Consider the following 230686-nt stretch of genomic DNA (forward strand, 5'->3'; position numbering starts at 1 on the left):
GTACCAGGCCCAGAGGCGGGCGATCAGGTAGCCGTCGCCACCCGGCGGCACCCTGACCACCGGGATGTCCTGGTCGGTCTCGGTGCGGATGGTGTTCTCGGCGATGAACTTCTCGGCCTTGGCGGCGAACAGTTCGGGGGTGGTCTTGTAGGCCTCGTTGGACAGGTTCTGCTTACCGTATATGTGCCAGTAGATCATCATGCCGAACATGATCATCCCCCACACGAAGGCAATCGCTATCCACGCCCATTCGACCTTGTCGATGGGTTGCTTCCACCAGAGCCGATCTGACGGCGGCAGAATTGCACTCATATTTGTTTCTCCCTGAGGTGACTGGCTGGCTTACTTGGCGACCGGCGTGTTCATGATGTCGATGATGCCCCACAGGATGTAGAGCAGCCCCGGTGACGCCACACCGAGAAACAGGAGCAGGAAGTGGTTGTCGAGCAGCTTCTGCATGAACGGGATGTCGTCGTCTTTGTCGTCGACCATGGGTGAATCCTCCATCGCTGATTGGCGCTTGTGGCGCTTGGTAAGTTGCCGATAACGTAAAAATTTCTTGAGCTTTCCGGGCACAATTGGGCGAAGAATACCTGCACTTGCCCCGCCTTTGATTTGATTCACGTCAAGAACCCGGAAAGACGCCGACTGGCGGCAAAGCCAGCAATCATCTGCCTTCCAGGCATGGCGCTGCGACCGCCGGTCGCAGCGCCGGGAGCACTCAAGAGGGCCGGCAAAGAGCCTATAATTCGCGCTTCGCTTTCCTCTCTTTCCCCGGGTTTTCGGTATGGATAAAGTCGCTCGCCGGCATGTCGCGCTCTGGTTGTTCGTCTGCAGCGCCATGGTGTTTGCAATTCTGGTCGTCGGCGGCGTCACCCGCCTGACCCATTCCGGTCTGTCGATCGTCGAGTGGAAGCCGATCGTCGGTATCGTTCCGCCGCTCAATCAGGCCGAATGGGACGAGACTTTCGAGAAGTACAAGCAGACGCCCGAGTACCAGAAGGTCAACCACCGGATGGGGCTCGACGAGTTCAAGGGCATCTTTTTCTGGGAGTACTGGCACCGTGTTCTCGGGCGACTGATCGGCGTCGCCTTCCTCTTGCCTTTCGTCTATTTTTGCTGGCGACGAAGAATTGATCCGCCGCTGATGCCCAAGCTGCTGGGGATCTTCGTTCTCGGTGGCCTGCAGGGGGCGATGGGCTGGTACATGGTCAAGAGCGGCCTGATCGACGATCCGCGCGTCAGTCAGTATCGCCTGACGGCGCACCTGTCGCTGGCCTTCCTGATCTTCGTGGCCATGATGTGGCTGGCGCTCGGCCTGCTCGAGGAGCGCGTGCGCGTGACCGCGGATGCGACGCTGAAGGGTTTGCAGCGCTTCGCCTTCTGGCTGGCGATCCTGGTTGGCTACATGGTCGTCAGCGGTGGCCTGGTCGCCGGAATTCGGGCGGGCAAGGCCTACAACAGCTTTCCGCTGATGAACGGGCATTTCCTGCCGCCGGAAAGCTTCATCATCGATCCCTGGTATCTCAATTTCTTCAACAACATGGCGCTGGTGCAGTTCGATCACCGCCTGGGCGCATGGTTGCTGGCCTTTCTGGTCCCCTGGTTATGGTGGAAGATCAGGGCGGCGGCGGTTTCGCGCAGCGCTCGCCTGGCGGCAACCTTCGTGCTGGCAGCCGTCTTCGTGCAGATCGTACTGGGTATCTCGACCTTGCTGCTCGCCGTTCCGGTCGGTCTCGGCGCGGCACACCAGGGCGGGGCGATGGTCGTTCTCGGCCTGCTGCTGTGGTTGAATCACGAACTGCGCGTGCCGTCGGCGGTGGGCCGCAGCGTTTGATTGCCGGCCAGGGCTTGCGACTGCGGAAAATCCGTAACGCGGCCTGCCTACTGACCGCGCTGTCGCTGCTGGTGGTGCTGCTCAGCGCCTGGCTGCGGCTTGCAGCAGCAGGCCTTGGTTGTGCCGATTGGCCGGCCTGCTACGCGGCGATACTGGGCGGCGAGCCGCCGGCGCAGACTTTCGGCCCGCTGCGCCTGCTGCATCGCGCTGCGGCCTCGCTGGCGCTGCTCGTGGCTTGCCATCTGGCCTGGCTGTGCTGGCGCCGTCCGTCGCTGCCGGCGCCGGCACGTCCGGCAGGGGTGCTGCTCTTGCTGGTGCTGGCGCTGGCCATGCTCGGTTGGTGGAGTTCGGATCCGCGCCTGGTGGCAGTGACTTTCCTGAACATCCTCGGCGGTCTTGCCCTGGTCACCTGTTCGTGGCGAGTGGTGCTCGCGAGCAGTGCGGAAACGGCGTTTGCAGGGGAGCGATCTGCCCATTCTCCGCGGCCGCCGCGACTGGCGCTGCGTCTGGGCGCTGCCGCGCTGTCCCTGACGGTTGTCGTCGGCGCACTGATCGGCGCCCGTTACACCGTCCTGGCCTGCCCTTCGTTCCCCGACTGTGCAGGTGCCTGGTGGCCGACGGCGGCCGGCTGGGCGGCTGTGCAGCCATTGGCGACCCTGGCTGGCGTGCCGCCGGCGGGTGAGGCCGGGGGGCTGAGCCTGCATCTGCTGCATCGCTGGAGCGCGCTGTTTTCGCTGGTCGTGCTCGGCGGCGCTGCCTGGCAGGCGCTCGCCGACGCTGCGACGCGGAAGGCGGCCCTGGCGCTGCTGGTGCTCCTGGCCGCACAGCTGGCGCTCGGGGCGCTGACCGTGATCAGCGGCTTCAGTCTGTGGCTGGCGATCGCGCATGGCGTTTGTGCCGCTGCGCTGCTCGCCGCTCTGGCCAGCCTGCTGCGCCGCTGACCTGCCCGACGCGGGCAAACGCTCAGTGTTTGCCGTGCTCGCTGGCCGATGACCCGCTGGCGGTCAGGTCGCGCACTGCGGCCTGTACTTCGACGGCCTGCATGGTCTTGTCGGGGCCCTCGATGTGCAGCGTCAGCGGCACCGAATCACCCTTCTTCAGTGGCTGCTTCAGCTTCATCAGCATCACGTGGTAGCCGCCAGGGGCAAGCTGCACCGGCTGGCCGGCCGGCAGTTCAAGGCGTGCGACGGCGCGCATTTTCATGACCCCGCCGTCCATCTTCATTTCGTGGATTTCACTGATCGCGGCGGCCGGGCTGGTGGCGCCGACGAGCGCTGCGCCCGACTTGCTGGTGATTTCCAGGAAAGCGCCGGTCGCCTGCTGGCCGGTCACCGTTCCGCGCACCCAGGCGTCCCTGACCTCGACATCGGCGGCCAGCGCTGCCGTCGCGGCCAGGCTGAACAGGAGGGCCATCGCCAGTGGGGTTCGTGTCGCTTTCAAGCCGTACTCCTTCATGATCATCAAAAGCCGCTGATTATAAACGGCGGGCCCGCGTCGTCCGGTGCGACAAGATGCCGCAGACGCCGCACTCGCGGCACACGGCGCAGCACGGGCCGCGCGCCCGCCGGCGCAGGGGTCAGGGCTTCTGGCTCCAGTTGCCCTGGGCATCTTCGACCCACCAGCCGGAGTGAAACTGCGCTTTCCAGCGCTTGATCTGCGCCGCGCGAACGGCCGGCTCGAACTGCTGGCCGCCGTGGCCTTCGGCAATCGCGTAGATCAGCGAATTGCGGTCCGGGTTTTCCTGGTCGATGAGTTTTCCGGCGATCTGGCGTTGCGGCAGGTTGAGCCTGCTGTCGTCACGCATCTTGATCATGCCGTCGTTACCCAGGCCGATGATCCCGGGGTCGTAAAAATAGACCAGGCGCGAGCTGCGCTGCGCCAGGCTATGCTTGACGATGATCACCGGCGGGGTGCCGATATCGAGATTGATGTCCTCACTCGGCGGCGCTGCCGAAAGCGGCAGGGAAAGGAAGGCGAGGAGCAGTAGCGGGAGGAAGCGTTTCATATCGGGGTTCCTGAAGGATCATTGGCCAGCGAGCAGCAGCTTGATGTCGGCGGCGACGCTATCGGCGGGCTCCCCGTGGCGGACCAGAAGGCGTAACCGACCCTGCGGGTCAAAAACGTAGCTGCCGGTACTGTGGTCCATGGCGTAGGTGTCTGGCGCGCTGCCGGCCTGCTTGGCGTAGAAGACCTTGAACTCCTTGGCGGCGGCGGCAGTGGCGGCGTCGTCGCCACGCAGGCCGATGAAGCTCGGATCGAAGGCGGTGACGTAGCCGGACAGCAGTTGCGCGCTGTCCCGTTCCGGATCCAGGGTGACGAAAAGGACCTGCACGCGACTGGCGTCGTCGCCGAGGCGCTTGAGCACGTCACGCATGGCCAGCAGCGTCGTCGGGCAGACGTCGGGACACTGCGTGTAACCGAAGAAGAGGACGATCGCCTTGCCCTTGAAATCAGCCAGCTGGCGCGGCTTGCCGTTGTGGTCGGTCAGGCTCAGGGTCTTTCCCCAATCGACGCCGGTGATGTCGCTTGACTTGAAGGCAACCGGTTGAGAACACGCCGCGAGCAGCAGCGTGATGGACAGGATCAGCGTCGAAAGGATTTTCATGGTCGTCTTTGCTGGTTGCGAAAGTCTGCTGCACACAACGAGGAGGGCGGTATTCTCCGGGCTGCGCAGCCCGGGCGCCTTGATACAGGTTAACCATTGTCGGTCATTCTGCAGCGATCACCCAGGGATACCGGATATCTTCCGCCGGGCCGCGGAGCCGCCGGCACGGGCGGCCAGTGGCCTGGCTGATTGCGGCTTTGCCGACGACGATGGCCATGGGCCGGGCACGCGCAGTGGATAGCAAGGTCGGATAGCGAGGCAGGAGGGCTTGGCGTGAAAACGATTGGTCTGATCGGTGGCATGAGCTGGCAGTCGACGATTTCCTATTACCGTATCATCAACGAAACGGTGCAGGCGCGACTCGGCGGCCTGCATTCGGCGCGGCTGCTGCTCCACAGCGTCGATTTCCAGCCGCTGGAGGACCTCCAGCGCCGCGGTGACTGGAGCACGGCGGGCGAGCAGATGGCGCAAGCCGCGCGTTCGCTCGCCGCGGGCGGTGCCGAATTCCTGGTCTTGTGCACCAACACCATGCACCGCGTCGCGCCGGCGATCGAGGCTGCCGTCGCGCTGCCCTTGCTGCATATCGCCGATCCGACGGGCGACGAAATCGACGGCGCCGGTTTTTCCCGGGTCGGCCTGCTCGGCACGCGCTTCACGATGGAGCAGACCTTCTATCGCGAACGGCTGCAGCGCCGACGGGGGATCGAGGTCATTCTTCCTGACGCCGCCGACCGTGAAATCGTCCATCGGGTGATCTACGAGGAGCTTTGCGTCGGTCAGCTGCGTGCCTCGTCGCGTGCCGAGTACCGGCGCATCATCGGGGGGCTGGTGGCCAGCGGCGCGCAGGCAGTGGTCCTCGGGTGCACCGAAATCTCGCTGCTCATCACTGCCGGCGACGCCTCCGTTCCGCTTTTCGACACGACGCGAATCCATGCCCGGGCGGCAGCCGAACGCGCGCTGGCCGACAGATGACTCGGGGCGGCGCGGCCGGGCGCCGAGTCCATCCGTCGGCCAGCCGGGAGGCGCTCTTTTTTTTGTTTGCGAAAAGCGCTCGCGCCGGGATATAAAGTCGAAAAATCATTACTCTTGCCGAGGAGCGTTCCGTGCCCTATGACCTGCAGTCCAGCCTGAAGCTCCTGCCCGCCACCTTGGATGCCGTGCAGCGGCCGTCACTGCGCCCGCTGGCCATCGCGACCCTCGATCTGCCCGACGATGAGCGCGCCAGTGTGGACAAACTGGGCCTGGGCAGCGTTGATGGCTTGCTGGGTGCGGGGCGGGTGTTGGCAGTGCCGCGCTGGGGTGGCGTGGCGGCCATGGCCCAACTGGGAGACATGGCCGTCTGGTCGCGCCCCCTGGAGGACGTGCTGCCCGAGCCGGCCCTGGCCGCGCCGGCGCTTTTCGGCCAGAAGGAAGGCGAGTACGCGGACGCCGCCGAGGCCTACGCGGTCAACGCCGCACTGACCTTGGCCAGTTGCCTGCTGGGTGCGGCGAGCGGGGACTGGGACGAGCAGCGCAGCGACGCCAGCTTCCAGCTCGCCCTGGGTGTCGACCCGCTGCGCCAGGAGCTGCGCAAGGGCCTGCTGGGCCGGCTTGCCTATCCGATGCCCAGGCTGCCCAAGCTGGGTACGCCGGAGATGCCCTTGATTCCTTACCAGAAGCTGCTCGGCAACACTTGCCTGGTCGGGGTGTACAAAGCCATGCACCAGCTCGGCGCGGCACTGAGCAGTGCGCCGCGCGAAGCGGGCGGGGCGGTGATCGAGCGCCTGTCGCCAGCGCGTGGCTGCCCGGGTACGCGTGTCGAAATCCACGGTCACGGTTTTGGCCAGCCGCAGCCGGCGGGTCGTTCGCTGGTGTTCCCCAGCAGCTCCGGCAACGTCGTGGTGAGCGTGCCGGCCAGCGACTGGAGCGATACGCTGATTCGCGCCACCGCCCCGGCGCAGGTCGGTGTCGGGGCGGTGGGTTTTGTCGACGGCAATGCCGAGGCCGGTGAACTGGTGGGGCCGGCAGCGCAGGCTTTTGCGGGAGAGGTCACCCACTGCCTGGGGCCCAAGGCGGCGGCAGGCATGCAAGACCTGATGCAGGCCCTGGATTCGTTCCACAGCGCGGCCATCACGCCGACGCAGGGCAACTGGTTTCGCGGTGGCAAGCCGTACGTGGTGGCGTTTACGGGCAACCAGAGCAATCCCGTGCTGCTGCGTCCAAGCAGCGAGCTGGTGCTGGACTGGCATGTGGTCAACGCCGACACGGTGAGCATCCGCAAGGCGGGTCCGCGGCAACTGCCGACGGTGCCGGGAACGCTTGCCGAACAGGGGGCGCACCGTTTTGCCCCCTTGCGCGGCACCGGGGCGTGGAACGGACGCTACATCCTTACCGCCAGCAACCCCTGTGGCAGCGTCAGCGCCGAGCTGGCCGTCGAGATGCGCAGCCGCAGCGCCTGGGCACTGGGCGGCGGCGGCGCCAAAGGCGCTTTCGAGGTCGGCGCCATGCGCTGCCTGGTGGACGCCTACGGGCTGCGCCCGGACATCGTCAGCGGTGCCTCGGTGGGCGCGCTCAACGCCGCCAAGATCGCCGAGGGTGCCAACGGACTGGCCGAGCTCGAAGCCTTGTGGGCCAGCCTGCGCACGCCGGCCGACTTCTTCTCTCTGAGCGGGCCCTTGCGCAGCCTGCTGCGCAACCTCGGCAGCGAAGGCCTGCGGCTGCTCGACAACGTCAACCTGGAGCGCATGCTGGCCTGGCATCCGACGCCGTCACCCACGGCGCAAACCCTGGACATGGTCGCCTCGGCCTTCAATGGGGTGGCGTCGCAGCTGGGCAACATGGGCGGTGCGGGGGTGGTGTTTACCGTCAGCAACATCATCAACGAAGCCTTGCGTATCGGCTTGACCGTGGGCAAGATCATCCAGGCCACCCAGGCCTTGGTGAACAGTCGCTCGCTGCTCCTCCTCGACCCGGTGCTGGGCAAGCTGCAGGCCTCGGTCAAGCCGGCTCGGATTGCCAGCTCGGGAATCAAGCTGCGCGTCGCCGTCACCAGCCTGGACACCGGGGCGACCGAATACGTCACCGAAACCGGTGCCTTTGCCAGCGGCCGCGCGTACAACGACCTGATCAGCGCCCTGCAGGCATCGGCGTCGATCCCGGTGGCCTTTGCGCCGGTGCGCCTTGGCGACGGCGCGCACTACAGCGATGGGGGTGTGACCGAGAACATCCCCATCGAGGCCGCGCTCCAGGCCGGTGCCGACGAAGTGATCGCCATCCTTGCCAGTCCAAGGCCGGCGGTGGAGAACTTCGACCGGGCGGTGCTGAAGGATATCGGCGCGCGCAGCTTCGAGTTGTTGTTCGACTCCGGCGAACGGCGCCAGCTCGCACCCTATGCAGGCTGGGGTGTGCCGGTGCGCGTGATCGAGCCGCTGATCGAGGTGTGCAGCACCTTCCAGATCGAGGCGGGCCTGGTGCAGATAAACCGCGACTATGGTTACCTGCGCGCCTACGAAGAGCTGCAGGAAGACGCTTCCCTGCGCCGCTATCTGCGCGACAACAGCAGCCAGTGGGTGCGCTCGCGGCTGATCAGCTGGCGCCAGTCGTTCCTCGCCAACGGCGCCTGCCCACCCGACGTGGGCCTGGTTGAAATCCAGTTTGCCGCCAGCCCGGAGGCTCTCGAGTTGGTGCGTATCGAGTTGCAGCGGCAACGCGAGCTGATGGCCCAGCGCCTGCAGCTGTGCCAGAATCGGCGCCAGTGCCTGCCGCCGGGAATCGAAAGGGGCTGGCAGGCCTGGGGCCCCTGCGACTACCTGCCGCGCAACCTCAACCCCTGGGCCGAGATGGTCAGTTCGGTGGTCCGCCAGGTGGCCGCGGCGACACCGCCGGCGGCGCTTTGAGGCGCCGGCGGCCGTTGACTCAGGGCGTGCTGGCCGCGCCCTGCTTGCGGTAGATCGCCGGCGCGACAAAGGGCGCGCTGGCGCCGAAGATGGGCACGTTGCCGCCCTGCAGGCGAACAGCCAGGGCCGCGAAAGTCTGCAGGTAGGCGTCCAGGGTGTGCGGGCCGTACAGGGTGGACGCGCCTTCGTAGTGCTGGGCGCCGTACTCCTCCCTGGTCGCCACGTAGCCGGAGTAGCCGTTGCTGTAGTTGGACACCGCGACGTGGCTAAGCTTGCCGGCGAAGGCCTGGTGCAGTCGCTGCTTGAGCCGTCGCCCGGACGTGGCGGTGAACTCCGCCGGCACCGCGGCCACGGCCAGACTGCCGATGCGCAGTAATTGCAGGGGCACCACGTTGGGGACCATCGGGCAGTCCACGCTGGTCCACGCGCCGCCCGCCTCGGGACGCGAGCGCAGCTTGCTCAGCCCGACCGGAAACATCACCGGCTTGTCGCCGTGACCGGTCACGAAGGCGGCGTCCAGGCTGTCCGGCATGGGCATCTCCCATTCGGTCACCTTGCCCGGCACGACCGGGCGTTGCGCGTTGGCCTCTCCGGGCAGCAGCAGCGGGGCCAGACTGGCAAAGAAATAGGAGCGTGCCAGAGGCATCCCCGGCATCAGGGCGATGGCCTGCAGCAGAACGCTGAGTGCCGGTCCCGCCGGCACGATTGCCGACGAGAGCGCCAGCGCCAGCGCCGGGGCCTGCGTGCCGAGCAGGAACAGCCCCGTGCTCCAGGCCTGGATGCCGCCGGTCGTGAACTCGGCGCGGGTCATGCCTTCGATGATCGCCGCGTCGATGTCCAGCGGGCCGACCGTGGCGTAGGCAATGCTGTCGGCGGTGCTGCCCGCGCCGAAGGAAACGCCCAGTGCTGCCGCCCAGGTGCGCTCGCCGGGCAGCCCGATGATCGGTATGCCGCGGGCCATGTCGAGGAACACGCTGGTGCAGGCAAGCGGGCCGGTGAGTTCGGTCGTCGCCTTGTCGAACAGTTCGATGGCGTGCTGGGACTGGCGATCGCCGAGCAGGCGCATGCGCTCCTGGTCGCGTATCCAGGCGTCGGGCGCGCGCAACAGAGGCGGGAACACGGCACCGTCCGGTGGGTCATTGCCGAGCATTGGCGGCAGCACGTCGAGCAGCACCAACTCGCCGCCCAGCGGTTTGAACGAGGTTTCGTTGCCCTGCGCGTCGAGTTCCAGGTTGCCCGACACGTCGCCAGCGCAGCCGTTGCCGAAGGCGGCGACGAAGCTGCCGCCACGCCAGTCGGTCCGGTTCTGGATGTCGGCTTCGAAGGCCAGCTCGGCGTGCCCCTTGCTGTCCCCCGAGATTCGCCGGTTGAACTGGCCCAGGCTGGTGGGATGGACGGCATGCCAGTTGAGTGCCCCTATGGGCCGCTGCCGGCCACGGTTGTTCTCGTCAACGACGAACTTCAGGAGCAGCATCTCGCGGTCGGTCCACTGCTCGGGTCCGGCGCCCGCGGCGTACTCGGGGTTGCGCTGGTAGGCGGCAAACGAGCGGTTGGCGCCGACGTCGGGCAGTTCGGCGGCGTTGATGTAGATGCGCCCGGGTGCGGTGACCGTCAGCGCATGCGTCACCGCATCGCTGATGCCGTCGACGATGGTCTCGAAGACCCCCTGCTCGAAGCCGCCGACCGTGAGGTTATAGAGCAGGTATTCCGAATAGCCACCCGGTCCGGCGTGGGTGTGCGTGCCGGCGATCAGGAGGTTGTCCATGCTCACTACCGGGTCGTTGGCCGGCCGGTTGAAACGTTCGTTGATGCGCCGGATCACTTCGCGCTTGACGATCTGGGTGCACGTCCAGATGTCGGCCACCACCATGATCAGGCGCTGCCGATTCGGAGCGGCACTGTTTTCCTCGACCACGAAGGCGCGTGCGAACTGCTCGCTGAGCACGTCACCGGATGTCGTCTGGCGCTTGTAGGCGAAGCCGGCCATGCCCAGGCCCTTGCGGCGATCGGTGACGCTCGCCCGGGCGCAGCCGACGCGGTAGTCGCTGAAGCCGCTCTGCAGTCTGACCGTGGCCTGCGCCGGCTGTGCCGTGCAGCCGTTGTCGTTGCTGGCCAGCAGCACGTACTCGGCCTCCCAGCGCCGGGTGCATGGCACCGGCAGCACGATACGCCCGTGCGGGGCCAGCAGCGCGCCGACAGGCGGTAACTGGTGCTCGTTTTCCGAGCCGGCCACGTCGCGCGCAAAAATCTCCACGCGCTGGGCATTGAAAGTGGACCACTCGAGAGTGACGCTTCCGCGCGGGTGGACGTTGCCAAGCTCGACAACGACGAAGCCGTTGATGATCGCTGCTCCGGCGCTCAGCAGGTTCAGCCTGTCGCGCTGCAGCACGGCACAGGGCAGCGGCCGGTGGCGACCGGCCTCGGCGCGGTTGGCCAGGTCCACCACCTGCTGAGCGAATTGCAGCGCATAGGCGTCGCCCGCCTGCTTGGCCATGACACTCTGGAACATGCCCGCCGCCGTGGCCAGGCTGCCGCCGGTGCACGGACCACCACTGGCGAAGGGGGGTGGCAGTGAAAAGAATCCCACTGCACCACCGACCACGTCCGCCGGCAGAGGCAAGACGAGGGTGCCTGCGTCGCGCCAGCGTCGGGGGTCGAAGAAGTCCGCATCGATTTGCCGCAGGCTGACATGGGTGCAGCCGTTGCGCGTGGGCAACGAGACGACGATGTCGGCCACCTGGTCGATGGCGGGCGGCTGCAGCCCGAAGCGCTCGTAGGTGATATGCAGCTTGCCACCGGCACAGGGCGGATCGGCCTTCAGCCGGGTCACTCGAGCGAAGGGAAGCACATGGTCAACCCAGTCACGCTCCATTTGCGCGGCGTAGCCGCACTCGGCGAAGGTGCGTACCAGCTCGCGCAGCGTCCCCTCACGGACCAGCCGGTCGATGTCGGGAAGTCCCGCCAGGCCGGGGCGGTCGAGCCCCGGTGCGGGCGGCAAACCCGGTGCCTTGCGGTCGAGCAGAGGCTTGCGCAGGGCGATCGATGCCGCATCCGCACCGAAGGCCAGATGCAGGAGTGCTTGCGGCGCCTTGCCGGCGGGTGGTGTGCCGGCGCCAAGCAGGGCCTTCACGCCCAGGGTCAGCACCTGCAGCCCATCCTGCACGGCCAGGTGGGCGGCTTTCAGGTTCAGCGACGCGGGCTCGACCAGGGGCGCGGCGTCATTGTCGAGCAGCGCTTCGGGGACTTTCATCATCCACTCCAGCGCCGTCTTGGCCCCCTGCTGTTGCTCGGCCAGCGGGGCCAGGGCATTACCGGACAGCCGCAGGCTGCGGCCGAAAGCGCCGAGTTCGCTCAGCTGCGCCTTGCTATCGGCGAGGGCGAGCTGCGCGCGGTGGTCGGCCATGAAGGCGTTGACGGCCAGTTTCAGATCGGTGGGCATGACGGGGGTGGGCATGGGTCGTCTCCGCGCGAGTGGGGAACGAAAAGCGTCTGGCCGAAGGGGTAACGCAAGGTTTGCGAATCGACGGCGCGTGCCCAATGGCAGGCGGGCAGCTCGATCTTGACAGATCGTGCACGGACTGCAATGGGTCGTCGCCTGTGACGCGATTCCTGACCCTGCGCGAGCCGCTTTCTGGCCGTCGGCGTGCTGCCGTTTTGACAAGCGTTGGCCCGGCCTTACAATGCCCTCGGCACCGCTTATCGTGTCGCTTCAATCGCGCGACCTTTGCCGCCACCACTTCGCCTCGCACTTCTCGATCACCAGCGCAGCGCTCGAGCAAGTCGATTCGTCGCCTCTGGCGCGTAAGGCAGGCGGCAGGGTCCGCGCAGTTCACCCATCAAGCATCCAAGGAGACAAGGACGTGGCAAAACTGACTGAAATCGAAGGAATTGGCGAGGCCTACGCGGCCAAGCTTGCCGAGGCGGGAGTCGCTTCGCTGGAGAGCCTGTTGACGACATGCTGCCAAAAAAGCGGGCGCAAGGAAACTGCGGAGAAAACGGGGATCAGCGAAAAACTCCTGCTCGGCTGGGCCAATCGCGCCGACCTGTCGAGAATCAAGGGCGTCAGCACCCAGTATGCCGACCTTCTCGAATGCGCCGGCGTCGATACGGTTCCCGAGCTCGCGCAGCGCAACGCGGCAAACCTGCACGCGAAAATGGCTGAGCTGAACGAGGAAAAGAAGCTCGTTCGCCAGGTGCCAGGCCTGGCGCAGGTTGAGGACTGGGTGGGGCAGGCCAAGGACTTGCCGCGCGTCATCACGCATTAGGCTGGCCATGAGCCCCGCGGCAGGCGAGCAGGGTTCGCTGTCGCCTGCCGCCTGATCGCCGGCCAGGGTCGTTCACCGGGCGTCCCCGGCCGCCGAGCAAGGCGCTGGGACCAAATGCCGCAGCCGGATAGGGGCGCGTCGGCATAGAATGTCGCCCTTCACATCACCTTTCAGTTCACGCTGAAAGCCGACCGGCTTGAGCGACATCCCGCGCCCGACGCATCCCCCTTCCGCGTACTTTGAACTGCCGCCAGAACGGCGGCCGTCCGCCTGGCGTCTGGCTGTGTTCGTCGTCGTCGTGCTGGGCGTACACCTGGCCGGGCTGTTTGTCGCTTTTGGCGTGGTCAGCCGGCAGACGCCTGCAGCGGCCTTGCCGGCACTGAGCGTTCGCGTGCTGGAACTTCGCCCGCCGCCGCGGGTTGCCGAGCCGATCAGGATCGCGGCCCCGGCAGAAAACGTGCAACCGCCAGTGGCGGCCACTGCGCCGAAGGCTGCCAAACCGGCAAGAAAACCCGCTCGGCCGAAGCCGGCACCGGTTCTGGCGGCGCCGGCAAAAAGAATCTCGCCGCCGCTGCTCACGGCGGCCGCGACGGCGCCGGCGACGACTTCTGTCGCCGCCGCGCCGCAAGCGCCGTCGCCAGGAGTGGAATCTGCACCGGCGCCGGCACCGGCGTCGGTTGCAGCGGTGGTCGGCGCTCGTTTCGACGCCGACTATCTGCGCAATCCGCATCCGCTCTATCCGGCGGCGTCGCGCCGCCTGGGCGAGGAGGGGCACGTCGTTCTGCGCGTCACCGTCAGCGCCGAGGGCCTGCCGGTGAGCGTCGAGATCAAACAGGCGAGCGGATTTCGGCGCCTGGACGAGGCGGCCAGGGCCGCCGTCGAACGCTGGCGATTCGTTCCCGCCCGCCATGGGAGTGCGGCAATCGAGTCGTCGGTGCTGGTACCGTTACAATTCAATCTGCACGATTAGGACAGGAAAGTATTATGCGAATGGAGTTGGGGTTGGCGCAGTTCTGGGCGCAGGGCGATCTGGTGACGCATTCAGTGGCCATACTGCTGGTCCTCCTGTCGGTGGTCAGCTGGTACGTGATCGCCGTCAAGGCGCACGCCGTCTGGCAGGCCAAGCGTTGTCATGCACGCGCGCTGGCGTCGTTCTGGGGGGCGCCGAGCCTGCCGGCGGCGATCGAGGCGATCCGTGGTCAAGACAGGACCGGTATTTTCACCAGCATGGCGGTCGCCGGCGCCAACGCCGCGGGTCTGCATCGCGAGCACTCGGATCGCGGCATCGGCGCCGGAGTCAGCGTCAGCGAGTTCGTCACCCGCTCGCTGCGCAGCCAGATCGTCGACGCGCAGGCGAGTATCGAATCCGGGCTCACCTTTCTCGCCTCGGTCGGCTCGACGGCACCGTTCATCGGCCTGTTCGGGACCGTGTGGGGAATCTATCACGCGTTGGTGGGCCTTTCAGGGGCCACGCAGGTGGTCCTCGACAAGGTCGCCGGCCCCGTCGGCGAGGCGCTGATCATGACCGCCGGTGGCCTCTTCGTGGCCATTCCGGCGGTGCTCGCCTACAACGCCTTCACCCGCGGCAATCGCCTGACGCTGGCTCGGCTGGACGGCTTTGCGCACGACCTGCACGCCTACCTGACCACCGGTCTGCGTGGTCGGCCGGGCGACAAGCTGGTCGACCTGGGCGTCGTTCGTGGCGGGCGCAGCGGCTGAGCAAGAGGAGAGCGCAATGGCCTTTGGTTCATTCGAAAACAGTGGCAGCAGCCAACCGATGGCGGAAATCAATACCACGCCGCTGGTCGACGTGATGCTCGTGCTGCTGGTGATCTTCATCATCACCGCGCCACTCTTTCACGACGCGGTGCCGATCGAGTTGCCGCGTGTCGATGCCAGCAGGCTCGATGATCCACCGCGGGTGTTGTCGGTGGCCATCGATGCCGCCGGCGACGTCTTCATCGACGGCCAGCCCGTCGAGCGCAGCGAGATGGGCGCGCGTTTGCTTGCCGTCAGCGCCGGCGACGGGCAGATCGAGCTGCACCTGCGCGCCGACCGCGGAACGCGCTACGAGCGCGTCGCCGAGGTTCTCGCCGACGCCCAGCGCGCCGGCCTGGTGAAAATAGCCTTCGTCACCGAACCGCTGCCGTAGCCGGCCGCCGCACCGCCCGCCGTGTACCGCAGTGCCGTGCCATACGGGTTGACAGCGCCAGCAGGCATGCGGATAATGCGCGGCGCTGGTTGTCGCGAATCCTGCACTTCGCGCCGGGTCTCCCGGACGCACTGCGCGGCGCCAGAAATGCTTCCAAGCGGGAGTAGCTCAGTTGGTAGAGCGATACCTTGCCAAGGTATAGGTCGAGAGTTCGAGACTCTTCTCCCGCTCCAGACATCGAAGGGAAAGTGCGCCACGCACTTTCCCTTTCTTTCATTTCGGGGCAGGTATAATTGGCCGCCGCGCCCGGATGGTGGAATAGGTAGACACAAGAGACTTAAAATCTCTCGGCCTTGCGGCTGTGCCGGTTCGATCCCGGCTCCGGGCACGACCCTTTCACCGCCGGCTCTCTGCCCAGGTTTCCGATGATCATTTTCGACCTTTCCTGTCAGCACGAGCATCGCTTCGAAGGCTGGTTCAAGTCGCGCGACGATTTCGACCGCCAGTCGTCGCGTTCCCTGATCAGCTGCCCGGATTGCGGTTCGCTGCAGGTTCGTCGCGTACCGTCGGCGCTCCATGTCGGTGGTCAGGCGAAGATTGCGGAAGAGGCAGCGCCAGCACCCGTCGCGGCCGCATCAGTCGCGCCCGTGCTGCCTGCGCAAACGCCGGCCATCGATCCGCGTGCCGGCGCGCGGTCGACCTTGCAACAACTGACGACGATGCTGCTGGCCAATTGCGAGGATGTCGGCGACCGCTTCGCCGAAGAGGCGAGAAGGATCCACTACCTGGAGGCGCCGGAACGCTCGATTCGCGGCCAGGCGAGCAACGAGGAATACGAAGCGCTGCGTGAAGAGGGGGTCGATGTCCTCCGTTTGCCACGCCTGAAAGTGAAAGACCTGCACTGATGCACGGCCGACGGCCGCCTGCTGCGCCGGGTATGGCCAGCCACGGACGCGTGCCGGCGCCGGTCACCCCAACCATCAAGGAGAGTTGTCGATGATCAAAGCACGCGCTGCCGTGGCCTGGGCTGCAGGACAGCCTCTGGAAATCACCGAAGTCGACGTCGAGGCGCCGCGCAGCGGCGAGGTGCTGGTGCGCATCGTCGCCACCGGTGTTTGCCATACCGATGCGTTCACGCTTTCCGGCGCCGACCCCGAAGGACTGTTTCCCTGCATTCTCGGTCATGAGGGCGGCGGTATCGTCGAGGCCGTCGGCGCGGGGGTGACTTCGGTGGTCGTTGGCGACCACGTGATTCCGTTGTACACGCCCGAATGCGGCAAGTGCAGCTTCTGCACCTCGGGCAAGACCAACCTCTGCCAGGCCATTCGCGCCACCCAGGGCAAGGGCCTGATGCCCGACGGCAGCAGCCGCTTCTCGCACCAGGGCAAGTCGATCTTCCATTACATGGGCACCTCGACCTTCAGCGAATACACCGTGCTGCCGGAGATCTCGCTGGCCAGGATCGCCAAGGATGCGCCGCTGGAGAAGGTCTGCCTGCTCGGCTGCGGCGTGACCACCGGCATCGGTGCGGTGCTCAATACCGCCAAGGTCGAGCCCGGGGCAACGGTGGCCATCTTCGGACTCGGCGGTATCGGCCTGTCGGCGGTGATCGGGGCGGTGATGGCCAGGGCGGCGCGGATCATCGCCATCGATACCAACCCGGCCAAATTTGCCATTGCCCGGCAACTCGGGGCGACCGACTGCGTCAATCCGGCCGATCACGATCGCCCGATCCAGGAAGTGATCGTCGACCTGACCGACGGTGGCGTCGACTACTCTTTCGAATGCATCGGCAGCGTCAAGGTGATGCGCGCGGCACTCGAATGCTGCCACAAGGGCTGGGGTGAATCGGTGATCATCGGCGTCGCCGGCGCTGGCGAGGAAATTTCGACGCGACCGTTCCAGCTGGTCACCGGCCGCGTCTGGCGGGGTTCGGCGTTTGGTGGCGTGCGTGGCCGCAGCGAGCTGCCGGGCTATGTGGCACGCGCGCAGAGTGGCGAGATTCCGCTCGACACCTTCATTACCCATACCATGGGGCTGGAGGACATCAACCACGCTTTCGAGCTGATGCACGAAGGCAAGAGCATCCGCTCGGTGATCCGCTTCTGAGCCTGCCGATGACCACTGCTGCGCTCGAAGAACTTGCCGCCCACCGCTGCTTCGGGGGCTGGCAGCGACGTTACCGGCACTCGTCGGCGACCCTGCGCTGCGCGATGGTGTTTTCCGTCTACCTGCCGCCGCAGGCCGAGAGCGGCAAGGTGCCGGCGCTGTACTGGCTGTCCGGGCTGACCTGCAGCGACGAGAATTTCATGCACAAGGCCGGTGCACAGCGCCTGGCTGCCGAGCTGGGCGTGGCCATCGTCGCCCCCGATACCAGTCCACGCGGCGCGCATGTGCCGGGTGATCCGGAAGGCGCCTGGGACTTCGGGCATGGCGCCGGTTTCTACCTCGACGCCATGCAGCAGCCGTGGGCCGAGAATTACCGGATGCACGACTACGTCGTCCGGGAACTGCCGGCGCTGATCGAAGCGCAGTTGCCGATCGACTCGCGGCGCGCCATCAGCGGTCATTCGATGGGCGGCCACGGTGCGCTGGTCTGCGCCTTGCGCAACCCCGGCCGTTACCGGGCAGTATCGGCTTTTGCCCCGATCAGCCACGCCATCGACAGCCCCTGGGGGCAGAAGGCTTTCGCCCGCTATCTCGGCGACGAGCGTTGCGCATGGAAGGAGTGGGATGCCTGCGAGTTGATCGCCAGCGCTGGCGAACGCCTGCCCCTGCTCGTCGACCAGGGCGAGGCGGACGGTTTTCTGCTCGCCCAACTGCAGCCCGAGAAGCTGCGCCAGGCCTGTGCCGCTGTCGGTCATCCGCTGCGCCTGCGTGTGCACCCCGCGTACGACCACAGCTACTATTTCATCGCCAGCTTCATCGACGACCACCTGCGCCACCACGCCGCGGCCCTGCTCGCTCGCTGAGCCGGTCGGTCGCTGCCAGCGGTCTGCCCGCCGCCACACGCGCCCGCTCCTCGCAATGACGGGGTGTGGGTGATGGGGAATGCTGGCCCGGATTCGGCGCTGCGGGGAGCGCGGTGTGGAGCGGGCGAAATCCAGCCGTCGCTTGGCTTTCTCAGCTGGCGACGATAACCCGGTTGCGACCTTCGTTCTTCGCCTGGTAGAGCGCTGCGTCGGCGGCCTGGATGAGCGCCTGGCTGTCTTTTTCGGAACCACTGGCCGGCGCTACGCCGATACTCACGCTGACCGGCAGCGCCTGATGTTCCCACACGAAATCGTATTTTTCGACCATCGCCCGGATGCGTTCGGCGATCTGCGCCGCGGCGCGCGCGTTGGCGTTCGGCAGCACCGCGGCGAACTCCTCGCCACCGTAGCGAAAAACCAGATCCTCGCCGCGCGAGGTACGCTTGAGCAGGTCGGCGAGCTGGCGCAGGACGGCATCGCCGGCAGGGTGCCCGTGGCTGTCGTTGATGCGCTTGAAGTGGTCGATATCGAGCAGCAGAAAGGCCATGGGCAGCGCGTTGGACTGCGAGAATGCCCATTCCGAGGCCAGAAAGTCGAGGCCGTGGCGCCGGTTGGGGAGCTGCGTCAGCGTATCGGTCAGCGCATCCTGCAGCAGGCGCTTGTGGGCGACGGCGAACTCGCCTGTCGAACGCATGATGCCCCGGCGCTCGCGTTGAATCTCCGCGCGCAGCAGAATCATTCGCGTGGCGGTATTCAGCCGCACGCGCAAGGTCTGTACGGTCAGCGGCTTGACCAGCACGTCGTCGGCGCCGGCGTCGATGGCCTCGACGATGTGGCCCTCACTTTCCGGCGAAGCCAGGAGCAGGGCGTAGGTCTCCTTGCCGGCACTCGTCTGGCGCAGGATGCGGCAGAAAACGGCCGCCTTGAGTCCGGGCATCGACATGTCGGCAATAACGATTTGCGCCGGCTGGCGCAGCGCCTGCTTCAGTCCTTCCGGGGTGCTGTCGAGCAGCACCGGCAGATGTCCGAGCTGTTCGATCTGTTCCATCAGCGTGGGCAGCTCGGCGGCCGGAACGCCGAGCACCTGTACCTGCAGGCGCTGCCCGGCCGCCTTGCCCGTTTGCTCGGCGTTGGCGGCGCTGACCCTCAGGCTGGGCGGGCTGGCGGCGAGTATTTCGGCGAACGGGGGCAGTTCCTGCGTACGCACCTGCAGCGTCGCCCCCCATTCGCGCCAGCGCCGAGACATCCGGTCGACCATGTCGTTGAGCGCGTCACCGCCGACTCCCAGGCGCGCAGCCCGGGTCAGCAGACCCGGCAGCAGGCTCCAGCGAGCTTCCTCGTCGGCCATGCAGATTTCGGCCAGCGAGCAGGCAAAGTTGAGCGAGTGGGTCAGCGTCTGCAAGCGCGAGCCGTCGGGAAAGCCGGCGACATCGGGCTGCTCCTGATGGTAGGCAGCCTGGATCAGCATGTCCGGCAATCCCCACTCGGCGAGCATGCTGGCACCGAGCTGGCGATGGTCCATGTCGAAGCGTTCGCGCTCCAGAGTCGCCAGATCCTGTTGCAGTTCCCTTGCCGCGATCAGTACCGCGGCGTACTCGTCGGGGTAGAGCGAGGCCATTGCCAGTTCGCCGACCCGGGTCAGCAGGCCGATGGTGAAGATGTCTTCACTGGAAATCTGCGCGAAACGGGCGAGCTCCTGGCAAGCGATACCCGTGGCCAGCGAATGGCTCCAGAAAGACGTGTAGTCGAACTCGGCGCACTGGCCTGTCTTGTGGCTGTGCATCACCGACAGGCCGATGACCAGGTCGCGTACCTTGAACGATCCGAGGGCAACGATTGCCCGCTGCAGGGAGACAATCGGCCGCGTGCGGCCAAAAGCGGCGGCGTTGGCGAACTTGAGCAAGCGCCCCGCAATCGCCGGGTCCGACTGGACCAGGCGCACCAGTTCCAGCACCCGGAAATCGTCGCGCTGCAGAAGCGTGATGATCGCGAAGGCAACGCCTTTGGGCGACGGCAATTTGCCGGTCGCCTTCATCAAGCGGTAGCGTTCGGGGTCGACGAAGCTGATCAAGGAAGTCTGGGTTCCGGCATTTGCGGGCGATTATGCTACAAAACACGGATCATCGGCGGCCGGATGACGCGACTCTGGCGCCACCGCCCCTGCGCTGCCAGGCGGCGAAAGCCGATCAGTGATCGGCACGCCGCCGCCGCGCGCCAGGCCGCGGCCTGCCGTTTCTTCACAGCAGCTCGGTGTCGTCGTGCCGGTAGGGCGGGCTGCAGCAGCAGAGCAGGTGCAGCGCTTCGCCGCCGCTGGCAGTGACGCTGTGCGCCGTTCCCGGCCTGATGAGCACGGTGTCGCCGACGCCAATGGGCAGCGTTTCGCCGGCCAGGGTCATGATTCCCGTGCCGTGCGTCACGTGATAGAGCTCCTCGCTGAGCCGGTGGCGATGCAGACGCGTCTGCTGACCCGGCTGGATGATCGCCTCGGCGAGACTCTGCTGGCGGTTGCCATGCACGTCGGGATGCATCAACTCGCGGATTTCGGAGCCGTCACGGGTGACGTAGGCGGTGATTTCGCGGCGACGGGTCTTCATGCTTCCTCCTCCCGCAGGGCGGTGATCAGGGCCGGATCGTCCTCGCTGACGGTGCCGACGCGGGGGCTGACCGGCCAGCTCTGCAGGTCGCCGTCCGGGCACGGGCGGATCAAGTCTCCAGCCTCATCGGCCGGAGCGCTCAGCCAGGCCTGCCAGTGTTGGCGAGCGACAATCAGCGGCATGCGCGGGTGAATCGCGCGCAAGCCTTCGTTGGCGGCGGTGGTGACGATGCAGCAGCTGCGTACGACCTCGCCGCCCGGCGCGGTCCACGCTTCCCACAGTCCGCCGAAGGCCATCACTTCACCGGATTGCAGGGAGCTGTAGAAAGGCTGCTTGCGCGCTGGCCCGGCAGGCGCGGCGATTGCCTGCCACTCGTAAAAGCCACTCGCCGGAATCAGGCAGCGGCGTTTGCGGAACGCGTCGCGAAAGGCAGGTTTTTCGCTCAGCGACTCGCCGCGGGCGTTGATCAGGCGTGCGGCAAGCGCCGGGTTTTTCGCCCAGTGCGGCAGGAGACCCCAGCGCAGCAGGTGGGCCACGCGTTGCCCGCCCGGCGACTGGCGAATGACCGCAATATCGGTCGCCGGGGCGATGTTGTGGCGCGCCGCAAGCTCGACGCATTCGTCGAGGGCGAAGTGTCGCGAGAGCCGCGAGCGAGGGGCATCGAGGGCATAGCGTCCACACATGGGCGCAGTGTAGCAGCGTCGACCGATGCGGCGAAGATGCAGCGGGGCCCGGGCGGGCGAACGCTGCTCGCGGTGTTTTTCTTGATCGGCGGCAAGGGCGCGAGCGCGGGTCGCTGCGTATAATCTTCGCCCTAAGCCTGGCCGGCGACGCTTGTCGTCGCTGGCGACCGGTTCACCTCCTTCCCGCTCAGCGTGTCCATCCGCCATGTCCCGCCGTTCGTTGTGACCGACGCCTCGTCGTTCCGTCTGCCAGCCGAAGGCTCTGCGCCTTCTCCCGGGACGCGCAGTCCGTTCGTTCGCTGGCTGCAGGCGAATGCGCGCCAGTACCCTTCGGCCGTCGCCTTGTGCAGCGCGCGTGGCGAGTGGCGCAACGAAGAACTGGCGGCCTGGGCCGAGCGCGCCGGCAGCTTTCTGCGCGCACAGGGACTGGTGGCTGGCGACGCCGTGGGCAGCGCAGCCGGCGCCAGTGACCTGGCGCTGGCTGCGCTGGCGTGCTCGGCGGCGAAAGTGGTTTTTCTGCCGCTCGATCCGCTGCTCGCCGAGGCCGCCTGGCCAGGCCTGCAGGCGCTCGCCGGTGGTCGCCTGCAGCGCCTTTCGCCGTTGCCCGAAGGCTTGGATCGCTTGCCCGCAGTGCCTTGCCCGCTCGTCGCCGGGCAGGTGACAAGCAACGCGGCCCCGGATCTCGCGCTCCTCATCGCGACCAGCGGCAGCGAGGGTGCGGCGAAGGTGGTAATGCTCAGTGAAGCCAATATCGAGGCCGCCGCAGGGGCCTCGAACGAGCGCCTTCCGCTCCACGTCGGCGACGTCTGGCTGGCCTGCCTGCCGCTGCATCACATCGGCGGCATGGCCATCCTTGGCCGTTGCCTGCGCGCGGCGGCGACGCTGCTCCTGCACGACGGATTTTCGGCCACCGCCGTCTGGGACGATCTGCACACCCGGCGGGTCAGTCACCTGTCGCTGGTCCCGGCGATGCTGGCGCGATTGCTCGATGTGGCGCAGGGTGCGCCGCCGCCAGGCAGTCTGCGCCACGCCCTGATCGGTGGTGCGGCGCTGTCGCGACCGCTGTTCGAGCGCGCCCTGGCCAGCGGCTGGCCGATCCGCCCGAGTTGGGGAATGAGCGAGTCGACGGCGCAGGCAGCGACGTTGCTGCGTCCGGACGGCGACTGGCAGGTCGGCGACGTGGGTCACCTGTTGGCCGGCCTGCGCGCCCGGGGTGCTGCCGACGGGCGTCTGTATTTGCGCGGTGCACAGGTGATGGCCGGTTACCTGAACCCTGCCTGGCGCCATGGCGACGGTCTTGACGACGACGGCTGGCTGGCGACCGGCGACCTGGGGACGATCGACGCCGGCGGTCGCTTGCGCATCCTCGGCCGCGCTGACGACATGTTGATCAGCGCCGGGGTCAACGTGCACCCGCTCGAAATCGAGGCCTGTCTGGCCGCCTGCCCCGGCGTCAGCGACGTCGCGGTGACTGCCGTTGCCGACCCGGTGTGGGGCGACTTGCTGGTCGCCCTGGTCGTTGGCCCGGCCGAACCCGCTGTGCTGCATGACTGGAGCCGGCAGCATCTGGTGGTCGCCAAACGCCCGCGTCGGGTGCTGCGCCTGGACGCGCTGCCACGCAATGTGCTCGGCAAGATCGAGCGGTGCGCCCTGCGCGCGCTCGCCCAGGGCGGCGGGGAGCCGGGTGGGTGAGCAGATGAACCTCGCCGGGCTGCTCGACGGCCCGCGCAGCGCGCTCCTGCGCCGGCGCCTGCGCGCGCGCCTGCCGCGCGCGGCGGCGCGGGGCCTGCTCAGCGTCACCCTCGATCTCGGCGCGGGCGGTGAGCAGCGCTGGCTGGACGTCGACCTGGCGCGAGCGCAGATCAACTGGTGGGGGCGGCCGGCAGGCGCCGGGCCGGATGTCGCCGCCAGCGATGGCCGGGAAGCTGCCCAGCGCGGTGGCGCGCGCGGCGACTATCGCCTCGCCGTCGGCAGCGCGATGAGCTTCACGACCACGGGTGCGGCGCGTTTTGCGGCCTTGCAGGCTGCTTTTTCGGGTCTTGCACCGGTCTGGGAGCACGACGACTGGCAGCAGACCGGATTCGTTCCGCTGGCGCACATCGGTTTTGCCTTTGACGACGACGCGGGGAATGGCGCGTCTGCTGCGGACGACCTGCCGAACGCACGCCTGCTCGTGCCGGCCATTTTGCTGGCCAATCGCGCTGGCCGCTGCAGCGCAACTTTCAGCTGTGCGGTGGGCGAAGGCGAGGGCGCCATCGAACGCTGGCGCGACGCCCTGCGTGCCGTCCAGCCGCCCGATTGGACCGCAGCTGCTGCGCCGCCGGCGAGCGTCGTGCGACGGCGCAGCGAAGTGCTCGCCGAGCGGGCGTTCCTGGCGCGGGCGCGCGCCGCGCTGGCCGAGATCGCTGGCGGCCGCCTCGCCAAGCTGGTTCTGGCGCGCAGCGTTCGCTTTGACGGCGATCGCCCGATTGCCCTGGCGCCATTGCTGGCCGCGCTTGCCGATCGCCATCCGGAATGCGCCATTTTCGGGGTCGGCGAGCGCGGCCAGTTTTTCCTGGGTGCAACGCCCGAGCGCCTGGTCGCGCTTCGGCGTGGCGCGGTCGAGGCCGATGCGCTGGCCGGGACGGCCTGGCTGGCCGCCGTGTCGGCAGCCGGAGAAGGGCGCTCGCTGGCCTTGCAGGACGACAAGAACACGCGCGAGCAGCAACTGGTGGTCGATGCCGTTCGCACCGCGCTGGCGCCGCTCTGCGTTGCGCTGGCGGCGCCGACGCCGGCCGAGGTGCTGCAGTTGCGCGAGCTGCAGCACCTGCGCACCCGGGTGCGTGGTCGCCTGCGCCCCGGGGTCGGTCTTTTCGATCTTGTCGCCCGCCTGCATCCGACGCCCGCCGTCGGCGGTACGCCTGCCGGCGCCGCACGCCAGTGGCTGCGCAGCCACGGCGATCGCCGTGGCGCGTGGTACTCCGGCGGCGTCGGCTGGATCGACCGTGATGGCGATGGCGAAGTGGTCGTCGCCCTGCGCTGCGCGCGCATCAAGGGCTGCGGGGCCGAGCTGTTCGCGGGTGCGGGTATCGTGGCCGGCTCGGACCCGGCACAGGAACTTGCCGAGACCGAAGCCAAGCTGGCGGTGATCGCCGAAGCCCTGCGCCAGGCGCTGCCTGCCGTGCCCTGCCCGGAGAGCCGGAGCGCATGAGCGACGCGGCCGATAACGGCCTCCTCAACCTGCGCTGGTCGCAGACGCTGGTCGATGCCCTGGCCGCTGCCGGGCTGCGCGCAGCGGTGCTTTCGCCGGGCTCGCGTTCGACTCCGCTGGCGCTGGCCTTCCTGCGCCAGACGGCGGTTCGCTGCCAGGTCATCGTCGACGAGCGCAGCGCGGCCTTCGTTGCGCTGGGCATGGCCAAGGCCACGCGGCAACCGGTGGCGCTGCTGTGCACTTCGGGTTCGGCGCCGGCGAACTGGTTTCCGGCGCTCATCGAAGCCGATCTCGGCGCCGTGCCGCTGCTCCTGCTCTCGGCCGACCGCCCGCCCGAGTTGCTCGGCTGGGGTGCCAACCAGACCATCGACCAGCAGCACCTCTTCGGCAGGCACGTGCGTTCCTTCTACGCCCCGCCGCTGCCCGACGCCGACTTCTCGCCGGCCTATCTGCAGCGCCTGGCGGCGCGGGCGATCGCCGACAGCCGGTGGCCGCTGCCGGGACCGGTGCATCTCAATCTGGCTTTCCGCGAACCGCTGCTGCCTGCCGGCGAGCTTCTCGCGACCCAGGCTGCCGCGGCGTGCTCGCCGCCGGTCAGCGTTGCCGCGCCGCTGCTCCTGCCCAGGCCGCAGGCGATCGCCGACACGCTCGGCGAGATCAGTGGCCGCGCAGGGGCGATCATCTGCGGCGGCGCCGATTATCCGCCGCAATTTGCCGAGGCAGTCAGCGCGCTTGCTGCGCAGCTCGACTGCCCGATCCTCGCCGAACCGCTGTCGAATCTACGCTTCGGTGCGCACGACCGCAGCCGGCTGTGCGTGCGTTACGAGAGTTTCCTGCGCCCGCCGTCGCCGCTCGCCACGGCCCGCCCCGAATGGCTGCTGCGCTTCGGTGCCTTTCCGGTCACCCGCACGCTGCAGGAGTGGCTGCGCGCGGCGGCGTCGGCGCTGCAGGTGGTGGTCACCCCGGACAGCCGCTGGCCGGACCCGCAGCACGCCGCCGGAAGGCTGCTGCAGGCCGATCCGGTCGCGGCTTGCCGGGCCCTGCTGGCCGGCGGCGGCCGGCCCGCGCCGGCCAGCTGGCGAGGCCTTTTTGCGCGCGCCGAGGCGGCTGCAGAAGCCGTGGCACGAGCCCACTGCGCGGGTGCCGCCGGGCGGCTGGCGCCCTGCGAAGGCACGCTGATTCCGGCGCTGCTCGAACGCCTGCCGGCGGGTCATCACGTCTTCTGCGGCAACTCGCTGGCGATCCGCGACCTCGACGCCTTTTCGGGCAGTGGCGACAAGCCGCTGCGCTTCTTCGGCAATCGCGGGGCCAGCGGCATCGACGGAAATCTGTCGACGGCCCTCGGGATCGCCAGCTCGGGGGCGTGCCTGGCGCTGGTCGGTGACTTGACCGCGCAACACGACTTGACCGCCCTGGCCGCTGCCAAGGGCCGCGACATCATCGTGGTGGTGCTCAACAACGGTGGCGGCGGCATCTTCGATTACCTGCCGGTGGCCGCCTTGCCCGAGTTCGAGCGCGGCTGGCTGACCCCGCAGACGGTCGACCTGGTCGCCGCCGCGCACAGTTTCGGCGTCGTCGGCGAGCGAGTGTGGTCGCTGGCCGAGCTCACCGCCAGCGTCGAGCGCGCGCTGCGGCGCGGTGGTGCGACGCTGATCGAAGTGCCGATCGATCGCCGGGCGAGCGTCGCCGCGCGCCGCGAGTTCTCGCGGCAGGTGGCCGAGGCGCTGCTGTAGTATTCCCCTGCTCCCGTCATTGCGGGCGGGTGTGGCGCCGCGTTCCTGCGCGGAATCGGCTTGCGGTCGGGTCAGCCGCCGACGCTGTTCGTTGCTGTCGACAGCCCGACGTCGAAGCGGCCGCCGGCAGCCAGAACGGCTTCGAACCGGTCGAGCGGCAGCGGTCGCGAGAAAAGGAAGCCTTGCTGAATGCTGCAGCCGTGGGCGAGGAGAAAATCAGACTGTTCGCGGGTCTCGATACCTTCGGCGACGACGCGCATGCCGAACTGCTTGCCGAGTTCGATGATCGACAGGGCGATGGCGGCGTCCTTGCCGCCGCGGGCGACGTCGGTGACGAAGGCGCGGTCGATCTTCAGTTCATCGATCGGGAAGCGCTTGAGATAGCTCAACGACGAATAGCCGGTTCCGAAATCGTCGAGCGACAGGCTGAAGCCCCGCTCGCGCAAGCTTTGCAGCCGCATGATCGTGCGTTCGGCGTCGACCATCAGCAGCGACTCGGTCAGTTCAAGGACCAGTTGCTGGGGTGAAATGCCGACGCGGCGTACCGCGTCGGCGAATTTCTCGGCGATGTCGTCCTGCTGGAAACTGGGGCTGGCCAGATTGACCGAGACGCGTACCGGGTCGAGTCCGGCATTGGCCCACTGTTTGAGATGGCGTGCGGCGGCGGCCACCACCCAGTCGCCAAGGGCGACGATCAGCCCGCACTCCTCGGCCAGTCCGATGAACTGGCCTGGCGCGAGCAGGCCGAGGCGCGGATGCTGCCAACGCACCAGTGCCTCGGCGCCGCTCATGCGCCCACTGCTGGCGTCGACCTTCGGCTGGAAATGCAGGCGCAGCTCGCCGTCGCCGATGGCTCGGCGCAGTTCGTTTTCCAGCTGCAGCTTGGCGCTGGCGGCGCTGTTCATCTCGTCGTCGAAGAAGCGGCAGTTCGCCGGGCCGGCGCCCTTGGCGGCATACAGCGCTTGCTCGGCGTGGCGCCACAGGTTTTCGACCGAATCCGCGTCGCGCGGGAAGACGGCGATGCCAATGCACGCGGTGACCACCACTTCGCGGCCGTCGAACAGCAGCGGTCGGGAAACACTGTGCAGCAGGCGTTCGGCGACCAGCGCGGCATCGCTGGCGACACGCACGTCGATGAGCAGCAGGGTGAATGCGTCGCCATCGATACGGGCGACCATTTCGGCTGGGCGCATCGGCGGATTGAGCGCCAGTAGGTCGCTTTCCCGGACCGAGAGTTTCAGGCGGTCGGCAAGCTGGCAGAGGAAGCGATCGCCAGCGGCGTCGCCAAAGGCGTCGTTGACGCTCTTGAAGTGATCGAGGTCGAGATGCAGGAGTGCGCAACTGCCGCGTGCGCGGCGCGTGCGCGCCAGTTCGACGGTGACCAGTTCGGTGAAGAAGCGTCGGTTGGCCAGTCCGGTGAGGCTGTCGTGCATCGCCAGATGCTCGATGCGGCGTTTGGCCTGCACCCGCTCGCTGATGTCCTGGGTGATGCCCTCGATCCTGAGCATCCGGCCGGCGGCATCCCTCACCGCCTGTGCCTGTTCGAGGACCTCGATCAGTCGGCCATCGAGACTTTCCATCGCGTAGCTCAGCCGGTAGGCCGTGCCATCGTGCAAGAGCGCCTTCCGTGCGGCATCAACCGTTGTCTTGTCGCTGGCCCGCACACGGCTCAGGAAACGTTCCGGGGTGCCGGTCCCGGCGAGTTCGAGGTCGCCAAAAATGCGGCGCAGTTCGTCGGAGCAGGTAAAACGCGCGTCATTCAACGACCATTGCCAATTACCCATCCGCGCCTGGCGCTGGGCCTGCGCCAGGCTGGCCTGGCTGCGAGTGACTTCGGCAAGGGCACGGCTGGCGCGCAGGGCGTAGCGTACGCGGTGGGTCAATAGCGCCCAGTTGATCGGCTTGGTGACGAAGTCGGTGGCGCCGGCGGCATAGGCGCGTTCGATGGAATCGGTGTCGTCGAGCCCGGTGAGCATGACGATCGGCAGCCACCTGGCACGCGCCTCGCGGCGCAGCGCTGCGCAGACCGTGTAGCCGTCGATGCCGGGCATCATCACGTCGAGCAGGATGAGGTCGAATTCGTCGTCTTCGCAGGCGTGCAAAGCGGCCTCGCCGCAGTCCGCTTCGCTGACCTCGAAGCCGGCGTGACGCAGCGATTCGGCCGCCAGCATGCGCAGCATCCCGTCGTCGTCGACGAGCAGCAGGCGGCCGGTTCGTGCAGTGTTGTCCATCAGGCGTTCTCTTTCGCGGTCGCCTTCGGTGCCGCCGTGGTGATGCGATATTGTGCCAGGCTTGCGGTGAATTCGCCGTAGGCGTCGCCGAGCCTGGATGGCCAGTCGCTGGCTGGCGAGCTGCCGGCGCGCAGCAACATCTCGAGCTGCCTGGCCTGCTCCGACAGGGCCAGCGCGCCGACCGTTGCGCTCGACGACTTGAGCGTATGCGCGCAACGCTGCAGGGTGGTGTGATCGCCGCTCTCGCTGGCCCGTTCGATGGCCGCCAGGAGCTCGCTGGCATTGCTGGTGAACAGGTCGAGGACGCGCTCGGCGAAGGCCGGGTTGCTGCCGTCGGCGACCATCGGCAGCGCCTGCACGATAGCCGGGTCGAAAGCGGGTGGCGTGTGCGGCCGAGCCTCTCTGCTGGTCTCGCTGACGGTGACCGTTGCGCTCGCTGCCGCCTGACCGCTCTCGCCAGGCGTTGCCGCCATTTTCGCCGTCGCCGGCAGCGCGGGCAGGTTGCGCTCCAGTGCGGCGGCTAGTTGCGCCCGATTGATCGGTTTTGCCAGGTAGTCGTTCATTCCCGCGGCCAGGCACTGTTCGCGGTCACCGGCCAGAGCGTTGGCGGTCAGGGCCACGATCGGGCACGGCACACGGCCTGCCTGACGCTCGTCGGCGCGGATCTGGCGAGTCGCCTGGAAGCCGTCCATGACCGGCATCTGGCAATCCATCAGGATCAGGTCGTAGCTCCCGGCGTGCGCCGCAAGCACCGCTTGCGCGCCGTCGTGAGCACGGTCGACCTGGCATCCCAGGGTGGCCAGGATGGCGCCGGCGATCTCGCGATTGACCTCGTTGTCCTCGACGAGCAGCACGTGGCCGCCGAGCCGGCGCGCTTGCCGTGCAAGCAGCGCGGGCTGCGGCAGCGCCTGCGCGTGCCGCTGTACGCGCTGCCGGAACCAGAACGTCGAGCCGCGTCCCGGCTCGCTTTCGAAACCGACCTCGCCGTCCATGCGTTGCGCCAGCTCGCGGATGATCACCAGCCCGAGGCCCGTGCCGCCGAACTTGCGCGTCGTCGAATTGTCGGCCTGCGAGAAGGGGGCGAAGAGCTTCTCGCCGCTTTCCGGCCCGATGCCGACGCCGGTGTCGATGACCGCGTAGCACAGCAGGCAGTGCCCGGCATCGCCGCTCGGCGAATCGTCGCCGCCGGAGGCGGCGAATTCGGCCTGGCATTCACAGGTCAGAGAGGCGACGATCGAGCCGCGTTCAGTGAACTTCACGGCGTTGCTGAGCAGGTTGCTGACGATCTGCTTGATGCGGTAGGGGTCGCCGAGGACGGCCGCGGGAACGTCCGGGCCGATCAGTACACTGAGCAGCACGCCCTTGGCCGAGGCCATCTCGCGAAACGGTTGCACGACCTCCTCGACGAGTTGCCGCGGACTGAAGGCGATAAGCTCGATTTCCAGCCGCCCGGACTCGATTTTCGACAGGTCGAGAACGTTGTTCAGCAGGTGCAGCAGCGACTCCGCCGAAACGCGCAGGGTCTCGGCGTGGCGTCTTTGCTGCGGCGACAGCGGCGTCTCGATGAGCAGGTCGGCCATGCCGATGACGCCGTTCATCGGCGTCCTGATTTCGTGACTCATGTTGGCCAGGAAGCGTGACTTGGCGACGTTGGCGCTTTCCGCCTGTTCCTTGGCCAGCCGTAGCTGTGCGGTGCGTTGCTCGACCTGATCCTCGAGTGTCGCCCGGTGCGCGGCAAGTTCATGGTCGCGCAACTGGACTTCACTGAGCATGACGTTGAAGCCGGCGATCAGGTCGCCGACTTCATCGTGCTGGTCGATCATCACCCGCTGCGAATAGTCCTTGTCGGTGGCCACCAGTCGCATCGCCTGCCTGAGCGCCAGGATCGGCATCGAAACCGAACGCTGCAGGCGTGCGGCGAGGAGCAGGGCGACGGCGAAGGCGATCAGCGCGCCGGCCAGGACGACCAGCATGCGCCGGGTGATGTCCTGCCACATCGGCTCGAGGTCCGATTCGATGCTCAGCGTGGCGATGACTTCCCGGCCCTGGCGGATCGGGTACTCGATCTTCAGCGAGTTGCCCCAATAGTCGCCGGCGACGAGCGCGACGCCGACGCCGGGACGCGTGGCCGCTATCGCTGGCCGCGCGGCGGGGTAGTGCGCGAAAACCGTGCCGTCGCGCAGGGTGATCGAACCGCCGATGACCTCGGGACGGGCGCGCAGGCCGGCCAGCGTTTCGCTGGCCGCCGGCGCGTCGGCGAAGGCGATCGCGGCGGTGCTGCTCGCGGCCAGAATCTCGGCCATGCCCGTGAGCTTGGCGAGTTCGGCCTCGCGGTTGTCGTCGATTTCCGAGCCGGCAAAGAGCAGAGTGCTGACCAGCAGCCCGGCACCGGCGGTCAGGCCGATGATCAGCATCATTTTGTTCTTCAGCGGCAGATCGCGGAAACGCATCTCAGTTTTTCCCCCTGAAATCGGACAGGTTGCGGGCGAGCTTGAGGAGGTTGGAGCTGGCCCTCAGCTGTGCCTGCTCCAACGCCTGGCGATTGACTTCGAACTGCAGGCGTTGATCGGCGCGCACCAGGCCGACGGCGCCGCCGCCATCGATGAACGCCTCGGCGTCGCTGACCGTCAGTATCGGCTGTCCGCTGAGCGCGCGCAGCAACTGGCTCATCCGACGTTCTTCCGAATCGGCGATGAACAGGACCTGGCAGGGGCGCGCCTCGTCGATGCCCAGCAACTGGCGCACGGCGACCGGGCGTCCCTGTACCTGGCGGCCTTCGTGGGCTTCCAGCGCGTTGCCGACCGCGCTGCGCCCGAGGGCGCAGATCAGCAGCGGTGCCGTGCGGTTCGCGAAGACGCGCTCCGGCCATTCGACGTAGCGCGCGAAATTGATCACGAACGCCGCCTTGGCCTGCGCTTCGGTGAGCGTGGTCTGGGCGCGAGCGCCGCCGGCAGCGACGATCATGGCGATCGCCAGCAGCCGGGCGAGCCAGCGGAGCAGCAAGGAGTTCACGCGTGCGGCCATCGAGTTGTCACTCTGGGAGCTCTCAGAACTGCCAATTTGCCTTGACGTAGACGCCGCGCTCTATTTCCAGCGCCTGCCCGGGCAGCAGGCTGGGGACGAACTCCGGGTGCTGGTTGTCGAGCAGGTTCTGGCCGACCAGCGACAGTTCCAGGTCGCGCGTTGGTCGCCACGCGTAGCGCAGGTCGAGGGTGGTGTAGGCGGGAATCGAGAACGGCACACTCCTGCCGCCGAGCTTGCTCACATAGCGCAGCCAGAGATCGAACTGCTGCCGGTCGGTCAAGGACATCGACGAACGCAGCGACCATTGATGCTGCGGGTCGCTGCTGTTGAAGATCTGCGCATTGGCGACGGAGACCGCGTCGCCACTGGTCGACGAGGTGCTCAGCGAGAGATAGCTGTAGATCGGCTGCAGCCGCCACCAGGGCAGCGGCGACCAGTCGACGGCGACCTCGACGCCATGGGTATGCGCCTTGATGCTGTTGTCGGGAGTGATCGTCTGAACGATATGCGGTGGCGGCGGCGAGAATTCGAAACTGCGCGCGCCGAGCACCGCCGAGCGCAGGTCGCCGTACTGGTTGTAGAAGGTGGCGACGTCGAGCGCCAGATTGGTCGCCAGGCGCTGCCGGTAGCCGAGTTCATAGGCGACGACGGTCTCCGTTTTCAGCTGGTGATCGTCCTGGACGTTGCGCGTCAGGATCGGCAAGGGCGACGGATTGCCCGGCGTGCCGGGCGGCTGCACCGAGAGATCGATGTTGGCGTCGAGCTCGCCGCGCGACGGGGTGCGCACGGCGCGGGCGATCGAGCCCCACACCGACTGGGTGTCGCTTGGCGTCCACATCAGGCGGGCGTTCGGCAGCGGCTGGTAGCCGGTGAAGTTGTTGGTTTCGAAACGCACGCCGAGGATCATGCGCAGCGTATTCGGGAGCAGGGTGATGTCATCGTGGACGAAGGCACTGGCCAGATTGAAGCTGCGACGGTCGGGCTGGAAGGAAATGATTCCCGCCGAGCCGATGCGGTCGCCCGAATAGCGGTAGCCGAAGCCCCAGAGCACGTCGTGGCGCTCGCCGACGAGCAGACGATGCTGGAAATCCATGTCGATCGTGGTTCGGTCCTCCTTGAAAGCGCCGGGTACGTCGATCTGGCTGTAGTCGACATAGGCCTGCAGCGCGGCTTCGGAACCATCGTTCAGGGTCCATTCGCTGCGCCCGAGCAGGTGCGCTCCCTTGCCGGTCTGCTGCATGTCGGTGAGTCGCACGCCCTGCCGGGCAGTGACGTCGGGCACCTGCCAGCGATCGCCGGTATCGTTCGAATAGGCCTGGCCGCTGAGCATCACGCGCTGGCCGCTGGCGACGGACCAGTCGCCACGAAAGCCGACGCGCCCGGAGCGCCAGTAGTCGTTGCCCGAGCGACCGTCGTTGCTGACCGCCGTGTCGCGATCGAAGGCCTTGCCCCAGACGCGGTAGTGGCCATCGCCGGCCTCGCCGCCGTGGCGGAACGAGGCGAAGCCGCGTTCCTCGTTGCCGGCGCCGGCAACCAGCAGGTTGCCCTGCGTGTCACGCGGTCGGCGGGTGATGATGTTGATCACCCCGTTGACCGCGTTGGCGCCCCACATCGCCGCCCCCGGCCCGCGGATGACCTCGATGCGTTCGATGTCTTCGAGGAGCGTGTCCTCGTTCTCCCAGAGGACGCCGGAAAAGAGCGGCGAGTAGATGCTGCGCCCGTCCATCAGCACCAGCAGCTTGTTGCCGAAACGGTTGTTGAAGCCGCGCACGCTGACCGCCCAGCGGTTGTTGGCCAGGCGCGCCACCTCGACCCCCGGGGCCATGCGCAGCGCTTCGGGAATGCTCGTCGCTCCCGAACGTTCGATGTCTTCGCGACTGATCACGTAGACCGCCGCGGCCACGTCGTGCAGGCGCTCGCTCTTGCGCGAAGCGCTGGTCACTTCGACGCGCAGCAGGTCTTCGAGGCTGATGTCGAGATCTTCCGGCGGCAGGGACTGGGCTGTGGCCTGGGCCACGAGGCCGAAAGCGAAGGCGAGCGCGAGGGCACGGGTCAAGGTGGCGGGCTTGGCGGTCATGGTTCGAGAATCCTCTCTGGTCGGGCATCAGCGACTGACACCTAGTTAACGGACAAGACCAGCAGACCTTTAGGGCTTTCTTGCGGATTCTCGGCCATGTGGCCGTTATTGCGGCAGCGGGCGACAAAAAAACTGCCGCCCTCGCGGGCGGCAGCTGAATGCGCAAGCGTTGACCGCCAGGCGGCGGCCCTGACCTCAACCCTGGGCGGCGCTGAGTGCCTTCTGCAGTTGCTCGAGGGCCTTGGGGTCCTCGATGGTCGTCAGATCGCCCGGGTCGCGACCTTCGGCGAGGGCCTGGATCGTGCGCCGCAGCAGCTTGCCAGAACGGGTCTTCGGCAAGACGCTGATGAAGTGCACGCGGCTCGGACGAGCGATGGCACCGAGGCTGGAGTCCACCTTCTTCATCACTTCCTTCTCCAGCGCAGCTACCAGCTCCGGAGTGGCGATGCTGTCGGCGTTCTTGACTACGGCGAAGGCCATCGGCATCTGACCCTTGAGCTTGTCGGCGACACCGACGACGGCGACTTCGGCGATCGCCGAATGCCCCTGGATGGCCTCCTCGATCTCGCGCGTGCCGAGGCGGTGGCCGGCAACGTTGATCACGTCGTCGGTACGCCCGAGGATGTAGTGATAACCGTCCTTGTCGGCGATGCCCCAGTCGAAGGAGGAGTACACCTGCGGCTCGTTGAAGAGCGTGAAGTAGGTGGACACGAAGCGGTCGTCGTCGCCCCAGACGGTCGACAGGCAGCCCGGTGGCAGCGGCGGCAGGATGCCGACGATGCCTTTCTCGTCCGGATCGCAGATGGTGCCGTCCTCGCGGAAGATCTTGAGGTTGTAGCCATAGACCGGGAAGCTTGGCGTTCCGAAGCGGATTTCCGTCTTTTCGACGCCGGGCATCGCCGACAGCATCGGCCAGCCGGTCTCGGTCTGCCAGTAGTTGTCGATCACCGGCAAGCCGAGTTCGCCCATCAACCATTCGTGCGTCGGCTGGTCGAGAGGTTCGCCAGCCAGGAACAGGTGCCTGAGCGACGACAGGTCGTACTTGTGCATGTACTCGGTGTCGTGCTTCTTGAGTACGCGCGCGGCAGTCGGCGCCGAGAACATGACGCTGACCTTGTACTTCTCGACGATCTGCCACCAGATGCCCGGATCCGGGCGCAGCGGCGTGCCTTCGTACATGATCGTGGCCATGCCGGCGAGCAGCGGACCATAGACGATGTAGGAGTGGCCGACAACCCAGCCGATGTCGGAGGTGGCGAAGAAGGTCTCGCCGGCTTCGCCGCAGAAGATGTGCTTGATCGACGAGGTGAGCGCGACGGCGTAGCCGCCGGTATCGCGCTGCACGCCCTTCGGCTTGCCAGTGGTGCCGGAGGTGTACAGGATGTAGGAAGGATCGGACGATTCCAGCCAGGTGACCGGCACGTCGGCGTCCATGACCTTGGCGCGTTCGCTCGCGTAATCAACGTCACGGCCCGCGACCTTGTTGAAGCCCTTGTCGATGCCGCGATCGACCATCAGCACTTTCGCCGGCTTCTTCTCCGCCAGAGAAATCGCTTCGTCGAGCAGACCCTTGTAGGGCACTGCCTTGCCACCGCGCATGCCGGCGTCCGAAGAGACGATGAGAACCGGTTCGGCGTCGTCGATACGCGTGGCCAGCGACCCGGAGGCGAAGCCACCGAAAACCACCGAGTGGATGGCGCCGATGCGTGCGCAGGCGAGCATCGCGAAAGCGGCTTCGGCAACCATCGGCATGTACAGCAGGACGCGGTCGCCCTTGCTGACGCCGAGGTTCTGCATGATTGCCGCCATGCGCACCACTTCAGCCTTCAGTTCGGCGAAGGTATAGACCACTTCCTGGTCGGTTTCCGTCGAGATGAAGACCAGCGCGCGGTCGTTCGGCCGCTTTTCGGCGTGGCGATCGACGGCGTTGTAGCAAAGATTGGTCTCGCCGCCGACGAACCACTTGGCGAACGGCGGCCGGGAAAAGTCGAGTACCTGACTGAACGGCTTGTGCCAGTCAATGAGTTTGGCTTCTTCTCCCCAGAAGGCGTCTGGATTGTCGATTGATTTCTTGTGAAACTCTTGGATTGTCGTCATGAGACTCCCTCGTCCAAAATTTATACCAGTGCATCAATGGAAACTACGCCTGCCGGGTGTCTTGGACCTAGTGCTCCCGGTCACGCGTCCTTTTTCGGAGCTCTGCCAAAGGCAGACCCAACTTCAATTCCCTTTCCAGTAGCTCCAGAAAGGGTAGTACTTCGTTGCCCAACTGCAGGAGATGCGGGATCACCGCGCTCTCGTGTCCGGCCTTGATCAGGTCGATGGCGTGGCCCAGCCGTGGTGCTGGCTGTCGGCTGGACGACCTGTCGCCACAAGCGACGACGCGATTGCCACCCGCCTCTTGCGCCGTCTTGAGGCGTTGAGCGGCCAGAGTGAGCAAGGACGACGCCGAGTTTAGACGATCGACCGGGGTATTTGCCACCCCGACGCTGACCGACAGGTTCAGGCGCTTGCCGTGCACCGCGATATTGGCCACTGCGAAGGCCTCGCGGAGGCGATTGGCAAAGGCTTCGCAGGCCGGGTAGGGGGTGCCTGGCGAAACCACCGCCAGGTCGCTGCCCGAGTAGTGGCCGAGGCTGTCCTCCTTGCGCACCTTGGTGGCCAGCATACTCGCGAAACGCTTGTGCAACTCCTTGACCAGATCTTCGCCGTGCTCGTTGCGCAGTGCGTCGAAGCGGTCGAAGCCCATGATCAGAATGCTCACCGGACTTTCGTGTCGCAGGGCATAGGACATCGCCTGCGCCGCCTGCACTTCGACGCGCTGGCGGGTCGGTAGTCCGGTATCGGGATGCTGGGCATCGCGTTCGGGATTCTCGCGCAGTTCGTTCTGCGCCTGGGCCAGGCGCAGCACCGAGTCGATGCGCGCCAGCAGCTCGCTGGCGCCGATGCTGCCGGCGATGAAGTCGGACGCGCCGAGCGCGCGCGCACGCTCATTGGCCGCCTCGTCGTCGCCGGCAATCGTCAGCACCGGTATCTGACGCAGGCGGGCCAGGCGCGACGAGCGCAAACGCGCCAGCAGACCGTCGCCATCGAGTACCGGCATGGACATCGACAAGGCGCTGATCACCAGCTGGATCGAAGGGTCGATGACCAGCGCTTGCCAGCCCCCTTCGCCGTCGACCTCCTCGCGAAAGTCGTAATGGTCGCGAATGAGCTGGATGAACTGTGTCCGGACGATCCGCGATTCATCGACAATCAGGATGCGAGGCCGTTGCTTCGGGGTGTCCATCGAGGCGCGCCTGATGTCCAGATCAGTGCCTCAGGTCTCGCCCACGTTGACCACTACCCGGCCATGTGCGCGACCCTTGAGGAAGTCGTCAAAGACGTTGGGCAGTTCGTCGAAGGCGATGCTGCGCGTCATTGCGTGCAGATGCTGCGGGCGCAGGTCGCTGGCCAGACGCTGCCAGACGCCGCTGCGGTACGGCTCGCCGATGTAGCCGGAATCGATCCCCAGGAGGCAGGCGCCACGCAGGATGAACGGCATCACCGTCGTAGGCAACGACGGGCTTGCCGCCAGACCGATGCTGGCGATCGCTCCGCCCTGCTTCATGGCGCTGACGATCCAGGCGAGCACGTCGCCACCGAGATTGTCGACGGCTCCCGCCCAGAGCGTCTTGTCGAGTGGGCGGATGCGCGACAGGTCGAGCGCCGAACGGAACATCACTTCTGTCGCGCCCAGGCTCTTGAGGTAGTCGGCTTCGCTTTCCTTGCCGGTCAGTGCGGTGACCGAATAGCCACGCCGGGCGAGCATGTCCACGGCCAGACTGCCGACACCTCCGCTGGCGCCGGTGACGATCACCGGACCCTTGCTCGGCGCCAGGCCGTTTTCTTCCATGCGCACGATTCCCAGCGCCGCGGTGAAGCCTGCCGTACCCAGAGCCATCGCTTCGTACAGCGATAGCCCGGCGGGCAGGGGAACGACCCATGGCGCCGGCACCCGGGCATATTCGGCGTAGCCACCGTGGTGTGCGACCCCGATGTCGAAGCTGGTGGCTATGACCGCGTCGCCGATCTTGAAGCGCGGGTCGCTGCTCGTGGCGACCGTTCCCGAGAGGTCTATGCCGCCGACGCACGGGTAGCGACGGATGATCCGGCCGGCACCGGTTGCTGCCAGGGCATCCTTGAAGTTGACGCTCGAGTAGGCGACCTTGATGGTCACCTCGCCGGCGTCCAGTTGTGCTTCGTCCATGCTCACGAAGTCGCTTCTGGTGACACCTTCGTGCTCATCGATCAAATAGGCTTTGAATGGACTCATAAGTGTTCCACGCGTTGGGGAAGGACTCGTTGGGCGCGACCCGTTGCGCACAACGCCGGGCGCAGCGGCAGCGCCCAGGACAGCCGGCGATTATAAACACAAAGCCGAGCGCCCTCGAACGAACGCCGACGCCCTCACCGCGGCCGGCATCGGGCGTGCAGTGAGTGGCGCCGACGAGACAAGCAATATACCGCGTTTGTTCCCCTGCCCACGTGTGCAGTGCAGCAAAGCCAGGAGGCTGATTTTTAGACGATATATCTGTTAATTTAACCGTTTGCGGTGTTTTCCTCGACCGCTTTCCAGAATAGTTGTAGATCGATAGGGGGTTTACAGTGTGACTTTTTTCACATAAATTCCGCCCCTATGCTCAGAAAACACCTCCTCGCCCCCCTTTTCGCCGCCGCGCTGATTGCTCTCCCGGGTGTCGGTTCGGTCCACGCCAACGAACTGCACAGGCTTGCGGAAGATGCGTCGTTCTTCGAGCGCTACACCAACAGTGCTCAGGATCTGATTCTCAAGGGCCTGGAACTGATCGGCATCAACTACCGCATGGGCGGTACCAATCCCGATCTCGGTCTGGACTGCAGCGGTCTGGTGCAACTCGTTTTCAAGGAAGCCATCGGCGTCCTGCTGCCGCGCACGGCGCGGGAGCAGAGCGAGGTAGGGTCGGTGATTGACCGCCAGGAACTGAAAGCCGGTGACCTGGTTTTCTTCAACACCATGCGCCGCACCTTCTCGCATGTCGGTATCTATCTTGGTGACAACCGTTTCCTGCACGCGCCGCGTGCCGGCGCCGAAGTGCGCATCGAGGATATGCGCCAGAGTTACTGGATCAACCGCTATAACGGAGCGCGCCGCCTGCTGGCTCGCTAGGCGAAGCTCGCCGAGCATCCTCTGACGACGCCTTGCGTCGTTTTTTTTTCGCCATTTATCAAGAACGATTCGCATTTACACTGCGTTGCGCGCCTGCTATTATTCGCCGGCCGCACTATTTATTCGCATATTTATCAATGGAGACATGACATGGAAGTGCTCGTTTCGCGTTCGCTGCTGACCCTCGCCGTGGCGATTGCTGCCCTGGGTAGCAGCCTGACCCAGGCTGAGGAGAAAGTGCTCAATCTTTACTCGGCGCGGCACTACCAGACCGATGAAGCCCTGTACGAAGGTTTCACCAAGCAGACCGGAATCACCATCAAGCGTATCGAGGGCAAGGAAGACGAACTGCTCGAGCGGATCAGGAACGAGGGCGCGTACAGTCCGGCAGACGTCCTGCTTACGGTCGACGCCGCACGGCTGTCCGCCGCGCACGAACTGGGGCTGTTCGCCGTCGTCCAGTCGCCGACGCTCGAGGCGCGCATTCCAGCCAACCTGCGCACCGTCGACTGGTTCTCGTTTTCGACCCGGGCGCGCGTCATCGTTTATGCCAAAGGCGTCGTCAAGCCCGAGCAAGTGCAGACCTACGACGATCTGGCCAATCCACGCCTGAAGGGAAAGGTCTGCTCACGTTCGGGATCACATCCCTACAATCTCTCCCTGATGGCGTCGATCATCGCTCATCAGGGAGAGGGCAAGGCCGAGCAATGGGCGAAGGGGGTGGTGGCCAACTTCGCGCGCGCGCCCAAAGGCGGGGATACCGATCAGATCCGGGCGGTGGCCGCTGGCGAATGTGCGGTGGCGGTCTCGAATACCTACTATCTGGCGCGGCTGATGCGCTCGGACAAGCCCGAGGATCGCCAGACGATGGAAAAGATCGGCGTCGTTTGGCCTGACCAGCAGAGCTACGGAGCACATATCAACGTTTCCGGTGGCGGTATTCTCAAGCACGCGCCGCACAAGGAAGCGGCGCTCAAGTTTCTCGAGTACCTGGCCAGCGACCAGGCGCAGCGCTATTTCGCCGACGGCAACAACGAGTGGCCGGTGGTGGTCGGGATCAAGATCGACAATCCGGCGCTGGCTGCGCTCGGCAAGTTCAAGGCCGACCCGCTGCCGGTCGGCTCGTTGGCCATGTATCGTGCCAAGGCCCAGATCATTTTCGATCAGGTCGGCTATCGCTGAGACCGCTCGCCAAGAGCTTGTGGAGGAGGCCGTCGTCGCCGGCTCAGCGGTGGCTGCGTGAGATCTGGCGCGACAGCGCGATCAGCGGCAGAAGTCCGACGACGACGATGGCCAGCGACGCGCTGGCCGCTTCCGCGAGACGCTCGTCCGAAGCGAGGGTGTAGGCCTGTGTCGCCAGGGTGTCGAAATCGAAAGGGCGCATCACCAGCGTCGCCGGCAGTTCCTTCATGACGTCGACGAAGACCAGCAAGCCTGCCGTGAACAGGCTGCTGCGCAGGATCGGCAGGTGCACCCGGCGCAGCGTCGCCTCTTGCCCGAGTCCCAGGCTGCGTGCCGCATCGTCCATGTTCGGCGTGATTTTCGCCAGGCTGGTGCTCACTGCCTGCAAGGCGACGGCCAGGAAGCGTACCAGGTAGGCGTAGATCAGCGCCGCGATCCCGCCGGTGAGCAGCAGGCCGGGGTTGCTGCCGAACCAGTCTTGCCACTGGCCGGCCAGCCAGATGTCCAGCCGGCTGACCGGGATGAGGACGCCAACGGCGATCACCGAACCGGGGACGGCGTAGCCGAGGCTGACCAGGCGGTTGAGTGCGCGGGCCAGCAGGCCTTTCGACAGGCGTGCGCCGTAGGCGAGCAGCACGGCCAGCGAGACGGCGATGGCGGCGGTCAGCCCGGCGAGAACGAAACTGTTGCGCACCATGACGAAGAAATGCTCGCCAAAGCGCGCCTCGCCGTTGGCCAGCGCCAGTCGCAGCAGGAGGCCAGCCGGCAGCACGAAGCCGATGGCCAGCGGCAGTGTGCACACCGCACTTGCCAGCCAGGCGCGCCAGCCCAGAAGGCGTTGGCCGGAGCGCGGGCGGTTGCGTCCGGTGGTGTTGTAGAAACGCGAACGGCCGCGTGAGATACGTTCGATCAATAACAGCAGCGTCACGAAGCCGAGCAGTGCCGCTGCCAGTTGTGCTGCGGCAATGCGATCGCCAAGCGAGAACCAGGCGCGATAGATACCGGTAGTGAAAGTCTGTACGCCGAAATAGGAGACCGTCCCGTAATCGGCGAGCGTTTCCATCAGCGCCAGCGCTGCGCCGGCAGCGACTGCCGGTCGGGCCAGTGGCAGCGAGACACGGAAGAAGCTGCGCCAGGGTCCGAGACCGAGTGTCCGTGAGGCTTCGAGCATGCCGCTGGCACGCTCGATGAAGGCCGTGCGGGTAAGCAGATAGACGTAGGGATAAAGGACGAAGACGAACATGCCGACTGCGCCGCCAAGGCTGCGCACTTCCGGAAACCAGTAGTCGGCCTTGCTCCAGCCGAAAGACTCGCGCAGGAAAGTCTGCAGGGGACCGACGAACTGCAGGAAGTCCGTGTATACGTAGGCCAGAACGTAGGCCGGCATGGCCAGCGGCAGGACCAGTGCCCATTCGAAGACGCGCCGCCCGGGAAACGAATGCATGGTCGTCAGCCAGGCCGTGCCGACGCCGACGACGACCACGCCTACCCCGACGGTCAGGCACAGGACCAGAGTGTTGGTGATGTAATCCGGCAGGACGGTCGTCGCCAGATGGGACCAGGTCGCTCCGGTTCCGCCGCTGAGGATATTGGTCAGCACGCTGGCCACCGGCAGGGCGACCAGGGCGGCGACGGCGGCCGAAACGACGAGCAGGGGGTTGAGCGGTGAGCGGATCATGTTTCAAGCGCGTAAATGAGAATTATAATTGACAAGTACCCGCTTTCGGCCGGCTCCTGGCCGCTTCACGCAGAGCAAGGCGTCGGCACGTGGCAAGAACCAACTCTCCACTCTTCACCAGGCTGCGATGGCCCATCTCGAACTCGAAGGAATCGTTCAGCGCTACGGCTCGCACACCGTCGTCGATGGCGTCGGTTTCAGCGTTGAAACCGGCACCATCGCCTGTTTGCTCGGCCCATCGGGTTGCGGCAAGACGACCCTGCTGCGCTGCATCGCCGGCTTTGAAGCGATCGCCGCCGGCGAGATTCGCGTTCAGGGCCGGGCCGTCAGCCGCTCTGGTTGGCGAGTGCCGCCCGAGAAGCGCGAGATCGGCATGGTTTTCCAGGACTACGCGCTTTTTCCCCATCTGAGCGTCGCCGCCAACGTCGGCTTTGGGCTTTCCGGACTGGCCGCCGGGCAGCGTCGGGATCGCGTCGCCGAACTGCTGGCGACCGTTGGTCTTGACGGTCAGGGTGGCAAGTACCCGCATGAACTCTCGGGAGGGCAACAGCAGCGCGTCGCGCTGGCCCGCGCGCTGGCGCCGCAGCCGCAATTGCTGCTGCTCGACGAACCGTTCTCCAATCTCGACGTCGGCCTGCGCGAGCGCCTGTCACTCGAGGTGCGCGACGTTCTCAAGAGTCAGAACATTACCGCCGTGCTGGTTACCCACGATCAGCACGAAGCCTTTGCCATGGCCGACGAGGTGGGTGTCATGGCCGCCGGTATCATTCAGCAATGGGACAGTCCGTATCGTCTGTACCACCAGCCGGTCAATCGCTTTGTCGCCGATTTCGTCGGGCAGGGGGTCTTCATGGCCGGCATGGTCATCGACGAACGGCGCGTGCAGGTCGAACTTGGCGTTCTCGAATCGCGTCTGCCGCTCGAATGCAGCCAGGGCTGCGGAGCCTGTGGCAAGGGTTGTGGTGTCGAAGTGCTGCTGCGTCCGGACGACATTGTTCACGACGACCGCAGCGAACTGCTTGCCGAAGTCCGCCTCAAGGCTTTTCGCGGTGCGGAAATTCTCTACACCCTGCAGCTGGCGAGTGGCGTCGAAGTCCTGTCGCTGGTTCCCTCGCATCACAACCACGCCATTGGCGAGCAAATCGGTATCCGCCTCGACGTCGATCACGTCGTCGCCTTCAAGACGCCGATCCACAGCCTGGCGCCCATCGCGCAGGGCATTCAGTTCCATCGATGATTCCCTGGCTCGAAGGCAAGGCACCGTTCCCGCCGCTGGAATCGGCGCTGCTCGAGCCCAACGGCCTGCTCTGTGCAGGCGGTGACCTGTCGCCGCAACGCCTGCTCAACGCCTACCAGCACGGCATTTTTCCCTGGTACGCGAGCGGCGAGCCGATTCTCTGGTGGAGTCCGCATCCACGCATGGTGCTCGACCCTGCCGCCTTCCGCATTTCGCGCTCGCTGCGCCGCTGCCTGCGTGCCGGCCGCTACCAGGTGACGCTGGACCGAGACTTTGCGGCGGTCATCCGCGCCTGCGCCGAAGTGCCGCGCACCGGTCAGGACGGCAGCTGGATTTCCCGCGAGATGCAGCACGCCTACGGGCAGCTGGCGCAGCTCGGCTTCGCGCATTCGGTCGAGACGTGGATCGATGGGCAGTTGGTGGGAGGACTTTACGGAATGGCCATCGGGCGCATGTTCTACGGAGAATCGATGTTTTCGCAGGCTACCGATGCCTCCAAGATCGCCGCTGCGCACCTCGCCCGCTTCCTTGAGGGGGAGGGCTACGGCATGATAGATTGCCAGATGAAGACGGCTCACCTGGCCTCTCTGGGGGCGCGTGAAATTCCCCGTGCCGAGTTCATGGCCCGCTTGCGCGCGCTGGTCGCCGTGCCGTGGCAGCCCGGCCGATGGCCGGTCGACGGCGCCAGCCAACCCTGGAGCTAGCTGCATGGCGCGACTCAATGACTCCGACCTGCCCTTCTCGCTGCTGCAGTTCTACGCCACAGCCCCTTACAGCTGCAGCTATCTGGCCGGTGAGCGTGCGCGATCGCAGGTCGCCGCGCCCAGCCATCTGATCACCAGCGAGGTCTACGCCGAACTTGTGCGCAGCGGCTTTCGGCGCAGTGGCATGTTCACCTATCGGCCGAAGTGCGACCACTGTCAGGCCTGCATTCCGGTACGTATCCCGGTCAAGCTCTTTCAGCCCAACCGCAGCCAGCGGCGCAGTGTGCGCATGCACGCCCGGCTGCAGGCGCGTGAATTGCCGCTGGCCTTCAATGAGCAGCACTATCGGCTCTACCTGCGTTACCAGTCGGCGCGGCACGCTGGCGGCGGCATGGATGAGGACAGTCACGACCAGTACGCGCACTTCCTGCTGCAGAGTCGCGTCGACACCCGCCTGGTCGAATTCACCGAAAACGGCGTCCTGCGCATGGTGAGCATCCTGGACGTGCTCAACGACGGTCTGTCGTCGGTCTACACCTTTTACGATCCGGACGTTGCTTCGGCCAGTTTCGGCACCTACAACATCGTCTGGCAGATCAGCCAGTGTGCGGCCAACAAGCTCCCGTACCTGTACCTGGGCTACTGGATTCGCGAGAGCAGGAAGATGTCCTACAAGGCCAACTTCAAGTCCATCGAGGGCTTGTTCGACCGGCAGTGGGTCGATTTGCACGCGCGCCTGGCGGAGCCGCCTGCCCGGCCAGCCCCGGCGGCGACCACTCCTGCCGACGACTGACGACTGCGCATCGTGCAGGGTATGGTCTCAGGGCTGCGCGTGACCTCGTTTCTGGCTGGCGGGCGCTTCGCCGTCGTTGTTCAGCACCTCGAACAGGGTAGCCATGCCCTTGGCCGCGTGCTCAAGCGCCTTTCCGTCCTGCTCGGTGACTTTGCCGGGAGCACTCAGGATGCGTTGCGAGATGTCGAGAACGCGCTCGCCGTGCTGTAGCAGGCGACCGCGGATGGCGTTGAGCAGGTGCAGTTGGGCGATTCCCGCGCTGCGCAGGTCGTGCATCGCCTGGTCTTTTTCCTCGTCGCTGTTTGCGGCAGCGAGTTCGCGCCGCGCGTTCACCTCGGCCATCGATTCCTTCCACCATCCCATGAACGTTGCCCGGTGGTCGACCAGCGCGTTCAGCGATTCGCCCATGGCGTTGATTTCGTCGCGGCCGTTGCTGACCGTCGGAACGCGGCGGGTCGGGCTCCCGTAGGCCAGGTCGTCGAGCAGTCCGGCCATCAGCCGAACGCGACGCACGATACGCAGGGTTATCAGCACGGCGAAGACCGCACCGAGAGCGACGGCGAGGGCGACGACGATCAGGCTGAGTCGCGCACTGGCCTGTGACGATGCAGTGATTTCGGCGACGCGGCGGGCCATCATCTGATTGGCCTGGTCCACGTTTCGTTTCACCAGCGGCGCGACAAGGCTGGCGGCGGCGCTCATCTCGCGGCTCAGCGTGCCGATGCTGCCACTCTGGGCGACCAGCGCCAGAAAGTCCCGCTGATAGTCCTGCAGCAGTCCGCTGAGCAGCGCCTTGTCGGCATCGGCGATCAGCGAGCCGGCAATCTGCACGCGTATCGCGTCGGCGATTTCGACGACCATTGGCGGGTATGTTTCATCACCACGTAGCAGGAAGTCCTTTTCGCGTCGCCTGAGTTGCAGGACGCTGGCTTCCAGCTTGGGCACATGATGGGCAGTCAGCATCGCTTCGATGCGGTGTGCGGCGTCGCGGAACGGCCCCGTGCCGCCGGCGACGTTGCCGGTTTTGAGGGCGCTGTCGGCGTAGGGCTCGAAGCTCGTTGCGTAGGCCGTCAGTTCGGCCAGCAGTTTCTGGCGGATCGCGTCGTTGAGTCCGGACGTCTCCACCTGCGCGCGGAACTCGGCGATCAGCTTGCGCACCCGTTCGCGGTAGGCAGCGTCCTGGCGCAAGGCGAGATCCTTCTCGCTGCGGCGGATCTGCAGGAGCAGGGTATACAGTCGGTCCACGCTGTAGTTGGCGGCAAGTTCGTGGAGGCGATGCACCTTGTCGCGGAAGGCGCCCTGCAGGCCGGAGTTCTCGTCCAGTCCCATGACCCGCCAGGCGTTGGCGACGGCGTGGAAACGTTCCTGATAGGTGCTCAGCAGGCTTTGCAGCGCCGTGGCAGTTTGCCGGGAATCCTGGTCGACCGCGGCCAGCGCCGCCACTTTGTCGTTCAGCGCCTGCAAGCGCTGGTCGGTTTCTTCGGCGAAGACTTCCTGATGCTCGATAAGGAAGCCTTTCTCGGCGTCGCGCACGGCGGCCAGCTCGATCTCGATTTCCAGCGCCAGGGATTTTCGCACTTCGAAAACCTGTATTTGGCGGTAGTCGCCGAGCACGGTAGCCAAGGTCTGATGGTAGTGCCAGACGACGCCGATAAAGAGCAGGCCGACGAGGGTAAAGGCGAGGCCGATCTTTTCACCAATGCGTAGTTTGCTGAACACTTTGTCCACCTCTGTCTCCTTTGCTGGGTACGGACCCGTAGCGGCCCCGGTCAGCCCGCGAGCGCGTCGTCCGCGACGACCCTTTGGCGCACGCGACCGGCAGATTGTAGGCAGCTGTTGTGTCGAAAGCATGACGGTCAGTATCGCTCCAGGCCCTCCTGCAGCCTCGCCTGACGGCGATCGCGGTGCCCCGGCGACCGGCGCCGGGCAGAATGAATGGTGTTATATTCGTCGCCTGAGAGCAGAGGAGTGGCGATGGATCCGGACATCGTTTACACCAAGACGGCCAGGGGGCTCGACGAGATCAAGTGGCGCCGACACAAGCTGCCGGCCCGCTTGCGGGCGCTCCTGATTACCATCGATGGAAAGGCCACGGCGGCGGCGCTGGTGCGCCGCTTCTCGTCGCCAGCCCAGGCTGCCGCGGGCATTGCCGGCCTGCTCGCCTGTGGTTTCATCGAAGTGGCTGCGCAGGCTGGCGGCGTATCGGCAGATTCCTTGCGGGCGGCAAAGCAGTTCATGATGAACAGCATGCTCGCCGCTCTCGGTCCGGATGCGGATTACCTTGCGGCCAGTATCGATTCTGCGCGAAGTCGCGAAGAGCTTGCCGGCCTGGCGTCGGCGCTACTCGACGCGGCGCGCGCCAACGGCCACGGCAGCGCGGCCGATACCTTCATCGCCGGACTTCGCGACTTCGGCATCGTCCACAGCGCTGGCAGGCTTTCGCCGAGCGAGCCCTCTGCGCCAACAGGCGGTCACTGAAACTGCGCCGAAGGGCGTCCTTCCTACACCCTTCGCGCAGCAACTACAGACTAGCAGCGATAGACCCCTGCCGCGCAACGGCGCACGGTGCGACGTGCGACACCGGCGTAGCTTACCGGGGTGAGCGGCCGGCCGACGACGGCTTCGGCGCTCGGGACGACGCCGTGAATCCCCGGAATCGCGAGCTGTTCGCCCACTTCAGATCCGAGAACAACGATGGCCGTGGCCATCACGAAAATAGCAACTGGTCTCAGCCTGCTCATTTGCTTCCTCCTTTGGTGAAGTGTTCGGGCAGGTCAGCCGTCCCTTTGAGATCCTCAAGCTCGACCTTGCTCGCCTTGCTCGTATTTCTGAACTCGAAACCACTTGCCTTGACCGCCTTCCCGTCCTTCCAGTTGCTGAACTGGATACTGTAGCCCGGGCCATTCGGCACGCTCTTGGAAGTGATCACATAACGGCAGGGATACGGCTTTTCGCCCTGCGCGATCCAGATCTGCCAATCGACGTCCTTGCTGCGAAAAGCCAGCGAATCACACTCGACGCCACCGATCACGCCACTGCCGAGATCCTTGATGTCTTCGACACCCTCCATCAGCATCGCGTACGAATTCGACAGCAGGAGGTCTGCCGCGGGGAGGGGGCGGTCGTATTTTTCCCGCATCACGTCAATCAGATGATCGATCGACCCCGGTATCTCGACCTGCGTATAGGCGTTCAGGTTCTTGCCGAGAATGGTCAGCGTTTTTCCGTCAAACGACATGGCGACATCGGCGAAGCCGCCGGCGCGCGTCGCGTGAATCTTGTCGGGCCGCTTGACGACGACCTTGCCCGAACTCGCGAGCCCGAGAATCTGGTCTTCCGGGGTGACCACCTCGAGGGTGGCGTCGTAGCTGAACGACAGCGCCTGTTGCCCGGCCAGGTAATCGGACATCGCCTTGAGCAGGCGCTTGGCATCCGCTTCGTCGGCGCTCGCGCTGGTCGATAGCCCAATTCCGAGCGCCACGGAAAAGGCAAGAACGGAAAAGCTGCGCACGGAGAAACTGAACGGTTTTCGTACATCTGGATTCATTGGCGGCTACCTATTCTGAATAACGGACCCCGCGTCCGGAAGTGTAACGGGTGGCCTAGTCTAGCGTGAATCGAGCGGCATTGCGGCGGCAGGGATTGCTTGCCCGTTGCTCAGGCGCCACGCCAGTGGCGAGACGCGCATCCAGCGCTTGAAGGCATGGGTGAAGGCACTGGCGCCCGAATAGTCGAGTACCGCCGCGATGTGTCCAAGTGGCAGATCGGTATGGCAGATCAGGCGCAACGCGAGACTGCAGCGCGCTTCGTCGAGCAATTCCCGGTAGGAACTTCCCTCGCCTTCGAGCAGGCGGTTCAGTCGGCGCGGGTTCATCGACAGCTCGCCGGCGACGCGAGCGAGCGAACAGCGGCGCAGGACGACCATCGCCTGCACCACGCGACGGGTCTGCGCGACGAAGTCAAGGTCGTTCCGGTCGTGGATGCTTGCCAGCTGCTCTTTCAGTACCTTGAAGCGCCCGGGGTCGGCACCGGCGACCGGCAGGCTCAGGTTGCTGGCGGCAAAGACCAGTGACGAGCTCTCGGCGTCGAATTCGATCGGGCACTGAAAAACCTGCTGATACGGCCGCAGGTTCTCCGGGCGGCGGCGTGAGAGCAGTACGGCGCGTGCTCTCCACTGCGCACCGCAGAGCAGGCGCATGATGTTCTGGGCGATGACCAGTGTGCCGTCGTAGATCTGGTCGACACCGGCGATCGGTCCGGCGAACAGGGTGTAGCCAAGGGTGGCGGTATCGCCATCGATCGTTCGTGTGGCGATCCCCGCTCGGTCGTGCAGGTGCAGCAGATTCTGCAGGTGGGCCAGTGCCGTGCCGACATCCGCGCAGTGCGGCAGCAGCTCGCCGACCATGCCGAGTGACGATGCCCCTTGCGCGCGGCCGAGAAGCAGGGCGAAATGCGGGCAGCCGGTAAGCGCGGCGCAGCGTTCGAGCAGTACGCCCGCGCTGTGCGGCGAGATGATGTTGTTGGGGTCGGTAAACAGATCCCTCGCCACGCCGACGCTGGCGAACAAGGCGTCGGCGTCGACAGCATAGTGCTCGACCGCCTGCGCAATCTGCGTGAGCGGGCCAACGCGCAGGAATCCCTCGGGAACATCGCCGTAGGCTTTCTTGAATTGCTCCATTTCCTGGCCATCCCTTGTGGTGAGTCTTCGCAAGCAACACGCGAAGCTGTCGCAAATTATCAAGCAAGTCGGTACGGAAGCGTCGACAATCGCGTCCTTTCGTGGGCCTGGCGATCACCGCCTGTTCTGCCCGGTTCTTCGGTTGCCTCATTCGTATTGAAAGGAGCTGCGCATGCGCAAGTTCATGTCCGGGCTGGTGGTGATGGCCATGCTCAGTTCCATGGGAAGCGCAGGTCTGGCGGCGCAGGAGGCCAGTGAGCTCGCCGAGATCAAGGCGGTCGTCGAGGAAGCCTACCTCTACGGCTTGCCGATGATCGTCGGCTACAAGGTGCAGTACGACTACTTCATCGACCGCGACTCGGGCCAGTTCAAGGCGCCGGTGAACACCCTGCACAACGAAGCGCGGGTCTACACGCCCAAGGACACGGCGATCAGCACGCCGAACAGCGATACGCCTTACTCGATGGTCATGCTCGATCTGCGCGCCGAGCCGATGGTGCTGTGCATGCCGAAGATCGAGCCGGCGCGCTATTACGATGTGCAGCTGGTAGACCTGTACACCGACAACTACGCTTACATCGGCAGCCGCGCCACCGGCAATGACGCGGGCTGCTACCTGATCGCCGGACCCGACTGGAAGGGCGCGGCGCCTGCCACGGTGGTCAAAACCTTCCGCAGCGAGACACAGTTCAGCCTGGCCATCTACCGCACCCAGCTGTTCAACGCGGCGGACATGCCGAACGTCAAGAAGGTCCAGGCCGGCTACTAGGTCAAGTCGCTGTCCGCCTTCACCGGCGGCGCCAAGCCGCCGGCGGCACCGGCCATCCAATGGCCGGCCGTCAAGCCCGATGCCTTCACGACCGAGTTTGCCACCTACCTGAACTTCCTGCTCCAGTTCTGCCCGCCTGGCGGCTCGGCCGAGGTGGAGAAGCCGATGCGCGAGCGCTTTGCCAAGGTCGGAATTGGCGCTGGACTCAAGCCTTCGGCTGAACCCATGAAACCGGCGCTCAAGGAGGCAACGGGCGCGGCGATCAAGGCCGCGCTGCACAAGATCGGGCAGACTGCAGAGAGCATCGGCAAGGACGTCAACGGCTGGCATATCGGTGCCGCTGCCGGCAGCCGCGAGTTCTACAACGGCAATTGGGCGTTGCGCGCAGCCGCCGCCAAGCTCGGTATCTACGGCAACAGCGAGGCCGAGGCCGTCTACCCGTTCACCCGGCACGACGCCAACGGCATCGTCGCCGACGGCTCCAGGCACACCTACCAGATGACCTTCGCGCCCGGGCAACTGCCGCCGGTGAACGCCTTCTGGTCGATCACCATGTACGACGGGCGCACGCAACTGTTGATTGACAACCCGATCAAGCGCTACCTGATCAACTCGCCGATGTTGCCGGCGCTCAAGAAGAATGCCGACGGCTCGATCACGGTGTATGTTCAGAAGGATTCGCCGGGCAAGGACAAGGAAGCGAACTGGCTGCCCGCGCCCGCCGGACCGATGTTCATCGTCATGCGCCTGTACTGGCCGAAGACCGAGGCGCCGTCGGTATATCCGCTGGGTGAGGGCACCTGGAAGCCGCCGGCTCTGGTGCCGGTGCAAAACCTCAACGCGCTGGGCGTGCGACGCTTCGGCGACAAGTCAGTCGAGAACATCGTGCGCACCGATACGCGCTACGGCAACGACCCGCTGTTCCAGGGTCCGCGCGGCTGGGGCTACTGGAACCATCTCGAATACCCGCGCCCGATCCAGAACCCCAACCTGTGGCCCGACTGGCAGTCGACCTATTTCATCGGCCGGATGGCCATCCCCGACGGCGCCAGCGTCAGCTTCAAGTACCGTTACCCGCATGCGCGCTACTTCCAGTTCGCGCTGTACCGGGATGAGGGCGGCACCTTCGTCTCCATCGGCGAGGCCGTCGATGCGCGCGAGATCGAACCTGACGCCGCTTCGAGCAATCCTTTCCTCGTTGGTGCCCAGCGCCTCGCCGAACCGCGCAACTTCACGCTGCGCGTCGTCGCCAGGGAGGCGCCGAAGGATCCGCAACAGCGCGAGCGCAACGTGCTCTATGCCGGGACCGGCGGCCGCGAGCTGCAGTTCGTCAACCGCATCTACCTTTCCGACCAGGGCAGCGACGGCACCGGCTGGGGCCCGGCCGACACACCCAGCGGCGGCTTCCACATGCCCACCTATACCGGCATGCTGGCCGACGGCACGACGCTGTCGGCGGAGGAGACCGTCAAGCGCTTCGGCCGTCCCTTCCCCGGCGCGACCAAACAGCCGCTAAGTGACGAGCAGTGGGAGCAGCTGGTGCACGCCAAGGGCAACGACCCGGCGCTCGACCCGGCCACCGCGCCCGCGCGCAGGCTGCCGGTGTGGGAGAAATACTGGAATATCCGCTACTCGATCCTCGGTTCGTTCAAGACGCCCGAGGAGCGCGCGAAGATCGCCTTCGCCGGCCCGATCGACGGTGGCGGCGACCCGGCCACCGAGTACATGTTCGTGCAGCTGTCGCGCAAGTTCGGCCCGGTGTACGTCATGCGTGGCAAGATGCCGACCTTCCCCAACACCTACGCCGGTGCCGGCGGCAAGGGCCTCGAGGTGATGCCCGCGGCGCAGACGCAGTACTGGTCGCTGGTCAGTTGCGAGGCAATGCCCTCGGGGCAGATCGTCGATGGCCTGACCGACATGCAGGTGCCGCTGGACGGCGAACGCAACTACACCATCGTCTACAGCCGCAAGGAAGACCGGCCGGCCAACGCGACGGCGGAGAACGGCGTGGCCTGGATCGAGTGGAGCCCGCGTGGCGAAGGCGTCGACGGGGCGAAGAACCGGCCCGATTTCGGCATGCTGATGCTGCGCATCATGGCGACCAACCCGAGCTGGACGGAGCGCCCCGACAACATCACCAAGCCCGGCATGGAGGAGCAGGTGATGGGCCCGTACTACCCGCGCGGCGAATACATGACGAAGGCCGAGTTTGAGGCCCGCGGGCTGAAGCAGTGAGCGTCTGCCTCGCCATGCGGCCGACACTGCCGCAAGCTATGGCAGCACGTGATGCGCTGCCGTTCGATCTGTGCCATCCGCATCGCGACCAACCAGGGGAGAGAACATCTTGAAGGCATCGACATTGCTGAAGCTGATCGGCTTGATCGTCGTGGTGGCGCTGGGCTACGCCGCCTACCGCCTGGGCTGGTCGGTAATCGAGCCGAAGATCGACCAGCGCGTCGCCACGATCGGCCTGACGGCGAACCAGATCGCCGCCAACGGCCCGCTGCCGGGGGACATCAGCCTGTACGCGAAGGAAATGGAATGTCAGCAGAAGATCCCGACGCCGGGCTACTATTCGTCGCTCAACGGCGCGGAAATTTCCGATGCCCAGCGCAGCGGCCTGTTCCCCTGCGCCAGCTTCCTCGGCGCGCGCGACGGCGCGAACACTGTCTACGCCTGGCGCAGCGCTGACGACTACCCCGGCATCTCGTACATCAACAACCGCAAGCCGGGCGAGCTGTATATCGTTGGCGGCGAATACCCGACGCTCGAAGACCCGAACATGGCCGGGCCCTTCGTCGCCAAGGCCGACGCCACGACCGGCAAGCAGCTTTGGCGCACCTATCTGGACAACCTGAACGCGTCGGGCCGCTGGATCGGCAACGCCAACCTGAACATCCTGGCCAACGGCAAGATCGCCTTTTCCTGGTCGAACCAGATCGTGCTGCTCGACGCCGATACCGGCGCGATTCTCAAGCATAACACCCTGCCCAGTGGCGACGCGCCACCCATGGACACCAACTTCAAGCACATGACAATAGCGCCCGATGGCACGCTGATCATGAAGGACCAGACACGGCCCAAGGGCTGCACACTGCAGGGCACGATGGCGATCATCAAGTGCGCGGCCGAGGAAGGCATGAAGCAGCCGAACTCGCAGCTGGTGGCGGTCAACCCCGATACACTCGAGGTGCTGGATGACATCCAACTTCCCGAACCGGCGTCGTCGCCGCACATCGTTAGCATGTACGAAGGCCGGATCGCGATCTACATTGGCATGGACAAGAGCGCGCGGCGTTACTTCTGGGATGCGGAGACGAAGAAGCTCTCGGCTGACGATTCCTGGGTCATCTATCCCATGCAGGAAGGCCAGACAACCGCCACCGCCCCCAGTCTGGTCGGCGACTGGATCGCCTTCCAGCTGAATGGCGCCGGCAGCGAGAAGGTGGCATCGAGTATCGTCGTCGCGAACCTGAAGGACGCCAGCAGGAAGCAGATCATCTTCCCCTTCGGCGAGCTGAAGAAGGGCGAGTGGAGCTTCGCGCCGCCGAAGTGCGGCGCCGACCCCGAGAACAACATGATCTATTCAGCCGACATGGGCGTTGGCAAGGTCGCCGGCATCAAGCTCGACCCGGCCAGCGGTGAACTGAAAGTGGTATTCGTGCTCGACGACACGACCACCACCTTTCAGCCGCTTTTCGGGCCACCCGACGAGCGTGTGCTGGTGCTGACGAACATGAAGCGCAACGTCGAGAAGGAGCCGCTGAAGGCCGCGCTGTTCACGGCCAACTACAAGGAACAGCTGACCTGGCGTGACGCTGCCACCGGCAAGATCATCGCCGAGTCGGACTTCTTCGAGCCGCTGACGATCAACTCGCTGACGCCGCCGGGCTTCGGCGGGCGCGTATACTTCCCGACGGCGGTCGGCAAGGGCTTCTACGTGCTGCAGGTGATGCCGAAGGCCCGCTCGCCGGGTGGCAAGTAGCCGTTCGGCGGGTGTGCGGCGCGCTCGTCGGCCGCGACAAGGCTTGCGTCGAGGTGCGCTGGAGCCGTTTCATTTCTTTTGGAGAAAACGATGAAAACATCAATGACAGTGCAGGAAGAGGCCGTCGAACCGCCGCTCGGCGGCAGAGCAACGTGGCTGCCGGCGCTGCTTATCGGCGCCCTGATCGTCGCCGTGCCGGCGACGCTGAACGCGCGCGATCGCGGATTCAATCAGCCCGGTGCAGCCGGCAACGTCGGGCACGATCCCGGAGTCAATCAGCCAGGAGCTGCCGGGAACGTCGGGCGGGACCCGGGCGTCAATCAGCCCGGGGCTGTGGGTAACGTCGGACGTGATCCGGGAGTCAACCAGCCCGGGGCCGTCGGCAACGTCGGGCGGGACCCCGGCGTCAACCAGCCCGGGGCCGTCGGCAACGTCGGGCGGGACCCCGGCGTCAACCAGCCTGGTGCCGCCGGGAATCGGCGCGCGCGGCCTTATCGCTGAGACGGTGTTGACCACTTCTGCCAAAATGTGCAGCAAGTGATTTCGTGGTGCCGATTGTTGTTCGAAAAGGAGGCTTGAAAAATGAAAATGTCCTATCGCGTCGGGGGGCTTCTGGCCGCCATTGTCTGTCTGACCAACCCGGTATTTGCCAAGGACGCCAGCACGGCGGCGGCAAGCGCATCGACGAAGGAATCGACGAAGGAATCGACGAAGGAATTGGCGCAGGCCAGGGCGCTCGATAGCGCCATGACCCCGGGCGAGGGTCAGAAACGGCTCGCGGCGATGATTGGGACTTTCAACGTCGCCATCCGCACCTGGGTCGACCCGTCGAAGCCGCCGATCGAATCGTCGGCAACCAGTGTCAGCGCCTGGGTCCTCGGTGAGCGTTACGTGCAGATGACGCTTGCTGGCGACCTGCAGGGCCAGCCGTTCAACGGCATCGGCTATATCGGTTTCGACAATGTCGGCAAGCAGTACCAGTCCACCTGGATGGACAGCGGCAGCACCGGCATGACCTGGTACAAGGGGGGCTTCGACGCGAGCGGCAAGTCGGCGACGATGAAGGCCTCGGTCCCCGACGCGCTGACCGGCAAGCCGACGCCCGTCGAGTTGCGCGTGAAGATGAGCGACGACGGTGGCCACGTCACGGAGCTCTGGGGCCATGGCCTGGGCAACAAGATGTTCAAGATGATGGAATTGCGCTACACGCGCAGCAAGTAGTCGGGCCGACTGGAAAAGGAGAGAAGAGATGAAGCAAACGGGCAAGGGTATTTCACGGCGCAGCCTGCTGGGCGGTCTGGCGCTGCTGGTTTGTACGCAACCGGCCTGGGCGATCTTTGGCGTCTGGCGGCGCGCTGCCAGGCGGACGGTGATCGTTGCCGGCGCGGCGACCACGGCGGCGGTGGCCAGCGAAAGCGCGGCTGCTTCGCAGGAGGCAGCGGCCGCGGCTTCGGCGCAGGCCGCCGCCAATTCGTCCGCGGCATCGGCGCAGCAGGCGGCCGCCGCTGCCGATCAGGCCGCGGCGAACGCGAGCCAGACCAAGACGCCGCAGCAACGGCTCAAGGAACTGCAGTCGCTTTACGACCAGGGCCTGATCAGCGCCAGCGACTACGAGGCGGCGAAGAAGAAAATTCTCAACCAGCTGACGCAATAAGGCCGGTGGCTGTGGCGGCTGCGCTGACGCGGCAGCTTGTCGATCGCGTCTGCAGGCGCGGGTGACGGCAGATTCCACCTCATTCATTCAGCACGAAAAGAAAGGAAGGACGATGAAAACAAGACGAAAATTCATGGCCGCCGCGGCCTTGGCTGCTGCGCTCCCGCTTGGCGCTTTGCTCAATCCGGTGAGTGCGGCGGAAGACAAGGTTCAGTTGATGTTCGTGCAAAGCGCCGAAAGTCTGAAAGCGGATGGCAAGACGCTGCGCCTGGTCAACGTCGCGCCACAGACGATCTACTTCTCCGATCGGCCGGTGCGCGTCGCCGGGCACATCACCATGCCGGCGTATCTCGAAGAGTGGACCGCGGCAGCCGGGCCGAACAATTTCAGCAAGGATCCGCCGAACGCCACGCTGTCCGTCTACGAACCGGGGCAGGCGGCCAATACGCTGACCGTGATCGAGATCAGCAAGCCGGTCGTCGAAGGCAAGGACCTGGTGTACAGTTACAAGCTGATCGAAGGAAAGATGCCGACCGCAGGTGGCCCGACTTCCCTGTTCATCGACTGGATCGGCCCTGGCGGTGGTGTGGGCGTCGGCTTCCACGGCGTCGGTGTCGGGCGTCGCGGAGTCGGCTGGCGGTAAGCGCCTGGCCAGCCGGGCATGCGCTGCCCGGGAGTGACCCAGCAACCGGCACCAACTGGCGTCCGGGGGACATTGACGACTATTCAACGAGGGAGATGGTGAGATGACGAAGTGGCAAGTTTCGATGGCTGAATGCTGCCGTACCGCGGCGAAGGTGGCCGTCTGCGCGGGCGCCCTGGCAGCCGGGCAGGCGAGCGCCGGTGGACTGCTCGCCTACGAGGTGGGAACCGCCGACGTCGGCCTCGCTTCGGCGGGTTATGGCGCGCGTGCGCAGGACGCTTCAACGGTGCTCACCAATCCAGCCGGCATGACGCGGCTGGAGGGGACGCAATTCCTGGCGGCCGGGCAGCTGCTCTGGGGCAACACCAAGTTCTCGGCTGGATCGGGGACCGATTTCCGTGGGCTGGGCAGCGACAATGGTGGCTATGCGGTCGGCTCGAACGGCTGGTTCCCGGGCGGTGGCGGCTTCCTGAGCTACAGTGTCTCGCCCGATCTCAAGCTCGGTTTTGCGGCGACCGGCAACTTTGGTGCTCCCCTGAGCTACGACAACGACTGGGTCGGGCGCTACTACGTGCAGGACACGACGCTGCTCGGAATCTCCTTGTTGCCGTCGATCGCCTATAAGGTGAACAACCAGCTCTCGCTCGGTGCGAGCGTCAATGCCATGTACGGGATCTACAGCACGCAGGTGGCGATCAACAACGTTGCGCCGGGCTTCGGCGACGGTCGACTCAAGATCGACGACAATACCTGGGGCTGGGGACTCAATCTGGGCCTGCTCTACGAGATCGATCCGGGCACGCGCCTGGGGCTGACCTGGAATTCGCAGATCGATCTGGACTTCAAGTCCTCGGCCAAGTTCTCGAATCTCGCTCCCGTGCTGAACACCGTGCTGCGCAACCGTGGCACGCTCGACGCGGACATCAAGGTCGGGATCAATGTCCCGCAGCAGGCGATGGCCAGTATCTTCACGCAGGTGAATGATCGCTGGGCCTTGCTGGGCAGCGTTGGCTGGCAGCAGTGGTCGAAATTCGGTCAGGTGCAGTTGGGTATCGAAGACACCACCAATCCCGTCAGCGTGACGCAGAACCTGAAATTCAAGGACACCTGGCACGTCGCGCTGGGCGCCCAGCACCGCATCAGCGAACCCTGGCTGCTCAACTTCGGCGTCGCCTACGACTCCGCAATGCAATCCGGCGACGTCTCGCCACTGCTGCCAGTCAACTCGGCCTGGCGTTTCGGTGTCGGCGGCGAGCAGCAGCTGAGCAAGTCTGCCTCCTGGGGAATCGCCGGAGAGTACCTGTACGGTGGCACGCTCGACACCAAGTTGCACAGCGCGGTGCCAGCGGGGGCTGGCGGGCGCGGCGATGTCGTCGGCTCCTACGACAATACCGGCGTGATCTACGTTGCCGCGTACTACAACTGGAAGTTCTAGCGGATGCAGGGACACGCGTCGGCGCTGAAGGCGCCGCATATGCCTCGCGCCCGCGCCGTTCGGGCCGATGACTGATCCGCTTGGCGCTGCGCCAGCCGCTTCCTTGCAGCCGCTGATGGCCTGCCAGGAATGTGACCTGCTGCAGCGCATTCCGCCACTCCCGATTCGCGGCGAGGCGCATTGCGCGCGCTGTGGTCACTCGCTCGCCGCGCGGCCTTCCGATCCCCTGCAGATTCCCCTGGCGTTGACCATCACCGCGGCGATCGTCTTCGTCGTCGCCATCACCACTTCGCTGCTCGGGCTGTCGGCGGTCGGCCGGCACGCGAGCACGACGATCATCGGCGGTGCCTGGCAGCTGTGGCAGGAGGGCGAGACGATTACCGCGGCCATTGTCATGTTCTGCGCAGTCATCGCGCCGGCGTTTTTCATTGTCCTGATGCTCACCGTGCTGCTGCTGGCGAAGCGGGCGCCGGTTCCGCACTGGGGCGGGGAAGTGCTGCGCTGGTGTCTGCACATGCAGCCGTGGTCAATGTACGACGTGATGTCGCTGGGGATCCTGGTGGCGCTGATCAAGGTTGCCCAGCTGGCCAGCGTTGACGCCGGTATTGCGCTCTACGCGATGGGTGTTCTGGCGGTTCTCCTGCCGGCAATCATGGTCAGCTTCGACGCTCGCGAGATCTGGAAGCTGGTGCCCTGCGAGAACAACGCCAAGGCCTCGGCGCGTGCGGTCGAGGAGGCGGATTTTCTCGCCAGCGGGCGATGAGCGCGCTCAAGCCAGTGGGGGCAATCACCGCTGCGCAGTACGGCCTGATCTCCTGCGAGACGTGCAAACTTCTCTCGCGGCCGGTACACCCCGACGATCCCGGGCACTGTCCCCGTTGCGGCGGGGAACTCGAGTTTCGCCGCCGTCGTTCGCTGCAACGCACCTGGGCGCTGGTTATCGCCGCGGCGGTCTGCTACATACCGGCAAACATGCTGCCGATGATGGCCACCACGACCTTCGCCTCATCGCATGCCGATACCATCATGGGTGGGGTGGTATACCTTTTTGCCTCGGGGTCGTGGCCGCTGGCCCTGATCGTCCTGGTGGCCAGCGTGATGGTGCCGCTCGGCAAGTTGATCGCGCTGATCTACCTGCTGCTCAGCGTGCAGCGTGGCATGCCCGGTGCGTGCCACCAGCGTGCGCGCCTTTACCGAATGGTCGAGCTGATCGGCCGCTGGTCGATGCTCGATGTCTTCGTCGTCACCTTCATCGTCGCGCTGGTGCAACTGCAACCACTGATGGCCGTGCAGCCGGGACCGGCGGTGCTGTTTTTCGCGGTGGTGGTGGTGCTGACGATGATCGCGGCCGAGACCTTTGATCCCCGATTGATCTGGGATTCGGCCGCTAATCTGGAGAATGAAGATGACTGACCGCAACGACCACGATGCGTTGCCGCAGGCCACCGTCGTGCGCAAGAAACGGACAAGAATCTCCGTGGTGTGGATTATCCCCATTCTGGCGGCGGTCGTCGCCGTGGGCATCGCCATCCAGCAGTACCTCAGCGAAGGGCCGACGATCAGCATCGTCTTCAAGACTGCGGTAGGTATCGAAGCCGGCAAGACCTTCATCAAGTACAAGGACGTGAACATCGGGCAGGTGACCGCGGTGCAACTCGCCGACGACTACTCGCGGGTCATGGTCACCGCAAAAATCGCCAAGAGCGCGGCTGGCCTGATGGTCGAGGACGCCAAGTTCTGGGTCGTCGAGCCGCGCGTAAGCTTGAGCGGTGTGTCCGGCCTTGGCACCCTGCTTTCGGGAAACTATATCGGTTTCGAAGCCGGCAAGTCGGATAGCTCCGAGCGCAGTTTCACCGGACTTGCCGTGGCGCCGATCATTACCCGGGATCAACTTGGGCGCCCGTTCGTCCTCAAGGCCCTGCACCTCGGCTCGCTGGGCATCGGTTCGCCGATCTACTATCGTCGTCTACAGGCCGGGCAGGTTGTTGGCTACAACCTGTCGGACGACGGCAAGGCCGTCGAGATCAAGGTCTTCGTGAATGCGCCCTACGATCAATACGTCAGCCCGGGGACGCGCTTCTGGAACGCGAGTGGCCTGGACGTCTCGATCGGTGCCGGCGGAGTGGACGTGCGGACGCAGTCGATGGCGGCACTGATTGCTGGCGGCCTGGCCTTCGAAACGCCGCATTTTGCCCCCAAGGCAGAACCGGCCGCGGCCCATACCGAGTTCACGCTCTACGGCGATCAGCTCGCCGCGATGGCGCAGGCGGAATCGGTCGCCACGCGTTACGTCCTCTATTTCAAGGAATCGCTGCGCGGTCTGTCGGTCGGCGCGCCGGTAACCCTTCTCGGCCTCGAAGGGGGTTCGGTGACCGACGTCGGTCTCGACCTCGATCCGAAGACGCTGGAACTTCGCGGTCGCGTCGAAGTGGTGGCCTATCCCGAGCGTCTCATCGCCAGTCTGAGCGCGGCGCAGAAAGTCGCCAACGAGGCGGTGGCCACGGACGGGAGCAGGCGACAGGAGCTGATTCGGCGGATGATCGAGGAGCGCGGCCTGCGCGCCCAGCTGCGCAGTGGCAGCCTGCTTACCGGGCAGCTCTACGTGGCTTTCGAGTACTTTCCGAAAGCGGCCAGGGTGAAGGTCAACTGGCGGGCCGATCCAGTCGAACTGCCGGTGGCTCCGAGCACCCTGCCTCACCTCGAGCAGCGAGTCACCAGCATCATGGCCAAGATCGACGCCATGCCGCTGGAAGCGATCGGCGACGAACTCAGCCAGTCGATGGTGGCCCTCAATCGCCTGCTCAAGGACACCGATCGGGCGGTCAGGCGCATCGACGCCGATGTCACGCCAGAGTTGAAGAAGGCGCTCGAGGACTTCCGCCGGGCGACCGTTTCCGCCGACCAGATGATCCGGGATACCGATGCCACCCTTCTAGGCCCGGACGCGCCGGGTCAGCAGGACCTGCGCGAAGCGCTGCGTGAAGTGGCCCGCGCGGCGCGCTCGCTGCGCGTGCTGACCGATTATCTCGAACGCCATCCCGAAGCGTTGGTTCGTGGCAAGAACTGAGACCGAGGAGCAAAGCTGATGCCTGATCTGAAAACCCTCTTACCGGCTGGCCTTCTGCTTGCCGCCATGCTTGGCGCCTGCGCGTCACCGCCTGCCCGCTTCTACGCCTTGAGCGGCTCGGTCGCGCCGCTCGAAGAGGCTGCCGCGAGCCGTTCCGGAATTGCGGTGGCCGTCGGCCCGGTCTCGGTGCCGGCGTTGGTCGATCGTCCGCAGATCGTGGTCAGCACCAGCGCCAACCAGGTCCAGTTCGACGAGTTCAACCGCTGGGCGGCGCCGCTCGGCGAAGATATTGCGCGCGTGATCGCCAAGAATCTGGCGCAGGAGTTGCCTGCAGCGCGCGTCTGGCCGTACGCGCAGGGTACGCGCTCGACCCCCGATTACCAGGTGCGCATCGATATCCAGCAATTCGTCTCCACCCTCGGCGACGGCGTGCTCATCGAAGCCCTGTGGTCGGTCCGCCGCGTCGCCGGAGGTACTCCGGAGAATGGCCGCTCGCTGGTTCGCGAGGCGACTGCGGGCAAGGACGTCGAGGCCCTGGTTGCGGCACACAGCCGAGCGTTGGCGCAGGTCAGCGGGGATATTGCCTTAGCTCTCAAATCCCCATGACCGAGCCCTGCCTGGCTCGACGCGGCGCGTCTGCGCGCCGCTTTGGGGAGAGCATCAAGCGCCTGCCATTTACCGTGTCGTTGTGGTTTTTCCTCGCCTTGCTGCTCGCCCAGCCGGTGCGGGCAGAAGTCGGCCCGCAGCCCGATCTGACGCGCGCCATCGCCGCGGAGAACACTCGTCTGGTCCGTGAGATTGCCGCCGGGACGGCTGCACTCGAGCAGGCGCGCAGTGATGTCAGACAGCTGCGCAGCCGTCGGAGCGAACTCGACCAACGCATGCAGCGCATCGAGCGGCACGCGCAGATGCACGCCTTGGGCCAGGTGTTTGCGCAGGCGGTTATCGAGCAATTGAGCCGACTGCCCAGCGCCGAGGGTTTCGAAAACGACCGTCGCCGACGCCAGGACCGGCTGGAGGCGGCGAGCGACGCCAGTCTGCGTGCCGAGCGTGCGCTGGACGAACTCGCGGACATGGAAACGGCCACCGTGATGCGCTTTGCGGCGTCGAAGCCATCGCTCCCTGATGCCCTGTGGCCGCAGTTCGAGGCGGCGGCACGGCCGCTACTCGGTGAGCAGCGAACCCTGCTGACCGGTTTTGACGAGCAGCAGGGGCAGTTGTTGCAAGCGCTGCAGGCGAGCGACGCTGCTGCTCTCGAGCTGGCGCAGCGAACCCAGGCGGTGCGTGCGGAACTGACCCGGCTGTTGTTCTGGGTGCCCGCCCGGCCAAGCCTGCAGACCATCGGCGAATTCTCGCGTTCGTGGGCCTGGATGACGTCGCTCGCCAACTGGCGTGCCGCTGCTGTCTCGCTTGCCGAGGAGCTGGCGTCGCGGCCGTTCTGGCCCGTGCTGACGCTGCTGCTGGCGGTCACTCTGTTTTTTGCCCGCAAGCGCCTGCAGGCGCAGCTGGTCGTGCTTGCGCCGGCGGACGCGAATTCCGATCGCTACTGGATCGGCTACACGGTGACCGCGCTGGCGATCACTCTTGCGCTGGCCCTTCCCGGTCCGCTGCTGATGTGGACGGCGGCGACTCTGCTGGCGGCGGCACTCGACGCGGAGCCGTTCGCATTGGCGCTCGGCGATGCCCTGGCGGCGACCGGGAAGCTGCTTCTGGCGCTCTCTGCCCTGGCCTGGTTGCTCGACCGGCGTGGCGTCGCCGGCGGCCACTTCGGCTGGGACGAGTCCTTGCTCAGCTTCACCAGGCAGGCGCTACGCCGCTTTTCCCTGGTCTTCATACCCTTGTTGCTGGTGGTGACGCTGAACGGACTGGACCACGCGCCGTTCGCCAACCGTGAGAGCATCGGCCGGATGAGCTTCAGCTTTGCGATGCTCGTTTTCGCCGCTTTCCTCGTCCGGCTGCTGCGCCGTCGGAGTCCCCTGATTCAGCGCCTGTACGCGCGCGCCCCGCGCAGTTGGGCGGTTCGCCTGTACGCGCTGTGGTTTTCTGCTGCCGTCGCTGTACCGTTGGCAATTGCAGGCCTCAGCGCGGCGGGCTACTTTGTCGCCGCTGGCTATTTCTTTGGTCGCACGCTGATGTCGCTGTTCCTGATCCTTGGTGCGGTGGCCCTCTATGGACTGATCGCCTTGTGGGTCCAGGTCGAGCGCCGCCGCCTGCGCCGTCATCAGGCGCGGGAGGCATTGCGCCAGGCCAGGGAGGCGGCCGCGGAGACCGGCGAGGACGGCAGCGAGGTCGCCGAGCCGGCACCCGCCCGGCTGGACATCGCGGCGATCAGCGAACAAACACGCTCGCTGCTCGACCTGTTCATCACCCTGTTGCTGCTCGGCGGCCTCTGGGGGGTGTGGAAGGGTGGCCTGCCGGCGCTGTCGGTGATCGGCGACTATGCCCTGTGGACCTACCATGCCACGGTGGACGGCACGGCGACGACGCTGCCGCTGACCGTCGGCAATCTGTTCATGGCCATCGTTGTCGGCGTGGTCACCGTCGTCGCCGTGCGCAATGTCGGTGCGCTGCTCGACATCGTGCTGCTGCAGCGCTTCGAGGTGCAGGCCGACGCCACCTACGCCATCAAGATCATCACCCGCTACGTGCTCGCTGCCGTCGGCATGGTCAGCGCCTTCAGTATCGTCGGCATCGGTTGGGGCGACGTCCACTGGCTGATTGCCGCCATGGGTGTCGGCCTTGGCTTTGGCCTGCAGGAGATCGTCGCCAATTTTGTCTCCGGCTTGATCGTGCTCGCCGAACGCCCGATCCGCATCGGTGACATCGTGACCGTTGGCGATGTCACGGGGACCGTCGCGCGCATCCGCGCCCGCGCCACGGCCGTCGTCGACTTCGACGGCAAGGAAGTGATCATCCCGAACAAGGCGTTCATTACCGGGAGTGTCGTCAACTGGACGCTCTCCAACCAGACCACGCGGCTGTTGCTCAAGGTCGGCGTCGCCTACGGGAGCGAGATTGAGCTCGTCCAGCGGGTGCTCCTGGAGGCGGTGAGGGCCAACGACGACGTGCTTGTCGATCCGTCGCCGTCGGTCTTCTTCATGGGCTTTGGCGACAGCTCGCTGGACTTCGAAATTCGCGCTTTCGTCGGCTCGTTCGACAAGCGGCTGCGCGTGCAGCACGAATTGAACATGGCCATGGAAGCCGTGCTCCGTGAGCACGGCGTCGAGATTCCCTTCCCGCAACGCGATCTGCATGTGCGCTCGGCGCCCGGGCTCGTCGGCGTGCAGGAAAGTGTCCGGGGTCAGGGCGACGGCTTGCCACCCGCTCCGGCGCAGGCGATGCCCTCCGCGTCGCCGAGTGCGTAGGGGCGCTGCTCGTGCCGTCGGCGCAGATACCTTGCTGGCCATGGCGACCGATGCGCGTGCGCGGACCGTCGTCGCCATCCCGGCGACGATCCCGCCCTCGACTCGGCCGAGCCATCTCCTCGATGCTCGTCGCCGGCGGGCTGTTGGTCGGCGTTTCCCGCGCGCACGCGCAGGATATGGAGCCGCGCTCGTACTCCAACGCGCCGGTGGGCCTGAACTTCCTCGTCGCCGGCTACGGGGAGACGCGCGGAGGCCTGGCTTTCGACAGCTCGGTGCCGCTGACCAATCCGCAGCTGACGACTTCAAGTACCCTTCTCGCCTATGGACGGGTGCTCGACTTCCTGGGCCAGTCGGCCAAGCTTACGATCATCGTTCCCTACGGCGAGCTGAGCGGGAGTGCCGATTACGCAGGGGAAGCGCTCCGTCGCGACGTCTCCGGTTTCGCCGACCCGGTATTCAAGGTGTCGGTCAACGTCTATGGCGCGCCGGCGCTCTCGCTGCGCGAATTTGCCGCCTACGAGCAGGACCTGATCGTCGGCGCGAGCCTGCGCGTGTCGGCGCCGCTGGGTCAGTACGATGACCGCAAGGCGGTCAACCTCGGCACCAATCGCTGGTCGTTCAAGCCCGAACTGGGGATCTCGAAAGCGCTCGGGAAGTGGACGCTGGAGGGCACGGCGGCAGCCACCCTGTTCACCGACAACGAGGATTTTTTCAACGGCAACAGACGATCGCAGGATCCGCTCTATGCGCTGGAAGGGCACGTCATCTACAGCTTCGCTGCCGGCATCTGGGGCTCGCTCGACGCCAATTATTTTGCCGGTGGCCGGACGACGCTTGACGGCACGCAGGGCAGCGACCTGCAGCAGAACTGGCGCTTTGGTGCGACACTCGCTTTCCCGATGACGATTCACCACTCGATCAAGCTCTACGGCAGCAGCGGCGTTTCGGCGCGCACCGGCAACAACTTCGATCTTCTCGGGATCGCCTGGCAGTATCGCTGGGGCGCCGGACTGTGATGCGCGGGGCGCTGGACCTGACCTGCGTCGTGCGTAAGCGCGGTGTTTTTTCCGCCGAGTGCGCGCTGGCTGCCATTGGCGGCTGAACTCAAGGGGTGAGCAATGCGTAGCGATCATATTTTCGTTGTCCTTCTGGCCGCTGCGCTGCTCGTCGGCTGTGCCAACCGGCCGATCAACGAGCCGATTACCCGGGTCGATCCGCAGTCCGGCTATCGACCCCAGCTGCTGATTCCGAAGCGCCAGAACAATCAGTTATCGACCTTGTTCGTGCTCTCGTTTTCCGGCGGCGGTACACGTGCAGCGGCGTTCTCCTACGGTGTGCTCGAGGAACTGCGTCGTACCGAGGTGACGGTCGACGGTCAGCGCCGTCGCCTGATCGACGAAGTGGATGTCATCACCGGCGTTTCGCGGGGCAGCTTCACGGCGCTCTCGTATGCCCTGTATGGCGACCGGCTGTTCTCCGAGTACGAAAAGCGCTTCCTCAAGCGCGACGTGCAGGGCGCGCTGATCGCGCGCGGGCTCAATCCCGTCAACTGGTGGAAGTTCGTCGGCGGCAGCGCCGGGCGCTCGGAACTGGCGGCCGAGTACTACGACGAAATTCTCTTCGAAGGCGCCACCTTTGGTGATCTTCTCGACAAGCAGGGGCCGGTCGCCCTGGCCACCGGCACCGACCTTTCGAGTGGCTCGCGCCTGGCCTTCTTCCAGAATGATTTCGATCTGCTGTGCTCCGATCTGACCAAGGTGCGGCTGTCGCGTGCGGCGGCCACTTCGTCGGCCGTGCCGGTGGTGCTCTCGCCTGTGACCTTCAACAACTATGGCGGCACCTGTGGCTTCGAGTATCCGGCCTGGGTGCGCGATGTCGCCAATCCCGAGACCCGGGCTCGCCCGTCGGCACGCGCGGTGCAGCGCCATCAGGAAATGGAGAGTTTTCAGAACAGCAAGGATCGTCCCTTCATTCACCTGGTCGATGGCGGCGTTGCCGACAACATCGGCGTACGCGGGGTCCTGGAATTTCTCGAGGAGCAGGCGGCGAGCGCCGCTTTCCGCGGCGAGATCGGTTTCGGCCGCATTCGCCGGATCGTCCTGCTGGTCGTCAATTCCCAGTCGTCGCCAACCACGCACTGGGATCGCAGCGAGGAAGCGCCGGGGATGACCGTCCAACTCCTGCAGTCCACCAGCGTGCCCATCGATCATTACTCGTTCGAAACGATCGAGACGATGAAGGATCGTGCCGCGATCATGGGCTGGCAGCGCCAACTGCAGGTCGCCCGCGCGCGCCTCGCCGGGGCCAGCGAGGCCGAGGCCGAAGCGAGTCTGCCGGAGCTGACCCTGGAAGTGATCGACGTCAGCTTCGGCGCGATCCGTGACCCCGACGACAAGCGCTACTTCATGAACCTGCCGACCAGCTTCTTCCTCCCGGCAGAGGATATCGACCGCCTGCGCGACGTTGCCGGGGACCTGATGCGCCAGTCGCCCGAGTACCAGTCGGTGGTGCGCGAAATGGGTGGGGGCGTAGCGGCGCAGCAAGGAGGCACGGGCGGCGCTGCGCACTGAGTGGCCAGAGTGCGGAGGCGAGCCACACAAACCGTGCGGCGGCTGGCCACTGCTTCCCAGAGTAAGTTATTCTTCATCATCATCATCCGCGACGGCAGCAAGCGTCATAAGCGTCAGCAGAAAAGTACAGGCAAGCATGAGCAAGATCGATCAGTTGCGCATCAGCGGTCAACTTCCCAGCCCGAAGGGCGTGGCCCTGGCGGTCATGGAGATCAGTCGGCGCGACGATGCCACTCTGGAAGAGGTGGCCAAGGTCGTCCAGAGCGATCCTGCCCTGTCGAGTCGCCTGCTGCGCCTGGCCAACGCCGCGGCCAGCGGCGGCCGGCCGGTGGCCTCGATCAGGGAGGCGGTGATGCAGCTGGGAATGGCCACCGTGCGCCAGCTGGCGATGGGTTTTTCCCTGGTCGATCAGTACCTGCATGGCGCCTGCCCGGCCTTCGACTATCCGGGCTTCTGGTCGCATTCCCTGTTCATGGCCGTGGCCAGCCAGGAACTGGGCAGGCTGTTGCGCGCGGCGCCCCCCGAGGAACTGTTTGCCTGCGGCCTCATGGCGCAGATCGGTTGCCTGGCTCTGGCCACCGTCTACCCCGCCGATTATGGTGCCGTGCTCGCCGAGCAAAGGGCAGGGCAGGCGCTTCTCGAACTGGAGCGCCAGCGTCTGGGTGTCGATCACACGGAATTCACGGCCGGTATCATGGCCGATTGCGGCATTCCAAAGACTCTGGCCGAACCCGTTTGCTATCACGAGTTTCCACTCGATTCGGGTTTTTCCGAAGGTTCGCGGCCTTACCAACTGGTCCATCTGCTCTTCCAGGCACGGCGCATGGCCGATCTCGGCCGCTCGCCCGCGGCCGAGCGGCAGACCAGCATCTCCGAACTGATGCTTCTCGGTGGCAAGATCGGGCTCGATGCGACTGACCTGGGAGAGGTCTTCGACCGGGTCGTCAGCCAATGGCATTCCTGGGCCGAGCTTCTCAAGGTGCCCGCCGGCCAACTGCCGTCGTTCAGCGACATGAGCACCGCGCCGGTTCCGCGCCCCGAGGACGAGGCCGACGAGGCGCGCACGCGCAAGGTGGTTCTGCTGGTTGATGATGACCCGACCGGGCGCCTGGTCACCCAGGGTCTGCTGTCGCACATGCTCGGTTGTACGGTCCACACCGCAGAGAACGGCAAGGAAGCGCTGGCCCTGGCGCTGGAGGTGATGCCGCAGATCGTCATCACCGACTGGCGCATGCCGGTGATGGATGGGCTCGAGTTCTGCCGCGCACTGCGTGCGACCGGCTGGGGTCAGTCGATGTATGTGGTCATGCTCACCGGCGAGGAAGACGACGAGAAGATCATCGAGGCCTTCGAGGCCGGGGTCGACGATTACCTGACCAAGCCAGTGCATGTGCGCGCCTTGAGCGCGCGCATGCGGGCGGCCCTGCACTACGTGAAATTGCTCGAGGCCTGGGAGAACGACAGAGCGCAACTCAAGCAATTTGCCGCCGAATTGGCGATCAGCAACCGCCGCCTCGAACATACCGCAATGACCGATATGCTCACCGAGTTACCCAACCGGCGCGCGGGCATGGAAGCGCTCGCCCGCTTCTGGAGCGCATCCCGGCGTACCGGTCGCGCGGTGGCGGCGCTGATGATCGACGTCGACCATTTCAAATTGATCAACGACCGCTACGGTCACGCGGTCGGCGATCGGGTATTGCAGGGCGTGGCCAAGGCCATCCAGAGCGCCGCCCGTAAGGACGATAGCGTCAGCCGGATCGGCGGCGAGGAGTTCCTGCTCGTCTGTCACGACGCCGATGCGCGGACGGCCCTGCTCGCTGCCGAGCGTCTGCGCAGGACGATCAAGGCTCTGCGCATCAGCGTCGCCGGCGTGGACATCCACACCTCGGTGAGCATCGGAGTGGCCAGCATCGAAGACGGCATGCAAAAGGAAGATGACATGCTCAACGCTGCGGACAAGGCGCTTTACGCGGCCAAGAGCGCGGGCCGGGACCGTGTCGCCCTCTTTGCCAACGGCAAGTCCCTCTGTCGCTGAGCGAGAGGCGGTTCTGCGCGTTGCGTTTCGGCCGCCGCCCGCTTACAACAGCGACTTGCCCTGATCGAGAACCTTGTCGCAGATCTGCTTGGTGACCTGCTTCTTCATGCCGCCGCCGCTCAGGTCCAGGGTGCTGCCGTCGCCACTGCTGAGAATGCCATTCTTGCCGCTCTTGTAGCCACCGTCGGATGAGGACGAGCCGCCCGGCAGTTTGCTGGTCAGGGAATCCTTGACCGCAGCGGCCTTGTCGCCGCCGAGATAATTGTTCTTGATGCAGAACTCGAGCAGACCGGCGACGTTGCTGGCGCTGCCCGAGGTGACTGACTGCCCCGACAGCGCGCCGCCCAGATCACCGAGGCCGCTGACTCCGCTGACTCCGCCGAGTCCTCCGACTCCGCCGGTTGCCCCGGATGCGCTGCTGCCGCCCTGTTTGAGCAGGTCACCAAGCTGTGCCTGCGCGGCATGGAAAGGCAGGAAAGCGGCGATCAGGACCGCGATGGCTGTGCTGCGGCGGTTGCGTGCGTTCATGGGTGGGCCTCTCAATTCGCGGGTTGTGGAAGCGTGTATGGCTCTACGGTAGTGCATTGCTGCCGTTCTGCCAATCGTTCGCGGTTGCCTGCCGCGTCGCTGCGCGCGTTCAGCCCGGCTGGCCGGCGTCGCCGTTGCGGCCGGCCAGAAAAGCTTGCGCTTCCTCCCGGCGCTCGAAGACGTGCGGCGCGATGCTGCGTGCCGAGAACGCCTCGCCGAGCTTGGCGCGCAGAAATGCGCTGGTCGCGTAGCGGGTGATCTGACTGAAATAATTGGCCAGGAAGTAGCGATCCATTTCGGCGTAGGCGTCGTACATGTCCTGGTTGATGCGAAAACGGTCGTAGTTGATGATCACGCCGACCGGCTTGCCGGCTGCCCGGCAGCGCAGCTCGCAGATGTCCCAGATCGCCTTCACGTCCTCCTCGACGCGCACATGCATGCCCTCGAAATTGAGGAACAGGATGTTGCGCTCCGGGTCGTAAATGACCCGTTCGGGCAGCGACAGGTTGAGCAGCTCGGCTTCCAGACCCATCGGATTGGCATTGAAGATGCGCGCGTCCATCACCGCGTATTCGCCGATGATGGGCTCGAAATCCATGTGCGGAAGAATGTCGCGATCGACGTCGATGCCCGGCGCCACCTCGATCAGCGCCAGGCCGCCGCGTACCCGACGGAAGACACAGCGTTCGGTGATGTAGAAAACCGGCTTGCCGCGATCGTAGGCGTACTGGCCATTGAAGGTGATCTGCTCGACCTGCTTGACGAACTTCCGCTGCCCGCCCTCCTGGACGATGCGCAACTTGCCGTCCTTGACCTCGACTTCGAGACCCTTGCCGGTGAAGGTGCCGACGAAGACCACCAGACGCGCGTTCTGGCTGATGTTGATGAAGCCGCCGGCGCCGGTCAGGCGGCCGCCGAAGCGGCTGACGTTGACGTTGCCGGCGGCATCGCACTCGGCCATGCCGAGACACGCCATGTCGAGGCCGCCACCGTCGTAGAAGTCGAACTGCTGGTTCTCGTCGATCACCGCGTCCATGTTGACCCCGGTCCCGAAGTTGCCTCCGCTCGAGGGAATGCCGCCGATCAGGCCGGATTCCACGGTCAGCGTCAGCAAGTGCGAGATGCGCTCCTCGTTGGCCACCGCCGCGACCCCTTCGGGCATGCCGACGCCGAGATTGATGATCCCGTTGGGCGGCAGTTCGAAGGCGGTCCGACGAGCAATGATCTTGCGCTCGGAGAGTGGCGTTGACACCACGCTGGCCGCGGGGACGCGAAACTCGCCGGCGTAGGCGGCGTTGTACTGCGTGGCCAGCGTCTGCATGTGCTGGGCCGGTTCGGCGATGACCACGCAGTCCACCAGAATCCCCGGAATCTTGACCTGGCGCGGCGGTAGCCCGCTGCGTTCGGCGATACGTTCGACCTGGGCAATGACGATGCCGTTGCTGTTCTTGGCCGCCATGGCCATGGCCAGGTTGTTCAGCGTCAGCGCTTCACGTTCCATGGTGATGTTGCCGAAGGTATCGGCGGTGGTGCCGCGTATGAAAGCGACATTGACCTCGCCAACCTTGTAGAACAGCCACTCCTCATCATCGACGGTGACCAGGCTGACGATGTCCTTGGTCGTCGCGGCATTGATGCGGCTGCCCCCGTAGCGGGGGTCGACGAAGGTATGCAGGCCGACCTTGGAAAACGACCCCGGCTTGCCGGCGGCGAGATCGCGGAACAACTGACAGATGATGCCCTGCGGCAGGTTGTAGGCCTGGATGCGGTTGTCGAGCGCCAGCTGCGCCACTTTCGGCATCCGCCCCCAGTGACCCGCGACCACCCGGCGCAGCAAGCCAGCATGGCCGAGGTGGTTGAGGCCCAGGGTCTTGCCGTCGCCCTGGCCGGCAGCGGCGAACAGGGTCAGGTTCCTGGGCGAGCCGGTGGCGACGAAGCGGCGCTCCAGCGCCGACAGCAAGGCTTCGGCGAAGCCGGTCTGGACGAAGCCGGTGCTGGCCAGGGTATCGCCGTCGCGGATCAGGGCGATGGCTTCGTCGGCAGTGACGATCTTGCTGCGCATGCTGATTTCCTCTCGCTGATGTCCTTCAGGTCCAGCCGAAGGCGTGACCGGCTGATGAGCCGGCCGCTTGCTCGATCATAGCGCAGATCGTGGCTTTACCCGGCACGCGTCCTGCTCGCAATGACGTGCGGGCGGGTGGGGCGTCTCAGGGCTGAACGGTACCCGATCGTCGCTCCAGCGGCGTTTGGGGCCACTCATGCGGGACTTCGATCGCGGCAACGCGAAGGCAGGCTGGCGCCGCCTGGATCAATCCATCCAAGCAGGAGAACTCGCCGGCGAAAACGCCCGATCGATACACACTAAATTAATGTGCATCGGTGTCTCAAAGTCATTGACACGTTCCGGTCCCGAAAGCCTCCCGCCGCCGGCCGCCGCCGCGCCCCGGCCCCCCCCGGGTTTAGTCGATCGCCGCCAGAATCGCCGCGGCCTCAGTTTGCCCCAGGGCGAACTCCCGCAGTCGGCGAGAGCGGTCAGTGCTTGGTGGCTAATCCTCGAACTTCGTTGGCGCCAAAAGCCGTTGATGCTTGTCTGCTTTCCAGTGCTTTCGCATGTCGGATTTTTTTACAACCGCTAGGCAAGGGCATACTCTATGACCAGTCGAACTATTTTGCATTCAATCACTTACGCTCTATGGCACAATAGTTGCTGTATATTGCCTGTCCACCTCTTCAGGAGTAGATAACCATGAGCCAATTCCTTCGTTCAATCCTCCTAGGGAGTTGTGTCGCCGCTTTTTCTGCGGCATCCAACGCCACACCGATTTACCTCGCGGGAGCCTCTTCGGCCCTGGCATCGTGCGGAACCTGCGTGGTCGGCACCCACCTCGCCGCTGGCGCAACGGGCTCAGTGGCTGGCGCAGGCGGTAGCGGTATCAACGCAGCCGCTGGGTCGGCTCTCGATGGTCAACGGACTTATATCTATGACCAGGCGTATCCGGGCTATGCGGCGGGCTCCGTCATCAATCGAACCGACAATGGCTTCGCGATGATGGTTTGGGACATGGGAGCGGCCATGAACACGATGCGCCTCTACACGCATCAGGATCACTATAACGGCGGCCCCATCACCGACTCTTTCCAGGCGCAAGACGTGATGGAGTACAGCGTTTGGGGAAGCAACGACAACACCAGCTTCGCCCTGCTTTCCGACGTCAGCGCTTTCAATCTGACCGGCGGTGGTGCGGGGCTTCCGACCTACACCTTCGTTGGCGATGAGCCGACTTTCGTCTATCGCGGAGGCAGCGCGGAATTTGGAGTATTGAACGCGTACACGCGCGACTACACCTTCTCGAACAACTATCGCTACTACGGAGTACGTTCCAGTCTGATTTCAAGGAATGCGTCTGATGCCGATCCTGAACTCGATGCCGTGGTTGGCAACCCTGGCGCAATCGTGCAGGTACCGGAGCCGGGTGTATTGGCGCTGCTGGGTCTTTCGTTTTTCGGAATGGCCATATCTCGCAAGCGTGTCGCAAAGTAGGCTACTTACGCGTCGAGATGGCGGCGCCTGAGGGCGCCGCTTTTTTTTTTAAGCCAGACGTCTGGTGTCCTTTCGGCAACGCTGCATGAAATCGCCGAGGCGGTCTGGTAGCGTGGTAGGCCCGTATTCACTGATCCAGAGGCCTCCCGATGGCGCCGTCCCTAACCGTGTCCGACCCCCAGCTGGCCGATGCCGCGGCCGCCCTTGCCGAATGGCGGAAGACCCGCCCGCGCAGTCCGCGTATCCCGGAAGACCTCTGGTCGCGAGCGACCGAACTCGCCGACCGGTACGGCATCGCCAAGGTCGCCGTTGCCCTGAAACTCGACTACACCAGCCTGAAGCGCCGGCTGGCCAGCACAGTCACCGCCAAGCGACCCGCCGCCGGCGTGCGCTCATCGGCGCCCTCGGCGGACTTCGTCGAACTCGACTTCGGCCTGCCACTGGCCCCGTCTCCCTGCATCCTGGTCCTCTCTGACCGGCACGGCCGGGCGCTGCGCATCGAACTGCCGCGTGCGGCCAGCAGCGAGATCGCCGAGGTCGCGCGCAGCCTGTGGCAGACAAGGCCGTGATCGCGCTGAGCCCGCGCCTGCGCGTCTGGGTCGCCGCCGAGCCGGCCGACTTTCGCTGCGGCATCGACGGCCTGGCTCGGCGCGTGCGCCAGGTCCTGGCCGAAGACCCGTTCAGCGGTGCCCTGTTCGTCTTTCGCAACCGCCGGCACACGGCGGTCAAACTCCTGGTCTATGACGGTCAAGGCTTCTGGCTGTGTCAGAAGCGCTTGTCGCAGGGCCGCTTCCGCTGCTGGCCCAGGGAGTCGCCGGGACAGGTGCTCGCCCCGCACGCCCTGGCGGTGCTGCTCTCGGGAGGCGATTACGCGGCGGCCGGGGGGATGCCGCCCTGGCGCGCGCTCGCCTGACGCTTGCGTTCCAGATGCAGAACCGGTATAACGGTCTGCGTGCCCACGATCCTTTCCTACCGTGGCCGCACGGTTACTACCGGCGACCTCGAAACCATCCGCGCGCTGCTCAAAGCGCATCCCGACGCCAGCCGCCGGGCGTTCTCACAACGCCTGTGCGAACACTGGGACTGGCGTCAGCCCAATGGTGCGCTGCGCGACATGGTCTGCCGCAGCCTGCTGCTCGTCCTGCACCGGGCCGAGCACATCTGCCTGCCAGAAGTCCGCCACCGCCCGCCGAACAACGCCATTGTCCGCCGCCGGCCGCCGCCGGTGGCCGTGGACCGCTCGCCGATCGAACAGGATCTTCGCGCCTTGCGCCCCGTCGAACTGGTGGCGGTTCGACGCACGCCGCTGGAAGGACTCTTCGATCACCTGATCGCCGAGGCGCATTACCTCGGCCCGATGCAGGGCGTCGGCGAACAGCTCAAGTACCTGGCGTTCAGCCAAGGGCGGCCGCTCGCCTGTCTGGGCTTCACCTCGGCGCCGCGCCACCTCGCTGCGCGTGACCGCTTCATCGGCTGGTCGCCGGCCGTGCGCCGGGCGCATGTGCACGAGATCGCCTACCAGAGCCGCTTCCTCGTGGTGCCCTGGGTGCGGGTTCCGCATCTGGCCTCGCATCTCCTGGGCCGAGTCGCGCGGCGGATTGGCGCCGACTGGCAGACGCTCTATGGCCATCCGGTGCATTATCTGGAGACCTTCGTCGATCCCGAGCGCTACGCGGGGACCTGTTACCGGGCCGCCAATTGGCAGGAACTGGGCCTGACCACCGGTCGCGGCAAGGACGACCTGAGCCATCGCCCGAACCGTTCCCGAAAGCAAGTCCTCGGTTACCCGCTGCACGCGGACTTCCGTCGCCGCCTCGGGGCTTTGGCATGACCCGGCGCCGGCAGAAACCGCCTCGGCGGATACAGATCCCGATTCAAGAGCTCAACGCCATTGTCGAGCGCACCCGCGACGGCGCGTTGCCCGAGGCCGAGCAGGCCACCCTCAAGGCCGCGGTGGACACCCTCGCGCGGGTGACCGCCGAGCTTGAGTCGACGCAGACCACGCTGGCACGGGTGCAGCGGATTGTCTTCGGCTCGCCGAGCGAGCGCACGGCCGCGGTTCTCGGGGAAGAGAAGACGGGCGAGCGTCCGCCGGCTGCGGCCGGCGAAACGGACCCCGGTGGTGCGCCGACAGGCACGACCGATACGGACCCGCGACGCGAGAAGAAGAAGCGCCCCGGGCACGGTCGCAACGGGGCCGAGGACTATCCCCGCGCGCCGCGCATCGCGGTTGCCCATGCGCGCTTGAAGCACGGCGATCGCTGCCCCGAGCCGGGTTGTGAGGGCCGCTTGTACGTGCAACGACGAGCGCCGGCGCTGCTGGTTCGCGTGACCGGGGTGGCGCCCCTGGCGGCGCAGGTCTATGAACTGGAACGGCTGCGTTGCGGACTCTGTGGCACGGTGTTCACTGCCGAGCCACCGGCAGGGGTCGGCGAGGCGAAATACGACGAGACCGCCGCGGCGATGATCGCGCTCCTGAAGTACGGCTGCGGTTTGCCGTTCCACCGTATCCAGCGGCTCGAGAAGGCGCTGGCCATCCCGTTGCCGGCGGCGACCCAGTGGGAGGTCGTACAGCAGGCGGCGGCACGCCTGACGCCGGCCTTTGCGGAACTGGCTGAGCAGGCGGCCGAGGGGTCGGTGCTCTACAACGACGATACGACGATGCGTATTCTCAACTTCACCCAGGAGGCACGCACCGAGGCGCTGCCGCCGGGCGCCCGCGCGGATCGCACCGGGGTGTTCACTTCCGGGCTGGTCGCCGAGACGGCACACGGTCCGATCGCGTTGTTCAAGACCGGGCCCTGCCATGCCGGCGAACACCTCGCCGAGGTGCTCGACCGCCGTGAGGCGCCGGATCCGCCGATCCAGATGTCCGATGGTTTGTCTCGCAACAAGCCGGGCGATCATCCGACCCTGGCCGCTTCTTGTCTTCCGCATGCGCGACGCAAGTACGTCGACGTGGCCAATGCCTTTCCCGACGAAGTCGCCTTCGTCCTCAAGACGCTACGCGAGGTCTTCCGCACCGACCAGCAGGCGCGGCGGAAAGGTCTTTCGCCGCCGGATCGCCTGCTCCTGCACCAGCAGGAGAGCGCCCCGCGCATGAAGGCGCTCGAGGACTGGATGACCAGGCAGTTCGCGGAGCACCTCGTGGAGCCTCACTCGGGGCTCGGGCAGGCAATCTCGTACATGCAGAACCACTGGCAGAAGCTGACGCTCTTCCTGCGCGTGGCGGGCGCCCCGATTGACAACAATGTTTGTCATGCCGCGCGCGGCATGACAAACATAGTCGTCGGCGGCGTCATTGACACGCAGGCTGTTCCCAATACGGCGAGCTGTCGCAGTAGGCGACCCGCTGACCCGATTTTTCGGCGTGGCGGAGGAAGGGATCATCGGGTTGAGTTGGACCAAACCCATCAACCCGCTTCATTTTCCAGAATTGTTTTGGCCAAAGTGTGTGGCGGCAACGGCTGTCGAGCGCTTTGGCATCCAAGGACAAAGATCCCGTGAGCGCAAACCTCAAGGACCCCGCAGGGTCGATCCGCGAATCAGAGGCAACGGCAACTGCCGGTCAACCAACCGTAACACTACCCCCTCATCCAGAATTCTCGCGCCGCCTCGGCGACCGCCACACGCTCGATTCGAGCGCCCTGGAAGAAATCGACCGCATGACCAACATCGCGTTCGGCCAGCTGAGTGGGGGTGTTTCTCCGGCGTCGCTGGCCATGGCCTACCTCGACTGGATGGTGCACCTTGGCTCGTCACCCGGGAAGCAGTTTCAACTGGCCGCCAAGGCGACGCGCAAGGCCATGCGCCTAAGCAGCTACGCCCTGACGTCGGCGATCACCGGCAACGCCGAGCCGTGCATCGAACCGCTCCGCGGCGACCACCGTTTCGACCATCCCGGCTGGCAGCGCTTTCCCTACAACGTCATCTACCAGGGCTTCCTGCTCAATCAGCAGTGGTGGCACAACGCGACCACCGACGTGCGCGGCATCTCGAAGCACAGCCAGGCGGCGGTTTCGTTCACCGCCCGCCAGATCCTCGACATGACCGCGCCGTGCAACATCCCCTTCCTCAACCCCGAGATCGCCGAAGCGACGATCAACGAGCGCGGCGCCAATCTGGCGCGCGGTGCGAGCAACTACCGCGAGGACTTCAAGCGCTCACTGCGCAACGAACCGCCCGCCGGGGTCGAAGCCTTCCGCGTCGGTGAGAACCTGGCCATCACTCCCGGCAAGGTCGTCTACCGCAATCACCTGATCGAGCTGATTCAATATTCGCCAAGCACCGACAGCGTCCAGCGCGAACCCGTCCTGATGCAATCGGCGTGGATGATGAAGTACTACATCCTCGACCTCTCGCCGCACAACTCCCTGGTCAAATACCTGGTCGCCGGTGGCCACACCGTGTACATGGTCTCCTGGCTCAACCCGGGTCCCGAGCACCGCAACCTGGGCATGGAGGACTACCGCCGGCACGGCACGCTGGCCGCCATCGACGTCGTCGCCGAGCTGCAACCCGGGCGCAAGATCCACGCCGCCGGTTATTGCCTGGGCGGCATCCTGCTGACCATCACCGCCGCCGCCATGGCCCGCGACGGCGACGAGCGCCTGGCCAGCGTCACCCTGTTCACCACCATGACCGACTTTACCGAAGTCGGCGAGATCAACGTCTTCATGGATGCCAGCGAAGTGACGCTGCTCGAAGACATGATGTGGCAGAAAGGCTACCTCGATCACAAGCAGGTCTCCGGGGGATTCCAGGTCCTCAAGTCGGCCGACCTGATCTGGTCGAAGATGGTTCGCGAGTACTACCTCGGACACCGCGAGCCGATGTTCGACCTGATGGCGTGTAACGCCGACGGCACGCGCATGCCGTATCGCCAACACTCCGAGCTGCTGCGCCGGCTGTACGTGGACAACGAGCTTTTCGAGGGCAAGTACATGGTCGAGGGCCGCGCCATCTCGATCAGCGACATCCACTGCCCGATCTTTGCCGTTGCCGCGGCTGGCGACCACGTTGCCCCCTGGCACTCGGTGTACAAGCTGCACCTGCAAAGCGACGCCACCGAGCTGACCTTCGTCCTGACCAGCGGCGGCCACAACGTCGGCATCGTCAACGAACCGGGCCACGCCCACCGCTCCTTCCAGCTCAGCGTCTGCCACGAAGGCGACCGCTGCATCGACCCGGAAACCTGGAAGCAGCGCACGCCAACCACCGAGGGTTCGTGGTGGCCGGTGTGGCAGCAGTGGCTGACGCGGCACTCGTCGGGCAGCGAAGCGCCGCCAAGCATGGGTGCCCCGGACGAAGGCTACGAGCCGCTGTGCGACAGCCCGGGAACCTACGTGCTGATGAGGTAGGCAAATCGGGGCGAAAACCAGTCGGAAAACAACGTTTGGTGTCAATAGTGGAAAAATTCTTCTTTCGCCCTCAACAGATGCTCGTAATAGGCAACTGCACTGTAGAACTCTACACGCAGAAAATGGTCTCTGCCGAGTGAGTTGACCACCGGACGAGATCCGTAACGGACCGTCATACCGAACGACTGGGGAGTGGAGTAATGGGCGATCGATTGAGGTTCCTTCTAAACCGCATCAGCGAGCGGCTGTGGGTCAGGCCTCTCGCGATGTGCGTGCTGTCAACGACCGTAGTGTTTCTGGCGAAAACGGCGGACAGTACCGGAATCGGCCCGCTTGTTCCGGCGATTACCCCAGACTCGATAGAGACCCTGCTTACCATTATTTCCGCTAGCATGTTGGTGATCTCCACTTTTGCTGTCGCATCGATGGTCTCGGCCTATGCCTCGGCCAGCAGCACCGCAACGCCGCGCTCTTTTTCCCTGGTCATCTCCGACGACGTTTCCCAGAACGCTCTCTCGACATTTATTGGTGCCTTCATCTTCAGCATCGTCGCGCTTATCGCCTTACAAAATGGCTATTACGATAGAGCAGGGCGTTTCGCGTTATTTTCTCTGACGTTAATGATTCTTGCCATGGTTGTTATTACATTCGTGAGCTGGGTGGATCGAATTGCACGCCTTGGGCGCCTCGGGGGAACCATCGATAAGGTTGAGGCAGCGACTGCTGCTGCTTTACAGCGAAGGCGATGCGCCCCTACCCTTCGCGGTGTCCCTGCAGGGCCGTGTCAGAATGAGGGTCAGGCCATTTACGGCGGCTCGATCGGGTACGTACAGCGCGTCGATGTCGCTGCGCTGCAGACGTATGCGGAAGAATCGCGGGTGCGAATCACGGTAGCAGCCTTGCCCGGTACTTTTTCTGCGCCGGGCCGGGCGCTTGCCTATGTGACTGCGGACTCGGGTGATTTGTCTGATATCGATGTCAGGCAGATAGGACAGGCATTCATACTCGGTAATGGCAGGCAATTCGACGAAGATCCTCGATTCGGCCTTATCGTTCTTTCTGAAATTGCAAGTCGAGCGTTGTCACCTGCAGTCAATGATCCCGGTACGGCAATCGGAATCATTGGAACGTTCGTGCGACTTTTTGCGCTCTGGAGTGAGCCTGTCGAGGACGACGACACACGCATTTCTGAATGTGATCGTGTGGAGGTGCCAGAAATATCGTTGCGGGACATGTTCGATGATGCCTTCACAGCGATTGCTCGTGACGGAGCGGGCGCCATCGAAGTTGCGGGGCGGCTCCAAAAAGCGTTTGAGTCGCTGGCATCGATCGGAGATACCGAGATGCGGGAGGCCGCGATACACCATTCCCGCATGGCACTTGCTAGGGCAGAAAATGTGCTGGCAATTCCTGAAGACCTGGAGGTTGTGCGAAAGTTGGCGAAATTCGCCAGCTCTGTTTAGCAGAACGAGTTCTGCGCGATTAGGCCCGCATGTCGCGGGCGTCAGGGATTGACAGCTCCCACTGAACAGGGAAGGAACCAAAATGATGAACTTCGAATACAGCAGCGTCTTAGGCCTCCTGATACTGATCGGAGACATCTGGGCAATTATCAATATTTTCCAAAGCTCCGCTTCGAACGAGAAGAAGCTGATTTGGATAATCGCAGTGGTGCTGCTGCCCGTGCTGGGCTTGATCCTGTGGTTCTTCCTTGGGCCGCGTAATCGAGGAACGTAGCGTGCCAAGTGGCACTTGGCTGCAAGGCATTCGGTGGAAGCCGCGAGTGAGTCTGTACTGGAGGACGAGCATGGCATCGCGCGCCCTAACGGATAAGGATAGATCTCACGAAGCCACGATCCGATCCGTTTTTTGGACGTCCGCTCCCAGCCAAGACGACGTTCGCATAGGGGTCGAAAGGGTGAGTCGCGTTCTTCAGTAAGCAGCCGCCCGGAGTCACCGACGCGGATTTTTTCTGCGACCCCGGTCGAACGACAGCAATGCCGACCACAGCCGCCGCTCACGGCTCATGGCCCCAGTGACCGCTCTGGCCGACGACCAGATGAAGTGCGCCTCGTTCCGAATGCCTGCTTCAAAGCGAGTACCGGACACTGATTGTTGTCGCTCCGCCGGCACTCATCGCCGCCAATTTTTGCCACCAGATTTGTACGGTCTTACGTCGCCGCTAACGGACCGGCAGATCCGGTCAACTGCGGAAGATCGGGCAGAGATTGACGAGTATGGGCGGCAGTGGCGCCTACACCTTCGGGCACACCTGCCTAACCGGAGCTCCGAGGCGCTGGCGAAAATGCGGCAGGGGTTTTCGAGAGCGGTTTCCCGCGCGCGCGCCACACCGATGGAATCGACCTGCCCGTCTCCTCAACGCGATATCGGCGCCCCCAACCTTGGGGCAGGGCAACCTTCAGGGCGACGTTTCGGAGACTCGCTTTCTCGCCACGATGAAGACGGCCTTGTTTTCGCCTGGCGACCAGCAATGCTCGATCTCGAGTTCGGCGTGTTTCAGCTCCGCCGTCAACTGGCTCAGCGTGAGCGAAAAAACGCTGGGCAGCAACGGCAATGCGCGAAACAGCGCCGCCACCGCACGCATCTGCCAAGAGCCGCCCCCGATGCAGATGGTACTGGAGATGAACAGGCCGCCCGGCTTGAGCAATTCCTTCACCCGGGTCAGGGTCTGCGCCCGATCGGGCAACAGGTGGACGATGTTCATCGCCAGGATCACGTCCCAGCTGCCCGCAGGGCTTTCAAGCTTGGCAAGCGAGCCCTGTGCAAAGCTCACGTTGCTCGCCCCGGCCGCCCGAGCCTTCTCGCGGGCGATGTCGAGCATGCGGGCGGAATAGTCGATGGCAAGGATATGGGCCACATGCGGAGCATGCAAGACGGCTGTCGAACCCGTGCCGCAACCGAACTCCAGCATGCGGCTATCCGGCCTTAGCAGGGCCCGGGTCTTCTCCAGCTTGGTTTCATAGGACGCCTGATCGATAATCGGCATCCTCGCGTAGCGCTTGGCCAGCCGATCCCAGAACCAGGAACGCTGCATCATGATCGATCCCTCCCTGCTCATCGAAGTGCAATCGCGATCGGCCGCAAGGGCGCGGCATCGCCGCCGCGCCGGGGCGTGAGTGAAAGCTCGATCTGTTCATCGCTCGCCTTTCGTTCCTGCGCCTATCGCGCCCAGGCAGGCGGCGCGGGCGGCGGCGGGGCATAGGCGTCGTCCAGGCGAACCTCGCGTCCGTCGCGAATCGTCCAGCATTCGAGCCCGCGCAACCACAACTGGTGAAGATGATCTCCGATCTCGGTCTCGTCAAGGAAGACGAAGCCCACATTGTTGACCCGTTTGCCCTTGACCTCCCCGCGCACCACGCAGGCGTCGAGCATTTCCCGCGGCGAGAGGGCACGCCCGAGCACGGTGAGTTTCAGCACGCCCCTGCGTTCTTCGAGAACCCCGTTGAAGTCATGCCGCAGCAGATAGCCATCCTTGATGAAGCCGCCCTGCGGTTCGCTGCTGAGCGCGATGTGACCGGGCTTGGCTTGCTGCAGGCTGGTGGCGGCATCGGCCTTCAGGTCGTGAAACTGGACGAAGGAAAGATCGCCGCGGCGCGTCAGCTTGATCGGGCAGTAGTCGAGCCACCGATCCGATACCAGTCGCCGGTGGCCTGCGCCCTTGATCGCTGCAAAGGCGCCGTGCAGGCGATGACGGTTGGTGAAGTCCGGCGGGATGTAATCGGGATCGATGGCTTGCCACTCGCGATACAGCGTGGAGAAGGATGCGAGGTCGAAATCGAGCGCCCCCAGCCAATCGATGATCGGTTCGGGTTCCGGCGGCAGCGGCAGCGTGACCTCCACCGTCAGGCCGGGGTAGACGGCGAGGCGCCGCTGTTCGTCCCACACCGCCTCGAAGCACTTCGAGGCGTCACCGATCCGATCGGGCCACCCGGGCGCGATCGGTTGCGCGGCGTAATCGGTTTCCAGCGTTTCCGGCAGCGACTCGTGGAAGTACGACTGCTCGCTGATTTTTCTTGCCAGCGCATTGATGTCTTTTCCGGACAAGCTCAGTTCAATCACGTTTGTCGCCCTCGTCTCCATTCTGCAGCAATCTTAAGCGCCGTTGCCAAGCGCACCATGGTCTTCGATCGCGGCGGCTCAAGGCACCGCCTCGCGCGCAGCCTTCGACTTCTTCGCTGCGGCGGTCAGCCCGGCCAGCACCGTCCTATAGTTCGCGCCCGTGACCGGGACCATCGTCCCGTTCTCGTCGTAGATGCGGAACTCCAGGAACGCATTCTCCTTCAGCCGATCCGTCACGAACACGACGTTTGCATTCGAGGTCAGGAAGTCGGGATTAAGGATCACCCACACGACCTTGCGAATCGTTCGCGGCGTCGCCTTGGCCCCTGCCGTGCCCGGCAGCATGACATCCTTGCCCTGCAGCGCGATGTGCGCGTCGAGTTCGCCCCTTTCGCGCTCGCCGACCGGCGAGGACACGTTCTTGATTTCCACCAGATCGGCCTGTTCGTCGCCCACGAGCTTCAGCAGGTCGAGATTGCGATCCTGACCGAGGTCGGCGCCCTTGTAGCGATCGGAGATATCCTTCTGGCTGACGCTGAACTGCGTCTTGTCGCGGGCTTGCGCGAACCAGTGGGTGTGCCACTTTTCGCCCAGGCTTCCGATGTCGGCGCTGTCGAGCTGGCGCGTGATGCTGAGCAGACGCTCGTGGCTGGCGGCGATCTGGGCCTCGCGCGGATCAATGCCCTGATCGATCAACGCCTGGTAGCGCGGCGAATCCGCCAGGGACTTGGGATCGGTCAGGTGGGGCAGGATGACTTCATCGATGAAGTGCTGCTTGGTCGTGTGCCGAATCGTTCTGATCTTGAGTCCGTTCGGGGAATCGCCTCGCGAATCCCCGCCTTCCGTTTGCTTCATCTTGTCGATGATCGCGACCTTGTCGACGCCGAGCCCGCCGATCGCTTTGGTGAACTTGCCGAACGATGACTTCGCCTCGCCGCCACCGAGCTCGCCGTAGGCTTCGTCCCAGGTCTTGGCGTCGAATGACGCCGAATCGCTGTCGGCTTTCTCCGCGATCGGGCGGATGAATTTCGCGGGTTTCGATTTGTCGGCAGCCTTGCTGTAGGCGTCGTGGTCGAACCAGAAGTGCGGCGCCTTCTCGTCCGTGCGTACGAGCTTGAGCCCGCCGGTCGTGTCCTCGCGCCAATGATGTCCTTTCGGCGCATCGCCCAAACCGATCGAAGTCGCTTTCAGGGCACCTGCGGACGCGTTCTCGGCGATCGGGCGAATGGCCAGCTTCGGATCGCCCGCCTTGCCCTTGGCGATCTCCGCTCGCAGGGTATCCTGATTGAGGAAGTACCCCGCTGCCTTCTCGTTTTGCCACACCAATTCGAGCTGCCCCTCGCGCTCTCGCCAGTAGTGCCCCGTCGGAGTCGCCTGGTCCAGCCCGAGCGTCTCTGCCCGCACGAGTCCAGCCGATTTCTTCCGGGCGGCGATGAAACCCTGGCCGGCCTCCAGCGAGTCGAGATCGCGCATGTGCTGCAGGATCTGCTTGTCGATGTCGGCGATGTGCCGGTCGATGATCGCGTTGTCGATTTCCTTGTCGACCAGGCGCCGCGCGTTGAGATCGATCGCTTCCTGCCGGGCGAAAAGATCGTCGCGGATTTCGGTCAGTTTCTTGATTTCCAGCGTGGCCTCGAAGCCCTTGCTGCCGTACTGCGGCGTCTGCGTGAAGCCGAGCAGGGAAATCGCGCGCGCGAGCAGGCTGCGCACCGACCCGCTGAAGCCCTCGTACTTGCGCAGCGTGCGCACCGTGGGCATGTGCAGCTCGATGTCGCGTGCGGTCGCCTCGCTGCCGTGATGAATCCGCACCTTACCGTTGTCGTAATGGACCTGCACTGTCGCCGCGTCGTCGCCACGCAGCGTCGGGTCCTGGAACAGCATCACCTTGCCGGCGAGGTCGCCCATCGCCGCCAGCAGCTTGGCGCGCTCACCCGGAGTCTTCAGGCGGAATGGCTCGCCGCCGAACGGCGTCTTCGCCTCCTCGGGCACCTTGGTTTCGAGCTTGGTCGTGAGCGGATCGAGCATCTGGTTCCGCGTGCTCTGCTGGTGGAAGGCGTTGCGGAACGCGATCATGAAGTCGTAGTCCTGGCTGGACTGCGTCTTGCCGAATCCCTGCGCTTCCATGTCGGCGATATGGCTGTCCATGGCGGCCAGCATGTCCGCGCGCGCTTCCGGCGAGGCGTTCGCCAGCTCGCGCGCGAGATCCGCCGCCTCGGCGATGTTTGCCGGCGGCTTCTGGTTGATCTTGTCCAGCACCGCCTTGACGCTGGCATCCGCTGCCTTCGCGCCGGCCATCGCCGCCGGCGCGGAAATCACCGACTCGAAGAGCTGCTTGATGTCCTCGACAATTGGAACGCCGAGATAGCCCATCATCCGCGCCGTGAAGAAGTCTCCGGTCTCGGCCGCTTCCTTGAGGAACGCCGCCACGGTGAGCGCGGCCGTGATGTCGCTTCCGCCGGCGACTTTCATCGCCTTGCCGATCCCCAAGGACAATATTCTGCCGATCGGCCCCAGGCTGCCCAGCACGCCGAGCCCGAAGCCGAGGCCGAAAGCCTTTGTCAGCACCTTGGCGATTTCCGCTGGCTCCAGCATCTTGTCGAACACCTTGCCGATGCCGTGCTCGACATTCATCACATGGATGATCGCCGCGACGCGCAGCGCCGAATCGCCCTCCTTGAAGAAGAAGTTGAGATAGTCGAGCATCGCGCCTTGCAGCAGTTCGGTACCCGTCGGGGACGTCGTGCTGCTGCCACGTCCGGGCATGCCGATGGCCTTGCGCGCGCCCCGGTCGGCTCGCTCGAGGCTGGAAGTCTGCGAGGTCTGGGCGCCCTCCAGCGCGGGTGTCGGCCCCACGTGCCGCAGTGTCCTGGCATTGCTGAATTTGCCGGGGGAGGGCACCGCCACCAATGCCGAATGCGTGCTCTTGAGCGTCGCGGCGTGCTGGCGCTGCGCCAATAGGAATTCCGCCACCTCGGGCGTTGCCGTCTTCTGCTCGTAGGCGATGGTTTTTCCCGACAAGTAATCGGGAACTTCGACCAGATAGCTCCAGCCTTCCTTGGCCTCGACCTTGCGCAGTCCCAGCACCGGCAGCGCTGCCGGGGTAAGCCCCTGCTGGTGGGCAGCGTCCGTCTGCAGGAACGGCGGCACGCTGGCGGCGCGCGAGAACTGGGCCGAACTGGTCTTGGCGCCTTCTGCGGCGACGTTGCTGCGGGAGGCCTCCTCGCCGCCCGCGGTCAGGGAGGACGCGCTGCCGTAGAGCTCAGCGAACTCGTATTGCGCGTCGCTGGCGCCGGTTCCGGAAAGCGCCTGCTTGCGGCGCATGCTCTGCTGCCCGATCACGCTGCCGAACTCGCGCTCGACCCCGGTGCCGACGAAGAGTCCGAGCAGGCCCATGGTCTGCTTCATGGTTTCGTAGCGCAGCCAGGCCGTCATCGTGTCGCCGCTCACCGAGAGCGTGCCGATGGCGGTCGCCTGGTGGATGCCGTGCCACAGGTCCAGCGCGCCGGCCTGCTGGATCATGACCTTCTCCGCCTCGATGCCGAAGAGGCTGAACCAGTGCTGGTGTACTTTCGCGAACTCGGGCAGGTTGTATTTCGAGTCCTCGTGCGGCGGGACGATCTTGGCCAGCTGCCCCTGCAGGCCCTCGCTTTGCCGGTTGATCCGATCCGCGAGGTCGTGCTGCGCCGCGGCCGCGAAGCCCTCCGTCGTCTTCGGAAACGCCACTTGCGGCTTGATCTCCGCCGCTTCGGCCTCCTCGCTCAGCCCGCTTTCCTCGAAGAAGGGATCGTCCACCCGCTCGGCCATGTTGAGCGGCTGTGCCGCGAGCAGCGATTTCGTGTCACCGAGCGCGGTGCGCGTGTCTTCCTCGCTTCTCGCCGTCTTGCGGATTTCCGAGAGCGTCTTTTCCACGCTGGTGTCCAGCGCTGTGGGCGCCGTCGGATCGTCGGTCATCTTCATCAGCTTGTCGTTGACCAGCAGCGCCCGACGCGCCAGCTCGCTGCGCATCCGGTAGTTCTCCGCTTGCTCGTCTCGCGATGCGCGCGGATCGAACTGGTTGCGGAGATCGACGAGCGTGGCGACCAAACCCTCCAGCTCCAGCATCAGCAGGCTCTTGCCGTCGCTGAGCGCGGCGACGATGCGCGCGAGGTCCTGCGAGAGCTGCACGAAGGCTGTGTCGCTGCTGCCGGCCATCGCGCTGAGATCGGGGTCGGCGTCGATGTCGGGGCCGTGCGCGTGCTCCTGCAGGCTCAAGGCCACGAAATCCGCCGAATGCGAGACCAGCCGCCCGTAGATGTACTCGAAGCCGAAATTGGTGACCTGGATGTCGCCCGGTACCGAGGGCATCAGTTCGTAGAGCTTCTTCACCGCCCCGGCGAGATCAAGGGACTGGTAGGCTCCGCCGACGGTGAGGCCGTCGGTCAACCCTGCCATCTCGTCCGCCGCCGCGTTGACCGAGCCCTGGTTCCCCGCGTCCAGATTCAGCCCCTCGCTGCTCTCGGCGCAGGCCGACTTGATGCGTGCCTTGAAATCCGGGAGATCTCCCGTCGCCTCCGCGTACACCGAGTAGAAGGCGATGGTGAAATGCGGCCGGGATCGGTGTGCCGACAAGGGAAGCTGGTTCAGTCGCGCGACATCCTCGGGCGTGCGGCGGATGCGCTGTTCACCGCCGTTTGCCTGGAGGACGTGGGTCAGCTCGTGGGCGAGTAGGTGGCGCCCGGCGTTGCTTTCGGGCGCGAACTCGCCGGCGCCGAAGACGACCTGATCACCGTAGGCATAGGCACGCGCGCCGATCCGGCGCGCCGAATCGGCGGCCGCTGCGTCGTCGTGGATGCGAACGTCACCGAGATCACGACCGAAGCGTGGCTCGAACAAGTCACGCGCGCTCGAGTTCAACGCCCGACCGCTGTTCCGGCTCGGGATGGCGATGGAGGCAGCGGGCGCCGGGCCCGACGCTGTCGGCTTTCGCGATAGGGAAGGGCTTTGCGTGTCGCGCTGCGCCTTCGCCGAAGCCCGCGCGCCGGTCGTGCCTACGAATGGAGACGTCGCGGGCGGCCCGCCTGTCGGGATACGCATGACCCGGTCCGCCCAGCGGTCGGCTTCCTCCTCGTCCGGATCGTGCGGGCGACTGACGCTGAGCTTTGCCCGGACGCCGTGCAGGGCGAACGCTGTCGCGGGTGCCCCCAGGCCCGGCGCGGGAGCGGCGCTCTCAGGGCGACGGCCGCCACTCGGCTGCGCGGGCCCTTCCTTGGAGCGCTCGATCCCCTTGCCGCAAGCCGCGCATGGCACCCCTGTTGCGCACGCGGGGCACGATGCATTCGACATCACGCGATCGGCGATCGCAGCGCTCGGCACTGCGCTTGCGTCGGTCGGTTGGGCCATTGCGTCCGGGCGACCTTCCAGGTAGCGCGGCATGCCCGGCGTCGCCGGCGTCGTCGCCGGGCGCGCGGCGTGCACCGACTTGGCAACTCCGTCGGAGACGCGCCTGCGAGAGAGAGCAAGCTTGCTCATTTCATCTCCCGTCACTGTCGGTTGCTCGCCGCCATGAACCGGACCAGAGAACATTGCGCGGCGATTCGGCGGCCGGCGCGCCTCTTGGCGCTCTCGCGAGAGGCACGCATGGCGTTGTAGGACAAACGCCCCGCGTGGCACGGCTTGATGGTGTCTGCGCAAGCCCGGCAGCCGCGTAAAGGATAGGAAATCCAACCAGCCTAGGATGAGTATGGCTGACGCCGCGTGCGGCCGTCAATCGCCGATCTCGGGCCGGCAGGCGTCACCATTTGCAGACGAGCCCATCCGAAATGGCGCCCCGGGCACTGCCGGATGCCCCGGGAGCAGGAAACCCGGAGGGAAAGCCGGGACAGCCCACGCTTCCCCCGCCCGTCGTCGCCGGCGCAGACTTTTTCCGCGAACCCGGTCGAACGGCGGCAATACGAAGTACCGCCGACGCTCAGGGCGCATTCCCCCCATGACCGTAACGGCCGAACTGGCGCCGCATTTCAGACGAGGCTTTCAGCAAGCCGGGCAGCCGCTTGAAACCGTCTCGTCGCCGGAATTCCTATCTTTCATACGGCGTGCAACACTACGCTGCTCGCTTGGCTGCTGCGACCCTGAGCGCTTGCATGGTCGCTGCGATGGCCGGCCGTGCTCGGCCGGGCAGGTGCTGCCGCTCCCCGCGGGCGGGGGCGTCTTCAGGTGTCCACGTTTGACCCGCTTGTTCGACCCGCCTTCTTGCCGCCAGCGTTCTGGTGGTGACGAACGACCGCTTCGATCTCGCGAAGCAGCAACTGCATCGTCGCTCCCCGCCGCAGTCACCGAACGGCTGCCAGGCGTAGAACCAGACTGGCGCGCTTGTGATGATCAGGCCGTCATGGGCACTTTGCTCGCCGCACTCAAGGCATCGGGCGCTAACTACCTCATCACCGGCGACAAGGACTTGCTAGCGATGGCTGAACGCTACCCGATCGTCGCTCCAGCGGCGTTCTGGGCCCTTTATGCGGGACTTCGATCGTTGCAACGCAAAGGCAGGCCCGCCCTGACCGTCGGCAGCCGGCCATTATGCATAGTTCCCAGTTATGAACAGTTGGCCCACCGCAATGGCTGAATCGGCCTGTCCTTGCTCCTAATCTGAAGCGTTGACGAGCCTTGGGCTGGACATAAGTCCGGCGCAGGAGCAGCACGGTAACTCCTCTTCCGGATAGGAGATTACCATGCCCAAGATCCCCTCCTTGCATCTGACGCTGCGAGGCTGGTTGCTCAATGGTCCGCTGGCCGCGTATGTGCCGGCCTACCGCGAACGACTGGAGCGCGGCCGCTACGCATCCAGCACAAGCCAGCGATGTCTGAACGCCGTCTCACACTTCGCTCACTGGATGTCGCTGTGCCGATTGCCGGTGGCCAAGCTCGACGAGAGCCGCATCGATCAATTTCTCCAGGAGCACCTGCCACACTGTGGTTGCAGAGCGCCGGTGATGCGGCATCCGCGCGAGGCACATGCTGCCTTGATGCCCCTGCTGGCCATCCTTCGCCAGCGCGGCGTGATCGCTGACTTGCCGACGGCGTCGGGTCCGATCGCCGAAGAACTGAGTCACTACGACGCTTACATGCTCGATACCCGCGGGCTGGCGAGCGGCACCCGTTCCGTCCGACTGCGGATCATCGAGCGGCTACTGGTGCACAAATTCGCAGGCCGCCCTCTGGATCTGCGCAAGCTGCGGCCGGAGGACATCCGCCGCTTCGTCGGCGAGCAGTTGGAGCTGCGCAACACGATCAGCAACGCGGTGACCATCAACGCCGCCGTGCGTGACTATCTGCGCTGGCGCTCCACTTGCGGCGATCCGGTGCAAACGCTGCTGGGCGTCATCGCCTCGCCCGCCAACTGGGCTCATGCGTCGCTGCCGCAAGCGCTGCAGCCCGATGAGGTCGGCCGTGTCCTGAGCTCATTCAGCCAGACGCTGCGCTCGCCCAAGCGCGGCTATGCGGTCGTCCGCTTGGCGCTTGATCTGGGCCTTCGTTGTATCGAGATCAACCGGCTGCAGTTGGACGACATCGACTGGCCGCACGGCACGCTCACGCTGAGGCGGACGAAGTCTCGCCGCCAGGATGTCCTGCCGCTGCCGGTACTCACGGGCAAGGCGCTGGAGGCCTACCTGCGGCATGAGCGACCGGCTACCAGCAACCGATCCCTGTTCGTACGCTGCATAGCACCGCACGATGCGCCGGTGAGCGTTCATGCCATCCGGCGGGTGATCCGCGACGCCTTCAGCCGTGCCGGTATCCCGCATGGCCGGGCACACGCGCTGCGCCACACCTTGGCCTGTCGGCTGGTCAACAGCGGCGGCTCGATCAAGGAAGTCGCCGACGTGCTGCGCCACCGCTCGCTGAACACCTCTCTCATCTACGCGAAGACCGATCGCGTTGCCTTGGCTGAAGTGGCGTTGCCCTGGCCCGGGAGCGCAGCATGAGCGCGCGCATATCCCTTCCCGAGCGGATCGCGGAGTACCTGGCCGAGCGGCGTCGCCTCGGGTTCGAACTTCATTACATGGGTCAAGCGCTCGGCCGGTTCGCGCGCTATGCCGAGGCAGCCGGTCACCGCGGGCCGCTCACCGTCGAGTTAATGGCTTCCTGGGCGCGTCAGGCCAAGGGTGGCCAAGGTGATCGGGGTACGGCGACTCGCGCTTTACGTCTGCTCAGGCCGTTTACGCGCTGGCTGCAGCAGTTCGAGCCGGCCACCGAGGTGCCCGATGAGGCGACCTTCGGGCCGGTCCCGGGCCGGCTGACCCCACACATCTTCCGCGACGAGGAGGTCGAGGCGTTGCTCGAAGCGGCCGGGCAGGTCGGGCCGCCACTGCGTAGTGCCGTCATGCGGACGTTGTTCGGGCTGATCGCCTGTACAGGTCTGCGCATCTCCGAAGCCCTGGCACTGGTCAACGCGGATGTCGACCTCAAGGTCGGCTTGCTGACCGTCCGCTGCAGCAAGTTCGGCAAGTCGCGGCTGGTGCCGCTGCACCCCAGTGCAGTGGCCGCCCTGTGCGCTTACCGCGGTGAGCGGACGAAGTATGTGCCTGCCGATCCTGAAGGGCGGTTCTTCATCGCCACCCGCGGCCGCCGTCTCGGCCGGGCGCTCAGTGATCGGCAGGCACACCGCATCTTCGATCAGCTGCGCCGGAAACTGGGCTGGGTCTCCCGCGGCGGCCACGGTGCGGCGCGCATCCACGATCTGCGCCACAGCTTTGCGGTGCGCCGCCTGTTGCGCTGGCATGAGCAGGGCGAGAACGTGCACGAGCACATGCTGGCGTTGTCGACCTACATGGGCCACGCCAAGGTCTCCAACACGTACTGGTACCTCACGGGCACGCCCGAACTCCTGCAAGTGGTGAGCAGGCGCTTCGAGCACTTCGTCGATCCGTACGAAGCCGAGGAGGACGACGATGGTTAAGCCCGATTCAGTCCAGGCGCCCAGCTTCGCGGCCCTGGTACAGGCGTTCTTCGCCGAGCACTTGCAGCAGCAGCGGGCGATGAGCCCACGCACAGTTGCCGCGTATCGCGATGCCTTCTTGCTGTTTCTGAACTTCGCCCAGGTGCGGCTGCGCAAGCAGCCTACCGAGATCCGGCTCGAGGAGATCACGCCGGGGCTGATCTTGGCCTTCCTCGACCACCTCGAGTGCGAGCGCGGCAATGCGGTGAGGAGCCGCAATGCCCGGCTGGCGGCGCTGCGCGCGTTCCTGAAGTTCGCCGGTCGGCGCGACATGAGCGCCTTGCATGCCGTCGAGATGGCGCTAGCCGTGCCGATGAAGCGTTTCGAGCGGCCGATGTTGGGCTTCCTGACGCGCGAGGAGATGCTGGCGATCATCGGCAAGCCGGACGAGTCCTGGACAAGCCAGCGCGACCACCTACTCATCAGGATGCTCTACAACACCGGCGCCCGGGTCTCCGAGATCATCGGCGTGACGCTGGCCGACGTGGTGCTTGACGGTGCAGCGTGCGTGCAACTGCATGGCAAAGGGCGCAAGCAGCGCACGGTACCGCTGTGGCGATCGACGGTGAAGCAGATTCGGGCGTGGCTGCGACTAAACCCGCAGCTGCAACCAACATCGGCGCTGTTGCCCAACCGCGATGGCCACGCCATGACGCGTGGCAACGTCACCCAGCGCCTCACACTCGCCGTCAAGGCCGCGACTGTAGCGCAGCCGCAGCTTGCCAAGCGTCGGGTCTCCCCGCACCTCATCCGCCACACGACGGCAATGCACCTCTTGCAGTCCGGCGTAGACATCAGCGTCATCGCGCTGTGGCTGGGGCACGAGAGCCCGACGACAACTCACCTATACGTCGAAGCTGACCTCGCGATGAAGGAGCAGGCCCTGGGGAGACTGCAGGAACCAGACGCCGCGATCAGGCGCTACAAGGCACCCAACTCGTTGCTCGAGTTCCTGAAGACCCTGTAATTATGCGCAGGCCGCAGGTATCGTACACCGACCCTGTGCTCGTGCGATGCCGCGGCCCGCACCGCAACTGGTCATAACTGGGAACTATGCATAATGGCCGTTATGGATAGATGTTCATAACGGCCACGAGGAGTCATTGGCCCCGGTCCTCCAAACCGGCCGTTGAACAGGCTCAGCGAACCGAAAGCAGCCATTAGTCAGCGCGCGTCAAAGCGCAAGAAGCACAGCTTGAGATGACGACGTCCATGCCATCATGCTGAAGTCCTCATTACGATGACATCCAAGTGCCGAAGCCCTGCTCTGCAAGGCAGTGAACTTTCTACCACCGCCTTCGTTCCCACATGCAACCCTTGACCGGAAGAGCCGCGATACGGTCTACTTCAGCCTCAGCAATTCGCCGCTCGCCGCGGCAGCTTAAGCCCCGGCAGGAATATCACGCAAGAAGACCGGAAATCTGTCCAACCAACAACGCAGGGCCACTCCCATGAAAACAAACACTATCGTTGTCGCACTTGCCGCCGCGTTCACGATTGCGAGTACTAGTGCACAGGCAGACAGTTTCAGGGAAGCCATGAAAACGAAGGCGGCATCGATACCGGACAAGGTCCAGACAGTAGCCGGTGAGCTGACATTCTTCGACGGCGTACCGACAGGCAAGACCAACGATCTGGTCTATGACTATCTGGACCGCTCGCGTGCACTCGGGGTCTATCTCGACAACGTCGGCGCCGTATCGATCTACAGCGTACTCCTGGGGATGGCCCAGCAAGGCGCCGATGCACCCAACAAGATCGCCATCTGGGAACAGCTGATGGATTCCCGGACGCCGGTCATTACGTCCAACACGTCGACGATGTATGCCTATGCCCCCACGGACCTGGCCAACGATGGCCCGACGGTCATCGAAATTCCACCCGGCATGCTGGGCTTTCTCGACGATGCCTGGCAGCGGTTTGTCGGCAATATGGGTGTCACCGGGCCGGACAAGGGCAAGGGCGGCAAATACCTCGTCCTGCCTCCAGGCTACAAGGGCAAGGTACCAGAAGGGTATTTCCTGCTGAAGCCTTCGACCAACAAGAACTTCCTCTTTCTGCGGGGTTCGATCAAGGACGGCCTGAAGGCAGCAGTCGACAACTTCAAATCCGGGCTGCGGATTTATCCACTGAAGGATGCAGCCAATCCGGCACCGACTCAGTTCATCAACATGTCCGGCAGATCGTTCAGCACCATCTTTCCGAGCACTTTGGAGTACTTCGAGATCTTGAACACCATCGTTCAGGAAGAGCCGATCGATGCAGTCGGGCCGGAGGCTCGCGGTTACATGGCATCCATTGGCATCGTCAAAGGCAAGCCATTCAATCCCGATGACAGGATGAAGAAGTTGCTAGCCGAGGCAGCTACGCTTGGCAATGCTGCTGGGCGCGCCATCACCTACGACCCACGCATCGGGGGGGTGTACATCTATCCCGATACGAAGAGCAACTGGGTTACAGCCTATGCGAACAAGAACACATCGTTCGAAGCGGATGGCACGATGAACCTTGATGCGCGAGTGCTGTTCTACTACAGCGCCGGTGGTGTGACGCCTGCCATGGCGACGCCCCATGTCGGTGAGGGCTCCGATTACGCCTTGGCCTTTCTGGACGGTGACGACAAGCCTTTCGATGGTTCGAAGGCTTACAAGCTGCACTTGCCACCCGAGGTACCCGTAAACAATTTCTGGGCCGTCACGCTGTACGACACCCAGACACGGACACAACTACAGACCAGCCAATTGTTCCCAACGGTCGGCAGTCTGACCAAGGGGATGAAGCAGAATGCCGATGGCTCCTACGACGTCTTTTTCGCGCCGGAAGCGCCTAAGGGCAAAGCGGGCAACTGGCTTGCGACCCTGCCGGGCAAGAGCTGGTTCGCCATCCTGCGCATGTATGGGCCCCTGGAACCCTGGATCAACAAGACCTGGCGGCCGGGTGAGGTAGAACCGATCAAGCAGGTTCGTTCGAGTGATTAGCCTCAGTGCAGAAGGACCCCTCCATCAATTTTCAGGAGAGCAACAATGAACAAATGCCCTAAACGATCAATGCTATTGATGTCTTCTTTTCTGGTCGCCTTGCCTGGTCTGGTCGCGGCACAGTCGACCACGAAGATTCCCGTTGAGATCACCACGCCCGATAGAGTTGAGAGCCGCATCGGCACACTCGAATACAAGGACGGCGTGCCGACCGTGGAAACCGCTGAAAAGGTGCGCGACACTCTGGATTTCACCCGTGCATTGAATGCCTACAACAACAGTTTCCGCGGGGCGTCAGCCTACGCGCTAGGCAAGGGATTCCAGAGCATCGGCGCGGAGGACAACACGATCATCATCTTTTCGGAGCTGATGGATAGCAGGTCGTTGTTCCTCACCCCCAACACCGATACGGTCTATTACCTGGGAATTATTAATCTGTCGAAAGGCCCGATGGTGCTCGAGCAACCGCCCGAGGGACTGGGCACGCTCAACGATATGTGGTTCTCGTGGATTATCGACATCGGCAAACCCGGTCCTGACCGTGGTGCGGGTGGTAAATATCTGATCGTGCCGCCGGGTTACGATGGGCCGCTTCCCGAAGGCGGCTATTTTATCGCCCACTCGAAAACGAACCGCGTGCTGTATGGAGCCCGCGCGTTCCTCGTAAACAACGATCCGAAGCCGGCCGTCGAAAACATCAAGAAGAACCTGAAGCTTTATCCGTACACGCCGGGAGGCCTGGGCACGAGCATTGCCACAGCGCTTGAGGGTACCGTCCGGCTGGCGCAGAACGCGCCAATCCCGGAAACCAAGTTCGTTGAAGCCAGTGGCAAAGCATTTAATACGATTCCGCCGAGTGACTTCGGCTTCTTCGAAATGATCAATGAAAACGTGCAGCAGGAGCCGGCCACCAGCAACGACGTAGAACTCGCGGGACAGCTGGCTGCCATTGGCATCCAGCACGGCAAGCCGTTCAAGCCCGATGCGCGGATGAAAAAGATCCTCACCGATGCCGCCGCAGTTGGCAGCGCCGCTGGCCGCACGCTGAACTGGCGCTACGCCGTGGTGCATCCAGAATGGGCATACTACCCCAACTCGATGTGGGGCAACATGCTGTGGGAAGGCGGTGCATTTTTCGAAACCCCGCCGCCCGCTTTCACCAAGGAAGGCATGTTCAAGCCGTATCCGCCCACTGGGGCCCGAACGCTGGATTCGCGGACGGCGTTCTATTATGCCTACACGCTTGATTCACCCGGCATGATCATGAACATCCCAGGCGTCGGCTCCCAGTACCTCATGGGCTTCCTGGACTCTGCGGGCAATCCCTACGACGGCAGCAAGACCTACAAGGTCACGCTCCCCAAAGGCATTCCTGCCCGGGCCTTCTGGTCGCTAATTTTGTACGACAACCAGTCGCGCTCGATGCTGCAGACCCCGCAGCGCTTCCCACGGGCCGGCAGCCAGGGCTACCCATCACCGTCAGCCGAAGTTGCTGCCGACGGCTCGACGACGGTCTACATCGGCCCGACACAGCCCAAAGGCGTGAAACGTGGCAACTGGATTCAAACGGATCCGGCCAAGGGCTGGTTCGTCATATTGCGGCTATACAGCCCGCTTGAGCCGTTCTTCACCAAGGAGTGGCGGCCGAGTGAGATCGAATTGGTTCGGTAACCGAGCCAGCTAACAACGGCTGCAGCGGAGCGACGACGGCGCCGGCTGCTGCATGCCGGACGTTGGAGGTCCGCTTTCTAAGAGCCTGAAGGTCGCCTTTGGGTCGTAACCGGCCGCGCCTGATCGAAACATCTAGCGCTCTTCGCGAGCTTGGCGGGTGGGGAAACCGATATCGGCACTCGATCCAGACTTGACGCGGTTTTTTGCGTTCCGCTGCGCCTGACCTCGCCATTTCTCTCGCAGGGCACACGCAAGCGAACTGATCGAAGGGCATTCGACGAGAGCCTTGTTTAATGCGGAGTTGAAGATTATGCAGAGCCCCGTGGTCAGAGGCTCTGATTTGATGCTATTTCTTGGGCTGTTCACTGCGCATAAGGGAGCGGGTCTTGAGCAGGGCGATCAGGTGATCGGTCGCCTTGAAGCGCCCGTAGCGTAGTTTCGGCGGGATGATGGATTCAAGTGCTTCGAGCTTTACCGACGGATCGACGCGGGTGTACATCTCGGTGGTCTGGAGATGCGTATGCCCTAACCAAAGAGATACTTTTCGGAGATCCTTGGTCGCCTGCAAGACCGTCAGCGCGCAGGTGTGTCGCAAGACATGAGGGCTTACGCGTTTGGTCGACAGCGAGGGACAGTGCTGCGTTGCCGTTGCCACGTGTTTATGCAGGATGTACTCGAAGCCGGAACGTGTCATCGCTTCGCCTTGAGCATTCACAAACAGTTCTGGCACCCGCATGTCTCCGCGTACCGCCAACCATGCACGTAGTGCGGAGGTGGTTTCCTTCCACAACGGCAAGCAACGTTCTTTTCTGCCCTTACCATGAACGAGTACGCTTGCCTGCGGCTGTAAACTCAGATCGGCCAGTTGCAAGCCGACCAACTCCGACACGCGCAATCCTGCCGCATAGCAAAGATGGAGCATGGCGCGGTCGCGGATCCCTTCTCGATGGTCGGGCACGGGCGCGTTCAAAAGCGCTTGCATTTCATCACCCGTAAGGTGACGAACCAGCCGCGTATCGGCCTTCTTGAGCGGAATCGCCAGGACGCGCTGAATCTGCTCCATCGCCGAAGGAACGCGATAAGCCATGAAACGCATGAACGAGCGGATCGCGGCAAGGCGCGTATTTCTCGACGTCGCTCCATTGCCGCGCGTGGTTTCCAGGTGATTCAGGAAGGCGCTTACCAGACCGGCGTCGAGCTGCTCAAGGTTGAGCGCACAGGGTGCCACCTTGAGGCGATCGCTGGCGTACTCGAACAGCAGCTTGAATGCGTAGGCGTACGACTCACAGGTGTTGTCGCTGGCATTCCGTTCGATGGGCAGGCGTTGTTGGAGAAAGGCCGTGATGTGGGGTGCGATCGGAGTCGTGGTCATGGCCGCTCTCCGGTGAGGAAGCGTTCGCACCGCTCGGCGATGTTTCGCATCAGCTCCGGCGTTGCTTCAAGGTACCAATAGGTGTTGGCCGCCTGGGCATGACCGAGATAAGTTGACAGCGACAACAGATGTTGCGTGATGTGATCGCGATCATCCGGACAAGTCTCCAGGGCCCGGACGGCGAAGGTATGGCGCAGCGAATGCGGCGTCGCACGAGGCTGTCCGCGGTTGCGTGGCAGACCGATTTTCCGGGCGGCCGTTTGGAATGCGGATTCGACATTCCCCAAGCGCAGCGGCTTTCGATGCATGGAGACGAATAGGTGAGGATCATCGAATGGAGGCTGACGACGTCGTCGTTCGAGATAGCGCGCGAGGTGCGCTTGGGCGGTGTCATGGAGCGGAACGAGGCGGCTCTTGCGGAATTTGGAGGATCGAATCACCAGCCCATCAGCGGTGACGTCCTCATAGCACAAGCCGATCGCCTCCGAGACGCGAAGGCCTGTGCAGGCAAGTAACGCGAACAGCGTGCTGTAAGTGTCGCGCCGCAAGCCCTGGTAAACCGGCTGAAACGCTGCCGCCACCAAGCGCTCCACTTCATTTCTGGAGAGGATGTAAGGCGTTGGCCTTTGCCGCGACTCGCCACCAAAAACGGGCTCGGGTAGCTCATGGCGTGGGTCTTCCGCTCGCATGTAGCGGGCAAAGCGGATCACCTCGCCGAGCCGGCGGGCGCGTTGGTGAAGCGTTTGGGAAAGTCCGGCCCACTCGATGGCGATTCGTGAGCAAACGTGCTCTTCGCCTCTCGCGCTGGAGAAAGCCGCGAAGCTGTTCAGCAGGTGGCCCTCGGAATGCAGCGCGAATCCGCACGCGCGGCGCACAGCCAGATACGACTCTACCGCCTTCCTTAACATGATGGCATCTCCGACCAGGGTTGGGCAATCTGCCGCAAAGCGCTGACATCCACCTTGGCGTAAATCTGCGTGGTCTCGATCGAGCGGTGGCGCAGCACCGTGGCGATATCCTGTAACGAAGCTCCTTGCCGCAACATTGAGGCAGCCAGCGAGTGACGAAGTACATGGGCAGCGCCCCGGCTGGGGCATTTGACCTGAGCTCGGCGCATCGCTTGTTCGACGATCACGGAGACGGCACAATGATTCGCGAAGCCTCGAAACGGCGCACGAGCACGAAGAAAAACGGCGTCGACATCGCTTCGTGGTCGTCCCTCCAGCAGGTAATCCGCAACGGCTTGGCCGACCTCTTGGGTAAGCGCAAAGCGTGTGGTGTGTCGGCTCTTCCCGCAGACCGTAATCCAGGCGCCCTTCCAGTCGATATCGGCCAACCGCAGTTCAACAATGTCACCAGCGCGAAGGCCAAGGCGGGCCAACAGAAGCAAAATGGCGCGATCGCGCTTCCCGAGCGGAGTGCTCAGATTGCACGAAGCGATCACACGCTCCACGTCATCACTTGGCAGATAGCGTGGTAGCGACGAAAGACGCCAATGCGCGACAACCGGAATCGCCGCATCCAGACCCGCGGGGCACTGACCTTCAGCGATCAGAAAACGCAGGAACATGCGCACCGCTGTTGTACACTTCTTGGCCGCCGCCCACCCGGACTTCTGGACTGCTTCAAGGACAAACTGCCGCAAACCCTGCGCATCCAGACGACGCGGATCACCGCCGACACGAGCGATCAACCGCCGCAGCGGGATGCTGTAGTTATACAAGGTCGCCGCACAGGTTCCGCGTTGCTCACGCATCCACTGCTCGAATGCGCAGAGCAAAACCGGTTCGGTAGAGCCCCGTGTCGTCGCGCAGGCGACACCGCTGCCCGCCCGCTGAGCCTGTTCCACAAACAAGCGCGCCCCACGCAACACGTCGCGCCGGTTGCCATGAGCGTAGCCTGGGCACCGACACTGCTTCAGATGAAGAGCGAAGCGTGAAACCACCTGATCGTCAAAACCGTCGGCCGCTATGCCCGCCTTGCCTGCCCAATACAGAAAGTGTTCCGCCCCACGAATATGCCTACGAGCCGTAATGCGCGCATACCCCGCCTCGCTCAGCGCTTCCGCAAAGCCAGCGAGCGAATCTCCGCCAGGACCGCCGCGAAGCGCTCGAATTCGTACACAAGAATCGAAAAATCTCTCGAACATGACCTCTCCTTTCATGGATACCTTTGGCCGGATGACCATCGATATTATGTGGAGTGGATCAGCCTGGGCTGCCGCCATGCTCTCCTGATTCAACAGGAAAATCTTACCGTTCAGACTCCTTGGCTCTGCATAATCTTCAACTCCGCATTAAACAAGTAATGCGGTGCACCGCATTACTTGTTGGTTGTGGCGAGCGTCGTGCGGCATTCCCGATGAGGCTTTTGGCGGCCCTGCAAGCAGCGTGAAACCCGTGCGGTGGCTCGATTTCGCCCGCTGCATACCCGCTTTGCCCGCGTCGCCAAATCCGGGCAACCATCCCCCGCCACCGTCATTGCGAGGAGGCGCAGCCGACGCGGCAATCCAGAGGTTTTGCGCTTCGCGTGGTCGATGCGGCGGAAGACAGTAAGAGGAGGGAACTGGATTGCCGCGTCGGCGTCGCCTCCTCGCAATGACGGGCGTGCGGGCGTGCGGGCGTGCGGGCGGGTGGGGCGCCTTCAGGTGTCCACGCTTGACCCGCTTGTTCGACCCGCCTGCTTGCCGCCAGCGTTCTGCTGCTGACGAACGACCGCTTCGATCTCGCGGATCAGCAACTGCATCGTCGTTCCCCAGCCGGGGTTGTCGATCGTCGTCGCCTGGAAGCGCAGGAGCGCGCGCAACTCCTGCGGAAGTTCCGCCGCCTCGGGCAGGCGGGCACCCTCGACGAGCAGCGGAAAGATGGCCTTGCCCTGCCTGATCAGGTCCGCAATCTCCTTGCAGACGACATCGCCGGTTTCGTGCAGGCGTGGCGTGCGGCCGTCGGCGCCGGCCAGCAGCCACGATCGGCCGATGACCACGACACCGGCCTTGCACGCCTGCAGCGCGTCGTCGATCGAGTCATCCCAGGCATGGCTGGGCGCAATGTCGCTGATGTCGAGAAAAACCCGCCGCCCACCGAAATGCTCGGAGAGATCGTTGGCAATGCGTCCGGCCGCCGCCGGCGCATCGCTGCGACGGTAGGAAATGAAGACGTCGGGCGTTGCGGCGAGGGTGCCGCGCAGCAGATTGCCCAACTGGCCGGTGCCGCTCACCCATGGCTCGGCGAGCTGCAGAAACTGCGTGCGGCTCACTCCAGGGACCGGGTGGCCTTCCCAGGTCTTGAGGATTTCCTGGAAGACCGAGTCCGAGTTGCCGGTGAGTCCGCCCATGAAGGGCAGGGGAAAGACGGGTTTTCCCTGATCGATGATGCGCCGCGCGATGTCCAGCGCGCCACGCCCGCCACCGACCATCACGGCGGCAGCACAGCGGCTGATCGCTTCGCGCTTCCAGGCCTCGACGTCGTCCACGGCAACGATGCATCCGTCGTCGGCCGCGTAGCCGGGCAGCGGCAAACCGCCGCGCTCGAAGAGCCGGCCCCAGCCCAGCGAGATCTGCCAGAAAGCGCCCTGTGGCGTTTCGCCGCGTTCCCTGAGCGCTGCGCAGAAGGCGTCGGCAACCCAATGGTCGACGCCCGTGGAATTGCCGGCGATGAGCCCCAGGCCGGCGTCGGCCAGCGTCGCGCCGATCATGCGCGCGACGCGGCGTTTGGCGGCGTTGGTCCACCCGGTGCCGATGACCAGGACGGATGGCCGCTGACGATCGGTCATCGGCTGCGCCTGATGACGCAGGCGCGGGCCGTATCGGTCACGTTTGCCGGCATCAAATGCACCAGGTTTCCCGCGCCGCCTGCTCGGTGAAGTGGTTGAAGGCTTCGGCCGTACTCAGGAACACCCGCCCGCCGAGTCGCCGTTTGAGCAGCTCGCTGCGTTGCAGGCGGTCCATGACCGGCCCCTTGACTTCGCTCAGGTGCAGGTTGATCGACTGCCCGTGCAGGCTGCGGTTGATCTCGTTGAGGACGTAGAGGCCGGTGGTGTCGATACTGCTCACCGCCGACATCACCAGCAGCACGTCGCGCGTCGACTGCCCCTCTGCCGCGCGCTCCTTGAGCAGGTGTTCGAGGTGGTCGACGATGGCATCGACATTGCCGAAGAAGAGGTCGGCGTCGATACGCAACATGAGCAGCTCGGGGAGCGTCTCGACGCGATGTCGTTCGACGTTGCGAAAGTGCTCGCTGCCGGGGATCCGGCCGATGACCGCGATATGCGGCCGGCTGGCGCGCCAGATGACCGTCGCCAGCGACAGGACGACGCCGAGAATGACGCCTTCCTCGACCCCCAGCAGCAGCACGCCGGCGGTGGTCGCCAGTAGCGCTGCAGCGTCGCTGCGGTCATGGCGCCAGGCGACGCGCAAGGTTGCCAGGTCGATCATCCCGAGGACGGCGAGAATGATCGTCGCCGCCAGCGCCGGCAAGGGCAGCCACGATATCCAGGTGGTCGGCACGAGCAGCGCGAGGACGATCAGGCCGGCGGAAATAACGCTGGCCAGCGGCGTGTTGGCGCCGGCGGCGTAGTTGACCGCCGAGCGCGAAATGCTGCCGGTGACCGCGAAGCCGCCGGACACCGCGCTGGCCAGGTTGGCGGCGCCGAGTCCGAGCAACTCGCGGTTGCTGACGATTCTTTCGCCGCGCCGGTGAGCCAGCGACTGCGCAGCCGACTGGCTGGACAGGAAGATCATGAAGGCGATCAGCAGCGCGGGCCTGAGCAGGGGTTGCCAATGCTCGGCCGACACGGCCAGCGCGATCGCCGGCAGTCCGGAGGGAATCTCGCCGACGACCCTGACCCCGGCCTGCGCCAGGTCGAGGAGGGCGACGGCGGCCGTGGCCGCGACCAGGACCAGCACCGGCGCCAGCTTGGCGAGGATTTCCGCCGCTTTCGGCGACGCGCCAAGGGCGTTCAGCGCGCGTGCCAGAAAGGTCTTCGCCAGCCACAGGGCGAGCAGCGAAGCCAGACCGATGCTCGCACTCGGCAGATGGATGCTCGCCAGTGGCCCGCCGAGCAGCGATTCGACCTGACCGCTGGCGATGAGCAGCGCGGCGCCGCTGGTAAAACCGCTCATCACTGGCCGGCTGAGGAAGCCGGCGACGAAACCGAGGCGGAAAACGCCGCTCAGCAGGAGGATCGCGCCGGCGATCAGCGCCATCTGGCCGGCGAGAACCATGCTCAGCGCCGATCCCGGTGGTGCCAGGCTTGCCAGCGATGTTCCGATCATCAGCGAGGTGATGGCCATCGGCCCCACCGACTGCACCATGCTGCTGCCGAACAGCGCGTAGGCGAGCGGTGGCAGGATGCTGGCGTAAAGGCCGGTGACCGGCGGCAGGCCGGCGACCAGCGCGTAGGCCATGCTCTGCGGAATCAGCATCAGCGTGACAATGACGCCGGCGCCGATATCGCCGGCGAGCATGTCGCGTCGATAGTGCCGCAGCCAGATCAGCATCGTTGCCGTTTTCTCCTTGTCCGCCAGGCGCCCGCGGGCGCTGCGCCCATCTTACCGCGTGTGCCGCGCTGCGGGCTTTCGCTCGCCGCTGGTCAGTGCAGCGTGAACAGCGCCGCCAGCTCGTCCCGGCCAAGCTGGCCGATCCACTGTTCGCCGCTGCCGACGGTCAGCTCGGCGAGCTCGCGCTTGGCGCGGATCATGTCGTTGATGCGTTCCTCGAAGGTCGCCCGCGTGATCAGGCGATGCACCTGCACGTTCTGCTGCTGGCCGATGCGGTAGGCGCGGTCGGTCGCCTGCGCTTCGACGGCCGGGTTCCACCACAGGTCGTAGTGAATCACGCTCGACGCGGCGGTGAGGTTGAGACCGGTGCCGCCGGCCTTCAGCGAGAGCAGGAAGACCTGCTCGGTGCGATCGTTCTGGAAACGCTCGACGAGCGCGTCGCGGCGGCCGCGCGCCAGCCCCCCGTGCAGGAACAGCGGCTCGCGCGCGTAGCGTTGGCGCAGCCAGCCGGCGAGCAGTTCGCCCATTTCGCGAAACTGGGTGAATACCAGCACCTTGCCGTGGCTGGCGTGAATCTCGTCGATCAGTTCGAGGAAGCGTTCCGCCTTGCCGGAGAGCGCGGCGCCGGCTTGCCCCTGCTTCAGGTACTGCGCCGGATGGTTGCAGATCTGCTTCAGTGCCAGAATCATCTGCAACACCAGGCCCTGGCGCCGGAAGGTGTCCGACTCGCCGGCGATGACGCGCAAACCTTCCTGGACCACCGACTCGTAGAGCGCGCTCTGCGCGGCGGACAGGCTGCAGTACTGGTCCTGCTCGATCTTGTCCGGCAGGTCGTCGATGATCGTGCGGTCGGACTTCAGCCGGCGCAGCAGGAAGGGCGCGGTGACCCGCCGGAAGCGCTCGACCGCCTGCTGGTCGCGATGCGTCTGGATCGGAACGGCATACTCCCTGACGAACTGCGGCAGCCTGCCGAGGTAGCCGCGGTTGGCGAAGTCCATGATGCTCCAGTACTCGGAGAGGCGGTTCTCCACCGGCGTGCCGCTCATGGCGATGAAGCTGCCCGCCGGGATCGCCTTCACCGCCCGCGTCTGCGCGGTCGCCGGGTTCTTGATGTTCTGCGCTTCGTCGACCACCAGCACCCGCCAGGCGAGCGCCTTGAGCGCCGCGGCCTCGCTGCGCGCGATGCCGTAGGTGGTGAGCAGTACGTCCGGGCGCTGTGCTCCCTGGCGGGTCGCCAGTTCGCGCCGGGTGCCGTGAAAGACGGCGACGCTCAGCGTCGGCGCGAAGCGGGCGATCTCCTTCTGCCAGTTGGTGAGCAGGCTGGTCGGGACGATGACCAGCGCCTTGGCGTCGTCCAGCGCGCCGTCGTCGCGCAGCTTCTGCAGCGTGGCGATCACCTGCAGCGTCTTGCCGAGCCCCATGTCGTCGGCGATGACGCTGCCGAAACCGAGGCAGGCGTTGCGGTAGAGCCAGGCGTAGCCGCGCTGCTGGTAGGGACGCAACGTCGCCTCTATGGCGTCCGGCAGTTCGACGTCGCCGGCTTCCCGCAGCTGTTGCAGGAGGCGTTGTGCGGCGTCGTCGAGGCCGATCGTCGCGCCGGCATATTCGCCGGCGAGCGCGGCGCGCAGCAGCTCGCTTCCCGACAGCGCCGGCGGGCGCGCCAGTTGCGCGCGCAGGCGCTCGATCTCGTTCGGGTCGAGATAGACGTAGGTGCCCTTGAAACGGATCACGCCGGTAGCGTCGCGCACCAGTTCCTCGAACGCTTCCTGCGTCAGCAGCTGGTCGCCGACCGCCACCCGCCAGTCGAAAGCGAAAACGTCGTCGGCGTTGAGGAAGCCGCCACCGTCACTCGCCTGGCCCTTGACCTGCAGCGACAGGCGCGGTCGCAGCAGGCGCTCCAGCGCCTTGGGCAGCAGCGCGCGGATGCCGAGCAGGCGAACGACCGGCAGCGTGTCGAAGAGGAAAGCGGGCAGCGCGTCGGCGGCAATGCGCAGCGGCGTGCGCGCGCCGGCGCTGACGTAGGCGTTGAGCGGCGGGTAGAACTCGGCGAGCAGGGAAACCGTTTGCAGAACGGCGAAGCGCGCCTGCGCCCAGGCCGGGTCGGCGAGCACCGTCGCCAGCGCCACCGGCGGCTGCAGCGCCGCGCCGCTTTCCGCGGCCAGGGTCAGCTCGAAGGGGTCGCCGTCGTCATCGTGCCCCGCGCGCTCATCGTGCTCATCGTGCTCACCATGCTCATCCGCTTGCGCGGCTCCGTCGTCGAGGCACAGCACCGGCGCGTGCTCGCGACGGGCGAGGTGAAAGCGCGCCAGCCAGGCGTGGATACCGGCAGCGACCGATCCTTCGCCGGGGCCGTCGTAGAGCGCCCGACCGCCGAGGAAAAACAGCGCCAGCGTCTTGTCGCCGGCAGCCTTGTCGCCGTCGGCCGTGCTCCACGCGTGGATGAAGTGATCGAGAAACAGCGAACAGAGGACGGTCGCCTGCGCCTCGGCGCTCAGCGGCAGCGTCTTGCGGCCTTCGCGCACCGTCACCCGGCCCGGTGGAAGGGCCGCCTGCACGCGCTGCAACAGCGCCCGCACGGCCGGGTCGAGGGTCGCCGGCAGCCAGCGCAGTGCCACTGCCTGGCCCTTCAGCGCAAGAATCTGCGGCACCACGGCGCCGCGCGCGAGCAGGTGCAGGGCGAGCAGGCGCAACGGCTGCAACGCCGCCAGTTCGGGCTGGAAGTCGGGCAGGCGGGCCGGCGCCAGCTCGCCCAGCGCCGCGACCAGCTGCGGCCAGTCGCTGATCCCGGCGACGCTGCTCAGTGTCGCGGCGTGATTCGCGTCGAGGAGCACGACGGGCCGGTCGTCCGGTGAGAGCAGGGCGGCGGCGTCGCCGGTTTGGTCGCCCGTTGCGTAGCCCGCTCCGTCGCCCGGCACGACGTCGAGCGCCTTGCGCGCCGCTTTTGCGACGCGCGCCAGCGCACGACCCAGCGTCGCGCGGAAATCGCCGGCAGCGAAGAACGGCGGCCGCTCCGGCAGGACGCGCAGCAGCGCTTCGGAAAGCTCCGGCACGAGGGAGAAATCGAGCCTGTCGAGCAGCCCGGTATCGGCTTCGGTTCGCTCGTCGCCGGGCGGCAGCAGCTCGCCCAGCGTCGGCAGCGCGGCGCCGGCATCGTCGTCGAGGTGAATACCGTGTCCTTTCAGGGCCGCGGTGAGGTCGACGCCGCGCAGCGAAAAGACCAGGAAGGGATTGCCGTCGATCTCCCGGCTGAGCAGGTAGATCGCCGCCGCCAGGTGCTTGCACGGCACCGCCCAGTCCGGGCACGAGCAGTCCATCGCCAGATCCTGCCAGCGCGTCGGAAAAACGGCGACGCCCAGTTCGCCGGCCAGCGCCAGCAGCGCCGGATCGAGCTTGCCGTTGAGCATGCCGGCGATCAGCGCCGGGTCGGCGGCAATCCGCTCGAGCAGGCGAGTGACGTCGCGCGCGGCCATCGGCGGCACCGCGATGCTCACCCGGTACGGCCGCACGCGCGAGCCCTTGACGCTCGCGGCGATCGTGCCGCCGCTCACCGTCAGGTTCTTCACCGCCCCCTTGTTGGCATAGCTGCGCCCGCGCGGCAAGCGGTTGTCGTAGTCGATATGGGTCAGCGCGTCGAGCCACTGCTCGCCCCACCAGGTCTGGCCAAAGGCCGCGCGGCTTACCACGGGCTTGGCGCCGGCGTCGGTGCGGCAGGAAGGGAGGCGCGGGCTTTGTCCATGGCGGAATTCTTTCTCGTGGCGCTTCTTGTGCGCCGCAAAAAAAATCAGGGCGTGCGGTAGCGGGGATAGTCGATTTCAAGCTCCCGGCATTTTAGCGACGCGCGGGACGAACGGCTAGCGCCGCCACGGCGAGCGCAGCGAAGCAATCGAGGGCGTGGCAAGGCGCTCGAGGTGGCAATCGGCATGGCTTCCGCTGCGTTCTCCAGGTATAGCGAGGGCAGTGGTCGCCCGCCCGCCGGTTTGCTGGACTGCCGCGTCGCTACGCTCACTCGCAGTGACGGTCTGGAGTGCGTGGTGGGTGGCGGCGCTGGCGGGGCTGGAGCTGCCGCTCTGATGGCCAGGCCGCCTAAGTCACCGACAAGCCCCGCCCTCCGGCTCGACTCGCGATATTTTCAGCGCTGGCGCTGCCGTGTTGTCGGTGCGGGCACCGCATTGCCGGCAAGACGTTCTTCGAGAAAGGCACGTATTTCCTGCCAGGGAATCGTTTCACCAGAGGCCGCGATTCGGGCGTGGCGATTTTCGGCGACCTGACTGAAGTCCGCGCGCCGTTCTTCCTGCTCCGCCTTCACCGCAATGGCGGCGAGGATGAAAGCATGGGATGTTGTACCGGCATGTTTGGCGGCTTCGGCAACGCGAGCTTTGAGGCCTTTTGGCAAACGGATGGTTGTCAGTCGTGGGCATGGCTGACTCCAGTCGTTGCTTAGCGCGGCCGTTGGCCGCAACCAAAAGGAGGTGTCGCCCCCGATACCGCCGGATTTAATTTGCGAGGACAATATCCTCAACCCCACGTAGGAGGTAGACCACCGCACGGCAAGCGAGGCGACATGGACATTTTCCTCAAGAAGCACGAAGAGTCAATCCTGGGTGTGGTCGAAGGGTTCGACCGGATCATCTTCAAGGGCTACCTGACCTCGATGTTTCCGGATGGTGCGTTTGGCCGCTACCTGTCCAAGCGAGGCGTGCTGCTCAAGGATGCCGGGAAGTTCTTCGAAAGCGAAACCGAAACGCTCATCCAACACGCCAAGACGACCGCCGAAGAGGCGGGGCGTCCCTACCACTTTCTCGTCTCCGCGCACACGCACGCCAGCGGTCGATCGAAGGAAGCGATGGCCCGAGCCATCGCCGAGCAGGACGGCATCAGCGAAGGCCTGGTCTGCATCTTCTCGGTTCTCGAACCGTGCGTCTCGTTCGCCGTTGCCGGCAATCGCAAGACACAACGTCTGGAAGTCGTCCGGCGCAATCGCCGCTGCCTGCACCTGTACTGGTATCTGATCGACCCGGTTTTTGGCTGGATGCACGTGCGTATCCAGACCTGGGCGCCGTACGCCATTCAGATTTACGTCAATGGCCGCGAGTGGCTGTGTCGGCAACTGCCGCAAGTGGGTGTGGCCTTCGAGCGTAGCGACAACAAGATTCTCTGGGTGTCGGATTTCGAGGCCACGGCGGCACTCGCCGAGCAGTTCAATCACACCGACTGGCCGGCGTTCCTGATTCGCCAGGTGGCCCGCGTCAATCCGCTCTTGCCGGCCATCGCCGCGGCGAAGTTCGACGGCTACTGGTTCGGCATCGACCAGGCAGAAGTGGCCACCGATATCCTGTTCAAGTCCAGAGCCGATCTCGAACGGATCCACCAGCACCTCGTCCATGCCGCCATCACCGGCTTCGGCGCCACTGACGTCATGCGCTTTCTTGGCCAAAAACCTCATCACCTCTTCACGGGCGAAGTCGTGATCGACAGCAAGAAGCGGCCTGAAGGTTGCCGGATCAAGTTCCGTATCCGACGCAACTCCGTCAAACTTTACGATCATCTCAACGTCTTGAGAATCGAGACCACCCTCAACAATCCGGCAGAGTTCAAAATCCTCACCTCGTCCGAAAATGCCGAGGGTCAGGTCGTCTGCCGGTGGTCGCCGATGCGCAAAGGGGTCTCGAATTTCTGGCGCTACGCCGAAGTCGCTCACGGTGCCAACTCGCGCCTGATCGACGCCTTGGCCAATGCTCCCCTTCAAGGTCAGGCGATCGAGGCTATCGATCGCCTGTGCCGGTCACAGAGCAAGGCCGGTCGGCATGTCGCCGCTTTCAACCCGGTCACCGCGGAGAACGTCGCTCTGTTCACCTCGCTGCTGGCCGGCGAGTTCGCCATCAATGGCTTCCGCAACCGCGATCTCCAGGCCAAGCTTTACTCCGCCCCTCCCAACAACACGGCCGAAGGCAAGCGGCGCACGCATCGAACCAGCCGCCTGATCGCTAAACTGCGCGGCCATGGCTTGATCGCCAAGGTCACCAACTCTCGCCTCTACCGCGTCACGCAAAACGGCGTCAAAGCAATGTGGGCCGCCGTCCGCTGCCGCCGTATCGACTTTCCAGCCGCTTTCAACATGTCAGAATCATTCGCGCAATAGAGACAATTCCTGCGGGGGAATTTCATAAGCAAGAAACAACTGTAGCGCGTTCGTACTACAGCAAACCATCCAAAAGTCACCTACGCTTTTCCGCCGGCCGGTCATTTTCCTGTCAAGCAGTCTTCGAGACAGCCAGGGGAATACGTAGGTGGCCATGGTGGTTCATCCCCGCGCCTGCGGGGAACGCAAGCCAGAGCAGCGCGAAGCTATCCGAAAAAACGGTTCATCCCCGCGCCTGCGGGGAACGCTAGTCTGTAGCGCCTGGCGATGCTGTGACGCCACGGTTCATCCCCGCGCCTGCGGGGAACGCCGCTCGCATGGTGCGTCCGTTGCGTCCGAAGCCGGTTCATCCCCGCGCCTGCGGGGAACGCGGTATTCCGCAACGAACAGCGCCTGCCGACGATGGTTCATCCCCGCGCCTGCGGGGAACGCCCGTAATCGCGCCACGCGTCGCTCCGCTATAACGGTTCATCCCCGCGCCTGCGGGGAACGCAAAACCCATCATCTGGTGACCGCGCATATGGACGGTTCATCCCCGCGCCTGCGGGGAACGCCATCAAGACCACTGTGCACCGCAATCTGGTTGCGGTTCATCCCCGCGCCTGCGGGGAACGCGCGTTGTTTCAGTTCCTCAATTAATTCCGTGGCGGTTCATCCCCGCGCCTGCGGGGAACGCCACGGCGCAAAGCGCAGCATGTCCGCGTAGGGCGGTTCATCCCCGCGCCTGCGGGGAACGCAACGAGGGAAGCCACTACGAGCCGGCCGACTACGGTTCATCCCCGCGCCTGCGGGGAACGCGACCTTGCACCTCACGAACGTAGCCATGCCGACGGTTCATCCCCGCGCCTGCGGGGAACGCGATTGGCACCCTGTATAACCGTCGGCGATCCACGGTTCATCCCCGCGCCTGCGGGGAACGCTGGAATAGCAACATAACAACACCCCCGCTTAACGGTTCATCCCCGCGCCTGCGGGGAACGCGGCCGCTCCTGCCGCATCTACTGGAACAGTGACGGTTCATCCCCGCGCCTGCGGGGAACGCCGATGCCGGAACATCCCCGAAGAACTCGCCCGCGGTTCATCCCCGCGCCTGCGGGGAACGCGAGCGCCTCACAAGCGCGACCGCATCTGGATTCGGTTCATCCCCGCGCCTGCGGGGAACGCATGTGATCGCGCAGGCGGCGCAGATCGATGAACGGTTCATCCCCGCGCCTGCGGGGAACGCCTGATCGACTATCGCCTTAAAGCGCGGATCGACGGTTCATCCCCGCGCCTGCGGGGAACGCGGCGGCGGCCAGGGCGGTTTCCGCTTGTGCTGCGGTTCATCCCCGCGCCTGCGGGGAACGCTGGCTGCATCAACGCGTTGGCCCTGCAAACCGCGGTTCATCCCCGCGCCTGCGGGGAACGCCAGATACCGGGCTAGGTAAATCACGGATGCAGCGGTTCATCCCCGCGCCTGCGGGGAACGCCGATGCCTGCCGACCAGGTAGAAGTTACAATCCGGTTCATCCCCGCGCCTGCGGGGAACGCAGCGACGACGACAGTTTTTACCGACGCGTTACCGGTTCATCCCCGCGCCTGCGGGGAACGCCAGACACGGCCGCGGCGGGCGCGACTCCCGTGCGGTTCATCCCCGCGCCTGCGGGGAACGCGCCACGAAGATGTCGCGACGAGAGCAGGAGCGCGGTTCATCCCCGCGCCTGCGGGGAACGCTTTCGAAGGCAGACGCCAAAACGGCGGGCTTGCGGTTCATCCCCGCGCCTGCGGGGAACGCCAAGGCAGACTGGATCAAAAATGCAAGCAGCGCGGTTCATCCCCGCGCCTGCGGGGAACGCGCCAGCCCGAAAAAGCCGGTCTGTCATGCCTCCGGTTCATCCCCGCGCCTGCGGGGAACGCACGCTGCCAGGCATTCCGTGACAATGAGGCCGCGGTTCATCCCCGCGCCTGCGGGGAACGCCGGCGCAGACGGTAGTGTGTCCGAGTAGCAGGCGGTTCATCCCCGCGCCTGCGGGGAACGCCAATTCGGACACGGTGAAACGAAGGCTACGTGCGGTTCATCCCCGCGCCTGCGGGGAACGCCGCCGGACCGACGATAACCAGAAACCCGACCACGGTTCATCCCCGCGCCTGCGGGGAACGCGACGGCTTTGAGACCGTTGGTCATCGGGATGGCGGTTCATCCCCGCGCCTGCGGGGAACGCATGTGGATAGTTTGGAACGTTCCAATCGGGAGCGGTTCATCCCCGCGCCTGCGGGGAACGCGTGTGATGTGCCAGGCGGCAGGTAAGGTGATCTCTATGAATATTCATACCGTGCAGGCCGGTCGGATCAGGATGTCCCACTTCGGTAGAAGTGGGTTTCGTGCCAGCCTGGACTCGACAGCTTGCATGGCATCCTTGGCCACGGTGATTCCTTTTTCATAGACCGTGCGGCTCAGTTCGACGACGGGATGAACGCCTTTCCAGGTCATGCTCTTGGCCCACTCCAGCATCGTTTGGGTGTCGGTCAGCTTGGCGCCGTTCCAGTGCTTTTCCAGGATTCCCCAGCAACGCTCCACAGGATTGTATTTGCTGTGGTACGGCGGATAGTACAAGAGGCGGATGGACTTGCCGATGTGATCGGCAAACTCGACGATTCGCTTGAGAAATTGCGTGGGTCGTAAGCGTCCAGCCCGCCCATCTGTAATTCGACGTCGATCTGCTTCAACCTCAATGTTTTCGAGGGGAGGCAAAAATGGACAAAGATGCAGAGCGGGAAAGGTACTGGGAACGGCATGTGGGCGCCTGGCGCGCGAGCGGGGAGACGCAGAGAGCGTACTGTGACCGGCACGGGCTAAAGAACCATTCGCTGAGTTACTGGCACCTGCGCCTGGCAAGAGGGACAAACGCGCAGGAAGGAAGCGCTTCGCTGACACTGATTCCCGCGGTACGGGTTCCGGAGGTGGCGGCTTCGCTGCCGAGCCTGTCGCTCACCATCGCCAACGGCTGGCGCCTTGAATTTGCGGGTCTGCCTCCCGCCGTTTGGCTGGCAGAGCTTTGCGGAAGACGCTCATGATCGCGCCCACGCCGCTCACCCCGCCGTCGGCAGGTATCTGGCTGGCGATTGAACCGGTGGACATGCGTCTGGGCATCGATGGCCTTTCCGCCCGCATCCAGGCCAACCTCGGGCGCTCCCCGTGTGATGGCACCGCCTATGCGTTTACCAATCGCAAGCGCAGCCGTCTCAAACTACTGGTCTGGGACGGCACCGGCGTCTGGCTATCGCAACGGCGGCTGCATCGGGGAAGCTTCACCTGGCCCCAGGCTGGCGACCGGGTATTCGCTCTGACGCCGGGACAATGGCAGTGGCTGATCGCCGGTGTCGACTGGCAACGGCGTGACGCTCCCGCACCGGCGCATTGGCAGGTCTAGCAGCCCGCAGGTTTCCGAAAAAAGTCATGCAAAAACGGTCACTTGCCTACGTTCATAGCCATCCGTTTGGTATAATCCGTCATGGATTTCGCCACCGAACTTGCCGCTTTTGACCCCTCGCCAGAACTGCTGGCGTGGATGGAGAAGCGGGTCGGTGGCTTGCTCGAAGAAGCACGCAGCAGCGCCACCGCGATTCACTGGCGCGACGTCAAGATCGAGAAACTCACCCTCGAACTGGCGTATTTGCGGCGGATGAAATTCGGCGTCAAGAGCGAAACCTTCGTCGCGGCTGAACGCGATCTCTTCGATGAAACCCTGGCCGCGGATCTGGCCGCCTGCGAAGCGCGCTTGGCCGAAGAGCGCGAAGCGGCCGAAATGGGGCCGCATCAGCCGCCACCCGAGAAGCCCAAGCGCGAACGCGCGGGCCGTCAGCCCTTGCCCGCCCACCTGCCACGTATCGAGCACCGGCACGAGCCCGAGGTGTGCACCTGCGGTGAATGTGGCCAAGCGCTGGTACTGATCGGCGAAGACGTGACCGAGAAGCTCAATATCGTTCCCGCGGAGTTCTTCGTCGATCGCCACATCTATCCCAAATACGCCTGCCGACCCTGCGCAACCGTGACAGCGGCAGTGGCCGAACCGTCGGTGATCGATGGCGGCCTGGCCACACCGGCCTTGCTGGCCTGGGTCATGGTCAGCAAGTACACCGACCATCTGCCGCTCTATCGTCTGGAACAGCAGGCAGCTCGCTCCGGGGTGGTGCTGGCTCGTTCGACCCTGGCCGACTGGGTGGGTCGCATCGGCGTCGCGCTCGAACCGCTCGGCGACCGCCTCGCCGAATTGCTGCGCCAAGGCCTGATGCTGCATGCCGATGAGACCCCGGTGCGCCAACTGGACCCCGGGAAGGGAAAAACAAAACACGCTTATCTCTGGGCCTACCGCAGCAATTCGCTGGGTAATGATCCGCCGATCGTCATCTTCGACTATCAGGCTGGCCGGGGCGGCGTGCACGCGGCGAATTTCCTGGGCGACTGGACAGGGGCCCTGATGGTCGATGACTTCGCCGGTTACAAGAGGCTGTTTCGGGGCCAGGCGATCGAACTGGCCTGCATGGCGCATGCCCGTCGCAAGTTCTTCGACCTTCATAAGGCCAACGGCAGCCCCATCGCCGCGGAGGCGCTGCGTCGAATCGGTGAGCTCTATGCGATCGAGGCCCAGGCCAAGGGGAATACGGTGGAGGTACGAGCGTTGCTGCGCCAGGCACACAGTCAGCCGCTGCTCAAGGCCCTGAACCTGTGGATGGTGCACACGCGCCAATCGGTGGCCAACGGTGGCGCCCTGGCCAAGGCCATCGACTACAGTCTGAAGCGCTGGTCGGCCTTCGCCCGGTATGCGGAGAACGGCATCTACCCCATCGACAACAACCCCGTCGAAAACGCCATCCGTCCGATTTGTCTTGGGAAAAAGAACTGGCTGTTCGCGGGGTCCGAAGCCGCCGGAAAACGAGCAGCGGTGATTCAGTCCTTGCTGCAGACCGCCTGCCTGAACGGCATCGAGCCCATGGCCTGGCTTACTGACACGCTGGAAAAACTTCCCACCTGGCCCAATCGCCGCCTCGACGAATTGTTGCCAATCAAACTGCCTGCCTGATCTGCACAAGAGTAGGTGGGTGCGCTGCACGCTTACCGTGCGTCGGCCATTGCTCTCCGGTCCGTTATCAGCCTTGATTTGGACGTGTGTGACGCGAGCACATTCCTCGGGCGCTTGCCTCTCCCACCACGCGTAGAGGCTGTCGATGATGAAATCGCTGGTCTTCGCCGAGCTTCCGAAGGACAAGTGGAGGCGCCCACTGTCTTCGTCGACGATACCAAACGGCGTGTGCTTCTCTTCGCATCCCATGTCGTGATCCGCCGCATGGTTGTCGCCCCGCGTCTGGCCACCTCGCGAGTAGTTGCCAATATTCACCGTCGCCTTGCAGTCCATGCTTACGCGCATGACGGTTTCGCCTTGGCAATCTCGGTCATGCTCCCGGATATTGGCGAAGATGGCGTCGGTTTCGGGGACTTTTTTTGGGGTTTGGCCTTGAGCACCGGACGCAGCCGGTACCCGTTGCGGTTCAGTACTTTCGACATGCCGCTTCGTGACGGCAGCACGTCGTCGGCAAAATCCCGCGCTCGCAACTGCTTGATGGCTTCCTCGGCCGTCAAGCGGGTAAACGACAAAGTCGTGCGAAAAGTCGGATCTTGTTGGGCATGACATTCCGCCAGTTCCCAGAGAGCTTGCGCTACCTCCGGGTGTTTCTCCTCCCACAATTTCGCGCCGCAGCGGAACGTGTGGAGCCCCAGACAAACAATCCCCGTACGCTTCTCATGTAGACCAAGCTGCACCGTCTGCCGACTCCATCCGAAAACGTCCTCCGCACGCCGAGCATTGCCCCCGCAGTATTTCAGCGTCATCTCCGCCTGAAACACCCTACGGTCCGCCCCCGTCATCTTGCTCGCAGCAAGCTGGATATCTTCAATGTGGACGGCTTCAACAGAAACCTTGCTTTCAGCTACCGTGGAGACCCTCATTAGCAACACCTCTAACCTCATAATCTACTGGAAGTATCGCATACAACGGTATGAACAATATAAGAGATCACCTAAGGTAACTCGGTTCATCCCCGCGCCTGCGGGGAACGCGGAATCCTGGCCGGTATGACCGGGGGGACAATCGGTTCATCCCCGCGCCTGCGGGGAACGCACAGAAGGCGCGCATCGTAGATGGAAACCGGCCGGTTCATCCCCGCGCCTGCGGGGAACGCACCAGTCGCCTACTGTTCATCGGGATGTGGAACGGTTCATCCCCGCGCCTGCGGGGAACGCAATACCCTGGCTGACCGACTTCCACCCGTCCACGGTTCATCCCCGCGCCTGCGGGGAACGCCGAAAGCGAGCGGTTAAGCGCCTCTCTGGCGCCGGTTCATCCCCGCGCCTGCGGGGAACGCAACCCGCATGCTCAGGCGCCAGGCTTGGTCGACGGTTCATCCCCGCGCCTGCGGGGAACGCGAGCGCCCCATCACGCACAAGGGCCCGACCGACGGTTCATCCCCGCGCCTGCGGGGAACGCGCCCAGAAAGCCGGCGAAGAAGCGCAAAAGCTCGGTTCATCCCCGCGCCTGCGGGGAACGCGAAGCCCAATGGGCGACCGACGGCTATTTCGCCGGTTCATCCCCGCGCCTGCGGGGAACGCGCCAGAGTAGGAGCGGCCAGCCATCATTCGTCGGGTTCATCCCCGCGCCTGCGGGGAACGCCAAGGAATCACCGCCGCCACCGTCGCCAGTGACGGTTCATCCCCGCGCCTGCGGGGAACGCGCGATGCTCTACTCTGACAGCTTCGACAGATACGGTTCATCCCCGCGCCTGCGGGGAACGCAGCTCAACCAGATCTACAAAGCCATCAACCGGCGGTTCATCCCCGCGCCTGCGGGGAACGCCTGATAATCGCCGAATGTTGACAGCTTGTTGTCGGTTCATCCCCGCGCCTGCGGGGAACGCAAAAAAGTCGGGCCGACTACTACGCGCGGCTCCGGTTCATCCCCGCGCCTGCGGGGAACGCGCACAAAGCTTGTCGAGTTGAGCAAGCTGAACCGGTTCATCCCCGCGCCTGCGGGGAACGCTGAAGTTGAACGAGGGCAAAGCCCTCAACGCTCGGTTCATCCCCGCGCCTGCGGGGAACGCTCGCGCGCTGAAACTCGGAAGCCGGCCGCGGCCGGTTCATCCCCGCGCCTGCGGGGAACGCCGCCGCGCCGACCGGAACCGGGTTGTTTACGGCGGTTCATCCCCGCGCCTGCGGGGAACGCGCCGACCCGCTGAAGCTGGCCGCCCAGAGCATCGGTTCATCCCCGCGCCTGCGGGGAACGCGCCCGGCCGACCCAAAGCCCGCTTGCTCTGGACGGTTCATCCCCGCGCCTGCGGGGAACGCACAGGCGCGCGGGTGCCCGATCACGTCGCGGCCGGTTCATCCCCGCGCCTGCGGGGAACGCAGTTGCTTGCCCTTTTCGTACACACGCACAAACGGTTCATCCCCGCGCCTGCGGGGAACGCAATGCGCTGACATGTTAGAGGACTACATGCACCGGTTCATCCCCGCGCCTGCGGGGAACGCTCTGCATCACGGCGAATAACGAGGCCGCGCAGCGGTTCATCCCCGCGCCTGCGGGGAACGCGGTGTTGCTGCTGACGACGCCGGCGCGGGTGGCGGTTCATCCCCGCGCCTGCGGGGAACGCAGACCTTCGATATACGCATACACCTTGCGATTCGGTTCATCCCCGCGCCTGCGGGGAACGCTCAACGGATGTTAGCTCCCCGGCAATGCTACCCGGTTCATCCCCGCGCCTGCGGGGAACGCATTGACCGTCGGAGGGCAGACAAAGCTTAACGCGGTTCATCCCCGCGCCTGCGGGGAACGCGCGCCCCCGCCGATGGTGACCGCCCAGCCACCCGGTTCATCCCCGCGCCTGCGGGGAACGCACTTTCTCCGTGTAACCCAAAAGCTCGTTGGTCGGTTCATCCCCGCGCCTGCGGGGAACGCGCTTCCTCTGGTTCAAGCTCGCCAGAGCCTACCGGTTCATCCCCGCGCCTGCGGGGAACGCTTGTCGTGATCTTTTCCATTTTTGAATCTCCACGGTTCATCCCCGCGCCTGCGGGGAACGCACCAACGGACGCACGCCCGGACGCTGCAAACCCGGTTCATCCCCGCGCCTGCGGGGAACGCCCGTCCGCCAACGCGCGCGCGCGCCTTCCTCTCGGTTCATCCCCGCGCCTGCGGGGAACGCTGGCAGCCGACGCTGACGCGCTCGGCGAGCTGCGGTTCATCCCCGCGCCTGCGGGGAACGCGTAGAGGCGCTGGCGACCGCCGCGGATGCCGACGGTTCATCCCCGCGCCTGCGGGGAACGCGAGTGGTTCGCCACCGCCTGGCTCACTCCCATCGGTTCATCCCCGCGCCTGCGGGGAACGCTGCATCAGCTGTACGGCATCGCGCAGAGCGGCCGGTTCATCCCCGCGCCTGCGGGGAACGCCTCACCGGCCCCTGGCTGATGTGTGGCGGCGCCGGTTCATCCCCGCGCCTGCGGGGAACGCGAACGAGAAATAACTGGGCAGGCGCTGCGTCTGCGGTTCATCCCCGCGCCTGCGGGGAACGCAACATGGTGGCCACCACCCTTCGCCCGCAGGACGGTTCATCCCCGCGCCTGCGGGGAACGCATCAGGGGAGTATATTCCATTAGCTCCTATGTCGGTTCATCCCCGCGCCTGCGGGGAACGCGACGTCGTCTTCGGCCGCAACATCGGCGACCACGGTTCATCCCCGCGCCTGCGGGGAACGCGGCGGAGGGTGAGACGGTCGCGGCGGGTTTTTGCGGTTCATCCCCGCGCCTGCGGGGAACGCTAGTTGGTCTCCCGTTTGTCAAGCGGCGACCGCGGTTCATCCCCGCGCCTGCGGGGAACGCGGTAGGGGCCGCGCGGAATGTCTATCTACGCACGGTTCATCCCCGCGCCTGCGGGGAACGCGGTTCTGGCGACGGGCCGACAGAATTGAGCGTCGGTTCATCCCCGCGCCTGCGGGGAACGCGAAGCACTGGCAAGCGTAGGCTTGGACAATCGCGGTTCATCCCCGCGCCTGCGGGGAACGCGTCTGCAGACGTCGCGCAGAGATTGGTGCCGCCGGTTCATCCCCGCGCCTGCGGGGAACGCACAGGCGCGCGGGTGCCCGATCACGTCGCCGCCGGTTCATCCCCGCGCCTGCGGGGAACGCGAGATAGACGAAACATGACTGGTTGATTGCCGCGGTTCATCCCCGCGCCTGCGGGGAACGCGATATCGCCCACGGCCTGGCCAACGAATGCCGCGGTTCATCCCCGCGCCTGCGGGGAACGCTGCTGCTGCGGCGGCGGCGGCCCCCGGCCGACCGGTTCATCCCCGCGCCTGCGGGGAACGCAAGACGACGTCGGCGAGGGTGGCGCCGCTTTTCGGTTCATCCCCGCGCCTGCGGGGAACGCTGCTGCGGCGGCGGCGGCGGCCCCCGGCCGACCGGTTCATCCCCGCGCCTGCGGGGAACGCCGTGGTGTGGCTGGCGCTGGCGGCGTAGGAGTCGGTTCATCCCCGCGCCTGCGGGGAACGCTTTGTGCACGACAGATGTAACCGGTAACTCTGCGGCGTTCTTCCCAGGCGCGGCGCTGGCGTCGACAATTTCCTCATTGACACGCGAGAAGATGAGGAGGTCAAGATGGCAACGAATCAAGAGAGCCGGCGGGCACGGCGTAGCGCGGACGAGTGGCGGCAGGTGCTGTCGCGATTTTTTGGCAGCGGTTTGGCGGTGGAGGCCTTCTGCAATCGCGAAGGCATCAGCGATACCAGCTTCTACCGGTGGCGCAGCCGACTGGGCGCGCCGATGGGCCGATGCGACGCCTTGGTCAACTCGGCGTCGACAGGCTTCGTCGATGTCGGCCCGCTGCAAAGCGAAACCGGGCGGTCGGGACGTATCGAGCTGACCCTGGATCTCGGCGGCGGCCTGCAGCTACACCTGGTGCGCGGCTGATGTTCTTCCCCGAAGGCCAGATCCGGGTACATGTTTATGGCCGCCCCGTCGACCTGCGCAACTCCTTCGACGGCCTGTACGCACTGACTCGCCACGCGCTCGGTCAGGACCCCTTGAGCGGACAGCTGTTTGCCTTCTTCAACCGCCGCGCCACGCAGGTGAAGGTCCTCTACTGGGATCGCACGGGTTTCTGCTTGTGGGCCAAGCGCCTCGAAGCCGGTCGCTTCGTCTCCGACTGGTCGAAGGTGAGCACCCGGGAAATCGACTGGACCGGCCTGAAACTACTCCTGGAAGGCATCGAGCCCAAGCGCTTCAAGAAGCGTTATCAGCACCCGAAAAACAGCAAGAAATGTACATAAAATGTATGTTAAACAGCGTCTTGAAGACGACTCTCGCGGTATAATAGCGGCATGAATCCGGCGCTTGCGATCCCTTTCCCAAGCCTCGACGAGGCGGCCGCACTGACCCCGCAACAGATCGTCGAACTGATCGGCGCCCTGCGCCAGGAAGTCACCGCCCTCAAACAGCAACTCGACTGGTTCAAGCGCCAGCTCTTCGGGCAGAAGAGCGAACGACGCATCGAGACCGGGCCGAATGGCCAGATGACTTTCGGCGAGTTGCTCACCCAGCCGACGCTACCAGCGCCCCCAGGCCAGCCGGTGGCCGCCCACACCCGCAAGCCGGCAACCCGGACCCGGGATGACGAGGCGGTTCCTTTCTTCGACGAGACGCGGGTGCCGGTCGAAGTGATCGAGCTCCATGCTCCGGAAACCGACGGCTTGGGTCCGGAAGACTATGAGGTGATCAGCCACAAGGAAAGCTATCGCCTGGCGCAACGGCCGGGAAGCTACGTGGTGATCAAGTATCGGCGGCCGGTGGTCAAGATCAAGGCCAGCGAAGCGCTCGTCTGCGCTGCCGCACCGGCCGGGGTGATCGACGGCAGCCGGGCCGACGTGAGCTTCGTTGCCGGCTTGCTGCTCGACAAGTTTGCCTACCACCTGCCGCTGTATCGCCAGCACCAGCGCCTCGCCGACGCCGGGATCACGGTCAGTCGGCCCTGGCTGACACAGATCGCGCAACAGGGCATCGCCCTGCTCGAACCGATCTACGAGGCCCAGTTCGCCTCGATTCGCGAGTCACGCGTCAAGGCCATGGACGAGACGCCGATCAAGGCCGGACAGGCGGGACCGGGCAAGCTGAAGAAAGCCTTCTTCTGGCCAGTCTATGGCGAACTGGACGAAATCTGTTTCCCGTTCTTCCCGAGCCGGGAGATCAAACACGTCGAGGCGGCGCTGGGACTGACGCCCGCCGAGCGGGCGGTCTTGTTGTCGGATGGCTACCACGCCTATGCGCACTATGCGACCAGGACCGGGATCACCCATGCCCAGTGCTGGACGCATACCCGCCGCAACTTCTTCGAGGCACAAACCGTCGAGCCGGAAGCGGCGGGCCAGGCGCTGGAACTGATCGGTGCGCTCTATCAAGTGGAAGAATCCATCCGGGAAGAGAAGCTCTCTGGCGCCGGCAAGCGGGACTATCGCCTGGCGCATGCCAAGCCGATCGTCGAGCGCTTCTTCGCCTGGATCGGCGAACGCTTCGCGGCCCAAGGACTGCTCCCCAGCAATCCGCTGACCAAGGCGCTTGCCTATGCGCGCGACCGACGATACGGACTGGAGGTCTTCCTCACCGACCCGGACGTGCCGATCGATACCAACCACCTTGAGCGTGCCTTGCGCGTGATCCCGATGGGGCGCCGCAATTGGCTGTTCTGTTGGACCGAACTGGGCGCCAGGCAGGTGGGGATCATCCACAGCCTGATCGCCACCTGTCGATTGCACCAGATCGACCCGTACGACTATCTGGTCGATGTGCTACAGCGCGTCGGCCAGCATCCGGCAGAGCGCGTCCGGGAACTCACGCCTCGTCTCTGGAAGCAGCTCTTCGCTGCCGATCCACTTCGCACGCCTTTGTACCGCCTCGGCACGTAGGGCCTGACGCCGCGTAGTTACCGCTTACTCCCAATTAGCGGTTCATCCCCGCGCCTGCGGGGAACGCGGTTTCGTGGCGTATTTCAGCCATGGGTCGCGCGGTTCATCCCCGCGCCTGCGGGGAACGCATTCCGCAAATGCGGGAAGCATGACAGACCGGCGGTTCATCCCCGCGCCTGCGGGGAACGCTTTCAGGAGCGGGGCACTTTGCCCAGGCGCCGCGGTTCATCCCCGCGCCTGCGGGGAACGCCGGCCATCCTTTCCGGTGGTCTGCTCTATGACCGGTTCATCCCCGCGCCTGCGGGGAACGCCTTGGCAGCCTGCAGTCCGTCGCCGGCAAAACCGGTTCATCCCCGCGCCTGCGGGGAACGCGGAATCCTGGCAGGTATGACCGGGGGGACAATCGGTTCATCCCCGCGCCTGCGGGGAACGCATTGTGCGGGTCGAGAATAAGTGGGGTTCCCACGGTTCATCCCCGCGCCTGCGGGGAACGCGGGATCTCCTGCTAACAGTGCCACTAATCTAGCGGTTCATCCCCGCGCCTGCGGGGAACGCGCGGCGTATTGGCGGCAAGTCGGTGTCAAGGTCGGTTCATCCCCGCGCCTGCGGGGAACGCGTAATATTGCTGATGCTCGACAGAACTCGGCGCGGTTCATCCCCGCGCCTGCGGGGAACGCGGCATAAGCCAGCGCATACCGCCTGCCCACTTCGGTTCATCCCCGCGCCTGCGGGGAACGCCCGCTGGACCTCAGCTTCGCCGCAATCCCGTACGGTTCATCCCCGCGCCTGCGGGGAACGCGACGGCTGTTCATCAACAGCCTCTCATCCCTGCGGTTCATCCCCGCGCCTGCGGGGAACGCGGCGCCGACATCAGCAGCGATGTCGACCGCTCCGGTTCATCCCCGCGCCTGCGGGGAACGCGGCTGCGCGGCGAATCTCCAGCGCCAGCCCGTACGGTTCATCCCCGCGCCTGCGGGGAACGCGCTTCGACGCCGGGCTTGATGTAGGCGCCGGTCGGTTCATCCCCGCGCCTGCGGGGAACGCGGTTGCGGTGGATGCTCTGGTTTTCCGTGGGTCGGTTCATCCCCGCGCCTGCGGGGAACGCTATGACAGCATTACAAATCGCCTACTCCTGTGCGGTTCATCCCCGCGCCTGCGGGGAACGCTGACGCAGGCAGCGCAGGATCGCGCACTCAAGCGGTTCATCCCCGCGCCTGCGGGGAACGCGCCTCAAACTTTGCGCGCTGCTCTTCCAAAACCGGTTCATCCCCGCGCCTGCGGGGAACGCACTTCCTCTATCTCCATGAGTTTTAATGGAAATATCAGCCCTTCAAAATCCACCAACGAAACGGCATGCAAACGCCATTTCCCGAGTTGTTAAAGATCACCTCCCGTGGCTTCGGGAAAAAAGCTAACCAAGCGTACGCCATCAATCTCCGCTGGTACCCGACGATTCGCTCCGAGCGTTTCAAACTCGAACCCTGATTCGGTGTTGGCGCGCCAAACCATCACTGCATTCCCGTCTTCGATGCCTTGCCCGACTTGCTCCCAGATGACCTCCCGTACTCGTCTGGAATAGTTGCCTACGTAGACACCAGCCCGCACTTCGAGCAGCCAGATTGCCAATCGGCCGCGCAGACGTGGCGGCGCGTTTTCAAGAACGATGACCAGCATCGCCCAGGCTCTCGGGGTTGGGAATAGCGGGAGCAACCGCGTCGGCTGGCGCCGCCGGCCGCGGAATCTCGCCGGCAGCGAGGATCATCTCAATATCTGGAATGATGCGGTCCAGCAGCTTCGTCTGCCGGAACATGTCGCGGCACGCCAACCGCACGGCACGCTCGGCATTCGGCGGCGGGTGAGCGGCTACCTGGAAGGCCGCGGGCACTACGGTCTCAAACTTGTAGATGTCGGCCACATCGTAGACAAACGATAAGGGTTTGCCGGTATGGATGAAGCCCACGGCAGGCGCGTAGCCGGCAGCGAGTACAGCGGCTTCGGTCACGCCGTAGAGTGCGGCAGTCGCGGATGACAAGCAACGGTTCGGCAAATCCGACACATCCCAGTTCTCCGGGTTGTAGTCTCGCCCGCTCCACTTGACGCCAAACTTCTGCGCCAGCAACTGATAGCTGCGCCGTACGCGCGCGCCTTCAATACCGCGCAGCTGTTCGACGCTGCGCCGAGCTGGCGGCTCCTCGCCAAAACGAATCGCGTACATCTTGCGAACTACCTTCAGCCGAAGGACCTCGTCAAGCGCAAGTTTGGCCTGATACAGCAGGCGGTCAGCGCGGGCACCGCCGGGTTGTCCCGCCGAATAAAGGCGTACCCCCGCTTCGCCTACCCACACCAACAATGTGCCAACTCGCGCCGCCAAGGCCGCGGCAGCGTGCGAGACACGTGTGCCTGGCTCCAGCATGATGCAGGCAACGCCGCCGACCGGGATGTGCGTGAGCACAGGTCGCACGCGCAATCCTTGCTGATCCACTCGTACGAATGCGCCATCAACAACGTCAATCTCGCCCCGTTCGACGAAAACGACTGACAAGCGCTCCTTGATCGGGATGGGCTTAAGGGGTGGCAGCATTGCGGAAATCCGACACTACCCGCGGCGAGCCGACATAGGCGCTGTCGGGATTCGGGAGCGCACCACTGGGCCTTGGCTGTTCGCAGGCGCGACGTGCTGGCGCACCGTAAAGTCAGCTGGCGAGTTCCTCAAGCACGAGCAGCCAGCCGACCGCAGATCGTCAGCGTCGGTCACGTCCCGTGGCCCAAGCGCGTTTGGTCGGAGAACCAAACCATCATGCACCGCGTACCAGCAAGAGGCCGCAGCCAAACGCCTTCGCATGCCCGATCCCAGCGCACAAGGTCGCCGAGAACGCCTCGGGATCAGTCACTCGCAACTCGCCAGAGAAATCTACGGTACTGAACCGTAGACGGCCGCGCTTTTCCGCGTGTTGCGCATAACTCTCCACCAACAGGCTCTCCATCGCGATTTCGAAACCCGAGCGTGCCCCCCTGGCGAGCAGCCATTGCCCACAGCAATCGCTTACCAGCTCATAGAGCGCCGGCTTATCTTGGCCGCGCCAATCCTGCCAACGGGCAAGGCCACGTTCGGCAAGCAAGATTTTCTTCCGCTGCATCACCACATCGTGACGGGCGGACTTGCCATCCGAACTGATCGTTACGACCGGATTGGCCCGCAACTCAAAGCGCCAATGCGTGCCGGTAGCGGGTCGGGGTGCATATTCCCGAGTCTGGACAAGCCATGCGTCGTTCAGGAGTTGGGGAGCACGTTTCGATACAACGTAGAAACGTGGGAAGCCGTTTGTATCCATCCGGCGAAATAAAAAGTCTCTTGGCGAGCCTTTCTCGGCCGGGAAAAAGCGCCACAACCATTGATGCTCCGAGTAAGGGCCGGCAGCCCACAGCTGTGCTGCCTCGCGCTCTCGGCCGGATGAAGGCGAAATCATCGAGAAGTACATGGTCAGCCCCCTTCCTTCCGCAGCCAGACATGCTCGGTGCGATCGCCAAACTGCCAGCCCTTGCGACGGATCACACGGTCTTTACGTGGTGCGCTTAGATCTGGCCTTACACCGGCAGTGACGCCCTCTGACCATGCGATTCGCACTACCGGAGCGATGTCCTCGAAAGGCGCGCGGCCGCGCTTAACTGGATGTGCCGCTCGCTCCTGTTCAAGCTGCGCCAGATACGCGTCGAATGCAGCCCGCGCCGAATCGGTATTGATCACTTGCGGATGTAGTGGGGCGGCTGGCGGGCACGATTTTCGCCCCAGATAAAGGACGTAGCGCGGTGATCGCAAAGCGTCGGCCAAGGCACCCAGAGTGTGCGGTGCATCAAGCAGCGCTTGAACCGCCACCAGGCACGCGGCATCTTGCCGGTAGTCGCGTGTTGACAGGATGGTATGCAACTCATGCTTTGGCACAGCCAATTGCTCACGTCTTGTCGCCTGCGGCCGGCCCTTCAGCGTGCTGCGCCCCGGCACCTGCGCGGTGTGATAGTCCCGGAGCAAACTGCCCCCGTCTTGCACGCCGACAGCGAAGCCATAACCCTGCTTGAGTGCCGTCAGGGTCGACTCGTCCTCGCGCCGGATGCCGAGTGCGGCAGCGAGCAGGCCGAGCAAGGCCGACTCGCCGGGGTACTCATGACTGCCACGATGCTCGCCCACCGCAGTGCCACCCCAGGACGCCAGCGGTGCGTGCAATTGAAAGATCAGGAACTCCACGGCCGTCAACTCTGAACAAAGGCAACAAGTTCTGGCAACGTACCTTCTCCGGCCTCGACGTCAATTTCGTAGCGCAGCTCCGCGCACTCGCCATACACCTTGTCGAAGTTCTTATAGCGCGTCCTGATGGCCTCCACCGCCACTCCCAGCATGTTCTGGTCGCCGTACGGCGTGATTGGCTTGAGGAAGGCTTGCGCAAGTGAGCGCGGTTGCTGATCACCTTTTTCGGCCAGAACGTAACTGGCATAGGCGCGTGACGCAAAGCTGTTCTGCATCCCGGTCGGCGATACTCTGGTCACCGCGTTGAGCAGGGCGTCCAGCGCTTTGTTTGTCAGCGCCTCGTCGTCGCCGAGGTTCTCTTGCAGCAATTCCCGGTTGACGCACAGATAGAGGTAGAACAGACCAGCGCCATAGCCGCGCTCACCAATATGCGAAGCACCACTGTCGTCCTGCCCATCGTTCAGGTCATCGACGGCGACGAAGTAGTCGTCCTCGACAGCGGCTTTGTGTACCGTAATCGCATGCGAAACCTGCACGGCTGCCTCGACGTTGAATGCTGGCGAATCGGCTAGCATGCGGCCAAACATGGCGATGTCGACAGCATGTCGGGGTTTGCTCAGCAGGGCCAACTCGCTTTCGGTAGGGGCGCTTCCACGCTCGGCACACGTCGCAGCAAGAGTGTTTATCGCGGCTATTTCTTCAGGGCTGAAATGGGCGAGTTGTTCGATTTCCAGATCCTCTTCCTTCTCCGTCTTCTTGTCCGACTTGAGCTTCCCGAAGCGAGCGGCGATGGCCTTCGTCCATTCCCGCGCCGCTTTTTCAGCAATGCCGGCTTTCTTGAGTGTTTGAAAGACCTCCTTGCCCATCCATTTGGTGCGCGTACCTAGATTTCCGGCGAGAGAAGTTTCGAAGATATCGGATGTTCGCCACGCTCGCTTCTGACTTTGCGACGAGAGACGCAAGCGCATCGCGCCACCCATCAGAGCGGTTTTCGGGCGACCGGTATCGTCGCGATTCAGGTTGGACGGTGGGTAGCTGGTCAGTACGTGAAGCTGAAGAAAGCGGGACATGGCGTGGATTCCTGGAAAGAGTTGAGAACAAAATCAGCGAGCGGTTTCTTCGGGCCAGTCATAACCGTAGGCCCACTTTTTCTTGACCTCATCACCCCAGTGCATCAGGTCATTGGCCAGTACGATGATGTCGACGCCGCCCATCAAAGGCAGCACGCGCCGAACGCCCGAAAATAGCGAATCGGAATCGGGCGACTCCAGCAATCGCTGGAAGCGCAGCTCACTGACGGGCGGACGATCCTCGCCCGGGGCACGCTGGCTCATGGCCAGGGCTGGCGGCCGAACGTCGTGCGCCTTGACATGCGCCAGTACGCCAACGACGAGGGCAAAGCGATCCCTTTCCCACCCCTTCCAGTTCGGTGCGCCAAGCCGCCGGCACAAGCGCTGATACGCAGGGCTAAGCGCGATCTCAGTTAATGAGGATGCCCGCCGCAGTACCGCGCGGCTCGCTCGGTCTTTCTCCAAGCCTTGCCACCATTCGAACAAGACCTTCCCGAGTCCTTCGCCTATCGTGAAGTAGATAGCCATGCGGTTCCCCTTAGATGCTGGCCGCTTGTGCGGCCGGTTTTCGTGACTTTGGTTTTTCGGTGGCGAGTGACGGAAGGAAAAGCGCCTGGCGTATCTTCGGCCCGTGGATGTTCCTCTTCAATTGTCGGAAGGCCTTGGCTACACGTTGCGGCCTTTGCCGTTCGACTTGGCCGGCACCAACGAAGACGGTGTCGAACAGCCTGACGACCGTGGTTATCAGTACCCGGTGCCATCTCTCACGAACGGCGAGCATATCGCCTTCGAGATTCTGCCGGGCGAGATCGATAAGGTTGCGCAATTGGCCATAAAACGCTGCTTCGGTGCTGCTCCAGAAAGTCGCATCGATCGCGCTGAAATCCCCGCGCGCTTCTGAACCGAACCAGGCATCCTTGACTGCCGATCGCAGATAGAACGCTACCAGGTCTGCACCCGCAAGCCAGATATCCACTTGCGACCCAACCCAATCCTGAGCATCCGCATCGCAGTCAGCCAGGCCGTAAAGCGGCAAGGTCGCTTCGTACCAGCAACGTGCTTTCATATTGTCCATGTCGTAACCGAAAGCCCACAGGCGCAACTGCCCGCGACGGTCGGCAAGCGCATGTTGCACAACGCTGGCGCAACGCTGTTTCTTTTTGTCCGCCGCTTGGCCGAGCGTCCAGGCCAACCAGTGACGATAAGCAAAGCCACCGGGCTGAGGATGCATCGGCAGCCATCCCTGCTTGGCCTCGTAGTACGGCGACAGCGGGTGATTCCAGGGTCCCTTGTAGTTGAAACCGTAGTTCTTGCTGAGGTAGCGCCGAACGAGTCGCTCGGAAGATCGGCCGCAAACATCACAGTCACCGCCCTCAAGCGCTTCGAAGTCCAGACGGATCCGCCGTGGCATTGCCCAGAAGACGTGATGCGGGTGCACCTGTACCGGTGCGGTCTCGCCACCGGCGCGCTGGATTGCAGCTATGTCACTCATCCACGGGAAGCGGAAGTGAAGAGCTGACTTTCCGGCGTCGCCGCTCAAGGCCAGAAACCCGCGCTGATCGCGTACGTTGAGCCACAAGTCGTGCCACAAGGAGCGGGACTGCCCGTCGAGCGGCATGCTTAGCAGCAATGTCGTCAATGGCCCGCCCCCGCGCAGGCCTGTCCTGTGTCCAACGCCTCCCGATGGCGCGTTGATCTGTAGGGTCAACACGGCGCTCGCCGCGCAATGTGCGCACATCCCCGATACCCGGCCACGCTTGACGAAATGGTCGCTATTGTTCTTGAGCGCATTCTCGCCGGGCGCGTCGATCAATAAGGCACCGATCTCATTGAACGAACCTTCGTCGGCGGTCAGGCTGAAATCCTGCATGAAGCAGGCACCCTTGGCATCCAACTCGAAGGCCTCTGCAAATGGCGCAAACCACTCACTCAGAACCGCCTCAGACGGGGGCGTGCCAGAAAACTCCCGCCATGCGCTGGCGCTGTCCACGGGCGTGCTGGTCTGCAACAGGCCCACGGCGAATTGCGCCAGCGCGACGTTGAAGTCTGGCCGGTCAGCGTCGAAGGCCAGAATGTCGGGGCCGGCGCACTGATTCGGTGCGATCCACGCCCGACTACCGTCACGGCGCCGCACCGGCATCCAGGGCTCAGACAACAATGAAATCATGGTTCCTTCCTTCGCACGAAATTGAGGGGCCGGACAGTTTTGGAGGCCGCCCGATCTTGCCTTTCCTGCACCTACTCAGCGCTTGGAGGGCTGAGAGGCGTTCCGCGATAGCAGCAAGACAGACGACAGCCTAGCCGCCAACTGATCGCAACGCAACGAAACCTAAGTATCAAGTGTTTTCGCCAAAAGCGTTCATTTGATTTTCGTGCGACACTTTGCCTGCTGTTCCTCATCCTATGGGGATGGACCGTATCAAGTGTCTTCGCCTGAGTTCCTACGGGCTATGTTCCCCGCCCTCGCGGGGCGTGCGCCGGACCAAGCGTCGTCCGGCGCCTCTACCTCGACAAGCCCGCTCGCGGCTTGGTATTTCCATTGTCGAAGGACAAATTCCTCCGGGCCGGATTTCTTGCCCCACGCCTGCCCGACGAATACGCCGTCAACCTCTTCCAAGGGCAACAAGATCATCCACTTTCCCCCGCCGGGCAATGTCAGCAGTGCCTGCTTCAGCGCTGCTTTCCGTGCTGCGCCCTCAGGCTCTGCGCTCTTGGCGATCAGTCGCTCAGCGACGCGAACGGTGCTGTAGGCCCAGGCGTGCCGTAGATCTGCGTGCTCACACCACGGCACCAAGCGCTCCAGATCCCAGCGCGCCAAGACCACGTTGACGCTCGCCTCGCCCAAGCGGGAAGGTGTCTTCGCTTCGCTCCACCAATCGATACCGCCACGCACGTACCCGGATACCAGTTTCACGGTGTTCTGCTGCGCCTCGCTGGCGTCACCGTAGGATTTCCCTTCCGCCTGGTTGGCGTTGTGCTCGAGAGCCTCGGGAATCTCTGAGTCGCCACCAAACACGCCTTCGATCAGGCCTCGGGCATCCGCTGGCATGGCGAAGCGGCCGGCTTGCAGCGCTTTGGCGGTCAACCAGAGTTGGCTGTGGTGCGCGTAGACATTGGCCGCCTTCCGGAAAGCGGCCTTGAACCAGTCGGCCTGAGGCCGATCGGTCCACTGCGGGCCGAACACGTATAGCCGAGGTTCGCCGCGCTGGTCGCGCGCCGCTGGGTCCTGCAAACGCCCGCCATGCCGATCTCGCACATGACGTTGCAGTCGCCCGGCGCGCTGGATGAGGCGATCAATGGGCGCCAGGTCACTGACGACGACGTCCCAATCCGCATCCAGGCTTTGCTCGACTACTTGCGTGGCGATGACCAACTGGCCCTGCCGTTGGCTCGGCGTGCTGTCCTGGCCGAACAGATCGAGGATTCGCCGTTCGGTCCGCAAGCGATCACGCAAGGCAAAGCGTGCATGGAAGAGGGTGAGCTTGTCGGCAGGCACTTTGCCCCGGAAAAGGGCAAAAGCGTCGAGCGCGTCAGCGACGGTATTGCGCATCCAGCATACGCACTGGCCGGCAGCGAGCGCTGCGTCGACGACGGCCTCGACGCGCGATTCTTCAGCCAGGTAGTCGACGGCGACAGTACGCTGTACGTCTCTGCGCGTGGCAATGGGTGTCTCCGCCGCGTCGTCGGGACGAGCGCTGTGCCAGGACGTCACCAATGGGAACACCGATTGGCTCGCTAATACCGGCGCGTCGCTTTGGCAACCGACAGCGAACGCTCGTAGCAGCGCCTGTTTCATGCGTTGTGGCAGCGTTGCCGAGAGCAAGATGGCGCTTCCGCCCGCAGCTGCGTGGAATACAAGCAGGTTTTCGAGAATGCCTTGCATGTACGCATCGCAGGCGTGCACCTCATCGACGACCAGAACCTTACGGAACAGTCCAAGCAAGCGAAGCGACTGATGTCTGCTGTGCAGCACGGCGAGCAGTGCCTGGTCGATTGTGCCTACTCCGGCCGGGGCCATCAGCGCACGCTTGTTATGGTCGGCCAACCATGCGTTGCAGCGGATGCTTGCGCTTTCATCCAACTGCTGGTCGTCGTCGGCAGCTGGGCCGCTCGGAATCACGGATTTGGCGAATGCTTCCACCAGGTTGCGTTGGCCGTGCGCGAGGACAAGGCTGGCATTGCCCGCAAACAGCCGCGCATAGACTTGGGCGATGCGCTGGTACATCGCATTGGCCGTAGCCATGGTCGGCAAGCCAATAAAGAAGCCGTCGGCCTGGCCTGCCGCCATCACTCGGTGTGCCAGCAAGACTGCCGCTTCGGTCTTGCCGGCGCCAGTCACATCCTCCAGTAGGTAAATCTGCGGGCCGCGCGAAAGCTCTGTCGTTGCAGCCCAGGATTGCAGCGGGGATGGCGTGGCGATTCTCGGAAAAAGACACTCGAACGGTAGCGCGCTGCCGCAGTCCAGCGGCAAGACCCCGGAATGATCAAGCGCAACAGCTGCTTGCTGCTTGGCATGCACCCAATACTCTTTCAAGGGTAGTGGGTGGTCAGGCTCGGCGCGATACGCGAAGTAGTCCGTATTGGAGCCTAGCCAGTCGGCGAGAACGGCCACTCCGGCCATCCACCACGACAACTCCTGGCTGGCGCGCTCAAAAGCGCCCGGGTCAAGGGTCGTGGGGATGCTCGCCTCCCGACCCTCAAAGAGCAGCTCTCGAAGATCGTCAGCGAATTGAAAAATTGCCGGCGGGTCGTCATGCCAATGGAAGTGGTTTCTCCACCGTCCACACGGCTGTGGTTCTGGCGGTTGGCCATGATGGCCGGTCACGGCGCTCACCCAGTAGTTGAGCCCCTGCGCACAGGCTTTGGTCGGAAGGCCAAACCATGTGTTGTCAACGGCGTACCGTTCGAGCTTATCGTTCCAGAACAGCATGCCGAGACTGTCATGGCGAAGCGTGTACACTTTGCCGGCGTCTGGGCGGCGACCTCTCAGTTCTTCAAACAGATCAGGGCGCTGGCTTTGAAAGCTTTCCGAGAATTTTCCAAGATCATGCATGGCCAGCCAGAACGCTATCCATTGCTCTTGCGCAAGCTCATCGTCGGCATGCATTCGTGAGCCGAGAAAATCACGAAAGGCAGGTGCCCTGCGCAAGTATTGCAGCCCAACGGCCGCAACATCCAGGCAGTGATACGCCAACAAATGAAGCCGCACGCCTCCGCAGTCTTTCGGTTTGGCCTTTCCCCAGTAGCGAAAATATGATTTGGAGGACATGGACTCGAACAACTGGTAGTTAATAAGAGCTACAAAAAACTTCGCTGGCTGCTCGTTTCAAGGAAAGGCGAGGTCTTGCCGTGCAAATTGCGAACTCGATTATTCCTTGGCGACAACTGTAGACGATTCACAGTTTGCGCGCTGCGGTAGCTCACAGCGTGAGCTAGTCTTCGGAATATTTTTTTGCCAGGGCATCGACCTCTTCTCTCAGTCGGCGACGCAGAGCGAGGGGTTTTTCGATAAGGACATGGGCGCCGTGCCGCATGATGTCCATCAGCAGTTCTCGGGGCGCGGCGCACCGATACCTGACTGAGTGATGAGCCTGCCGCAGTCCGCTTCAAGCTCATCCACGAACGATTTCGCACGAGCCGGATTGTCCTGTGCAATGAACGCGGCGATATCGAGCAGGTCGAGCGGGCTTTCGGGCGAGAACTCCAGACGCATCACTCCTTCTCACCGCCGGCAATCTCGTCGATTCGCCGCCGCAGGTCCTCGAAAACCTGCCCGGCAGGAATTCCCGGCCCGCTTTCCATGCCTCTCTGCACTTCGGCCCGTAGCGCCTCAAGCTTGAGGGCTCGCAGCTTTTCCTGGTCTTCGAGCATGCGCAGTCCTTCGCGGATGACCTCGCTGGCGTTGTTGTACCGTCCCGACGAGAGTTGCGACTTGACGAACTCCTCAAAATGCGAACCGAGCGCGACACTGGTTGGCATGGCAGACCTCCAAACTAATAGTTAGTAACTACTGTTTTTGTATTGTCGCCGAAGGCGTGTCAATCGCCGTCCGCTTGCGCCACTACCAAGGAGTCAGGCAGAGCAGCGGCTGTTCCACAAACGTTTCTTTGTTCCACGCGATGCCGACTAACCCCCAACGCAGGGCCGCGCGTCCTTGAGCATTGTTGGACTCGCGTGCGTATATCCAGAATGCCGCACCATACTAGATTCCGGTGATCAGCAAATCGAGGGCGGCGACGATCTCGTCTCGATACTGTGCGAGGTCGGCCACCTGGGTGCCGAGGCGCCTTACCGGAATTCCCGCGAGTTGCGGAGTGAGCATGACGTATTGTTCTCCCGCGACTTCGAAGACGGGAGTGAGCGTCCTGAGCAGCTTGCCCTTCATTGCCTCAGCCGGGCAGAGGGGTACTACCCATCCCGTTATACACAACTCACATGACATGACGGATCTCGCGCATATGCTCTACGCCGGAGACGAAATCACGCAAGCGCTGGATGCCGAGCCAGAGGGATTTGACGCCGGGTTCGCCGTCGCCCTTGCGGGCGAGGAATCCGCCGAGCTGTGCGATCAGGCGGATGACCTCGCGAATGCTCGGCACCTTCTTCGGTGGCTTCTTCTTGTTGAGGATAAAGGCGCCGGCCCATTCCGTTTCGGAGAAGAACAGATCGGCAGACCACTGCGGGTGGATGCGCCCCAGGCGGATCAGGCGGGCAAGGCGCCAGGAAACGACCAGATAGACGGCCAGCGCCAGTTCCAGCTTGCTCTGGCTGCCCAGCTGCAAGGCCTCGACCCGGCAGCCGTTCTTGAGCACATGGAACAAGGTTTCGATCTCCCAGCGGCAGCGATACCAGTCGATCAACTCGACGGCCGCCTCAAGACCGGCGACTTTACGATTGGTCAGCAAGCGCCATTCGACCGGCTTGCAGCCGGCGGGCGCCCCGATTTCCGTGGCGATCAGGCAGGTCACGCTGACGTGGCGGCCGTCCGTGTCAGGAGCCGGGAGGTCGACCGCATGGCTTCGCAACTGCTGGCGCACGATCCGTTTCGGCTGCCCGTGCCGCGATGCCAGAGTGAATTCGATCTCGCCGAGCGGCGATTCGGCAAGAGTTGCCGCCCACAGTTTGCCGCCTTGCGGCAAACAGCGGTTGTGTTTGGCGCGAATCAGCCAGTCGGCCGGCGTCCCCAACGCCTGGGCGCGCTGCATCAGGCCGACGATGTCCGCTTCGCGGTCGGCCACATAGACCAATCGCGTTTGTGGCATCCCCGCCGCGGTTTCGGCGACCCGCTCGTAGCCTTCAATCCAGCGCGTGCTCTCGCTGATACCCGGCCGGCTTCCGTCGGCCGCTTTCGCTTCTCTCGCCCACATCCAGGCGTCGATCACCCCGAGCGGTTCGCGTTCCGGGGTCACCGCATAGGTCGGGTGCAGATACATGCCGCGCTGGGCTTCGTACGAGAGCGGCCCGAGTCCTTCGATCTCCTGACCGTTGAAGTCCAGTTCGGTGGTGTCCTGAAGGCACAACACCACCGGGTGTTGTGCCATGCGCCCTTGGCTGCAATCCATGTGCGGTTGCAGGATCGATTGCCAGTTCAACCCGCGCTTGCCAGCGCGGGCCTGATCGAAGAAACGGTACGCCGCCACCGTCTCCGCCCAATCCCCACAGGCGCCCGGTATGCTCGCCGTCGGCTGCTCTGCAAAGCGTGTCGCCAGTTTGATCAGCCTCAGCCTCAGACGTCCGTCCCCCAGTTCAGCCCCGCCAAATTCGTCTCCCGCCCAGTTTGCCATCGCCCGATCCCTATGAAAAAGGGAAAGGGAAAGCAAGGGGTATACCAGACAAAATCCGTCAACTATATGCCAGGGGCACATCGGGCGGCCAAGTTATGCTGAGTGAGTTGTGTATAACGAGATGGGTACTACCACGCGGGTTCCGAGTTCGGCAATCAGGTCGCTCTGCACATCCAGTAGGAGCGGGTAATCGGCGGTGGTCTCCGGGTTCGGATTCCGGTAGACGGCGAACTGAGGCATCAGAAGGACCGCAGCCCATCGCTGAACACCCCATGTTTCTCGACGTGATCGTTGTAGGCGGCGATGGCTGCCCTGTTTTCGAGCAGCCATTGTTCACGCAGTCGTTTCCTGAGCGCTTCGAGCAAAGCCTGTTCCAGGGTGGCGGAGAGATTGACGCCCATTTCCCTCGCTTTGCTCAGCAGGTCCGCATTGATGCTGAGATTGGTTGCCTTCTTGGGAGCCTGGGTGTTGTACGCGGCGTGCATGTCGGGCGTCCTGTTCGTGAGCATGCGCATAGTCTATACGCATCACGATACGCAAAGCGAGGGCAACGCCCGAGTTTCAGCCAAGCTTCCGCTGCCTTCTCGCTCGAGTTCTCCGGCGACCTCGTCTCGCTGCAGCCCCTTGTGGCACTTTGAGTGGGATAAGGAGGTGTGCCCTGCAAAGCATGAATATGTCGCTGCCGGACTCCTTGAAGCAGTTCGTGGATGGACAGATCGCGCAAGGCTGCTAGAGCAGCGTGAGCGAATATATGCGCGCGCTGATCCGCGCCGACGAGAAACGCAAAGCCGAAGAACAGCTCGAAGCGAAGCTGTTGGAAGGGCTGAGTGGCGCTGAGAGTGAACTGACCCCGGCGGACTGGCGCTCGATCCGCAGGGAAGCCCTGGCCAAGGTCGAAGCGCGCAAGAAACCGCGCTGATGCCGGCGCCACGCCGCAAGTGTATGTCTTGCCAATACTTCTTGTTTGAGTGGAAAACGTCGGAATGAAAAGCCGGACAGAAAGTTCGCTGGAGCACTGATTCATGCACGAGATCGCCCCGCTGCCCGCTGACTACGCCGCCTGGCTCACCGAACTCAAGACGCGAATCCACCAAGCCCAGCAGCGCGCGGCGCTGGCGGTCAATCGCGAGCTGGTGCTGCTCTACTGGCAGATCGGGCAGGACATTCTGGAGCGCCAGAGCCGTGAGGGTTGGGGCGCGAAGGTGATCGAGCACCTGGCGCAGGACCTGCGCAATGCATTCCCCGACATCAAGGGTTTTTCGCGCGCCAACCTGATGTACATGCGTGCCTTTGCCGAGGCCTGGCCGGATGCGGCAATTGTCCAACAGGCTGTTGGACAATTGCCCTGGGGCCACAACCTTGTGCTGCTCACCAAGCTGAAGGCCCCGGAGCAGCGCCTCGCCTATGCCCACCGTGCGATCGAACACGGCTGGTCACGCAATGTGCTGGTGATTCATATCGAGCGGCGCCTGCTGGAACGACAGGGGCAGGCCATCACCAACTTCGGCTTGCAGTTGGCCAAGCCTCAATCCGACCTGGCTCGCGAATCGCTCAAGGATCCCTATCTGTTCGATTTTCTCGGGGTCGGCGACGAAGCCGGCGAGCGTGCCATCGAGGACGCCATCGTTGGACACATCACCCGTGTTTTTAATTGAACTCGGCGCGGGCTTTGCCTTCGTCGGCCGACAGGTGCTCCTCGAAGTGGGCGGCGGCGTGGCGTGGGCGAACGGGTGGCATGGCTACGGCGCGAGCGGTCATTGCGAGCGCAGCGAAGCAATCCAGGGCCAGGCAACGCGCCCGAGGATGGCCCTCGCCATAGCTTCCGCTGCCGTTCCCGGTTATCGTTCGAGCCTTGCCTGACCTTCCCCGACGCCCCGTTCCCGGAGTCCGACTTGAACTTGCCCGCCTTGACCCCCGGCCTGATGCTCGTGCATGGCAATCAACCCGAGATGCTGCGCGATCTGGTCGTCGAATGGATGAAGCGCTATCCGCTGGCGCCGCTGGAGAACGAGATCATCCTGGTGCAGAGCAACGGCATCGCGCAGTGGCTGAAGCTGGCGCTGGCGGCCGATGCAACGGACGGCGATGACGACGGCGATCAGGACGGCGATACGCCGGGCGAGCATGGCGGTTGCGGCATCGCCGCGGCGCTGGAGATTTCCCTGCCGGCGCGTTTCCTGTGGCAGGTCTATCGGGCGCTGCTCGGGCGGCAGGCGGTGCCGGAAAATTCGCCGTTCGACAAGGCCCGGCTGCTCTGGCGCCTGATGCGTTTGTTGCCGCAGGTGATGAGCGCGCCGGAATACGCGCCACTGCTGGGTTTTCTGGTGGCCGACAGCGACCGCCGCAAGCGTTTTCAGCTCGCCGAACGCCTGGCCGACCTCTTCGATCAGTACCAGGTGTACCGCGCCGACTGGCTGGCGGCGTGGGCCGCCGGCGACGATGTGCTGATCGACGCACGCGGGCAGCAGGCACCACTCCCGGACGAGCAGCGTTGGCAGGCGGCGCTGTGGCGGGCGCTGCTGGCCGACGTGCAGGGCGCTGCGGGCGGGCAGGGCGAGCGAGCGGAAGAGCGCTCGAACGCCGGCCGGGCGGCGGTGCATGACGCTTTTCTCGCTTGCGCCAGGAACTGGCCGGCGGGCGGGGCGCCGCCCGGCTTGCCGCGGCGGGTGATGGTCTTCGGCATTTCCAGCCTGCCGCGGCAGTCGCTGGAAGTGCTGGCGGTGCTCGGGCGGTGGACGCAGGTGCTGATGTGCGTGCACAACCCCTGCCAGCACTATTGGGCGCACATCGTCGCCGACCGCGACCTGCTGCGCAGCGCGCAGGCACGCCAGCAGCGGCGGCAGGGTGCGCCGAGGGAAATCTCCGAGGAGCTGCTGCACCTGCACGCGCAGCCGCTGCTTGCCGCCTGGGGCAAGCAGGGCCGCGATTTCATCGGCCTGCTCGACGAGCACGACGATGCGCACGCACGCCAGCGTGCGCTGGCGCAGTTCGCGGCCATCGAGCAACGCATCGATCTCTTCAAGGCCTTCGGCGGCAAGACGCTGCTGCAGCAACTGCAGGACGACATCCTCGAGTTGCGGCCGCTGCAGGAGAGCATCGATCTCTGGCCGCCGGTCGATCCGGCGCGCGACGCGTCGATCCGCTTCCACGTCGCGCACAGCCCGCAGCGCGAGGTCGAGATTCTCCACGATCAGCTGCTCGCCGCCTGCAATGCCGACGCCAGCCTGCGCCCGCGCGACATCATCGTCATGGTCCCGGATATCGACAGCTATGCGCCGCATATCCAGGCGGTTTTCGGTCTGCTCGACGCCAGCGATGCGCGCTACCTGCCGTTCAGCGTCGCCGACCAGGGCCGGCGCCATTTCGATCCGCTGCTCAATGCGCTGGAGAAATTGCTCGACCTGCCGCAGTCGCGGCTGGCGGTCAGCGACCTGCTCGACCTGCTCGACGTGCCGGCGCTGCGCCGGCGCTTCGCCATCGCCGAAGACGACCTGCCGCAACTGCATCGCTGGATACGCGGCGCCAATATCCGCTGGGGCCTGCACGCCGAGCAGCGCGCCAGCCTCGACCTGCCGCAGCAGACGGATGCCGCGGCGCCGAATACCTGGCTGTTCGGCTTGCGGCGCATGCTGCTCGGCTACGCCGTCGGCGCCGACGCTGCGGCCTGGCAGGAGATCGAGCCGTACGACGAGATCGGCGGTATCGACGCTGCCCTGCTCGGCCCGCTGGTGCAGTTGCTCGACACGCTGGAGGCGAGTTGGCGGCTGCTGCGCGAGCCGGCGACGGTTGCTGGCTGGTGCCTGCGTCTGCGTCGGCTGATGGCCGATTTCTTTGCCAGCGACGAAAGTGGTGGTGGTGGCGGTGGCGGTGGCCTCGCTGGCCGGAGCAGCGGTGAGAGTGGCGACGCCTACACCCTGCTGCAACTCGACAGCGCCCTGGAGCGCTGGCAGGAGGCCTGCGACGAGGCGGCGCTGGTCGAAGCCTTGCCCCTGTCGGTGGTCGGCGAATACTGGCTGAGCCGACTCGACGAGGGCGGCCTGTCGCAACGCTTCTTCGGCGGTGTCGTGACCTTCGCGACGCTGATGCCGATGCGCGCCATACCCTTCCGGCGCGTCTGCCTGCTGGGCATGAACGACGGCGACTACCCGCGCAGCCGCATCCCGATGGATTTCGACCTGATGGCCCACGACTACCGCCCGGGCGACCGTTCGCGGCGCGAGGACGATCGCTACCTGTTTCTCGAAGCGCTGTTGTCGGCGCGCGAATGCCTGCACCTGTCGTGGGTCGGCCGCAGCATCCACGACAACAGCGTGCGCCCGCCGTCGGTGCTGGTCGGGCAGTTGCGCGATCACCTCGCCGCCGGCTGGACGCTGGCCGACAATGTGGCCGAAAATGTGGCCGAACGCGCGGACCGAAATGCCCTGCTCGACGCGCTGACCGTCGAGCATCGACTGCAGCCTTTCAGTGCGGACTATTTTCCGTCGCGCGCGCAGGCCTCGGCCCTGTTCACCTACGCGCAGGAGTGGCGGCCGGGTGGTGCGAGCAGCGCGGGCAGCGTGAATGGCGTGAACACTCGCCCTGGCGAGAGCCTGCCCGATGCGGACGGCCTGCTGCCGCCGTTGCTGCGCGAGGAGCCGCTGACGCTGCAGGATCTCGGCGATTTCCTGAAGCAACCGGTGCGGGCGTTTTTTCGCCAGCGCCTCGGCGTTTCCTTCGAGCGTGACGATGTGGCCAGCGAGGATCAGGAGCCCTTCGATCTCGACGGCCTTGGTCGCTGGCAGCTGCAGGACGAGTTGATCGGCGCGCAGGCGACCGCCGTGGAGCTGGGCGAGGACCTGGTCGTCGCACGCGAGGCGCGACTGGCGCGCATGGCGCGCCGCGGCGATCTTCCCGGCGGCGGCTTCGGCGAGGCCCTGGTCGACGATCTGCTGGCGCCCATGGACGCCCTCTTCGAGCGTTATCGGGCCGCGCTGGCGTGTTGGCCGCAGGCGCTCGAAGGCGAGGAAGAAATCCGCTTCGCGGCGCTCGTCGACGGGCAGGTGCTGGAGATCGCCGACTGGCTGGGCAATATCCGCATCGATGACGCCGGGTTGCGCGGCCGGGTGGTGCTGGAGAGCAGCGAGCTGGTCAAGAACGGGCACTACCGGGGCGACCGGCTGATCCGCCACTGGGTACGGCACCTGGCGCTGCAGCTTGCCGGCGGGCCGCTGACGACGAGGGTGCTGAGCAAGGTCGGCGACGTCGAGCTGCCGGCGCTCGAACGGGGGCTGGCCGAGTCGCATCTGAACACCCTGCTGCGGGCGTGGCAACGGGGAATGCGCGAACCCTTGCCGCTGGCGGCGCGGGCGGGCTTCGACTTCCTCAAGGGCGGTGGCGATGCCGCCCGCAAGACCTACGAAGGCGCTTTCCAGCAAGCGGGCGAGGTCGAGACCGACGCTTACCTGCGGCGTGCCTACCCCGACTTCGCCGCGCTGACGGCCAGCGGCCAGTTCTCCGATCTCGCTGACAGCCTCCTGCGGCCGCTCCTCGACGCGATTCCGGTGAGCAACAAGACAAGAGTCTGCAAGACGGCAGGAGAGGCGGCATGAAGCAGGTGCAGCCCTGGGCACGCGCCGCCACCACCGCCAGCACTTGGATGCCGACGCCGCTGGACACGCTGCGTTTTCCGCTGCGCGGCAGCCGCCTGATCGAGGCCAGCGCCGGCACCGGCAAGACTTTCACCATTGCCGCGTTGTACGTTCGCCTGGTGCTTGGCCATGGCGGTGAGAATGCCTACCCGCGTGCCTTGACCCCGGGCGAAATCCTCGTCGTTACTTTTACGGAAGCGGCGACGCAGGAGTTGCGCGACCGTATCCGCCACCGGCTGGCCGAAGCGGCCGGCTCGTTCCGCGTCGATCCGGGCAGCGTCGGCAGCCCGGCCGCAGGCCAGGGCCTGTTGCACGAGTTGCGCGCAGACTACCCGCCGGAAGACTGGCCGGCCTGTGCCCGCAAACTGCAACTGGCCGCCGAAGCGATGGACGAGGCGGCGGTGTCGACGATTCACGGCTGGTGCAACCGCATGTTGCGCGAACACGCTTTCGACAGCGACAGCCTGTTCACGCAGACCCTGGAGACCGACCAGCGCGAGCTGCTCGCCGAGGTCGTGCGCGACTACTGGCGCAGCTTCATGCTTGCGCTGGACGCCGAGGCGGTGGCCGAGGTACGGCAATGGTGGTCGAGCCCGGAAGCCTTGCAGGGCGCTCTTCGCAGTCTCGTCGACTACGCCGATTTGCTCGATGAACGGCCGCTCAGGCCGGCAGAGGCCGTAGACAAGGCCCTCGGCGCGAGGCGGCAGCGCCTGGCCGAGCTCAAGGCGCCCTGGGGGCAATGGCTCGATGAACTGCAGACGCTGCTCGATGGGGCGGTTGCCGGGAAGAGTGTCGATGGGCGCAAACTGCAGGCACGCTTCTACAAGCCGTGGCTGCAGGCGCTGGGCGACTGGCGCGACGAGCCGTCGATGCTACGGCCCGATCTCAAGACCGGTTGGACTCGCCTGACGCCCGCCGGTGTGGCCGAAGCCTGGAAGCTCGGCGAGCCGCCGCAACATCCCGCACTCAATGCCATCGCGGCGCTCGCTGCCGAGCTGTCGGCGCTCCCCAATGCGCGCGAAGACCTGCTCTGCCACGCCGCGCGCTGGGTCGCCGAACGTTTTGCCGTCGAGCAGGCGCGCCGCGCACAGATGGGCTTCAACGACCTGTTGACCCGCCTCGACGCGGCCTTGCACGGCGCCAACGGCGCGCGACTCGCCGAGATCATCCGCCGCCAGTTCCCGGCGGCGCTGATCGACGAGTTCCAGGACACCGACCCGGTGCAGTACCGCATTTTCGACGCCGTCTATCGCGTCGCGCTGAACGTTCCCGAGACCGCGCTGATCCTGATCGGCGACCCCAAGCAGGCGATCTATGCCTTCCGCGGCGCCGACATCCACACCTATCTGGCCGCCCGGCGTGCGTGTGTGGACCGCTTGCATACGCTGAAAAGGAATTTTCGCTCGACCCGCGCCATGGTTGCTGCGACCAATCACTGCTTTGCCGTCGCCGAGGCGCGCACGACGGGGGGCGGCGCTTTCCTCTTCCGCAGCGCCGACGACAATCCGGTGCCCTTCATCGCCGCCGAGGCCAAGGGGCGCGAGGACGAATGGCAGGTCGCCGGCCAGCCTGTGCCTGCGCTCACCACCTGGTGGCTGCCGGCGAACGCGGACGGCAAGGCGTTGAGCAAGGCCGACTATCTCGAGCAGATGGGCGCCGCCTGCGCCAGCGAGATGCTGCGCCTGCTCAATCTCGGCCAGGCCGGGCAGGCCGGCTTTGTGGGCCAGGCGGGGTCGAAATGGCTGCGCCCGGCGGACATGGCGGTGCTGGTCAACAACCGCAGCGAGGCCGATGCCATCCGTGGCGCGCTGGCGCAACGCGGCGTGCGCAGCGTCTATCTGTCGGACAAGGATTCGGTTTTCCAGAGTCCGCAGGCCGTCGAGTTGCAGCACTGGCTCGCCGCCTGTGCCGAACCCGACGACGCGCGCCTGCTGCGCGCCGCGCTGGCGACTGCCACGCTCGGCCTGAGCTGGTCGGAACTCGATTGCTTGAATCATGATGAGCTCGCCTGGGAGGCGCGCGTCCTGCAGTTTCGCGGCTACCGCGAGTGCTGGAGCCGCCAGGGCGTGCTGCCGATGCTGCGCCGGCTGCTCAACGATTTTCAGCTGCCGGCGCGGCTGCTCGGGCAGGGCGGGGCGGGCGACGAGGGCTCCGGGGAGTTGTACAAGGCGACCGATGCCAACAGCGCGATCAACGGCGAGCGCATCCTGACCAACCTGCTGCATCTCGCCGAATTGCTGCAGCAGGCGAGCACGCTGCTCGACGGCGAGCATGCGCTGATTCGCCATCTGGCCGAGCAACAGCAGGACGGGGCGAGCAGTGGCGGCGACGCGCGCCAACTGCGCCTGGAAAGCGATGCCGATTTGGTGCAGGTGGTCACCGTGCACAAATCCAAAGGGCTCGAATACCCGCTGGTCTTCGTGCCCTTTGCCGCCAGCTATCGGCTGGCCAAGGGCAGCGATCTGCCGTTGAAATGGCACGACGAAGACGGCCAACTGCAGCTCTCGCTCGCCGCCGCTCCCGACATCCTCGACCGCGCCGATGGCGAGCGCCTAGGCGAGGACCTGCGCAAGCTCTATGTCGCGCTGACCCGTGCCCGCTACGCCACCTGGCTCGGTATCGCGCCCTTGAACGAGCTGCAGCGCAGCGCGATTGCCACTTTGTTCGCTGGCGGGCAGACGATCGAACCCGCCGCGCTGGCGCAGGCGCTGGAGACCTGGCGCGATGGCTGTCCGGAAATCGTCGTTGAACCGGCACCTGAAGCCGGCCGCGAGCGCTTCGTGCTGAGCGCGGTGATGCCGGCTGCTGGCGCGGCAAGGCGGTCGCGGCGCGTTGCCGGCGAGCACTGGTGGATCGCCAGCTATTCGGCGCTAAGAAGCGAGGGCGCGAGCGCTGGAGCGGCCGCTGTGGCCGCTGCCGAGACGCCGAGCGAAGCGGTTTTCCAGGAGGCGTTGGCGGCGCAGGACGCGATGGCGGAAGCCGACTTCCTGCCGCCGCCTGCCGCGCGGAAAGTGGCGCCAGCGGGGGCGCCAGCGGTGATGGCGGCGGCGACCGCCAGTGGCGCGCTGCACGACTTCCCGCGCGGCGCCGAGGCGGGCACTTTCCTGCACGATCTGCTCGAAGCGGTCGCCAGGCAAGGCTTCGCTGCGGACGCCGGCAATCAGGCGCTGCAGCGCGACATGATCGCGCGTCGCTGCAAGGCTCGCGGCTGGGTGCACTGGATCGAGCCGCTGACCTCCTGGCTGCAGCACTTCCTGAGTACGCCGCTGCAGTTGACCGCCATGCCGGGCTCGCCGGAAACCGCGATCCGTTTGTGCGAACTCAAGGCCTTGATGGCCGAGATGGAGTTCTGGCTGGCTGCGCACAGTGTCCCCACGACCGGCATCGATGCCCTGGTTTGCCGGCACACGCTTGGCGGCGCCGCGCGTCCGGCGCTGCAGCCGGCGCAGCTGAACGGCATGCTCAAGGGTTTCATGGACCTGGTCTTCGAGCATCAGGGCCGCTACTACGTTGCCGATTACAAGTCGAACTGGCTGGGTGCCGACGATGCTGCCTACACGCCGGCAGCGATGCGCGCCGCGATCCTGCACGCGCGTTACGAGCTGCAGTACGTGCTCTACCTGCTCGCGCTGCATCGCCTGCTCAAGTCACGCCTGGCCGACTACGACTACGAGCGCCACGTCGGCGGGGCCGTCTACATTTTCCTGCGTGGCGTGCATGCGCCCAGCCAGGGCTTGCATTTCGAGCGTCCGCCGCGCGCCTTGATCGAAGCGCTCGATGCCTTGTTTGCGCGCCGCAGCGCCGGCGAAACCAGGGGAGGGAAGGCATGAGCGCGCGCGACTTTGAAACGCGCGAGCGGATGCAGGAGTTGCTGGTCGGCTGGGCGGAGCGGCAATGGCTGCGCCGGCTCGATATCGCGTTTGCCGATTTCCTGTGGCGTGAAGTTCCCGACGCGCCGCCATTTCTTATCCTCGCCGCCGCCCTCGCCAGCCATCAGCTTGGGCGTGGTCACGTCTGTCTCGATCTGCAGGCGACGCTGAAAGCACCGGCTTTCGCCCTGTCGCTGCCGCCCGAAGGGGCCGGCGCCGGAAGCAGCCCGGTCGACGCGCTCGATGCGCCAGCGTTGCCCGCCGAAGTGTTCGCTGGCTTGACCCTGAGCCAGTGGCAGCAGGCGCTCGCGCAGCCGCTGCTGGTCGGTGCCGGCGCCGGCAACACACCGCTGGTGTGCGTCGGCGCCCGCCTGTATCTGCGCCGCTACTGGCAATACGAGCGGGACGTGCGTGGCGCCATCGAGCGCCGCCTGGCGATGACGATCGGTTTGCAGCTTGCGCTGCCGATCGCCGCGCTGCGCCGGACGCTCGATGCGCTTTTTCCGGCGGCGGTGGCTGCGCCTGCGCACGCCGTCGCCGACTGGCAAAAGATCGCCTGCGCACTCGCCGCGCGCAGTGGCTTCAGCATCATCACCGGCGGCCCGGGTACGGGCAAGACGACGACTGTGGTCAGTTTGCTGGCGCTGCTGCAGGCTCTGGCGCTGAGCACGCCATCGCCCGAGCCGGCGGCACGACCCTTGCGCATCCGTCTGGCCGCGCCGACCGGCAAGGCCGCGGCCCGCCTCAACGAGTCGATCGCCAACGCCGTTGCACGCTTGCCGCTTGCGGCTCTGCGGCAAGGCGAAGCGGTGCGCGCGGCGATTCCGGTGACGGTGAGCACCCTGCATCGCCTGCTCGGTAGCCGTCCCGACAGCCGCCGCTTTCGTCACCATGCCGGCAATCCGCTGGCGCTCGATGTCCTGGTGATCGACGAGGCGTCGATGGTCGACCTGGAAATGATGGCCGCCGTACTTGCCGCCCTGCCGACCTCGGCGCGCTTGATCCTGCTCGGCGACAAGGACCAGCTGGCGTCGGTCGAGGCCGGCGCAGTGCTCGGCGAGTTGTGCCAGCGCGCCCGCGACGGCCACTACACGCCGGCCACCTGCGACTGGCTGGAGCAGGCCTGCGGGGAACGCGTGGCGCCGGCGCTGGCCGATGCCGCGGGCAGCGCGCTCGACCAGTCGGTGGTCATGCTTCGCCACAGCCACCGTTTTGCCGCAGGCAGTGGCATCGGGCAACTGGCCGAGGCGGTGAACGCCGGCGATACGGCGAGGGTCGGCGGGATCTGGCGGCAGGCGCATGCGGACCTGGCCCTGCTACCGCTGGTCGGTGGCGACGAGCCTGCTTTCAAGTCCTTGATCATCGATGGCGGCGTTGCGACGACAGCCGCCGCAAGCGCATTCGATCGTCACCGCGAGTGCGACCCCACCGCGACGGCTTTACCGCTGCCGCAGCGCAAGGGCTATCGTCATTACCTCGAAGTGCTGCGCGAGCAGCAGCCGGCGCCCGGCGGCGACCAGGATACCTTCGACAACTGGGCGCGCGCGGTGCTGCGCTCGCACGGAGAGTTCCAGGTCCTGTGCGCGCTGCGGCGCGGGCCCTGGGGCGTCGCCGGGCTCAACCAGCGCATCGCGCGTGCCTTGCGCGAAGCCGGTCTGCTCCCGGCCAGCGATGGTTGGTACCTTGGCCGCCCGGTGCTGATCACCCGCAACGACTACGGCCTGGGGCTGATGAATGGCGATATCGGCATCACTCTGGCGTTGCCCGGCGCCGGCGCCGGCGATGAGGAGTGGATTCTGCGCGTCGCTTTCCCCGCCGGCGACGCCAGCCAGGGCATCAAGTGGGTGCTGCCGAGTCGACTGCAGGCCGTGGAAACGGCCTACGCGCTCACCGTCCACAAGTCGCAGGGTTCGGAATTCACCCACGCCGCGCTGCTCCTGCCCGAAACGCTGAGCCCGATCCTGACCCGCGAGCTGCTGTACACCGGCATCACCCGCGCCCGCGCCTTCCTGACCGTGGCCATGGCGGGCAGCGGGAGGCTGCTCGAAGAAGCGGCACAGAGGCAGGTGCTGCGCGCGAGCGGGCTGATGGCGGAGTGACGGCGCCGCGGGTGTCCACAACACTTCGGCAGGGCAGGTTTTATGGTCGCAGGAATGCCGCCGATAAGGTTGGCGGCAAGCCGCCTCGCCATGCCCGTTGCACCGTTGCAAACGCCACCTGCAAGCGCCACCTGCAAGCGCCACCTGCAAGCGCTGCCACGCGAGTCACTGCAGGGAATCGTGTAACAGACTGTCTCACCTGTCCGGCCAAGCGCCTTCTCGCGCGTTAAGTTCCCATCCTTGCCCATTCGTCCTTGTCGATGGCGAGCTTTTTCGAGACCCTAAGCCATGTCCCTGCCGCTTGCCCCGTCGTGCCACTGTCTGCTCCCGACCCTGCGCCACGCGCTTCTCCTGTTTTTCGTGCTCCTCTCGCTGCTCCTGGCCGCGCCGGTGTCGGCCGACCCGGCAGGCCGTGTCGGGCGTATCGCCTGGTTGTCCGGCTCTGTTCATCTGCACCGTGCGGACAGTGGCGAATCGACCAGGGCCTTGCTCAACTGGCCCGTTTCGAGTGGCGATACCCTGTCTACCGCGGCCGGCGCACGCAGCGAAATCCAGCTCGGGTCGACTTCCGTGCAGCTTGATTCGAGCAGCATCGTGGAGTTCGTCACCGTCGACGATCAGCGCGTTCGCCTGCGCCTGCTCGCTGGCAGCGTCCTGCTTCGCCTTCGCTCAGCGGACGCGGCCGCCGATTTCGAGCTGAGCAGCTACGACGGCAGCTTCAGCTTTCTCGCGGCGGGCAGCTATCGTTTCGATGCCGAGCCTGCGGCCACCGCGGCCACCGTTTATGACGGCAGCCTGCGCTTCGCAGGCAGCGACCGCCGGCTCGATCTGCGCGCCGGCCAGCGTATCCGGCTGGCGAACGACGGCAGGACGCCCTACCAGGTCGCGGCGCCGGTGGAAGACGAATTCTTCGCGTGGAGTGGCGCGCGCGCGCCGCGACTTGCCGGTGCCGCGTACGACCGCTACGTGTCTCCCGAAATGACCGGCGCTGCCGATCTCGACGCGCATGGGCGCTGGTACGACAGCGCCGAGTACGGTGCTGTCTGGTTCCCGCAAGCGGTCGCCGCCGACTGGGCCCCCTATCGCAACGGTCGCTGGGTGTGGGTCGCCCCCTGGGGCTGGACCTGGGTCGGCGACGAGCCCTGGGGTTTCGCACCGTTCCACTACGGCCGCTGGGTGCTCTACGGCGGTGCCTGGGGCTGGGTTCCCGGCACGCGTGTCGCGCGCCCGGTGTATGCGCCGGCGCTGGTCGCCTGGGTCGGGTCGCCAGGTGTCGGCGTCTCGGTACAGGTCGGCGCGCGCCCCGCGGTCGGCTGGTTCCCCCTTGCACCCCGCGAAGTCTATGTGCCGCCCTACCGCTCCAGCGCAAACTACGTCCGTCAGGTCAACGTCACCCATGTCACGCAGATCAACAACATCACGACGATCACCAGCAATCCGCAGGCGGCGGTCGAGCGCATGCCGTACGCGCATCGGCAAATGTCGCGGGCGGTGACCATGGTTCCGGCCGACGTCGTCGCCGAGCAGCGGCCGATCGATCGTGCTGCGCTGCTGCCGCGCGACGGCAGGCCGCTTGGTGCTCGGTCGGTGCAGGCGCAGGCGCCGGTTGCGGCGCCGCCGGCAGGAGTCGGGCGTGGCGGCGAAGGGCGTCGGCCGTTCGCGGAGGAGGGGCGTGAGCGGGGGCGCGAGCGCGATGCCGCGGCGGCAAGAGGCGATGCGCCTATGGGCGGGCGCGCCGGGCAGCCGCAGCAGCCTCCGGCGGCGAGTCCGGCAGGCGTGGCAATCGGCCAGCCGCAGCCCGCACCCGCGCCGGCGCCTGTCGGTGCTCCGGCACGGCAGCTGGACGCAGTGCCAGCGGCCGGATCTCCCTCGTCGCTGCCGGCTGCCGGGCAGCGGCCCGAAGCCGCGCCGGCCGCAGAGCGTGCGCGGCTCGAGCGGGAAGCAGGTCGCGGTCCGCGCAGCGAACAGTGGGGCGGGCGCGGCGAGCAGCGGCGCCAGAGCCCCGCGTCGGGCGTCGCCTCGCCCGTCGATGCCGGGTCATCGGCGGTACCGGTTGCGCCAGCCGCCGCGCCGGCGCTGCCGGCAACCCAGGGCAGGGTCAACGCGCCGGCAGCCAGTCAGGTCGGCGCACCGACGCCGTCATCACCCGCGTCGGCTGGCCCGGCTGGCCCGGCTGGCACGGCAGAGCGGCCTGATCGCTTGCCAGCGGCGGCTGCAGGTCGCGGAGCGCAAGGCGCTGAGCGACCGGTCACGGCAGTTGAGCGGTCGCTCAGCGGCGCCGCGTCGGGACGACCCGAAGAACGCGCCGTGCCACCCACTCCGTCCGTACAGGCCCCGGCGGCGTCGCCGATACCTTCGAGGTTTCCCGAGCGGCCCGCCGTGAGCGCGCCGCCTGCACTGGCGCAACCGCAGCCGCAGCCGCAAGCACAGCCGCAACCGCAAGCGCAAGCGCAAGTGCAACGGCAACCGCAACCGCAACCGCAACCGCAACCGCAAGCACCGGGTATGGAAAGGTTTGGCGCGCGTGGCGAGCCGCGTCGAGCCGATGAGGCTTCGCGTCAAGACGAGGCGTTCGCCCGGCAGAAGCGACCAGACGCGCCAGCCGCTGCGCCGCCGCCCGCTGCGCCGCCGCCCGCGGCGATGCCGCAGCGCCCGGCGGCTCCTCCCGGAGGTGCCAGCGCGCCGTCGCCTGATGAACGCCAGTCGCGGTCTGATCGTCGCCGCGAGACGGGTGGGCAGCGCGAGGAGCGCGGCGGTGGGCGGGGCGAGCAGGTGCCGCGCGGGCCGGACGGCTGAGAGCCGCGCGGGTGTTCCGGGTGACAGTGGGGTCAGGTCTTTCCCCGTGCCTTGGGCAACAGTCAAGACCTGACCTCGTTGGTGAAGACCTGACCCCGTCGGTGTGTTGGCGCTCATCCCCCACACACCGTCACTGCGAGGAGGCGAAGCCGACGCGGCAATCCAGAGGTTTTGCGCTTTGCATCGTCGATGCGGTGGAAGATAGTAAGAGGATGGAACTGGCTTGCCGCGTGGGCTGCGCCTCGTCGCAACGACCAGCGGGCTGGCGTGTTGCCGCCTTCCCGACGAGACTTTCAGCAGGCCCGACCGCAGCGTGCAACCCCTGTGGTGGCTGGAATGTATACGTTCCATACTGCGTGCAACCCTACACTAGCGACGATCCCGCGCGATGGGTTGCGGGTCCACATGGGGCGGAAGAAGCCAGGTACCGTTGCACCGCGCGCAACGCTTGTCGCCGTAGTTGTTCAAATCGCCCAACGGCGCGATGATGCCGAGACGCTCCGGTCCAGCGGCTGGCGTAGTGGACGCTCAAGGCGCAGCCAGCCAGGGGTAAACAAGGCGCAACGGCCGGAGCCTTCCGCAGCGCCTGCGAAGTTCTGACCACGAGGAGAATGATCATGGAAAACGCGATTCACACGCTGAGCGATTTGTTCCGCCAACTCGGCTTGCCGGATGACGCAGCGAGCATCGAGGACTTCATCGCCCGTCATCGGCCGCTGCCGCCAGGGGTTCGTGTGGCCGAGGCGTCGTTCTGGACACCAAGCCAGGCGCAGTTTCTGGCCGAGGAAATGAGCGATGACGCCGACTGGGCGGAACTGGTCGACACCCTGGCTTTACTGCTCAGCGAATAGTTCCTTTCCGGCCATGCGCCTGCGGCGGCGTTTTTGGCTGAATCGCCGCTATCTGTTATGGTCGCACCGATGCACAACATCATCTCCGTATCCGAACTCTCGAAGACCTACGACTCGCGCTTCCAGGCGCTCAAGCGCATCAATCTGGACATTCGCCGTGGCGAGATATTTGCGTTGCTGGGCCCCAACGGCGCGGGAAAAACGACGCTGATCAGCATCATCTGCGGGATCGTCAAGGCCAGCGAAGGCAGCGTTCGGGTCGATGGCCACGACATCGTCGCCGACTACCGTGCTGCCCGCGCGATGATCGGTCTGGTGCCGCAGGAACTGACCACCGATGCCTTCGAGTCGGTGTGGGCGACGGTGTCGTTCAGCCGTGGCCTGTTCGGCAAGCCGGCGAATCCCGCCTACATCGAAAAGATCCTCCGCGAGCTTTCGCTGTGGAACAAGAAGGACAGCAAGATCATCACGCTTTCGGGCGGCATGAAGCGTCGCCTGCTGATTGCCAAGGCGCTGTCGCACGAGCCGGAGATTCTCTTCCTCGACGAGCCGACCGCCGGCGTTGACGTCAACCTGCGCCGCGACATGTGGCAACTGGTGCGCTCGCTGCAGGCCACCGGGGTGACCATCATTCTGACCACTCACTACATCGACGAGGCCGAAGAGATGGCCGACCGCATCGGGGTGATCAGCAAGGGTGAGATCATTCTGGTTGACGACAAGGCCGAGCTGATGCGCAAGCTCGGCAAGAAGCAGATGACGCTGCAACTGCAGACCGCCCTGGAGTACATCCCGCCTGCGCTGGCCGCCTATCAACTCGAGCTGGCGAGCGATGGCAACGAGCTGATCTATACCTTCGACGCGCAGGGCGAGCGAACCGGCATCGTCGCGCTGCTCAAGGAGCTTAACGACGCGGCCATCGTTTTCAAGGACCTGCACACCACGCAAAGTTCGCTCGAAGATATCTTCGTCAGCCTGGTGAAGGAAGAGAAATGAACTGGCATGCGATGCGCGCGATTTACCTCTTCGAGATGGCGCGTACGCGCCGCACGCTGTTGCAGAGCGTCATTTCGCCGGTGATTTCGACGTCCCTTTACTTTGTCGTCTTTGGCGCGGCGATCGGCTCGCGCATCGACGAGATCGAGGGCATCAGCTACGGCGCTTTCATCGTCCCCGGGCTGATCATGTTGTCGCTGTTGACGCAGAGCGTTGCCAACGCCTCGTTCGGCATCTACTTCCCGAAGTTCACCGGAACGATCTACGAGCTGCTGTCGGCACCGATCTCGTACATCGAAATCGCGGCTGCCTATGTCGGCGCCGCGGCGACCAAGTCGATCATCCTCGGGCTGATCATCCTGGCCACGGCGGGTCTGTTCGTCCCGCTGCAGGTCGCGCATCCGCTCTGGATGCTGCTTTTCCTGGTCCTGACGGCGGTGACTTTCAGCCTCTTCGGTTTCATCATCGGCATCTGGGCCGACAATTTCGAGAAACTGCAGCTCGTGCCGCTGCTGATCATCACCCCGCTGACTTTCCTTGGCGGCAGCTTCTACTCGATCAACATGCTGCCGCCGGTCTGGCAGACGATCACCCTGTTCAACCCGGTGGTCTATCTGGTCAGCGGTTTCCGCTGGAGTTTCTACGACGTCGCCGACGTCGGTGTCGGCGTCAGCCTGGTCATGACGCTATTGTTCCTGGCGGTGTTTCTGGCCGTCGTGGCGTGGATTTTCAAGACCGGATATCGGCTGAAGACCTAGTGTAGTGCTGCGTTCTTGATGAGACTTTCAGCGCCCCTGACGGCCGGGTGAAACCCGTGGCGTCGCTGGATTTCACCCGCTGCCCAGGCACCAAAACCGTGCAAGCATCCCCCAGGCACCGTCATTGCGAGGAGGCGCAGCCGACGCGGCAATCCAGTTCCATTCTCTGACTACAGGTGCGCCACACCAGCCAGGCGAAAAACAAGACCTCTGGATTGCCACGTCGGCTACGCCTCCTCGCAATGACGTGCGGGCGGCCGTGGCGCGTCATTTTCGCCGCGACGTTCAGCCCGCCGGACAGCCGCTTGAAACCATGCCGTCGCCGGCATTCTTGGGTTTCCTGCTGCGTGCAACACGACATGAGACTTTCCGCGACGCTGCCAGCAGCATGACAGCCGTGGGGTGGGCTCGATTTCACCCGCTGCCCCGCGCTGCCCACGTCACCAAGACCGTGCAACCATTCCCCAGGCACCGTCATTGCGAGGAGGCGCAGCCGACGCGGCAATCCAGTTCCAGCCTCTGACTCCTTGTCCGTTACATCAGCCAGGCGAAAAACAAGATCTCTGGATTGCCACGTCGGCTACGCCTCCTCGCAATGACTTGCGGGCGGCTGTGGCGCGGTATTTCCGCCGCGACTTTCAGCCAGCCGGACAGCCGCTTGAAACCATCTCGTCGCCGGCGTCCTTGTGTTTCCTGCTGCGGGCAACACGACACCCGCCGGCTGCCTGTGGTGGCGGTACCGAGGAGGAAGTTTTCCGCGGCGTCCGCAACCCCGGCAGGTGTCAACGGACCTTGGCCGCACTGAGCGTCATGCTGCCTTGCGCTTGCCGGATCTCATCTGCGGCCGGCATGAGCTGGGTCAGCGCCTGGCGCCGGGCGTCCTTGTCCAGCGCAGCGAGTTGGGAGACGCTTCGGTAGAACTGCGGCAGATCGTAATCCAGTCGGGCGAGCAGGACTTCGAACGCCGGCACCAGCTCGTTGTAGAGCGCGAGCGATGCCAGCTTGGCGTTGTTCAGGTCGTCGCCAAAGAACGCGTCGTAACCGGCATAGCCGCCCCAGCTGGCCTTCAGTTCGGCGTAGTCGCTGCGCAGGGCGGCGAACAGGGCGGACTTGGCGTCGCGTTGCGCAACGGTCGGGCGGGCGCGGTCGGCGCGGTCGGTGTCGTACAGCGCGCGAAACCTGTCGCGATAGGCGTGCATCAAGGCCGCAAAGCCGGCCTTGCGCAGGCGCTGCGTCTCGAAGATGGCGCGCTGCTCGGGTGCGGCGTTGCTCGCCAGCCAGCGCCGCATGCCTTCGTTTTCCAGGGCCGTGGCGAAGGACTCGTTGAACAGCGAGTCGTCGTTCACGAAGACCACCTGGTGGGCCAGTTCGTGAAAGACGATGCGCGCCACTTCCGGCGTACCGAAGCGCAGGAAAGTGTTGAGCACCGGGTCGTCGAAATAGCCGAGCGTGGAGTAGGCGGGGACGCCGGCGACGTAGGTGTCGTAACCCTGCTGGCGCAGCTCGGCGGCGAGCGCTTCAGCGTCACGCTGGTCGTAGTAGCCGCGGTAGCTCACGCAGCCGACCATCAGCAGGCACCAGTTCCTGGCTTTCAGCGACAGTTCGGGCGCGGCGAATACGTTCCACACCACGTAGGGTCTGCCGAGGTCGGCGTAGGTACGATAGCTGCCGTTGTCCGGCAGGGCCAGATCGCGGCTGGCGAAGTCGCGTATCGCCTGCACCTCGTGCAGCTTGCTCTTCAGCCGCGGATCGCTGGCCGGATCGCTCATCAGCCTGTCGATGGGCGTGGCGGCACGCATTACGGCGAGGTGCCCGCCGATCGCCTGTGCGTAGTAGCCGGCGTTGCTGCAGCCGGTCAGCAGGGCCGCCAGCAGCAGCACGAGCGAATCCCTAAGCCGGCTCTTGATCATGGCGAAAGTGACCCGTCTCGAGAAAGGATACGATTTGCGCGGCACACGCAGGTGAGGCGAGCATTTGCGAGTGGGCGACGGGCAGGGCGATGAAATCGGCGGCGCCGGGAAAGCGCGTTTCCGCCACGGCCACGACGCCGTCGTTGGGATGCGGCAAGCCGGGGACGACGCGGCCGAGGCCGAAGCTGCGCGTGCCCGCGAGCACGCCGACCGGTGGCGCTGACGCGAGCAAGGTTCTTGTCGGCGCCGGACGCGACAACCATTCCATGATCGAGCGGCCGAGCAGCGTCGGCAGTCCCGCGACCCTGGCCAGCCGTCGTGCGCAGTGGCTGTCGACGCAAGGCGTGCCGAGAAAGATCGCCCGGCGCAGGCGCGGATCGACTGACTGGGCCAGGAGGTCGAGGATGATCAGCCCGCCCATGCTGTGGCCGACGAGATGGATGTCGCTGGCGCCCGTCGCCTCGATAAAGGCTTTGAGCGCCTGCGCATTCTGCCCCAGCGTGGCGCGCACGCTGGGGTAGCCGAAACGCCGCGTACGGTATCCACGGCGCTGCAGCCAGTGGCTGTGCAGCGCGAAAACGGCAGCCGGCGTCCACAGGCCGTGCACCAGGATGACGGTGGGCTTCGGGTGTCGATGTCGAGACGGCGTGCTGTCGTCCAATGCCTGCTCCTGTAGGGCGTGCTGCCGTCAATTCTACGGCTTCGTCGGCGCCGCGTCGTTGCGCAGCGAGTATTGCGCCCGCCGCGGCCGGGCATTGCATGCAGGAGTCGGGGGTCTGGAAGCGCAGGCGGGTAGCGGGTATCGTGCACGCCTCAGATCATCCATCGCCACACCGCACGCATCCCCCATGAATGACACGCGACAAGCAAGTATCGACCCCGTCCTTTCCACGCTCGAACCGGCAGCCGTCTGGGCGCATTTCGCGACGCTTTGCCGCATTCCGCGCCAATCCAAGGCGGAAGGGCGCTTGCGCGACGAGATTCGGCGCTGGGCGCTGGCCAGAGGACTGTCGGCGACGGTCGATGCGGCGGGAAATCTCCTGCTTTGCAAGGTCGCCAGCAGCGGCATGGACGATGCACCTGGCGTCATTTTGCAGGCGCATCTGGACATGGTCTGCGAGAAGAACGCGGGCACCGCGCATGACTTTTCGTGCGATCCGATTCGGCCGCTGGCCCGCGACGGCTGGTTGCTGGCCGAGGAGACGACGCTCGGCGCCGACAACGGTATCGGGGTGGCCCTGATCCTGGCCGCGCTCGACGACGACTCGCTGCGGCATGGACCGCTTGAAGCCGTGCTGACGGTCGACGAGGAAGCCGGCATGGGCGGGGCGCACGGTCTGCAGCGCGGCTTGCTGCAGGGTCGGCTGCTGCTCAACCTCGATACCGAGGAGTGGGGCGAGTTCTACCTGGGGTGCGCGGGCGGTCTGGACGTCAACGTGCATCGCGAGGGTCGCGCGGAACCTGTGCCGGGCGATCTGTCCGCCTGGCGCATCGATCTGCGCGGCTTGCGCGGTGGACATTCCGGGATCGACATCCACGAGCAGCGCGGCAACGCGATCAAATTGCTGGTCCGCGTGCTGCGTGACCTGGAGAGCCAGCTGCCGCTTCGTCTGGCGCAACTGAGCGGCGGCTCGGCGCGAAATGCGCTACCCAGGGAGGCGTCGGCGACGCTGGCCGTGCCGTCGGGGAGCGTCGTCGCCCTGGCGGCTCGCCTGGCGTCGTGGCAGTCGTCGCTGCGCGAGGAATTGCCGGGCGTCGATGGCGCGCTGCACATCGATCTCGTGCCGGCCTCGGTCGACGAGCTGATGTCCGTCGACGATCAGTTCATCTGGCTGGCGTCGCTGTCTGCTGCACCGCACGGCGTGCGGCGCCATAGTCTGAGCGTTCCGGGGGTGGTCGAGACGTCAAACAACCTCGGCATGGTCGGGATCACGCCGAGTGCTGGCTTTTGCAACTTCATGGTTCGCTCGCTCGTCGACAGCGGCAGCAAGGCGCTCGCCGACGAGATCGTGGCGCTCTTTGCGTTGTCGGGAACGGTCGCAGAGCAGGGCGGCCACTATCCGGGCTGGGCCCCGAATCCGGCTTCGCCGCTGCTGGCGCTTTGCCAGTCGGTCTACCGGCGGCAGTTCGGCGCCGAATCGAGCGTCCAGGTGATCCATGCCGGTCTCGAGTGCGGCCTCATTGCCGCTCGTTACCCTGGCCTGGACATGGTCTCCTTCGGGCCGACCATCCGCGGCGCGCATGCGCCCGGCGAGCGCGTCGAGATCGCTTCCGTAGGACGGGCGTGGCAACTCCTGACGGCGATTCTTGCCGCTGTCGGTGAAGGCGGTGCGAGCGCCGAATCGCCTCGGGCGCCCACGGCTGAGGCTGAGGGAATGAGCTGAAGAGCGGATGGATGCGGACGATCTGCAACTGCTGGTGACCTGGAGCATGCCCTACGGCAAGTACAAGGGTCGTCTGATTGCCGATTTGCCGGGCAACTATCTGAACTGGTTCGCGCGCGAAGGGTTTCCGCCGGGCAAGCTCGGCCAGCTCCTGGCGCTGATGCACGAACTCGACCACAACGGCCTCTCCGGACTGCTCGCGCCGCTGCGCCAGCGGTGAGGCGGCGGGGCGGTGGGGCGGCGGGGCGTATCTGCCGTTCCAGATCCTTCGCCGCGCAGGTTCATCGCCGCCCGTTGTTTGCCGGGTTCGTGGTGCGGAGCTGCGCATGCGGGCAGGCAGGGTCCGGGGATAGAAAACGACGTTTCGCTGCATAGGATTTCATGCCACGATTGCGGCCATGACTGCCTCATCTCCCCTTGGCGAGACCCGCGCTGCCTGGTTGCTGGCCGGGGTGGAGTTCTTCTTCGCGCTGAGCTGGGTGGTGTACGTCATCTTTCTTCCCGAACTGCTGACGCGCGGTGGCATCGACAGGCGCTATCTGCCGTGGATCATCGCCGCCGACCAGTTGATCTTCGCCCTGGCCGACTGGTGGATGGGGGTCGCCGTCGATCGGGCGCGCGCGGCGCTGCGCATGATCGGGCCGATGCTGGTGCTGCTCTCGGCGGTTTCGGCGTTGGCGATGCTGCTGATGCCGTGGCTGGCAGCGACGCCGGCGCTGTTCCTGTTGGCCATCGGCGTCTGGGTGGCGACGTCGTCGGCCTTGCGGGCACCGCCGTACGTACTGCTTTCGCGCTACGCCGGGCGGGCGACGCTGCCGCGCCTGGCTGGCATCCAGTTGCTCGGGCTGGCGGTGGCGTCGGCGCTCGCGCCTTACCTGGCAATCGTTCTCAAGGGGGTCGACCCGGCGCTGCCTTTCCTGCTCAGCGCACTGGCCGTGGCGGTTTCGGCGCTGGCGCTGGTTTATGTCGAGCGGCGCTTGCCGGCTGCGTCGCTACCGGCTGCCGGAAAAGCGCCGGGGACGGCGGGCGGGGCGAAAGGCTCGTGGGCCTTCCTGCTGCTGCTCGCCCTGCTCCTCGCCTTTGGCCAGCAGGTGCATTCGCTGATCAACTCGGCGGCGCAGTACAAGCGGCTGGCCGATCCGGCGCTGCTGCCCTGGTTGCTGCCGGTCTTCTGGATCGGCTTCAGCTTTGGTCTGCTCGGCGCTGGTCGCCTGGTGCGGGCGCGTGGCGTGCTGCAGGTTCTGCAGGGGGCGTGCGCGCTGGGCGCGCTGGCACTGACCGGGACGGTGCTTGCCGTTTCGCTGGAGGCCTTGCTGTTGAGCCAGTTTGCGGCCGGGATCTTCTGGGCCGCCATCCTCTGTGCCGCGATCGGTCTGGCTGCCGAGAGCGGCAATCCGCTGCACACCGGCCGCCATACCGGTGCCTTGATGGCGACGCTGGCGGTGGCGGCGTTTTCACGTATCGGGCTGGCGGCTTCTGGTGGTGCTGCCGCGGTGGGTGCCCAGGTGCTCGATTGGTTGCCGGTGGTCTTGTGGTGTGTGGTCGCGCTTATCGTGCGACGCATGCGTTAGGCGGCGGGTCGCCGCGCTTGCTGCACTCGCGGCAATCAGTGTTCCTTGCCGTCGACGCGCGGCTGTAGCAGGTACGGGATATAACGCCAGGCGAGGATGGCGAAGCTGCAGAACCAGCACGCTGCGGCGAGCTCGATCCAGCGCAGGTAGCCGGCCGGGTCGATCTGCGGGATGACGTTGCGGAGCACGAAGCCGGCGATCATGATCCACAGCACGGCCTTGTCGAGACCGTCGAAAACCACTTTTCTGCCGGTATGGCCGTTGACGATGCGGATCAGCATGGCCGGGATGATCAGGCCCATGGCGCCGAAGGTGAATACGTGCATCGGCAGCGAGCCTACCCACGCCGGCTGCGCGACCTGCGCGACGAAGTCGAGCAGCAGCTGCGCGACGATGGCCAGGTAGCCGAGATACATGATGCCGATGTCCAGCCGGCGCAGCGCCAGCTGCGGCTTCCAGAACGCGAAGCGAACGAGCAGCAGCAGCGCCAGCAAGAAACCGGTCCATGCCGCGACGGGTGCCGGCAGCAGGCTGGCAAAAACCAGCAGCACGGCGAGCATCTTGATGCCCGTGTCGAGCACCACGTTGCGCAGGATTTCGGCGTGCATGGCGTTTTTCATGAACTGGGTCAGCGTCCTTTCGAGCATGACCAGAAAGGCGACTCGGAAAAGCGCCACGGTCATGCTCGCGCCCGCCTGAAAATGCGCTTCGCTGAGCAGCAGGTTCTTGGCGACCAGGAAGAGCGGCAGGATGATCAGGAAGAAGTAGTTGTCGCGGAAGGAATCACTCTCGCGGTGGCGGATCAGCGACCACAGCAGCATGGCGACGATCGACGCCAGAAAGAGATTGCTGGCGAGGCGGAAGGCGAGTGGCGGCAGCGCGCCGGCGTACCACATTCCGGCGCGTTCAAGCAGCCACGCGCCGACCAGCAGGATCAACGTCGTGCCATGGTAGCCGCGAATCTTTACCCAGTTCTTGGTCGACGTGAGCAGGAAGCCGCCCATCACCGCCCAGCCGAAGCCGAAGAACATTTCATGCGCGTGCCACTGGACGGGCGAGAAAGGTGCCGGCGGCGCGGCCAGGGTTCCCGCGTAGAACAGTGCCCAGAGAACCGGCAGGGCAAGTCCCGACAGGCAGGCGAGGGCAAAGAAAGGTCTGAAACCGACCAGCCATAGAGCTTGTTCGGAAAATCGCATGTTCCGGAGGCCTCGATGAGGGGTTCGCGGGAGAGGCGCCACGCGCGAGCGCGCTGGAGCGTTGTTGCGTTGTTGCGTTGTCGGGTTGCCAGGCGCTGATTTTCGCGCAGTGGCCAGTGGCTGGCTTTGATCTAGAACGGCGCCGGGCAGAAAAACTGCAGCGGCTGCCTGCTCTCGGGGTGGGCAAAGGCCAGCGTTTCGGCGTGCAGCAGGAGGCGCGTGTCCTCTGGCGCGAGGTCGGTGCTGCCGTAGAGCGCGTCGCCGACGATCGGGTGGCCGATGGCCAGCAGGTGCACGCGCAACTGGTGCGTACGCCCGGTCAGGGGAGTAAGCAGCAGGCGCGAGCGATTGGCGGTCGGGTCGTGCGCGAGCACCTGGTAGCGGGTGATCGAGGGCTTGCCGGCGAGCGGGTCGACTTTCTGCCGCGGTCGCCGGGGCCAGTCGGCACTCAGTGGCAGGTCGATTTCGCCGCTGGCAACGAGCAGTTTGCCGGCGACGACCGCCACATAGCGTTTGTCGACCTGGCGATTGGCGAACTGGCTGCTCAGCCGCCGCTGCATCTCCTTGCCGCGTGCCAGTACCACCACCCCGGAGGTGTGCATGTCCAGCCGATGCACGATCAGCGCGTCGGCGAATTCGGCCTGCAGGCGCGCGCTCAGGCAATCCTGCTTGTCTTCGCCGCGACCGGGTACGGCGAGCAGGCCGGCTGGCTTGTTGACCACCAGCAGCGCCGCGTCTCGATAGAGGATTTCCGGTGTGCCGCGGCACGGATCGGCGCTGGCAGGGATGGCGGGGATGGTGGGGAATGCGGTTTTGACGGCGTTCATGCGCGAGCGGAGTAGGGGAAAGGCACTGATGGAATTTGCCGAAAGCGGCCAATTGTCGCGCCAATTGGCCGGTCGCGGCGAGAGCCGGCAAATCCATTACACTGCACGGGCGCTGCGACGCGCTGCCAGCAGCCGATCGGGACGGGCTTCCGCCAATGACAAATCACTTCCAGGAGAAGAGCTTGAGCACTGCCATTCCAGAGTTGACGACGATGGCCATCGTACTGAACGAGGGCCTTGCCGAGATCACCCTGAATCGTCCGGAGCGGTCGAACGCCATCAACCAGGCCATGTGGCAGGAGCTGCGCATGGCCTTCTCCTGGGCCGACGAGAACGATGAGGTGCGGGTGGTGATGCTCAGTGGCGCCGGCCGGAACTTCTGCGCCGGCATCGACCTGGCGATGCTCGCCGGTGTCGCCGAGCGCGTCGCGCATCGCGACCCGGCGCGCGGACGCGAGGCGCTACGCCGCGTGATCCTCGATCTGCAGGATTGCCTGTCGACGATCGAGCGTTGTCGCAAGCCGGTGCTGGCGGCGATTCACGGCGCCTGCATCGGCGGCGCGATCGATCTGGTGAGCTGTTGCGACATGCGCTACGCGGCCGCTGACGTGCACTTTGCAGTGCGTGAAATCGACGTCGGAATGACCGCCGACGTCGGCACGCTGCAGCGCCTGCCGCGCCTCGTCGCGGACGGCATCGCGCGCGAGATGGCCTATACCGGGCGCAAGGTCGATGGCTTCGAGGCCAAGCTCATCGGCTTGATCAATCAGCTTTTCGAGACCCCGGAGACGCTGCTCGACGGCGTTCGCGAGATCGCCCGGACGATCGCCGCGAAGTCGCCGCTGGCGATACGCGGCAGCAAGGAGATGCTCAACTACGGGCGTGATCATTCGGTCGCCGACGGCCTGAACTACGTGGCGACCTGGAACGCGTCGATGCTGACTTCGAGCGATCTCGAGGAAGCGATGACCGCCATGCGCGAGAAACGGCCGCCCAGCTTCAGCGATTGAGGCGCGTGCACGGACAGCCGCAGTGAGCGTCGTGAACACCTTTGCGCATCACGTCGGGCTGGCCGCGCCGCTGTTCGTTCTCGTGCTTGCCGGCTACCTGCTGATGCGCGGCTGCGGCTGGCCGAAGGCAATGTCCGAGAACCTCTCGCGTTTCGTGTTCTCGGTGGCTCTGCCGGCGATGCTGTTCCGCATGATGAGCGACTTCTCGAAGCTGCCACCGGTCGACGCGCGCCTGCTGGTCGCTTTTTTCGGCGGCTGCCTGATCGTCTTTGCGATCGGCCGTCTGCTTGGCTGGTGGCTGTTTGCGCTAGACGGAGTCGGGCAGTCGGTGTTCGCGCTGGGCGGCGTGTTCTCGAACAACGTCCTGCTCGGTCTGCCGCTGGCCAAGGTCGCTCTCGGTGAGGCGGCGGTTCCGTTGGTGGCCCTGGTGCTGGTGTTCAACGCCTTGCTTCTGTGGACCCTGGTCAGCGTGTCGATCGAGTGGGCGCAGCATGGCAACTTCTCGGCGCGCGGCTTTGCCAGGACGGCGCGTGGCGTGCTGACCAATCCGATCGTCGCCGGCATCCTTTCGGGAGCGCTGTTCGGTCTTGGCGGCTGGCCCCTGCCGGCTCTGATCGCGCAGCCACTGGGGATGCTGGCGCAGGCGGCGGCGCCACTGGCGCTGATCGTTCTCGGCATGGGGCTGGCCGAGTACGGAGTGCGCGCCGGCTGGCAAATCAGCGTCGCCATCTGTTTCCTGAAGTTGATCGTGCAGCCGCTGGTGGTCTGGGCGCTGGCGTTGCTGATCGGTCTGCCGGCGATGGAGACGCAGGTGGTCGTTCTGCTCGCTTCGCTGGCCGTCGGCGCGAACGTCTATTTGATGTCGCGCCAGTTCAACACCCTCGAAGGGCCGGTGGCCAGCAGCCTGGTGTTGTCGACGCTCCTCGCGGCCTTGAGCACACCGCTGCTGATGACGCTGACCGGCAGCTGAGAGCCCGTGCCGATATTCCGCAGGATTCGCGGTGGGCGTGAGTGCCTCGGTGGTGATGGCGAGGTCATTGGCTAATGTTGGCGGTGGCGCGAGAACGCACAAATCTGGCGGCGACAATCGGCGTCCGGTACTTGCTGCGAAGCGGGTATTCGGAATGAGGCGCCAGTCGCCTGGTCGTCGGCCATTACGGCCATTACGGCCGTTGGACCATCAGACGCGTTGCGACCGTTCGGGAGCTGTTGGCAGCCGTTGGCCGGGAAACCTGTCCGAACGGCCGCTGTCGCAAGACTCGAACTCACCCTCTCGACCCCTTGCTGACGCTCGGTTTGTCAAGAAGGCGACGTCAAGTCCCCGCAGACAGGCGGCGCGCCGACGCCGCGTCGCCCACTTTTCAAGCGCTGCTCCCGCGGCGGCGCCAATGACCGCAGCATCGTCCACGCCTTCGCCGCTCATTACCTGGCCAGTACGATACCCGGCGGACTCCATGTGCCTGCGCCTGCCGGAAGGATCGAAGGCGCTTCCGTCTTCGGCCAGTAAAGGCGCATGACGAGGTAGATGCTGTCGTTCGGTGCCGGAAGCCAGTTCGCTTCCTTTGCCTTTCCCGGTGAATCCTTCTGAATGTAGATGGTGAGCGATCCGTCCGCGTTCTTCGTCATTGCCGGCAGCATCGGCGAGTTGATGAGGTAGCGGTTGATGGGGTTCTCGATCAGCAGCTGTGTCTTGCCGTCGTACATCGTCACCGACCAGAACGCGTTCACCGGTGGGAACTCCCCGGCAGGAAAGGTGATGCTGTAGTTGTTCTTGCTGCCATCGAGCGTCTCGCCACCGGCATCCTCGCGAGTCATCGCGTAGCAGGCTTCCTCGGCATCGTTGCCGTAGATGCCGGCCTTGGCCCCGGCGGCGCGGAGCAGCCAGTCGCCATGGAAGAACTCACGATTGCCGAAGAACGAGCTGATCTTCCAGCCATTGACGCTCTTCTGCTGGGTGGAAAGATATTTCTCGATCTTGTCCTCGCCGGCCTTCATCCCCAGGCCGACGGCGGCCTTGTGTTCGAGCGAAAGGTCCTTGAAGTCGAAGGTCTTTCCGGCGCCGATGCCGATGGTGGCGAGCTTGGCGCGGATTTCCTTTTCCTCGGGACCGGCGGGCGCGAACTGAAGGGCGAAGTCGAGGTATTCGAAGAAATTCGACTTCACCATTTCCTTGTCGATTTTCGGGAAGTCGACTTTCGGAGCGGCGGCGGGAGCGGCTTGCTTGAGGAAGGCGGAGAGCGGTTCCGGTTTGTAAGCGCCCTGGATTTTCACCACGTTCGGCATGTCGTCCGGGTTGAAGAGCTGGGTGCGGAAGCCGGCGATCGGGAACTGCGTGGTCGAGTGGAAGACCTCCTTGATCCCGGCGGGCTTCTCGCCCTTCCATTCCGGTCCTACGACCATGTAGCTACCGCCGCCGTTGCCGGTGGAGCGGCTGCTGATGTAGCCGAAATTGAAGGTATTGCCGTCCTCCAACTGCACGGAGAAATAGCGGTCTTTCTCGATCGCTGGCACGGTGATCACCATCGGCTCGGCACGCAGGTCCATCCACAGGAAGGAATACGGCGTGTCGCTGTTGGGCGTTACGATGGCGGTGTCCTTGTAGGTGAACACGCGGGCTTCGTTCTTGATCTCGTTGAACGGTGCCTTGAACTGGCCGGAATCCTTGTCCACGGCGTATTCATACATCACCGCGTAGTTCATCACGATCGGCAGGCCGTAGATGAAGCCTTCCTCGGCAATGGCCTTGGTTTCGACAATGCTTGGAACAGCAATGCCCGTTTTCTTGTCGGTCTGATTGGCAGCCGATATGGGGTCCACCTTCTCGTTGCAGCCTGCCAGCAGGGCGACGGCGATCATGCCACAGAGAGCGTGAATGCGAATTGCAGATCTGGCTTTTTTCATTTGTTTCCTCGTGGCTGGGCTTTGTAGGGGACAGATTTGCTATGGCTCGAATTCACTTCGTACTTCAAGCCATGCCTTAGGCATGTTCTGTCAGCGGCAAGTCGCCGTCATGGGCGGCGGGTCGCTTATGGCTCGATAGAGTATAAACAAAGGTTCCACTGATTGCTGTACGGCAACAGTACCACCGTCCGGAATTGGTCTGTTTTCCGCGTTCAGCATTCGACCAGAAAGCTGCAGTCGGGACCGGAGAAGTCACGAGCACAGCCGCGGCGGGGCTTAACGCGATCAAGGGAAGAGCCGCCCGAACGACAGGGTTCCTCTTCCGCTGCGACCGGAAGCGGCCCAATTCTGACCTTCAAGCCGCCGACTGCTGATGGGCCGGTAGCAAAGTAGAGCAGTCGTTCATGGCGATTAAGTTTCCTTCAAACGCTTGGTGCTTGAAAGCGTGCGAATAGCGTAAAAAGCCCCCGGGACCGAGGTCGGTGCCGGGGATCGAGAACGGTCGCATCAGGAGGTCATTCGCTCACCTGCTGTTGACGATTTGGCCACTGAGCACTACTGCGGCCCGGGCTGTACGTGTGGCGATCATTGTGCTGGAAGAGGAAGACTGAAAAAAGGTGTTCCGGGCGGCGGCCGCTCTGCCGGCGCCGCCCGCGTCGATTCCTCTCGGAGGCCTTCCGTTGCGGTCGGGAAGTTGTCGGTAAACTTTACACGTACATTTGTTTTGTCTTGGATTCGTTTCCAAAATACGGATTTAATGGAAGGTTGTTGAATGGTACAAAACTTGCTTGTTAAATTTGGCTCGCGCGGTTATGGCGCGGAGGTCGACTGGAGATAAACATGGTCAACACGGTAAAGGCAGTGCTGGTGGGAATTCTGTCTCTGGGGTTCTTTTCGACGGCACAGGCCACGCCTGTGCTGTGGACACTGAACGGAACGCTCCTGAACCCAGCAACGCTCGCAAACGCAGGAACGGCTGGCGGGTCATTTGTCTACGATGACGATACCGACGTGTTCTCGGACATCATGCTGACGACTACGTCCGCAAGCCCGACCGGGGGACTGACGTTCACGCAATTCCTGGGCGAGAGTAGCGGGCTGATTTTCGGGCAAACGACCCCTGGCGACCCTGTGATTGCTCTGTTCCTGCGGTTTGTTTCGAAAAACGACCTGACCAACGCCGGCGGCAACCTGACGATCGGCAACTCGTCTACGGGATACATCGCCGAAGGCTACTGTACGGTTGCGACCTGCGACAATGGCCTTTTTAGCGTCGCCAGCAACTGGGATTACGAGGCGACAAACACGCTGGTCGGGAGGCCCATGGTCGTCCCGGAACCTGGCACAACCGCGCTGCTGGCGCTTGGCCTGCTGGGTACGGTCTTCGCGAGACGGCGCCGTCGCTGAAGGGGTGAACTACGCTCCGGCCTTCGGCAGCATGGGATAATAGCGCTGGTGTCGTGTTGCCTTCTTGACGAGACTTTACGAAAGCTCGAAGGCTGCGGGTAATCCGGCGCCCCTCCCGCACCCACCGTCATTGCGAGGAGGCGTAGCCGACGCGGCAATCCAGTGCCATTCTCTCTCTGCCTTTCCGCCGCATCGCCAACGCGCAGCGCCAAATCCCAGGGTTGCCACGTCGGCTGCGCCTCCTCGCAATGACGCGTCGGCTGATGTCGTGCTGCGACATCTTTGACGAGGCTTGCAGCAGAGCAGACCTGCAAAACAGTGCACGATCGTTGACCTGGCTGGAATTCATAAGCTCCATACTGCGTGCAACACTGCACTAGGTCGCCAGCAAGGCCGCCGCCAAGGCGCCAAGCGCAAGAAGCCACAAGGCCCCGGCCAGGGGCCAGCTACGCAGGATTTCTTCCAGGCGGCGGATTCGGGACACGGCCACCAGCGTGGTGGTTAGCGCGTTTTTCGATTGGGGGCGGCGCGTTGTTGGGACCCGGCGCAGGGCCGGCGTCCGTTCCAGCCACACCAGCACATCTCCCGGCGGGATCGCCGGGCCGCGCCAGCCGCACCGCCAGGCGGCATAAGCCACTAGGGTGGCCACAGCTGCCGGCCAGGTGGCCGACTGCAGCCCCTGCGAGGAAAGGACAATCGCCACGGTGCCCGCATCGGCGCGCATCCAGGTCAGCACGAGCATTGTCGCGAGCAGCACCAGCCACGGTAGCAAGAGCTTGGCGCGCTCATCACCGCGATCGCCGCCATCAACTTCTCCGCGCTGGCTGCCATACGGGATCATCAGCAGGAAGCGGGCCATCAGCAGACCGGTGCCCACGGCGGCCAGGGGTAATGCCGAGGCCAGCAGTTCGGGCCAGAAGCCGGGCAGGCCGGAGAGGGCGGTCTTCAATTCGCTCTTGGCGAGCGCCCCGCTGGTGAACGGCGCGCCGGCCAGGGCCAGGGCGGGCAAGACGAGCCCGGCGATCAGCCAGCCCTGGCGGCTGTAGCGCTGCGCCACTCCCAGCCCCAGGAACAAGGCGCCCTTGGCCAGTCCGTGCTGCAGGGCATAGAGACCGACCGCCGGGAGCAATGCAGGCCAGGCCTTTGGTAGCAGCAGACCAGCACCGACGGCGAGCGTCATGAAGCCCATCTGACTGATGCTGGAGTAGGCCAGCAGTGTCTTCGGCTGTCGCTGTAGCAGCCCGATCGCCACGCCGAAGAAGGCCGCGAACAGGCCCAGGCTGAGCATCAGTGTTCCCAGCGCCGGCACGGCCACTTCACCGAGGGGAAAGAAACGCAGCCAGCCGAGCAGCCCGGCCTTGATCATTGCGCCGGAGAGCACCGCGCTGGCTGGCGTTGGCGCCACCGGGTGGGCCAGCGGCAGCCACATGTGCAGGCAGGGTACGCCGGCCTTGACGCCGAAGCCGACGAACAACAGCGCATAGGCAAGCAGGGGTGCATCCGTTGCCGCCGCGCGGGTCATCTCCGGCAGGAAATGCGTTTGTGCGGTGTCTGCCAACAGGAGCAGGCCGGCGATCAGCGCTGCTTCCCCCAGCACGGCCATGATGAGATAGATGCGCCCGGCCCGCTGCGCTTCGGCATGGCGCTCGTGTACCACCAGGCCATAGGCGGCGAAGGTCATCAGGGCAAAGGCGAAATAGAAACTGGCCGCGTCCTGGGCCAGGCATACCCCCAGATTACCGCTCAGGCTGACCAGGAAGAAGGCCGTGAAAACGTGTCGACGCGGGTCACTGGCCAAATAGCCACGGGCATAGAAGCCGGCCGCCAGCCACAATGTGGTGGAAAACAAAAGAAACAGGCGCCCGGTGTCATCGATCGAAAAACGGCTGCCCAGCAGCAGCCAGGGCAGTTCCACCAGGGTGGCGTCAGGTGCCGCGATGGCCAATAGCAGACCGGGGAAGGCCGCCCAGGGCGCCAAGCTCAGTCCCATTGGGCGGGTGGCCGGCAGCAGTAGCACGCTGGCCAGTAGCAGCGGGAGGAGGAGGGTGAGCAGCAGCGCGATGGTCAGGCTCATGGCAGCCAAAGCAGATATTCACGGGCGGCGATCAGCTTGGCCCAGTCCAGAGGCGACATCGGGCTGCTGGCAAACACGCCCGCCAGCACAGTGGCTGTGGCGGTGAGCAGCGGCGGAACGAGCAGCAGCGCGGCCGTCTCGCGCCCATTGCGCATCGGTATCTGTTCGTCCGGCCAGTCTGCTGTCTGCGGCCGGAACCAGGCACGCTGCAGAATCGGCAGGAAGTAGGCCGCATTGAGCAGGCTCGACGCCAGCAGCACCGCCAGCACCCAGGGCATCTGCGCCTCCAGCGCGCCGAGGCCCAGATACCACTTGCTGATGAAGCCGGCGAGGGGCGGCAGGCCGATCATGCCGAAGGCGCCGATGCTGAAGGCGACGGTGGTCCATGGCATGCGCCGCCCGACGCCATCCATTCCGCTGATCTTGTGGATGCCGAGCGTCTCGGCATAGTTGCCGGCGCAGAAGAACAAGGTGATCTTCATCAGGCCCTGATGTACCAGTTGGACCACGCCGCCGATGGTTCCCAGCGGCCCGAAGAGGGCGACGCCGAGGACGATATAGGACACCTGGCTGACCGTGGAATAGGCCAGGCGCCGCTTGAGATCGTCCTGGAACAGCGCGCGCAGTGAGCCCCAGATGATGGTGATCGAGGCGGCGACGGCCAGTGGTAGCAGCAGCGATAGCGATTGCGCAAACTCGATACCATAGACTTCGTACACCACCCGCAGGATGCCGAAGGCGCCCGCCTTTACCACCGCGACGGCGTGCAGCAGGGCCGACACCGGCGCCGGCGCAACCATCGCCTGGGGAAGCCAGCCATGCAGTGGAACCAGGGCCGCCTTGACCCCCAGGCCGGCGATGAGCAGCAGGAAGATGAGTTGCAACTGAGCACCGTATTCCGGGCCAAGAGCCGACAGCACGCCGCCCTGGGTGAACTCCACCTGTCCGGCCAGGCCGTACAGCCAGAGCATGCCGACCAGCAGCAGCGCGCCACCCGAAAGCGTGTAGCTGAGATACAGGTGCCCGGCGCGCATCGCCTGCTCGCTGCCGCGATGCACCACCAGCGGATAGGTGACCAGGGTCAGGAGTTCGTAGAAAACGAAAAAGCTGAACAGGTTCCCGGCCATCGCCACCCCGGCGGTGGCGGTGACGCAGAGGCTGAAGAAGCCGAAAAAACGGCTACGTCGCGGCGAGCCCTCCAGGTAGCCAATGGCGTAGAGCGTGGTCAGGAACCACAGCACCGCGGACAGGGTGAGGAAGAGCATGGCCAGCGCATCGGCGACCAACAGCAGATCGAGGTTGGGGAGGACGGCATGACGAAAGACGAATTCCTCGCCGTGCAATACGCCGCGCAGCATGTAGGCAACAAGGATCAGTTTCAGGCTGGCGCCGAGCAGGTTGATCGTGCTGCGCAGGCGATGTCGTGCTTCGGGGATGAAGAAAACGATCAACCCCGAGAGCAGGGAACTGGTGAGTACCAGCAAGGGGAGGGCTGCGTGCAGACTCATGCCGCGTCCAGCAGGTACAACAGCTCGCCGGCGGCCAATCCCAGCAGCAGGCTGGCCAGGGCGAGCAGGAAAGGTGCCCATTCCAGCATGCGCGGCAAGACCTTGAAACGGCGTGCCGCCTCTGCTGGCAGAAAGGCCTGGCGCAGCACCTTGAAGACGTAGGCCGCCGACAGCAGGCCGCCCGCGACCATTACCACGATCCACCACCATTGTCCGCTGGCCAGTGCCGCGCCCAGCAGCAGCCATTTCGCAGCAAAGCCACCCGACGGCGGCAGGCCCATAATGGTCACACCGGCGAGCGCAAAGCTGAACAGTGTGAGTGGCAAGCGCGTCGCAACGCCGGCGATGCCGGCGATCTCATTGCGCCCGGTGGCCGTGATCATCGCCCCGGCCGCGGCGAACATTGCCGCCTTCGCCAGCCCGTGCGCGACCACTTGCAGCACACCGCCTTGCCAGGCGCTCGTGGTCACCTCCGCCGAGGTCCCCGTGGCCAGCGGCAGGACCAGGAAGAGATAGCCCACCTGGGCGACGGTGGAGTAGGCGACCAGCATTTTCAGCTGCGTCTGCCGCAGCGCGAGGAGAGAACCCCAGAGGACCGCGCCGGCGCCCAGAGCACCCACCAGCTGCGCCGCCGTGACGCTGGTGATCGGCGCAAACACATCGAACCACAGTCGCAGGATGAGGTAGAACGAGGCCTTGATCACCAGCGCCGAGAGCAGCGCCGACACCGGTGCAGGCGCACCGCCGTGGGCCGGCGGCAGCCAGAAGTGGAAGGGAAAGAGCGCCGTCTTGAGCATCAGACCGAGCAGCATCAGCGCCGCCGCCAGCGACACCGCAAGAGGTGCGTCGACAACGATCAGGGATGCCAGTGCCGGCAGCGACACCCTGCCATACACGCCATAGAGAAGCGCTACCCCCAGGAGATAGGCAGCGGATCCGAGCAGGGTGGCCAGCAGGTAGCGCATCGCCGCCGAGATCGGTCCTGCGCCGCCGGGCAGCGCAACCAGCCCCACCGCAGCCAGACTGAGCAGCTCCAGGGTGACGTAGATATTGAACACATCGGCAGACAGGAAGAGCGCGTTCATGGCCGCCAGCAGGTAACCGGTAAGTGGCCAGAAGTAGCGCCGTGAGCCGGCATGTTCGGCGAAGTAGGCGCGCGCATAGAAAGCGAGCGGCAAGGCCACCCCTTGGGTGAGCAAGAGCATCACCATGCTCAGTCCATCGACCGCAAGCTCGATGCCCAGCGGCGCCCCCCAGCCGCCGACGGCGAGCACCCGTGCGCCGCCGCTGACCATCTGCTGCGCCAGTGTCGCGGCCAGGGCGATTTGCAGTGCCAGCCCCGCCACCGCCAGCCGGCCACCACGCCCTGGTCCTTGCACGAAGGCCAGCGTCGCCCAGGTCAGCGGCAGGAGAATCAGCCAGGGAAGGGGGTCAAACATCCAGCCGGTCTCTGACGATCTCTTCTTCCGGCAGTCGCATTTCGCCCTGCAAGTCGAGCAGCCGACGTGCCAGGGCCAAGGCCAGGGCGGTGGCGGCGAGGGCGACGACGATGCCGGTCAGCACCATCGCCTGCGGCACCGGGTCGGGCACGCCGGAGCGCTGCCCGAGGCCCACCAGCACCAAGAACACACCGCTGCCCATGACGTTGAAGGCGAGAATCTTGCGCAGCAGATGCGCCTGCAGGATCAGGGCGGCGACTCCGCCGACAAACAGCGCGCTGCCGGTGAAGGCGTAGAGCAGGGCGGCGCTCATTGCTGAACGCTCTCGTCGGTCAGTGCGAGGTATAGCCCGGCCAGTACGAGCGCAAGCGAAACACTCAGGCTGGCTTCGATCAGCAGGATCAGGGCGCCGGCCCAGGCAGGCGGATACTGCAGCAGGGTGCCTTTCAGCATGACCGCCGCGGCGACGGCGATAAAGACCAGCAAGCCGAACGCGAGCCCGACGCGCAAGGCGCGTCCGGGCGATGCCCAGGGTGGCAGCAGGCCAGCCAGGCGCAGCAGCACTCCCGCGCCGGCCAGTACCGCGCCGGCCTGGAAGGCGCCGCCTGGCCGGTGCGCTCCCGCCCAGAGTAGATATCCCGCGACCAGCACCATCAGTGGTGTCAACAGCCGGGCCACACTTTGCAGCATCGGATTGGCAGGCGCAGGACCCCATTCGCCGCCGGAAGTTGCTTGCGGCAGGGCCAGGATGGCCAACAGCGCGAGCAGCAATACGGCGATCTCGAGCAAGGTATCGTAGCCACGAAAATTGAGCAGGACGGCGGTTACCGGGTGCGCTACGCCGCTCAGGTCGAGCTTCGCCTTCACCTCCGCCGGCAGCTGTACGGCAGCCGCCGGCAGCTCCAGCATCGACCAGCCAAGCGCCAGGCCGAGTACGCCGGCCAGGAGAGCAACAGTGGCCGTCAACAAGGTCTTCATGGCGATCGCTCGCGCCGCTTGCGGTGCAAATGGCCGAGGGCATCGAGCAGGAGGGCACCGGTGAGGCCGGCGCCGATGGCCGCTTCGGCGAGGGCGATGTCGGGGGCGTTCAGCCGCGCCCAGGCCAGCGCCATGAGCAGGCCGAAGACGATGAACAGTACGACGGCACGAAACAGGTCCGGCGTGCTCAGCGCGAGCACGGCACTCACGAGCAGGGCAGCCACCAGCAGCAGATCGAAGATCATCGCTCGCCTTCCTCTGACTTCCAGGGCACGATTCCCTTAGCCAGGGCGCGCCGCGCAATCAGGTAGCTCAGCGTGGCGCTGGCGGCCAGGGCCAGCAGCCAGACCAGGATCAGCTTCAATCCAGCGGCGACGCCGGGAGCCTGCAGCAGCAAGCCAAGCACCGTGAAACCCAGGCCCAGATTGTCCGCCTTGGCCAGGGCATGCAGCCGGGTATACACGTCGGGAAAGCGCAGCAGACCGATCGTGCCGGCGAGGAAGAAAACAGCGCCGATGATCAGGAGCAGCGCGCTCGCCAGCTCAAGAACGCTCATCATGCTCTTCCCGCCAGATCCGGCGAGCAAAGGCGGCGCCGGTGATCAGCGCCAGGAGAGCGAGCAGCAGGGCGGCGTCGACCAGCGCCGCTTCGCCTCCGGCAAAGGCCAGCAGCAACAGAATCGCGACACCGACGGTGCCGAAGAGGAGCGCTGCCAGCAGGCGGTCGGCGGGCGTTGGGCCGCGTGCGACGCGCCACAATGCCGCCAGCAGATTGACGAGCAGGAATCCGGCCAGGATCAGGTTAAGCTCGCTCATGCAGCCTCCAGGGGCAAGCCCAGCAGGCGTGCGATGCGCGTCTCGACCGCCCGCACTTCCGCCTCTACCGGGAAGCGTTGGTCGAGCACGTGCATGCGCAAATGCCCGCCTTCCAGGCCAGCGCTGAGCGTGCCGGGCAACAGGTTCAGGGTGGCGGCCAGCAAGAGCCGTGCGCCGCCCTCGGGCAGGCGCAGTGGAATATCGATCACGACCGGGCGCAGATCGGGGCGGGGGCGCAGCGCCATGCGCGCCACCTGGACGCCGCCGCTGAAAGATTGCAGCAGAAAGAACCCGAGGAAGCTCGCCGCTCCGGGCAGGGAGAGCTGCGACGGGGCAGGCGGTAGCAGTATCAGGCTCGCGGCCAGGGCCAGAACGATGCTGGCCAGGCCGACGCCCCAGGCGAGGAAACTGCCTTCGGCCAGAATCCACCACAGCGCGACGAACAGCCCGGCACGCAGGAGCAATGGCTTGGCCAGATGGTTTAACGCCGTATGCAGAGCGCTGTCCATGGTTCGGGGAAGCCGGCCGTGCGACCGAGAATGCAGAGCGCGAAAATCAGGAGCATCACGCTGTCCTTGAAATTGCTGCTGGTCGGCGCCAGTAGGTTCACGGTGACCGGCACGACCCACACTAGGCCTGTGAATGCGTTCGAGTGAGAGGTAGCCCCGTTAGTTTGGACAGCAAGACCGGTTTGTTAAGTGAAGGCTTGCCGGTTGCGGTCTGCTGACCGATGTTGCGGTTGGTTTTGACCTTTCTGCATCTTATACAAAATGAATAAAGCTCGGTGGAATTTGTGGGCGAAGGAACGTGCGCTCGAAGCCAACGGCGGCATCGAGAGGTCGCTCACGGTTTAGCGTGACGATGATGGCCATGGCCATGTCGATGGCAACGTCCAGCCTGTCTTCGCCGTGCATGTGCGTGTGCTGAGCAAGGCCGAGCGCGCTGAACAGGGCGACGAGCAGTTCCAATCGTTTCATGAGCACTCGCAATGACGGTGGGTGCGGGAGGGGCGCCGGATTACCCGCTACCTTCTGTTTCGAACTTAAACGGCTATTGGCACGAATGACTTTCTGCAGGATCCCGCGAGCGCTCTTGATCCAGATAAACGGCTTTGGCTTGGTAGAATGTCGCACATAACTTGCTGATTCGACTGGGTTCGCGTCGGACCGTTCAAATTCGATCGGCGCTTCCGTAAATGGCTATATGTGTGGCATGCACAAATTCCTTGGGTGGTTTCTGTCCCTGGGACAGGAAATCGCGAGCTCAGCCTGACGTCGTGTCGAGAAATTTAACACTGCCACCGATATGGTGTTCTTAGCATCTAATGCAAGCATATGTTTTGTTGTAAGTTTTCGTTATTGGTCCGGTTTTTGCTTCGTCTCGTTGTGTTAAGAAAATGCGCCGGTTGGCTACACAAATAGGCTACTCGAATTGCGATTTTTACAATCACGATGATAATTAGAAATCGCAGGCCAAATAAATATCTGATCGGAAAGTGATCATCGTTATGTGATTGAATATTGAATATCCTCCGCAAGCTCTCTATGGAAGCGCAAGAATATGAAAATTAAGCCTGGACTTCGCCTGCTCAACACTTCTCGCGGACTCCATGTCACCGCTCTCGCACTCGGACTGATTACTTGGGTCGGAAGCCCTTCTGCTGCTGTACTCACTTGGCAGAGTCCGGGAACCGGCAACTGGTTTGACGGGGTTAATTGGGACGCAAGTGGAAATGTACCTGGGGTGAGTGATGCCGCACTGATATTGAATGGTGGTACCGCTCAAGCAGGATCGAGCATCACCCCCAGCAGCTTGACGGTCGGTACAGCGAGTAACACGGGCACTGCCTCGGGGAGCCTGGATGTCACCTCCGGCGATCTGACGCTGGGCAGCATCCTGCAGGTCGGCAACACCACGAGTGCCGCCACCGGTACCAGTGCGACGGGATTGGTGAACGTTGCGGGCGCCATCAGTGGCGTTACCGGGAACCTGTTGGTCGGGTCCAACCAGGGCCTGGGCAGCAGCGCCAACGGCACCATCACGGCCGACTCCTACAGCGGTACGCACGGCTTTCTGGGGATTGGCCGCGATGACAAGGGTGGTTCGGGCACCGGTTCGCTGGTTGTCACGAACCAACTGGCTCTTGCCGGGAAGGTGAACTTTTTCGAAGTGGGCCATATCTTCGGCGACGGGCTGGTGGCCGATGGCGAGTTGCGCGCCGGTAGCGGTGATGTGCTTACCGGTTTCTCGACGATCGGCACGCATAATGGGTCAGTGGCCACTGCAGGCAACGTCAGCGGTGTCGTGAAACTGGGGACGGGAAGCCTGTCGAGTGACCAGACTGGCGCACTGACCGTTGGCAAGCTGTCGTTCGGTCGCAGCGGTACGGTGGTTGGCGAACTGAATACCGCGGGACTATCGGGCTTTGGCTCGCAGAGCATCGGGGTCGCTGACGGTGATACCAGCGGTACGGTGACCGGCACCCTGGTGGTTGGGGCGGGTGGCATCGCCGGTGGCTCACTGGCGATCGGTACGACGAGCGGTGCCGCGAATGCGACTGGCTCGGCAAGCAGCGGTGGTGGAGTCACGCTGACATCCAGCCTGATGGTGGGGAACAACTCGGGTGGCGCGGGCTCGACCGCAGATGGTGCCCTGCGCATTACCAATGGTGATCTGCTTATTGATGGCTCTATCACGGTTGGTCAGGTATCTGGTTCTGACACCGGAAAGCAGGCGATTGCCACACTAGCGTTGGTGGATGGCGAGCTTGCCGCGCAACGGGTCGGAATCGGTCAGGCGGCGGGGGCCGGCTCGACCAACGCACGGGTGACGCTGCAAGGCGTGACGGGCCGCATCCAGAGCCTGCAAGTCGGCGAGTCATTCGACGCCCAAGGCAATCCGAACGGCCGGGTTGAGTTGCTCGGCAGTGTGCTGAATGCCGAAGAGTTTGTTGCGCTGGGATCGGGTCTTTCGGGCGGGAGTGGCAACGGGGCAATCAGCCTGAAGGATAGCCGCTTGAATGTTGGCGTCGGTCCCGAATCGGGGTCCTTCTACGGTGACATGTTTGTCGGTACCTCGGGGGCTGGAAGTCAGGCCGGATTGATGCTCGAGCGCAGTCTGGTCGATGTTGCCGACAGGTTGCTGCTGGGCGCCGCCTCGCAACTTCAGATCGGCATTGAGGGCGGTTTGCGTATCGCTCAGTACGGCGCAATTGATACCCGGACGGCGGTCCTCGGTGGAGACCTCGATCTGAGGTTCGATTTCACACCGCTTCTTGACAGCATGGTCTTTGACTTGGTGCTTTCTGAGTTGCTCGACGGGATAAGCGGGGATTTCGCGAATGTCAGCATTCTAGGTCTCGATGCTGCCTATAGTGCAGTGACTGGCGTGGAGATTGTCAATTTCGGGGGAGCCGACGTCGAGGTCTACCGCCTCAGGATCGCCCGAAATGGTGTTCCAGAGCCGGCTACCGTGTTCCTGATGCTGATCACTCTGGGTGCAATGTTTGCATCACGTGCCATACAGCGAGAAAGATTTCTAAAGGTGTCCTGATGATTCTCCAGATTCCGCAATCTGACCCTCACGGCGCTGCGTTAAGCAGGCGTAGGTTGGGCTGACGCAGGAAGACCAACATCCAACCGACACCGCCGACAACTGGCGCTTGATGTGCGCGGCTGCTGCCGAAATCGAACGACGGTGCATGATCGGCTGCCTGCGTCAGCCCAGCCTACACCGGCTAACGTTCAACCGTCGAGCGTGATGAACGGCAACTGCGGAGCGTACGGCAGCGGTTCGGGCGGAGCAAGCTGAACGGCTGTTTCCGCCGATAGCTTGCCGGCTACGGCTCGCCACGAACGGCTGCTGTAGGATCCCACACTGGCCGTTCACGCCGGCTGCCGCCAAGTGCCGCTCTGGTCGGGAACTGGACCGACAGCGCACAGGGCCGAGCGGCAGGTCTCTGATGAGTCAGCAGCCCTTCGGGCAGCTCGATTTTTTCGGGCCTGCCACGGCCGATCGGCAAGTAACGGCGAATTTGTGCCAATCCTGCTTTGCAGTACCATGACCGGAGCTGGACGAGCCGGAACCAAGCAGGGAAGTCGCTTCGCGGTGCCGCAAGGCGTATCGAAGCAGAGGCCAGTATGGATCTGCTGCCTGCACGGTACTCTGGGAATCTGAGCTGTGAAAAGCAGATGGAGGTTGGCCATGCAGAGATTCGCCATCGTCGGTGCGGCAAGTGAGGAGCGCAACGACGCGAAGGACCCGTTCCCGTTCTCGCCGCTGGTGGATGTCGCGAAGTCACGCGAGGCGGCGCGGCTGATCGGGGTGGCATTGGCGAAGAAGCGCTGCGGGCTGATCGTCTACGACGCACGCTTCATCGAGGCCGATGTGGTCAGGGCCTACGTGGCAGAGAGTCCCCAGCCGTCAGACTGGGGCCCGCCAATTGTGATCCGCCAGCCGCATGCGGATCAGATCGTGCCGTTCCCGGAGGAGCAGACCCACCCTGCGCTGTTCGACCGCGTCGCCGACTCGAGCGGGCGCTGGGAGGTGTCGTTCTACCGCTCGCTGGCCGCCGCCGACGGTCTGATCCTCATCGGCGGTGCGAACTCGACTGCGATCGCCGGGCAGGTCGCGATCGGCGCCCGGGTGCCGGTTCTGGCGCTGATGAAGTCCGGGGGGGCGGCGGAGACCGTCTGGCGCACCATCGCCCCGGGCATCGACCTGCCCAACGGCAACGAGCATGCGCGCATGGCGGACGACCCCACCGAGCCGGCAGCCACGCGCTGGGTGGAGGCCCTCGAGACCCAGCGCCGGCGTCGCTACGCGGTTGAAACGGGCCCCATCGTCTGGCACGCGGTGTTGGCCTCGATCCTGTTCGTGCTGGCGCTGGCCGCGGGCTTTGGTAGCCATCTGCTCCCTGGTCTCGACGCGTCGCTGGCCAAGGCAATGCTGTTCGCGGCGACGCTGATGGCGGGGGTGGCCGGTGCCGCGATCCGCATGGTGTTCGAGCGCCGCTACGGCAGCGGTCCACTGGTGCCGCCGTCGATGGCGATCACCGTCGCGCTCGGCCTCATGGCCGGCGCATTGGCCGGCATGCTCTACATAGTGGCCCAGCCAGGCGACATCGAGGTCGCGGGCGATGCCGGCCTGCGGCTTGTGTCGCTGATCACGGTGGTGGCTACCGTCGGCGGCCTGACGGCAGAGGTCGTCTTTCGCAAGCTGCTCGGCATTGACGTGCTGCGGACCAATGGCGTGGCAGCCAGCGGCGACCCCGGAAGATCCTAGTCCCGAGGAGGTACCTCTCGCTGCAAGCTCCGGCCGCGTTACGGTAGCTTGATGGCCAGATCGACTCCATTCCCGAGTCCAACCGTAGCATAACGGGACGCTGATACATGGCAACGAGCAGGTGGCAGAACGTGGACGGCGCCTTCGCCGGTGCGCCGGACGAGGCGGCTTTCTGGACCGGCAGGACCTTCGACGATTTTCTCTTCCGGCCGCAGAAGTCGGATTCGCAGACTCGCCGCAATATCAGCGTGAGCTCGCTGCTGACCGCGGACGTGGCCTTGGATCTGCCGATCGTTTCGTCGAACATGGACAGCGTGACCGGCGCCCACATGGCGCGGGCCATGGCCATGCACGGCGGCATTGGGGTCGTGCATCGTGGCATGAGCATCGAGCGCCAAGCGTCCGAAGTCGGCGTGGTGAAACGCAGCCAGAGCGCCGTGATCGTTCGTCCGCTGTGCCTGCCGGCGGGCACCGCTATCCGCCAGGCCAGGCGTTTCGCGCGGCAGAACGGCATCACCGGGATCCTGATCGAGACGGCCAGCGGCTCGAACCTGCTGGCCGGCTTGCTCTCGAACCGCGACACGCCGGTGCACGGCGCCGACGAAGATCGACCGGTCGACGATTTCATGACCCCGCTGTCCCGCCTGGTGACCGGCGCGCCGGACATCTCCACTGACGAGGCGGAACGGCTGATGTTCGAACACCGCATCGAGCGCCTGCCGCTGGTCGATGGCGCGAATCGCATCCATGGGCTGATCACGCGCCGCGACATCAATCTCAAGCGCGAACAGCCCGGCGCCAGCAAGGACAGCGCCGGCCACCTGCGCTGCGCCGCGGCGGTCGGCGCGCGCGGCGATTACCTGGAGCGGGCCGCCGCGCTGCTGGAGGCCGGCGCCGATCTGCTGTTCATCGACATCGCCCACGGGCACTCGGTAATCATGGAGCAGGCGGTCGCCGGGCTGCGCGGCAAGTTTGGCAGCGTGCCGCTGGTTTGCGGCAACGTCGCCACCGGTGCCGGCGCGCGCTTCCTGCGCGATATCGGCGCCGATGCCGTCAAGGTTGGCGTCGGGCCGGGCCGCGGCTGCCGCACGCGGCTGGAAACGGCGGCCGGAGTGCCGCAACTGCAGGCCATCCGCGAGGCCTATCTGGCCGTCGGTCACAGCCTACCGATCATGGCCGACGGCGGCGTGAAAACCGACAAGGATATCTTTCTCGCGCTGATCTGCGGGGCGTCGACGGTGATGCTCGGCAGCGCGCTGTCGGGCACCGACGAGGCGCCGGGCCGCGTGATAGAGGATCCGGCGACCCATCTGAAGAAGAAAATTTACCGTGGCATGACCTCGCCCGAGGCCGTGCTGGAAACGCTGTACGACAGCAGCAGCAGCGAAGAGCTCGACGCGGCGCTCGAAACACCCCCCGAAGGCCAGGAAATCCAGGTGCCTTACCGCGGCAGCGTCAGCAGCATCCTGGAGCGCATCCGCGGCCACCTGCAGTCATCGGTGAGCTACGGTGGCGAGGTCACGCTGGCCGCGGTACGGAAGAAAGTGCTGCCTGATCCGAGCGCGTTCCTGGTGCCGCTGAGCGCGGCCGCGCGCAGCGAATCCTACGAGCGCTGAGAGTCCGCGCGAGCTCCGATTTGAACGCCGGCGGCCGGCGCCGTCGAGGCGAGCGCAAGGCACGCTTTCATGGCAGGCCTGCTTTCGGGCCGGGGCCCGTCGCTGGGCTCGCCTTGAGCTAACGACGGTTCGGGCTGACTGAGAGTCTGGTTTCCCGCATAGGTGGCAGCCTGCATTGCGAAGGCTTACGTGCCGCTGGATGCGGACTATCGGTCAGCACGCCGCGAGTCATCCTTTTCGGGATTCCCGAGGCGTCGAGAGAACGTCTGATGAAATAGCCGACGACAAAGCAGGCAACGGCTGAGAGGGCGAAAGTCAGCATGTTGGGGGCGCAGCGCCGATGCGTTGCTTGGTTGCTTGCATCAACCATCTCCTGAAGCCCACTGGCAAAGCAGAGCGGACGTCGACAACCGCGATCGGTGACCACGGTCGTCCAGCGTCCGTCATTCTTCGCGCTGAAACATTACAGCCCGTCGATAAGTGGCGGCTGAAGCGGGTTGGTCGTGTGCTGCTGACGAAACCCGGAGCAATCGAGGCACGAGGAAAAGCCTTGCCCCGCGGGGGCAACGCCGTCCTCAGGGGTCGTTCCCGGTTTCGAGGCGCTGCCGCTGCTCGCCAGGCGCCGCCTTGCGCACGGTTTCGGCGCTGCGCTGCCGGCGGCCAGCGCCGGCGGAGACATCGGGAGCCGTTTCACGAAGGGCTGCACTCGTCAAGCGCCTGATTTGCCGATCCTGTTCGCCCGACAGCAAAAACAACGCGCAGACTGCGCCGATGAGAGCAAAGAACATGTCGGACTGCGTGTCCCAGGGATCACCCTGCGTCCCGAGAAACTCGTCTGCGCCTTGGCCCATCAGGAGCGCGGCGCCCCACTCGAGGAGCTCATAGCACGCGCTGATCGCGAGCACGATGCAGATAACGTTGAAGACGAGCATCTTGCGGCCCAGCACGTAAGCACCTCGAACGAGTATCTCTCGCGCCACCAGTGCCGGGACAAAGCCTTGAAAGAAATGCCCGATCTTGTCGTACGGATTGCGAGCAAGATCGAGGTAGTCCGCAATCTGGAAGCCGAGCGGGACGCGGGCATAGGTGTAGGCGCCGCCAAGCATGAGTACCAAGGCGTGCAGGAAGATGCAGACGTAGAGCAGCGTGGTAAGCGGGAACCGCCTGTACGTAGTCAGCAGCACAGGTACTGCAATGACGATGGGAAACACTTCCATCGCCCATGTCGCCCGGTCGTAAGGCCTGGCGCCAGAAAGTACGAGAAGCGCAAGTAGGAGGACCACGGCGAGTACGAGAAAGGTCGAACGGTGCGCGTGCATGTGTAGATTAACCCGACGAATTAGTGTTTGCTCGTAGCGCTGCCGGGCATCGCCGCCAGGCGAGCTGCCGGAAGTGGTGGATCAGGGGCGGCTGCGCCAGATGCGCGTCTGCGGCGCGCTGATCGGTCAATGGCTCGACCGCCACGAACTCGCGTGCATCGGGCTCTGATTGTGGCACCCCTCGTAGCCCAGGCAGCCGTCTTGCGCACGACTCGCGCCGCAAAGCTTGCGCAAGACTGTTGCCAACGCAGTTTGGTTGCCTGCCCGGGCAGTCAGCCGGGCCATCATCCTGGTCGTCATCCTTTCTACCTCCTGCTCGTCGCGTTCGTCCCGGGCGCGGCGTCCGCCTGGCACGCTGCCGTGCAGCAAGCCGCCGAAGCGTGTTGCCGCGAAGGTACGGAACAGGGCAAGTTCGAGCGCCCGCGTGCTGTCCCAGGGAAAGGCGACGGGCGCCAGGTGACCTGCGATCGTCTGGTAGTCCCGTCCGGGATCTGGTTCCTGCATTGGGGTCATGCGCTTCGTCTCGCGGTATCAACTGCGCGCATCATTATAGGCGGCGCCCGTGGTCTTTCCCGGGTTGCCCCCGGGCGTGCGACTTCGTATTGTCCGCAGATCGGCATGGAGATTCCGTTGCTGCTGGACGAACTACTCTCCAGGCGCTGGATCTGCCACGAGAGGATCGGTATCTCGGGTAGGTTCATGGGTGGCGTTCAACACGCCGCTGCGGGAGACCAATGACAGCCGCGTGGAACCCTGGCCAATAGTCGTGGTCTTCCACAGTCTTCCTGCCATCGGCGCGGTGATGGTGCGTTTGCGCGCTTCCGAGATTCGGCGGTGGTTTGGTTGTGTCCTTCAATTTCTATTCCAATACAGGAGAACACTATGGGTTTCTTTAACAATATTCTCGCGAAACTTGGCATCGGCGCTGACAGCGCTGCTCCGGCAACGGACACTACGGCTGCAGCCCCTGCTGCCGTGCCTTCGGCTGCGCCCGCCCAAGTTGTCGCCGCGGCCCAATCTGTTGCGCTTGTCGATGTCATTGCGCAGCTGGAGCAGCGGGCAAAAGCCAACGCGCAGAAGCTCAACTGGCGCACCTCGATTGTCGATCTGCTCAAACTGCTCGATATCGATAGCAGCCTTGCCGCGCGCAAGGAGTTGGCCGTTGAACTGGCCTGCCCGGCGGACCTGATGAGTGATTCGGCGAGTATGAACGTCTGGCTACACAAGACCGTGCTCGCCCGCGTCGCCGCGAATGGCGGTAACGTGCCCCCGGAACTGCTCGACTAGATCGCCCATTCAACGACTCATTCAAAGGATATGCCCCATGCAGATCACTGACATCCTCGCCCAGATGGGCGGGCTCCAATCCATGGCGCGCGAGCTTGGCGTTACCGAAACACAGGCGGCAAGTGGTGCCGCAGCGCTGGCGCCGGCTATCCTTGGAGGATTCAAGAAACAGGCCCAGGCGCAGCCAGCCGGGCTGCTTGGCTTGGGCGGTCTGCTTGGGCAGCTCGGAGGCGGCGGCTTGCTGGAGCAGGTTTTGGCGCCGCAGCCGACGAACGTCGGCCAAGGCAACGACATACTCGGGCAGATTTTCGGTTCGAAGGATGTAAGCCGTTCTGTCGCACAGAATGCCGCGTCCCAGTCCGGGCTCGAACCATCCGTGCTCAAGAAAATGTTGCCGATGCTGGCCATGCTGGTTACCGGCTATATGGCAAAGCAGGGGGGGGCTGCTGCAGCGCCGGCTACCCCGGCCGGCGATCCGGGCAGCTTGTTGGGCGGGCTTCTTGGTGGTCAGAGCGCAGGGGGATCCGCGCCGGCTTCTTCCTTGACAGGGCTGGCCTCGATGCTGGATCTGGATGGTGACGGCAATCCGCTGGACGACCTCATGCAGATGGTCGGGAAGGCCATGCGCTAGTGTCGTGCTGCGTTCTTGGTGGGACTTTCCGCAAGGCGGAAAGCAGCGCCTCCGCACTCGGATGACATGATTTCTATCGTCATAATCGGCAAGTGAAAATCGTTAGCATTCACAGGATTATGACAAAGGCTTGCAAACCCCTCTCCCAGCAAGTCAGCTCTCGTCCTTTGGGCCACCGAAATGAGTGTGACGAAAGCCAGCCTGATGTGCTGCTTGAGGAACGTAGACGATCCGCGCAAACCCAGCAATGGCACGTTGCATGATTTTGTGGAGATTCTGGTGATTGCCATGGCCGCCGTGCGCTGCGATTGGTGACACCGTCGAGGACATCGCCTGTTGGGCGTACGAGAAGGAGGAATGGCTGGGCCAGTTTCTGCGGCTCAAGAACGGCGTCCCCTCCGCGAAAACGTTTCTGAGGATCTTCCGAGCGCTGGACCCGAAGCAATTCGAGGTGGCGTTTTGCCGCTGGGTCGCTGAAGCGGTCGGGACCCTCAAGGGCGGCATTGCGGTCGATGGCAAGACTGCGCGTGGGTCGGGCAGCGGCGGTGAGGCCGCCATTCACATGGTCAGTGCCTTCGCTACGGAACTGGGCGTCGTCCACGTCACAATTGACCTTCATCACTTCACCCGGCTATTGGCGACGGCTTTTGTGCAGAAGTTGGTTGCCACTACCCCAGGGTCAGTTGCGCGGGCGTCGGCATTTCCTTACTCGCGGCGGTTGCCGGCGATGGCGCGCAGGAATTCGTTGCGCGCCTGCTCGGAATGTTCGAACTCGCCAACGAAGGCCTGGGTGATCACCCGTTCGTCACCGCGGCGGTCTTCGCCGAGCAACAGGCACAACTGTTCGGCTTCGACGACGCACGCGGCGCCGCGCGCCTGGCCGTGCCGCATCAGCGCCTCGGCGATGTCGCGGGTCATCCATTCCTGATAGGTGAAGCGGTGGCCAATGGCGTCGACCAGGCGGGCAATGCGGCCAAAGCCGTGCAGCCGGCCGCCGGGCAGGTAGGCAACATGGGCGAGGCCCCGGAAGGGGACCAGATGGTGCGGGCAGACGCCATGGACGGCGATCCCGCGCACGACCACCATGTCGCCACGCGGATCGGCAAAGCCTTCGCCGAGCGCGTCGGCCGGGTCGAGGTCGTAGCCGCCGAGCAGGCGGCGCTGCCAGAGTTCGCGTACGCGCTGCGGGGTTTTTCCCATGTGCGGACCGGCGGCCGCCAGGCCGCAGGCACTGAGCAGGTCGGCGATGGCGCGCTCGAAGGCGGCGGCGTCGAAAGCACCCTGGCGGGCGATGCCGATGTCGGCAGTGGCTGGGAGTGCTTGGTCGTGGCTGCTGCAGTCGGACATGGCGAGGCTCCGCTTGACGTCTCCAGGAGTGGGCATGATACACGCGCCGTTAGGTCGCTCGCGCTTCGCTTCGGCTTGTATCCGGTCGCTGCTTGCCGATTCGTTTCGCTGGGTGGTGTCGGATTGCGATTTCCTTGCATCCATCAAGCCATGGAGGCGTTGGATGAGCGATAATGGCCAGCTCGTGGAAGTTGCTGTGATCACCCGTCGGGCAGGCCGAGGACGCTTGGCCGAGTCGAGAAGGACATGCATGAAGAGCGTTGATGATTTCCGTCTTAAGTTCGGCGACAAGGAACTGGTGCCGATCGTCATTGGTGGTATGGGCGTCGATATTTCGACGGCCGAACTGGCCCTCGAAGCAGCTCGACTGGGCGGCGTTGGACATATTTCCGATGCCATGGTCAATACCGTTGCCGATCGGCGCTTCAACGCCAAGTTCGTCAAGGACAAGCTCAAGCAGTACAAATTCAACGTCGCCAATTCGGACAAGTCGGTCGTTCGCTTCGATCTCGATCAGCTCGCCGAGGCGACCCGGATGCACGTCGGCAGGACCATGGAAGCGAAGCGCGGCGACGGCCTGATCTTCGTCAACTGCATGGAAAAGCTGACCATGAACTCGCCGCGGGAAACTCTGCGCGTGCGCATGCAGGGCGCGCTCGATGCCGGTGCCGATGGCATTACCCTGGCCGCCGGACTGCATCTCGGGTCGTTCGCGCTGATCGAGGATCATCGGCGATTCCGCGACGCCAAGCTGGGCATCATCGTCTCGTCGCTGCGTGCGCTGCAGCTGTTTCTGCGCAAGACGGCACGTTGCGGGCGTCTGCCTGACTATGTGGTCGTCGAAGGACCCCTGGCCGGCGGTCACCTGGGTTTCGGCATGGATTGGGCGGAGTACGATCTGGCGACGATTTTCGCCGAGATTCATCGCCATCTGCAGGCCGAGCAGCTGGACATTCCACTGATTCCGGCGGGAGGCATCTTTACCGGCAGCGATGCGGTGTCGTTTCTCGAGCAGGGCGCGGCGGCGGTGCAGGTGGCGACGCGATTTACCGTCTCACGCGAGTGCGGCCTTCCCGAGGACGTCAAGCAACGTTATTTCGAGGCCAGCGAAGAGCAGATCGAGGTCAACCAGATATCGCCGACCGGCTATCCAATGCGCATGCTGAGCAACAGTCCGGCGATCGGCGACGGTATTCGACCCAATTGCGAAGCCTACGGTTACCTTCTCGACAGCACCGGCAATTGTTCGTACATCAACGCCTACAATCGCGAAGTGGCAGCGAATCCCGGGGTCAAGCGGATATCGGTCAGGGACAAAACCTGCCTTTGTACGCAGATGCGCAACTTCGATTGCTGGACCTGCGGTCATTACACGTATCGCCTCAAGGATACGTCCCGCCGCTTGCCGGACGGCAACTACCAACTGCTGAACGCCGAGCACATCTTCCGCGATTATCAGTTCAGCACCGACGGCAAGATTCTGGCTCCCGAGTAGGCGCTTGCTGTCGATGCACGCCCTTCCTGCCGCACGCACCTAAGGGCTTCGCCGATGCTCAGCTATCGTCACGCCTTTCACGCCGGTAACCACGCAGACGTTCTCAAGCATCTGGTGCTGGTGCAGCTGACGCGTTACCTGGCGCGCAAGGACAAAGCATTCTGGTACGTGGATACGCACGCCGGGGCCGGCTCGTATGCCTTGGATTCGGCGCACGCGGCCAAGCTTGGCGAGCACCGTGCGGGAATCGCTCGCTTGTGGGGGCGCAAGGATCTGCCGGCGGCGCTTGCCGAGTATGTCGATGTGGTGCGCTCGAGCAACCCTGGCAGCGCTCTGAAGGTTTACCCGGGTTCGCCCGATCTGGCCCTGGCAACGATGCGCGCGCAGGACCGCCTGCGCCTTTTTGAGCTGCACAGCCGTGATGTTCTGCACCTGCGCAAGCACTTCGAGGGTGAGGGCAAACGGGTGATCGTCGAGCACAGTGACGGCTTCGCCGGCTTGAAAGCCGTGCTGCCGCCACCGCCGCGGCGCGCACTGGCGCTCATCGACCCAGCTTACGAGGAAAAGCAGGACTACGAGCGGGTCGTGCATGCGCTCAAGGATTGCCTGCAGCGTTTCCCGGGTGGTACCTACCAGCTGTGGTATCCACAGCTGACGCGGCTCGATGCGCACGAATTGCCGGGACGTCTGAAACGTCTGCCAGCGAGCAGCTGGCTGCACGTCACGCTGCGCGTCAGGACACCGGCTGCGGACGGCTTCGGGATGCACGGCAGCGGTGTCTTCGTGCTCAATCCGCCATGGACCTTGCAGGCGAGCCTGCAGGCGGCGATGCCCTGCCTTGTGGCGGCGCTCGGGCTAGATGCCGGCGCGGGCTATACGCTCGAGAGCCAGGCGTCGTGACCGCGGGGCGTGCTGCGGGGCTGCCTGAGGCCGTCGCTGCCCGTCGATCAGCGCTGCTTGCCAGCCTCCGCCAGGTATTTCCGGCTTGATCCGTAACTGCTTTCGACCGGATATTTCGCCGCGTTCTTGATCAGTTTGGCGTGTGCGGCTTCTTCCAGGTCGATGCCTGCCTGCTCGGCGATCAGCAGCAGATAAATAAGAACGTCGGCGCATTCGTCACGCAGTGCTTCCTGCGCGTCGCCGCTGGCGACCAGGGCAGCCATGTCGGCGTCGCTCTTCCATTGCGTCAGCTCGAGCAGTTCGCCGGCTTCGAGATTCAGCGAGACGATCAGGTTGCGCAGGCTGTGGAACTGCGCCCAGTTCCTCTGGTCACGAAACTCCAGTACCTTGGCGGTCAGCGCGGACAGGTCCATGCGTTCTTTCAGGCAAAGAAACGGCGTTGTGCTTCGCCTGGCAGGGCCATGCCGGTGGCCCGCGCACGTCCGAGAAGCTCCCAGTAGTAGCGGTAGGACGCGCGGTCGTGCAGCAAGCCCTGGTGCTGGATCGGTCCCCAGTCGCTGTCTTGCGCGGCGATCAGGATCGCGACTGCGCTTTCGACCTCCGAAAAGTCAGGGCGCATCATTTCGACGATCGGCAGGATCTGGTTGGGGTGGATACTCCACATGCGCAGATAGCCGAACTCGTTGCGCGCGCGCCGGGCATCGTTGCGGATGAAATCGAGATCGCGCAGTTCGGTGGTCACGTTGTGCGACGGGACGGCGCCGTTAGCCAGCGCAGCTGCCGAGATTTCGCACTTGGCGCGCACGATCAGCGGGTGCTCGAACTGTCCGGGGCTGCGCATTGCCGACGCCGGGATGGCACCATGGTGGCCGCTGACAAAATCCATCAGGCCGAAATCAAGCGACTCAACCTCGGCCAGGGCGGCGATCTCCCAGACATCGCGCAAGGCGCCGTAGGTTTCGATGAGCACGTGCGCGGGTATCTGCCGTTCAAGGCCGGCGGCCGCCGCCGCGCGCCGCAAGGCGTCGAGTTGTATGCGCACGTCCTCGCCACAACTGACCTTGGGCAGCGTCACGAAGGCCAGGCGCTGCCCGGCGCGGGCGACGATGATCTCGATGTCCTCCTGCCAGCCATGATGGGCGATGTCGTGGATGCGCACGCCGACCCGCCCGTGTCGATTGGCGTCACTCATGATCAGTTCGGCGACCATCGTCGCGTGCTCGCGGTCGGCGCCAGCCGGCGCGCCGTCTTCGCAGTCGCAGGTGATGTCGAAGATCGGACCCAGCTCGTTCTGCAGTTGCAGAGCCTTGTTGATCAGTTTTTCGGATCCCGCGTAGTGGTCGACGGCGGGGATCATCGGAAACGGCTTTTCGCCTGCGAAGAGGACTTGACTGGGATGGCGCATGGGCTTGTCGCTACGGTCCGGTGGGTGGGAAAGCCCCATTTTACCGCGCTGCTGCAAAGCGGGCGCCAGCAAAAAAAGCCGCGGACTGGCCGCGGCTTTCGATGCTGAGCAAGGCTTGCTCAGAGCATGTCTTTCACGGCATCGGCTTCGTCGGTCAATTCCTTGAGAGTCTTGTTGATCTTCTCGCGCGAATAGCCGTCGATCTCGAGACCCTGGATGATCTTGAAGGAACCGCCCTTGCACTCGCAGGGGAAACCGAAAACGATCCCCGCCGGGATGTCGTAGGAGCCGTCGGACGGGACGCCCATGGTCACCCATTCGTCGGAACCGAGCACCCAGTCGCGCATGTGGTCAATGGCCGCGTTGGCTGCCGAGGCGGCCGAGGACAGGCCGCGGGCGTCGATGATCGCCGCGCCGCGCTTGCCGACCGTCGGCAGGAAAACGTCGTTGTTCCAGACCGGATCGTTGATCAGATCCTTGACGTTGTCGCCGTTGGACGTGCAGTTACGGTAATCGGCGTACATGGTCGGCGAATGGTTGCCCCAGACGGCGAGCTGCTTGAAGCTGGCCACTGGCCGGTCGGTTTTCGCGGCGAGTTGCGAGAGGGCGCGGTTGTGATCCAGGCGCAGCATGCCATGGTAGTTGGCCGGGTTGGTGCGGCCGACCTTCTTCGCCGCGGAACCGGCGATCAGGGCGTTGGTGTTGCAGGGGTTGCCGACGACCAGAACGCGGACGTCTTCCTTGGCGTTCTCGGCAATCGCCTTGCCCTGGACGGTGAAGATGGCGCCGTTGGCGGTCAGCAGGTCGGCACGTTCCATACCTGGGCCGCGCGGGCGTGCGCCAACCAGCAGGCAGACATCGGCATCCTTGAAAGCGACGTTCGGGTCGTCGGTGGCGAACATCCCGGCGAGCATCGGGAACGCGCAGTCGTCGAGTTCCATGATCACGCCCTGGCAGGCTTTTTGAGCTTGCGGCAGGTCGAGGAGTTGAAGGATGACCGGCTGATCCTTGCCGAGCATTTCGCCGGAGGCGATCCGGAAAAGAAGGCTGTAACCGATTTGGCCGGCAGCGCCGGTGACCGCGACGCGCATGGGGGCTTTGGACATGATACGGCTCCTGTCGTTGATGGTGAGCGAGAAGGATTGAACGGGAAAAAACAGGCAAGCAAGTAAGGGAACTGATCAAGAAAACCGATCGGCGATGTCCGCATGCATGGTCGCTGCACGGGGTGCCGAATCGGATCAATCATAAGACCCAGATACGCGCACTGTCAAATCTCTGTTGTCTGTCTTATGTCTTATATATGATATCAGTAACAAGAACGGGATGGACGGGATTCCAAAATTGTGCTGAAATAGCTGTCCATGAACCGCGCCTCGTCATTGCATGCTCCGACCTTCAGCCCGCTCTATCGGCAGATCAAGCAATTGATCATGGGCAATCTGGAATCCGGTGAGTGGGGCCCGGGCGACGCCATTCCCAGTGAGTCGGAGCTTGCCGGCCGCTTCGGCGTCAGTCAGGGAACGGTGCGCAAGGCGATCGACGAAATGGCTGCCGAGAACCTCCTGGTAAGGCAGCAGGGCAAGGGCACCTTCGTCGCCACGCACAAGGATCCCGGTTCTGCCTTCCGCTTTCTCCGCCTGGTGCCTAACGACGGCGTGCCGCAGGTGTCGCAGAGCATCCCGCTCGAATGCTGGCGCGCCAAAGCCGGCCCGGACGTCGCGCGCACGCTGGCCCTCGAGCCGGGTGCGCCAATCACCATTCTGCGCCGCCTTCTGAAACTGGGCGACGAACCGGTGGTTTTCGACGAAATCTACCTCTCGAGTGAATTGTTCCCCGACCTGTCGCTGGAAGTCGTGCGGACGGGCGATTCGCTCTACGGCCTGTTCGAAAGTCGCTATGGGGTTTGCATGGTCCGTGCTGACGAGCGGCTGCGCGCCGTGGCCGCTGACCGAGTCAGCGCCGAACTGCTGCAAGTCGCCGAGGGGAGCCCGCTGCTGGTCGTCGAGCGCGTCACCTTCACCTACGGCCAGAAGCCGGTCGAATGGCGTCGGGGGTTCTACTCGACACGCAATCATCATTATCGCAATGAGCTCGGGTGAACGCTTGCAAGGGTCCTTTCGGGTAAGTAAGGGGCGCCTGAATGGTTTATAATCGGGCGTGGTTTCGAAGGGGAACGCATGCATTAGGCATGCTGCTGTATCACACATGAGGGATGACGTCCATGGCAGAGATGGCAATCAAGAAAAAGCGTCCAAAGAATCTGGACTTGCCGACGATCAGGTTACCGCTTCCGGGAATCCTGTCGATCATTCACCGGATCAGCGGGGCGGCACTCTTCCTCCTGCTACCTTTCCTTTTATGGCTATTCGAGAGCAGCCTGACGTCTGCGGAGACCTTTGCCAGCTTCAAGGGCGTGGTCGACAATGCCCTGGTCAAGATCATTCTGCTCGGTTTGATCTGGTTCTACATGCACCATTTCTGCGCCGGCATTCGTTATCTGCTGCTTGACCTGCACAAGGGCATCGACCTCAAGTCCGCGGTGCTTTCGAGCAAGATCGTTTTCGGCGTCAGCATCGCCCTGACGCTGATCGTGGGAGTGAAAGTGCTATGGTAAATCGTATTCTTGTCGGGGCCCATTACGGCCTCAAGGACTGGATCATCCAGCGCGCGACAGCCATCATCATGGCCGTCTATACGGTGATCTTCCTGGTGGTTATCGGTTCCGTCGGGCCCGACTCGCTGGAGAGCTGGCGGGGGGTGTTTGCCGGCGGCTTCATGCGCTTCGCGACCTTTCTTTTCTTCATCAGCCTTTTCTACCACGCCTGGATCGGCATCCGGGATATCTGGATGGACTACATCAAGCCGGATGGAATTCGCCTGCTGCTGATGATTGCGACGGCTACGGTGCTGGTCGGTTACGCCGGCTGGGCGATTCGGATTCTGTGGAGAACGTAAGTGAGCAATTCAAGCATACCGGTACGTAAATTCGACGCTGTCATCGTTGGTGCAGGAGGTTCTGGGCTGCGCGCGGCGATTCAGCTATCCGAGGGCGGATTGAAGACGGCCGTGCTGTCAAAGGTCTTCCCCACCCGTTCACACACCGTGGCCGCGCAAGGCGGTGTTTCGGCTTCGCTGGGAAACTCCGAGGAAGATCACTGGCACTGGCACATGTACGATACGGTCAAGGGTTCCGACTGGCTCGGTGATCAGGATGCGATCGAGTACATGTGTCGCAAGGCGCCCGAGGTGGTCGTCGAGCTCGAGCACTTTGGCATGCCATTTGACCGCACTGACGAGGGCAAGATCTATCAGCGGCCATTCGGTGGGCATATGTCGAACTTCGGCGAGAAGCCGGTGCGGCGTGCATGCGCCGCTGCCGACCGCACCGGACACGCGATGCTGCACGCGCTCTATCAGCGCAACGTGCGCGCCAGCACTCAGTTCTTCGTCGAGTGGATGGCGCTTGACCTGATCCGCGACGAGTCGGGCCAGGTGCTCGGAGTGATCGCGTTGGAAATGGAAACCGGCGAAGTCGTCGCTTTCCACGCCAAGGCGACGATCTTTGCAACCGGTGGTGCGGGCCGTATCTACTACTCTTCGACCAATGCCTTCATCAATACCGGCGATGGCCTTGGCATGGCGGCGCGTGCCGGCATCGCGCTTGAGGACATGGAGTTCTGGCAGTTCCACCCGACCGGCGTTGCCGGTGCGGGGGTGCTGATCACCGAAGGTGTGCGCGGCGAGGGGGGCATTCTGCGCAACTCGGATAACGAGCGGTTCATGGAGCGCTATGCACCGAACGCCAAGGATCTGGCGTCTCGCGACGTGGTTTCCCGCGCCATGGTCACCGAAATCAACGAAGGTCGCGGTTGCGGGCCGAACAAGGATTTCGTCCTCCTGGACATTACCCATCTCGATCCGGCGACGATCATGAAGCGTCTGCCCGGAATTCGCGAGATTTCGATCCAGTTTGCCGGCATCGACCCCATCCAGGCGCCGATTCCGGTGGTGCCGACCTGCCACTACCAGATGGGCGGTATTCCGACCAACTTCAAAGGGCAGGTGGTCTCCGCTGAAGGGGTGCCGGTCAAGGGCTTCTATGCAGCGGGCGAAGTGGCCTGTGCCTCGGTGCATGGCGCCAATCGACTGGGAACAAATTCGCTGCTCGACCTGCTGGTCTTCGGCAAGTCGTCCGGGGATTCGGTGATCGAGGACCTAGCGTCGGGTGCCGTCGTGCACAAGGACTTGCCGGCCGCCTACGCCGAGCGCACGCTGGCGCGCCTGCATCGCCTGAATACCCAGACTGGCGGCAGCAACGTCAACGAAACCCGTCTCGAGCTGCAGCGCACGATGCAGAAGCACTGCGGTGTGTTCCGCTTCAAGGACATGCTCGTCGAAGGCGTCGCCAAGATCGTCGAGATCGAGAAAGCGGTAGCCAGGACCGAGATCAAGGACAAGTCGCAGGTCTGGAATACGGCGCGCGTCGAAGCGCTGGAGCTCGACAACCTGATTGAAGTCGCCAAGGCGACGCTGGTCTCGGCCGAAGCGCGCAAGGAGTCGCGCGGTGCGCACGTTCGGGACGACGCACCCGACACGCCGGAAAACCCCAATGGGCGAGACGACGTCAACTGGCACAAGCATACGCTCTGGGAACGCGAGGGCAGCAGTCTCAGTTACAAGCCGGTGACCATGACCCCGCTGACCGTCGAAACCATCGCGCTGAAGACGCGCTCCTACTGATCGTATGCCACGGAGTTAATGATTATGGCCACCAGTACCATGGAGTTCAAGATTTACCGCTACGATCCCGACAAGGACGACGCGCCCTACATGCAGGACATGTCGGTCCAGGTTGATTTCGCGATCGATCGCAAGTTGCTTGACGTGCTTACCCGTCTGAAGGCGAATGACGATACGCTGTCCTATCGCCGCTCGTGCCGTGAAGGTATTTGCGGATCGGATGCGATGAACATCAACGGCAAGAACGGCCTGGCGTGTCTCACCGACATCCAGGAGCTCAAGCAGCCGGTCGTGCTGCGGCCGCTGCCCGGCCTGCCGGTGATCCGCGACCTGATCGTCGATATGACGCAGTTCTTCAAGCAGTACCACTCGGTCAAGCCCTATCTGATCAACGACAGCCCGCGCCCGGAACGCGAGCGTCTGCAGTCGCCCGAAGAGCGCGACGAACTCAACGGTCTCTACGAGTGCATCCTGTGCGCCTGCTGTTCGACCTCATGTCCGTCGTTCTGGTGGAATCCGGACAAGTTCGTCGGTCCTGCCGGCCTGCTCAACGCTTACCGCTTCATTGCCGATACCCGTGACGAGGCGACCAACGAGCGCCTGGACGACCTTGAGGATCCCTATCGCCTGTTCCGCTGCCACTCGATCATGAACTGCGTCGATGTCTGTCCGAAGAACCTGAATCCGACGCAGGCGATAGGCAAGATCAAGGAAATGATGGTTCGTCGCGCAATCTGATGGACGAACGCGAGAGAATCAACCGTCTGCGCTGGCGTTGCACGCGACGTGCGATGCTGGAAATGGACTTGTTGCTCGGGGAGTTTCTCGAGCGCGTTTTCCCGACCCTTGGTCCCGAGCAGGCGGACGCCTTCGTCATTCTGGCCGATATGGAAGACCTGGAGCTGTGGCCGCTGATCAATGGCAGCCGCGACTGCGCGGATCCCGTGCAGGCCGAAGTCCTTGCCCTATTGCGCACTGTAAGAGTCAAGTAAGAAAGGTGCCATAATGTTGCGCCTTTTTATGTTCCATGCTGTGCCTTCAACACCTGAACGGGGATAAACCAATGACGACCGAACGTAAAGCAATTCTGAACATCGAAGGGCGCGACCCCGTCGAGTTTCCGATCATGACGCCTACCCACGGCAATGATTGCATCGACATTCGCACTCTGGGCGCCAAGACGGGCTTGTTCACCTACGACTCCGGCTATCTGTCGACCGCAAGCTGCAGATCGAAGATCACGTTCATCGATGGCGACAAGGGTGAGTTGCTCTATCGCGGTTATCCGATCGAGCAGCTGGCGCAGAGCTGCAACTTTCTCGAGGTCGCCTATCTGTTGTGGAACGGCGAGTTGCCAACGCCGGCGGAAAAGGTCAGTTTCGAGAAGAACATCAAGAATCACACCATGGTGCACGAGCAACTGGTCAAGTTCTATCAGGGTTTCCGGCGCGACGCTCACCCGATGGCCATTCTCGTTGGAGTCGTTGGTGCGCTGTCGGCTTTCTACCACGAAGCCGAGGATTTCTCCGATCTGGAGCACCAGAACATCAGCTTCAACCGCATCGTTGCAAAATTACCGACTATCGTTGCCATGGCCTACAAGTACCATGTGGGCGAGCCGTTCATGTACCCGCGCAACGATCTCGACTACACCGCCAACTTCATGCACATGATGTTCGGAACGCCGTGCGAAGAGTACAAGCCCAATCCAGTACTGGTGCATGCCCTGGACACCATCTTTACTCTGCATGCCGATCACGAACAGAACGCGTCGACGTCGACCGTTCGTCTCTCCGGGTCGTCCGGCGCCAACCCCTATGCCTGTATCTCGGCAGGTATCGCGTGTCTCTGGGGCCCGGCGCACGGCGGTGCCAACGAGGCCTGCCTGCAGATGCTCGAGGAAATCCACGACGTTTCGCGCGTTGGCGAGTACATCGCTCGCGCCAAGGACAAGAACGACTCCTTCAAGCTGATGGGCTTCGGGCACCGGGTCTACAAGAACTTCGATCCGCGTGCCAAGCTGATGCGCGAGGTCTGCAAAGACGTTCTGCAAGAGCTTGGTCTGGAGAATGACCGCCTGTTCAAGCTGGCGATGGAACTCGAACGGATCGCTCTCGAGGATAGTTATTTCATCGAGAAGAAACTTTATCCGAACGTTGATTTCTACTCAGGTATCGTCCAGAAGGCGCTCGGTATTCCGACCACCATGTTTACCTGTATCTTTGCCCTGGCACGTACGGTGGGCTGGATGACGCAGTGGGAAGAGATGATCAACGACCCGGAGTACAAGATCGGTCGCCCGCGTCAGCTCTACATGGGGGCAGCAAGGCGCGACGTGATCCCGGCCGCTCAGCGCTAAAGCGTGAGCGACTTCGAGGGGCGGCGACGGTAGCCGCCCTTTTTTCATGCTGCGGCTTTCTGCTGCAGGTTTTCGCAATCCGAACCAGGACCGTGACGACAGGTAACTGCCATGATGAATCAGCTTTTTGGTAACTCCCTCCTCTTTGGCGGCAACGCGCCCTTCGTCGAGGAGTTGTACGAAAACTATCTCGACAATCCCGGTTCCGTCTCCGAGCAGTGGCGCGAGTATTTCGACAAGCTGGCGCAGCTTCCGGGTCATGTCGCGCGCGACGTGCCGCACTTGCCGGTCATCAACGCTTTCGCCGAACAGGCGAGAAAAGGCGGCTATCGCGCCGCTGCGGTGGCTCCGGCCGACGACAAGAAACAGGTCGGCATTCTGCAGATGATCACCGCCTATCGTTTCGCGGGCGATCGCTGGGCCAACCTCGACCCGCTCAAGCGTACGCCGCGCCCGGATCTGCCACAGCTTGACCCGGCCCACTACGGGCTGTCCGACGCTGACCTCAACACCATGTTTGCCGTCGGCTCGTTCAAGGGGGTGCCGGAACGCGCCACTTTCGGCCAGATCCTCGATGCCCTGAAAGCGACCTATTGCGGCTCGATCGGCGTCGAGTACATGTACCTAAGTACGCTTGCCGAAAAGCGCTGGGTGCAGGATCGACTTGAGCGTATCCACTCCAAGCCCAGTTATACCGCCGCCGAGCGCATGCGCATGCTTGAGCGCCTGACCGCTGCCGAAACGCTCGAACGCTACCTGCATACGCGCTACGTTGGTCAGAAGCGCTTCTCGCTCGAAGGTGGCGAGTCGTTGATCGTGTCGCTCGACGAACTGATCCGCGTTGCGGGCACCGGCGGTGTTGACGAAATCGTCGTCGGCATGGCCCACCGCGGTCGTCTCAACGTGCTGGTGAACACGCTGGGCAAAGAGCCGTCGATGCTCTTTGACGAGTTCGAGGGCCGGAAGGCGCAGGATTTGACTGCCGGCGACGTCAAGTACCACATGGGCTACTCGTCCGATGTGTCGACCCCTGGTGGACCCTGCCACCTGACGCTGTCGTTCAACCCCTCGCATCTGGAAATTGTGAACCCGGTGGTCGTTGGCTCGGTTTACTCGCGCCAGCGTCGTCGCGGCGAAGACGGCAAGGACAAGGTGCTGGCAGTTCTCATTCATGGCGATGCCGCTGTGGCCGGCCAGGGTGTCAACCAGGAAATGCTCAATTTCGCGCAAACGCGCGGCTATGGGGTGGGCGGCACGGTGCACATCGTGGTCAATAACCAGATCGGTTTCACCACCTCCGACCCGCGCGACTATCGTTCGTCGCTGTACTGCACCGACATCTTCAAGATGGCCGAAGCGCCGATCTTTCACGTCAATGGCGACGACCCGGAAGCCGTGGCGCTGGTCACCAGTGTCGCCATGGAGTACCGCAAGACCTTCAAGAAGGATGTTGTCGTCGACATCGTCTGCTATCGCAAGCTTGGCCACAACGAGCAGGACGAGCCGATGGTCACGCAACCGCTGATGTACAAAAAGATCCAGCAGCATCCGGGGACACGCAAGCTCTACGCCGAAAAGCTGGTTGGCGAGGGGATTCTCGCGCCCGAAGGTCCGGACGAGATCATCGCCGACTACCGTGCCCATCTCGATCGCGGCGAGCTCCTGTACAACCCGGTGCTCGCCGGCTACAAGCATCCGATGACCATCGACTGGACATCGTTCCTCCCGCCGCACTACATCGAAACCTGCGATACCCGTGTGCCTATTGGCGAGCTGCAGCGCCTGTCCGAGCGCTTGACCACGTTGCCAGCGAATTTCACCTTGCACAGTCGGGTCAAGAAGATCATCGATGACCGTCGCCTGATGGGCGAAGGAGAGCTGCCGGTAGACTGGGGGATGGCTGAAAACCTTGCCTACGCGTCGTTGCTGGTCTCCAGTTATGGCGTTCGTATTTCGGGTGAAGACGTCGGCCGTAGCACCTTCTTCCACCGTCATGCGGCGCTGCACGACCAGAATCGCGAGAGCTGGGATCGCGGAACCTACTACCCGCTAGCCTTCTTGCAGGAAAAGCAGGCGAGCTTTCAGTGCTTCGACTCGGTCCTTTCGGAGGAAGCCATTCTGGCCTTCGAGTACGGCTACTCCACCGCCAACCCCTACGAACTGGTGGTCTGGGAAGCGCAGTTTGGTGACTTCGCCAACGGCGCGCAGGTGGTCATCGATCAGTTTCTTGCTGCCGGTGAAGCCAAGTGGGGTCGTGCCAGCGGCTTGGTGCTGCTGCTCCCGCACGGCTATGAAGGGCAGGGGCCGGAGCACTCGTCGGCCCGTATCGAACGCTACATGCAGCTCTCCGCCGAAATGAACATGGAGGTTTGCCAACCGACGACGCCGGCGCAGATTTTCCATCTGCTGCGCCGCCAGGCGGTGCGCAATCAACGCAAGCCGCTGATCGTCTTTTCGCCGAAGTCCCTGTTGCGCCACAAGGACGCCACATCGACGCTCGCCGAGCTCAGCGACGGTGAGTTTCAGCGCGTGATCGGCGAGGTCGAGCCGATCAACGCCAAGAAGGTCACCCGCGTCATCTTCTGTTCCGGCAAGGTTTACTACGATCTGGTCGCGGCGCGGCACGAGCGGAAAATCGGCCACATCGCGATCGCCCGTCTCGAGCAGCTCTATCCCTTCCCGCAAGCGTCGTTCCACGCGGAGGTGGCGAAATATCCGAAGGCAACGGAAATCGTCTGGTGTCAGGAGGAGCCACGCAATCAGGGACCCTGGTACTGGATCGCCTCGCGTCAGCATCTGTCGCGCGAGCTCAGTGACAAGCAGCATCTGCTGCTCGTCTCCCGCCCGGCAGCCGCGTCGCCAGCAGTCGGCTATGCAAGCAAGCACAACGCCCAACAAAAGGCTCTGATCGACTCCGCGCTTGGTGAGATCGAGTACTACAAACTGGCCTAGAACGGAGAGAAAATGATCATCGACGTCAAAGTTCCACAGCTTTCGGAATCGGTCGCTGAAGCGACGCTGGTTTCGTGGCACAAGCAAGCCGGCGAAGCGGTTGCCCGGGATGAGAACCTGATCGACATCGAGACCGACAAGGTGGTTCTCGAGCTGCCGGCACCCGATGGCGGTGTATTGATTGAAATCGTCAAGGGCGACGGCGACACGGTCGTTGCAGGTGAGGTGATTGCGCGTATCGACACCACCGCGCAGGCCGGTGCGGTGGCTGCGCCCGCTGCCAAAGCAGGGGCGGCGAAAGCCGCGCCAGTGAAAGCGACGGCGGCCGCGACCGCAGCGGACGCGGCCATGCCGGCTGCCCGCAAGATCCTCGAAGAGAAAGGTATTGCTGCGGCTGACGTGGTCGGTAGCGGCCGTGGTGGGCGGGTGAGCAAGGCCGACGCGATGGCCGCCGAGATTCCGGGTGTCCGACCGGTAGCCGCCAGCACCGGGGCCGCTGTCGCTCCGCTGGCTGCTGCTCCGGCGGCGAGCGCGGCGCGGGCTCCGGCCCTGGCGACTGCGCCAGCGGTGACGGTGGCACTTGGTGATCGTCCCGAGCAGCGCGTGCCGATGTCGCGTCTGCGGGCGCGTGTTGCCGAGCGTCTGCTGCAGTCGCAGGCCAACAATGCCATCCTGACCACCTTCAACGAGGTGAATATGGGCCCGGTCATGGCACTGCGCAAGCAGTACGGCGAGCGCTTCGAAAAGGCGCACGGCGTTCGCCTCGGCTTCATGGGTTTCTTTGTCAAGGCCGCCGTCGCCGCGCTGCAGAAATTCCCGATCATCAACTCGTCGGTTGACGGCAGCGACATCGTCTATCACGGCTACATCGACATCGGTATCGCCGTCGGCAGCCCGCGTGGCCTGGTGGTGCCGATTCTGCGCGATGCCGACCAACTGTCGATCGCCGACATCGAGAAGAAGATCGGCGAGTTCGGAGCCAAGGCCAAGGACGGCAAGCTGTCGATGGAGGATCTCACCGGCGGTACCTTCTCGATCTCCAACGGCGGCGTTTTCGGGTCGATGCTGTCGACACCGATCATCAATCCGCCGCAGTCGGCGATCCTCGGTATTCATGCCACCAAGGACCGTCCGGTGGTCGAAAACGGTCAGGTCGTCATCCGCCCGATCAACTACCTGGCCATGTCGTACGACCACCGCATCGTTGATGGTCGCGAAGCGGTACTCGGCCTGGTGACGATGAAGGAGGCGCTGGAAGATCCGGCCCGCCTGCTCCTCGGCGTATAAGCACTCACCACCGAGGCACGGAGTCGCAGAGTTTCACGCTGTGCGCACTCCGTGCATTGGTTTTTCTGCGGCTGGAAAGGGAAAACTATCATGTCCAAGCAATTTGACGTCCTCGTTGTCGGTGGTGGTCCCGGTGGCTATATTGCCGCCATCCGAGCGGCGCAACTGGGTTTCAGTGTCGCCTGTTGTGAATCCAATCCCTATGCCGATGCGAAGGGCGAGCCGCGTCTCGGCGGCACCTGCCTGAACGTCGGCTGCATTCCTTCGAAAGCCTTGCTGCATACCTCGCACCTATTCGAGGAAGCCGCGCACGGGTTTGCCGCCCAGGGGATCGGCGTCGGGACGCCGACCATCGACGTCGCCAAGATGGTGGGGCGCAAGGACGGGATCGTCAAACAGCTCACCACCGGCATCAAGGGACTGTTCAAGAAGAACAAGGTCACCCTGCTCAATGGCCATGGCGCCTTCATCGGCCGCAAGGGTGGGGCGGGAAGCGAAGTCTGGCAGCTCAAGGTGGGTGACGCCGTCGTCGAGGCCAAGCAGGTGATCGTGGCCACCGGTTCGCGGGCGCGTCACCTGCCCGGCGTACCGGTCGATAACGAGATCGTTTGCGACAACATCGGCGCGCTCGATATCGCTAGCGTTCCGAAGAAGCTGGCGGTCATCGGCGCTGGCGTCATTGGCCTCGAAATGGGCAGCGTCTGGCGGCGTCTCGGTGCCGAGGTGACGCTCCTGGAAGCGTTGCCCGAATTTCTTTCGCTGGCCGACGTCGATGTCGCCAGGGAAGCCGCCAAACTTTTTGCCAAACAGGGTCTGCAGATCGTCACCGGCATCGAGATCGGCGACGTGAAGATCTCGCAGAAAGGGGTGTCCATCGACTACACCGACCAGGATGGCCAGGAACAGAAGCTTGATGCAGACCGACTGATCGTCTCGATCGGCCGCATCCCGAATACCGAAGGCCTCGATGCCGACAAGGTCGGCCTGAAGCTCACCGAGCGCGGTCAGATCGAGGTCGACGCGCATTGTCGTACCAATCTTCCCGGCGTGTGGGCGGTGGGTGACGTGGTGGCTGGCCCGATGCTCGCCCACAAGGCGATGGAAGAGGGCGTGATGGTCGCCGAGATCATGGCCGGCCAGGCGGGCCACTGCAATTTCGACACCATCCCCTGGGTGATCTACACCAGCCCGGAGATCGCCTGGGTCGGCAGGACCGAGCAGCAGCTGAAAGCGGACGGTGTGGCCTTCAAGGTCGGCAAGATCCCCTTCGCCGCCAACGGTCGGGCGCTGGGAATGGGCGACGCGAGCGGCTTCGTCAAGATGCTGGCCTGCGCCACCAGCGACCGCATTCTCGGCGTGCACATCATTGGTCCGAATGCTTCCGAATTGATCTCCGAAGCCGTCGTGGCGATGGAGTTCGGCGCCGCTTCGGAGGATCTGGCGCGCATCTGTCATGCGCACCCGACGCTCTCGGAAGTGGTTCACGAGGCGGCGCTGGCCTGCGACAAGCGGCCGCTGCATTTCTGAGCGCGTTTGCCGCAGCTTGAGACGAGGAAGTAAGGAAGTAAGGACGTAAGGACTGCGGGCGGGGTGCCGGCTGAGCACCCCGCCCGCAGTCCCCGCTGCCAATCTCCCTCGTCTAATCGCCGCAGAAGGGGTTGTTGCGTCGCTCGGCGCCGAAGGTGGACATCGGTCCGTGTCCCGGAAGGAAGGCGACATCGCTGCCGAGTGGCCAGAGGCGGGTGCGGATCGACGCAATCAGCGTGTCGAAGTCGCCCTTGGGAAAATCGGTGCGCCCGATCGAACCCTGGAAGAGCACGTCGCCGACGATCGCCAGGCGATCGGCCTCGCTGAAGAAGACGATATGCCCTGGCGTATGCCCCGGGCAATGCAGGACGTCCATTTCGACCTCGCCGAAGCGTACCGCGTCGCCCTGTTCAAGCCAGCGGTCCGGTGTGAAGGCACGCACGTTCGGCAAGCCGAACATCTTGCTCTGCTGCTGCATGCCGTCGATCCAGAACTGATCGTCGCGTTGTGGCCCCTCGATCGGCAGCGACAGCCGCTCGGCCAATTCGGCAACCGCGCCGGCGTGATCGACATGGCCGTGGGTGACGAGAATCTTTTCCAGGGTCACGCCGTTCTCCTCGACCGCCCGCAGAATGCGCGCCACGTCGCCGCCCGGATCAACCACCGCGCCACGTTTCGTTCGCTCGCACCATAGCAGGCTGCAGTTCTGGGCGAAGGGGGTTACCGGGATAATCTGATATTTCATGGTCGACACGCGCGTCAGGATGGATTGAAGGAAGCGCGAAGTATACCCTGGGAAGCTGCGGCAGATCGCTCAGGCGCGCGCCGGTGGCCGAGCGCTTTCAGGGGGTGAGGGTGGCAATTCGGTAGGCGGCGAGCAGGCGATCGGCGCGGGCCGAGTGCGCACGGCCCTTCATCTTGGTTCGGTAGGCCTCGCTGGCTTCCCGGCCGCACCAGGCGACGATGATTTCCGGCTCGCTCGGGTGGTCGGGCAGATAATGGCTCAGGTCGTACACTTGGTCATTGATCGCCATCCAGCAATCGTCGGCTGTCTTGTGCCTGGCCACTTCGCTGAGCGCCTGGAACTCGCCGCTGGCGACCGGCTGCGGCGTTTCCACTTCGGCGGGCAGCCACCGCTGGCTCGTTGCGAAACCGAGTAGGAAGAGCCAGAAGGCTGCGCTGGCGAAGAGGAATAACTGGCGCATCAGCGGAAATCGAAGCTTTCGAAATGGATGGCCGCGGCGGCGACGCCGCGCTGACGCAGGGCGGTGGTGAGCGCCGCCAGAAGCGCTTGCGGGCCACACAGGTGTACCTGCCGCTCGCCCAGCCTCGACACGCTCGCGAGCAAGCGGTCGACGTCGGGCAGCGCTTCGCCGCAGGCGTCGGCGAGCAACTCGAAGAGCGGGTCTTCGCGGGCTACAGCGGCGAGTTCTTCGAGGAACGCGGTGTTGCTCGCCTGTCGATAGAGGTAGATCAGCGTCGTCGCCTGCCGGCAGCCTTGCGCACGCAGTTGGGCAATGAACGGGGTGATGCCGATGCCGCCGGCAACCCATAGTTGTGGCGCGCAACCCAGGTCGTCAAGAAAACTGCCGAAGGGCCCTTCGAGGTGTACCAGAACGCCCGCCTCGACGTCCTGGAGGCGTTGCGAGCAGGGACCCAGCGCCTTGATGCAGACGCGAAGTCGGCCTTGCCGATCGATGCCGCTGACCGTGAAGGGGTGGTATTCGCCGCAGCCGTGATAGCTTGCACCGTCGCCGAAGGCGGCGAGAAGGAACTGGCCCGGGGTCACCGCCAGCGCTGCGGCACACGGCGCCAGAGACGCTTCGATCATTCCTGCCGCCGGTTTTTCGACCTGTGTCACCCGGTACGGGTGCGCTGCCAGACCGAGATCACTCGCCAGCAGGCGCCAGCCGAGGGCCAGCGTGGCGACGAGCAGCAAGGCGAGGACCAGCCGCTCGTTGCCCAGTAGCACATACACGTGCGCCAGGCCGAGCACGACGCCGCCGCCAAGCACGAAATGAAAGCTGCGCCAGCGCCGGTAAGGCAGGTGCACGGCGAAAGTGGTCGCCAGACCGAGCATCAGCAAGAGCAAACCGGCCCAGCCGAGCCACAGTGGCCAGGACTGCGCACGTGGATCGAGCGTTTGCCAGGCGAGATGGGGTGCTTCTGCCCAGCCGTCGAGCGCCAGCGCCAGCGGGTGGCAGAGCAGCAGCAGGTAGGCGATCACGCCGCAGCGGTGATGCCAGCGGTAGCTCAGCTCGAGGCCGCCGAGCAGGCGCGCCAGGTGCGCCTCGCGGACCATGAGCAGGAGACTGGCCACCAGCAGTGCGGTGCCCGCCCATGCGGCGACAATACCCGCGCTGCGCCATGCCGTAAGGCCCTGCGGGAACGCCCACCAGACGCTGGCCAGGGTGATCGACAAGGCCGCCGCGGGGGCGACGAAGCGGTGGGTTGCGGCGCGGGTTGGCGTGCTCGTCGGCCCAGCGCTCATTGCAGGCTGCCGCGGGCGCGCAGCTTGTCGCAGCCGGATTCCTTCGCCGGCTGGAGGACGACGCCGGCCTGGCGGGCGCGCACGGACATTTCGGCGTGCCGTTTCGTCTGGTAGGCCTTGCACTCGGGGTAAGTCGCGAAGCTGCGCATCAGCCGCTGGTGCTCGACACGCTCGTCCGGGGTCATGAACTGCCAGCCGTAGGTGTTCTGCCGAGCGGCGTGCCAGGGCCCCTCGGCCAGGGTACTGGTGAGTACCGGCACGAGCAGCACGCCTGCCAGCAGGAGCCTTGGCGTCAATCGGTTCATCGGGAGGCGTTTCGCCATATCGATCCGCCGCTCACGCCCATCGCTTCCCTGGCCCGCATCATTCTCGCCTTCTCACGGTGCGATCTGCAGTTGCGCCGGTTCCAGCAGCAGGAAGCGGGCGAAGCGCTCCTGCTGTCTGTTGCCGTCGTCGCTGACGATGACGATGCGTGGCTGGCCGTCGATCACCGCCGCGCTGATCCCCTCGGCGTGCTCGAAGCCGGGCAAGCCAGCGACGCTCACCCGGCGCGCCGCGTCTTGGTCCTCACCGCTCCAGAACCAGAGCTCGAATTGCACCTGCGCGCGAGCGATTGGACCGGCGATGAGCAGGTAGCCCTTCAGTAAGGGGACGTAAGCCATGCCGCGAATGCCGTTGCCGGCGAGATCGAGCGTGCTCAGCCTGGCGGCGATTCGTGGCTCGGCGCCTTGGTCAAACAGCGTTTCCGGGTCTTGGAGGTAAGCGATGATTGCCCGCCCGGCGAGGAGTGGCGCGCGAAATCCGATGAGCAGGGCGCGCTGGTCGGGGCTCATGGTCAGCCCCTCGATGTTGAGCCCGCCGTCGGCCTTGACGTCGCGGATTTCGGCGGCCGCGGCGAGTACCGGGTGCGCTGCCGTCAAGGCGCCCTTGACGCCGGTAGCCACGCCGGCGTCGACGACGCTCGTGCCGTCGATGCGAAAGCGGATCAGTTTTTCGCGCGCTGGATACAGCTTTCCGTCGTTGTCGCGAGAGTGCGAGGTGATCGCATAGACGACCCCCGCGCGGTCCACGGCGACGCCTTCGAGGTCGTCGAGCTCGCCGATTTCGTCCCGCTCAGGGTCGTCGCCGAGCAGACCGAGCGCGTCGCGGATCTGGTCGAGCACGCTGACCTCGCGCTGGGCGTCGTGGGTTGCCAGGGGCGCGACGCTGACGCGACCATCGGCGCCGATGTCGATCACGCTGAGCGCTTGCCGGCTGTCGTCTTCAACGACGACGAAGCGCCCATCGGGGAGTTGCTGGATACCCGATGGCTCATAGACGCCGGTCAGGGTGCAGAAGGACGGGGGCGTGTTCGGTGGCAAGGGGGTATTCTCCGGGCAGAGCTGAGAGGCAGCGACTTCGGTGTTTCCTTCGCTGTGCCGTGCAGTATCCCCGGCGCCGGCAGGGGTCGTCAATCGCGCCTCTCAGATGTGACACCTGCCGACGTTGTCGGCGATCGAGCGCCAGCGATGGCCGTTGCGACGCAACAGGGCGTCGGCTGCAGCGGGGCCATCGCTGCCGGCGGCGTAGGAGGGCAAGAATTCGTCCTGCTGCGCGGCCCAGGCGTCTTCGATCGGGCCGATCAGCCGCCATTGCGCTTCGACGCCGTCGCGACGGGTGAACAGGGTCGGGTCGCCGCGCATCGCGTCGAGCAGCAAGACGGCGTAGGCGGAGGGCGGCTGGCCGGCGAAAGCCGAGTGGTAGCAGAAGTCCATGCTCACCGGCGTCGCTTCTTTCCCCATTCCCGGTTGCTTGGCGCCGAAGGCGAGGCTGATCCCCTCGTCGGGCTGGATGCGCAGGGCGATGTTGTTGGCGTCGACCGCCGCCGCGTTGGGAAAAAGGCCAACCGGCGGCTGCTGAAAATGAACGGTGATTTCGGTGAGCGGACGCGCGAGCCGTTTTCCGGTACGCAGATAGAAGGGGACACCGGCCCAGCGCCAGTTGTCGATGGCCAAATGCAGCGCCGCGTAGGTTTCGCTCCGCGAATCGCGGGCAACGCCATTTTCCTCCCGGTAGCCGGGGACCGGCAGGCCATCGATCGTCCCGGTGGCATACTGCGCACGCACCGTGTGCCTGCCGACCTCGTCGGGCGTCATCGGGCGGATGCTGCGCCAAACCTCGATCTTCTTGTCGCGGACGACGTCGGCGTCGAGCGATGCGGGTGCTTCCATGGCGGTCAATGCCAGGAGTTGCAGCAGGTGGTTGGCGACCATGTCGCGCAGCGCTCCCGATTCTTCGTAGTAGCCCGCGCGATGTCCCACACCGAGCGCTTCGGCGGCCGTTATCTCGACGTATTGGATATGGTGACGGTTCCACACCGGCTCGAAAAGCGCGTTGGCAAAGCGGAAGAACAAGATGTTCTGCACCGTCTCCTTGCCCAGATAGTGGTCGATGCGATAGACCTGTTCTTCGTCGAAGGCCTCGGCGAGCGTGGCGTTGAGGGCGCGTGCCGACGCCAGGTCACGACCGAAAGGCTTCTCGATGACGATGCGTACCCAGCCCTGCTGCACCCGGTTCAGTTCCGCGCTGGCAAGTTGGCGAATGATGAGCGGGGCGGCGCTGGGCGCGGTGGCCAGATAGAACAGACGGTTGGCGGCGGCGGGCGAGGGCTGTGCATCGAGGTAGGCTGCCAGTCGCTGGTGAGTTCCGGGGTCGGCGAAGTCGCCTTGCAGATAATGCAGCCGCACCGCGAATGCCGGCCATCTGTCAGCGGCGCTATTGGTCGCCTCGGTCGCCTCGGTCGCCCCGGTCGTCTCGGGCGAATCGGCGACACCTTCCCGCAGATGCTCGGCGAAGCTGTCGTCGGCCATGCGCTGGCGACCGATTCCCAGGACCTGGAAGTGCTCGGTCAGGCAGCCCTCGCAAGCCAGCCGGAAAAGCGCCGGGATCAGCTTGCGCCGCGTCAGGTCGCCGGTGGCACCAAAAATGATCACCGTGCACGGTTCGGCTGCGGGCAGCGGCGTGGCCGGCGCTGCGCGGGAAGTGGTCAAGTCGCCCTGAGGCGGAATGGGCGAAGCGGGTAACATCGCAGACATCGTTTTCTCCTGTCGAAAGCGTCCTGAAACGGGTGCTTCAGGAGTTGGGCGAGGGATTGAAGAAGATATCGACACCGCCGTCGGGCGTGATCCGACTTGCCGGAACAGGCGCGCCGTTGCGCCAGTTGCGCAGTGCTTCGTGCTTCCCTGTGCCATTGACCAAAAAGATCACCTGCCTCGCCTTGCTCAGCCGTGCGGGGCTCAGCGAGACGCGTTGCGGTGGTGGCTTGGGAGCGTCCAGCACGGCGATCACGGGCGGCAGCGTTGTCGCCCTTTCCCAGGCCTGTCCGGGAAACAGGCTGGCCGTATGACCGTCTTCGCCGAGGCCCAGGAGTACCAGATCGAAGTCACTTCCGCCGTTCATCCGGGCGACTTCCTGCGCGTAGCCGTGCGCTGCCTTTTCGGGGCCCAATTGGGCCGGAATCGGGTGGATTTGCCGGCCTGGGATGGCCACCTGATCGAGCCATGCGCTGCTCGCCATCGCGCTGTTGCGCTGCGGATCGGCAGGCGGCAGGCAGCGCTCGTCGCCGAAATAGATATGCCACGCCGACCAGTCTGTCCTGGCCGTGCGCAGTGCGCGGTAAACATTGCGCGGCGTCGTACCCCCGGCGAGAACGATGTGAAAGGCGCCACGCTCGGCGATGGCTCGCTGCGCGCTGATGACGATGGCGCTGGCGGCGGCCTTTTCGAGGTCGCTGCTGCTGTCGAACTCGTGCCAGCGGCGCCGCTGCACGGCGTTCAGCTCGGTTCGGCGTTGTTGAGCACGAGAAGCTACCTGCGTGTCGGCTCGACGTGGCCGCCGAAGCCCTCGCGCATCGCCGAGAGCATCTTCTCGGCAAAGGTATGTTCCTGGCGCGAGCGGAAGCGGGCGTAGAGCGCAGCGGTGAGCACTTCGGCGGGCACCGCCTCGTCGATCGCCGCCTGAACGGTCCACCGCCCCTCGCCGGAGTCCTGCACGAAGCCGCTGTAGCCGGACAGCTCCGGCTGCCTGGCGAGCGCCGCCGCGGAAAGGTCGAGCAACCAGGAAGTCACCACGCTGCCGCGCCGCCACAGCTCGGCGATCTCGGCGAGGTCGAAATCGTAGCGTTGATCGGTCGGCAGGGCGTCGCTGTCGGCGTTCCTGAGAATGTCGAAACCCTCGGCGTAGGCCTGCATCAGGCCGTACTCGATGCCGTTATGCACCATCTTGACGAAGTGTCCGGCACCGGCCGGGCCGCAATGGAGATAGCCCTGCTCGGCAGTGCTGCCGGGCGTTCTCCCTGGCGACGGCGGGATGCCGGAAGGACCTGGCGCCAGTGTCCGGAAAACCGGTTCGAGGCGTTCTGCCGCCGCCGCGTCGCCGCCCACCATCAGGCAATAGCCGCGTTCCAGGCCCCAGACGCCGCCACTGGTGCCGGCGTCGAGATAAATGATGCCCCGTTCGGCGAGCAGTCGCGCGCGGCGCACGTCGTCCTTGAAATAGCTGTTTCCACCATCGACGATGACGTCACCGGCGGCGAAATGGTGGGCCAGTTCCATCACCGTCGCGTCGGTGATCTCGCCCGCCGGGACCATGATCCATGCAACGCGCGGCGGCGTCAGCTTTTCCGCGATCTCGACCAGGCTGGCGACGCCTGTCGCTCCTTCCCGTTCGAGTTGCGCCACGGTTTCCGGCTTGGGGTCGTAGACCACGCAGTCGTGTCCCCCCTGCAGCAGTCGCCGCGCCATGTTGGCGCCCATGCGGCCCAATCCCAGCATCGCAATTTGCATCGTCATTACTCCTTGATCAGCAGGTCAATTGGCAAAGCGCAGGCGCGGACGAACGGCGCGGCTGGCTAGCCGCGCCGCCAGGCGTGGAAGCGTGCGACCCATGCGAGCAGCTTCTGCGGCGCGTGTGCTTTCTTCCAGTTGCCGGCAACGTACTTGTTGGCTTCGGCGAGTGTCGGGTAAATGTGAATGGTGCCGAGAATCTTGTTCAGGCCGATGCCGTGGCGCATGGCCAGCACATACTCGGCGATGAGGTCGCCGCCGTGCTCGCCGACGATGGTGACGCCGAGAATCCGGTCCTTGCCGGGGACGGTGAGCACCTTGATGAAGCCGTGCGCTTCGCCGTCGGCGATCGCCCGGTCGAGATCGTCGATGCCGTAGAGCGTCACTTCGTAGGGAATATTGCGTTCCCTGGCGTCGGTCTCGTTGAGCCCGACGCGCGCGACTTCGGGTTCGACAAAGGTCGCCCAGGGGATCACCGAGTAATCGGTCCGGAATTTCTTGAAGGGGTCGAAGAGCGCATTGACGGCCGCGTACCAGGCCTGGTGCGCGGCCGTGTGGGTGAACTGGAAGGGCCCGGCGACGTCGCCGGCAGCGTAGATGTTGGGGTATTTGGTTTGCAGGAAGTCGTTGGTCTCGATCGTTCGCTTGCTGGCGATGCCCAGCTCTTCGAGGCCGTAGCCGCTCAGGTTGGCTGCCCGGCCGACCGCCACCAGCAAGGCGTCGAAGGGAATACGCACTTCCTCGCCCTGGTGCTCGGCGAGCAGTATTTTTTTGCCATCTTCGACGACAAAGGCTTTCGCCTGGTGGTTGAGCAGCACGGCGATGCCTTCATCGCGGAAGCGCTTGGTGACCATTTCCGAGACTTCGGGATCTTCGCGGACCATGATCCGTGGTCCCTGCTGGACCTGTGTCACCTGCGCGCCGAAACGGGAGAAGGCCTGCGTCAGTTCGCAACCGATCGGGCCGCCGCCGAGGACGAGCAAGCGGCGCGGCAGTTGGCGCAGCTCCCAGATGGTGTCGGAGGTGAAATAGCCGACGTCGTCGAGACCGGGAAGCGACGGTACGAAGGGGCGGCCGCCGGTGGCGATGACGATGCTGCGCGTCGTCAGGCGCTCATGCTCGCCAGTGTTGCGCACCAACTCGACCTCCCACGGCGAGACGATCTTCGCGCTGCCGGCGATCACCTCGACGCCGAGTTCGGAGTAGCGCTCGGCCGAGTCGTGCGGTTCGACGGTCCTGATGACCCGCTGCACGCGCTCCATCACCTCGGCGAAATCGAATTCGGCCTTCGCTTCGCGGATGCCGAATTCCTGCGAGCGTTGCATGTGCGAGAGCAGCCTGGCCGAGCGGATAATGGCTTTCGAAGGCACGCATCCGGTGTTCAGGCAGTCGCCACCGAGTTTGTGTTTCTCGATCAGCGTCACCTTCGCCTTGACCGCCGCTGCGATGTAGGCGGTGACCAGTCCCGCGGAACCGGCACCGATGACGATCAGGTTGCGGTTGAAGCGTGCGGGTTTCTTCCACCCCGCATAGACCTTGCGCGCGGCGAGGGCGTCGACGATCTTCTTGGCGATCAGCGGGAAGATCCCGAGCAGAACGAAGGAAGCGACCAGCGCCGGCGAGAGAATCCCGGCTAGCGAGTCGATCCTGGCGAGCTGCGTTCCGGCGTTCACGTAAACCATCGTTCCGGCGAGCATGCCGAGCTGGCTGACCCAGTAGAAGGTGCGCGTCTTGAGCGGCGTCAGCCCCATCACCAGGTTGATGACGAAGAAAGGGAAGAGCGGCACCAGGCGCAGGGTGAAGAGATAGAAACCGCCTTCCTTGTCGATGCCGGCGTTGATTGCCCGCATGCGGTCGGCAAAGCGCTTCTGCACCCAGTCGCGCAGGAGGAAGCGCGACGCCAGGAAGGCCAGGGTGGCGCCCAGCGACGAGGCAAAGGAAACCAGCAGCAGGCCCCAGAAGAGGCCGAAAATGGCGCCGCCGGCAAGCGTCATGACCGCCGCACCGGGTAACGACAGGCCGGTCACGGCGACGTAAGCGACAAAGAACAGCAAGCCCGCCTTGACCGGCTGCGCGTTTCGCCAGGCCTCGATCGCCTCCTGCTGGCTCTTGAAGTGCTCGATGCTCAGGAAGCGCCCGAGGTCGAGAGCAAAATAGGCGACCAGCAGGCCGGCCAGTGCAGCAATCAGCAGCAGTCGTCGAGTATTCATGGGCTTTCCGATCTAGAGTGGTGCTGCTTTTCCTGATGAGGCTTTCAGCGACCCTGGGAGCAGCGTGAAACCGGTGGGGTGGCGGGATTTTGCCCGCTCCATAGCTTCCGTCGTCGCCAAATCCGGGCAACCAGGCAACCATTCCCCAGCCACCGTTATTGCGAGGAGGCGTCGCCGACGCGACTCTCAGCAAGCGATCAGCCGTTGCAGGTCGGCGCCGCGGCGACTTCGTCGCCGAGCGCACCGCCACAACTCGATCCCTGTCCCGCCGTGCAGCCATAGCAGTGCTCTGCGACGCGGATCGCTCGGCCTTCGAGCGCCGTCGCGCTGACCTCGCTGATGTGTAGCCGCGGCTGGCCGAGTGCGCCGGAGGGGAGACCGAGCGGCAGGCCGAGTTGCTGGTTGAAGTCGCAATCGTAGAGGTAGCCCTGCCAGTCGATCGACAGGAGGTTGCGGCACATCACGTGTTCGACGTTCTCGTCGCGATGGGCGCCGCGTAGCAGCTGCATGTAGCTGTTGAACTGACCCTTGGAGATCAGCATCGACCCGAAGCGCTGGATCGGCATGTTGCTGAGTGTGTACAGTTCGTTGAAAACGATGCCGAACTCCTGCCCGAGATGCTCGCGGTAGGCGGCGGCGAGCGCCTCCTGCGGCGGCGGCAGCGTCGGCCCCTGCGGGTTGAAGACCAGATTCAGGATCAGGCCGCTGTCGGCTGCCGCGTAGCCCAGCGCATTGAGGCGCTGCAGGCCGCGGATGCTGCCGTCAAAGGCCCCCTTGCCGCGTTGCCGGTCTACGTTCTCTTCGAGATAACAGGGCAGCGAGGCGACGACCTCGACGCCATGCATGGCCAGGAACTCGGCGAGGTCCTCGTGACCCGGTTCTTCGAGAATGGTCAGATTGCAGCGGTCGATGACGCGCAGACCGCGTTGCCGCGCGGCGACCACCAGGCGGCGGAAATGCCTGTTCAGTTCGGGGGCGCCGCCGGTCAGGTCGAGCATCTTGACTTCCGGGCTGGCGGCGATGAAGGCAAGCAGCGCGTCCACCGTTTCAGCGGTCATTTCCTCCTTGCGCTGCGGGCCGGCATTGACGTGACAGTGCACGCAGCTCTGATTGCAGCGATAGCCAAGGTTGACCTGCAGGGTCTCGACCGAGCGCCGGCTCAAGGCCGGAAAAGTGCTGATCGCGAGAAGGGGCAGGGTGGCGTGCATTTGGTTTTACTCCGGTTGATCGTCCTGCCTTGGTCGAGAGCAAGCGGTGTTTCCTTACAGCGCGCGATCAGAGGCACGCGAAGCGACCGTCAACACGCAGGCAGCGACGCACCCCCGACGTTTCGCTCTGATCGCGTTGGCCATCGAGAATGGCAACGAAGTTGGCGGGTCGGCACGGGCTCACTACCCTGACCCCGCTCCCTTCGCTAGGGTGCGAGAGCGGCTTCCGCCAGACCGGCCAAGGCCTGGCGCAGCTTCTCGGCGACCGGGCACTTTGCGACGCCATGGCGTTGGGCAAGGAAGAGGGGATCGTTGTAGCCCAGCCAGACCTGCGCGCTGTCGTCCTCCCAAATCAGCGCCTTGAGCGGCAAGTCGATGCCCACCGTTTGCGCACATTCCATGAACGGCGTCCCGCCTTGCGGATTGCCGAAGATGATCACCTCGGTCGGCCGTAACGACTTGCCGATGGTGGCCGCGCCCGCAGCGTGATCGACACGCGCGAAGACGGTAAGTCCGCGTTGCTTGACGACGTTCTCGAACCGGGTCATCGTCTCCGTCGCGCTGTACGGACTCTTGACGACCACCAGGCCGTCGGCAGCCGAGGCCAGCGAGACGAGGGCCATCAGGACGAGGGCGACGAGCGAGTGCAGGGTCTTCATGGAGAACTCCTTTCAGGTTGGCTCAGGCGTTCATTCACTATGCCAGCAAATCAGGGTTCCGAGAAGCGCCGCGCCGCGTCGTTCTCGACCACACTCTGTGCGGCGCACCGCGGTCGCGGGTCCGCCAGGCACTCACTTCGATATGGTAATCGGAAGATCGACGCCCTTGACTTCGCCGACGGCAGTCTGGAAGAGGTCGCCCAGCGTCGCGAAGTTGGCGCGGTCCCATTGCGTGTCGCCGACGCTGTAGCTGCGCCCGGAGAAGTCGACCGAGGCGATGGTCGTCGCTGGCGGCGTTTCAGAAATCGTGATGTGCAGCGCCGAGCGCGGATTTTCTGCGGTCGGCCCGGTGCGCGGGTCCGGAGCGACGTCGAACTCGGGAACGGCGCGCGCGCCGTTGGCGACGAAGGCCAACATCTGCAGCATGCTGCGCAGTTTTATTGCACCGCGAATGGCGAAGTCGCCGCCGGGGCCGTCCGGCCGGACATCGAGGAAGACGAAGCCACGCGGGTTGCGCTTGATCCGCTCGTTGAGCTCGAAACGCGCCTGATTGCTGAGCGACATCGGATCGACGTTCATCACCACCACGCGCCCTGCCTGAAAGCGCGCCAACTGGTAGCTGCCGTCGGCGGTCCGTCGCCACTGCAGACCCTCCTTGTCGGCATTGATGACGTCGGCCGCGCTCGGTGCGGTCTTCAACGCCGGCGCTATCGGTTCCTCGAAGACCAGGGTTCGCACGAATAGCTTGCGGCTGTCATTCAGCCAGCGCAGGTGCGTGGCGATGCGCCGGAACTCGGCGTATTCCTCGGGCCGCGACGGGTCGTTTCCGATGAAGCGGACGAAGCTGCCGTCGGCGTTCTGCACTTCGATCCCGGAAGCAAGCAGGCGCGTCACGCGGTCAATCGCACCCCCCTGGAAGACCAGAAACTCGAATGACTGGTCCTTGAACGGCGTTAGAACGCGCTCGGTGAACGCCTGTCCGGAGAGCGGATGAATACTGAAGGTCGGGTTCTCGGAGACGCCGGTGCCGACGTTCAGGCCGAGGAATCTGTCGCCCGACGTTCGGTGCCACTCGCCGCCGACACCAAGCGTGGTCGACCAGTTGAAGGTTGCGGCGATGGTCGAGGTCGAGGTGAAGTGCACCGGCTTGCCGTTGTCGGTGCGGGCGATGTTCAGCAGCAGCAGCTTCTGGTCGAGGCGGCTGGTGACTTCGTCGTAGCCGAGCACCTGCCGCTCCAGCACCGGTGGGCCGGCGCAGCCGGCGACGGCCAGAGCCAACAGTGCTGGAGCGGCGCTGCGAGCCATTTTGGCGAGCCCCGAGGTAGCGGTCCGTGGACTGGGGGATTTCATGTTGATGGTCTCCTTGGTGGCTTGGGAGCACGCCATGGCGAGCCAGTGAGGAGGTGCGACGCCTGGCGCCGCTAGAGCGGCCCAGGCGTTCACCCGTTCAGCCCGGCATCGGGTCGGCGTTACCGAGCGCCGTGGTATTCAGGCCGCCGTCGACGTACATGATCTCGCCGGTAATCGCGCTGGCCAGGTCGGAGAGCATGAAGGCGGCCGCGTTGCCGACTTCGTCGATGGTGATGTTGCGGCGCAGCGGCGCGTTATGGGCGTTGTAGGCGAGCAGGCGCGAGAAGTTGCCGATTCCGGAAGCGGCCAGGGTCTTGATCGGGCCGGCCGAGATGGCGTTGGCGCGGATGCCTTGCGGGCCGAGGCAGAAAGCGAGGTAGCGGGTGGCCGCCTCGAGGCTGGCCTTGGCGAGGCCCATGGTGTTGTAGTTGGGCAGGGTGCGTTCGGCGCCGAGGTAGGAGAGCGCCAGCAAGGCCGGATTGCGGCCTTTCAGCAGCAGCGGTCGGGCGGCCTTGGCCAGGCCGGCGTAGCTGTACGATGAAACGTCATGTGCGATGCGGAAAGCGTCGCGCGAGATGCCGTCGAGGAAGTCACCCTCGATCGCTTCGCCGGGCGCGTAGGCGATCGAATGCACCAGGCCTTCGAGACCGTCCCAGTGCTCGGCGAGAGCGGCGAAGAGGGCGTCGATGTCGGCATCCTCGGCGACATCGCAGCGATAGACCAGGGTGCTGTCAAACTCCGCAGCGAATTTGGCGACACGCGTTTCGAAGCGTTCGTTCTGGTAGGTGAACGCCAGTTGCGCGCCTTCGCGGTGGCAGGCCTTGGCAATGCCGTAGGCGATCGAGTGCTTCGACAGTACGCCGGTGATCAGAATGCGCTTGTCGGCGAGGAATCCCATGACTTCTCCCGTAACTAGAAGGGGTTGCGTTGGCAGCTTGGTGGCGAATCAGCGTAACCGACGCATTATAAGGGAATTGCATGGCTCGCCGTCCAAAAGCCCGCGCTCCGTCGGGCGTCGGCCGATGGTCAATGCTGCCCGCGGCCGCCACGGCAGCTGACTTCGCGGTAAACTGCCAGCCATGCCCGCCCTTCGCCTTGCCGTTCGACGGCTCCTCCGGCCTGTCCTTCTCCTGCTGTCGCTGCTGTTCCTGCTCGCGGCGTGCAGCAGCGAACAGAACGACCCTTATCCGCAGGCCGAGCGCGGCAAAAACATTCTCTATGCGGCATTCACCGACCGTCCGAAACACCTCGATCCGGTGCAGTCGTACAGCGAAGACGAGATCACCTTTACGGCGCAGATCTACGAGTCACCGCTGCAGTACCACTATCTGAAGCGGCCGTACACGCTGATCCCGGCGACCAGTGATGAGGTGCCGGTCGCGCGCTATTACGATGTACGGGGCGACGAGTTGCCGGCCGACGCGCCGGTGGCCGAGATTGCGCACAGCGTCTACGACATTCGCATTCGCCCGGGTATCCGCTACCAGCCGCATCCGGCCTTTGCCACCGATGCGGCCGGGCAGTCGGTGTATCGTGATCTTGACGCCGAGAAGTTGCGCGGCATCGATCAGATCGCTGATTTTCCCGACGCCGGCACGCGCGAACTGGTCGCCGACGACTATATCTACCAGATCAAGCGCCTGGCGCACCCGCGCCTGCATTCGCCGATCTTCAGCATGATGAGCGAGCGCATCATCGGACTGGGCGAACTCGGTGCGACGTTGCGCGAGGCGGCCAAAGAGATGCCGTCAGGCGCCTGGCTGGATCTCGATCGCTTCCCGCTGGCCGGCGTGACGCGCGTCGATCGGTACACCTATCGCATCGAGCTGCGCGGCAAGTATCCGCAGTTTCCCTACTGGCTGGCGATGCCCTTTTTCGCGCCGGTGCCGCGCGAGGTGGACCGCTTCTACAGCATGCCGGGGATGGCCGAGAAGAACCTGACGCTGGACTGGTATCCGGTCGGCACCGGACCTTTCATGCTCACGCGCAACGATCCGAACAGCCGTATGGTGCTCGAACGCAATCCGAATTTCCATGGTGAGACCTATCCCTGCGTCGGCGAACCCGGTGACGAGGCGGCAGGCTTGCTGGCCGACTGCGGCAAGCCCTTGCCGTTCATCGACAGGGCGGTTTTCTCACGCGAGAAGGAGGCGATTCCCTACTGGAACAAGTTTCTGCAGGGCTATTACGACGCTTCCGGGATTTCTTCGGACAGCTTCGACCAGGCGGTGCGTCTCGGTGTCGGCGGTGACGTGCGCCTGACCGACGAGATGCGCGACAAGGGTATCCGTCTGCTGACCAGCGTTCGTCCGTCGGTCTTCTATATGGGTTTCAACATGCTCGATCCGGTCGTCGGCGGTCTCTCGGAGGAGGCGACCAAGCTGCGCCAGGCGCTGTCGATTGCCATCGACCAGGAGGAGTTCATCTCGATCTTCATGAACGGTCGCGGCATCGCGGCGACCAGCCCCCTGCCGCCGGGAATCTTCGGCTATCTCGACGGTGAGGCGGGTAACAATCCAGTGGTGTACCACTGGGTCGATGGACGCCCGCAACGCAAGGCAATCGAAGTGGCCCGCAAACTGCTCGCCGCAGCCGGCTGGCCGAATGGTCGCAACGCCACGACCGGCGAGCCGCTGGTGCTCAATCTCGACACCACCAGCGGCGGCATGGGCGAGAAGTCGCGGCTCGACTGGCTGACCCGGCAGTTCGCCAAGCTCGATATCCAGCTGGTCGTTCGCTCGACCGACTTCAACCGCTTCCAGGAGAAGGTCCGCAAGGGTGCGGTGCAGCTCTACTACCTGGGTTGGAACGCCGACTATCCCGATCCGGAGAACTTCCTCTTCCTGCTCGACGGCACCGACGGCAAGGTCGCGGTCGGTGGCGAGAATGCCTCCAACTACGCTAACCCCGCGTACGACCGCCTCTTCGAACGGATGAAGAACATGGAAAGCGACGGGCCGCGCGGCGCCGAGCGCCTGGCCATCATCCGCGAGGCGATTGCCTTGCTGCAGCACGACGCGCCGTGGATCTACGGTTTTCATCCGAAGAGCTATACCCTCGGTCATAGCTGGCTGCACAACCGCAAGTCGACCGACGTCGGCAACAACATCCTCAAGTATCAGCGTATCGACGTCGCCCGGCGCGAGCGCTTGCGGCAGGAATGGAACGAGCCGGTGCTCTGGCCGCTGCTCGCCGCGTTGCTGCTGCTGGTCGCCGTGATCCTGCCGGCAGCGGTCGGTTATCGGCGCCGCGAGCGCGGGACCGCACGCTGATGGGGGTGCTGATGTTGGCCGCGATCGGCCTGTCTTGCCGCAACGGCGGTCCGTCGGCGTCGCTTGCGGTATAGTCGCCGACCATGCTCGCCTACCTCGTTCGCCGCCTGCTCTACGCCTTGCCGATTCTGATCGGCGTGAACGTGATCACCTTTGCCCTGTTCTTCGTGGTCAACACCCCCGACGACATGGCGCGCATGCAGCTCGGCGTCAAGCGCGTGACCCCTGAGGCGATCGAAAAGTGGAAGGCTCAACGCGGTTATGACAAGCCGCTGTTCATCAACGACGCGGCGAGTGGCAGCGCGGTGTTAACCGATACCATTTTCTTCAGCAAATCGGCGCTGATGTTTGCCGGCGATTTCGGGCGTGCCGAGGATGGTCGCGATATCGCCCGCGAGATCACCTCGCGCATGGGTCCGTCGCTGGCGATCGCGCTGCCGACCTTTGTCATCGGCCTGCTGGTGACCGTCTCGTTCGCGCTGATGCTGACCTTCTTTCGGGCCAGCTACCTCGATTTCTGGGGCGTCGTGCTGTGCGTGGCGATGATGTCGATCTCCGGTCTGTTCTACATCATCGGCGGCCAGTTTCTGATCAGCAAGATGTGGAAGCTGGTACCCATTTCGGGCTACGGTGGCGGCCTCGACGCCTGGAAATTCGTCATTCTGCCGGTGCTGATCGGCGTCATCTCGGGGATCGGTTCGTCCACCCGCTGGTATCGGACCATCTTCCTCGAAGAGATTTCCCGCGACTACGTGCGTACGGCGCGCGCCAAGGGACTTTCCGAGCTGGCGGTGCTCTTCCGCCATGTCCTGCGCAACGCGATGATTCCGATCCTGACCGGCGTGGTGGTGGTCATCCCGCTGCTGTTCATGGGCTCGCTGCTCACCGAATCGTTCTTCGGCATTCCCGGTCTCGGCAGCTACACCATCGACGCCATCAACGCCCAGGACTTCGCGGTCGTGCGGGCGATGGTCTTCATTGGCTCGGTGCTGTACATCGTCGGCCTGATCCTCACCGACCTCTCCTACACCTTCGTCGACCCGCGGATTCGTTTCAACTGATGGCCTTCCTTCCCGTCATCCTCTGGTCGGATGTGCTGATCTGGCTGCTCTTCGTCGCGGCGGGCGTTTTCGGCTGGCTGTCGTTGCGCAATCCGCTGTGGCGGACCGCCTGGCAGCGGGTCGGCCGCAGCCGGTCGGGGATGGCTTCGGCGACGGTTTTGCTGGTCTTCGTTCTTGTCGGTCTGCTCGATTCGCTTCATTATCGGCCGCGTCTGGAAAATGATGCCGGGCAGCTGGCCAGCAGCGACGCCGTGCCAGGGGAAAACGCTGCCGGCAAGCCGCCCGCGGCGTATGCCGTCGAGGTGCTGTCGCTGCTCGACGCGATCCTGACGCCGCTGCGCACGCGCAACGAGAAAACCTATTCGGAACCGCTGGCGACACGTGCCTACGCCAAGGAGTCGATCGAATCGCGCGACGCCGCTGGCGAACTGCAGAAAACGCGCGATTATCCGCGCCTGAAGCACGGCGGCGTTCATCTCGGCGCCGACGAAGCGGGTCGCGATGCCGACATCGGGCAGCGCTTGCTGAGTGCGCTGGCGCTGGCTATTCTCGCCTGGTGGGCGCTGGCGGCGGCGACCGCGGCGCGCGTCGCGCACCGGGAAGCCTGCTCGCACAGGGAAGCCTGGCGGCGCATCTGGAGCAACGAGAGCGATTTCGCCTGGAATGCGGTTCTCGCCGCTGCCGGCGTCGTTCTGCTGGTTGCCCTGCCGCTGGGCATGCTCGCGGTCCACTACCATGTTTTCGGTACCGACAAGGTTGGTCAGGACGTCCTTTATCAGGTCCTCAAGAGCGTACGCACCGCTCTGGTCATCGGTCTGGTGACGACGCTGGTGACCCTGCCGCTGTCGATCTTCCTGGGTGTTCTCGCCGGCTACTTTCGCGGTTGGGTCGATGACCTTATCCAGTACCTGTACACCACGCTGAGTTCGATTCCGGGAGTGCTGCTGATCGCCGCTGCGGTGCTGATGATGCAGGTGCTCATCGACAACCACCCCCAGTGGTTCGCCACCGCCGCCGAACGTGCCGACCTGCGCTTGCTGGCGCTGTGCTTCATCCTCGGGGTGACCAGCTGGACCGGTCTTTGCCGGCTGTTGCGCGGCGAGACACTGAAGCTGCGCGAACTGGAGTACATCCAGGCGGCACAGGCTTTCGGGGTTGCCGATCTGCGCATCATCGGCCGCCACATCCTGCCCAATCTGATGCACATCGTGATCATCGCGCTGGTGATGGATTTTTCGAGCCTGGTCCTTGCCGAGGCGGTGCTTTCCTACGTCGGCATCGGCGTCGACCCGACGATGATCAGCTTCGGAACGATGATCAACAATGCGCGCATGGAACTGGCGCGCGAACCGATGGTGTGGTGGTCGCTGGCCGCCGCCTTCGTTTTCATGTTTGCCCTGGTGCTGGCGGCGAACCTGCTCGCCGACGCCGTCCGCGACGCTTTCGATCCACGTATCGCGGGATCGGCATGAGCGACGAGGCGACGTTGAACGAATGGCTCCTTCTCGAAGTCGCGGGGCTGCGCATTGCTTTCGTCAGTGGGCGCTCACTGCTGGCGGCGGTCGACGGCGTCGATTTCCAGCTCGCCGCCGGCGAAACACTGGCCCTGCTTGGAGAGTCGGGTTGCGGCAAGTCGGCAACCGCGCTCGGCCTGCTGCGCCTCCTCCCCGCTGCCGGGCGGGTTGCCGGCGGCGAGGTGTGTTTCGAGGGCCGCGATCTGCTTTCCTTGCCCGAAGCCGAGATGCGCGGCGTGCGTGGCGGCGGCATGGCGATGATTTTTCAGGAGCCGGCGACCAGCCTCAATCCGGTGCTCACCGTCGGTCATCAGCTCGGCGAAGTGCTCGCGCGTCACCTCGGCCTGTCGGGTCAGCCGGCGCGCGAGCGGTCGCTCGAACTGCTTCGCGCGGTCGGCATCGCCGACGCGGAACGTCGCCTCGGCGAGTACCCTTTCCAGCTTTCCGGAGGCATGAAGCAGCGGGTGATGATCGCCGTCGCGCTGGCCGGCAATCCACGCCTGTTGATCGCCGACGAGCCGACCACTGCGCTCGACGTGACCATTCAGGCGCAGATCCTCGAGTTGTTGCGCCGGTTGCAGGCCGAGCGGGCGATGGGCATGTTGCTGATCACCCACGACCTCGGCGTCGTCGCACAGATGGCGACGCGGGTAGCGGTGATGTACGCCGGCCAGATCGTCGAAGAGGCGCCGCGCGCGGTTTTCTTCTCGGCAGCGCGCCATCCCTACACGCAAAAGCTGTTCGCCGCGTTGCCCGATCTGGCGCGCCGCGGCGGGCGGCTGGAGACGATCCCCGGGCAGGTGCCGCCGCTCGCCGAAATGCCCGCCGGTTGTCGCTTCGCAAGTCGTTGCGAGTACGCCTGGGAGCGCTGTCGGCGGCAGGCGCCGGAATGGCGGCAGGTCGCCGTTGACCATCGCTTGCGCTGCCATCTCGACGTTTTGCCGGACGCCGGCGCCAGCGCCCGTGTTGCCGCGGCCGTCGAGGTCCAAGAAGCCGCTGCGACGCCCCTGCTCAGCGTCGACGCACTGCGCGTGCATTTCCCCATTCGGCGCGGCATCCTGCAGCGCACGGTTGGGCACGTACGGGCGGTCGACGGCGTCTCGCTGGAACTGGCGCGCGGGCGAACACTGGCGCTGGTCGGCGAGTCGGGCTGCGGCAAGACGACGGTCGGCAAGGCGATCCTGCAGCTGATCGCTGCCAGCGGCGGCAGCGTGCGCCTGCTCGGGCAGGAACTGAGCGGCCTGGCGGGCAAGGCACGCCGGCCGCTGCGTCGTCGCATGCAGATGATCTTTCAGGATCCCTTCGCCTCGCTCAATCCACGCATGTCGGTCGGTGAAATCATCGGTGAGGGCATGGGCGCTTTGCGCATCGATATGCAACGCCAGGGAAGGGCGGCGGCGATCGCTGCCGTCCTCGACCAGGTCGGGCTCGAGGCCGCTGCCGCCAACCGCTATCCGCACGAATTCTCCGGCGGTCAGCGGCAGCGCATCGCGATCGCGCGCGCGCTCGCCGTGCAGCCTGATCTGGTGATTTGCGACGAGCCGACTTCGGCGCTCGACGTCTCGGTACAGGCGCAGATTCTCAATCTGCTGGCGACGCTGCAGGCCGATCTCGGGCTGGCCTATTTGTTCATCACCCATAACTTCGCGGTGGTCGACCATCTGGCTCACGAGGTGGCGGTCATGTATCTTGGCCGCATCGTCGAACGCGGTAGCGTCGATGAGGTGCTGCGTTCGCCACAGCACCCCTATACGCGGGCCTTGTTGTCGGCAGTTCCCAGCGCCCGCCTCGACGCGCAGCCCGAGTTCATTCGCTTGCCGGGGGAAACGCCGTCGCCGGCCAATCCGCCGACGGGTTGCCATTTTCACCCGCGTTGCCGACAAGCGACTGACGCCTGTCGTGAGCGCTATCCCGCAACGAGTGTGCTATCGACGACGCATAGTGTCCGTTGCCACCTGTATTCGCAGGATGCTGCCCGGTGAGCGAGGCGAGGGCGATGCCTTCGTACCCCAACGTCGTTAGTGCCGCGTGCCGCGGCGCGCTGCCGGCCACTGACTGCCGGTAGGGGCCCGATCGTCTGCCCGGTCTGCGGGTTGGACTAGTTGACGGGAGCGTTGGAGGAGTTCTTGCCCGGCGTGAAGCTGACTTTGGCGACGTTGGCCTTGATTCCCGCTGCCTTGTCCTGCTTGCCGCTGGCTTTGACAGGCTCGGCGGCCGACTTCGCCGACGAGAGCTTCTCTGCTGCTGCGGGGGCGTCCACCAGCAGCTTGCTGCCGGACGTGACCTGATCGGAACGCAGCTTGTTGAGCTGTTTGAGTTCAGCCACGGTCATTTCGTAACGCTGGGCAATGCTGAACAGCGTTTCTCCGCGCCGTACGGTGTGCGTGTGCGTGCGGTGTCCCGTCGCCGGTTTGGCATCACCGCTGGGCGCTGCCGGCTTGCTGGCCACCTCTACCTGGACGCGACGCTGTGCCGTGGCCACCGGTGCGGTACGCACGGGCTCGCTGGTGACCACCGTCAGCCGGGTACCGTAGTTCACTTGATTGGACCGTAGCTTGTTGCGTTGTTTGAGGTCCGCCAGGCTCATGTCGTAGCGCTCGGCGATGCCGAGCAGCGTTTCACCCTTACCCACCTTGTGGGTGCGCGTGCGGGTGACCATGGCCGGTGCGGCTGGCGGCGCGTCTGCCTTCGTCACGGCGTGCTTGTCGACGGGCGCAGGCTTTTCAACGACCGGTGCCGGTTCGGACGAGGCGCCAAGAGCGCTCAATTGGATGGCCTGGGCCGGATCATGGGGATCATTCTCTTCGCCGGCGACCAAGAGCGTTGCTCCCGACGCCAGTCGCACGCGACCCTGGATGCCGTTGGCCGCCTTGAGGCCGGCCACGGTCATACCGAAGCGCGGCGCCACCTGTTCGAGTCTCTCGCCGGGGCGCAAGGTATAGGCTTGCCAGGAAGAAAGCGGCTTATCGCTTTCCTCGTGCACTTCGAGGTTGTGATTGAAGGTTTCGAGCTTGTCGGCCGGGATCACCAGCGGTGTTTCGGATTTGATCACCGGGCGATTGTGCGAGGGGTTCAGTGCCACGAAGTCCTGGACCGGCATCTCGGCGAGCTTGGCGGCCAGTTTGACGTCGATATTTGTGGTCTTGGTGACGGTCGCGAAGTAGGGGCGCATCGGGACGCCGAGCATGTCGAGGTCGGCGAGGATGTTTGGATTGCTGAAGATGTTCTTCAAGGCCTGTAGCTTGGGGACATAGTTGCGCGTTTCGTCAGGCATCTTGAGGCTCAGGTAGTCGGTTGGCAGACCCTGCGCCTCGTTTTTCTTGATCGCTCGCCCGACGGCGCCTTCGCCCCAGTTGTAGGAGGCCAGCGCCAGGTGCCAGTCGCCGTGCAGCTCGTAAATATACTGCAGGTAGTCGAGGGCGGCGCCGGTCGAGGCGACGATGTCGCGCCGCTCGTCAACCCACCAGTTTTGCTCCAGCTTGTACTGCTTGCCGGTCGCCGGGACGAACTGCCACAGACCTGAAGCATGGCTTCGCGAGTAGGCGGTCGGATTGTAGGCGCTCTCGACCATCGGCAGCAGGGCAATTTCCAACGGCATGCCGCGCTTGTCGAGCTCGACGATGATGAAATGCAGGTAGCGGCTGCTGCGGGTGATCATCCGCCGCAGGTAGTCCGGACGGTTCAGGTACCACTGCTGATGGTGAAGAACGAGCGAGTTGCTGATGTTCGGCATCGCGAAGCCGCGACGCAGGTGCTGGAAAATTTCTGCCGACTCGTAGGTGAGGTCGATGGTTTCGGGCAGTGGGGCGGGCGCGGCGACTTCAATCACTGGCAGGGGGCCGTCGGTTCCTGCCGGGACTGCCGTGGTGGCTGCCTCGGCCCGCGCCGAACTGCGCAGCGCTGGAACATCGGACTGAAGATTCTCACTCTGCGCTTCGTTCGACCAAGCGCTACCGCAGGCAAGAGCAGCAACAATTGCGAAAGCTATTCGTGGCGTCATCCGTAGGTCCTGTGCTCGTTCTCGGGCGGTGCCAGTTGATCCCGACGAAACCGGTTTACCCGCGTGGTTTCCCTGCTTCGGTTCACCTGGTCGAATTTTGCCCTACAAGCCTATGATTATAGAACAAACATCTCGTTGCCGTGCCGATCATTTCCGGCCCAGAGGGGCGCTTGCGCAGCGCCAGCGGCTTTGGCCGCCGACGGCGCCAGCCGGTGCGCGTGCCTCCTGGAAGCTGCCAGGGGACGGCCCGAAAAGAAAAAAGCCCAGTCTGGCTGGGCTTTTTTCTCTCGTGTGCTGGCGGAGTGGACGGGACTCGAACCCGCGACCCCCGGCGTGACAGGCCGGTATTCTAACCAACTGAACTACCACTCCTTGTTTGCTGCTTTTCCCTTCTGTTGGCTTCACTGTGCTTGCTCAGCGAGGCCCTTGCCACCCGGGAAGCTGCGCATTATAGCGGATTTCAGCGGGCAAGCAAGTGCAAAAAAGCCGCCTTGCCAGGTCGCCTCGGATCAGCGGATCGCACCGACGAAGCTGTCGATTTCGGTTCGCGCGTCGCACAGGTGTTGCAGGCAATCGTCCCACTGCCGGTGGCTCAAGGCGAGTGTCTCGAGCAGCGCGGCGCGCTCGGCGTCGTGCTCGACTGGCGGCGTCTGGCCAGCGAGCGCCGCGTAGGCGGCCTGGTCGGCGAGTCCGATCAGGGCGCAGAAGACGCGCTCGTCGCCGGCCGCTTTCGGGTCGTGATGGTGAGCAATGGCAGCGACGTAGCGTGCAGGCAGATCCCAGTGTTCGGCGACCATCTCGCCGACTTCGGGATGGGTGAATTCGAACAGCGTTCGCTCGGCTTCGAGACTGCTGACTGGCGTCGCGCCGCGCTTCAACTCGAGCACTTGATGGTAGCCGGGTTCGGCCTGGATGGCGAAGATCAGCTTGCCGATGTCGTGCAGGATGCCGGCCATGAAGGCTTCGTCCGGTGAGCAGTCGACGCGCGGAGAAAGGAAGCGGGCGGCGGTGGCGGTGGCGATCGAGTGCTTCCAGAACTCGGTCAGGTTCAGGCGCTCGGTACGGAAGGCGTCGAAGGCGCCAACCGAGAAGATCATCCCCTGAACATTGGTGAACCCGAGCACCCGCACCGCTTCGGCGATGGTGCCGATACGGCGCGAAAAGCCGAAGAACGCGGAGTTGGCGACGCGCAGGATCTTGGCCGAGATCGCCGGGTCATTGACGATTACCCGCTCGACCGCTCGGGCGTCGCTGCTCGGGTTCTGCAGGACCTTCAGCGCCTGCACGATGATCGCCGGCAGCGTCGGGACTTCGTAGAGGTCGACCGGCCGGAAGCGCGCCAGCGGCTCGGCGGTCAGCTTGTGTCCGCCCGACGTGTCGCCAAGCTCGCACAGGCCCGGCGAGAGCCCCGGATGGATCAGCTGGAAGACGTGCATGGGGTGCGGCAGATCGCGCAGGCGAAGCATGCCGGTATCGCGCAGGCTGGTGTCCGCCGGCAGGGATTCGCGGACCAGCGCCTCGGTCGGCGAGGTGAGCAGCGTCTGCCCGCCGAGGGTGACCGCCAACAGGCGGGCGCAGCGGTTGACCGTTGTCCCGAAGTAGTCGCCACTGCTCAGGTACGCCGGGCCGGTGTGTAGCGCGATCCGCACGCGCAGCGGCGAACTGGTCGTCCAGCGTTGGGCAGCAAGGCTGGCCTGGATCTGGCAGGCCGCTCGCAGCGCTTCGGCGGCATCGTCGAAGGTGACGCAGAAAGCATCACCGACGGTCTTGAAGACATAGCCATGGTGACGCTCGATCGCCGCCGCCAGCAGCGTGTTGTGGCGCTGCAGGGCGATGCGCATGGCCTGCGATTCGGTCTCCCAGAGGTTGGTCGAGCCTTCGATGTCGGTGAACAGAAAGGTGACCGTGATCAGCGACGCATCGCCCAAGGTAAGTTCTGCCGGTCCCATTCACAGCCTCGCTCGGTGGTGGTCGGCGATCAGCTGCCGTCGCTGTTTGCGGGACGGGTGGCCGCCGAAGGGTCAGGAATTTGCCCCGTGCCGACGCGAGTATCCGGGCTTCCGGCCACCACCGTCAATCGCCATCGCGCTCATCCTGGCCGGTGACAATACCGCGCCGGCACAAGCCTGGTGTCCATTTTCGGCGTGCAGGAAGCGCGATCAGCGAGCACAATGATGCGCGTACGGCGGTCCTCAGCCGACGTACGCCATTCACGAACCACCCAAACACCGCAAAGGAGACAAATCATGAGCCAACCGACTGTTTATGGCGATGCCATCAGCACCTACGTGCGTTCCGTCCGCCTGGCGCTGGCGGAAAAGGGGGTAGCACACACGCTCGTCGGCGTGGACCTGGTCAAGGGTGAGCATCTGGAGGGCCAGCATCTCGCCCGCCATCCGTGGGGAAAGATGCCCGCCTTCGAGCACGACGGCAACGCGTTCTACGAGGCTTCGGCGATCATGCGTTACATCGACGAGGTATTTCCCGGGCCGGCGTTGACGGCATCGACGCCCGTTGACCGCGCGCGGATGAATCAGGTGATGAGCATCGTTGAAAGTTATGGATACCCGGCGTCGATCACCGACATCTTCATTCCGCGCGTACTGGTGCCCTCGCTCGGCGGACAGACCGACGAAGCCCTGGTCGAGGCGGCAAAGCCGCGGGCCGCGTTGTTCCTCAAGGAGATCGCGCGGCTGCTGGGCGCGGGCAGCTACTTCGGCGGCGCGACCGTGAGTCTCGCCGACCTGCATGTGCTGCCGGTATTGACCTACCTTCGCGCCACCCCGGAAGGCCAGGCCTTGCTGTCGGCGACGCCGACCATCGAGGCCTGGATGGGCCGCATGAACGAGCGCAGCAGCGTCCAGGCGGTGATGCCGGCCAATTGAGAACGGCTCCCGGCAGGATGCCGATGCAGCGGGCGCTGTCGCGTTGCGCCCGTCGGGACGATCTCGCGGCGCTGCAGCTGGCGCGATCCTCGGCCTGCGGGGATTTTGCGCGTGCCATGGCTGGTGCCATCAACGGGCGCTCGGCCCGGAGTGGACGATGGAGATGTTGGCCTGGCGCAGTATCTCGCTCACCAAGCAAATCCGCGCTTGCAACGAAGCGCATGGTGGCCGATGCTGATTTCTGGCGCAGAAAACGTCGATCTGGCGCATTTTCGTACAGGGAGGTCATCGCTTTGAAGGGCAAAGAGTTGCTGGAGAGGAATCATGTCTGAACCCATAGAGATCCTGCGCGGAGTCGTACATCCGTGGTATTGCGACAACTTTGGCCATATGAATGTCCGTTGGTATAGTCATTTTTTCGATGACGCCGCGTTTCACCTGTGGCCGCTGTACTGGGGGAGTCACAAGAAAATGCAGGATGAGTTTGGCGTCCATACGGTAACAGCCTCTGCGACGATACAGTTCTTGCAGGAGCTGCTCGCAGGGGATCTGATTTTGGTAGATAGTTTGCTGACCCGTGTTGGTCGCAAAAGCTGTACTTTTACCGAGCGAATGCTGCATGTTGACACTAGGGAAGTGCATGCCACATACGAGACCGTAGAAGTCTTCTTTGACCCGAAAACGCGCCGGGCAACAGAAATTCCGGCCTCAATCAGGCAGGCGTTGGAAAATGCATACAAGATCGCTCAACAGGACCATTAGCCGGCAGACTCTTGGTCGCCGAAGCAGATGGAGAAGGGGGAAAGGAGCGCTATCGATGGAAAGCGGCCGGACCGGGCGTCGGCAGCGAAGCCACCTGTATCGCTGGCCCAACGGCGGATAATACGCCTGACCGAGGCTTCCACTTGAGGTGTCGAGATGGCGATCCGCGACTGGCCTGAAGACGAGCGACCACGCGAGCGGCTGCTGGCTCGCGGTGCCGCTGCCCTGTCCGATGCCGAATTGCTGGCGATCTTCCTGCGCGTTGGCAGCAAGGGGAAAAGCGCGGTTGATCTGGCGCGCGAGTTGATTGGCGGTTTTGGCGGGCTGAACCGCATGTTTGCGAGCAGCCTGGCCGATTTTTCTGCCGTGCCGGGGATGGGTCCGGCGAAGTACGCGCAGCTGCAGGCGGTGCTCGAAATGGCGCGGCGGGCGCTCGGCGAAGGCCTGAAGGAGCAGGGGCTGGCTTTCGCCTCGCCTGGCGGTGTGCGCGACTACCTGCGGCTGCATCTCGCTGGCTTGCAGCATGAAGTTTTCCTGGCCCTGTGGCTCGATGCCCAGAACCGCCTGATTGTCGCCGAAGAGCTGTTTCGCGGCACGCTGACGCAGACCAGCGTCTATCCGCGCGAGGTGGTCAAGCACGCGCTGCGGCACAATGCGGCGGCGGTGGTGCTGGCGCACAATCATCCGTCGGGGGTGGCCGAGCCTTCGCGCGCCGACGAACTGCTGACCAGCGAGCTGAAGCAGGTGCTGGCGCTGGTCGAAGTGCGCGTGCTCGATCATTTCATCGTGGCCGGACAATCGCCGCCGCTATCTTTTGCCGAGCGAGGCCTGTTGTAGGTCGTGGTGGAGAAAAGCCCGGGCGCTGGGACCAAAATGCTTGAAGTAGACCCCCTGCCTGCGCTAAAATTACGGGTTTTCTTCCCTCAGACAATTGGAGCGACAATCATGGCGCGTGTTTGCCAAGTCACGGGCAAAGGCCCGATGGTGGGGAACAATGTTTCCCATGCCAACAATAGAACGAAGCGCCGCTTCCTTCCGAATCTGCAGTATCGCCGTTTCTGGATCGAGAGCGAGAGCCGCTGGCTGCGCTTGCGCGTATCGAACGCCGGTTTGCGCACTATTGACAAGAACGGTATCGACGTGGTGCTCGCAGACCTGCGCGCGCGCGGCGAGATCTGACCAGGAGAGCAGCTATGCGTGACAAGATCAAGCTCGAGTCGACCGCCGGAACCGGCCACTTCTACACGACGACCAAGAACAAGCGCACGATGCCGGGCAAGATGGAGATCAAGAAGTACGATCCCAAGGCCCGCAAGCACGTGATCTACAAGGAAATCAAGCTCCGCTGAGCGACGCGCGCGAGCGTACTCGCGCGGCTGCTGACGGCAAGCTGTTCCCACGGGCGGGGCGGCCGCGAAAGCGGTGGCTCCGCTTTTTGTCGCCCGGGCTTTCGCTCGCCATCACCCGTCGCCTGCCGCCGCTACGAGCGGCCGCGCGGGCTAAGCCGCTCTCTGCGCGCTACTCGGCGGCTTCGACCAGGCGGCGATCGCGGACGCTCTTGGCGAGGACTTCCAGGACCAGCACCGAGTCCTCCCAGCCCAGGCAGGCGTCGGTAACGCTCTTGCCGTACTCGAGCTGCTGGCCGGGTACCAGATCCTGGCGTCCTTCGACCAGGTGCGACTCGATCATCACGCCGATGATCCGTTCGTCGCCGGCTGTCACCTGGCTGGCGGTATCCCTGGCGACCTCGATCTGTTGCTTGAAGCGCTTGTTGCTGTTGGCGTGCGAGGCGTCGATCATCAGCCGTGCGGCGAGGCCGGCGGCGGCGATTTCCTTGCATGCCGCGTCGACGTGCGCCGCATCGTGGTTCGGTTCCTGGCCACCACGCAGGATCACGTGGCAGTCCTCGTTGCCGGCAGTGGAGACGATTGCCGAATGGCCGGCCTTGGTCACCGAGAGGAAGTGGTGTGGCGACTGTGCGGCGCGGATGGCGTCGATGGCGATGCGGATGTTGCCGTCGGTGCCGTTCTTGAAGCCGACCGGGCACGACAGGCCGGAGGCCAGTTCACGATGGACCTGTGACTCGGTGGTGCGCGCCCCGATCGCTCCCCAGGCAATCAGGTCGGCGGTGTATTGCGGCGTGATGGTATCGAGGAACTCGGTCGCACAGGGCAGCCCCATGTCGTTGATCTGCAACAACAAGCCACGTGCCAGACGCAGCCCCTCGTTGATCCGGAAACTGTTGTCGAGCCGTGGATCGTTGATCAGGCCCTTCCAGCCGACGGTGGTGCGCGGTTTTTCGAAATAGACGCGCATGGCGATCAGCAGGTCGTCGGCGAAGCGGGGCACTTCCTTCTGCAGTCGTGTGGCGTATTCGATCGCCGAATCGACATCGTGAATCGAGCACGGGCCAATCACCACCAGCAGGCGGTTGTCGGCACCGTGCAGGATGCGATGGATGTTCTGGCGTGCTTCGAAGGTGGTCATTGCAGCGCGAACGCCGACCGGAAATTCGCGAAAAACGTGCGCTGGCGGGACCAGCTCCTTGATTTCCCGGATGCGAACGTCGTCGGTGTTGGGCTTGCTCTGCAAGGTCATGAGGCATTCTCCTGGGGGCGACCGGAGTCGGCAAAGGCTCGATTCTAATGGAATCACGGCACGGATTGTGCTTTGCGGCTGCTCGCGAAGTGCTCCGGAGCGGCTCTCGGGAACTGCGCTCAGGTGTGCCTGCGTGGCGACCAAGGCGGCAGTTCTCCGGCCTGGTTCGCCTGGCGCAGCGTCTGCAGCGCTTTGGCAAAGTCGTAGTTGTCGATCTGGTTGCCGAGGCGTTTGGCCACCTTTCCAAGATGCGCCTCGATCAGCATTGCCGATTCGCACCAGAGGTCGCAGGCGCGGGTGTCGTCCTCGGCGAGCAGCGCTTCCAGGCGCATCAGGATTCGCTGTGCCCGCAAGCGCTCGGCCTCCAGCTGCTGCGGCTCGGGCGTCTCCTGCTCGCCATGGTCGACGGCATCGAGCTGGCCGATAGCCGCCGCCAGGGGGAGCAGGGCGGCGTCCAGCGCGGCAATCGCACGCACCAGGCCGGCTCCCGGAGCCGGCGCGCGCAGCGCGGACTCGAGCGCCAGCGCCCGCTCGCGCAGCGTCGTCGCGCCGATCGTCGCCGCCACACCCTTGAGGGTGTGAGCCAGCCGTCGTGCATCGTCCCGCCTGTCGGCCGCCAGGTGGGCGCGCAGGCGCTCGCCGTCGTTGCCATGCTGGGCGGCAAAGAGCTGCAGCAGGCGCAGGTACAGGGAGGGGTCGCCGTCGGCGGCCTGCAGTCCAGCGGCGGCATCGAGCCCGACGATGTCGCCCAGCGTGCTCCGCGGCTGACCAGCGCCGGCTGTCGACAGCAGGGCGTCTGCTGCCGCCTTCGCCGGCGCGGCCGATCCTGGCAACCAGCGCAGTAGCGTTGCGTAGAGTTGATTGGGGCTCACCGGCTTGGCGAGGTGGTCGTTCATGCCCGCGTCGAGGCAGCGTCGCCGGTCCTCGGCGAAAGCGTTGGCGGTGACGGCAACGATCGGCAGCAATTCCCGTCCGGGAAGCCGGCGGATCGCGCGGCTTGCGGCGAGGCCGTCGACCACCGGCATCTGCATGTCCATCAGCACCAGCGCGTAGTCGTCGGCGCCGGGCGCTGTGCTTGCGGCGAGCCGGTCGATCGCCTGCTGGCCATCGCCGACCGCGTCGACCTCCAGCCCGACCGTTCGTAGCAGTTCGCGCATGACCTCCTGGCTCAGCAGGTCGTCCTCGGCGAGCAGCACGCGCGTACCCTGGTAGTGGCGCGCAAGAATCTGCGCCGCCGACGTGCCTCCCGCGGTCGCCGGAATCGCCGCAAGTGCTCGCCCCGGCGCGGCTTGAACGGCGGCCGCCTGGTCATCGCTGGCGCTGCGCGCGAGACGGACGGTGGCCCAGAAGATGCTGCCCTTGCCGGGTTCGCTGACGACGCCGGTCTGACCGCCCATCAGCGCTGCCAGGCGTTTGCAGATGGCCAGCCCGAGACCGGTGCCACCGTATCTGCGGGTGGTCGATTGGTCCGCCTGCGCGAAGGGCTGGAAGAGGCGTTCCTGTTGCTCGTCGCTGATGCCGATTCCCTGATCTTCGACCTCCAGGCGCACGCTGGCCGTCGCGCCGCGCAGCTCGATCAGTCGCGCACGCACGGCAATCTGGCCGTGATCGGAAAACTTGACCGCGTTGCTGACAAAGTTGAGGAGGATTTGCCCCAGGCGCAGGGGGTCGCCGCGCAGACGGGCGGGGATCTGCGGGTCGACTTCCAGCTGCAGTTGCAGGCCTTTCGCCCGACTCCGCTCGCCGAGCATGCTCAGCGTATGGTCCATTACGCGCAGCAGCGAGAACTCGCTCTCGTCGAGCGCCAGCCTTCCGGCCTCGATCTTCGACAGGTCAAGGATGTCGTTGATGATCCCCAGCAGGTGCTGCGCGGCTTCGCTGACCTTGGCCAGCTGGACGCGCTGCCTGGGCTGCGTGAGCTCCTTGAGGAGCAGGTGGGTGAGGCCGATGATGGCGTTCATCGGCGTGCGGATCTCATGGCTCATGTTGGCCAGGAAAGTGCTCTTGGCGCGGTTCGCCGCCTCGGCTGCGTCCTTGGCGTCGGCCAGTTCGGCGGTGCGCGTGTGCACCAGCTCCTCCAGGTGATGACGGTGCTGCGCCAGTTCGGCGGCGGCACGGTCGCGTTCGGTTAGGTCGACGTCGATGCAGAACATTTCTGCCGGGCGTCCGGGAATGGCGATCAGGACGTGGCTGGAGAAGACGGCGACTCGTGAACCGTCCTTGCGCATCAGCGACAGCTCGCCCGGTGGGATGGCGACGCCGGTTTGCTGCATCTCGGTGATCGCCTCTTTGACGCCCGCGCGCATTTCCGGCGGAATGATCAAATCGAGCAGATTCTTGCCAATGGCTTCCTCGGCCGAGTAGCCGTAGAGCTTTTCCGAGGCCGGGTTCCAGAAACGCGTTGTGCCGTCAGCGAGATAGCCCTGCAGGGCGATCGAGTCCACGTTGTGCAGAACTCTGCGAAATCGTTCTTCCGATTCGCGCAGGGCATCCGCTGCCAGTTTGCTCTCCGTGATATCGCGGGCATAGCCGACGGTGCCGATAAGCTTCCCGTCGACTGAAACGGGAGACTTGTAGGTTTCGAACCAGCGCCGCTCGCCGGCCGCGTCAATCGGCTCCTCGAAGCGTCGCGCCTGGCCGCTGGCAAGGACTGCCCGGTCGTCGGCGCGATAGCTCTCGGCGAGTTCAGGCGAGGCAATATCGAGGTCGGTCTTGCCGACCAGCGATTCCGCCGAAGGCTGCGCCAAGTTGTCGACGAAGCGCTGGTTTACGGTCAGAAAGCGGCTCTCGGTGTCCTTCAGCCAGACCATGAACGGAAAATTGTCGAGCAGCGCTCGCTGGTACCGATCCCGTACGACGAGCTCCGCTTCGACTGTCGCCAGCGCATGGAGCGGGAGGCGGCGCAGCGGGTTCCAGATCAGCCAGGCGACGAGCAGGCTGCCAGCGAGCAGCGGCAGGCCCTTGAGCAGCTCACTGCCGATTGCTTTCTCGGTGGTCAGGCGGCCAACCGGTTGACCGTACGAGTGCAGTGTCTGGCTGCGCGACAGGGTGGGACCGGCGCTGGGCGTTGCCGATTCGATGAGCACTTCGTCGGCCAGATTCAAGATCCGGTAGTGGGAAAGCGGCGAGGCGTGACGTTCCAGCAGGCTTTTCATGCGATCCGAAACCAGATCCCACTGCTCTGGCTGGGTAGCGATGAACTCTTCGAGAAGACCGACCTGAAAGCGCAGTGACTCGCTGAGCTGTTCGC

General features: G+C 64.6%; 179 protein-coding genes, 3 tRNA genes, 6 pseudogenes and 3 CRISPR repeat arrays (2 of these 191 running past the window's edge). Of the genes and pseudogenes, 101 read left to right on the plus strand and 87 right to left on the minus strand.

Translation table 11 applies throughout. The features are described 5' to 3' along the window. Together QZ634_RS01430 and QZ634_RS01435 are read right to left on the minus strand one after the other, a co-directional pair. Positions 1-312, minus strand: partial view of a cytochrome c oxidase subunit II gene (locus QZ634_RS01430; RefSeq protein ID WP_043564523.1) — the 5' portion only. The gene continues 228 nt to the left of window position 1, outside the view; 312 of the gene's 540 nt are visible here — the first part of the coding sequence; it begins with the start codon at positions 310-312; the stop codon falls past the left edge of the window. A gap of 30 nt (positions 313-342) precedes the next feature. After that, positions 343-492, minus strand: coding sequence for a hypothetical protein (locus tag QZ634_RS01435; protein ID WP_291864094.1), 150 nt, complete (start codon positions 490-492; stop codon positions 343-345). Between the two features lie 295 nt (positions 493-787). Here QZ634_RS01435 and QZ634_RS01440 point away from each other — a divergent pair, with 295 nt between their 5' ends. Together QZ634_RS01440 and QZ634_RS01445 are read left to right on the plus strand one after the other, a co-directional pair. After that, on the plus strand, positions 788-1837 hold the full coding sequence (locus tag QZ634_RS01440; RefSeq protein ID WP_291984924.1) for a COX15/CtaA family protein: 1050 nt from the start codon (positions 788-790) through the stop codon (positions 1835-1837). 14 nt (positions 1838-1851) lie between these two features. Further along, positions 1852-2778, plus strand: coding sequence for a COX15/CtaA family protein (locus QZ634_RS01445; protein ID WP_291984926.1), 927 nt, complete (start codon positions 1852-1854; stop codon positions 2776-2778). 22 nt (positions 2779-2800) lie between these two features. Here the strand turns inward: QZ634_RS01445 and QZ634_RS01450 are convergent, their stop codons facing one another. The 3 genes from QZ634_RS01450 to QZ634_RS01460 all read right to left on the minus strand — a co-directional run bounded on the left by QZ634_RS01450 (position 2801) and on the right by QZ634_RS01460 (position 4442). Further along, complete coding sequence (locus tag QZ634_RS01450) at positions 2801-3250, minus strand: copper chaperone PCu(A)C (protein ID WP_291987937.1); 450 nt, start codon at positions 3248-3250, stop codon at positions 2801-2803. A gap of 163 nt (positions 3251-3413) precedes the next feature. Continuing rightward, complete coding sequence (locus QZ634_RS01455) at positions 3414-3842, minus strand: DUF1318 domain-containing protein (protein ID WP_291984928.1); 429 nt, start codon at positions 3840-3842, stop codon at positions 3414-3416. A gap of 18 nt (positions 3843-3860) precedes the next feature. Continuing rightward, complete coding sequence (locus QZ634_RS01460) at positions 3861-4442, minus strand: SCO family protein (RefSeq protein ID WP_291984930.1); 582 nt, start codon at positions 4440-4442, stop codon at positions 3861-3863. Positions 4443-4715: 273 nt separating this feature from the next. On the opposite strand from QZ634_RS01460, the gene QZ634_RS01465 reads away from it, so the two are divergent. Together QZ634_RS01465 and QZ634_RS01470 are read left to right on the plus strand one after the other, a co-directional pair. Next, complete coding sequence (locus QZ634_RS01465) at positions 4716-5414, plus strand: aspartate/glutamate racemase family protein (RefSeq protein ID WP_291984932.1); 699 nt, start codon at positions 4716-4718, stop codon at positions 5412-5414. 131 nt (positions 5415-5545) lie between these two features. Continuing rightward, positions 5546-8317 carry a patatin-like phospholipase family protein gene (locus QZ634_RS01470; RefSeq protein WP_291984934.1) on the plus strand — a complete coding sequence of 924 codons (2772 nt, stop codon included), beginning with the start codon at positions 5546-5548 and terminating at the stop codon, positions 8315-8317. Between the two features lie 19 nt (positions 8318-8336). Here QZ634_RS01470 and QZ634_RS01475 read toward each other — a convergent pair whose 3' ends face one another. Next, positions 8337-11771, minus strand: a complete 3435-nt coding sequence (locus QZ634_RS01475) for a neutral/alkaline non-lysosomal ceramidase N-terminal domain-containing protein (RefSeq protein ID WP_291984936.1) — start codon at positions 11769-11771, stop codon at positions 8337-8339. Between the two features lie 406 nt (positions 11772-12177). On the opposite strand from QZ634_RS01475, the gene QZ634_RS01480 reads away from it, so the two are divergent. From QZ634_RS01480 to fghA, 9 genes are all read left to right on the plus strand, one after another. After that, a complete protein-coding gene (locus QZ634_RS01480; RefSeq protein WP_291984938.1) occupies positions 12178-12582 on the plus strand; it encodes a DUF4332 domain-containing protein in 405 nt (134 codons plus the stop codon). 196 nt (positions 12583-12778) lie between these two features. After that, positions 12779-13552 (plus strand): energy transducer TonB, encoded by a 774-nt coding sequence (locus QZ634_RS01485; RefSeq protein ID WP_291984940.1) that lies wholly within the window; start codon positions 12779-12781, stop codon positions 13550-13552. A 14-nt stretch (positions 13553-13566) separates the two neighbouring features. Further along, the gene (locus tag QZ634_RS01490; protein ID WP_291864116.1) at positions 13567-14301 is read left to right on the plus strand and encodes a MotA/TolQ/ExbB proton channel family protein; all 735 of its coding nucleotides are present in this window, start codon (positions 13567-13569) and stop codon (positions 14299-14301) included. 16 nt (positions 14302-14317) lie between these two features. Further along, positions 14318-14734 (plus strand): biopolymer transporter ExbD, encoded by a 417-nt coding sequence (locus QZ634_RS01495; RefSeq protein ID WP_291984942.1) that lies wholly within the window; start codon positions 14318-14320, stop codon positions 14732-14734. Between the two features lie 157 nt (positions 14735-14891). Continuing rightward, positions 14892-14967 (plus strand) — tRNA-Gly (locus QZ634_RS01500). A 71-nt stretch (positions 14968-15038) separates the two neighbouring features. Continuing rightward, a tRNA-Leu gene (locus tag QZ634_RS01505) sits at positions 15039-15122 on the plus strand. A 37-nt stretch (positions 15123-15159) separates the two neighbouring features. Continuing rightward, positions 15160-15639 (plus strand): DUF1178 family protein, encoded by a 480-nt coding sequence (locus QZ634_RS01510; protein WP_291984944.1) that lies wholly within the window; start codon positions 15160-15162, stop codon positions 15637-15639. Positions 15640-15730: 91 nt separating this feature from the next. After that, entirely contained in the window at positions 15731-16843 is a 1113-nt protein-coding gene (locus QZ634_RS01515) for an S-(hydroxymethyl)glutathione dehydrogenase/class III alcohol dehydrogenase (protein WP_291984947.1), read from the plus strand. Between the two features lie 8 nt (positions 16844-16851). Beyond that, on the plus strand, positions 16852-17706 hold the full coding sequence (gene fghA, locus QZ634_RS01520) for an S-formylglutathione hydrolase (protein ID WP_291984949.1): 855 nt from the start codon (positions 16852-16854) through the stop codon (positions 17704-17706). A gap of 151 nt (positions 17707-17857) precedes the next feature. On the opposite strand, the gene QZ634_RS01525 is transcribed toward fghA, so the two are convergent. From QZ634_RS01525 to QZ634_RS01535, 3 genes are all read right to left on the minus strand, one after another. Next, positions 17858-19777 carry a diguanylate cyclase gene (locus QZ634_RS01525; RefSeq protein ID WP_291864130.1) on the minus strand — a complete coding sequence of 640 codons (1920 nt, stop codon included), beginning with the start codon at positions 19775-19777 and terminating at the stop codon, positions 17858-17860. Between the two features lie 166 nt (positions 19778-19943). After that, positions 19944-20300, minus strand: a complete 357-nt coding sequence (locus QZ634_RS01530) for a cupin domain-containing protein (protein ID WP_291984951.1) — start codon at positions 20298-20300, stop codon at positions 19944-19946. Beyond that, entirely contained in the window at positions 20297-20983 is a 687-nt protein-coding gene (locus QZ634_RS01535) for an SOS response-associated peptidase (RefSeq protein WP_291984953.1), read from the minus strand. Before QZ634_RS01535 ends, QZ634_RS01530 begins: the two co-directional genes overlap by 4 nt. Positions 20984-21175: 192 nt before the next feature. Between QZ634_RS01535 and QZ634_RS01540 the strand changes: the two genes are divergently transcribed. From QZ634_RS01540 to menD, 3 genes are read left to right on the plus strand one after another with little or no spacing between them, the layout of a single operon-like run. Further along, positions 21176-22675 (plus strand): AMP-binding protein, encoded by a 1500-nt coding sequence (locus QZ634_RS01540; protein ID WP_291984955.1) that lies wholly within the window; start codon positions 21176-21178, stop codon positions 22673-22675. Between the two features lie 4 nt (positions 22676-22679). Next, a complete protein-coding gene (locus QZ634_RS01545; RefSeq protein ID WP_291984957.1) occupies positions 22680-24173 on the plus strand; it encodes an isochorismate synthase in 1494 nt (497 codons plus the stop codon). Beyond that, a complete protein-coding gene (menD, locus tag QZ634_RS01550; protein ID WP_291984959.1) occupies positions 24170-25906 on the plus strand; it encodes a 2-succinyl-5-enolpyruvyl-6-hydroxy-3-cyclohexene-1-carboxylic-acid synthase in 1737 nt (578 codons plus the stop codon). Before QZ634_RS01545 ends, menD begins: the two co-directional genes overlap by 4 nt. A 71-nt stretch (positions 25907-25977) precedes the next feature. On the opposite strand, the gene QZ634_RS01555 is transcribed toward menD, so the two are convergent. The 7 genes from QZ634_RS01555 to QZ634_RS01585 form a co-directional block, all read right to left on the minus strand. Continuing rightward, the gene (locus tag QZ634_RS01555) at positions 25978-28137 is read right to left on the minus strand and encodes an EAL domain-containing protein (RefSeq protein ID WP_291984961.1); all 2160 of its coding nucleotides are present in this window, start codon (positions 28135-28137) and stop codon (positions 25978-25980) included. After that, complete coding sequence (locus tag QZ634_RS01560; RefSeq protein WP_291984963.1) at positions 28137-30587, minus strand: response regulator; 2451 nt, start codon at positions 30585-30587, stop codon at positions 28137-28139. Before QZ634_RS01560 ends, QZ634_RS01555 begins: the two co-directional genes overlap by 1 nt. Before the next feature lies 1 nt (position 30588). Then, the gene (locus QZ634_RS01565; protein WP_291984965.1) at positions 30589-31161 is read right to left on the minus strand and encodes a YfiR family protein; all 573 of its coding nucleotides are present in this window, start codon (positions 31159-31161) and stop codon (positions 30589-30591) included. Between the two features lie 22 nt (positions 31162-31183). Continuing rightward, entirely contained in the window at positions 31184-33238 is a 2055-nt protein-coding gene (locus QZ634_RS01570; protein ID WP_291984967.1) for a TonB-dependent receptor, read from the minus strand. A gap of 195 nt (positions 33239-33433) precedes the next feature. Continuing rightward, positions 33434-35335, minus strand: a complete 1902-nt coding sequence (locus tag QZ634_RS01575) for a propionate--CoA ligase (protein WP_291984969.1) — start codon at positions 35333-35335, stop codon at positions 33434-33436. A 67-nt stretch (positions 35336-35402) separates the two neighbouring features. Beyond that, a complete protein-coding gene (locus QZ634_RS01580) occupies positions 35403-36527 on the minus strand; it encodes a diguanylate cyclase (RefSeq protein WP_291984971.1) in 1125 nt (374 codons plus the stop codon). A 30-nt stretch (positions 36528-36557) separates the two neighbouring features. Beyond that, entirely contained in the window at positions 36558-37553 is a 996-nt protein-coding gene (locus tag QZ634_RS01585; RefSeq protein WP_291984973.1) for an oxidoreductase, read from the minus strand. Between the two features lie 363 nt (positions 37554-37916). On the opposite strand from QZ634_RS01585, the gene QZ634_RS01590 reads away from it, so the two are divergent. Continuing rightward, on the plus strand, positions 37917-38426 hold the full coding sequence (locus QZ634_RS01590) for a C40 family peptidase (protein WP_291984975.1): 510 nt from the start codon (positions 37917-37919) through the stop codon (positions 38424-38426). Between the two features lie 150 nt (positions 38427-38576). Then, on the plus strand, positions 38577-39608 hold the full coding sequence (locus tag QZ634_RS01595) for an extracellular solute-binding protein (RefSeq protein ID WP_291984976.1): 1032 nt from the start codon (positions 38577-38579) through the stop codon (positions 39606-39608). A gap of 43 nt (positions 39609-39651) precedes the next feature. Here the strand turns inward: QZ634_RS01595 and QZ634_RS01600 are convergent, their stop codons facing one another. Continuing rightward, a complete protein-coding gene (locus tag QZ634_RS01600) occupies positions 39652-41286 on the minus strand; it encodes an iron ABC transporter permease (RefSeq protein WP_291984978.1) in 1635 nt (544 codons plus the stop codon). A gap of 127 nt (positions 41287-41413) precedes the next feature. Here QZ634_RS01600 and QZ634_RS01605 point away from each other — a divergent pair, with 127 nt between their 5' ends. From QZ634_RS01605 to QZ634_RS01615, 3 genes are read left to right on the plus strand one after another with little or no spacing between them, the layout of a single operon-like run. Further along, the gene (locus QZ634_RS01605) at positions 41414-42523 is read left to right on the plus strand and encodes an ABC transporter ATP-binding protein (protein WP_291987938.1); all 1110 of its coding nucleotides are present in this window, start codon (positions 41414-41416) and stop codon (positions 42521-42523) included. Beyond that, positions 42520-43227 (plus strand): leucyl/phenylalanyl-tRNA--protein transferase, encoded by a 708-nt coding sequence (aat, locus tag QZ634_RS01610; RefSeq protein ID WP_291984980.1) that lies wholly within the window; start codon positions 42520-42522, stop codon positions 43225-43227. Before QZ634_RS01605 ends, aat begins: the two co-directional genes overlap by 4 nt. A gap of 4 nt (positions 43228-43231) precedes the next feature. Further along, positions 43232-44020: an arginyltransferase gene (locus QZ634_RS01615; protein WP_291984982.1), complete on the plus strand. Its 789-nt coding sequence runs from the start codon at positions 43232-43234 to the stop codon at positions 44018-44020. Positions 44021-44047: 27 nt separating this feature from the next. Here QZ634_RS01615 and QZ634_RS01620 read toward each other — a convergent pair whose 3' ends face one another. Further along, the gene (locus tag QZ634_RS01620; protein WP_291984984.1) at positions 44048-45748 is read right to left on the minus strand and encodes a methyl-accepting chemotaxis protein; all 1701 of its coding nucleotides are present in this window, start codon (positions 45746-45748) and stop codon (positions 44048-44050) included. 246 nt (positions 45749-45994) lie between these two features. On the opposite strand from QZ634_RS01620, the gene QZ634_RS01625 reads away from it, so the two are divergent. Further along, positions 45995-46498 carry a hypothetical protein gene (locus QZ634_RS01625; RefSeq protein ID WP_291984986.1) on the plus strand — a complete coding sequence of 168 codons (504 nt, stop codon included), beginning with the start codon at positions 45995-45997 and terminating at the stop codon, positions 46496-46498. 50 nt (positions 46499-46548) lie between these two features. Here QZ634_RS01625 and QZ634_RS01630 read toward each other — a convergent pair whose 3' ends face one another. From QZ634_RS01630 to QZ634_RS01640, 3 genes are read right to left on the minus strand one after another with little or no spacing between them, the layout of a single operon-like run. Continuing rightward, positions 46549-46761 (minus strand): hypothetical protein, encoded by a 213-nt coding sequence (locus QZ634_RS01630; protein WP_291984988.1) that lies wholly within the window; start codon positions 46759-46761, stop codon positions 46549-46551. Next, positions 46758-47567: a DUF2092 domain-containing protein gene (locus QZ634_RS01635; protein WP_291984990.1), complete on the minus strand. Its 810-nt coding sequence runs from the start codon at positions 47565-47567 to the stop codon at positions 46758-46760. The genes QZ634_RS01630 and QZ634_RS01635 overlap by 4 nt, the downstream gene beginning before the upstream one ends. 60 nt (positions 47568-47627) lie before the next feature. Continuing rightward, on the minus strand, positions 47628-48698 hold the full coding sequence (locus QZ634_RS01640; RefSeq protein WP_291984991.1) for an AraC family transcriptional regulator: 1071 nt from the start codon (positions 48696-48698) through the stop codon (positions 47628-47630). Positions 48699-48870: 172 nt separating this feature from the next. On the opposite strand from QZ634_RS01640, the gene QZ634_RS01645 reads away from it, so the two are divergent. The 16 genes from QZ634_RS01645 to QZ634_RS01720 all read left to right on the plus strand — a co-directional run bounded on the left by QZ634_RS01645 (position 48871) and on the right by QZ634_RS01720 (position 68224). Beyond that, positions 48871-49467: a DUF1254 domain-containing protein gene (locus QZ634_RS01645; protein ID WP_291984993.1), complete on the plus strand. Its 597-nt coding sequence runs from the start codon at positions 48871-48873 to the stop codon at positions 49465-49467. Between the two features lie 165 nt (positions 49468-49632). Beyond that, positions 49633-51702, plus strand: a complete 2070-nt coding sequence (locus QZ634_RS01650; RefSeq protein WP_291984995.1) for a DUF1214 domain-containing protein — start codon at positions 49633-49635, stop codon at positions 51700-51702. A gap of 109 nt (positions 51703-51811) precedes the next feature. Further along, positions 51812-53452 (plus strand): hypothetical protein, encoded by a 1641-nt coding sequence (locus QZ634_RS01655; RefSeq protein ID WP_291984997.1) that lies wholly within the window; start codon positions 51812-51814, stop codon positions 53450-53452. Positions 53453-53542: 90 nt separating this feature from the next. Continuing rightward, a complete protein-coding gene (locus QZ634_RS01660; RefSeq protein ID WP_291984999.1) occupies positions 53543-53953 on the plus strand; it encodes a hypothetical protein in 411 nt (136 codons plus the stop codon). A gap of 81 nt (positions 53954-54034) precedes the next feature. Beyond that, on the plus strand, positions 54035-54673 hold the full coding sequence (locus tag QZ634_RS01665; protein WP_291985001.1) for a DUF1579 family protein: 639 nt from the start codon (positions 54035-54037) through the stop codon (positions 54671-54673). Positions 54674-54701: 28 nt separating this feature from the next. Beyond that, on the plus strand, positions 54702-55106 hold the full coding sequence (locus QZ634_RS01670; RefSeq protein ID WP_291985003.1) for an SHOCT domain-containing protein: 405 nt from the start codon (positions 54702-54704) through the stop codon (positions 55104-55106). Positions 55107-55218: 112 nt separating this feature from the next. Further along, positions 55219-55749 carry a hypothetical protein gene (locus QZ634_RS01675; protein ID WP_291985005.1) on the plus strand — a complete coding sequence of 177 codons (531 nt, stop codon included), beginning with the start codon at positions 55219-55221 and terminating at the stop codon, positions 55747-55749. A 103-nt stretch (positions 55750-55852) separates the two neighbouring features. Beyond that, on the plus strand, positions 55853-57184 hold the full coding sequence (locus QZ634_RS01680; RefSeq protein WP_291985007.1) for an outer membrane protein transport protein: 1332 nt from the start codon (positions 55853-55855) through the stop codon (positions 57182-57184). A gap of 67 nt (positions 57185-57251) precedes the next feature. Then, the gene (locus QZ634_RS01685; RefSeq protein ID WP_291985009.1) at positions 57252-57947 is read left to right on the plus strand and encodes a paraquat-inducible protein A; all 696 of its coding nucleotides are present in this window, start codon (positions 57252-57254) and stop codon (positions 57945-57947) included. After that, entirely contained in the window at positions 57944-58597 is a 654-nt protein-coding gene (locus QZ634_RS01690; RefSeq protein WP_291985011.1) for a paraquat-inducible protein A, read from the plus strand. Before QZ634_RS01685 ends, QZ634_RS01690 begins: the two co-directional genes overlap by 4 nt. Beyond that, positions 58590-60251 carry an MlaD family protein gene (locus QZ634_RS01695; protein ID WP_291985013.1) on the plus strand — a complete coding sequence of 554 codons (1662 nt, stop codon included), beginning with the start codon at positions 58590-58592 and terminating at the stop codon, positions 60249-60251. Before QZ634_RS01690 ends, QZ634_RS01695 begins: the two co-directional genes overlap by 8 nt. Positions 60252-60269: 18 nt before the next feature. After that, positions 60270-60857 carry a PqiC family protein gene (locus tag QZ634_RS01700; RefSeq protein ID WP_291985015.1) on the plus strand — a complete coding sequence of 196 codons (588 nt, stop codon included), beginning with the start codon at positions 60270-60272 and terminating at the stop codon, positions 60855-60857. Further along, the gene (locus QZ634_RS01705; protein WP_291985017.1) at positions 60854-63616 is read left to right on the plus strand and encodes a mechanosensitive ion channel domain-containing protein; all 2763 of its coding nucleotides are present in this window, start codon (positions 60854-60856) and stop codon (positions 63614-63616) included. The genes QZ634_RS01700 and QZ634_RS01705 overlap by 4 nt, the downstream gene beginning before the upstream one ends. Before the next feature lie 122 nt (positions 63617-63738). After that, on the plus strand, positions 63739-64632 hold the full coding sequence (locus tag QZ634_RS01710) for a transporter (protein ID WP_291985019.1): 894 nt from the start codon (positions 63739-63741) through the stop codon (positions 64630-64632). 102 nt (positions 64633-64734) lie between these two features. After that, positions 64735-66186 carry a patatin-like phospholipase family protein gene (locus QZ634_RS01715; protein ID WP_291985021.1) on the plus strand — a complete coding sequence of 484 codons (1452 nt, stop codon included), beginning with the start codon at positions 64735-64737 and terminating at the stop codon, positions 66184-66186. Positions 66187-66322: 136 nt separating this feature from the next. After that, positions 66323-68224, plus strand: a complete 1902-nt coding sequence (locus QZ634_RS01720) for a diguanylate cyclase (RefSeq protein ID WP_291985023.1) — start codon at positions 66323-66325, stop codon at positions 68222-68224. Positions 68225-68266: 42 nt separating this feature from the next. Here the strand turns inward: QZ634_RS01720 and QZ634_RS01725 are convergent, their stop codons facing one another. Beyond that, positions 68267-68752, minus strand: coding sequence for a DUF2501 domain-containing protein (locus QZ634_RS01725; RefSeq protein WP_043567255.1), 486 nt, complete (start codon positions 68750-68752; stop codon positions 68267-68269). Between the two features lie 109 nt (positions 68753-68861). Beyond that, positions 68862-70814 (minus strand): malonate decarboxylase subunit alpha, encoded by a 1953-nt coding sequence (locus QZ634_RS01730; RefSeq protein WP_291985025.1) that lies wholly within the window; start codon positions 70812-70814, stop codon positions 68862-68864. Positions 70815-71498: 684 nt separating this feature from the next. Between QZ634_RS01730 and QZ634_RS01735 the strand changes: the two genes are divergently transcribed. From QZ634_RS01735 to QZ634_RS01770, 8 genes are all read left to right on the plus strand, one after another. Next, positions 71499-72293, plus strand: coding sequence for a PEP-CTERM sorting domain-containing protein (locus QZ634_RS01735; protein WP_291985027.1), 795 nt, complete (start codon positions 71499-71501; stop codon positions 72291-72293). A 149-nt stretch (positions 72294-72442) separates the two neighbouring features. Then, positions 72443-72862: a hypothetical protein gene (locus QZ634_RS01740; protein WP_291985030.1), complete on the plus strand. Its 420-nt coding sequence runs from the start codon at positions 72443-72445 to the stop codon at positions 72860-72862. Next, complete coding sequence (gene tnpB / locus QZ634_RS01745) at positions 72859-73206, plus strand: IS66 family insertion sequence element accessory protein TnpB (protein WP_291985032.1); 348 nt, start codon at positions 72859-72861, stop codon at positions 73204-73206. The genes QZ634_RS01740 and tnpB (QZ634_RS01745) overlap by 4 nt, the downstream gene beginning before the upstream one ends. 39 nt (positions 73207-73245) lie before the next feature. After that, positions 73246-74124, plus strand: a complete 879-nt coding sequence (locus QZ634_RS01750; protein WP_291985034.1) for a DUF4338 domain-containing protein — start codon at positions 73246-73248, stop codon at positions 74122-74124. Beyond that, positions 74121-75800: a transposase gene (locus QZ634_RS01755; RefSeq protein ID WP_291985036.1), complete on the plus strand. Its 1680-nt coding sequence runs from the start codon at positions 74121-74123 to the stop codon at positions 75798-75800. Before QZ634_RS01750 ends, QZ634_RS01755 begins: the two co-directional genes overlap by 4 nt. After that, positions 75797-77653, plus strand: coding sequence for an alpha/beta fold hydrolase (locus QZ634_RS01760; RefSeq protein ID WP_291985038.1), 1857 nt, complete (start codon positions 75797-75799; stop codon positions 77651-77653). The genes QZ634_RS01755 and QZ634_RS01760 overlap by 4 nt, the downstream gene beginning before the upstream one ends. Before the next feature lie 200 nt (positions 77654-77853). Beyond that, on the plus strand, positions 77854-79116 hold the full coding sequence (locus QZ634_RS01765; protein ID WP_291985040.1) for a DUF2254 domain-containing protein: 1263 nt from the start codon (positions 77854-77856) through the stop codon (positions 79114-79116). Between the two features lie 85 nt (positions 79117-79201). After that, entirely contained in the window at positions 79202-79390 is a 189-nt protein-coding gene (locus tag QZ634_RS01770) for a PLD nuclease N-terminal domain-containing protein (RefSeq protein WP_291987941.1), read from the plus strand. Positions 79391-80072: 682 nt separating this feature from the next. Here the strand turns inward: QZ634_RS01770 and QZ634_RS01775 are convergent. The 3 genes from QZ634_RS01775 to QZ634_RS01785 all read right to left on the minus strand — a co-directional run bounded on the left by QZ634_RS01775 (position 80073) and on the right by QZ634_RS01785 (position 87241). Further along, positions 80073-80660, minus strand: coding sequence for a class I SAM-dependent methyltransferase (locus QZ634_RS01775; protein WP_291985042.1), 588 nt, complete (start codon positions 80658-80660; stop codon positions 80073-80075). 173 nt (positions 80661-80833) lie between these two features. Continuing rightward, a complete protein-coding gene (locus QZ634_RS01780) occupies positions 80834-81733 on the minus strand; it encodes a hypothetical protein (protein WP_291985044.1) in 900 nt (299 codons plus the stop codon). A 78-nt stretch (positions 81734-81811) separates the two neighbouring features. Beyond that, entirely contained in the window at positions 81812-87241 is a 5430-nt protein-coding gene (locus QZ634_RS01785) for a DUF4157 domain-containing protein (protein ID WP_291985047.1), read from the minus strand. An 859-nt stretch (positions 87242-88100) separates the two neighbouring features. On the opposite strand from QZ634_RS01785, the gene QZ634_RS21475 reads away from it, so the two are divergent. The 6 genes from QZ634_RS21475 (at position 88101) to QZ634_RS01815 (ending at position 95356) form a co-directional block, all read left to right on the plus strand. Further along, the gene (locus QZ634_RS21475; RefSeq protein WP_366145347.1) at positions 88101-88334 is read left to right on the plus strand and encodes a hypothetical protein; all 234 of its coding nucleotides are present in this window, start codon (positions 88101-88103) and stop codon (positions 88332-88334) included. A gap of 106 nt (positions 88335-88440) precedes the next feature. Beyond that, complete coding sequence (locus QZ634_RS01795; RefSeq protein ID WP_291985049.1) at positions 88441-89694, plus strand: site-specific integrase; 1254 nt, start codon at positions 88441-88443, stop codon at positions 89692-89694. Next, positions 89691-90668 (plus strand): tyrosine-type recombinase/integrase, encoded by a 978-nt coding sequence (locus QZ634_RS01800; protein ID WP_291985051.1) that lies wholly within the window; start codon positions 89691-89693, stop codon positions 90666-90668. Before QZ634_RS01795 ends, QZ634_RS01800 begins: the two co-directional genes overlap by 4 nt. Further along, positions 90661-91674 (plus strand): tyrosine-type recombinase/integrase, encoded by a 1014-nt coding sequence (locus QZ634_RS01805; protein ID WP_291985053.1) that lies wholly within the window; start codon positions 90661-90663, stop codon positions 91672-91674. The genes QZ634_RS01800 and QZ634_RS01805 overlap by 8 nt, the downstream gene beginning before the upstream one ends. A 571-nt stretch (positions 91675-92245) precedes the next feature. Further along, a complete protein-coding gene (locus QZ634_RS01810) occupies positions 92246-93685 on the plus strand; it encodes a DUF1254 domain-containing protein (protein ID WP_291987942.1) in 1440 nt (479 codons plus the stop codon). A gap of 45 nt (positions 93686-93730) precedes the next feature. Further along, positions 93731-95356 (plus strand): DUF1254 domain-containing protein, encoded by a 1626-nt coding sequence (locus QZ634_RS01815; RefSeq protein WP_291985056.1) that lies wholly within the window; start codon positions 93731-93733, stop codon positions 95354-95356. Between the two features lie 346 nt (positions 95357-95702). Here QZ634_RS01815 and QZ634_RS01820 read toward each other — a convergent pair whose 3' ends face one another. The 7 genes from QZ634_RS01820 to QZ634_RS01850 all read right to left on the minus strand — a co-directional run bounded on the left by QZ634_RS01820 (position 95703) and on the right by QZ634_RS01850 (position 106633). Further along, the gene (locus QZ634_RS01820) at positions 95703-96728 is read right to left on the minus strand and encodes a tyrosine-type recombinase/integrase (RefSeq protein WP_291985058.1); all 1026 of its coding nucleotides are present in this window, start codon (positions 96726-96728) and stop codon (positions 95703-95705) included. Continuing rightward, positions 96725-97636 carry a tyrosine-type recombinase/integrase gene (locus QZ634_RS01825; RefSeq protein WP_291985060.1) on the minus strand — a complete coding sequence of 304 codons (912 nt, stop codon included), beginning with the start codon at positions 97634-97636 and terminating at the stop codon, positions 96725-96727. Before QZ634_RS01825 ends, QZ634_RS01820 begins: the two co-directional genes overlap by 4 nt. Then, positions 97630-98877: a site-specific integrase gene (locus QZ634_RS01830; RefSeq protein WP_291985062.1), complete on the minus strand. Its 1248-nt coding sequence runs from the start codon at positions 98875-98877 to the stop codon at positions 97630-97632. The genes QZ634_RS01825 and QZ634_RS01830 overlap by 7 nt, the downstream gene beginning before the upstream one ends. Positions 98878-99371: 494 nt before the next feature. Next, on the minus strand, positions 99372-100499 hold the full coding sequence (locus QZ634_RS01835; RefSeq protein WP_291985065.1) for a toll/interleukin-1 receptor domain-containing protein: 1128 nt from the start codon (positions 100497-100499) through the stop codon (positions 99372-99374). 52 nt (positions 100500-100551) lie between these two features. Then, entirely contained in the window at positions 100552-102225 is a 1674-nt protein-coding gene (gene sulP, locus QZ634_RS01840; RefSeq protein WP_291985067.1) for a sulfate permease, read from the minus strand. A 92-nt stretch (positions 102226-102317) separates the two neighbouring features. Further along, complete coding sequence (locus QZ634_RS01845) at positions 102318-105908, minus strand: DEAD/DEAH box helicase (RefSeq protein WP_291985069.1); 3591 nt, start codon at positions 105906-105908, stop codon at positions 102318-102320. A 446-nt stretch (positions 105909-106354) separates the two neighbouring features. Continuing rightward, positions 106355-106633, minus strand: a complete 279-nt coding sequence (locus tag QZ634_RS01850) for a CopG family transcriptional regulator (protein WP_291987945.1) — start codon at positions 106631-106633, stop codon at positions 106355-106357. Between the two features lie 153 nt (positions 106634-106786). Between QZ634_RS01850 and QZ634_RS01855 the strand changes: the two genes are divergently transcribed. Beyond that, the gene (locus QZ634_RS01855; RefSeq protein ID WP_291985071.1) at positions 106787-108364 is read left to right on the plus strand and encodes a hypothetical protein; all 1578 of its coding nucleotides are present in this window, start codon (positions 106787-106789) and stop codon (positions 108362-108364) included. Positions 108365-108522: 158 nt separating this feature from the next. Next, positions 108523-110626: a CRISPR direct-repeat array (repeat unit 29 nt; unit sequence CGGTTCATCCCCGCGCCTGCGGGGAACGC). A gap of 43 nt (positions 110627-110669) precedes the next feature. Here the strand turns inward: QZ634_RS01855 and QZ634_RS01860 are convergent. Beyond that, positions 110670-111095: a transposase gene (locus tag QZ634_RS01860; RefSeq protein ID WP_291985073.1), complete on the minus strand. Its 426-nt coding sequence runs from the start codon at positions 111093-111095 to the stop codon at positions 110670-110672. 2 nt (positions 111096-111097) lie between these two features. On the opposite strand from QZ634_RS01860, the gene QZ634_RS01865 reads away from it, so the two are divergent. The 3 genes from QZ634_RS01865 (at position 111098) to QZ634_RS01875 (ending at position 113424) form a co-directional block, all read left to right on the plus strand. Beyond that, on the plus strand, positions 111098-111418 hold the full coding sequence (locus QZ634_RS01865; protein WP_291985075.1) for a hypothetical protein: 321 nt from the start codon (positions 111098-111100) through the stop codon (positions 111416-111418). Beyond that, a complete protein-coding gene (gene tnpB, locus QZ634_RS01870) occupies positions 111415-111774 on the plus strand; it encodes an IS66 family insertion sequence element accessory protein TnpB (protein WP_291985077.1) in 360 nt (119 codons plus the stop codon). Before QZ634_RS01865 ends, tnpB (QZ634_RS01870) begins: the two co-directional genes overlap by 4 nt. 81 nt (positions 111775-111855) lie before the next feature. Further along, the gene (locus QZ634_RS01875; RefSeq protein WP_291985079.1) at positions 111856-113424 is read left to right on the plus strand and encodes an IS66 family transposase; all 1569 of its coding nucleotides are present in this window, start codon (positions 111856-111858) and stop codon (positions 113422-113424) included. A 93-nt stretch (positions 113425-113517) separates the two neighbouring features. Here the strand turns inward: QZ634_RS01875 and QZ634_RS01885 are convergent. Further along, a pseudogene (locus QZ634_RS01885) lies at positions 113518-114368 on the minus strand (hypothetical protein); the annotation flags it as partial. A 61-nt stretch (positions 114369-114429) separates the two neighbouring features. After that, a CRISPR array of direct repeats spans positions 114430-117939; the repeat unit is 29 nt; unit sequence CGGTTCATCCCCGCGCCTGCGGGGAACGC. Positions 117940-118042: 103 nt separating this feature from the next. On the opposite strand from QZ634_RS01885, the gene QZ634_RS01890 reads away from it, so the two are divergent. Genes QZ634_RS01890 through QZ634_RS01900 form a run of 3 tightly spaced genes read left to right on the plus strand, consistent with a single transcriptional unit; the run spans position 118043 to position 120342 of the window. Beyond that, a complete protein-coding gene (locus tag QZ634_RS01890) occupies positions 118043-118354 on the plus strand; it encodes an IS66 family insertion sequence element accessory protein TnpB (RefSeq protein ID WP_291985082.1) in 312 nt (103 codons plus the stop codon). Beyond that, positions 118354-118713 carry an IS66 family insertion sequence element accessory protein TnpB gene (gene tnpB / locus QZ634_RS01895; protein WP_291985084.1) on the plus strand — a complete coding sequence of 120 codons (360 nt, stop codon included), beginning with the start codon at positions 118354-118356 and terminating at the stop codon, positions 118711-118713. The genes QZ634_RS01890 and tnpB (QZ634_RS01895) overlap by 1 nt, the downstream gene beginning before the upstream one ends. A 51-nt stretch (positions 118714-118764) precedes the next feature. Further along, positions 118765-120342 carry an IS66 family transposase gene (locus QZ634_RS01900; protein ID WP_291985086.1) on the plus strand — a complete coding sequence of 526 codons (1578 nt, stop codon included), beginning with the start codon at positions 118765-118767 and terminating at the stop codon, positions 120340-120342. A 38-nt stretch (positions 120343-120380) separates the two neighbouring features. Further along, positions 120381-121630: a CRISPR direct-repeat array (repeat unit 29 nt; unit sequence CGGTTCATCCCCGCGCCTGCGGGGAACGC). An 89-nt stretch (positions 121631-121719) separates the two neighbouring features. Here QZ634_RS01900 and cas2e read toward each other — a convergent pair. The 14 genes from cas2e to QZ634_RS01970 all read right to left on the minus strand — a co-directional run bounded on the left by cas2e (position 121720) and on the right by QZ634_RS01970 (position 133921). Further along, the gene (gene cas2e / locus QZ634_RS01905; RefSeq protein ID WP_291985088.1) at positions 121720-122016 is read right to left on the minus strand and encodes a type I-E CRISPR-associated endoribonuclease Cas2e; all 297 of its coding nucleotides are present in this window, start codon (positions 122014-122016) and stop codon (positions 121720-121722) included. Beyond that, complete coding sequence (gene cas1e, locus QZ634_RS01910; RefSeq protein WP_291985090.1) at positions 121997-122923, minus strand: type I-E CRISPR-associated endonuclease Cas1e; 927 nt, start codon at positions 122921-122923, stop codon at positions 121997-121999. The genes cas2e and cas1e overlap by 20 nt, the downstream gene beginning before the upstream one ends. A 214-nt stretch (positions 122924-123137) precedes the next feature. After that, the gene (gene cas6e, locus QZ634_RS01915) at positions 123138-123821 is read right to left on the minus strand and encodes a type I-E CRISPR-associated protein Cas6/Cse3/CasE (RefSeq protein WP_291985092.1); all 684 of its coding nucleotides are present in this window, start codon (positions 123819-123821) and stop codon (positions 123138-123140) included. Positions 123822-123823: 2 nt separating this feature from the next. Then, positions 123824-124582: a type I-E CRISPR-associated protein Cas5/CasD gene (cas5e, locus tag QZ634_RS01920; protein WP_291985094.1), complete on the minus strand. Its 759-nt coding sequence runs from the start codon at positions 124580-124582 to the stop codon at positions 123824-123826. Between the two features lie 5 nt (positions 124583-124587). After that, a complete protein-coding gene (cas7e, locus tag QZ634_RS01925; RefSeq protein ID WP_291985096.1) occupies positions 124588-125652 on the minus strand; it encodes a type I-E CRISPR-associated protein Cas7/Cse4/CasC in 1065 nt (354 codons plus the stop codon). Positions 125653-125685: 33 nt separating this feature from the next. After that, entirely contained in the window at positions 125686-126180 is a 495-nt protein-coding gene (gene casB / locus QZ634_RS01930; protein ID WP_291985098.1) for a type I-E CRISPR-associated protein Cse2/CasB, read from the minus strand. A 10-nt stretch (positions 126181-126190) separates the two neighbouring features. Further along, complete coding sequence (gene casA, locus QZ634_RS01935; RefSeq protein ID WP_291985100.1) at positions 126191-127819, minus strand: type I-E CRISPR-associated protein Cse1/CasA; 1629 nt, start codon at positions 127817-127819, stop codon at positions 126191-126193. Between the two features lie 252 nt (positions 127820-128071). Next, a complete protein-coding gene (cas3, locus tag QZ634_RS01940) occupies positions 128072-130921 on the minus strand; it encodes a CRISPR-associated helicase Cas3' (protein ID WP_291985102.1) in 2850 nt (949 codons plus the stop codon). A 273-nt stretch (positions 130922-131194) separates the two neighbouring features. After that, the gene (locus QZ634_RS01945) at positions 131195-131365 is read right to left on the minus strand and encodes a type II toxin-antitoxin system RelE/ParE family toxin (protein ID WP_291985104.1); all 171 of its coding nucleotides are present in this window, start codon (positions 131363-131365) and stop codon (positions 131195-131197) included. After that, entirely contained in the window at positions 131365-131631 is a 267-nt protein-coding gene (locus tag QZ634_RS01950) for a type II toxin-antitoxin system ParD family antitoxin (protein ID WP_291985106.1), read from the minus strand. The genes QZ634_RS01945 and QZ634_RS01950 overlap by 1 nt, the downstream gene beginning before the upstream one ends. Positions 131632-131854: 223 nt before the next feature. Then, complete coding sequence (locus QZ634_RS01955; RefSeq protein ID WP_291985108.1) at positions 131855-132094, minus strand: CcdB family protein; 240 nt, start codon at positions 132092-132094, stop codon at positions 131855-131857. Next, complete coding sequence (locus tag QZ634_RS01960; RefSeq protein WP_291985110.1) at positions 132084-133436, minus strand: IS4 family transposase; 1353 nt, start codon at positions 133434-133436, stop codon at positions 132084-132086. Before QZ634_RS01960 ends, QZ634_RS01955 begins: the two co-directional genes overlap by 11 nt. Positions 133437-133529: 93 nt before the next feature. Further along, positions 133530-133766: a CcdB family protein gene (locus QZ634_RS21480; RefSeq protein ID WP_366145348.1), complete on the minus strand. Its 237-nt coding sequence runs from the start codon at positions 133764-133766 to the stop codon at positions 133530-133532. Then, the gene (locus QZ634_RS01970; RefSeq protein ID WP_291985112.1) at positions 133676-133921 is read right to left on the minus strand and encodes a type II toxin-antitoxin system CcdA family antitoxin; all 246 of its coding nucleotides are present in this window, start codon (positions 133919-133921) and stop codon (positions 133676-133678) included. Before QZ634_RS01970 ends, QZ634_RS21480 begins: the two co-directional genes overlap by 91 nt. 173 nt (positions 133922-134094) lie before the next feature. Here QZ634_RS01970 and QZ634_RS01975 point away from each other — a divergent pair. The 9 genes and pseudogenes from QZ634_RS01975 (at position 134095) to QZ634_RS02015 (ending at position 150432) form a co-directional block, all read left to right on the plus strand. Next, positions 134095-134355, plus strand: a pseudogene (locus tag QZ634_RS01975) (type II toxin-antitoxin system ParD family antitoxin). A 103-nt stretch (positions 134356-134458) separates the two neighbouring features. Beyond that, positions 134459-135146, plus strand: a pseudogene (locus tag QZ634_RS01980) (PDDEXK nuclease domain-containing protein); the annotation flags it as partial. 212 nt (positions 135147-135358) lie between these two features. Then, positions 135359-139024 carry an exodeoxyribonuclease V subunit gamma gene (gene recC, locus QZ634_RS01985; RefSeq protein ID WP_291987947.1) on the plus strand — a complete coding sequence of 1222 codons (3666 nt, stop codon included), beginning with the start codon at positions 135359-135361 and terminating at the stop codon, positions 139022-139024. After that, positions 139021-142893 carry an exodeoxyribonuclease V subunit beta gene (gene recB, locus QZ634_RS01990; RefSeq protein ID WP_291985114.1) on the plus strand — a complete coding sequence of 1291 codons (3873 nt, stop codon included), beginning with the start codon at positions 139021-139023 and terminating at the stop codon, positions 142891-142893. The genes recC and recB overlap by 4 nt, the downstream gene beginning before the upstream one ends. Further along, positions 142890-145031, plus strand: coding sequence for an exodeoxyribonuclease V subunit alpha (gene recD / locus QZ634_RS01995; RefSeq protein WP_291985116.1), 2142 nt, complete (start codon positions 142890-142892; stop codon positions 145029-145031). The genes recB and recD overlap by 4 nt, the downstream gene beginning before the upstream one ends. A 288-nt stretch (positions 145032-145319) precedes the next feature. Further along, complete coding sequence (locus tag QZ634_RS02000) at positions 145320-147827, plus strand: DUF6600 domain-containing protein (RefSeq protein ID WP_291985118.1); 2508 nt, start codon at positions 145320-145322, stop codon at positions 147825-147827. Positions 147828-148444: 617 nt separating this feature from the next. Then, complete coding sequence (locus QZ634_RS02005; protein ID WP_291985120.1) at positions 148445-148678, plus strand: DUF2789 domain-containing protein; 234 nt, start codon at positions 148445-148447, stop codon at positions 148676-148678. 69 nt (positions 148679-148747) lie between these two features. Next, positions 148748-149674, plus strand: a complete 927-nt coding sequence (locus QZ634_RS02010; RefSeq protein WP_291985122.1) for an ABC transporter ATP-binding protein — start codon at positions 148748-148750, stop codon at positions 149672-149674. After that, positions 149671-150432 (plus strand): ABC transporter permease, encoded by a 762-nt coding sequence (locus tag QZ634_RS02015; protein WP_043567682.1) that lies wholly within the window; start codon positions 149671-149673, stop codon positions 150430-150432. The genes QZ634_RS02010 and QZ634_RS02015 overlap by 4 nt, the downstream gene beginning before the upstream one ends. 782 nt (positions 150433-151214) lie before the next feature. Here QZ634_RS02015 and QZ634_RS02020 read toward each other — a convergent pair. Together QZ634_RS02020 and QZ634_RS02025 are read right to left on the minus strand one after the other, a co-directional pair. Then, complete coding sequence (locus QZ634_RS02020) at positions 151215-152312, minus strand: aminopeptidase (RefSeq protein ID WP_291985125.1); 1098 nt, start codon at positions 152310-152312, stop codon at positions 151215-151217. Positions 152313-152322: 10 nt separating this feature from the next. Continuing rightward, the gene (locus QZ634_RS02025) at positions 152323-153003 is read right to left on the minus strand and encodes an alpha/beta fold hydrolase (protein ID WP_291985127.1); all 681 of its coding nucleotides are present in this window, start codon (positions 153001-153003) and stop codon (positions 152323-152325) included. 187 nt (positions 153004-153190) lie between these two features. Between QZ634_RS02025 and QZ634_RS02030 the strand changes: the two genes are divergently transcribed. The 3 genes from QZ634_RS02030 to QZ634_RS02040 all read left to right on the plus strand — a co-directional run bounded on the left by QZ634_RS02030 (position 153191) and on the right by QZ634_RS02040 (position 156297). Further along, positions 153191-154726 (plus strand): aminoacyl-histidine dipeptidase, encoded by a 1536-nt coding sequence (locus QZ634_RS02030; protein WP_291985129.1) that lies wholly within the window; start codon positions 153191-153193, stop codon positions 154724-154726. 7 nt (positions 154727-154733) lie between these two features. Further along, positions 154734-154946, plus strand: a complete 213-nt coding sequence (locus QZ634_RS02035) for a DUF3820 family protein (RefSeq protein WP_291985131.1) — start codon at positions 154734-154736, stop codon at positions 154944-154946. A gap of 178 nt (positions 154947-155124) precedes the next feature. Then, positions 155125-156297 (plus strand): MFS transporter, encoded by a 1173-nt coding sequence (locus QZ634_RS02040; RefSeq protein ID WP_291985133.1) that lies wholly within the window; start codon positions 155125-155127, stop codon positions 156295-156297. Between the two features lie 35 nt (positions 156298-156332). Here QZ634_RS02040 and QZ634_RS02045 read toward each other — a convergent pair whose 3' ends face one another. Both QZ634_RS02045 and QZ634_RS02050 read right to left on the minus strand, forming a co-directional pair. Then, the gene (locus tag QZ634_RS02045; protein WP_291985135.1) at positions 156333-157493 is read right to left on the minus strand and encodes an NnrS family protein; all 1161 of its coding nucleotides are present in this window, start codon (positions 157491-157493) and stop codon (positions 156333-156335) included. Between the two features lie 131 nt (positions 157494-157624). After that, positions 157625-158320: an RluA family pseudouridine synthase gene (locus tag QZ634_RS02050; protein ID WP_291985137.1), complete on the minus strand. Its 696-nt coding sequence runs from the start codon at positions 158318-158320 to the stop codon at positions 157625-157627. 182 nt (positions 158321-158502) lie between these two features. Here QZ634_RS02050 and QZ634_RS02055 point away from each other — a divergent pair, with 182 nt between their 5' ends. Next, positions 158503-159330, plus strand: a complete 828-nt coding sequence (locus tag QZ634_RS02055) for a crotonase/enoyl-CoA hydratase family protein (RefSeq protein ID WP_291985139.1) — start codon at positions 158503-158505, stop codon at positions 159328-159330. A gap of 31 nt (positions 159331-159361) precedes the next feature. Next, entirely contained in the window at positions 159362-160300 is a 939-nt protein-coding gene (locus tag QZ634_RS02060; protein ID WP_291987949.1) for an AEC family transporter, read from the plus strand. Positions 160301-160752: 452 nt separating this feature from the next. Here the strand turns inward: QZ634_RS02060 and QZ634_RS02065 are convergent, their stop codons facing one another. Next, positions 160753-162231: a DUF1254 domain-containing protein gene (locus QZ634_RS02065; RefSeq protein ID WP_291985141.1), complete on the minus strand. Its 1479-nt coding sequence runs from the start codon at positions 162229-162231 to the stop codon at positions 160753-160755. Positions 162232-163071: 840 nt separating this feature from the next. On the opposite strand from QZ634_RS02065, the gene QZ634_RS02070 reads away from it, so the two are divergent. Next, the gene (locus QZ634_RS02070; RefSeq protein WP_291985143.1) at positions 163072-163638 is read left to right on the plus strand and encodes a PEP-CTERM sorting domain-containing protein; all 567 of its coding nucleotides are present in this window, start codon (positions 163072-163074) and stop codon (positions 163636-163638) included. Between the two features lie 376 nt (positions 163639-164014). Here the strand turns inward: QZ634_RS02070 and QZ634_RS02075 are convergent, their stop codons facing one another. The 9 genes and pseudogenes from QZ634_RS02075 to QZ634_RS02120 form a co-directional block, all read right to left on the minus strand. Continuing rightward, positions 164015-165712, minus strand: a complete 1698-nt coding sequence (locus QZ634_RS02075) for a complex I subunit 5 family protein (protein ID WP_291985146.1) — start codon at positions 165710-165712, stop codon at positions 164015-164017. Beyond that, positions 165709-167220 carry a proton-conducting transporter membrane subunit gene (locus QZ634_RS02080; protein WP_291985148.1) on the minus strand — a complete coding sequence of 504 codons (1512 nt, stop codon included), beginning with the start codon at positions 167218-167220 and terminating at the stop codon, positions 165709-165711. The genes QZ634_RS02075 and QZ634_RS02080 overlap by 4 nt, the downstream gene beginning before the upstream one ends. Next, positions 167217-168659, minus strand: coding sequence for a proton-conducting transporter membrane subunit (locus QZ634_RS02085; RefSeq protein ID WP_291985150.1), 1443 nt, complete (start codon positions 168657-168659; stop codon positions 167217-167219). Before QZ634_RS02085 ends, QZ634_RS02080 begins: the two co-directional genes overlap by 4 nt. After that, a complete protein-coding gene (locus QZ634_RS02090; RefSeq protein WP_291985152.1) occupies positions 168652-168972 on the minus strand; it encodes an NADH-quinone oxidoreductase subunit K in 321 nt (106 codons plus the stop codon). The genes QZ634_RS02085 and QZ634_RS02090 overlap by 8 nt, the downstream gene beginning before the upstream one ends. Beyond that, a pseudogene (locus QZ634_RS02095) lies at positions 168969-169882 on the minus strand (hydrogenase subunit MbhD domain-containing protein). The gene QZ634_RS02090 and the pseudogene QZ634_RS02095 overlap by 4 nt, the downstream one beginning before the upstream one ends. Beyond that, positions 169879-170193 carry a monovalent cation/H(+) antiporter subunit G gene (gene mnhG, locus QZ634_RS02105; protein WP_291987951.1) on the minus strand — a complete coding sequence of 105 codons (315 nt, stop codon included), beginning with the start codon at positions 170191-170193 and terminating at the stop codon, positions 169879-169881. The pseudogene QZ634_RS02095 and the gene mnhG overlap by 4 nt, the downstream one beginning before the upstream one ends. Further along, entirely contained in the window at positions 170180-170452 is a 273-nt protein-coding gene (locus tag QZ634_RS02110; protein WP_291985158.1) for a monovalent cation/H+ antiporter complex subunit F, read from the minus strand. The genes mnhG and QZ634_RS02110 overlap by 14 nt, the downstream gene beginning before the upstream one ends. Further along, positions 170449-170961 (minus strand): Na+/H+ antiporter subunit E, encoded by a 513-nt coding sequence (locus QZ634_RS02115; protein ID WP_291985160.1) that lies wholly within the window; start codon positions 170959-170961, stop codon positions 170449-170451. The genes QZ634_RS02110 and QZ634_RS02115 overlap by 4 nt, the downstream gene beginning before the upstream one ends. 252 nt (positions 170962-171213) lie before the next feature. Beyond that, the gene (locus QZ634_RS02120) at positions 171214-171429 is read right to left on the minus strand and encodes a hypothetical protein (RefSeq protein WP_291985162.1); all 216 of its coding nucleotides are present in this window, start codon (positions 171427-171429) and stop codon (positions 171214-171216) included. A 766-nt stretch (positions 171430-172195) separates the two neighbouring features. Between QZ634_RS02120 and QZ634_RS02125 the strand changes: the two genes are divergently transcribed. From QZ634_RS02125 to QZ634_RS02135, 3 genes are all read left to right on the plus strand, one after another. Beyond that, complete coding sequence (locus tag QZ634_RS02125; protein WP_291985164.1) at positions 172196-174004, plus strand: PEP-CTERM sorting domain-containing protein; 1809 nt, start codon at positions 172196-172198, stop codon at positions 174002-174004. Between the two features lie 651 nt (positions 174005-174655). Continuing rightward, positions 174656-175735 (plus strand): hypothetical protein, encoded by a 1080-nt coding sequence (locus QZ634_RS02130; RefSeq protein WP_291985166.1) that lies wholly within the window; start codon positions 174656-174658, stop codon positions 175733-175735. Between the two features lie 107 nt (positions 175736-175842). Continuing rightward, entirely contained in the window at positions 175843-177351 is a 1509-nt protein-coding gene (locus QZ634_RS02135) for an IMP dehydrogenase (protein ID WP_291985168.1), read from the plus strand. A 710-nt stretch (positions 177352-178061) separates the two neighbouring features. On the opposite strand, the pseudogene QZ634_RS02140 reads toward QZ634_RS02135, so the two are convergent. Together QZ634_RS02140 and QZ634_RS02145 are read right to left on the minus strand one after the other, a co-directional pair. Continuing rightward, a pseudogene (locus tag QZ634_RS02140) lies at positions 178062-178670 on the minus strand (DUF2238 domain-containing protein); the annotation flags it as partial. Positions 178671-178796: 126 nt separating this feature from the next. After that, positions 178797-179183 (minus strand): antibiotic biosynthesis monooxygenase, encoded by a 387-nt coding sequence (locus QZ634_RS02145; protein ID WP_291985169.1) that lies wholly within the window; start codon positions 179181-179183, stop codon positions 178797-178799. A 369-nt stretch (positions 179184-179552) separates the two neighbouring features. Here QZ634_RS02145 and QZ634_RS02150 point away from each other — a divergent pair, with 369 nt between their 5' ends. The 3 genes and pseudogenes from QZ634_RS02150 to QZ634_RS02160 all read left to right on the plus strand — a co-directional run. Continuing rightward, complete coding sequence (locus QZ634_RS02150) at positions 179553-179957, plus strand: DUF3597 domain-containing protein (protein WP_291987953.1); 405 nt, start codon at positions 179553-179555, stop codon at positions 179955-179957. A gap of 37 nt (positions 179958-179994) precedes the next feature. Continuing rightward, complete coding sequence (locus tag QZ634_RS02155) at positions 179995-180588, plus strand: DUF937 domain-containing protein (RefSeq protein WP_291985171.1); 594 nt, start codon at positions 179995-179997, stop codon at positions 180586-180588. A 204-nt stretch (positions 180589-180792) separates the two neighbouring features. After that, positions 180793-181186 (plus strand): annotated as a pseudogene (locus QZ634_RS02160) (ISAs1 family transposase); the annotation flags it as partial. 107 nt (positions 181187-181293) lie between these two features. On the opposite strand, the gene folE reads toward QZ634_RS02160, so the two are convergent. Further along, on the minus strand, positions 181294-181935 hold the full coding sequence (folE, locus tag QZ634_RS02165; RefSeq protein ID WP_291987955.1) for a GTP cyclohydrolase I FolE: 642 nt from the start codon (positions 181933-181935) through the stop codon (positions 181294-181296). A gap of 250 nt (positions 181936-182185) precedes the next feature. Between folE and QZ634_RS02170 the strand changes: the two genes are divergently transcribed. Continuing rightward, a complete protein-coding gene (locus QZ634_RS02170) occupies positions 182186-183430 on the plus strand; it encodes a nitronate monooxygenase (RefSeq protein WP_291985173.1) in 1245 nt (414 codons plus the stop codon). A 54-nt stretch (positions 183431-183484) separates the two neighbouring features. Then, positions 183485-184330 carry a 23S rRNA (adenine(2030)-N(6))-methyltransferase RlmJ gene (rlmJ, locus tag QZ634_RS02175; RefSeq protein ID WP_291985175.1) on the plus strand — a complete coding sequence of 282 codons (846 nt, stop codon included), beginning with the start codon at positions 183485-183487 and terminating at the stop codon, positions 184328-184330. A gap of 47 nt (positions 184331-184377) precedes the next feature. On the opposite strand, the gene QZ634_RS02180 is transcribed toward rlmJ, so the two are convergent. The 3 genes from QZ634_RS02180 to QZ634_RS02190 all read right to left on the minus strand — a co-directional run bounded on the left by QZ634_RS02180 (position 184378) and on the right by QZ634_RS02190 (position 186841). After that, positions 184378-184743 (minus strand): nucleotide pyrophosphohydrolase, encoded by a 366-nt coding sequence (locus QZ634_RS02180; RefSeq protein WP_291985177.1) that lies wholly within the window; start codon positions 184741-184743, stop codon positions 184378-184380. An 8-nt stretch (positions 184744-184751) separates the two neighbouring features. Then, the gene (locus QZ634_RS02185) at positions 184752-185735 is read right to left on the minus strand and encodes an aldolase/citrate lyase family protein (RefSeq protein ID WP_291985179.1); all 984 of its coding nucleotides are present in this window, start codon (positions 185733-185735) and stop codon (positions 184752-184754) included. Between the two features lie 119 nt (positions 185736-185854). Then, entirely contained in the window at positions 185855-186841 is a 987-nt protein-coding gene (locus QZ634_RS02190) for a malate dehydrogenase (protein ID WP_291985181.1), read from the minus strand. 258 nt (positions 186842-187099) lie between these two features. Here QZ634_RS02190 and QZ634_RS02195 point away from each other — a divergent pair, with 258 nt between their 5' ends. The 10 genes from QZ634_RS02195 (at position 187100) to lpdA (ending at position 198603) form a co-directional block, all read left to right on the plus strand. Beyond that, positions 187100-187837: a GntR family transcriptional regulator gene (locus tag QZ634_RS02195; RefSeq protein ID WP_291985183.1), complete on the plus strand. Its 738-nt coding sequence runs from the start codon at positions 187100-187102 to the stop codon at positions 187835-187837. A gap of 122 nt (positions 187838-187959) precedes the next feature. After that, positions 187960-188352, plus strand: coding sequence for a succinate dehydrogenase, cytochrome b556 subunit (sdhC, locus tag QZ634_RS02200; protein WP_291985184.1), 393 nt, complete (start codon positions 187960-187962; stop codon positions 188350-188352). Then, on the plus strand, positions 188346-188693 hold the full coding sequence (sdhD, locus tag QZ634_RS02205) for a succinate dehydrogenase, hydrophobic membrane anchor protein (protein ID WP_291985187.1): 348 nt from the start codon (positions 188346-188348) through the stop codon (positions 188691-188693). Before sdhC ends, sdhD begins: the two co-directional genes overlap by 7 nt. Continuing rightward, complete coding sequence (sdhA, locus tag QZ634_RS02210; protein WP_291985188.1) at positions 188694-190478, plus strand: succinate dehydrogenase flavoprotein subunit; 1785 nt, start codon at positions 188694-188696, stop codon at positions 190476-190478. It abuts the gene before it with no gap. A gap of 24 nt (positions 190479-190502) precedes the next feature. Beyond that, complete coding sequence (locus QZ634_RS02215; protein ID WP_043570136.1) at positions 190503-191216, plus strand: succinate dehydrogenase iron-sulfur subunit; 714 nt, start codon at positions 190503-190505, stop codon at positions 191214-191216. Further along, positions 191216-191470 (plus strand): succinate dehydrogenase assembly factor 2, encoded by a 255-nt coding sequence (locus QZ634_RS02220; protein ID WP_291867748.1) that lies wholly within the window; start codon positions 191216-191218, stop codon positions 191468-191470. The genes QZ634_RS02215 and QZ634_RS02220 overlap by 1 nt, the downstream gene beginning before the upstream one ends. Before the next feature lie 71 nt (positions 191471-191541). Continuing rightward, positions 191542-192837, plus strand: coding sequence for a citrate synthase (gene gltA / locus QZ634_RS02225; protein ID WP_043570124.1), 1296 nt, complete (start codon positions 191542-191544; stop codon positions 192835-192837). 111 nt (positions 192838-192948) lie between these two features. Beyond that, complete coding sequence (locus QZ634_RS02230; RefSeq protein ID WP_291985190.1) at positions 192949-195789, plus strand: 2-oxoglutarate dehydrogenase E1 component; 2841 nt, start codon at positions 192949-192951, stop codon at positions 195787-195789. A gap of 12 nt (positions 195790-195801) precedes the next feature. Next, a complete protein-coding gene (gene odhB / locus QZ634_RS02235; protein ID WP_291985192.1) occupies positions 195802-197076 on the plus strand; it encodes a 2-oxoglutarate dehydrogenase complex dihydrolipoyllysine-residue succinyltransferase in 1275 nt (424 codons plus the stop codon). Between the two features lie 90 nt (positions 197077-197166). Further along, positions 197167-198603, plus strand: a complete 1437-nt coding sequence (lpdA, locus tag QZ634_RS02240) for a dihydrolipoyl dehydrogenase (RefSeq protein WP_291985194.1) — start codon at positions 197167-197169, stop codon at positions 198601-198603. 112 nt (positions 198604-198715) lie between these two features. Here lpdA and QZ634_RS02245 read toward each other — a convergent pair whose 3' ends face one another. The 13 genes from QZ634_RS02245 to QZ634_RS02305 all read right to left on the minus strand — a co-directional run bounded on the left by QZ634_RS02245 (position 198716) and on the right by QZ634_RS02305 (position 212242). Continuing rightward, on the minus strand, positions 198716-199348 hold the full coding sequence (locus QZ634_RS02245; RefSeq protein ID WP_291985196.1) for an MBL fold metallo-hydrolase: 633 nt from the start codon (positions 199346-199348) through the stop codon (positions 198716-198718). 97 nt (positions 199349-199445) lie between these two features. Continuing rightward, complete coding sequence (locus QZ634_RS02250; protein WP_366145349.1) at positions 199446-199808, minus strand: cytochrome b5 domain-containing protein; 363 nt, start codon at positions 199806-199808, stop codon at positions 199446-199448. After that, positions 199808-201094 (minus strand): ferric reductase-like transmembrane domain-containing protein, encoded by a 1287-nt coding sequence (locus QZ634_RS02255; RefSeq protein ID WP_291985198.1) that lies wholly within the window; start codon positions 201092-201094, stop codon positions 199808-199810. Before QZ634_RS02255 ends, QZ634_RS02250 begins: the two co-directional genes overlap by 1 nt. Next, on the minus strand, positions 201091-201417 hold the full coding sequence (locus QZ634_RS02260) for a hypothetical protein (protein WP_291985200.1): 327 nt from the start codon (positions 201415-201417) through the stop codon (positions 201091-201093). The genes QZ634_RS02255 and QZ634_RS02260 overlap by 4 nt, the downstream gene beginning before the upstream one ends. Before the next feature lie 54 nt (positions 201418-201471). Further along, on the minus strand, positions 201472-202455 hold the full coding sequence (locus QZ634_RS02265) for a DUF3616 domain-containing protein (protein ID WP_291985202.1): 984 nt from the start codon (positions 202453-202455) through the stop codon (positions 201472-201474). A gap of 102 nt (positions 202456-202557) precedes the next feature. After that, a complete protein-coding gene (gene zwf, locus QZ634_RS02270) occupies positions 202558-204168 on the minus strand; it encodes a glucose-6-phosphate dehydrogenase (RefSeq protein ID WP_291985204.1) in 1611 nt (536 codons plus the stop codon). 37 nt (positions 204169-204205) lie between these two features. After that, positions 204206-204901: a 6-phosphogluconolactonase gene (gene pgl, locus QZ634_RS02275; RefSeq protein WP_366145350.1), complete on the minus strand. Its 696-nt coding sequence runs from the start codon at positions 204899-204901 to the stop codon at positions 204206-204208. A 38-nt stretch (positions 204902-204939) separates the two neighbouring features. After that, positions 204940-205917 carry a phosphogluconate dehydrogenase (NAD(+)-dependent, decarboxylating) gene (gene gnd, locus QZ634_RS02280; RefSeq protein ID WP_291985206.1) on the minus strand — a complete coding sequence of 326 codons (978 nt, stop codon included), beginning with the start codon at positions 205915-205917 and terminating at the stop codon, positions 204940-204942. Positions 205918-205982: 65 nt separating this feature from the next. Further along, positions 205983-208127 (minus strand): bifunctional TVP38/TMEM64 family protein/FAD-dependent oxidoreductase, encoded by a 2145-nt coding sequence (locus tag QZ634_RS02285; protein WP_291985208.1) that lies wholly within the window; start codon positions 208125-208127, stop codon positions 205983-205985. Between the two features lie 197 nt (positions 208128-208324). Next, the gene (arsS, locus tag QZ634_RS02290; RefSeq protein WP_291985210.1) at positions 208325-209335 is read right to left on the minus strand and encodes an arsenosugar biosynthesis radical SAM (seleno)protein ArsS; all 1011 of its coding nucleotides are present in this window, start codon (positions 209333-209335) and stop codon (positions 208325-208327) included. A 206-nt stretch (positions 209336-209541) separates the two neighbouring features. Beyond that, positions 209542-209994 (minus strand): DUF302 domain-containing protein, encoded by a 453-nt coding sequence (locus QZ634_RS02295; RefSeq protein WP_291985212.1) that lies wholly within the window; start codon positions 209992-209994, stop codon positions 209542-209544. Positions 209995-210126: 132 nt separating this feature from the next. After that, entirely contained in the window at positions 210127-211344 is a 1218-nt protein-coding gene (locus QZ634_RS02300; RefSeq protein ID WP_291985214.1) for a hypothetical protein, read from the minus strand. A gap of 97 nt (positions 211345-211441) precedes the next feature. Then, a complete protein-coding gene (locus tag QZ634_RS02305) occupies positions 211442-212242 on the minus strand; it encodes an SDR family oxidoreductase (protein ID WP_291985216.1) in 801 nt (266 codons plus the stop codon). A 181-nt stretch (positions 212243-212423) separates the two neighbouring features. On the opposite strand from QZ634_RS02305, the gene QZ634_RS02310 reads away from it, so the two are divergent. From QZ634_RS02310 to QZ634_RS02325, 4 genes are all read left to right on the plus strand, one after another. After that, complete coding sequence (locus QZ634_RS02310) at positions 212424-214616, plus strand: ABC transporter substrate-binding protein (protein WP_291985217.1); 2193 nt, start codon at positions 212424-212426, stop codon at positions 214614-214616. An 83-nt stretch (positions 214617-214699) separates the two neighbouring features. Further along, positions 214700-215677: an ABC transporter permease gene (locus QZ634_RS02315; RefSeq protein ID WP_291985219.1), complete on the plus strand. Its 978-nt coding sequence runs from the start codon at positions 214700-214702 to the stop codon at positions 215675-215677. After that, positions 215677-217149 (plus strand): ABC transporter permease, encoded by a 1473-nt coding sequence (locus QZ634_RS02320; RefSeq protein ID WP_291985221.1) that lies wholly within the window; start codon positions 215677-215679, stop codon positions 217147-217149. The genes QZ634_RS02315 and QZ634_RS02320 overlap by 1 nt, the downstream gene beginning before the upstream one ends. Then, entirely contained in the window at positions 217146-219173 is a 2028-nt protein-coding gene (locus tag QZ634_RS02325; RefSeq protein WP_291985223.1) for a dipeptide ABC transporter ATP-binding protein, read from the plus strand. Before QZ634_RS02320 ends, QZ634_RS02325 begins: the two co-directional genes overlap by 4 nt. Before the next feature lie 116 nt (positions 219174-219289). On the opposite strand, the gene QZ634_RS02330 is transcribed toward QZ634_RS02325, so the two are convergent. The 3 genes from QZ634_RS02330 to QZ634_RS02340 all read right to left on the minus strand — a co-directional run bounded on the left by QZ634_RS02330 (position 219290) and on the right by QZ634_RS02340 (position 223140). Continuing rightward, on the minus strand, positions 219290-221191 hold the full coding sequence (locus QZ634_RS02330; protein WP_291985225.1) for a LysM peptidoglycan-binding domain-containing protein: 1902 nt from the start codon (positions 221189-221191) through the stop codon (positions 219290-219292). Positions 221192-221486: 295 nt separating this feature from the next. Continuing rightward, positions 221487-221563, minus strand: a tRNA-Asp gene (locus QZ634_RS02335). A gap of 137 nt (positions 221564-221700) precedes the next feature. Further along, positions 221701-223140: an HDOD domain-containing protein gene (locus QZ634_RS02340; RefSeq protein ID WP_291985227.1), complete on the minus strand. Its 1440-nt coding sequence runs from the start codon at positions 223138-223140 to the stop codon at positions 221701-221703. A 297-nt stretch (positions 223141-223437) separates the two neighbouring features. Here QZ634_RS02340 and QZ634_RS02345 point away from each other — a divergent pair, with 297 nt between their 5' ends. The 5 genes from QZ634_RS02345 to rpmG all read left to right on the plus strand — a co-directional run bounded on the left by QZ634_RS02345 (position 223438) and on the right by rpmG (position 226187). Further along, positions 223438-224076, plus strand: a complete 639-nt coding sequence (locus tag QZ634_RS02345) for a glutathione S-transferase family protein (protein WP_291985229.1) — start codon at positions 223438-223440, stop codon at positions 224074-224076. A gap of 324 nt (positions 224077-224400) precedes the next feature. Next, the gene (locus tag QZ634_RS02350) at positions 224401-224838 is read left to right on the plus strand and encodes a thioesterase family protein (RefSeq protein ID WP_291985231.1); all 438 of its coding nucleotides are present in this window, start codon (positions 224401-224403) and stop codon (positions 224836-224838) included. A gap of 156 nt (positions 224839-224994) precedes the next feature. Then, a complete protein-coding gene (gene radC, locus QZ634_RS02355) occupies positions 224995-225675 on the plus strand; it encodes a DNA repair protein RadC (RefSeq protein WP_291985233.1) in 681 nt (226 codons plus the stop codon). Between the two features lie 108 nt (positions 225676-225783). Beyond that, on the plus strand, positions 225784-226017 hold the full coding sequence (rpmB, locus tag QZ634_RS02360) for a 50S ribosomal protein L28 (RefSeq protein WP_043569901.1): 234 nt from the start codon (positions 225784-225786) through the stop codon (positions 226015-226017). Between the two features lie 14 nt (positions 226018-226031). Beyond that, on the plus strand, positions 226032-226187 hold the full coding sequence (gene rpmG / locus QZ634_RS02365) for a 50S ribosomal protein L33 (RefSeq protein WP_034928807.1): 156 nt from the start codon (positions 226032-226034) through the stop codon (positions 226185-226187). A 169-nt stretch (positions 226188-226356) separates the two neighbouring features. On the opposite strand, the gene aroG is transcribed toward rpmG, so the two are convergent. Together aroG and QZ634_RS02375 are read right to left on the minus strand one after the other, a co-directional pair. After that, the gene (aroG, locus tag QZ634_RS02370; RefSeq protein ID WP_291985236.1) at positions 226357-227436 is read right to left on the minus strand and encodes a 3-deoxy-7-phosphoheptulonate synthase AroG; all 1080 of its coding nucleotides are present in this window, start codon (positions 227434-227436) and stop codon (positions 226357-226359) included. A gap of 119 nt (positions 227437-227555) precedes the next feature. After that, a protein-coding gene (locus tag QZ634_RS02375) for a PAS domain-containing protein (RefSeq protein ID WP_291985238.1) crosses the window boundary here: on the minus strand, positions 227556-230686 show its 3' portion. 97 nt of this gene lie beyond the right edge of the window; only the last 3131 of its 3228 coding nucleotides appear in the window; its start codon lies beyond the right edge, outside the window; its stop codon occupies positions 227556-227558.

Source organism: Candidatus Accumulibacter sp. ACC007 (assembly GCF_907163205.1).
GTDB classification, from domain to species: Bacteria; Pseudomonadota; Gammaproteobacteria; order Burkholderiales; family Rhodocyclaceae; genus Accumulibacter; species Accumulibacter regalis.

Bases quoted from the DNA above. Each gene is read 5' to 3' on its own strand.
- QZ634_RS01435 (WP_291864094.1), bottom strand. From the start codon at position 492: ATGGTCGACGACAAAGACGACGACATCCCGTTCATGCAGAAGCTGCTC.
- QZ634_RS01440 (WP_291984924.1), top strand. From the start codon at position 788: ATGGATAAAGTCGCTCGCCGGCATGTCGCGCTCTGGTTGTTCGTCTGC.
- QZ634_RS01450 (WP_291987937.1), bottom strand. From the start codon at position 3,250: ATGGCCCTCCTGTTCAGCCTGGCCGCGACGGCAGCGCTGGCCGCCGAT.
- QZ634_RS01455 (WP_291984928.1), bottom strand. From the start codon at position 3,842: ATGAAACGCTTCCTCCCGCTACTGCTCCTCGCCTTCCTTTCCCTGCCG.
- QZ634_RS01460 (WP_291984930.1), bottom strand. From the start codon at position 4,442: ATGAAAATCCTTTCGACGCTGATCCTGTCCATCACGCTGCTGCTCGCG.
- QZ634_RS01475 (WP_291984936.1), bottom strand. From the start codon at position 11,771: ATGCCCACCCCCGTCATGCCCACCGATCTGAAACTGGCCGTCAACGCC.
- QZ634_RS01490 (WP_291864116.1), top strand. From the start codon at position 13,567: ATGCGAATGGAGTTGGGGTTGGCGCAGTTCTGGGCGCAGGGCGATCTG.
- QZ634_RS01495 (WP_291984942.1), top strand. From the start codon at position 14,318: ATGGCCTTTGGTTCATTCGAAAACAGTGGCAGCAGCCAACCGATGGCG.
- QZ634_RS01510 (WP_291984944.1), top strand. From the start codon at position 15,160: ATGATCATTTTCGACCTTTCCTGTCAGCACGAGCATCGCTTCGAAGGC.
- QZ634_RS01515 (WP_291984947.1), top strand. From the start codon at position 15,731: ATGATCAAAGCACGCGCTGCCGTGGCCTGGGCTGCAGGACAGCCTCTG.
- fghA (WP_291984949.1), top strand. From the start codon at position 16,852: ATGACCACTGCTGCGCTCGAAGAACTTGCCGCCCACCGCTGCTTCGGG.
- QZ634_RS01530 (WP_291984951.1), bottom strand. From the start codon at position 20,300: ATGAAGACCCGTCGCCGCGAAATCACCGCCTACGTCACCCGTGACGGC.
- QZ634_RS01535 (WP_291984953.1), bottom strand. From the start codon at position 20,983: ATGTGTGGACGCTATGCCCTCGATGCCCCTCGCTCGCGGCTCTCGCGA.
- QZ634_RS01545 (WP_291984957.1), top strand. From the start codon at position 22,680: ATGAACCTCGCCGGGCTGCTCGACGGCCCGCGCAGCGCGCTCCTGCGC.
- menD (WP_291984959.1), top strand. From the start codon at position 24,170: ATGAGCGACGCGGCCGATAACGGCCTCCTCAACCTGCGCTGGTCGCAG.
- QZ634_RS01555 (WP_291984961.1), bottom strand. From the start codon at position 28,137: ATGGACAACACTGCACGAACCGGCCGCCTGCTGCTCGTCGACGACGAC.
- QZ634_RS01560 (WP_291984963.1), bottom strand. From the start codon at position 30,587: ATGCGTTTCCGCGATCTGCCGCTGAAGAACAAAATGATGCTGATCATC.
- QZ634_RS01565 (WP_291984965.1), bottom strand. From the start codon at position 31,161: ATGGCCGCACGCGTGAACTCCTTGCTGCTCCGCTGGCTCGCCCGGCTG.
- QZ634_RS01570 (WP_291984967.1), bottom strand. From the start codon at position 33,238: ATGACCGCCAAGCCCGCCACCTTGACCCGTGCCCTCGCGCTCGCCTTC.
- QZ634_RS01575 (WP_291984969.1), bottom strand. From the start codon at position 35,335: ATGACGACAATCCAAGAGTTTCACAAGAAATCAATCGACAATCCAGAC.
- QZ634_RS01580 (WP_291984971.1), bottom strand. From the start codon at position 36,527: ATGGACACCCCGAAGCAACGGCCTCGCATCCTGATTGTCGATGAATCG.
- QZ634_RS01585 (WP_291984973.1), bottom strand. From the start codon at position 37,553: ATGAGTCCATTCAAAGCCTATTTGATCGATGAGCACGAAGGTGTCACC.
- QZ634_RS01590 (WP_291984975.1), top strand. From the start codon at position 37,917: ATGCTCAGAAAACACCTCCTCGCCCCCCTTTTCGCCGCCGCGCTGATT.
- QZ634_RS01595 (WP_291984976.1), top strand. From the start codon at position 38,577: ATGGAAGTGCTCGTTTCGCGTTCGCTGCTGACCCTCGCCGTGGCGATT.
- QZ634_RS01600 (WP_291984978.1), bottom strand. From the start codon at position 41,286: ATGATCCGCTCACCGCTCAACCCCCTGCTCGTCGTTTCGGCCGCCGTC.
- QZ634_RS01605 (WP_291987938.1), top strand. From the start codon at position 41,414: ATGGCCCATCTCGAACTCGAAGGAATCGTTCAGCGCTACGGCTCGCAC.
- aat (WP_291984980.1), top strand. From the start codon at position 42,520: ATGATTCCCTGGCTCGAAGGCAAGGCACCGTTCCCGCCGCTGGAATCG.
- QZ634_RS01615 (WP_291984982.1), top strand. From the start codon at position 43,232: ATGGCGCGACTCAATGACTCCGACCTGCCCTTCTCGCTGCTGCAGTTC.
- QZ634_RS01625 (WP_291984986.1), top strand. From the start codon at position 45,995: ATGGATCCGGACATCGTTTACACCAAGACGGCCAGGGGGCTCGACGAG.
- QZ634_RS01630 (WP_291984988.1), bottom strand. From the start codon at position 46,761: ATGAGCAGGCTGAGACCAGTTGCTATTTTCGTGATGGCCACGGCCATC.
- QZ634_RS01635 (WP_291984990.1), bottom strand. From the start codon at position 47,567: ATGAATCCAGATGTACGAAAACCGTTCAGTTTCTCCGTGCGCAGCTTT.
- QZ634_RS01640 (WP_291984991.1), bottom strand. From the start codon at position 48,698: ATGGAGCAATTCAAGAAAGCCTACGGCGATGTTCCCGAGGGATTCCTG.
- QZ634_RS01645 (WP_291984993.1), top strand. From the start codon at position 48,871: ATGCGCAAGTTCATGTCCGGGCTGGTGGTGATGGCCATGCTCAGTTCC.
- QZ634_RS01650 (WP_291984995.1), top strand. From the start codon at position 49,633: ATGCGCGAGCGCTTTGCCAAGGTCGGAATTGGCGCTGGACTCAAGCCT.
- QZ634_RS01660 (WP_291984999.1), top strand. From the start codon at position 53,543: ATGAAAACATCAATGACAGTGCAGGAAGAGGCCGTCGAACCGCCGCTC.
- QZ634_RS01665 (WP_291985001.1), top strand. From the start codon at position 54,035: ATGAAAATGTCCTATCGCGTCGGGGGGCTTCTGGCCGCCATTGTCTGT.
- QZ634_RS01670 (WP_291985003.1), top strand. From the start codon at position 54,702: ATGAAGCAAACGGGCAAGGGTATTTCACGGCGCAGCCTGCTGGGCGGT.
- QZ634_RS01675 (WP_291985005.1), top strand. From the start codon at position 55,219: ATGAAAACAAGACGAAAATTCATGGCCGCCGCGGCCTTGGCTGCTGCG.
- QZ634_RS01680 (WP_291985007.1), top strand. From the start codon at position 55,853: ATGACGAAGTGGCAAGTTTCGATGGCTGAATGCTGCCGTACCGCGGCG.
- QZ634_RS01685 (WP_291985009.1), top strand. From the start codon at position 57,252: ATGACTGATCCGCTTGGCGCTGCGCCAGCCGCTTCCTTGCAGCCGCTG.
- QZ634_RS01690 (WP_291985011.1), top strand. From the start codon at position 57,944: ATGAGCGCGCTCAAGCCAGTGGGGGCAATCACCGCTGCGCAGTACGGC.
- QZ634_RS01695 (WP_291985013.1), top strand. From the start codon at position 58,590: ATGACTGACCGCAACGACCACGATGCGTTGCCGCAGGCCACCGTCGTG.
- QZ634_RS01700 (WP_291985015.1), top strand. From the start codon at position 60,270: ATGCCTGATCTGAAAACCCTCTTACCGGCTGGCCTTCTGCTTGCCGCC.
- QZ634_RS01705 (WP_291985017.1), top strand. From the start codon at position 60,854: ATGACCGAGCCCTGCCTGGCTCGACGCGGCGCGTCTGCGCGCCGCTTT.
- QZ634_RS01710 (WP_291985019.1), top strand. From the start codon at position 63,739: ATGCTCGTCGCCGGCGGGCTGTTGGTCGGCGTTTCCCGCGCGCACGCG.
- QZ634_RS01715 (WP_291985021.1), top strand. From the start codon at position 64,735: ATGCGTAGCGATCATATTTTCGTTGTCCTTCTGGCCGCTGCGCTGCTC.
- QZ634_RS01720 (WP_291985023.1), top strand. From the start codon at position 66,323: ATGAGCAAGATCGATCAGTTGCGCATCAGCGGTCAACTTCCCAGCCCG.
- QZ634_RS01725 (WP_043567255.1), bottom strand. From the start codon at position 68,752: ATGAACGCACGCAACCGCCGCAGCACAGCCATCGCGGTCCTGATCGCC.
- QZ634_RS01730 (WP_291985025.1), bottom strand. From the start codon at position 70,814: ATGCGCAGCAAGATCGTCACTGCCGACGAAGCCATCGCCCTGATCCGC.
- QZ634_RS01735 (WP_291985027.1), top strand. From the start codon at position 71,499: ATGAGCCAATTCCTTCGTTCAATCCTCCTAGGGAGTTGTGTCGCCGCT.
- QZ634_RS01740 (WP_291985030.1), top strand. From the start codon at position 72,443: ATGGCGCCGTCCCTAACCGTGTCCGACCCCCAGCTGGCCGATGCCGCG.
- QZ634_RS01755 (WP_291985036.1), top strand. From the start codon at position 74,121: ATGACCCGGCGCCGGCAGAAACCGCCTCGGCGGATACAGATCCCGATT.
- QZ634_RS01765 (WP_291985040.1), top strand. From the start codon at position 77,854: ATGGGCGATCGATTGAGGTTCCTTCTAAACCGCATCAGCGAGCGGCTG.
- QZ634_RS01770 (WP_291987941.1), top strand. From the start codon at position 79,202: ATGAACTTCGAATACAGCAGCGTCTTAGGCCTCCTGATACTGATCGGA.
- QZ634_RS01775 (WP_291985042.1), bottom strand. From the start codon at position 80,660: ATGCCGATTATCGATCAGGCGTCCTATGAAACCAAGCTGGAGAAGACC.
- QZ634_RS01785 (WP_291985047.1), bottom strand. From the start codon at position 87,241: ATGAGCAAGCTTGCTCTCTCTCGCAGGCGCGTCTCCGACGGAGTTGCC.
- QZ634_RS21475 (WP_366145347.1), top strand. From the start codon at position 88,101: ATGGGCACTTTGCTCGCCGCACTCAAGGCATCGGGCGCTAACTACCTC.
- QZ634_RS01795 (WP_291985049.1), top strand. From the start codon at position 88,441: ATGCCCAAGATCCCCTCCTTGCATCTGACGCTGCGAGGCTGGTTGCTC.
- QZ634_RS01800 (WP_291985051.1), top strand. From the start codon at position 89,691: ATGAGCGCGCGCATATCCCTTCCCGAGCGGATCGCGGAGTACCTGGCC.
- QZ634_RS01805 (WP_291985053.1), top strand. From the start codon at position 90,661: ATGGTTAAGCCCGATTCAGTCCAGGCGCCCAGCTTCGCGGCCCTGGTA.
- QZ634_RS01810 (WP_291987942.1), top strand. From the start codon at position 92,246: ATGAAAACGAAGGCGGCATCGATACCGGACAAGGTCCAGACAGTAGCC.
- QZ634_RS01815 (WP_291985056.1), top strand. From the start codon at position 93,731: ATGAACAAATGCCCTAAACGATCAATGCTATTGATGTCTTCTTTTCTG.
- QZ634_RS01820 (WP_291985058.1), bottom strand. From the start codon at position 96,728: ATGACCACGACTCCGATCGCACCCCACATCACGGCCTTTCTCCAACAA.
- QZ634_RS01825 (WP_291985060.1), bottom strand. From the start codon at position 97,636: ATGTTAAGGAAGGCGGTAGAGTCGTATCTGGCTGTGCGCCGCGCGTGC.
- QZ634_RS01830 (WP_291985062.1), bottom strand. From the start codon at position 98,877: ATGTTCGAGAGATTTTTCGATTCTTGTGTACGAATTCGAGCGCTTCGC.
- QZ634_RS01835 (WP_291985065.1), bottom strand. From the start codon at position 100,499: ATGACCGATCGTCAGCGGCCATCCGTCCTGGTCATCGGCACCGGGTGG.
- sulP (WP_291985067.1), bottom strand. From the start codon at position 102,225: ATGCTGATCTGGCTGCGGCACTATCGACGCGACATGCTCGCCGGCGAT.
- QZ634_RS01855 (WP_291985071.1), top strand. From the start codon at position 106,787: ATGGACATTTTCCTCAAGAAGCACGAAGAGTCAATCCTGGGTGTGGTC.
- QZ634_RS01865 (WP_291985075.1), top strand. From the start codon at position 111,098: ATGGACAAAGATGCAGAGCGGGAAAGGTACTGGGAACGGCATGTGGGC.
- tnpB (WP_291985077.1), top strand. From the start codon at position 111,415: ATGATCGCGCCCACGCCGCTCACCCCGCCGTCGGCAGGTATCTGGCTG.
- QZ634_RS01875 (WP_291985079.1), top strand. From the start codon at position 111,856: ATGGATTTCGCCACCGAACTTGCCGCTTTTGACCCCTCGCCAGAACTG.
- QZ634_RS01890 (WP_291985082.1), top strand. From the start codon at position 118,043: ATGGCAACGAATCAAGAGAGCCGGCGGGCACGGCGTAGCGCGGACGAG.
- tnpB (WP_291985084.1), top strand. From the start codon at position 118,354: ATGTTCTTCCCCGAAGGCCAGATCCGGGTACATGTTTATGGCCGCCCC.
- QZ634_RS01900 (WP_291985086.1), top strand. From the start codon at position 118,765: ATGAATCCGGCGCTTGCGATCCCTTTCCCAAGCCTCGACGAGGCGGCC.
- cas2e (WP_291985088.1), bottom strand. From the start codon at position 122,016: ATGCTGGTCATCGTTCTTGAAAACGCGCCGCCACGTCTGCGCGGCCGA.
- cas1e (WP_291985090.1), bottom strand. From the start codon at position 122,923: ATGCTGCCACCCCTTAAGCCCATCCCGATCAAGGAGCGCTTGTCAGTC.
- cas6e (WP_291985092.1), bottom strand. From the start codon at position 123,821: ATGTACTTCTCGATGATTTCGCCTTCATCCGGCCGAGAGCGCGAGGCA.
- cas7e (WP_291985096.1), bottom strand. From the start codon at position 125,652: ATGTCCCGCTTTCTTCAGCTTCACGTACTGACCAGCTACCCACCGTCC.
- casB (WP_291985098.1), bottom strand. From the start codon at position 126,180: ATGGCTATCTACTTCACGATAGGCGAAGGACTCGGGAAGGTCTTGTTC.
- casA (WP_291985100.1), bottom strand. From the start codon at position 127,819: ATGATTTCATTGTTGTCTGAGCCCTGGATGCCGGTGCGGCGCCGTGAC.
- cas3 (WP_291985102.1), bottom strand. From the start codon at position 130,921: ATGTCCTCCAAATCATATTTTCGCTACTGGGGAAAGGCCAAACCGAAA.
- QZ634_RS01945 (WP_291985104.1), bottom strand. From the start codon at position 131,365: ATGCGTCTGGAGTTCTCGCCCGAAAGCCCGCTCGACCTGCTCGATATC.
- QZ634_RS01950 (WP_291985106.1), bottom strand. From the start codon at position 131,631: ATGCCAACCAGTGTCGCGCTCGGTTCGCATTTTGAGGAGTTCGTCAAG.
- QZ634_RS01955 (WP_291985108.1), bottom strand. From the start codon at position 132,094: ATGTCATGTGAGTTGTGTATAACGGGATGGGTAGTACCCCTCTGCCCG.
- QZ634_RS01960 (WP_291985110.1), bottom strand. From the start codon at position 133,436: ATGGCAAACTGGGCGGGAGACGAATTTGGCGGGGCTGAACTGGGGGAC.
- QZ634_RS21480 (WP_366145348.1), bottom strand. From the start codon at position 133,766: ATGGCTGCTCGAAAACAGGGCAGCCATCGCCGCCTACAACGATCACGT.
- QZ634_RS01970 (WP_291985112.1), bottom strand. From the start codon at position 133,921: ATGCACGCCGCGTACAACACCCAGGCTCCCAAGAAGGCAACCAATCTC.
- recC (WP_291987947.1), top strand. From the start codon at position 135,359: ATGCTCGTGCATGGCAATCAACCCGAGATGCTGCGCGATCTGGTCGTC.
- recB (WP_291985114.1), top strand. From the start codon at position 139,021: ATGAAGCAGGTGCAGCCCTGGGCACGCGCCGCCACCACCGCCAGCACT.
- recD (WP_291985116.1), top strand. From the start codon at position 142,890: ATGAGCGCGCGCGACTTTGAAACGCGCGAGCGGATGCAGGAGTTGCTG.
- QZ634_RS02000 (WP_291985118.1), top strand. From the start codon at position 145,320: ATGTCCCTGCCGCTTGCCCCGTCGTGCCACTGTCTGCTCCCGACCCTG.
- QZ634_RS02005 (WP_291985120.1), top strand. From the start codon at position 148,445: ATGGAAAACGCGATTCACACGCTGAGCGATTTGTTCCGCCAACTCGGC.
- QZ634_RS02010 (WP_291985122.1), top strand. From the start codon at position 148,748: ATGCACAACATCATCTCCGTATCCGAACTCTCGAAGACCTACGACTCG.
- QZ634_RS02015 (WP_043567682.1), top strand. From the start codon at position 149,671: ATGAACTGGCATGCGATGCGCGCGATTTACCTCTTCGAGATGGCGCGT.
- QZ634_RS02030 (WP_291985129.1), top strand. From the start codon at position 153,191: ATGAATGACACGCGACAAGCAAGTATCGACCCCGTCCTTTCCACGCTC.
- QZ634_RS02035 (WP_291985131.1), top strand. From the start codon at position 154,734: ATGGATGCGGACGATCTGCAACTGCTGGTGACCTGGAGCATGCCCTAC.
- QZ634_RS02040 (WP_291985133.1), top strand. From the start codon at position 155,125: ATGACTGCCTCATCTCCCCTTGGCGAGACCCGCGCTGCCTGGTTGCTG.
- QZ634_RS02045 (WP_291985135.1), bottom strand. From the start codon at position 157,493: ATGCGATTTTCCGAACAAGCTCTATGGCTGGTCGGTTTCAGACCTTTC.
- QZ634_RS02050 (WP_291985137.1), bottom strand. From the start codon at position 158,320: ATGAACGCCGTCAAAACCGCATTCCCCACCATCCCCGCCATCCCTGCC.
- QZ634_RS02065 (WP_291985141.1), bottom strand. From the start codon at position 162,231: ATGAAAAAAGCCAGATCTGCAATTCGCATTCACGCTCTCTGTGGCATG.
- QZ634_RS02070 (WP_291985143.1), top strand. From the start codon at position 163,072: ATGGTCAACACGGTAAAGGCAGTGCTGGTGGGAATTCTGTCTCTGGGG.
- QZ634_RS02075 (WP_291985146.1), bottom strand. From the start codon at position 165,712: ATGAGCCTGACCATCGCGCTGCTGCTCACCCTCCTCCTCCCGCTGCTA.
- QZ634_RS02080 (WP_291985148.1), bottom strand. From the start codon at position 167,220: ATGAGTCTGCACGCAGCCCTCCCCTTGCTGGTACTCACCAGTTCCCTG.
- QZ634_RS02085 (WP_291985150.1), bottom strand. From the start codon at position 168,659: ATGTTTGACCCCCTTCCCTGGCTGATTCTCCTGCCGCTGACCTGGGCG.
- QZ634_RS02090 (WP_291985152.1), bottom strand. From the start codon at position 168,972: ATGAGCGCCGCCCTGCTCTACGCCTTCACCGGCAGCGCGCTGTTTGTC.
- mnhG (WP_291987951.1), bottom strand. From the start codon at position 170,193: ATGAGCGTTCTTGAGCTGGCGAGCGCGCTGCTCCTGATCATCGGCGCT.
- QZ634_RS02110 (WP_291985158.1), bottom strand. From the start codon at position 170,452: ATGAGCGAGCTTAACCTGATCCTGGCCGGATTCCTGCTCGTCAATCTG.
- QZ634_RS02115 (WP_291985160.1), bottom strand. From the start codon at position 170,961: ATGGACAGCGCTCTGCATACGGCGTTAAACCATCTGGCCAAGCCATTG.
- QZ634_RS02120 (WP_291985162.1), bottom strand. From the start codon at position 171,429: ATGAAACGATTGGAACTGCTCGTCGCCCTGTTCAGCGCGCTCGGCCTT.
- QZ634_RS02130 (WP_291985166.1), top strand. From the start codon at position 174,656: ATGCAGAGATTCGCCATCGTCGGTGCGGCAAGTGAGGAGCGCAACGAC.
- QZ634_RS02135 (WP_291985168.1), top strand. From the start codon at position 175,843: ATGGCAACGAGCAGGTGGCAGAACGTGGACGGCGCCTTCGCCGGTGCG.
- QZ634_RS02145 (WP_291985169.1), bottom strand. From the start codon at position 179,183: ATGACCCCAATGCAGGAACCAGATCCCGGACGGGACTACCAGACGATC.
- QZ634_RS02150 (WP_291987953.1), top strand. From the start codon at position 179,553: ATGGGTTTCTTTAACAATATTCTCGCGAAACTTGGCATCGGCGCTGAC.
- QZ634_RS02155 (WP_291985171.1), top strand. From the start codon at position 179,995: ATGCAGATCACTGACATCCTCGCCCAGATGGGCGGGCTCCAATCCATG.
- folE (WP_291987955.1), bottom strand. From the start codon at position 181,935: ATGTCCGACTGCAGCAGCCACGACCAAGCACTCCCAGCCACTGCCGAC.
- QZ634_RS02170 (WP_291985173.1), top strand. From the start codon at position 182,186: ATGAAGAGCGTTGATGATTTCCGTCTTAAGTTCGGCGACAAGGAACTG.
- rlmJ (WP_291985175.1), top strand. From the start codon at position 183,485: ATGCTCAGCTATCGTCACGCCTTTCACGCCGGTAACCACGCAGACGTT.
- QZ634_RS02180 (WP_291985177.1), bottom strand. From the start codon at position 184,743: ATGGACCTGTCCGCGCTGACCGCCAAGGTACTGGAGTTTCGTGACCAG.
- QZ634_RS02185 (WP_291985179.1), bottom strand. From the start codon at position 185,735: ATGCGCCATCCCAGTCAAGTCCTCTTCGCAGGCGAAAAGCCGTTTCCG.
- QZ634_RS02190 (WP_291985181.1), bottom strand. From the start codon at position 186,841: ATGTCCAAAGCCCCCATGCGCGTCGCGGTCACCGGCGCTGCCGGCCAA.
- QZ634_RS02195 (WP_291985183.1), top strand. From the start codon at position 187,100: ATGAACCGCGCCTCGTCATTGCATGCTCCGACCTTCAGCCCGCTCTAT.
- sdhC (WP_291985184.1), top strand. From the start codon at position 187,960: ATGGCAGAGATGGCAATCAAGAAAAAGCGTCCAAAGAATCTGGACTTG.
- sdhD (WP_291985187.1), top strand. From the start codon at position 188,346: ATGGTAAATCGTATTCTTGTCGGGGCCCATTACGGCCTCAAGGACTGG.
- QZ634_RS02215 (WP_043570136.1), top strand. From the start codon at position 190,503: ATGGCCACCAGTACCATGGAGTTCAAGATTTACCGCTACGATCCCGAC.
- QZ634_RS02220 (WP_291867748.1), top strand. From the start codon at position 191,216: ATGGACGAACGCGAGAGAATCAACCGTCTGCGCTGGCGTTGCACGCGA.
- gltA (WP_043570124.1), top strand. From the start codon at position 191,542: ATGACGACCGAACGTAAAGCAATTCTGAACATCGAAGGGCGCGACCCC.
- QZ634_RS02230 (WP_291985190.1), top strand. From the start codon at position 192,949: ATGATGAATCAGCTTTTTGGTAACTCCCTCCTCTTTGGCGGCAACGCG.
- odhB (WP_291985192.1), top strand. From the start codon at position 195,802: ATGATCATCGACGTCAAAGTTCCACAGCTTTCGGAATCGGTCGCTGAA.
- lpdA (WP_291985194.1), top strand. From the start codon at position 197,167: ATGTCCAAGCAATTTGACGTCCTCGTTGTCGGTGGTGGTCCCGGTGGC.
- QZ634_RS02245 (WP_291985196.1), bottom strand. From the start codon at position 199,348: ATGAAATATCAGATTATCCCGGTAACCCCCTTCGCCCAGAACTGCAGC.
- QZ634_RS02250 (WP_366145349.1), bottom strand. From the start codon at position 199,808: ATGCGCCAGTTATTCCTCTTCGCCAGCGCAGCCTTCTGGCTCTTCCTA.
- QZ634_RS02255 (WP_291985198.1), bottom strand. From the start codon at position 201,094: ATGAGCGCTGGGCCGACGAGCACGCCAACCCGCGCCGCAACCCACCGC.
- QZ634_RS02260 (WP_291985200.1), bottom strand. From the start codon at position 201,417: ATGGCGAAACGCCTCCCGATGAACCGATTGACGCCAAGGCTCCTGCTG.
- zwf (WP_291985204.1), bottom strand. From the start codon at position 204,168: ATGTCTGCGATGTTACCCGCTTCGCCCATTCCGCCTCAGGGCGACTTG.
- gnd (WP_291985206.1), bottom strand. From the start codon at position 205,917: ATGCAAATTGCGATGCTGGGATTGGGCCGCATGGGCGCCAACATGGCG.
- QZ634_RS02285 (WP_291985208.1), bottom strand. From the start codon at position 208,127: ATGAATACTCGACGACTGCTGCTGATTGCTGCACTGGCCGGCCTGCTG.
- arsS (WP_291985210.1), bottom strand. From the start codon at position 209,335: ATGCACGCCACCCTGCCCCTTCTCGCGATCAGCACTTTTCCGGCCTTG.
- QZ634_RS02295 (WP_291985212.1), bottom strand. From the start codon at position 209,994: ATGAAGACCCTGCACTCGCTCGTCGCCCTCGTCCTGATGGCCCTCGTC.
- QZ634_RS02300 (WP_291985214.1), bottom strand. From the start codon at position 211,344: ATGAAATCCCCCAGTCCACGGACCGCTACCTCGGGGCTCGCCAAAATG.
- QZ634_RS02305 (WP_291985216.1), bottom strand. From the start codon at position 212,242: ATGGGATTCCTCGCCGACAAGCGCATTCTGATCACCGGCGTACTGTCG.
- QZ634_RS02310 (WP_291985217.1), top strand. From the start codon at position 212,424: ATGCCCGCCCTTCGCCTTGCCGTTCGACGGCTCCTCCGGCCTGTCCTT.
- QZ634_RS02315 (WP_291985219.1), top strand. From the start codon at position 214,700: ATGCTCGCCTACCTCGTTCGCCGCCTGCTCTACGCCTTGCCGATTCTG.
- QZ634_RS02320 (WP_291985221.1), top strand. From the start codon at position 215,677: ATGGCCTTCCTTCCCGTCATCCTCTGGTCGGATGTGCTGATCTGGCTG.
- QZ634_RS02325 (WP_291985223.1), top strand. From the start codon at position 217,146: ATGAGCGACGAGGCGACGTTGAACGAATGGCTCCTTCTCGAAGTCGCG.
- QZ634_RS02330 (WP_291985225.1), bottom strand. From the start codon at position 221,191: ATGACGCCACGAATAGCTTTCGCAATTGTTGCTGCTCTTGCCTGCGGT.
- QZ634_RS02340 (WP_291985227.1), bottom strand. From the start codon at position 223,140: ATGGGACCGGCAGAACTTACCTTGGGCGATGCGTCGCTGATCACGGTC.
- QZ634_RS02345 (WP_291985229.1), top strand. From the start codon at position 223,438: ATGAGCCAACCGACTGTTTATGGCGATGCCATCAGCACCTACGTGCGT.
- QZ634_RS02350 (WP_291985231.1), top strand. From the start codon at position 224,401: ATGTCTGAACCCATAGAGATCCTGCGCGGAGTCGTACATCCGTGGTAT.
- radC (WP_291985233.1), top strand. From the start codon at position 224,995: ATGGCGATCCGCGACTGGCCTGAAGACGAGCGACCACGCGAGCGGCTG.
- rpmB (WP_043569901.1), top strand. From the start codon at position 225,784: ATGGCGCGTGTTTGCCAAGTCACGGGCAAAGGCCCGATGGTGGGGAAC.
- rpmG (WP_034928807.1), top strand. From the start codon at position 226,032: ATGCGTGACAAGATCAAGCTCGAGTCGACCGCCGGAACCGGCCACTTC.
- aroG (WP_291985236.1), bottom strand. From the start codon at position 227,436: ATGACCTTGCAGAGCAAGCCCAACACCGACGACGTTCGCATCCGGGAA.